This window comes from Martinezella sp. CNPSo 3959 (assembly GCF_057784355.1).
This window is the reverse complement of the sequence record NZ_JBXSOV010000001.1, coordinates 1-224,980: the sequence shown is the minus strand read 5'-3', so window position 1 is coordinate 224,980 and position 224,980 is coordinate 1. Positions and strand designations below refer to the sequence as shown.

General features: G+C 59.1%; 225 protein-coding genes, 10 tRNA genes and 2 pseudogenes (1 of these 237 cut by a window edge). 78 read left to right on the top strand and 159 right to left on the bottom strand.

The window, feature by feature from the left end:
- The 12 genes from glmU to pcsA form a co-directional block, all read right to left on the bottom strand.
- A protein-coding gene (gene glmU, locus AC13RE_RS01185) for a bifunctional UDP-N-acetylglucosamine diphosphorylase/glucosamine-1-phosphate N-acetyltransferase GlmU (RefSeq protein WP_488561662.1) crosses the window boundary here: on the bottom strand, nt 1-234 show its beginning. It extends 1,128 nt beyond the left edge of the window; the window shows 234 of its 1,362 coding nt (coding positions 1-234); its start codon is at nt 232-234; the stop codon falls past the left edge of the window.
- A gap of 101 nt (nt 235-335) precedes the next feature.
- Entirely contained in the window at nt 336-1,070 is a 735-nt protein-coding gene (locus AC13RE_RS01180) for a FadR/GntR family transcriptional regulator (protein ID WP_488484948.1), read from the bottom strand.
- 28 nt (nt 1,071-1,098) lie between these two features.
- The gene (gene yjfF / locus AC13RE_RS01175; protein ID WP_132716551.1) at nt 1,099-2,067 is read right to left on the bottom strand and encodes a galactofuranose ABC transporter, permease protein YjfF; all 969 of its coding nucleotides are present in this window, start codon (nt 2,065-2,067) and stop codon (nt 1,099-1,101) included.
- Nucleotides 2,064-3,092 carry an ABC transporter permease gene (locus tag AC13RE_RS01170; RefSeq protein WP_112338368.1) on the bottom strand — a complete coding sequence of 343 codons (1,029 nt, stop codon included), beginning with the start codon at nt 3,090-3,092 and terminating at the stop codon, nt 2,064-2,066. Before AC13RE_RS01170 ends, yjfF begins: the two co-directional genes overlap by 4 nt.
- On the bottom strand, nt 3,089-4,612 hold the full coding sequence (gene ytfR / locus AC13RE_RS01165; RefSeq protein ID WP_488484946.1) for a galactofuranose ABC transporter, ATP-binding protein YtfR: 1,524 nt from the start codon (nt 4,610-4,612) through the stop codon (nt 3,089-3,091). The genes AC13RE_RS01170 and ytfR overlap by 4 nt, the downstream gene beginning before the upstream one ends.
- A gap of 131 nt (nt 4,613-4,743) precedes the next feature.
- Nucleotides 4,744-5,706: a galactofuranose ABC transporter, galactofuranose-binding protein YtfQ gene (gene ytfQ / locus AC13RE_RS01160; protein WP_112338366.1), complete on the bottom strand. Its 963-nt coding sequence runs from the start codon at nt 5,704-5,706 to the stop codon at nt 4,744-4,746.
- A 141-nt stretch (nt 5,707-5,847) separates the two neighbouring features.
- Nucleotides 5,848-6,924, bottom strand: a complete 1,077-nt coding sequence (locus AC13RE_RS01155; protein ID WP_488561661.1) for a BMP family ABC transporter substrate-binding protein — start codon at nt 6,922-6,924, stop codon at nt 5,848-5,850.
- 53 nt (nt 6,925-6,977) lie between these two features.
- Nucleotides 6,978-7,898, bottom strand: coding sequence for an ABC transporter permease (locus tag AC13RE_RS01150; protein ID WP_488561660.1), 921 nt, complete (start codon nt 7,896-7,898; stop codon nt 6,978-6,980).
- Nucleotides 7,895-8,980, bottom strand: a complete 1,086-nt coding sequence (locus tag AC13RE_RS01145) for an ABC transporter permease (protein WP_488561659.1) — start codon at nt 8,978-8,980, stop codon at nt 7,895-7,897. The genes AC13RE_RS01150 and AC13RE_RS01145 overlap by 4 nt, the downstream gene beginning before the upstream one ends.
- Nucleotides 8,970-10,544, bottom strand: a complete 1,575-nt coding sequence (locus tag AC13RE_RS01140) for an ABC transporter ATP-binding protein (protein ID WP_488561658.1) — start codon at nt 10,542-10,544, stop codon at nt 8,970-8,972. The genes AC13RE_RS01145 and AC13RE_RS01140 overlap by 11 nt, the downstream gene beginning before the upstream one ends.
- 42 nt (nt 10,545-10,586) lie before the next feature.
- Complete coding sequence (locus AC13RE_RS01135) at nt 10,587-11,570, bottom strand: quinone oxidoreductase family protein (protein WP_488561657.1); 984 nt, start codon at nt 11,568-11,570, stop codon at nt 10,587-10,589.
- A gap of 36 nt (nt 11,571-11,606) precedes the next feature.
- Nucleotides 11,607-12,332, bottom strand: a complete 726-nt coding sequence (gene pcsA / locus AC13RE_RS01130) for a phosphatidylcholine synthase (RefSeq protein ID WP_113333751.1) — start codon at nt 12,330-12,332, stop codon at nt 11,607-11,609.
- Nucleotides 12,333-12,544: 212 nt separating this feature from the next.
- On the opposite strand from pcsA, the gene AC13RE_RS01125 reads away from it, so the two are divergent.
- Complete coding sequence (locus tag AC13RE_RS01125; protein WP_488561656.1) at nt 12,545-13,747, top strand: UbiH/UbiF family hydroxylase; 1,203 nt, start codon at nt 12,545-12,547, stop codon at nt 13,745-13,747.
- Here AC13RE_RS01125 and AC13RE_RS01120 read toward each other — a convergent pair.
- A complete protein-coding gene (locus tag AC13RE_RS01120; RefSeq protein WP_488561655.1) occupies nt 13,724-14,686 on the bottom strand; it encodes an AEC family transporter in 963 nt (320 codons plus the stop codon). The two genes, AC13RE_RS01125 and AC13RE_RS01120, sit on opposite strands and share 24 nt — an antisense overlap.
- A 64-nt stretch (nt 14,687-14,750) precedes the next feature.
- Nucleotides 14,751-15,503 (bottom strand): cytochrome c biogenesis CcdA family protein, encoded by a 753-nt coding sequence (locus AC13RE_RS01115; protein ID WP_488484939.1) that lies wholly within the window; start codon nt 15,501-15,503, stop codon nt 14,751-14,753.
- A gap of 284 nt (nt 15,504-15,787) precedes the next feature.
- Between AC13RE_RS01115 and AC13RE_RS01110 the strand changes: the two genes are divergently transcribed.
- Nucleotides 15,788-16,069: a PsiF family protein gene (locus tag AC13RE_RS01110; RefSeq protein ID WP_041677417.1), complete on the top strand. Its 282-nt coding sequence runs from the start codon at nt 15,788-15,790 to the stop codon at nt 16,067-16,069.
- An 833-nt stretch (nt 16,070-16,902) separates the two neighbouring features.
- On the opposite strand, the gene AC13RE_RS01105 is transcribed toward AC13RE_RS01110, so the two are convergent.
- Together AC13RE_RS01105 and AC13RE_RS01100 are read right to left on the bottom strand one after the other, a co-directional pair.
- On the bottom strand, nt 16,903-17,382 hold the full coding sequence (locus AC13RE_RS01105) for a hypothetical protein (protein ID WP_488561654.1): 480 nt from the start codon (nt 17,380-17,382) through the stop codon (nt 16,903-16,905).
- 680 nt (nt 17,383-18,062) lie between these two features.
- Nucleotides 18,063-18,138: transfer RNA gene (locus AC13RE_RS01100), tRNA-Lys, on the bottom strand.
- Between the two features lie 377 nt (nt 18,139-18,515).
- On the opposite strand from AC13RE_RS01100, the gene AC13RE_RS01095 reads away from it, so the two are divergent.
- The 3 genes from AC13RE_RS01095 (at nt 18,516) to AC13RE_RS01085 (ending at nt 19,973) form a co-directional block, all read left to right on the top strand.
- Nucleotides 18,516-18,773, top strand: coding sequence for a GlsB/YeaQ/YmgE family stress response membrane protein (locus tag AC13RE_RS01095; RefSeq protein WP_015339842.1), 258 nt, complete (start codon nt 18,516-18,518; stop codon nt 18,771-18,773).
- A 193-nt stretch (nt 18,774-18,966) separates the two neighbouring features.
- Complete coding sequence (locus AC13RE_RS01090; protein WP_069612127.1) at nt 18,967-19,173, top strand: hypothetical protein; 207 nt, start codon at nt 18,967-18,969, stop codon at nt 19,171-19,173.
- Between the two features lie 185 nt (nt 19,174-19,358).
- On the top strand, nt 19,359-19,973 hold the full coding sequence (locus AC13RE_RS01085; protein WP_488561653.1) for a GntR family transcriptional regulator: 615 nt from the start codon (nt 19,359-19,361) through the stop codon (nt 19,971-19,973).
- A gap of 53 nt (nt 19,974-20,026) precedes the next feature.
- Here AC13RE_RS01085 and AC13RE_RS01080 read toward each other — a convergent pair whose 3' ends face one another.
- The 5 genes from AC13RE_RS01080 to cysG form a co-directional block, all read right to left on the bottom strand.
- Complete coding sequence (locus tag AC13RE_RS01080; RefSeq protein WP_132716536.1) at nt 20,027-20,839, bottom strand: ferredoxin--NADP reductase; 813 nt, start codon at nt 20,837-20,839, stop codon at nt 20,027-20,029.
- Between the two features lie 245 nt (nt 20,840-21,084).
- On the bottom strand, nt 21,085-21,597 hold the full coding sequence (locus tag AC13RE_RS01075) for a DUF934 domain-containing protein (protein WP_488561652.1): 513 nt from the start codon (nt 21,595-21,597) through the stop codon (nt 21,085-21,087).
- Nucleotides 21,598-21,608: 11 nt separating this feature from the next.
- A complete protein-coding gene (locus tag AC13RE_RS01070; RefSeq protein WP_488561651.1) occupies nt 21,609-23,288 on the bottom strand; it encodes a nitrite/sulfite reductase in 1,680 nt (559 codons plus the stop codon).
- A gap of 17 nt (nt 23,289-23,305) precedes the next feature.
- Nucleotides 23,306-23,620 (bottom strand): DUF2849 domain-containing protein, encoded by a 315-nt coding sequence (locus tag AC13RE_RS01065; protein WP_132716533.1) that lies wholly within the window; start codon nt 23,618-23,620, stop codon nt 23,306-23,308.
- Between the two features lie 3 nt (nt 23,621-23,623).
- Nucleotides 23,624-25,060, bottom strand: a complete 1,437-nt coding sequence (gene cysG, locus AC13RE_RS01060; RefSeq protein WP_488562522.1) for a siroheme synthase CysG — start codon at nt 25,058-25,060, stop codon at nt 23,624-23,626.
- 295 nt (nt 25,061-25,355) lie between these two features.
- Between cysG and AC13RE_RS01055 the strand changes: the two genes are divergently transcribed.
- Nucleotides 25,356-25,943 carry a deaminase gene (locus AC13RE_RS01055; protein WP_488561650.1) on the top strand — a complete coding sequence of 196 codons (588 nt, stop codon included), beginning with the start codon at nt 25,356-25,358 and terminating at the stop codon, nt 25,941-25,943.
- A gap of 22 nt (nt 25,944-25,965) precedes the next feature.
- A complete protein-coding gene (mazG, locus tag AC13RE_RS01050) occupies nt 25,966-26,814 on the top strand; it encodes a nucleoside triphosphate pyrophosphohydrolase (RefSeq protein WP_488561649.1) in 849 nt (282 codons plus the stop codon).
- A gap of 6 nt (nt 26,815-26,820) precedes the next feature.
- On the opposite strand, the gene hflX is transcribed toward mazG, so the two are convergent.
- The 8 genes from hflX to dusB all read right to left on the bottom strand — a co-directional run bounded on the left by hflX (nt 26,821) and on the right by dusB (nt 37,038).
- Nucleotides 26,821-28,155: a GTPase HflX gene (hflX, locus tag AC13RE_RS01045; protein WP_488561648.1), complete on the bottom strand. Its 1,335-nt coding sequence runs from the start codon at nt 28,153-28,155 to the stop codon at nt 26,821-26,823.
- Nucleotides 28,156-28,233: 78 nt separating this feature from the next.
- A complete protein-coding gene (gene hfq / locus AC13RE_RS01040) occupies nt 28,234-28,476 on the bottom strand; it encodes an RNA chaperone Hfq (protein ID WP_003539403.1) in 243 nt (80 codons plus the stop codon).
- 107 nt (nt 28,477-28,583) lie between these two features.
- Complete coding sequence (locus tag AC13RE_RS01035) at nt 28,584-29,447, bottom strand: D-amino-acid transaminase (RefSeq protein ID WP_132716529.1); 864 nt, start codon at nt 29,445-29,447, stop codon at nt 28,584-28,586.
- 49 nt (nt 29,448-29,496) lie between these two features.
- The gene (gene ntrX, locus AC13RE_RS01030) at nt 29,497-30,861 is read right to left on the bottom strand and encodes a nitrogen assimilation response regulator NtrX (RefSeq protein WP_015339830.1); all 1,365 of its coding nucleotides are present in this window, start codon (nt 30,859-30,861) and stop codon (nt 29,497-29,499) included.
- Nucleotides 30,851-33,124, bottom strand: a complete 2,274-nt coding sequence (locus AC13RE_RS01025; RefSeq protein ID WP_112338342.1) for a sensor histidine kinase NtrY-like — start codon at nt 33,122-33,124, stop codon at nt 30,851-30,853. The genes ntrX and AC13RE_RS01025 overlap by 11 nt, the downstream gene beginning before the upstream one ends.
- A 283-nt stretch (nt 33,125-33,407) precedes the next feature.
- On the bottom strand, nt 33,408-34,859 hold the full coding sequence (ntrC, locus tag AC13RE_RS01020) for a nitrogen regulation protein NR(I) (RefSeq protein ID WP_113240895.1): 1,452 nt from the start codon (nt 34,857-34,859) through the stop codon (nt 33,408-33,410).
- Nucleotides 34,856-36,013, bottom strand: a complete 1,158-nt coding sequence (locus AC13RE_RS01015; protein WP_132716527.1) for a two-component system sensor histidine kinase NtrB — start codon at nt 36,011-36,013, stop codon at nt 34,856-34,858. The genes ntrC and AC13RE_RS01015 overlap by 4 nt, the downstream gene beginning before the upstream one ends.
- Nucleotides 36,010-37,038 carry a tRNA dihydrouridine synthase DusB gene (gene dusB, locus AC13RE_RS01010; RefSeq protein WP_488561647.1) on the bottom strand — a complete coding sequence of 343 codons (1,029 nt, stop codon included), beginning with the start codon at nt 37,036-37,038 and terminating at the stop codon, nt 36,010-36,012. Before dusB ends, AC13RE_RS01015 begins: the two co-directional genes overlap by 4 nt.
- Nucleotides 37,039-37,259: 221 nt before the next feature.
- On the opposite strand from dusB, the gene AC13RE_RS01005 reads away from it, so the two are divergent.
- Both AC13RE_RS01005 and AC13RE_RS01000 read left to right on the top strand, forming a co-directional pair.
- The gene (locus AC13RE_RS01005) at nt 37,260-38,480 is read left to right on the top strand and encodes a bifunctional 2-C-methyl-D-erythritol 4-phosphate cytidylyltransferase/2-C-methyl-D-erythritol 2,4-cyclodiphosphate synthase (protein ID WP_488561646.1); all 1,221 of its coding nucleotides are present in this window, start codon (nt 37,260-37,262) and stop codon (nt 38,478-38,480) included.
- On the top strand, nt 38,477-38,974 hold the full coding sequence (locus tag AC13RE_RS01000) for a CinA family protein (RefSeq protein ID WP_488561645.1): 498 nt from the start codon (nt 38,477-38,479) through the stop codon (nt 38,972-38,974). The genes AC13RE_RS01005 and AC13RE_RS01000 overlap by 4 nt, the downstream gene beginning before the upstream one ends.
- Before the next feature lie 12 nt (nt 38,975-38,986).
- Here AC13RE_RS01000 and AC13RE_RS00995 read toward each other — a convergent pair whose 3' ends face one another.
- The 15 genes from AC13RE_RS00995 to AC13RE_RS00925 form a co-directional block, all read right to left on the bottom strand.
- Nucleotides 38,987-39,433, bottom strand: a complete 447-nt coding sequence (locus tag AC13RE_RS00995) for a type II toxin-antitoxin system RatA family toxin (protein ID WP_488561644.1) — start codon at nt 39,431-39,433, stop codon at nt 38,987-38,989.
- A 9-nt stretch (nt 39,434-39,442) separates the two neighbouring features.
- Nucleotides 39,443-40,021: a P-loop NTPase family protein gene (locus AC13RE_RS00990; protein WP_488562521.1), complete on the bottom strand. Its 579-nt coding sequence runs from the start codon at nt 40,019-40,021 to the stop codon at nt 39,443-39,445.
- 24 nt (nt 40,022-40,045) lie between these two features.
- Nucleotides 40,046-40,639: a P-loop NTPase family protein gene (locus AC13RE_RS00985; RefSeq protein ID WP_488561643.1), complete on the bottom strand. Its 594-nt coding sequence runs from the start codon at nt 40,637-40,639 to the stop codon at nt 40,046-40,048.
- A gap of 157 nt (nt 40,640-40,796) precedes the next feature.
- A complete protein-coding gene (gene lipA / locus AC13RE_RS00980) occupies nt 40,797-41,768 on the bottom strand; it encodes a lipoyl synthase (protein ID WP_488561642.1) in 972 nt (323 codons plus the stop codon).
- 36 nt (nt 41,769-41,804) lie between these two features.
- Nucleotides 41,805-42,053, bottom strand: a complete 249-nt coding sequence (locus AC13RE_RS00975) for a GlsB/YeaQ/YmgE family stress response membrane protein (protein ID WP_015339819.1) — start codon at nt 42,051-42,053, stop codon at nt 41,805-41,807.
- A 70-nt stretch (nt 42,054-42,123) separates the two neighbouring features.
- A complete protein-coding gene (locus AC13RE_RS00970; protein ID WP_015339818.1) occupies nt 42,124-42,378 on the bottom strand; it encodes a GlsB/YeaQ/YmgE family stress response membrane protein in 255 nt (84 codons plus the stop codon).
- Nucleotides 42,379-42,433: 55 nt separating this feature from the next.
- Nucleotides 42,434-43,879, bottom strand: coding sequence for a dihydrolipoyl dehydrogenase (lpdA, locus tag AC13RE_RS00965; RefSeq protein WP_075852526.1), 1,446 nt, complete (start codon nt 43,877-43,879; stop codon nt 42,434-42,436).
- Nucleotides 43,880-43,931: 52 nt separating this feature from the next.
- Nucleotides 43,932-44,573 (bottom strand): SGNH/GDSL hydrolase family protein, encoded by a 642-nt coding sequence (locus AC13RE_RS00960; RefSeq protein WP_488561641.1) that lies wholly within the window; start codon nt 44,571-44,573, stop codon nt 43,932-43,934.
- Between the two features lie 25 nt (nt 44,574-44,598).
- Nucleotides 44,599-45,951 carry a pyruvate dehydrogenase complex dihydrolipoamide acetyltransferase gene (locus AC13RE_RS00955; RefSeq protein ID WP_488561640.1) on the bottom strand — a complete coding sequence of 451 codons (1,353 nt, stop codon included), beginning with the start codon at nt 45,949-45,951 and terminating at the stop codon, nt 44,599-44,601.
- Nucleotides 45,952-45,966: 15 nt separating this feature from the next.
- Nucleotides 45,967-47,349, bottom strand: a complete 1,383-nt coding sequence (locus AC13RE_RS00950) for a pyruvate dehydrogenase complex E1 component subunit beta (protein ID WP_488561639.1) — start codon at nt 47,347-47,349, stop codon at nt 45,967-45,969.
- An 18-nt stretch (nt 47,350-47,367) separates the two neighbouring features.
- A complete protein-coding gene (gene pdhA / locus AC13RE_RS00945) occupies nt 47,368-48,411 on the bottom strand; it encodes a pyruvate dehydrogenase (acetyl-transferring) E1 component subunit alpha (protein WP_488561638.1) in 1,044 nt (347 codons plus the stop codon).
- 156 nt (nt 48,412-48,567) lie between these two features.
- On the bottom strand, nt 48,568-48,879 hold the full coding sequence (locus AC13RE_RS00940; protein WP_488561637.1) for an FtsB family cell division protein: 312 nt from the start codon (nt 48,877-48,879) through the stop codon (nt 48,568-48,570).
- Nucleotides 48,880-49,098: 219 nt separating this feature from the next.
- A complete protein-coding gene (eno, locus tag AC13RE_RS00935) occupies nt 49,099-50,373 on the bottom strand; it encodes a phosphopyruvate hydratase (protein WP_015339811.1) in 1,275 nt (424 codons plus the stop codon).
- Between the two features lie 148 nt (nt 50,374-50,521).
- The gene (kdsA, locus tag AC13RE_RS00930; RefSeq protein ID WP_488561636.1) at nt 50,522-51,361 is read right to left on the bottom strand and encodes a 3-deoxy-8-phosphooctulonate synthase; all 840 of its coding nucleotides are present in this window, start codon (nt 51,359-51,361) and stop codon (nt 50,522-50,524) included.
- On the bottom strand, nt 51,358-52,245 hold the full coding sequence (locus AC13RE_RS00925; protein ID WP_488561635.1) for a VOC family protein: 888 nt from the start codon (nt 52,243-52,245) through the stop codon (nt 51,358-51,360). The genes kdsA and AC13RE_RS00925 overlap by 4 nt, the downstream gene beginning before the upstream one ends.
- 418 nt (nt 52,246-52,663) lie before the next feature.
- Between AC13RE_RS00925 and lexA the strand changes: the two genes are divergently transcribed.
- Nucleotides 52,664-53,386: a transcriptional repressor LexA gene (lexA, locus tag AC13RE_RS00920; protein WP_015339808.1), complete on the top strand. Its 723-nt coding sequence runs from the start codon at nt 52,664-52,666 to the stop codon at nt 53,384-53,386.
- On the opposite strand, the gene AC13RE_RS00915 is transcribed toward lexA, so the two are convergent.
- On the bottom strand, nt 53,367-55,835 hold the full coding sequence (locus tag AC13RE_RS00915; RefSeq protein WP_488562520.1) for a ComEC/Rec2 family competence protein: 2,469 nt from the start codon (nt 55,833-55,835) through the stop codon (nt 53,367-53,369). The two genes, lexA and AC13RE_RS00915, sit on opposite strands and share 20 nt — an antisense overlap.
- A 291-nt stretch (nt 55,836-56,126) precedes the next feature.
- Between AC13RE_RS00915 and gltA the strand changes: the two genes are divergently transcribed.
- Nucleotides 56,127-57,416, top strand: a complete 1,290-nt coding sequence (gltA, locus tag AC13RE_RS00910) for a citrate synthase (RefSeq protein ID WP_015339806.1) — start codon at nt 56,127-56,129, stop codon at nt 57,414-57,416.
- A gap of 27 nt (nt 57,417-57,443) precedes the next feature.
- Here the strand turns inward: gltA and lpxB are convergent, their stop codons facing one another.
- From lpxB to AC13RE_RS00840, 14 genes and pseudogenes are all read right to left on the bottom strand, one after another.
- Nucleotides 57,444-58,625 (bottom strand): lipid-A-disaccharide synthase, encoded by a 1,182-nt coding sequence (lpxB, locus tag AC13RE_RS00905; protein WP_488561634.1) that lies wholly within the window; start codon nt 58,623-58,625, stop codon nt 57,444-57,446.
- Entirely contained in the window at nt 58,622-59,503 is an 882-nt protein-coding gene (locus tag AC13RE_RS00900; RefSeq protein WP_488561633.1) for an LpxI family protein, read from the bottom strand. Before AC13RE_RS00900 ends, lpxB begins: the two co-directional genes overlap by 4 nt.
- A 2-nt stretch (nt 59,504-59,505) precedes the next feature.
- Nucleotides 59,506-60,321 carry an acyl-ACP--UDP-N-acetylglucosamine O-acyltransferase gene (gene lpxA / locus AC13RE_RS00895; RefSeq protein WP_488561632.1) on the bottom strand — a complete coding sequence of 272 codons (816 nt, stop codon included), beginning with the start codon at nt 60,319-60,321 and terminating at the stop codon, nt 59,506-59,508.
- Nucleotides 60,318-60,791: a 3-hydroxyacyl-ACP dehydratase FabZ gene (gene fabZ, locus AC13RE_RS00890; protein WP_112610215.1), complete on the bottom strand. Its 474-nt coding sequence runs from the start codon at nt 60,789-60,791 to the stop codon at nt 60,318-60,320. Before fabZ ends, lpxA begins: the two co-directional genes overlap by 4 nt.
- A complete protein-coding gene (gene lpxD, locus AC13RE_RS00885) occupies nt 60,784-61,851 on the bottom strand; it encodes a UDP-3-O-(3-hydroxymyristoyl)glucosamine N-acyltransferase (RefSeq protein WP_488561631.1) in 1,068 nt (355 codons plus the stop codon). Before lpxD ends, fabZ begins: the two co-directional genes overlap by 8 nt.
- Before the next feature lie 51 nt (nt 61,852-61,902).
- Nucleotides 61,903-64,236, bottom strand: a complete 2,334-nt coding sequence (gene bamA / locus AC13RE_RS00880; protein ID WP_112338321.1) for an outer membrane protein assembly factor BamA — start codon at nt 64,234-64,236, stop codon at nt 61,903-61,905.
- A gap of 197 nt (nt 64,237-64,433) precedes the next feature.
- The gene (gene rseP / locus AC13RE_RS00875) at nt 64,434-66,107 is read right to left on the bottom strand and encodes an RIP metalloprotease RseP (RefSeq protein WP_488561630.1); all 1,674 of its coding nucleotides are present in this window, start codon (nt 66,105-66,107) and stop codon (nt 64,434-64,436) included.
- Nucleotides 66,108-66,233: 126 nt separating this feature from the next.
- The gene (locus tag AC13RE_RS00870) at nt 66,234-67,067 is read right to left on the bottom strand and encodes a phosphatidate cytidylyltransferase (protein ID WP_132716505.1); all 834 of its coding nucleotides are present in this window, start codon (nt 67,065-67,067) and stop codon (nt 66,234-66,236) included.
- Nucleotides 67,067-67,816: pseudogene (locus AC13RE_RS00865) on the bottom strand (isoprenyl transferase); the annotation flags it as partial. The gene AC13RE_RS00870 and the pseudogene AC13RE_RS00865, both read right to left, overlap by 1 nt.
- A gap of 100 nt (nt 67,817-67,916) precedes the next feature.
- Nucleotides 67,917-68,477, bottom strand: a complete 561-nt coding sequence (frr, locus tag AC13RE_RS00860) for a ribosome recycling factor (protein WP_015339796.1) — start codon at nt 68,475-68,477, stop codon at nt 67,917-67,919.
- 56 nt (nt 68,478-68,533) lie between these two features.
- The gene (gene pyrH / locus AC13RE_RS00855; protein WP_112338317.1) at nt 68,534-69,253 is read right to left on the bottom strand and encodes a UMP kinase; all 720 of its coding nucleotides are present in this window, start codon (nt 69,251-69,253) and stop codon (nt 68,534-68,536) included.
- A 237-nt stretch (nt 69,254-69,490) separates the two neighbouring features.
- Entirely contained in the window at nt 69,491-70,417 is a 927-nt protein-coding gene (gene tsf, locus AC13RE_RS00850) for a translation elongation factor Ts (protein ID WP_132716504.1), read from the bottom strand.
- A gap of 272 nt (nt 70,418-70,689) precedes the next feature.
- Nucleotides 70,690-71,457 (bottom strand): 30S ribosomal protein S2, encoded by a 768-nt coding sequence (rpsB, locus tag AC13RE_RS00845; protein ID WP_069612086.1) that lies wholly within the window; start codon nt 71,455-71,457, stop codon nt 70,690-70,692.
- 205 nt (nt 71,458-71,662) lie between these two features.
- A complete protein-coding gene (locus AC13RE_RS00840) occupies nt 71,663-72,490 on the bottom strand; it encodes a cell envelope integrity EipB family protein (protein ID WP_112338314.1) in 828 nt (275 codons plus the stop codon).
- Nucleotides 72,491-72,626: 136 nt separating this feature from the next.
- Between AC13RE_RS00840 and AC13RE_RS00835 the strand changes: the two genes are divergently transcribed.
- The 4 genes from AC13RE_RS00835 (at nt 72,627) to AC13RE_RS00820 (ending at nt 75,593) form a co-directional block, all read left to right on the top strand.
- Nucleotides 72,627-73,094, top strand: a complete 468-nt coding sequence (locus AC13RE_RS00835) for a RidA family protein (protein WP_132716503.1) — start codon at nt 72,627-72,629, stop codon at nt 73,092-73,094.
- The gene (locus tag AC13RE_RS00830) at nt 73,094-73,813 is read left to right on the top strand and encodes a glycerophosphodiester phosphodiesterase (RefSeq protein ID WP_488562519.1); all 720 of its coding nucleotides are present in this window, start codon (nt 73,094-73,096) and stop codon (nt 73,811-73,813) included. Before AC13RE_RS00835 ends, AC13RE_RS00830 begins: the two co-directional genes overlap by 1 nt.
- 122 nt (nt 73,814-73,935) lie before the next feature.
- A complete protein-coding gene (locus AC13RE_RS00825; protein ID WP_132716502.1) occupies nt 73,936-75,123 on the top strand; it encodes a GNAT family N-acetyltransferase in 1,188 nt (395 codons plus the stop codon).
- 41 nt (nt 75,124-75,164) lie between these two features.
- Entirely contained in the window at nt 75,165-75,593 is a 429-nt protein-coding gene (locus AC13RE_RS00820; protein WP_488484910.1) for an HIT family protein, read from the top strand.
- A gap of 109 nt (nt 75,594-75,702) precedes the next feature.
- On the opposite strand, the gene clpA is transcribed toward AC13RE_RS00820, so the two are convergent.
- From clpA to cysE, 5 genes are all read right to left on the bottom strand, one after another.
- Nucleotides 75,703-78,237, bottom strand: coding sequence for an ATP-dependent Clp protease ATP-binding subunit ClpA (clpA, locus tag AC13RE_RS00815; RefSeq protein WP_488561629.1), 2,535 nt, complete (start codon nt 78,235-78,237; stop codon nt 75,703-75,705).
- A 10-nt stretch (nt 78,238-78,247) separates the two neighbouring features.
- Nucleotides 78,248-78,601 carry an ATP-dependent Clp protease adapter ClpS gene (gene clpS, locus AC13RE_RS00810; RefSeq protein ID WP_041677877.1) on the bottom strand — a complete coding sequence of 118 codons (354 nt, stop codon included), beginning with the start codon at nt 78,599-78,601 and terminating at the stop codon, nt 78,248-78,250.
- A 288-nt stretch (nt 78,602-78,889) separates the two neighbouring features.
- A complete protein-coding gene (locus AC13RE_RS00805) occupies nt 78,890-79,255 on the bottom strand; it encodes a phasin family protein (protein WP_075852495.1) in 366 nt (121 codons plus the stop codon).
- Nucleotides 79,256-79,606: 351 nt separating this feature from the next.
- A complete protein-coding gene (locus AC13RE_RS00800; protein WP_015339784.1) occupies nt 79,607-79,810 on the bottom strand; it encodes a DUF3126 family protein in 204 nt (67 codons plus the stop codon).
- Nucleotides 79,811-79,934: 124 nt separating this feature from the next.
- On the bottom strand, nt 79,935-80,798 hold the full coding sequence (gene cysE / locus AC13RE_RS00795) for a serine O-acetyltransferase (protein WP_015339783.1): 864 nt from the start codon (nt 80,796-80,798) through the stop codon (nt 79,935-79,937).
- A 76-nt stretch (nt 80,799-80,874) separates the two neighbouring features.
- Between cysE and AC13RE_RS00790 the strand changes: the two genes are divergently transcribed.
- Nucleotides 80,875-81,675 (top strand): enoyl-CoA hydratase-related protein, encoded by an 801-nt coding sequence (locus tag AC13RE_RS00790; RefSeq protein ID WP_488561628.1) that lies wholly within the window; start codon nt 80,875-80,877, stop codon nt 81,673-81,675.
- An 8-nt stretch (nt 81,676-81,683) separates the two neighbouring features.
- On the opposite strand, the gene AC13RE_RS00785 is transcribed toward AC13RE_RS00790, so the two are convergent.
- Nucleotides 81,684-82,469: an alpha/beta fold hydrolase gene (locus AC13RE_RS00785; protein WP_488561627.1), complete on the bottom strand. Its 786-nt coding sequence runs from the start codon at nt 82,467-82,469 to the stop codon at nt 81,684-81,686.
- Nucleotides 82,470-82,670: 201 nt separating this feature from the next.
- Here AC13RE_RS00785 and AC13RE_RS00780 point away from each other — a divergent pair, with 201 nt between their 5' ends.
- Nucleotides 82,671-82,916: a zinc-finger domain-containing protein gene (locus tag AC13RE_RS00780; RefSeq protein WP_015339780.1), complete on the top strand. Its 246-nt coding sequence runs from the start codon at nt 82,671-82,673 to the stop codon at nt 82,914-82,916.
- Nucleotides 82,917-82,945: 29 nt separating this feature from the next.
- Nucleotides 82,946-84,109: an FAD-dependent monooxygenase gene (locus AC13RE_RS00775; protein ID WP_488561626.1), complete on the top strand. Its 1,164-nt coding sequence runs from the start codon at nt 82,946-82,948 to the stop codon at nt 84,107-84,109.
- Here AC13RE_RS00775 and AC13RE_RS00770 read toward each other — a convergent pair whose 3' ends face one another.
- Nucleotides 84,110-85,300 (bottom strand): cystathionine beta-lyase, encoded by a 1,191-nt coding sequence (locus AC13RE_RS00770; protein ID WP_488561625.1) that lies wholly within the window; start codon nt 85,298-85,300, stop codon nt 84,110-84,112.
- Nucleotides 85,301-85,672: 372 nt separating this feature from the next.
- Here AC13RE_RS00770 and AC13RE_RS00765 point away from each other — a divergent pair, with 372 nt between their 5' ends.
- From AC13RE_RS00765 to AC13RE_RS00745, 5 genes are all read left to right on the top strand, one after another.
- Nucleotides 85,673-86,698: an amino acid ABC transporter substrate-binding protein gene (locus tag AC13RE_RS00765; RefSeq protein WP_488561624.1), complete on the top strand. Its 1,026-nt coding sequence runs from the start codon at nt 85,673-85,675 to the stop codon at nt 86,696-86,698.
- Nucleotides 86,699-86,797: 99 nt separating this feature from the next.
- Nucleotides 86,798-87,991, top strand: coding sequence for an amino acid ABC transporter permease (locus tag AC13RE_RS00760; protein WP_488561623.1), 1,194 nt, complete (start codon nt 86,798-86,800; stop codon nt 87,989-87,991).
- Nucleotide 87,992: 1 nt separating this feature from the next.
- Nucleotides 87,993-89,147, top strand: coding sequence for an amino acid ABC transporter permease (locus AC13RE_RS00755; protein ID WP_488561622.1), 1,155 nt, complete (start codon nt 87,993-87,995; stop codon nt 89,145-89,147).
- Nucleotides 89,148-89,165: 18 nt separating this feature from the next.
- The gene (locus AC13RE_RS00750) at nt 89,166-89,939 is read left to right on the top strand and encodes an amino acid ABC transporter ATP-binding protein (RefSeq protein ID WP_015339774.1); all 774 of its coding nucleotides are present in this window, start codon (nt 89,166-89,168) and stop codon (nt 89,937-89,939) included.
- A gap of 233 nt (nt 89,940-90,172) precedes the next feature.
- Nucleotides 90,173-90,334, top strand: coding sequence for a hypothetical protein (locus tag AC13RE_RS00745; protein ID WP_488484902.1), 162 nt, complete (start codon nt 90,173-90,175; stop codon nt 90,332-90,334).
- A gap of 55 nt (nt 90,335-90,389) precedes the next feature.
- On the opposite strand, the gene AC13RE_RS00740 is transcribed toward AC13RE_RS00745, so the two are convergent.
- The 5 genes from AC13RE_RS00740 to AC13RE_RS00720 form a co-directional block, all read right to left on the bottom strand.
- Nucleotides 90,390-90,466: transfer RNA gene (locus AC13RE_RS00740), tRNA-Arg, on the bottom strand.
- A gap of 91 nt (nt 90,467-90,557) precedes the next feature.
- Entirely contained in the window at nt 90,558-90,863 is a 306-nt protein-coding gene (locus AC13RE_RS00735; protein ID WP_112338303.1) for an ETC complex I subunit, read from the bottom strand.
- A 179-nt stretch (nt 90,864-91,042) separates the two neighbouring features.
- Nucleotides 91,043-91,119 (bottom strand) — tRNA-Pro (locus AC13RE_RS00730).
- Between the two features lie 141 nt (nt 91,120-91,260).
- A complete protein-coding gene (locus AC13RE_RS00725) occupies nt 91,261-91,773 on the bottom strand; it encodes a DUF192 domain-containing protein (protein WP_488561621.1) in 513 nt (170 codons plus the stop codon).
- Between the two features lies 1 nt (nt 91,774).
- A complete protein-coding gene (locus tag AC13RE_RS00720; protein WP_015339721.1) occupies nt 91,775-92,353 on the bottom strand; it encodes a cold-shock protein in 579 nt (192 codons plus the stop codon).
- 197 nt (nt 92,354-92,550) lie between these two features.
- On the opposite strand from AC13RE_RS00720, the gene AC13RE_RS00715 reads away from it, so the two are divergent.
- From AC13RE_RS00715 to AC13RE_RS00695, 5 genes are all read left to right on the top strand, one after another.
- Complete coding sequence (locus tag AC13RE_RS00715; protein ID WP_015339720.1) at nt 92,551-92,991, top strand: VOC family protein; 441 nt, start codon at nt 92,551-92,553, stop codon at nt 92,989-92,991.
- Between the two features lie 204 nt (nt 92,992-93,195).
- A complete protein-coding gene (locus tag AC13RE_RS00710) occupies nt 93,196-93,987 on the top strand; it encodes a hypothetical protein (RefSeq protein ID WP_488561620.1) in 792 nt (263 codons plus the stop codon).
- Between the two features lie 173 nt (nt 93,988-94,160).
- A tRNA-Glu gene (locus AC13RE_RS00705) sits at nt 94,161-94,235 on the top strand.
- Nucleotides 94,236-94,317: 82 nt separating this feature from the next.
- A tRNA-Glu gene (locus AC13RE_RS00700) sits at nt 94,318-94,392 on the top strand.
- Nucleotides 94,393-94,520: 128 nt separating this feature from the next.
- A tRNA-Glu gene (locus AC13RE_RS00695) sits at nt 94,521-94,595 on the top strand.
- 76 nt (nt 94,596-94,671) lie between these two features.
- On the opposite strand, the gene recJ is transcribed toward AC13RE_RS00695, so the two are convergent.
- The 4 genes from recJ to AC13RE_RS00675 form a co-directional block, all read right to left on the bottom strand.
- Nucleotides 94,672-96,477, bottom strand: a complete 1,806-nt coding sequence (gene recJ / locus AC13RE_RS00690) for a single-stranded-DNA-specific exonuclease RecJ (RefSeq protein ID WP_488561619.1) — start codon at nt 96,475-96,477, stop codon at nt 94,672-94,674.
- Nucleotides 96,478-96,531: 54 nt separating this feature from the next.
- Nucleotides 96,532-97,851, bottom strand: coding sequence for a homoserine dehydrogenase (locus AC13RE_RS00685; RefSeq protein ID WP_113233384.1), 1,320 nt, complete (start codon nt 97,849-97,851; stop codon nt 96,532-96,534).
- A 57-nt stretch (nt 97,852-97,908) separates the two neighbouring features.
- Nucleotides 97,909-99,129 carry an LL-diaminopimelate aminotransferase gene (locus AC13RE_RS00680; RefSeq protein WP_015339716.1) on the bottom strand — a complete coding sequence of 407 codons (1,221 nt, stop codon included), beginning with the start codon at nt 99,127-99,129 and terminating at the stop codon, nt 97,909-97,911.
- 223 nt (nt 99,130-99,352) lie between these two features.
- On the bottom strand, nt 99,353-99,805 hold the full coding sequence (locus tag AC13RE_RS00675) for a hypothetical protein (RefSeq protein ID WP_488561618.1): 453 nt from the start codon (nt 99,803-99,805) through the stop codon (nt 99,353-99,355).
- A 160-nt stretch (nt 99,806-99,965) separates the two neighbouring features.
- On the opposite strand from AC13RE_RS00675, the gene AC13RE_RS00670 reads away from it, so the two are divergent.
- The 7 genes from AC13RE_RS00670 (at nt 99,966) to AC13RE_RS00640 (ending at nt 107,668) form a co-directional block, all read left to right on the top strand.
- On the top strand, nt 99,966-101,807 hold the full coding sequence (locus tag AC13RE_RS00670; RefSeq protein WP_488561617.1) for a PHA/PHB synthase family protein: 1,842 nt from the start codon (nt 99,966-99,968) through the stop codon (nt 101,805-101,807).
- Nucleotides 101,808-101,821: 14 nt separating this feature from the next.
- Nucleotides 101,822-102,568 (top strand): DNA/RNA nuclease SfsA, encoded by a 747-nt coding sequence (gene sfsA / locus AC13RE_RS00665; RefSeq protein ID WP_488561616.1) that lies wholly within the window; start codon nt 101,822-101,824, stop codon nt 102,566-102,568.
- A gap of 2 nt (nt 102,569-102,570) precedes the next feature.
- Nucleotides 102,571-103,407, top strand: coding sequence for a type I methionyl aminopeptidase (map, locus tag AC13RE_RS00660; RefSeq protein WP_132716486.1), 837 nt, complete (start codon nt 102,571-102,573; stop codon nt 103,405-103,407).
- A gap of 3 nt (nt 103,408-103,410) precedes the next feature.
- A complete protein-coding gene (radC, locus tag AC13RE_RS00655) occupies nt 103,411-104,268 on the top strand; it encodes a RadC family protein (protein WP_488561615.1) in 858 nt (285 codons plus the stop codon).
- A gap of 261 nt (nt 104,269-104,529) precedes the next feature.
- The gene (locus AC13RE_RS00650; RefSeq protein WP_488561614.1) at nt 104,530-105,126 is read left to right on the top strand and encodes a dual specificity protein phosphatase family protein; all 597 of its coding nucleotides are present in this window, start codon (nt 104,530-104,532) and stop codon (nt 105,124-105,126) included.
- 109 nt (nt 105,127-105,235) lie between these two features.
- Nucleotides 105,236-106,642, top strand: a complete 1,407-nt coding sequence (gene sthA / locus AC13RE_RS00645; protein WP_488561613.1) for a Si-specific NAD(P)(+) transhydrogenase — start codon at nt 105,236-105,238, stop codon at nt 106,640-106,642.
- Nucleotides 106,643-106,864: 222 nt separating this feature from the next.
- Entirely contained in the window at nt 106,865-107,668 is an 804-nt protein-coding gene (locus AC13RE_RS00640; RefSeq protein ID WP_488561612.1) for a phytanoyl-CoA dioxygenase family protein, read from the top strand.
- Nucleotides 107,669-107,793: 125 nt separating this feature from the next.
- On the opposite strand, the gene tig is transcribed toward AC13RE_RS00640, so the two are convergent.
- From tig to AC13RE_RS00620, 4 genes are all read right to left on the bottom strand, one after another.
- Entirely contained in the window at nt 107,794-109,284 is a 1,491-nt protein-coding gene (tig, locus tag AC13RE_RS00635) for a trigger factor (RefSeq protein WP_112338407.1), read from the bottom strand.
- 278 nt (nt 109,285-109,562) lie between these two features.
- A tRNA-Leu gene (locus AC13RE_RS00630) sits at nt 109,563-109,647 on the bottom strand.
- A 145-nt stretch (nt 109,648-109,792) separates the two neighbouring features.
- Complete coding sequence (locus AC13RE_RS00625) at nt 109,793-110,407, bottom strand: GDYXXLXY domain-containing protein (protein ID WP_488561611.1); 615 nt, start codon at nt 110,405-110,407, stop codon at nt 109,793-109,795.
- The gene (locus tag AC13RE_RS00620) at nt 110,404-111,543 is read right to left on the bottom strand and encodes a DUF2157 domain-containing protein (protein WP_488561610.1); all 1,140 of its coding nucleotides are present in this window, start codon (nt 111,541-111,543) and stop codon (nt 110,404-110,406) included. The genes AC13RE_RS00625 and AC13RE_RS00620 overlap by 4 nt, the downstream gene beginning before the upstream one ends.
- Before the next feature lie 846 nt (nt 111,544-112,389).
- On the opposite strand from AC13RE_RS00620, the gene AC13RE_RS00615 reads away from it, so the two are divergent.
- The 4 genes from AC13RE_RS00615 (at nt 112,390) to trmFO (ending at nt 115,114) form a co-directional block, all read left to right on the top strand.
- Entirely contained in the window at nt 112,390-112,536 is a 147-nt protein-coding gene (locus tag AC13RE_RS00615) for a DUF1127 domain-containing protein (protein ID WP_015339702.1), read from the top strand.
- 305 nt (nt 112,537-112,841) lie between these two features.
- Nucleotides 112,842-112,985: a DUF1127 domain-containing protein gene (locus tag AC13RE_RS00610; RefSeq protein WP_069611985.1), complete on the top strand. Its 144-nt coding sequence runs from the start codon at nt 112,842-112,844 to the stop codon at nt 112,983-112,985.
- A 218-nt stretch (nt 112,986-113,203) separates the two neighbouring features.
- Entirely contained in the window at nt 113,204-113,560 is a 357-nt protein-coding gene (locus AC13RE_RS00605; protein ID WP_488561609.1) for a VOC family protein, read from the top strand.
- A gap of 117 nt (nt 113,561-113,677) precedes the next feature.
- Nucleotides 113,678-115,114: a methylenetetrahydrofolate--tRNA-(uracil(54)-C(5))-methyltransferase (FADH(2)-oxidizing) TrmFO gene (trmFO, locus tag AC13RE_RS00600; protein ID WP_488561608.1), complete on the top strand. Its 1,437-nt coding sequence runs from the start codon at nt 113,678-113,680 to the stop codon at nt 115,112-115,114.
- Nucleotides 115,115-115,236: 122 nt separating this feature from the next.
- Here the strand turns inward: trmFO and AC13RE_RS00595 are convergent, their stop codons facing one another.
- The 5 genes from AC13RE_RS00595 to yajC form a co-directional block, all read right to left on the bottom strand.
- Entirely contained in the window at nt 115,237-115,698 is a 462-nt protein-coding gene (locus tag AC13RE_RS00595) for a hypothetical protein (protein ID WP_488561607.1), read from the bottom strand.
- A gap of 76 nt (nt 115,699-115,774) precedes the next feature.
- Nucleotides 115,775-116,635 carry a phytoene/squalene synthase family protein gene (locus tag AC13RE_RS00590; protein WP_488561606.1) on the bottom strand — a complete coding sequence of 287 codons (861 nt, stop codon included), beginning with the start codon at nt 116,633-116,635 and terminating at the stop codon, nt 115,775-115,777.
- Between the two features lie 15 nt (nt 116,636-116,650).
- The gene (locus AC13RE_RS00585) at nt 116,651-117,037 is read right to left on the bottom strand and encodes an Mth938-like domain-containing protein (RefSeq protein ID WP_069611981.1); all 387 of its coding nucleotides are present in this window, start codon (nt 117,035-117,037) and stop codon (nt 116,651-116,653) included.
- Nucleotides 117,038-117,041: 4 nt separating this feature from the next.
- Nucleotides 117,042-119,585 (bottom strand): protein translocase subunit SecDF, encoded by a 2,544-nt coding sequence (gene secDF / locus AC13RE_RS00580; protein WP_488561605.1) that lies wholly within the window; start codon nt 119,583-119,585, stop codon nt 117,042-117,044.
- Nucleotides 119,586-119,744: 159 nt separating this feature from the next.
- Nucleotides 119,745-120,092 (bottom strand): preprotein translocase subunit YajC, encoded by a 348-nt coding sequence (gene yajC, locus AC13RE_RS00575; RefSeq protein WP_015339695.1) that lies wholly within the window; start codon nt 120,090-120,092, stop codon nt 119,745-119,747.
- Between the two features lie 207 nt (nt 120,093-120,299).
- On the opposite strand from yajC, the gene AC13RE_RS00570 reads away from it, so the two are divergent.
- Nucleotides 120,300-121,172 carry an ATP-binding protein gene (locus tag AC13RE_RS00570; protein WP_488561604.1) on the top strand — a complete coding sequence of 291 codons (873 nt, stop codon included), beginning with the start codon at nt 120,300-120,302 and terminating at the stop codon, nt 121,170-121,172.
- 82 nt (nt 121,173-121,254) lie between these two features.
- On the opposite strand, the gene AC13RE_RS00565 is transcribed toward AC13RE_RS00570, so the two are convergent.
- The 13 genes from AC13RE_RS00565 to AC13RE_RS00505 form a co-directional block, all read right to left on the bottom strand.
- Nucleotides 121,255-122,940 (bottom strand): peptidoglycan DD-metalloendopeptidase family protein, encoded by a 1,686-nt coding sequence (locus AC13RE_RS00565; protein ID WP_488561603.1) that lies wholly within the window; start codon nt 122,938-122,940, stop codon nt 121,255-121,257.
- Between the two features lie 170 nt (nt 122,941-123,110).
- The gene (locus AC13RE_RS00560) at nt 123,111-123,764 is read right to left on the bottom strand and encodes a protein-L-isoaspartate(D-aspartate) O-methyltransferase (protein WP_041677382.1); all 654 of its coding nucleotides are present in this window, start codon (nt 123,762-123,764) and stop codon (nt 123,111-123,113) included.
- A 4-nt stretch (nt 123,765-123,768) separates the two neighbouring features.
- Entirely contained in the window at nt 123,769-124,533 is a 765-nt protein-coding gene (surE, locus tag AC13RE_RS00555) for a 5'/3'-nucleotidase SurE (RefSeq protein WP_488561602.1), read from the bottom strand.
- Nucleotides 124,534-124,545: 12 nt separating this feature from the next.
- The gene (gene serS, locus AC13RE_RS00550; protein WP_132716470.1) at nt 124,546-125,829 is read right to left on the bottom strand and encodes a serine--tRNA ligase; all 1,284 of its coding nucleotides are present in this window, start codon (nt 125,827-125,829) and stop codon (nt 124,546-124,548) included.
- 99 nt (nt 125,830-125,928) lie between these two features.
- Entirely contained in the window at nt 125,929-126,756 is an 828-nt protein-coding gene (tatC, locus tag AC13RE_RS00545; RefSeq protein ID WP_488561601.1) for a twin-arginine translocase subunit TatC, read from the bottom strand.
- Complete coding sequence (tatB, locus tag AC13RE_RS00540) at nt 126,753-127,478, bottom strand: Sec-independent protein translocase protein TatB (protein ID WP_488561600.1); 726 nt, start codon at nt 127,476-127,478, stop codon at nt 126,753-126,755. Before tatB ends, tatC begins: the two co-directional genes overlap by 4 nt.
- Nucleotides 127,479-127,533: 55 nt before the next feature.
- Nucleotides 127,534-127,746: a twin-arginine translocase TatA/TatE family subunit gene (locus tag AC13RE_RS00535; protein ID WP_113233363.1), complete on the bottom strand. Its 213-nt coding sequence runs from the start codon at nt 127,744-127,746 to the stop codon at nt 127,534-127,536.
- 247 nt (nt 127,747-127,993) lie between these two features.
- Nucleotides 127,994-128,680 (bottom strand): SMC-Scp complex subunit ScpB, encoded by a 687-nt coding sequence (gene scpB / locus AC13RE_RS00530; protein ID WP_488562518.1) that lies wholly within the window; start codon nt 128,678-128,680, stop codon nt 127,994-127,996.
- A 42-nt stretch (nt 128,681-128,722) separates the two neighbouring features.
- Nucleotides 128,723-129,520 (bottom strand): segregation and condensation protein A, encoded by a 798-nt coding sequence (locus AC13RE_RS00525; protein WP_051043255.1) that lies wholly within the window; start codon nt 129,518-129,520, stop codon nt 128,723-128,725.
- A 74-nt stretch (nt 129,521-129,594) separates the two neighbouring features.
- Nucleotides 129,595-130,608, bottom strand: a complete 1,014-nt coding sequence (gene nagZ / locus AC13RE_RS00520; RefSeq protein WP_488561599.1) for a beta-N-acetylhexosaminidase — start codon at nt 130,606-130,608, stop codon at nt 129,595-129,597.
- Between the two features lie 124 nt (nt 130,609-130,732).
- Nucleotides 130,733-133,477, bottom strand: a complete 2,745-nt coding sequence (locus AC13RE_RS00515) for an SPOR domain-containing protein (protein ID WP_488561598.1) — start codon at nt 133,475-133,477, stop codon at nt 130,733-130,735.
- Between the two features lie 61 nt (nt 133,478-133,538).
- The gene (gene argS / locus AC13RE_RS00510) at nt 133,539-135,299 is read right to left on the bottom strand and encodes an arginine--tRNA ligase (protein ID WP_488562517.1); all 1,761 of its coding nucleotides are present in this window, start codon (nt 135,297-135,299) and stop codon (nt 133,539-133,541) included.
- 55 nt (nt 135,300-135,354) lie between these two features.
- A complete protein-coding gene (locus AC13RE_RS00505) occupies nt 135,355-136,572 on the bottom strand; it encodes a deoxyguanosinetriphosphate triphosphohydrolase (RefSeq protein WP_488561597.1) in 1,218 nt (405 codons plus the stop codon).
- Between the two features lie 308 nt (nt 136,573-136,880).
- Between AC13RE_RS00505 and erpA the strand changes: the two genes are divergently transcribed.
- Both erpA and xth read left to right on the top strand, forming a co-directional pair.
- On the top strand, nt 136,881-137,213 hold the full coding sequence (erpA, locus tag AC13RE_RS00500) for an iron-sulfur cluster insertion protein ErpA (protein WP_015339680.1): 333 nt from the start codon (nt 136,881-136,883) through the stop codon (nt 137,211-137,213).
- A gap of 129 nt (nt 137,214-137,342) precedes the next feature.
- Nucleotides 137,343-138,134: an exodeoxyribonuclease III gene (gene xth, locus AC13RE_RS00495; RefSeq protein WP_488484876.1), complete on the top strand. Its 792-nt coding sequence runs from the start codon at nt 137,343-137,345 to the stop codon at nt 138,132-138,134.
- 63 nt (nt 138,135-138,197) lie between these two features.
- On the opposite strand, the gene exoR is transcribed toward xth, so the two are convergent.
- The 5 genes from exoR to AC13RE_RS00470 form a co-directional block, all read right to left on the bottom strand.
- Nucleotides 138,198-139,001: an exopolysaccharide production regulator ExoR gene (gene exoR / locus AC13RE_RS00490; protein WP_112338273.1), complete on the bottom strand. Its 804-nt coding sequence runs from the start codon at nt 138,999-139,001 to the stop codon at nt 138,198-138,200.
- A gap of 681 nt (nt 139,002-139,682) precedes the next feature.
- On the bottom strand, nt 139,683-140,942 hold the full coding sequence (locus AC13RE_RS00485; protein ID WP_488561596.1) for an OmpP1/FadL family transporter: 1,260 nt from the start codon (nt 140,940-140,942) through the stop codon (nt 139,683-139,685).
- Between the two features lie 469 nt (nt 140,943-141,411).
- The gene (locus tag AC13RE_RS00480) at nt 141,412-144,255 is read right to left on the bottom strand and encodes a valine--tRNA ligase (RefSeq protein WP_488561595.1); all 2,844 of its coding nucleotides are present in this window, start codon (nt 144,253-144,255) and stop codon (nt 141,412-141,414) included.
- Nucleotides 144,256-144,377: 122 nt separating this feature from the next.
- Nucleotides 144,378-145,250: a PopZ family protein gene (locus AC13RE_RS00475; RefSeq protein WP_488561594.1), complete on the bottom strand. Its 873-nt coding sequence runs from the start codon at nt 145,248-145,250 to the stop codon at nt 144,378-144,380.
- A 252-nt stretch (nt 145,251-145,502) separates the two neighbouring features.
- On the bottom strand, nt 145,503-146,153 hold the full coding sequence (locus AC13RE_RS00470; protein ID WP_132716461.1) for a protein-L-isoaspartate O-methyltransferase family protein: 651 nt from the start codon (nt 146,151-146,153) through the stop codon (nt 145,503-145,505).
- A gap of 455 nt (nt 146,154-146,608) precedes the next feature.
- Between AC13RE_RS00470 and AC13RE_RS00465 the strand changes: the two genes are divergently transcribed.
- Entirely contained in the window at nt 146,609-147,049 is a 441-nt protein-coding gene (locus AC13RE_RS00465; RefSeq protein WP_112338269.1) for a Rap1a/Tai family immunity protein, read from the top strand.
- Between the two features lie 602 nt (nt 147,050-147,651).
- Here the strand turns inward: AC13RE_RS00465 and AC13RE_RS00460 are convergent.
- A tRNA-Cys gene (locus AC13RE_RS00460) sits at nt 147,652-147,725 on the bottom strand.
- A 987-nt stretch (nt 147,726-148,712) separates the two neighbouring features.
- On the opposite strand from AC13RE_RS00460, the gene AC13RE_RS00455 reads away from it, so the two are divergent.
- Nucleotides 148,713-149,819: a porin gene (locus tag AC13RE_RS00455; RefSeq protein WP_132716460.1), complete on the top strand. Its 1,107-nt coding sequence runs from the start codon at nt 148,713-148,715 to the stop codon at nt 149,817-149,819.
- A 372-nt stretch (nt 149,820-150,191) separates the two neighbouring features.
- The gene (locus AC13RE_RS00450; protein WP_015339671.1) at nt 150,192-150,350 is read left to right on the top strand and encodes a hypothetical protein; all 159 of its coding nucleotides are present in this window, start codon (nt 150,192-150,194) and stop codon (nt 150,348-150,350) included.
- 186 nt (nt 150,351-150,536) lie between these two features.
- On the opposite strand, the gene AC13RE_RS00445 is transcribed toward AC13RE_RS00450, so the two are convergent.
- The 3 genes from AC13RE_RS00445 to AC13RE_RS00435 all read right to left on the bottom strand — a co-directional run bounded on the left by AC13RE_RS00445 (nt 150,537) and on the right by AC13RE_RS00435 (nt 151,813).
- The gene (locus AC13RE_RS00445) at nt 150,537-150,725 is read right to left on the bottom strand and encodes a hypothetical protein (RefSeq protein WP_488484870.1); all 189 of its coding nucleotides are present in this window, start codon (nt 150,723-150,725) and stop codon (nt 150,537-150,539) included.
- 312 nt (nt 150,726-151,037) lie between these two features.
- Nucleotides 151,038-151,442 (bottom strand): DoxX family protein, encoded by a 405-nt coding sequence (locus AC13RE_RS00440; RefSeq protein ID WP_488484869.1) that lies wholly within the window; start codon nt 151,440-151,442, stop codon nt 151,038-151,040.
- A 296-nt stretch (nt 151,443-151,738) separates the two neighbouring features.
- Nucleotides 151,739-151,813, bottom strand: a tRNA-Asn gene (locus AC13RE_RS00435).
- A 116-nt stretch (nt 151,814-151,929) separates the two neighbouring features.
- Between AC13RE_RS00435 and AC13RE_RS00430 the strand changes: the two genes are divergently transcribed.
- The gene (locus tag AC13RE_RS00430) at nt 151,930-152,241 is read left to right on the top strand and encodes a hypothetical protein (RefSeq protein ID WP_488485008.1); all 312 of its coding nucleotides are present in this window, start codon (nt 151,930-151,932) and stop codon (nt 152,239-152,241) included.
- 10 nt (nt 152,242-152,251) lie between these two features.
- Here the strand turns inward: AC13RE_RS00430 and AC13RE_RS00425 are convergent, their stop codons facing one another.
- Nucleotides 152,252-152,809, bottom strand: coding sequence for a sugar O-acetyltransferase (locus AC13RE_RS00425; protein WP_488561593.1), 558 nt, complete (start codon nt 152,807-152,809; stop codon nt 152,252-152,254).
- A 325-nt stretch (nt 152,810-153,134) separates the two neighbouring features.
- On the opposite strand from AC13RE_RS00425, the gene AC13RE_RS00420 reads away from it, so the two are divergent.
- The 3 genes from AC13RE_RS00420 to AC13RE_RS00410 all read left to right on the top strand — a co-directional run bounded on the left by AC13RE_RS00420 (nt 153,135) and on the right by AC13RE_RS00410 (nt 156,392).
- Complete coding sequence (locus AC13RE_RS00420; RefSeq protein ID WP_488561592.1) at nt 153,135-154,487, top strand: extracellular solute-binding protein; 1,353 nt, start codon at nt 153,135-153,137, stop codon at nt 154,485-154,487.
- Between the two features lie 98 nt (nt 154,488-154,585).
- The gene (locus tag AC13RE_RS00415; protein ID WP_132716453.1) at nt 154,586-155,470 is read left to right on the top strand and encodes an ABC transporter permease subunit; all 885 of its coding nucleotides are present in this window, start codon (nt 154,586-154,588) and stop codon (nt 155,468-155,470) included.
- A 7-nt stretch (nt 155,471-155,477) separates the two neighbouring features.
- Nucleotides 155,478-156,392: an ABC transporter permease subunit gene (locus AC13RE_RS00410; protein ID WP_488484867.1), complete on the top strand. Its 915-nt coding sequence runs from the start codon at nt 155,478-155,480 to the stop codon at nt 156,390-156,392.
- A gap of 188 nt (nt 156,393-156,580) precedes the next feature.
- On the opposite strand, the gene AC13RE_RS00405 is transcribed toward AC13RE_RS00410, so the two are convergent.
- Together AC13RE_RS00405 and AC13RE_RS00400 are read right to left on the bottom strand one after the other, a co-directional pair.
- Nucleotides 156,581-157,693: a sn-glycerol-3-phosphate import ATP-binding protein UgpC gene (locus AC13RE_RS00405; RefSeq protein ID WP_488484866.1), complete on the bottom strand. Its 1,113-nt coding sequence runs from the start codon at nt 157,691-157,693 to the stop codon at nt 156,581-156,583.
- A 375-nt stretch (nt 157,694-158,068) separates the two neighbouring features.
- Nucleotides 158,069-158,899, bottom strand: coding sequence for an SDR family NAD(P)-dependent oxidoreductase (locus AC13RE_RS00400; RefSeq protein ID WP_488561591.1), 831 nt, complete (start codon nt 158,897-158,899; stop codon nt 158,069-158,071).
- Between the two features lie 295 nt (nt 158,900-159,194).
- On the opposite strand from AC13RE_RS00400, the gene AC13RE_RS00395 reads away from it, so the two are divergent.
- The 5 genes from AC13RE_RS00395 (at nt 159,195) to AC13RE_RS00375 (ending at nt 163,054) form a co-directional block, all read left to right on the top strand.
- The gene (locus AC13RE_RS00395; RefSeq protein ID WP_488561590.1) at nt 159,195-160,235 is read left to right on the top strand and encodes a cysteine synthase A; all 1,041 of its coding nucleotides are present in this window, start codon (nt 159,195-159,197) and stop codon (nt 160,233-160,235) included.
- A 4-nt stretch (nt 160,236-160,239) separates the two neighbouring features.
- Nucleotides 160,240-160,977, top strand: a complete 738-nt coding sequence (locus tag AC13RE_RS00390) for an alanyl-tRNA editing protein (protein WP_488561589.1) — start codon at nt 160,240-160,242, stop codon at nt 160,975-160,977.
- A gap of 59 nt (nt 160,978-161,036) precedes the next feature.
- Entirely contained in the window at nt 161,037-161,894 is an 858-nt protein-coding gene (gene sseA / locus AC13RE_RS00385) for a 3-mercaptopyruvate sulfurtransferase (protein WP_488561588.1), read from the top strand.
- Nucleotides 161,849-162,463, top strand: a complete 615-nt coding sequence (locus AC13RE_RS00380; RefSeq protein WP_488561587.1) for a GNAT family N-acetyltransferase — start codon at nt 161,849-161,851, stop codon at nt 162,461-162,463. The genes sseA and AC13RE_RS00380 overlap by 46 nt, the downstream gene beginning before the upstream one ends.
- Before the next feature lie 81 nt (nt 162,464-162,544).
- A complete protein-coding gene (locus AC13RE_RS00375) occupies nt 162,545-163,054 on the top strand; it encodes a DUF1203 domain-containing protein (protein ID WP_488561586.1) in 510 nt (169 codons plus the stop codon).
- A gap of 17 nt (nt 163,055-163,071) precedes the next feature.
- Here the strand turns inward: AC13RE_RS00375 and ald are convergent, their stop codons facing one another.
- Nucleotides 163,072-164,190 carry an alanine dehydrogenase gene (ald, locus tag AC13RE_RS00370; protein ID WP_488561585.1) on the bottom strand — a complete coding sequence of 373 codons (1,119 nt, stop codon included), beginning with the start codon at nt 164,188-164,190 and terminating at the stop codon, nt 163,072-163,074.
- Between the two features lie 152 nt (nt 164,191-164,342).
- Between ald and AC13RE_RS00365 the strand changes: the two genes are divergently transcribed.
- Entirely contained in the window at nt 164,343-164,804 is a 462-nt protein-coding gene (locus AC13RE_RS00365; protein ID WP_488561584.1) for an Lrp/AsnC family transcriptional regulator, read from the top strand.
- Between the two features lie 6 nt (nt 164,805-164,810).
- On the opposite strand, the gene AC13RE_RS00360 is transcribed toward AC13RE_RS00365, so the two are convergent.
- Nucleotides 164,811-165,614 carry an endonuclease/exonuclease/phosphatase family protein gene (locus AC13RE_RS00360; RefSeq protein ID WP_488484858.1) on the bottom strand — a complete coding sequence of 268 codons (804 nt, stop codon included), beginning with the start codon at nt 165,612-165,614 and terminating at the stop codon, nt 164,811-164,813.
- A gap of 159 nt (nt 165,615-165,773) precedes the next feature.
- On the opposite strand from AC13RE_RS00360, the gene AC13RE_RS00355 reads away from it, so the two are divergent.
- Nucleotides 165,774-166,133, top strand: coding sequence for a PilZ domain-containing protein (locus tag AC13RE_RS00355; RefSeq protein ID WP_112337591.1), 360 nt, complete (start codon nt 165,774-165,776; stop codon nt 166,131-166,133).
- A 137-nt stretch (nt 166,134-166,270) separates the two neighbouring features.
- Nucleotides 166,271-168,259: a bifunctional 2',3'-cyclic-nucleotide 2'-phosphodiesterase/3'-nucleotidase gene (locus AC13RE_RS00350; RefSeq protein ID WP_488561583.1), complete on the top strand. Its 1,989-nt coding sequence runs from the start codon at nt 166,271-166,273 to the stop codon at nt 168,257-168,259.
- Nucleotides 168,260-168,303: 44 nt separating this feature from the next.
- Here AC13RE_RS00350 and AC13RE_RS00345 read toward each other — a convergent pair whose 3' ends face one another.
- Nucleotides 168,304-169,272 (bottom strand): LysR family transcriptional regulator, encoded by a 969-nt coding sequence (locus AC13RE_RS00345; RefSeq protein WP_488561582.1) that lies wholly within the window; start codon nt 169,270-169,272, stop codon nt 168,304-168,306.
- A 136-nt stretch (nt 169,273-169,408) separates the two neighbouring features.
- Here AC13RE_RS00345 and AC13RE_RS00340 point away from each other — a divergent pair, with 136 nt between their 5' ends.
- A complete protein-coding gene (locus AC13RE_RS00340) occupies nt 169,409-170,023 on the top strand; it encodes an FMN-dependent NADH-azoreductase (RefSeq protein ID WP_132716440.1) in 615 nt (204 codons plus the stop codon).
- 54 nt (nt 170,024-170,077) lie between these two features.
- Here the strand turns inward: AC13RE_RS00340 and AC13RE_RS00335 are convergent, their stop codons facing one another.
- Nucleotides 170,078-170,659, bottom strand: coding sequence for a TetR/AcrR family transcriptional regulator (locus AC13RE_RS00335; RefSeq protein ID WP_488484855.1), 582 nt, complete (start codon nt 170,657-170,659; stop codon nt 170,078-170,080).
- A 105-nt stretch (nt 170,660-170,764) separates the two neighbouring features.
- Between AC13RE_RS00335 and AC13RE_RS00330 the strand changes: the two genes are divergently transcribed.
- Nucleotides 170,765-171,541 (top strand): SDR family NAD(P)-dependent oxidoreductase, encoded by a 777-nt coding sequence (locus AC13RE_RS00330; RefSeq protein ID WP_488561581.1) that lies wholly within the window; start codon nt 170,765-170,767, stop codon nt 171,539-171,541.
- Nucleotides 171,542-171,708: 167 nt separating this feature from the next.
- Nucleotides 171,709-172,218 (top strand): hypothetical protein, encoded by a 510-nt coding sequence (locus tag AC13RE_RS00325; protein ID WP_488561580.1) that lies wholly within the window; start codon nt 171,709-171,711, stop codon nt 172,216-172,218.
- Between the two features lie 33 nt (nt 172,219-172,251).
- Here AC13RE_RS00325 and AC13RE_RS00320 read toward each other — a convergent pair whose 3' ends face one another.
- Together AC13RE_RS00320 and ilvA are read right to left on the bottom strand one after the other, a co-directional pair.
- Nucleotides 172,252-172,590, bottom strand: a complete 339-nt coding sequence (locus AC13RE_RS00320; protein WP_132716437.1) for an HlyU family transcriptional regulator — start codon at nt 172,588-172,590, stop codon at nt 172,252-172,254.
- 37 nt (nt 172,591-172,627) lie between these two features.
- The gene (gene ilvA, locus AC13RE_RS00315) at nt 172,628-173,878 is read right to left on the bottom strand and encodes a threonine ammonia-lyase (protein WP_488561579.1); all 1,251 of its coding nucleotides are present in this window, start codon (nt 173,876-173,878) and stop codon (nt 172,628-172,630) included.
- Nucleotides 173,879-174,231: 353 nt separating this feature from the next.
- On the opposite strand from ilvA, the gene AC13RE_RS00310 reads away from it, so the two are divergent.
- A tRNA-Leu gene (locus AC13RE_RS00310) sits at nt 174,232-174,317 on the top strand.
- 79 nt (nt 174,318-174,396) lie between these two features.
- Here AC13RE_RS00310 and wrbA read toward each other — a convergent pair.
- Entirely contained in the window at nt 174,397-174,996 is a 600-nt protein-coding gene (gene wrbA / locus AC13RE_RS00305) for an NAD(P)H:quinone oxidoreductase type IV (protein ID WP_112337437.1), read from the bottom strand.
- A gap of 240 nt (nt 174,997-175,236) precedes the next feature.
- Here wrbA and AC13RE_RS00300 point away from each other — a divergent pair, with 240 nt between their 5' ends.
- From AC13RE_RS00300 to AC13RE_RS00285, 4 genes are all read left to right on the top strand, one after another.
- Nucleotides 175,237-175,992, top strand: coding sequence for a competence/damage-inducible protein A (locus AC13RE_RS00300; protein ID WP_488484852.1), 756 nt, complete (start codon nt 175,237-175,239; stop codon nt 175,990-175,992).
- Between the two features lie 235 nt (nt 175,993-176,227).
- Nucleotides 176,228-177,073: a universal stress protein gene (locus AC13RE_RS00295; protein ID WP_015339640.1), complete on the top strand. Its 846-nt coding sequence runs from the start codon at nt 176,228-176,230 to the stop codon at nt 177,071-177,073.
- 315 nt (nt 177,074-177,388) lie between these two features.
- Nucleotides 177,389-177,886, top strand: coding sequence for a xanthine phosphoribosyltransferase (gene gpt, locus AC13RE_RS00290; RefSeq protein WP_488561578.1), 498 nt, complete (start codon nt 177,389-177,391; stop codon nt 177,884-177,886).
- 775 nt (nt 177,887-178,661) lie between these two features.
- Entirely contained in the window at nt 178,662-182,459 is a 3,798-nt protein-coding gene (locus tag AC13RE_RS00285; protein ID WP_488561577.1) for a vitamin B12-dependent ribonucleotide reductase, read from the top strand.
- A gap of 903 nt (nt 182,460-183,362) precedes the next feature.
- Here the strand turns inward: AC13RE_RS00285 and AC13RE_RS00280 are convergent.
- Nucleotides 183,363-184,499, bottom strand: a complete 1,137-nt coding sequence (locus tag AC13RE_RS00280) for a PIN domain-containing protein (RefSeq protein WP_488561576.1) — start codon at nt 184,497-184,499, stop codon at nt 183,363-183,365.
- Between the two features lie 29 nt (nt 184,500-184,528).
- Here AC13RE_RS00280 and AC13RE_RS00275 point away from each other — a divergent pair.
- Nucleotides 184,529-184,933 (top strand): annotated as a pseudogene (locus AC13RE_RS00275) (aminoglycoside phosphotransferase); the annotation flags it as partial.
- 79 nt (nt 184,934-185,012) lie between these two features.
- Here the strand turns inward: AC13RE_RS00275 and AC13RE_RS00270 are convergent.
- Complete coding sequence (locus AC13RE_RS00270) at nt 185,013-185,273, bottom strand: hypothetical protein (protein ID WP_488561575.1); 261 nt, start codon at nt 185,271-185,273, stop codon at nt 185,013-185,015.
- On the opposite strand from AC13RE_RS00270, the gene AC13RE_RS00265 reads away from it, so the two are divergent.
- A complete protein-coding gene (locus AC13RE_RS00265; RefSeq protein WP_488561574.1) occupies nt 185,274-186,197 on the top strand; it encodes an acyltransferase family protein in 924 nt (307 codons plus the stop codon). It abuts the gene before it with no gap.
- Between the two features lie 89 nt (nt 186,198-186,286).
- Here AC13RE_RS00265 and AC13RE_RS00260 read toward each other — a convergent pair whose 3' ends face one another.
- A complete protein-coding gene (locus AC13RE_RS00260) occupies nt 186,287-187,405 on the bottom strand; it encodes an alpha/beta fold hydrolase (RefSeq protein WP_488561573.1) in 1,119 nt (372 codons plus the stop codon).
- A 310-nt stretch (nt 187,406-187,715) separates the two neighbouring features.
- On the opposite strand from AC13RE_RS00260, the gene AC13RE_RS00255 reads away from it, so the two are divergent.
- Nucleotides 187,716-189,338: an ABC-F family ATP-binding cassette domain-containing protein gene (locus AC13RE_RS00255; RefSeq protein WP_112337445.1), complete on the top strand. Its 1,623-nt coding sequence runs from the start codon at nt 187,716-187,718 to the stop codon at nt 189,336-189,338.
- Between the two features lie 18 nt (nt 189,339-189,356).
- On the opposite strand, the gene AC13RE_RS00250 is transcribed toward AC13RE_RS00255, so the two are convergent.
- Genes AC13RE_RS00250 through AC13RE_RS00235 form a run of 4 tightly spaced genes read right to left on the bottom strand, consistent with a single transcriptional unit; the run spans nt 189,357 to nt 193,537 of the window.
- Complete coding sequence (locus tag AC13RE_RS00250; RefSeq protein WP_488562516.1) at nt 189,357-190,370, bottom strand: OmpA family protein; 1,014 nt, start codon at nt 190,368-190,370, stop codon at nt 189,357-189,359.
- Nucleotides 190,364-191,296 (bottom strand): hypothetical protein, encoded by a 933-nt coding sequence (locus AC13RE_RS00245; protein WP_488561572.1) that lies wholly within the window; start codon nt 191,294-191,296, stop codon nt 190,364-190,366. Before AC13RE_RS00245 ends, AC13RE_RS00250 begins: the two co-directional genes overlap by 7 nt.
- Nucleotides 191,296-192,114 (bottom strand): hypothetical protein, encoded by an 819-nt coding sequence (locus tag AC13RE_RS00240; RefSeq protein WP_488561571.1) that lies wholly within the window; start codon nt 192,112-192,114, stop codon nt 191,296-191,298. The genes AC13RE_RS00245 and AC13RE_RS00240 overlap by 1 nt, the downstream gene beginning before the upstream one ends.
- On the bottom strand, nt 192,092-193,537 hold the full coding sequence (locus AC13RE_RS00235) for a hypothetical protein (protein ID WP_488561570.1): 1,446 nt from the start codon (nt 193,535-193,537) through the stop codon (nt 192,092-192,094). Before AC13RE_RS00235 ends, AC13RE_RS00240 begins: the two co-directional genes overlap by 23 nt.
- A gap of 314 nt (nt 193,538-193,851) precedes the next feature.
- On the opposite strand from AC13RE_RS00235, the gene AC13RE_RS00230 reads away from it, so the two are divergent.
- From AC13RE_RS00230 to AC13RE_RS00205, 6 genes are all read left to right on the top strand, one after another.
- The gene (locus AC13RE_RS00230; RefSeq protein WP_488561569.1) at nt 193,852-194,868 is read left to right on the top strand and encodes a ketopantoate reductase family protein; all 1,017 of its coding nucleotides are present in this window, start codon (nt 193,852-193,854) and stop codon (nt 194,866-194,868) included.
- Nucleotides 194,869-195,049: 181 nt separating this feature from the next.
- Nucleotides 195,050-195,277 (top strand): hypothetical protein, encoded by a 228-nt coding sequence (locus AC13RE_RS00225; protein WP_488561568.1) that lies wholly within the window; start codon nt 195,050-195,052, stop codon nt 195,275-195,277.
- A 12-nt stretch (nt 195,278-195,289) separates the two neighbouring features.
- Nucleotides 195,290-196,231, top strand: coding sequence for a 4-hydroxy-tetrahydrodipicolinate synthase (dapA, locus tag AC13RE_RS00220; RefSeq protein WP_488561567.1), 942 nt, complete (start codon nt 195,290-195,292; stop codon nt 196,229-196,231).
- 141 nt (nt 196,232-196,372) lie between these two features.
- On the top strand, nt 196,373-196,570 hold the full coding sequence (locus AC13RE_RS00215) for a hypothetical protein (RefSeq protein WP_488561566.1): 198 nt from the start codon (nt 196,373-196,375) through the stop codon (nt 196,568-196,570).
- Nucleotides 196,571-196,602: 32 nt separating this feature from the next.
- Complete coding sequence (locus AC13RE_RS00210) at nt 196,603-196,872, top strand: hypothetical protein (protein ID WP_132716421.1); 270 nt, start codon at nt 196,603-196,605, stop codon at nt 196,870-196,872.
- Between the two features lie 94 nt (nt 196,873-196,966).
- Nucleotides 196,967-197,275, top strand: coding sequence for a DUF1883 domain-containing protein (locus tag AC13RE_RS00205; protein WP_488561565.1), 309 nt, complete (start codon nt 196,967-196,969; stop codon nt 197,273-197,275).
- A 32-nt stretch (nt 197,276-197,307) separates the two neighbouring features.
- Here AC13RE_RS00205 and AC13RE_RS00200 read toward each other — a convergent pair whose 3' ends face one another.
- Nucleotides 197,308-198,624 (bottom strand): replication-associated recombination protein A, encoded by a 1,317-nt coding sequence (locus AC13RE_RS00200; protein WP_488561564.1) that lies wholly within the window; start codon nt 198,622-198,624, stop codon nt 197,308-197,310.
- Nucleotides 198,621-200,024 (bottom strand): DegQ family serine endoprotease, encoded by a 1,404-nt coding sequence (locus AC13RE_RS00195; protein ID WP_488561563.1) that lies wholly within the window; start codon nt 200,022-200,024, stop codon nt 198,621-198,623. The genes AC13RE_RS00200 and AC13RE_RS00195 overlap by 4 nt, the downstream gene beginning before the upstream one ends.
- 175 nt (nt 200,025-200,199) lie before the next feature.
- Between AC13RE_RS00195 and AC13RE_RS00190 the strand changes: the two genes are divergently transcribed.
- The gene (locus AC13RE_RS00190; protein ID WP_285172821.1) at nt 200,200-200,547 is read left to right on the top strand and encodes a lysozyme inhibitor LprI family protein; all 348 of its coding nucleotides are present in this window, start codon (nt 200,200-200,202) and stop codon (nt 200,545-200,547) included.
- Nucleotides 200,548-200,758: 211 nt separating this feature from the next.
- Here the strand turns inward: AC13RE_RS00190 and ilvD are convergent, their stop codons facing one another.
- Nucleotides 200,759-202,597, bottom strand: coding sequence for a dihydroxy-acid dehydratase (ilvD, locus tag AC13RE_RS00185; protein WP_488561562.1), 1,839 nt, complete (start codon nt 202,595-202,597; stop codon nt 200,759-200,761).
- 339 nt (nt 202,598-202,936) lie between these two features.
- Between ilvD and msrP the strand changes: the two genes are divergently transcribed.
- Entirely contained in the window at nt 202,937-203,887 is a 951-nt protein-coding gene (gene msrP, locus AC13RE_RS00180; protein WP_488561561.1) for a protein-methionine-sulfoxide reductase catalytic subunit MsrP, read from the top strand.
- Nucleotides 203,884-204,540 (top strand): protein-methionine-sulfoxide reductase heme-binding subunit MsrQ, encoded by a 657-nt coding sequence (gene msrQ / locus AC13RE_RS00175; RefSeq protein WP_488562515.1) that lies wholly within the window; start codon nt 203,884-203,886, stop codon nt 204,538-204,540. The genes msrP and msrQ overlap by 4 nt, the downstream gene beginning before the upstream one ends.
- 28 nt (nt 204,541-204,568) lie before the next feature.
- On the opposite strand, the gene AC13RE_RS00170 is transcribed toward msrQ, so the two are convergent.
- Genes AC13RE_RS00170 through AC13RE_RS00155 form a run of 4 tightly spaced genes read right to left on the bottom strand, consistent with a single transcriptional unit; the run spans nt 204,569 to nt 208,209 of the window.
- Nucleotides 204,569-205,459 (bottom strand): efflux RND transporter periplasmic adaptor subunit, encoded by an 891-nt coding sequence (locus AC13RE_RS00170; protein WP_488561560.1) that lies wholly within the window; start codon nt 205,457-205,459, stop codon nt 204,569-204,571.
- The gene (locus AC13RE_RS00165) at nt 205,456-205,665 is read right to left on the bottom strand and encodes a DUF1656 domain-containing protein (RefSeq protein WP_015339618.1); all 210 of its coding nucleotides are present in this window, start codon (nt 205,663-205,665) and stop codon (nt 205,456-205,458) included. Before AC13RE_RS00165 ends, AC13RE_RS00170 begins: the two co-directional genes overlap by 4 nt.
- A gap of 4 nt (nt 205,666-205,669) precedes the next feature.
- Nucleotides 205,670-207,742 (bottom strand): FUSC family protein, encoded by a 2,073-nt coding sequence (locus tag AC13RE_RS00160; RefSeq protein ID WP_488561559.1) that lies wholly within the window; start codon nt 207,740-207,742, stop codon nt 205,670-205,672.
- Nucleotides 207,739-208,209 (bottom strand): MarR family winged helix-turn-helix transcriptional regulator, encoded by a 471-nt coding sequence (locus AC13RE_RS00155; protein ID WP_488561558.1) that lies wholly within the window; start codon nt 208,207-208,209, stop codon nt 207,739-207,741. The genes AC13RE_RS00160 and AC13RE_RS00155 overlap by 4 nt, the downstream gene beginning before the upstream one ends.
- Before the next feature lie 228 nt (nt 208,210-208,437).
- Here AC13RE_RS00155 and AC13RE_RS00150 point away from each other — a divergent pair, with 228 nt between their 5' ends.
- A complete protein-coding gene (locus AC13RE_RS00150; protein ID WP_488561557.1) occupies nt 208,438-209,262 on the top strand; it encodes a COG3904 family protein in 825 nt (274 codons plus the stop codon).
- A gap of 55 nt (nt 209,263-209,317) precedes the next feature.
- On the opposite strand, the gene AC13RE_RS00145 is transcribed toward AC13RE_RS00150, so the two are convergent.
- The 29 genes from AC13RE_RS00145 to AC13RE_RS00005 all read right to left on the bottom strand — a co-directional run.
- On the bottom strand, nt 209,318-209,725 hold the full coding sequence (locus tag AC13RE_RS00145; protein ID WP_488561556.1) for a ribosomal maturation YjgA family protein: 408 nt from the start codon (nt 209,723-209,725) through the stop codon (nt 209,318-209,320).
- 171 nt (nt 209,726-209,896) lie between these two features.
- On the bottom strand, nt 209,897-210,319 hold the full coding sequence (gene rplQ, locus AC13RE_RS00140) for a 50S ribosomal protein L17 (RefSeq protein ID WP_015339614.1): 423 nt from the start codon (nt 210,317-210,319) through the stop codon (nt 209,897-209,899).
- A gap of 145 nt (nt 210,320-210,464) precedes the next feature.
- A complete protein-coding gene (locus tag AC13RE_RS00135) occupies nt 210,465-211,475 on the bottom strand; it encodes a DNA-directed RNA polymerase subunit alpha (RefSeq protein WP_112337464.1) in 1,011 nt (336 codons plus the stop codon).
- Between the two features lie 103 nt (nt 211,476-211,578).
- Nucleotides 211,579-211,968 (bottom strand): 30S ribosomal protein S11, encoded by a 390-nt coding sequence (gene rpsK / locus AC13RE_RS00130; RefSeq protein WP_004118426.1) that lies wholly within the window; start codon nt 211,966-211,968, stop codon nt 211,579-211,581.
- A gap of 131 nt (nt 211,969-212,099) precedes the next feature.
- Entirely contained in the window at nt 212,100-212,468 is a 369-nt protein-coding gene (gene rpsM / locus AC13RE_RS00125; RefSeq protein ID WP_004118424.1) for a 30S ribosomal protein S13, read from the bottom strand.
- Between the two features lie 217 nt (nt 212,469-212,685).
- On the bottom strand, nt 212,686-213,336 hold the full coding sequence (locus tag AC13RE_RS00120) for an adenylate kinase (RefSeq protein WP_112337465.1): 651 nt from the start codon (nt 213,334-213,336) through the stop codon (nt 212,686-212,688).
- Nucleotides 213,333-214,673, bottom strand: a complete 1,341-nt coding sequence (gene secY, locus AC13RE_RS00115) for a preprotein translocase subunit SecY (RefSeq protein WP_015339610.1) — start codon at nt 214,671-214,673, stop codon at nt 213,333-213,335. Before secY ends, AC13RE_RS00120 begins: the two co-directional genes overlap by 4 nt.
- A gap of 226 nt (nt 214,674-214,899) precedes the next feature.
- Complete coding sequence (rplO, locus tag AC13RE_RS00110; RefSeq protein WP_095434669.1) at nt 214,900-215,370, bottom strand: 50S ribosomal protein L15; 471 nt, start codon at nt 215,368-215,370, stop codon at nt 214,900-214,902.
- A 17-nt stretch (nt 215,371-215,387) separates the two neighbouring features.
- Nucleotides 215,388-215,600 (bottom strand): 50S ribosomal protein L30, encoded by a 213-nt coding sequence (rpmD, locus tag AC13RE_RS00105; protein ID WP_007690786.1) that lies wholly within the window; start codon nt 215,598-215,600, stop codon nt 215,388-215,390.
- A 13-nt stretch (nt 215,601-215,613) separates the two neighbouring features.
- Nucleotides 215,614-216,183 carry a 30S ribosomal protein S5 gene (gene rpsE, locus AC13RE_RS00100; protein WP_004118414.1) on the bottom strand — a complete coding sequence of 190 codons (570 nt, stop codon included), beginning with the start codon at nt 216,181-216,183 and terminating at the stop codon, nt 215,614-215,616.
- A gap of 131 nt (nt 216,184-216,314) precedes the next feature.
- Nucleotides 216,315-216,677 (bottom strand): 50S ribosomal protein L18, encoded by a 363-nt coding sequence (rplR, locus tag AC13RE_RS00095; RefSeq protein ID WP_004118412.1) that lies wholly within the window; start codon nt 216,675-216,677, stop codon nt 216,315-216,317.
- 12 nt (nt 216,678-216,689) lie between these two features.
- Nucleotides 216,690-217,223, bottom strand: a complete 534-nt coding sequence (gene rplF, locus AC13RE_RS00090; RefSeq protein WP_015339608.1) for a 50S ribosomal protein L6 — start codon at nt 217,221-217,223, stop codon at nt 216,690-216,692.
- A gap of 41 nt (nt 217,224-217,264) precedes the next feature.
- Nucleotides 217,265-217,663: a 30S ribosomal protein S8 gene (gene rpsH / locus AC13RE_RS00085; protein WP_015339607.1), complete on the bottom strand. Its 399-nt coding sequence runs from the start codon at nt 217,661-217,663 to the stop codon at nt 217,265-217,267.
- A gap of 12 nt (nt 217,664-217,675) precedes the next feature.
- Nucleotides 217,676-217,981: a 30S ribosomal protein S14 gene (gene rpsN / locus AC13RE_RS00080; protein ID WP_004118406.1), complete on the bottom strand. Its 306-nt coding sequence runs from the start codon at nt 217,979-217,981 to the stop codon at nt 217,676-217,678.
- Between the two features lie 33 nt (nt 217,982-218,014).
- Entirely contained in the window at nt 218,015-218,572 is a 558-nt protein-coding gene (gene rplE, locus AC13RE_RS00075; protein WP_015339606.1) for a 50S ribosomal protein L5, read from the bottom strand.
- Complete coding sequence (rplX, locus tag AC13RE_RS00070; RefSeq protein WP_015339605.1) at nt 218,565-218,873, bottom strand: 50S ribosomal protein L24; 309 nt, start codon at nt 218,871-218,873, stop codon at nt 218,565-218,567. The genes rplE and rplX overlap by 8 nt, the downstream gene beginning before the upstream one ends.
- Before the next feature lie 11 nt (nt 218,874-218,884).
- A complete protein-coding gene (rplN, locus tag AC13RE_RS00065) occupies nt 218,885-219,253 on the bottom strand; it encodes a 50S ribosomal protein L14 (protein WP_003573790.1) in 369 nt (122 codons plus the stop codon).
- Between the two features lie 225 nt (nt 219,254-219,478).
- Nucleotides 219,479-219,718, bottom strand: a complete 240-nt coding sequence (gene rpsQ, locus AC13RE_RS00060) for a 30S ribosomal protein S17 (RefSeq protein ID WP_015339604.1) — start codon at nt 219,716-219,718, stop codon at nt 219,479-219,481.
- A 12-nt stretch (nt 219,719-219,730) separates the two neighbouring features.
- Complete coding sequence (gene rpmC / locus AC13RE_RS00055) at nt 219,731-219,931, bottom strand: 50S ribosomal protein L29 (protein WP_007690763.1); 201 nt, start codon at nt 219,929-219,931, stop codon at nt 219,731-219,733.
- Nucleotides 219,932-219,942: 11 nt separating this feature from the next.
- Nucleotides 219,943-220,356 carry a 50S ribosomal protein L16 gene (gene rplP, locus AC13RE_RS00050; protein ID WP_004118395.1) on the bottom strand — a complete coding sequence of 138 codons (414 nt, stop codon included), beginning with the start codon at nt 220,354-220,356 and terminating at the stop codon, nt 219,943-219,945.
- A 36-nt stretch (nt 220,357-220,392) separates the two neighbouring features.
- Complete coding sequence (gene rpsC / locus AC13RE_RS00045) at nt 220,393-221,118, bottom strand: 30S ribosomal protein S3 (protein WP_004118393.1); 726 nt, start codon at nt 221,116-221,118, stop codon at nt 220,393-220,395.
- Nucleotides 221,118-221,507 carry a 50S ribosomal protein L22 gene (rplV, locus tag AC13RE_RS00040; RefSeq protein WP_015339603.1) on the bottom strand — a complete coding sequence of 130 codons (390 nt, stop codon included), beginning with the start codon at nt 221,505-221,507 and terminating at the stop codon, nt 221,118-221,120. The genes rpsC and rplV overlap by 1 nt, the downstream gene beginning before the upstream one ends.
- 2 nt (nt 221,508-221,509) lie before the next feature.
- Nucleotides 221,510-221,788, bottom strand: a complete 279-nt coding sequence (gene rpsS / locus AC13RE_RS00035) for a 30S ribosomal protein S19 (protein WP_037199970.1) — start codon at nt 221,786-221,788, stop codon at nt 221,510-221,512.
- Between the two features lie 15 nt (nt 221,789-221,803).
- Nucleotides 221,804-222,640, bottom strand: a complete 837-nt coding sequence (gene rplB, locus AC13RE_RS00030; protein WP_015339601.1) for a 50S ribosomal protein L2 — start codon at nt 222,638-222,640, stop codon at nt 221,804-221,806.
- Between the two features lie 11 nt (nt 222,641-222,651).
- Nucleotides 222,652-222,945 (bottom strand): 50S ribosomal protein L23, encoded by a 294-nt coding sequence (locus tag AC13RE_RS00025; RefSeq protein ID WP_015339600.1) that lies wholly within the window; start codon nt 222,943-222,945, stop codon nt 222,652-222,654.
- Entirely contained in the window at nt 222,942-223,562 is a 621-nt protein-coding gene (gene rplD, locus AC13RE_RS00020; protein WP_015339599.1) for a 50S ribosomal protein L4, read from the bottom strand. Before rplD ends, AC13RE_RS00025 begins: the two co-directional genes overlap by 4 nt.
- A gap of 13 nt (nt 223,563-223,575) precedes the next feature.
- Nucleotides 223,576-224,217: a 50S ribosomal protein L3 gene (rplC, locus tag AC13RE_RS00015; RefSeq protein ID WP_015339598.1), complete on the bottom strand. Its 642-nt coding sequence runs from the start codon at nt 224,215-224,217 to the stop codon at nt 223,576-223,578.
- 39 nt (nt 224,218-224,256) lie between these two features.
- Nucleotides 224,257-224,565 carry a 30S ribosomal protein S10 gene (gene rpsJ / locus AC13RE_RS00010; RefSeq protein WP_003547547.1) on the bottom strand — a complete coding sequence of 103 codons (309 nt, stop codon included), beginning with the start codon at nt 224,563-224,565 and terminating at the stop codon, nt 224,257-224,259.
- A 309-nt stretch (nt 224,566-224,874) separates the two neighbouring features.
- Nucleotides 224,875-224,980 (bottom strand): EF-Tu C-terminal domain-related protein (locus tag AC13RE_RS00005; protein ID WP_134887923.1); only part of this gene is annotated, 106 nt, incomplete at its 5' end.

Below are 224,980 nucleotides of genomic sequence, written 5' to 3'. Positions count from 1 at the left end.
CTTCTGAAGATAGGATTCGATGGTGATGCCGCCGATCGACGCTGCCGCGCTGACCTCATCCGCATTGCGCCCGACAACCAGCGCCGCCGCCGAAATCCCGGTCTTGGAGATCGCATCCATGACATGGGCAATCATCGGGCGCCCGGCAATCGGATGCAGGACCTTCGACATCGCTGACTTCATGCGGGTACTGTCACCGGCGGCGAGGATGATGGCGAGGCAGCTGCGTTCCATTTCAGGCTCCGAGATATACGGTCAGGCGTCGGCACAGGCCGAGCGACTCCCCTCATATCAACAAGTCGAGCGATGAACTACGGCGAAATTCAAGGCGACCTTTAGGCCTCGGCGAGAGCCTCGAAAGCTTCGAGGACATGCTGACGCCCATCGATGATCACAAATTCCATCGCCTTATGAGCGGAAAGGCTGTCACGCGCCGCTATCGCGTCCACTATCGCCATATGCGTGTCCGCAATATTGGCGAAACCATTGGTAGACGGCGGCGCGCTCATGCGGAACATGCCCACCAGTGCGGCTTTGATAAGCCCACCCAGCGACCGCATGAACGGATTTTGCGAAGCCTCAGTAATTGCCAAGTGAAAATGCAAATCGGCGACTGCGAGGCTATCGGAAGTATGGTGCGGCGCTGCCATGGCGGCAGCAAGATTGCGAAGCAGTTCGATGTCCTCACGGCTGGCCCTTTTCGCCACCAGACTCGCGGCGAAAGGCTCGAACGCCATGCGTATATCGTAAAGATGAAGAAGAAATTCCTTGTTGACGCCGCTTTCGAAATGCCAATTGAGCACTTCATTATCGAACATGTTCCAATGGATCTTCTCGGTCACGCGCGTGCCGACGCGCGCACGCGGCACCACCAGCCCTTTTGCGGCCAAAGTCTTCATGCTTTCGCGCAGAACCGTGCGGGATACCTTGAACCGTTGCAGAAGCTCGCTGTCACCGGGAAGAATGCTTCCGATCGGAAATGCACCCGAGACGATCGCCTTGCCCAACTCATCGACCACCTGAGCGTGGCTCGTGCGAGATTTTCCCTCGGTTTTTCCGGTCTCAAGCATTCGGTTTCGCAAGAGCTCTGTCCCTCCCTCAGACATATCGTCGGTTCAAGCGGGAAAGCAGCAGAAGTCCCTTCTGCATCAGAATAAAGGCAAACAGCAGCAAGCCGATCAATATCTTCGTCCACCAGCTGGAAAGGGTTCCATCGAAGGTGATGTAGGTCTGAATCAAGCCCTGTATGAGAATTCCGATGAGTGTTCCCCCGACGAACCCCGCTCCTCCCGTCAGCAGTGTTCCCCCTATGACCACAGCAGCGATCGCATCGAGTTCGACGCCGACCGTGGCAAGCGAGTATCCGGCAGATGTATAGATAGAAAAAACGATTCCGGATAGGCCAGCAAGAAATCCAGAAAGGGCATAGATCTGGATTGTCGTCTTGCCGACAGGCACGCCCATCAGCACCGCCGTTTGAGCGCCGCCACCGAGAGCATAGACATTGGCGCCGAAGCGGGTGCGCTGCGCCAGCACAATGCCGCCGGCAAAGACGAGCAGCATGAGGCCGCCGATCAATGTCAGCCGGCCGCCGCCAGGCATCAGCCAATAGAGGTCGTTGAGCTGGGAGTAGAAATCATGCTCGATCGGAATGCTGTCGATCGACAGCACGAAGGCGATGCCCCGCGCCAGAAACATGCCGGCCAGCGTCACGATGAAAGGCGGCATACTGAGATAGTGAATGATGGCACCCATGCCGGCGCCAAAAATCGTCGTGATGACAAGAGCAAGAACGAACGCGATCAACGGGTGGATCGCCGTATCGCGCAGAATGACAGCCAGGAAAACCCCGGTAAAGGCAATGATCGAGCCGATGGACAGATCGATGCCGCCCGAGATGATGACGAAGGTCATGCCTACAGCGGCAATTCCCAAAAATGCGTTATCGGTCAACAGGTTGCCCATCACCCGCGTCGACAGCATATTCGGATACTGCGTCACGCAGGCGATATAGGCCAGAATGAAGATGAGGATCGTCGCAAGCAGCGGAAGATATTTCGAATTCACTTTGCCTGCTCCTTTTGCACCATCTGCCCCTCGTCTCGGCGACGCCAGAAGAATGACGTGGCGGATTGAACCGCCGGAGACTGGATGACCAGAATGACGATGACGATAATCGCCTTGATCACCAGATTGAATTCCGGCGGAAAGCCGGAGAGCAGGATGCCTGTATTGACCGATTGAATGATCATTGCGCCGATCAGCGAACCGACGATGCTGAAACGACCACCGAGCAGCGAATTGCCGCCAACCACGACCGCAAGGATCGCATCCAGCTCAAGCCACAGACCGGCATTATTGGCGTCCGCACCCTTGATGTCGGCCGTAACGATGATGCCCGCGATGGAGGCACAAAGGCCGCTCAATGCGTAAACCGCAATCAGCAGGACCGGGGTCCGGATACCGGACAAGGTGCTTGCCCGGCGATTGATGCCGATGGCTTCGACCAACATTCCGAGAGCCGTGCGCCGGACCAAAGCGATCACCAAAAGCGCAGCGACAAGCCAGATCACCACCGGCATCGGCAGGGCAACGAACGAGCCGCTGCCAAGAAAGATCAGTCCGTCATTGTTGAAGGTGAGGATCGCGCCCTCAGTGATCAATTGCGCAATGCCGCGGCCCGCCACCATCAGCACCAGCGTTGCGATGATCGGCTGGATATCGAGTACGGCGACGAGGAAACCGTTCCAGAGCCCACATGCCAGACCGACGCCAATCGTCAACAACAGCGTATAGGAAAGCGAGTAGCCGGCAACGATTGAGGAAGCCGCAACAGCACCGCAGATGGCGATGACCGCGCCGACGGACAGATCGATGCCTTTCGTGGCGATGACCAGCGTCATGCCGATGGCAAGCAGCGCTACGGGCGCACCACGATTGAGTACGTCCACCAAGCTCCCGTAGAGTCTTCCATTCTGAACTTCCAGATGAAAGAAATGCGGGAACATTATGAAATTCAAGAGAAGAATAACCGCGAGTGCAATGAGCTGAGGCATCAGCCGAAGCAAGGAGGTTTTGATTGGCGAGCTCATGCGTCCTCCCGCGTCTTTTGTGCCGTGGCGATGGCCTCGACGATATTTCCGGCCGTGATCTCACTTCCGGCCAACTCGGCAATATGTTCGCGATCACGCAGGACGATGACGCGCGAACTATAGGCGACAAGCTCCTCAAGTTCGGATGAAATGACTACCAGGGACATTCCCTGCCGGCAAAGATCCTCGATCAACCGGATGATTTCCGCATGGGCACCGACATCGATGCCGCGCGTCGGCTCATCCAGGATGAGGAAGCTCGGATTGGTCGCCAGCCATCGAGCAAGGATCGCCTTCTGCTGGTTACCGCCTGAAAGCAGCCTGATCGGCTTTTCTCGATCGGTCGTGCGGATATCCAACGCCTTGATATAGCGATCGGCGATGGCGTTCTGCTCGCTGCGCGGCAAGGGCCTTGCCCAGCCCCGCCTTGCCTGCAGCGCCATAACGATATTTTCGCGAATGGAGAGATCACCGATGATCCCATCGGTCTTGCGGTCTTCCGGGCAGAAGCCGAAGCCGCTCTTGATCGCCGCGCGCGGGCTGGAAAGCGCAATGGTCTTGCCTTCGATTTTCGCCTCGCCGCTGTCGGCGCGCTCGACGCCGAAGAGCACTTCGGCAGTTTCTGTGCGCCCTGAGCCAAGCAGGCCGGCAATGCCGACTACTTCGCCGACGCGCACCTCCATGTCGAACGGCTTGATCTTGCCGCGCTTGCCGAAGTTCGTGAAGTGATATCTGACCGGGCCGCTTTCCGTCTCGCTCTGCTTTATCGTACTTTCCGTCTCGGCGAGTTCGCGGCCGAGCATCATGGCGATCAGGGTCTGCCGAGGAAGACCCTTCGCATCGCGCGTGCCGACCAGCCGGCCATTGCGGAGAACGGTAATGCGATCGCAGATTTCGTAAACCTGCTCCAGGAAATGCGTGATGAAGACAATTCCCAGCCCGCGCTGTTTCAATCGCCTGACGATGCCGAACAGCATCTCGACTTCATGCGTATCCAGGCTCGCAGTGGGCTCATCGAGAATGAGGACCTTGCCGGAAAGGTCGACCGCGCGAGCGATGGCGATCACCTGCTGAATGGCGACCGAAAAGCGATCGAGCTGACGGCTGACATCGATATCCAGGCCATATTGCGACAGCAGATCTCTGGCCATCTTATTCATGACGCGGCTGCTGACCATCCCGAATCGCCGCGGCTGACGGCCCAGAAACAAGTTTTCCGCAACGCTCAGATTGGGTAGCAGGTTCACTTCCTGGTAGACGGTTCCAATACCGAGCTTCTGAGCGGCAAGCGTATCATGCGGATCGATCTCGGCCCCATCGAGAACCAGGGCACCCGCATCGCGGCGATAGGCGCCGGTCATGCATTTGATCAGGGTCGATTTTCCGGCACCGTTCTCGCCGAGAAGCGCATGGACCTCGCCGCGCATCAATGTGAAATCGACATGATCGAGAGCGGTCGAACCGGGGAAATACTTACAAAAACCTGTCGCCGTCAGAAGTCGCTCTACGTCGTGAGCCATGAAGCGCGAATTTCCTTGGAATGAATCAAATTGCGAAAGCGATAGCCGGCGCATTCCGTGGGTGCGCCGGCATCTTGCACAGGATATCGCACCGGCGCGGCATTGCCGATCCGATGCGATGGGCTTTCGTCTTAGTAGCCGAGGTCCTTCTTCTGCTCGTAGACCTTCTGCGGATCATCCGCCTGGGTATAGAGCTTGGATTCCGTCTGGATCCACTTCGGCGGCTCTTTCTTGGTCTTCAAATAGGCATCGAGCGCGTCGAAGGCAGGACCTGCCATGTTCGGCGTCAGTTCAACGGTTGCGTTCGCCTCACCGGCAGCCATGGCCTTGAAGAGATCCGGAACCGAATCGATCGACACGGTCAGGATGTCCTTGCCCGGCTTCAGGCCAGCTTCCTTGATCGCCTGAATAGCGCCGACGGCCATATCGTCGTTATGGGCGTAGAGCGCGCAGATATCCTTGCCGCCGTTTTCAGCCTTCAGGAAGCTTTCCATGACTTCCTTGCCCTTGGCGCGGGTGAAATCGCCGGTCTGGCTACGAACGATCTTCAGGTTGTCGTGACCCTTGATGGCTTCCTCGAAGCCCTTCTTGCGGGCGATGGCCGGCGAGGAGCCGGTCGTGCCCTGCAGCTCGACGATGTTGCACTTCTTGTCGCCGACCGTCTTTACAAGCCAGTCACCGGCGACCTTGCCTTCATGAACCAGGTCGGACGTGACAGCTGTCAGATAAAGGTCCTTCGGTGCAGCAACCGTGCGGTCCAGCAGAATGACCGGGATCTTGGCTTCCTTGGCTTCCTTCAGGACAGCATCCCAGCCGGTCTCGACGACCGGTGCCAGCAGGATCGCATCAACGCCTTGCGCGATGAAGGACCGGATCGCCTTGATCTGGTTTTCCTGCTTCTGCTGCGCATCGGCGAACTTCAGATCGATGCCGCGCTTCTTGGCTTCCTGCTTCGTCAGCGTCGTTTCGGCCGCACGCCAACCAGACTCCGAACCGATTTGCGAGAATCCGACGACCAGGTCTTTAGCCGATGCCGATGTGAACATGCAGGCAGCGAGCATCGTCGCACTGATCAGTGCAGTCTTCAACTTCATGATTTCCTCCCAAAGGCCATTTCCTCAGGCCAAGGTTTAAAAATCATATAGTAATACTTTTGTAAATCAGCATTCGATGTTGCAGCGCAACAAAAAGGGGCGTTTTGAACGCCCCTTCTCAACTTAAACTATTTCTCGTGCTTACTTAGAAGCCGGCAGCTTGTCGTCTACGCCTTCGATGTAGAAGTTCATGCCGAGCAACGTGCCGTCATCGGCCTTTTCGCCGGCCTTAAGCCAGGGAGTACCGTCCTGTTTGTTGATGGGGCCGGTGAAGGGAGCAAGCTCGCCTGACTTGATCTTGGCTTGGGTTTCCTGAGCCATCTTCTTCACGTCGTCAGGCATATTCGTATAGTCGCCCATCTTCAGGATGCCGTCCTTCAGGCCGTCCCAGCTCTGCTCGGACTTCCAAGTGCCATCGAGCAGTGCATGAACGCGCTTGGAGTAGTAGTTACCCCAGGTGTCGATGATCGCCGTCAACTGCGCCTTCGGGCCCGCCTTGATCATGTCGGAAGCCTGACCGAAAGCGTGGATGCCGCGCTCTTCAGCCACCTGCATCGGCGCCGTCGTATCGGTGTGCTGCGTCAGAATATCGACACCCTGGTCGACCATAGCCTTGGCGGCATCGGCTTCCTTGCCCGGGTCGAACCAGGTGTTAACCCATACCACCTTCAGCTTGAAGCTCGGATCGATGGAGCGGGCGCCCTGTTCGAAGGAGTTGATGCCCATCACCACTTCCGGAATCGGGAAGGAAGCGATGTAGGCGGCACCATGATTCTTCGATGTCTTGGCGGCGATCTGGCCGAGGATATAGCGGCCTTCATAGAAGCGCGAGTTGTAGGTTGCGAGATTCGGGCCGCTCTTGAACCCGGTCGCATGCTCGAACTTCACCTTCGGGAACTTGGCGGCAACCTTGACGGTCGCGTCCATGAAGCCGAACGAAGTCGAGAAGATCAGCGAGCAGCCGGAACGGGCAAGGCGCTCGATGGCGCGCTCGGCATCCGGGCCTTCCGGCACGTTTTCGAGATAGGGCGTCTCGATCTTGTTGCCGAATTCCTTCTGGATCTGCTGACGGCCGAGATCGTGCGCCTGCGAATAACCGCCGTCCGTGTGCGAACCGACATAGACGAAGCAGACCTTGGTCGGTGCTGCTTCAGCAGCGGCAGCGAAACCAACGATGGCGGCGGCTGTCGTTGTGAGGGCGAGTGCTAGTTTTTTCATGGTTACCCCTACTGGTTTGACATGTTTTGCAGAAATCGGTCCGGCTGTTGCAATCAGCGCTCCGGAACGAAGGCTTTGCCAAGCGACGCTGGCGTGTTGATCAAGGTCGCGCGGCGATTTTGAGAGATGATGACGAGAACCACAATAGTCGACGCATAGGGCAGCATCGACAGGAATTGCGAGGGAATGCCGACGCCGAAGCCCTGCGCATGGAATTGCAGGATCGTCACGGCACCAAAGAGATAGCCGCCAGCCAGAACGTGCATCGGCCGCCAGGATGCGAAGACCACGAGCGCCAGCGTCACCCAGCCGCGGCCGGCCGACATGTTCTCGACCCATTGCGGAGTGTAGACCAGCGACAGCTGAGCGCCTGCAAGCCCTGCGCAGGCACCGCCGAACATGACTGCGAGATAACGTGTGCGGATGACGTCGATGCCGAGAGCATGGGCCGAGCCATGGCTGTCACCCACGGCGCGCAGCTTCAGGCCGGCACGGCTGCGGAAGAGGAACCAGTTGACCCCGATGAGCAGCGCGATCGACAGATAGAAGGTCAGATCCTGCTTGAACAGCACCGGGCCGAGGAACGGTATGTCCGACAGCAGCGGAAAGACGATCTCGTGCAGCTGCACGCCCGGCACGCTGACATAACCTTCGCCGATCATGCCCGAAAGGCCGAGCCCAAGGATGGTCAGCGCCAGGCCGGTCGCGACCTGGTTCGTAACAAGCGTCAGCGTGAGAAAACCAAACAGCAGCGAGAAGAGCGCGCCCCCGATGATGCCGGTCAGCAGGCCGACATAGGGCGATCCGCTCATCTGTGCCCCAACAAAAGCGGCGACCGCACCGATGATCATCATGCCTTCGACACCGAGGTTGAGGACGCCGGAGCGTTCCACCACCAGCTCGCCGAGGCCGGCGATGACGAGCGGCGTCGATGCGGTGATGATGGTGAGCAGGATGGCTTCAAACACACTCATGCCGCACCTCCACGGACCCGCGACCAGACCACACGGATTTTGTAATAGATCAGTGTGTCGCAGGAGAGCACGAAAAATAGCAAGAGGCCCTGGAAAACGCTGGCCGCCTTGGCTGATATCCCCGGAGACAATTGCGCGGCTTCACCGCCGAGGTAGGTCAGCGCCAATACGAGGCCGGAGAGAATAGCTCCGAGCGGATTAAGGCGCGCTAGGAAGGCGACGATGATGGCGGTGAAGCCGTAACCCGGCGAAATCGCCGGCTGCAGATGGCCGATGGAACCGGAAACTTCAGATATGCCCGCCAGTCCCGAGAGTGCACCGGAGACAAGGAAGGCGAACCAAACCATTTTCCGCGAGGAAAAACCGGCAAAGCGCCCTGCCCGCGCCGACTGTCCAAGCACGCTTATCTCAAAGCCTTTCAGCGTATATTTCATAATGAACCAGGCAAGGATCGCCGCGACCACGGCGAAGACGATGCCCCAATGCGCACGCCCGGAATCCTCCCAGATCGCCGGCAAAACCGCTTCCGGCGGAAAGTCGATGCTCTGCGGAAAGTTATGGCCCTGCGGATCGCGCCATGGCCCGCGCGACAGCCAATCGAGGAAGAGCTGCGCGATATAGACCAGCATCAGGCTTGTCAGGATCTCGTTGGTATTGAAATGCGCCTTCAGGAGCGCCGGAATGGCGGCATAGAGCGCGCCGCCGACGGCGCCGGCGATCAGCATCAAAGGTAGGATCACGGGCGAATGCCAATCGGTGAAGACGATCGGGATGAATGATCCGGCGATCGCGCCCATGGTGAACTGCCCTTCGGCGCCGATATTCCAGTTGTTGGAGCGATAACAGAGGCAAAGGCCGACGGCGATCAGGATCAGCGGTCCGGCCTTGATCGCCAGTTCGTGCAGCGACCAGACCTCCAGCAGAGGTTCCACGAAGAACGCATCGAGTGCCTCGACGGGATCGTTGCCCATGACGGCGAACATGATGGTGCCGGCGATCAACGCCAATGCGAGAGCAAGCAGGGGCGATAGCAAGCCGAACAGCTTGGAGACCTGCGGGCGCTTTTCAAGTTCAATGCGCATGTGCAGGCTCCGAATGCGTCTTCGATTCATGCAGACCGCCCATCAGCAGTCCAATCTTCTCGCGGGTCAGCTCGCCGGCCGGATAGGACGGCGACAGACGCCCTTCCGAGATGACGGCAATATCGGTCGCGACTTCGAAAATCTCATCCAGATCCTGGCTGATGACGAGCACAGCCGAGCCGTCGCGGGCGAGATCGACCAGTGCCTGGCGGATGCGGCTTGCGGCGCCGGCGTCAACGCCCCAGGTCGGTTGATTGACGACGAGCACGCTCGGCTGGCGATCCAGTTCTCGGCCGACGATGAATTTCTGCAGATTACCGCCGGACAACGCCCCGGCAGCCGGATCCTCGCCGCTCTTGCGCACATCCATTGCCTCGCAGATGCGCTTCGTCGCCTGCTTGACCGCGCCGTGCCTGATGACATTGAAGAAGCCACCACCCAGGAACGACTTGCGATCCGACTGATGCCGGGCAAGCACGAGGTTATCCGACAACTTCAACGTCGATACCGCAGCATGGCCGTGGCGTTCCTCGGGCACGAAGCCAGCGCCGATCAGCCGGCGCGCATTGATGCCCTTGGTGCCGACGGACTTGCCGCGAAGCTGGACGAGATCATCCGCGGGGACCGTGTATTCGCCGGAAATGACATCGAACAATTCGCCCTGGCCGTTACCGGCAACGCCGGCGATCGCCAACACCTCACCGGCCCGTACGCGCAGGGAAACGTCCTTCAGCGCCATGGCAAACGGGGTTCGCGCCGGTGCCGAGAGGCCCGCGATCTCCAGGAGAATATCCCCCTTATTGCCAAGCCCCTCGTGCTGCACGCTGGCGACATCATTGCCGACCATCATGCGGGCAAGCGAACCGGTCGTTTCCTGCCTGGGATCGCAGGCGCCGGTGACCTTGCCGTGACGCAGGACGGTGGCGCGCGAGCAGATGCGCTGCACTTCTTCAAGCCGGTGGCTGATATAAAGCACCGAGCGGCCCTCATCCCTCAACTTAAACAGGGTTTCGAAAAGGCGATCAGCTTCCTGCGGTGTCAAAACCGAGGTGGGCTCGTCGAGAATGATCAGTTTAGGGTTTTGCAGGAGCGCCCGAACGATCTCGATGCGCTGGCGTTCACCGACGGAGAGATCGGCCACATGCGCATTCGGATCGAGCGGCAAGCCATAGGCGTGAGAGAGCTTCGCGGCTTCCTCGGAAATTTTTGCAAGCGGGATATTGTTGTCGAGCGAGAGCGCTATATTTTCCGCGACAGTCAGCGCCTCGAACAAAGAAAAATGCTGAAATACCATGCCGATGCCGAGCTTGCGAGCCGTGCCCGGCGCATCGATCGCCACAGGCTGCCCCTGCCAGACGATCTGCCCATGCGACGGTTCGAGCACGCCGAACAGCATCTTGACCAGCGTGGATTTTCCAGCGCCGTTTTCGCCTAGAAGGGCGTGAATTTCGCCTGGCTGAATTTCGAGATCGATTTCGTTGCAGGCTGCAAAACTGCCGAAGAGTTTCGTCAGTTTGCGTACTGACAATAGTGCACCGGCTGTCGGCGCATCAGATGACGACACGTTCCCCTCATTTCCTTCCCACCGTTCCTGCCCTTTACGGATCTATGGGATCAGCAGTGTAGTTCCACTCGTTTTCCTGGCTTCCAGATCCGCATGTGCGCGCCCTGCGTCAACAAGCGGATAAGTTTGATGAATATTGATACGCACTTTGCTGCTTTGCACAACAGCAAATAACGCCTTTGCACTGGCTCTCAACTCCTCAGGTGTACCGACATAGGCGAAAAGGCTCGGCCGCGTGGCAAAGAGCGAACCCTTCTGGTTGAGGATGGCGAGATTGAAATTCTCGATCGGACCGGAAGACTGGCCGAAGGTGACCCACATCCCGCGCGGCCTCAGGCAATCGAGCGACTGCGGGAAAGTATCCTTCCCAACCGAGTCATAGACGACATCGACGCCCTTGCCTCCGGTGATTTCGCGAACGCGCTCGGCAAAATTCTCCTTGCTGTAGTCGATGACGTGGTCGTAGTCATGCGCCAGCGCCAGTTCGACCTTTTCGGCGGAACCGGCAGTGCCGATGACGGTTTCGGCACCGAGGGCTTTGGCCCACTGGCCGGCGATCAGGCCAACGCCACCGGCGGCCGCGTGGAACAAAAGCGTCGTTCCAGGGCCGACCTTGAAGGTGCGGTTTAGCAGATATTCGGCCGTCATGCCTTTCAGCATCATCGATGCGGCGGTTTCAAGCGGGATATCGTCGGGCACCTTCACCAGATGGCGGGTCTCGATGTTGCGTTCGACGCTGTAGGCGCCATCGCTGCCGACATAGGCGACGCGATCGCCGACAGCAAAATCGGTCACGCCAGGCCCAACTTCGGTGATCGTGCCCGCAGCTTCCTTGCCGAGCGGCAATGGAAACTGAGGTGCCTTGTAGAGGCCGGATCGAAAATAGACGTCGATGAAGTTGAGACCGATCGCGGCTTGACGAAGCTGCACCTCACCCGCGCCGGGAGGCGGCAGATCCACCTCCTCCAGCTTCATGACCTCCGGACCGCCATTCTCATGGATACGGATGACTTTGGTCTTCTTCATGATGCACAATCCTTACTGACGTCTTAGGGACGGGCCTTACTGACGTCCGAGCGACGGGAAAAACTGCAGCACGGCACCGATGCAATAGAGATAGATACCGCTGACGATGAAGAGGACAACGGCCCATTGCGGCATGACGAAATGCATCAGCAGCGAATAGATGCCGAGTGCCGACCAGAAGAGAAATATGCCAAGATTCAGCGGCCGCAAGCGCTTGACGCGCACGGGATGCAGAAAATTGATTGGCAGAAAGGTCAGGACGACGGAAACGCCGACGAGGATCATGGCCGTCGTGGCACTGGCGCCAATGACGAAAAGCGTGAAAATCACCATGTTCCAGACGACCGGGAAACCGGAGAAGAAATATTCGTCCGTCTTCATGCCGGTATCGGCGTAATAGATGGCACTGGAAACGACAATCATGCCGGCTGCGACAAACGACCAGGGCTCACCGATCATGCCGCTCTCATAGAGCGCGAATGCTGGCAGAAGCACATAGGTCACGTAATCGATGATATTGTCGAGCGTATCGCCGGACCAGTTGGGCAGCACCTCCTTGACGCGGACCTTACGCGCGATCGGCCCATCGATGCCATCGACCAACAGCGCCAGGCCAAGCCACCAGAACATATCGACAAAGCGATGTTCTGATGCCGCGACGACGCCGAGAAAGGCGAGAAACGATCCGGATGCCGTCAGTATATGAACGGAGAAGGCACGCATCTCCGCATAAGGCACCCGCTTGTAATTGAAGATTTTCATCCGCCCCACGACTCGTCAGCTTATTCACCTGCCCCGGCAGGCGGTTTTTCTTGCTAATATGCATCCTTTGGTCGGCATCGCCAGCGCAAAAGCGTTTATCGGGGCACGCTAGCGCGACTTACTGTCATTTTCACCCGTTGCGATGTTTCATCCCATGGATTTCAACAGGCTAAGCGCTTATTTTCAGTACCGAAGGCAATTGAGGCATCGATATGAAGCAGATTGAAGTGGCCGTTATCGGCGGTGGGCTCGCCGGCATGATCACGGCGTTCGCACTGGCGCGCGGCGGAAGATCCGTCGCCCTTGTGGCCGCGCCGCACAACAAAGCCGACAAGCGGACCACGGCGCTGATGGATCAATCGATCCGCTTTCTGGAGCGACTGACGCTATGGGAAAAGATCGCGCCTTCGGCGGCGGCGCTGACCACGATGCGCATCATCGATGGCACGTCACGGCTGCTGCGGGCACCGACGGTCTCGTTCCGGGCATCGGAAATCGGCCTGGATGCCTTCGGTTACAATATTCCGAATGCCGTGTTGCTGGACAACCTCAGCCAAGCCATCGAAGCGGAAGGCAATGTCAGCCGCATCGAAGCCTCGGCTTCCGAAATCAACTTCCGCGATGATGGTGTCGCGATCACTCTCGACAATGGTGATTCGATCGATGCGGCATTCGTCGTTGGCGCGGACGGCCGCAATTCGACAGTGCGAGAGACCCTCGGAATCAAAACCAAGGGCTGGTCCTATCCGCAGTCGGCGATGGTTCTGAATTTCGCGCATAGCCTGCCGCACCAGAACATCTCCACGGAATTCCACACCGAAAGCGGCCCCTTCACGCAGGTACCTCTGCCCGGCAGACGCTCCAGTCTCGTCTGGGTGCAGAAGCCGGCCGAAGCCGCTGCCAATGCGGAGAAGTCGCTCGAAGAACTCGGCCGCTTGGTCGAGGAGCGGATGCAGTCGATGCTCGGCCAGGTCACGATCGAGGACAGCGTGCAGGTCTGGCCGCTTTCCGGCATGACGGCCTATCGCTTCGGCAAGGGGCGCGCCGCGCTGATCGGCGAAGCAGCCCATGTCTTCCCGCCCATCGGCGCGCAGGGCCTCAATCTCAGCCTTCGCGATATCCTGGCCTTGTCGGACATTCTCTGCTCGCGCGCTGACCAGCCGATCTCGGCGACATCGGGCGACAGTTTCGATCGCAAGAGGCGCGCCGATATTGTCAGCCGCACGGCGAGTGTCGATCTCCTCAATCGCTCGCTTCTGTCGGATTTCCTGCCCGTGCAGATGCTGCGGGCAGCAGGCCTGCATGTGCTTTTGGCCATCGCGCCGCTCCGCAACATCGTCATGCGCGAGGGCATCGAACCCGGCGGCGGCCTGCGCAATTTTTCCTCGGCATTACGGGAAAAGCTGCGCCGGTAGGGCGCCCGACTTTATCAGGTAAAGCACCAGCGAAACCGTCACCACGGAACAGGCCGTGGTGATCAGAATAGTGGCGGAGGCCCGCTCCTGCCAGACGTCGTATTGCTGACCAATGACAAAGACATTCGTTGCCGTCGGGAGCGCCGCAAGCAATACGGCCGCCTCGATCCAGATCGGATCGAAGCCGCCGACCGCTTGTAGAACGACATAGACCAAGAGCGGATGCAGGACGAGTTTTGCCGGCACGATGTAGCCGATCTCGATCGGAATCCGCTTTAGCGGACGCAGCGCGAGCGTCACACCCATGGCAAATAGTGCGCAAGGAGCAGCAGCTTGCGCGAGATAATTGACAAATCGCTCGAAGGCGAGCGGCTGATGGAGAGAAAACGCTGCCACGACGAAACCCAGCGCGGTCGACAGGATAAAGGGGTGCAGCAGCACCTTGCGGCCAATATCCACGGCGAGCTTCGCCGGCGAACGCCTGTCGGCACTTTCCAGTGCCATCAGAGCAGGTGCGACGATGAAGTGCAGCGCATTTTCGAAGCAGACGATCAGCGCCACCGGAGCGGCCGCCTTTTCACCGAGCGCCAGCAGCGCAAGCCCCGGCCCCATGTAGCCGATGTTGCCATAGGCTCCCGCAAAGCCTTGGATAGTGCTTTCGGCAACCGAATTGCGGCGCAGGAAACGGCCGATCAGAAACAGCAGTAGGAAAATCGAGTAAGTCGCGGCGATATCGGTGGCGATGAAGTCGATCCGCGTCAGTTGCTCGATCGGCGTCTGGGACACAAGCTTGAAGAACAGCGCCGGCAACGCGGCATAGACGATGAACGTGTTCAACCAGCCGAGCGCCTCGGCCGGCTGCTTCGTAACGCGTGCGGCGACGTAGCCGACCAGGATCAGCCCGAAGAACGGCAGCAACAGACCAACAATATCAGCCATGGGGGTCAGCCATCGGGCATGTTCCATTTGCCGAGAAGAACAAGAGGCGAAAATATCGCCCGACTTAGCCGATTTTCATCAGGATCGGAAAGGTCTGCTGAAACCAGATCGCCATGTCGCTGATATAGCCGAAGATGAAAGCGAGACCGGTGAGCACCAAAAGCGCACCCATGACCTTTTCGACCGTGCCCAGATGACGGCGGAAACGGGAGAGAAAGCGCATAAAGGCGCCGGAAAAGCCGGCGGCAATCCAGAAGGGGATTGCAAGCCCGAGAGAATAGACGGCGAGCAGGCCGGCGCCCGCGCCGACCGTTTCGCGCGATGCGGCAATGCCGAGGATGGCGCCGAGCACCGGGCCGATGCAGGGCGTCCAGCCGAAGGCGAAGGCAAGGCCCATGATATAGGCACCCGTCAGCGTCGCCGGCTTGCCGCCGCTCTGAAAGCGCGCCTCCCGGGCCAGAAGGCCGATGCGGAAGACGCCGAGGAAATTCAGCCCCATGACGACGATGATCAAACCGCCGATCTTGGCGAGAACATCGAGATGCTGGCGCAGAAGCATGCCGATCGAGGACGCACCGGCGCCGAGTGCGACGAATACGGTGGCAAACCCCAGAGTGAAGAACAGCGCCGACATCAACACATTGCCGCGCACGCTCGGTGTCGCGGCAACTGCCGCTCCTCCGCCCCGAAACTGCTCGACCGAGATTCCCGCCATGTAGCAGAGATAGGGCGGCACGAGCGGCAGCACGCAGGGTGAGAGAAACGAAAGGGCTCCGGCAAGCAAGGCACTTAGAAGCGAAATATCGGCAAGCGACACGATGGACTCCGGCTATGTCATTCCGGCTCTCTTCCTAGCGACGCGGGTGCCGGAAAGCCAATCACCTTTTCGAGCGAGCTCGCCGTCGTGCCTTAAAGTTGACGGAATTGGGATAGCTGCACCCAGGTGCAAAACCCCGATTTTCCCCGGTTTTCCGGGCCCAACCAGGGGTCGCGAAGCTATGCGATGAGCGAATTGCATTTGTAAAAATATTGGTTCAAGCTGTTGATGTTCGTCGAACAACGCACATTCCACTCAAGCTAGTCAGCGGAGGAAAAGCCCCCATGAGAATTGCTACTATGTTCACGACTGCAGCCTTTGTCGCACTCTTCAGCGTAAGCGCGATGGCACAGACGGCAACTACCCCCAGCACCACGACAACGACCACGCCCAGTGCAACAACATCGACGCCATCGACGACCAATACGATGAAGCCAAAGGCAGCGAAGCCTGCCCAAACTGCCGTTTCCAAGGCATGTTCGGCCCAGGCCGATGCCAAGGGCCTGCATGGAAAGGCGCGCGCCAAATTCCGAAGCGATTGCAAGAAGAACGGCGGCAAGGCCTAGACTTTTTCACTCTGAAATCGCGGTCAACTTTACCATCCAGCTGGCGGTAAGGTTGACCGCAACCGGTTCGTTACTCTCACGCAAAATTCAGACGAAATGCCAGGCCTTGGCGAAAAATCGCGTCAGCCGGATTTGAATTTCGTTCGATCGTTCAGATGGCCGCCAAATGTATGAGCAGCAATTATCGCTCATGCATCTCTCGGTTTGCGCTCCTTTGTCGCCGGATCGGTCTTGCCCTCCGCAAGCCTATTTCTGGGATCGGCAACGACTGAAGCTCCATCCCTTTCCCTATTCATTCGATCGCTCTCATGCGCCTTGCTGTGCTGTATCTTTGCCAGCGCTTGCTTCTTCTCGCGTTTGCCATTCGATTCATCTCGACCCTGTGCCAAGGCGTGCCTCCTTTTTGTTAAAGAGGGAACTCACCTGATGAAATTAGGTTCCGATCCAAGGCACGACACGATTATGCTCAGCGGTCCCTATCCCACTAACGAGCGGATTTGTTGTCTTCGAATTAGGCAAATGCCGCTTCGCTGTACTTTTAGCGACATATAATATAATAATGCGACGACAGGCATGAAACGAATCTTGAATTCCATCCGTTTAAGCTTCGCTGCCATGTGAGGAATGCTGATCATGACGTCGATCGAAAGAAAGAAGCTCGCGCGGCTTGTTATGCTCAAATTGCTGCCGATCTTCGGGGGACTGACGGTAGTCGCAGTCGTTGCGCTCTCAACAATCGCGTAAGTACCGGTCACGACCTCCGCAGAGGCGAGCGCGATAATAACGCTATCGGGGATATCGATCTTGCTGCTCGATATTTCGCCTGCCCAACGTCAGGAACAGTCGGTGCTGTCGACCGAAAACGAATAGTCCCTGCCCTTCAGCTGATAGATGTAATTCGCCAAAGATGCTTCGCCGGAACTGAATTTCGGCAGCAGGAAGTCGCAGAGATCGGTAAGCTGCGCGGATTTGACGAGAGGCGGATCGAAATCGTCATCATCGTCATCGAGATCGTAGAAATAGCTATAGATGTGATCGCTGAGGTCTATCTTCGTCAGCGTGGTTTTCTGGTCGATCTTCTTGGGCAAATCCTTGTTGGCGAAGATCACCGGATAACGCTCGGAGAGGTAGGGGATCACAAGCCGCTCGGTCACGGGCGCGGTGATCGCGATTCCGAGAAGCGGCAGCACTCTCAAGGCTATAGAAAACCGCCTGCCTGCGATCAGCCCGGCCAAAAGGCCCAAGGATACCAGCAACCCGCAAACGATTGCATAAATCTCCCACAGAGACAGCTCTGCCACGAATTCCATCATTCGCCCGTCGTCTTCACCAACAGTCTTATCGATGGAGCTATGATACTATCAAATCGAGATTCGCCGCCAGCCAATTCGGACCAAACGTCATCAACAACCTGTGCATTCTGTTTGACGGATGAAAGCGAGATGCGAACCGAGGCAAGACAATCCGTGAGATTCAGCAACGCAAAAACTGCGAAGGTTGCCGGGCTGTGCGTGGCCTTCGGGTGAGCTCATGATCGTTCTAATGAACCAGCTTCGCAACCTGGGGGACGGTTTGCATCGCGCTCTCGTGCCGCCCGGAAGTCAATCCGATGATGACCGCAACCGCAGCGACCATTATGTAAATAATGGTGCCTTTAGGCTTTCGGTCCGACAAGCAACGCCTTGTCGACTCTAATGAACGCGGATGGTCAGACATCTTGATCCTTTGGTATTTAAGAGCGCTCATTTAGTGGATCAGCGCGCTCAGTTAAATATCTCGATTCGCGCATCTCCCTTGCAGGCAGCGAATACCGGGCTATTCTTGTGTCTGGGTTGTTCGTTAAAAATTGGCTCTTCCTGTTTGTGTGCCGCACCTTGGCCAGGTGCCGGGTCTAGGTAACGGCGATATCATTGGAAAATCGGCAATACGAAAATCCGCACCTTCGCCTAAGGGCGTTTGGCGGCCTATCTCTCCGGGCTGGACAAAGAAACGATGGTGAGAGCGATGGGATTCGAACCCATGACCTACTGATTAAAAGTCAGTTGCTCTACCGACTGAGCTACGCTCTCCCTCTCCGCTGGCAGAAGCTGCCCCGGCTGGAAGTGCGCGGAACATATGCAGACGCCTTATTGTGGTCAACCCATAAAATTGCGGTTGTCAGCGGCCGAGGATGCTTTTCCTTGCCTCACTACCACGAAACGACGCCATAGTGCCGAAGAAGCCACCCGTTCTTCAGGAAAATCAGAACTCCGGCGCCAGCGACGAATGAGCTGCGGCAAGACAATCGATTCTCAGAGACCCAAACAACCGTAACAATTTCCCTTAATAATCAGGGTTGCAATGAACGGATCAATCGGCTCGCCATGCGCAACAGTTGGGGTGCGAATCGTTTTTGGTGTATATCAGCTATTGTTAACAACCTGTCGGGCCCTCAGGAGGTTCTTTTATGGAAGACGCAAACGTAGGTTGGATTGCAGCAATTATCATCGGCGGTTTGGCTGGCTGGTTCGCCGAGATGATCATGAAGAGCAACACCGGCATCATCATGAACATCATCCTCGGCATTGTTGGCGCGCTCGTCGCCAGCTGGCTGTTCCGTGCCCTCGGCATCGCGCTGCCGTTCCATGTATGGCTGAACTATCTGGTCACTGGCTTCATCGGCGCCTGCATTCTTATTTTCATAGGGCGATTGATCAGGCGATAGCAGCGTATCGGGCTGCATACGCCCGCATTGGGAAGAGGAAAAAAGGGAAGGCGGAGCAAATCGCCTTCCCTTTTTTGTTGCGTGGGCCCCGGCGGAAGACTGCCTTTAGCGGAGGCAACGCGGTTTTCAAGGTCTTTCCAAGCTCCAGCTTGGCGCTATCTATCGGATGAGGAACCGAAAGGAGGTTGGAAACATGACAGAAAACGCCAATCGGACAACCGCCCGCAAAGTCATCCGCGGCCGCCCATACAGTATTGCCGAGTTTGCACGGAAATACCGTCTCGACGATGCGGAGGCAAAACGCCTCTTCTACAAGTTCGGCCCGTCGTCCACCGAGCTGGACCTGCTCATGGCCGCCAAACGAAGACCGCCCACCCTTGCCACCGCAATCGGCCAATAACGACGCGGCTCCTTTGCGCCACTTGCGAAATATTCCGAAATCGTCGGCCCTTTAGGGACGACGATTTCCGGTAAGGCGATTTGAACGGGCCGCCAAGCCGCCCTTGTTGACGTGTCACGACCGTTGCCTTCGACGAGGCCAGATGACACTGTGTGCCCTCACGCATAAGCCGGACTTGATTTCGGATGCAGAATTCGCTCAGCCATCTTGCCTATCTCGCGCTGGAATATGCGATCGTGTCGCTTAAGTTGAAGCCAGGCGACCTTGTGACCGAAAAACAGCTGATCGAGATGGCGGGACACGGACGGACGCCGGTGCGTGAGGCCATTCAGAAGCTTGCCTGGCAGGGATTGATCCATGTGCGCCCGCGCGTCGGCCTGCAAATCGCGGAAATTCGTCCGGAAGATCATCAATATGTCATGCAGGTGCGGCGCGAACTGGAACCGATTGCCGCCGCACTCGCCGCCACCTATGCCGATCCGCAGCAGCGGGAGCGATTGCGGGAATGCGCCCGACGGATGGCGGAATGCGCCGGTACCGGCGACCTGCCCGGTTTTTTCGCCGCCGACAAGACATTCGATGAAATTCTGGAAGCCGCCTGCCCCAACAACTTCATCACGGCAGCGCTCGCCCCAGTTCAAACACATGCGCGCCGGCTGTGGTATTCGACTGGAACGCATGACCGCATGGGCGGCGCGATCGCCATGCATGTTCAGGCGATAGACGCCATCCGGGACGGCGATGCCGACAAGGCACGCACCGCTATGGCCGCACTCATCGATTATCTCAACAATGCATGAAAAAGGCGGCTTCGTTGCCGAAACCGCCTTTTTCATGCATTGGAATAATTCGCTTAACCGACGAAAGCGCGTTCGATGACGAACTCGGCCGGCTTGTTGTTGGCACCTTCGTTCAGGCCGGCCTTTTCGAGCAGGCCCTTGGTGTCCTTCAGCATGGCGGAAGAGCCGCAGATCATGCCGCGATCGATCGCGGGATCCAGCGGCGGTACGCCGAGGTCGCTGAAAAGCTTGCCGTTTTCGATGAGATCGGTGATGCGGCCCTTAAAGGGGAATTCCTCGCGGGTGACGGTCGCGTAGTGGCGCAGTTTATCGCCGACGACTTCGCTGAGGATCTCGTCATTGCGGATTTCCTCGACAAGATCGAAGCCGTATTTCAACTCGGCAACATCGCGCGTCGTGTGGGTGAGGATGACTTCCTCGAATTTTTCATAGGTTTCCGGATCGCGGATAAGGCTCGCAAACGGCGCAACTCCGGTGCCAGTCGAGAACATATAGAGCCGACGGCCGGGCGTCAGCGCATCCAGAACCAGCGTGCCCGTCGGCTTCTTGCGCATCAGCACTTCGTCGCCGGGCTTGATGTTCTGCAGGTGCGAGGTCAGCGGACCGTCCGGCACCTTGATGGAAAAGAATTCAAGCTCGTCGGCCCAGGCGGGGCTTGCGATCGAATAGGCACGATAAAGCGGTTTGCCATCGACCATGAGGCCGATCATGGCGAACTCGCCCGAGCGGAAACGGAAGCCCTGCGGCCGGGTCATGGTGAAGCGAAAGAGCCGGTCGGTATAATGCGTGACGCTCAGCACCTTCTCGGCGAAGACGCCGGCGGGTACTGCTGAAGCAAATTCATCTGTCTTTGCGGGGGCGTTCATTCTGTCTCGAATCCCGTATTAGTCTTACGCGGTCTTCCCGGGCACGTATTCCCTGGCAGGCTCATTTCGCGACGCTGATATAACAATATAGCCGGTTTTGAAAGGCATTCCATTCCAACCGACGTTCTGGAACTGAAATATGCCTATTTCAGTCAAGTTTACATATCACCGAGCGTACATAATTCGAAAGGCTTGAATACGACAATTCGACACTGTCAAATTGCCGCAACAGCCGCCTTTCGATATCAGGCCGACTTTGCCGGCAATCGCCGCCAGCTGTAGGCCTGCCCGCCTTCTGCGCGGCGCGCGGTCGGCTGATAGTAATGCGGAATGCCCGGAAGGCGGTTCTCCGCCAATCTCTTCAGTGCGGTCTCATTCGTCACCGAGAAACTATCAATGCCGACGCGCAGCATCAATGGAATCTGGTCGATCAGCACGTCGCCGACAGCACGCAGCTCATTGGCGTAGCCGAGGCGTTGGCGCAGCAGCGAGGCATGGCTGAAGGCGCGGCCGTCGTTGAATGCCGGAAAAGCAACCGCGACGATATCGAGACGGTCGAGATAGGGCTGCAGCCGTGTCACGTCGTCGGCTGGCTTGATGACAACGCCGAGACCGGCCTCATTGCTCTCTTCCGCCTTTGCGATCAACGCATCGAGGTCGAGCAGCGGCTTCTGCGCCTCGGTTGCCTTGACCTCGTCAGTCTCAATGACCCACGGATCATGCTCCACGAAGCCGGTTTCTCGCCAGATCTTGGTCATAATCAATCTCCTTACGCCGCTTCGGCTGCCGACGAGGACGCGCCGTAGAGCGCGGTCTTGAACGGCTGCGGCCCAACGCGACGGTAGGCGGTCAGGAAGGTTTCGGAGGGATCCAGACGAAGACCGAGATAGGTGTCGACGATGGTCTCTATGGCGTCGGTCACCTTGTCGGGCTCGAAGCCGCGGCCGATGATCTCACCGATCGACGTATTTTCGTCGCCGGAGCCGCCGAGCGTGATCTGATAGAGTTCTGCGCCCTTCTTCTCGACCCCAAGCAAGCCAATATGACCGACATGGTGATGGCCACAGGCATTGATGCAGCCGGAAATCTTGATCTTCAGCTCGCCGATCTCCGCCTGGCGCTCGGGCGAACCGAAACGCGTAGAGATTTCCTGCGCAACCGGAATGGAGCGCGCATTGGCAAGCGCGCAATAATCGAGACCGGGACAGGCGATGATATCAGTAATCAGGCCCGCATTCGCCGTCTCGAGACCGTTGGCCACCAGACCGCGATAGACGGCTTCGAGGTCGGCCAGCGCCACGTGCGGCAGGATGAGGTTCTGCTCATGGCTGACGCGGATTTCGTCGAAGGCATATTCCTCGGCTATATCGGCCACGGCTTCCATCTGGACATCCGTCGCATCGCCAGGAATACCGCCGATCGGCTTCAGCGAGATTGTCACCATGCCGTAATCGGGGTTCTTATGCGGCTGCACGTTCTGCTGCACCCAGCGCGCGAAAGCCGGATCGGCCTTCTTCCAGCGCGCCAGGCTTTCCCAGCCTTCAGGGCGCTCAGGCAGCGCTGGCGGCGCGAAATAGGCCGAGATGGCCTGGACATCGGCTTCCGGCAGCTTCAGCTCGGTATCTCGCAGCTTGTCGAACTCGACTTCGACCTGGCGTGCCAGTTCCTCGGCGCCCGTTTCATGCACGAGAATCTTGATGCGCGCCTTGTACTTGTTGTCGCGGCGGCCATGCAGATTGTAAACGCGCATGATGGCGGTGATGTAGGAGAGAAGATCTGCTTCCGGCAGGAAGTCACGGATCAGCTTGGCAACCAGCGGCGTACGCCCCTGCCCGCCGCCGACATAGACAGCAAAACCGATCTCGCCCTTGTCGTTTTTCTTCAGATGCAGGCCGACATCATGCACCTGAATGGCGGCACGGTCGCGCTCGGCGCCGGTGACGGCAATCTTGAACTTACGCGGCAAGAAGGAGAACTCCGGATGAACGGAGGACCATTGGCGCAGGATTTCGGCATAAGGCCTGGGGTCGGCGACTTCGTCAGCCGCAGCGCCGGCAAAATGGTCGGCGGTCACGTTGCGAATGCAGTTGCCCGAGGTCTGGATGGCGTGCATCTCGACCGAAGCAAGATCGGCCAACGCATCCGGCATCTCGGAAAGCTTCGGCCAGTTGAACTGCAGGTTCTGACGCGTGGTGAAGTGGCCATAGCCGCGGTCATAGGTGCGTGCGACATGGGCGAGCATGCGCATCTGGCGCGAGCTCAGCGTGCCATAGGGAATGGCGATGCGCAGCATATAGGCGTGCAGCTGCAGATAGACGCCGTTCATTAGGCGCAGCGGCTTGAAGGCGTCTTCCGAAAGCTCACCCGAGAGGCGTCGCTCCACCTGATCGCGAAACTGGGCAACCCGTTCCGCAACAAAGGCGTGGTCGAATTCATCGTAACGATACATGACTTCCTCGGGACTTCTCAGACTGCAATGAAATCGGGATCGGCCGGGGCATAGCCCGCAGCATATTCCATGGTGGGGCCTTCGGCGCGGATGCGCTCGCGCAGGCGCAGCGGCCAAAGCTTGCCGCCGGTTTCCTGCACGTCGATGAGATTGACGTCGACGACCTTGTTGTCAGCATAGGCCTGCTTGCCGATCGCTTCCAGCGCGGCTTCCGCTTCGGCATGCCGAGCGACCAGTGCCTCCTGTAGCGATGTCACCCACTCGCCATTTGCGTTCAGCCAGACGGCGACGCCATCGGTGAGCCGGTTTGCGGTCAGAACCTTGTCGACCATCAATCAGTTCCTTGCATAGTCTTGAGCAGCGGTCTCGCGACGAACCAGCGGCTCGGATTGTTCAAAATTCGCACCGGCGACGGCATCGCCGATAATGACCATGACCGGCCCACCCAGCTCATCGCGGTGTTCGAGATCGGGCAGATCCCGCAGGATGCCGTGCATCAAGCGGCGATCGCGCCGGCTGGCATTCTCGATGATGGCAACGGTCGTCTCGGGCGGTAAGCCGGCTTGCATCAGACGGCCGGCGACGGAAGCGGCAACCGTACGCCCCATATACACCGCAATCGTGGCGCCGGATACGGCCAAACTCGCCCAATCGGGCAGCACATCGCCCGTGAGATCGTGACCCGTTGTAAAGACCAGCGACGAGGCGACGCCACGCAGCGTCAGCGGCAATTCGAAATCGGCAGCAGCGGCAAAGGCCGAGGTGATGCCTGGAACAATCTCATAGCCGATACCGGCGGCGCGCAGAGCCGCCATTTCCTCGCCGGCACGACCGTAAACCAGCGGATCGCCGGACTTCAGCCGCACGACACGCTTGCCTTCGCGGCCGAGCTGCACCAGCAGATCGTTGATCTCTTCCTGCGACTTGCTATGACATCCCTTGCGCTTGCCAACGGACAGGCGCTCGGCGTCGCGACGTCCCATATCGACGATCGCCTGCGGCACCAGCGCGTCATAGACGATGACATCGGCCTCCATCATCACGCGCTGCGCCCGCAGCGTCAGCAGATCTTCGGCGCCCGGGCCGGCACCGACCAGCCAGACGCGGCCCTCGACATCGCGGGACGACTGCAGCAGCTCATCGGCCACCTGCTCCGCCTGTGCAACATGACCGGCATTGATGGCATCCGCGACCGGTCCGGAAAAGAACTGCCGCCAGAAAATGCGACGCGCAACGCCCCGCGCCACGAAACGCTCGACCGGCTTGCGATAGCGCGTGGCCAGCTCCGCCAGTTTGCCAAGCGACGGCGACAACATCTGGTCGATCTGCGCGCGGATCATCTGCGCCAACACAGGTCCGGCACCCTCGGTGCCGATGGCAACGGCAACAGGCGCCCGATTGACCAGCGCCGGCGTATAGAAATCGCAATAATCGGGCTGATCGACGGCGTTTGCCGGGATACGCTCGGCGCGAGCCGCATCGACGATCGCGCGATCCGCCTCGGCATCGCCAGTAGCAGCAAAGACGAGCGTCGCGCCCTTGACCTGATCGGGTGAAAAATCGCCGCGTACGGTTTCGATGCGGTTGGCGATGAGGAAAGCGTGATAATCAGCCTCGGGCGCCGGCGTAAAGGCAACGACTTTCGCCTGCGTATTCAAAAGCAGCCGTACCTTGGCAAAGGCCTCGTCGCCATTGCCGAACACGGCCGCTACCCTTCCTTCCACGCGGAAGAAAGCGGGAAACACTGAAAGCTGTTCAGTCCTGGGAGGCATCATGGTTCCACTTCGAGATTTTGCGAATATCGCCCCTGCTGCCAAGAGATTGAAGAAACAGAAATTCTAATGCCCATGCGTGCGCGTATTCTTTTGCTCGACATGACAAGGATTTGAGCAAAACTCACCAGGCGAGCAGATTGCAATAAGCCTATAAAATCTATAGATTTTTATTACTCGGCCCCGTTGCCGAGCTGCTTTATTGCTTGTGGCAAACACAGTCTTTAAGTTATTTACGCATATCGCGGCATTTGCAACCCCGATAGACTGCAGCGAAAATCGTTGGAGAAAACCCTTGTCTGACAATAGCATCGCTGCACGCCTTCTCAACGTCGTCGAGCATGACATCCTGCCCCTGACCCGCAAAGGCGTAGCTGTCGGCAACAAGGTTTTCGGCGCGGCCATCCTGCGCAAGTCCGATCTCTCGCTCGTCATCGCGGAAACCAACAATGAATTGGAAAACCCGCTTTGGCATGGCGAGGTTCACACCCTGAAGCGCTTCTACGAGCTCGGCGAGAAGCCCCCGACCAAGGATTTGATCTTTCTGTCGACCCATGAGCCCTGCACCATGTGCATGTCGGCGATCACCTGGGCCGGATTCGACAATTTTTACTACTTCTTCAGCCATGAAGATTCGCGGGACGCTTTCGCAATCCCGCACGATCTCAAGATTCTGAAGGAAGTCTTCGGCCTGGAGCCGGGTGGCTATCGCCGCCAAAACGCATTCTGGAACAGCTTTGCCATTTCCGACCTAGTGGAGACGGAAGCGGATCCACGCAAAGGCGAGCTCAGAGACCAGACAGCGCGCATCAAGCAGACCTATGCCGATCTCTCCGACAACTACCAGACGTCGAAGAGCGGCAACGACATCCCATTGAATTAATAGAGCAAGACCCGAGGCAACGATGGAAGCATCGCGAGACATTTCCCGTCTGATCGACATCATGGCAGCGCTGCGAAACCCGGAGAGCGGCTGCCCTTGGGATATCGTCCAGACCTTCGAAACCATCAAGCCTTACACGATCGAGGAGGCCTATGAAGTCGCGGATGCGATCGAGCGCAAGGATAACGACGATCTTTGCGACGAGCTCGGTGATCTCCTGCTGCAGGTCGTCTTCCACGCGCGGATCGCCGAGGAGGCCGGAGCATTTTCCTTCGGCGATGTCGTGCATGCCATTACCCGCAAGATGATCCGCCGCCATCCGCATGTCTTTGCCGTCTCGGACGCCAAAACCGAGGATGCGGTTACGCTGCAATGGGACCGGATCAAGGCCGAAGAGAAGCGGGAACGGGCCGAGCGGCGGGCGAAGAGCGGCATCACCGAAGACTTCAAGGCCGGCTTTCTGGGCTCAGTGCAGCGGACCTTCCCTGCCCTGACCGAAGCCTTGAAACTGCAGGAGCGCGCCGCCAAGGTCGGTTTCGATTGGTCTGCGCCGGAGCCGATCCTCGACAAGATCGAGGAGGAAATCGGCGAATTACGGGCAGCGCTTGCAAGCGGCGACAAGGCCAAGGTCAGCGACGAACTCGGAGACCTGATCTTCGCCGTCGTCAATATCGGCCGGCATGTGAGCACCGATCCGGAGCAAGCCCTGCGCGGCACGAACACCAAATTCCGCCGCCGCTTCCATCACATCGAAACGACGCTCGAGGCTAAAGGCGAGACGCTGGAAGGCGCCTCACTAGAGCGGATGGAAGAAATCTGGCAGTCGGCAAAAGCCATCGAGCGACAGCTGGCAGGCGTCAAGTCGGCGTAAACCCGCCTATTCCCAGTCTTCGCGTTGCGGCTTCGGGCCATTGCCCATGCGCCGCTCCAACTCAGCCGCTTCAGCCTCGGTCAAGCGCACGTCGAGCGTCACTGTGCCGTCCTCATTGTCCTCGCGGTTATCGACGATGGCGTGATTGTAAAGCCAGGGCAGCAGCGCCAGCTTTTCGACGGGCAAGGTGATCGTCGTTTCCGTCAGCACGCCGGAAAGGCGCCGGCTGATTTCATTCATCAGACGCTCAACGCCCTCGCCTGTTATCGCTGAGACGGCAATGACGTTTTCCGCGGTCGACGCCTTCTGGACGATGGCATCGTTAGCTTCCGGCTCCAGGCGGTCGATCTTGTTCCAGACCTCTAGGATGCGCTCGGCGCCTTCGGCCTCGCCAATGCCGAGATCGCCGAGAATGCGCATCACGTCAGCGCTCTGGGCCTGATTGTCGTCATCCGAGAGATCGCGGACATGCAGGACCAGGTCGGCTTCCAGCACCTCTTCCAGCGTCGCCCGGAAGGCGGCCACCAGGTGAGTCGGCAGGTCGGAGATGAAGCCGACCGTGTCGGAGAGGATGACGGTACGGCCATGCGGCAGCTTCATGCGGCGCAGCGTCGGGTCGAGCGTCGCAAACAGCATGTCTTCGGCCAGAACGCCGGCGCCGGTGATGCGGTTGAACAGCGTCGACTTGCCGGCATTGGTATAGCCGACCAGAGCCACGATCGGATGCGGCACCTTCTTTCGCTTGGCGCGATGGAGCTGGCGCGTGCGAACGACCTGCTCCAGCTCGCGCTCCAGCCGGATGATCCGTTCCTGCAGCATGCGACGGTCAGCTTCGATCTGGGTTTCACCCGGGCCGCCCATGAAGCCGGCACCGCCGCGCTGGCGTTCAAGGTGGGTCCAGCTTCGAACCAGCCGGCCTTTCTGATAGTTCAGATGTGCAAGCTCGACCTGCAGCGTACCTTCCTTGGTGGAGGCGCGGCGGCCGAAGATTTCAAGAATGAGGCCGGTACGGTCGATGACCTTGGCGTTCCATGCCTTCTCGAGATTGCGCTGCTGTACCGGCGTCAGAGGATGATCGACGATGACGAGCCCGGCGTTGAACTCATCTAGGAGCGCGAGGATTTCCTCGATCTTGCCGGTTCCGAGCAGCGTTGCCGGCCGCGGGTCGTTGATCGGAACGATGGAGCCGTTGACGACATCAAGGTCGATGGCGAGCGCGAGGCCCTTGGCCTCTTCCAGCCGGCTTTCGGGCGGGCGTGAAACGGAGATGGCATTGTCGGCTTGAGCGGAACGCGCCGCGCGTGCCTGTTTCAGCACAGGCACGACGACAACAGCCCACATGTCATCCCGGTGTTTTACGGTCTCCGGGATGAGGGAATCATTTTTGGTATCGCGTGTCGTGATAACGGCAAGTCCCGGTTAGGATGCGGCTTCTTCGCTCTCGAACATCTGCATCGGCTGACCCGGCATTATCGTCGAGATCGCATGCTTGTAGACGAGCTGCGAATGGCCATCGCGGCGGAGCAGGACGCAGAAATTGTCGAATGAGGTTACGACACCTGTGAGCTTCACGCCGTTAATCAAGAAAATTGTGAGTGAAATCTTTTGCTTGCGAACAGTATTGAGAAACAAGTCCTGCAAGTTCTGAGAACGTTCCGCCATCGCGCCGCTTCTTTCTTTTTTGCCGACCTGAGCCGGTTGAATGTCATGGTATACAGAGGTCCCGGACGGGAGATACCCTCATTCTCTCCCCCCAGCGAATGTTGGTATCAAATCGCAGTCTTTTCCGCAACGTCGAAAAAGGCTTCACGAATTTTCTGTGACATGCTGCCCGGATGACCGTTCGCTATCGTCTCTCCATCGATAGAAACGACCGGAAAACAGATACTTGTCGCCGCCGTGATGAAGACTTCGCGGGCTTTCATCATCTCTTCTACCGAGAAGAATCGCTCGACGATCGTCACGTCGAGCTTGGCTGCAACGTCCATCAGCGTCGTGCGGGTGATGCCGCGCAGGATGCCGTGTTCGGCCGGGCGGGTGACGAGATTCCCGTCGTGATCGACGATCCAGACGTTGGTCGCCGCGCCTTCCTTCACCATGCCGTTGTGATCGATGTAGATCGCCTCCTGCGCGCCGGCCTCCTTAGCCTGCTGACGGGCCATCGCGTTCGGAAGCAGACCGACCGACTTGATATCCACGCGGTCCCAGCGGTTGTCGCGGACGGTGATCGCCTTGATGCCATTGGCGTTCTTCTTGGCGATCACGGACTGGTCCGTGCTCTTGGCGGTGACGACGATCGAGGATGGCGTGCCGGCCGGCGGGAAGACGTGATCGCGCCGGGCAACGCCACGCGTCACCTGCAGATAGAATAGGCCATTGCGGACATGGTTGCGGCGCAGCGTCTCGCGAATCACAAGAACCAATGCTTGGCGCGTCATCGGCCACGCGATCCGCAGCTCGCTCAGCGAACGGTTGAGGCGATCGAGATGACGCGTCAGGTCGACGATCACGCCATGACGAACCTCGCACACCTCGTAGACGCCGTCGGCGAACTGATAGCCGCGGTCCTCGATATGCACCATGGCATCGCTGTGCTTGACATAGCGGCCGTTGACGTAAGCTATTCTCGGCATAGAAGCCCCTGATCCGAATTCTGTGATGTTCGAAATGTCGGGCGGCCGTTCAGACGCCCAACGACTTCAGCTTGCGATGGAGTGCCGAGCGTTCCATGCCGACAAATTCCGCGGTGCGCGAGATATTGCCGCCGAACCGGTTGATCTGAGCGATGAGATAATCGCGCTCGAACATTTCGCGGGCTTCGCGTAGCGGCAATGTCATGATGTGATAATCGTTTTTGGCGGAGACTTTCGGCAGCATGTCGCCGAGGTCGGTCGGCAGCATTTCCGCCGTGATCGGCGTTTCTGCGCCGTCAGAGCGCGCCAGGATCATCAGCCGCTCGATATTGTTGCGCAGCTGGCGGATGTTGCCGGGCCAATCATGCGCCTGCAACACGGCCATGGCGTCGTCACCGATGCGACGCGGCCGGATGCCGGCCTGCTCCGAAATCTGGCGCATCAGCTGATCGACGAGGAAGGGGATATCTTCGCGGCGCTCGGCAAGAGCCGGGACGCGGACAGGAACGACGGCGAGGCGGTGATAGAGATCTTCGCGGAACAGGCCCTCGGCAATGCGGCTCTCGAGATTGTAGGCCGTGGACGAGATGATCCGCACATCCACCTTCACCCGCTTGGAACCGCCGACACGCTCGAACTGCTGGTCGACGAGCACCCGCAGGATCTTGTTCTGCGTCTCGCGCGGCATTTCACCGACTTCGTCGAGATAGAGAATGCCGCGATGGGCCTCTTCAAGGGCACCGATCTTGCGCGCCTGCCCTGGCGAGCCTTCGGTGCCGAACAGCGCTATCTCCATGCGCTCTGGCGTGATGGTGGCGGCATTCAGCGCCACAAACGGGCCATTGGCGCGGGTCGACTTCTTGTGGATCATCCGGGCCACGAGCTCCTTGCCGGAGCCCGATGGACCGAAGATCATGATGCGGCTGTTGGTGGGAGAAACCTTGTCGATGGTCTGGCGCAGCTGCGACACGGCTACCGACGTGCCGATCAATTCAACGGCGTCGCCCGTGCGGCGCTTCAGCTCGGAGACCTCACGCTTCAGCTTGGAGTTTTCCAACGCGCGCTCGGCGATCAAGATGAGGCGATCGGCCTTGAACGGCTTCTCGATGAAATCGAAAGCGCCGCGCTTGATGGCGGACACGGCCGTTTCGATATTGCCATGACCCGAAATCATAACCACGGGCAGCTCCGGATGGCGCGCCTTGATCTCATCCAAGAGCGCCAGACCGTCGAGCTTGCTGCCCTGCATCCAGATATCGAGGAAGATCAGCCGCGGCGCGCGATCGGAAATCGCGGCGAGCGCGCTATCGCTGTCATGCGCAGTGCGAGTTTCGTGCCCCTCATCCGAAAGAATTCCCGAAACGATTTCGCGAATGTCTTCCTCGTCGTCGACTACGAGAATATCAGATGCCATAGACGCTTTCCTTGTCATTTTCTGTATGGGCGACGGCGGCTTGCTCACGGCGCGGCAGATGCACGCGGATCATGGCCCCCCTGCCCTGGTCGAAATCGGCCGGCGCGTCGTGGAGTTCGATCTGCCCGCCATGGTCTTCAATGATCTTCTTGACGATGGCGAGGCCAAGGCCCGTGCCCTTCTCGCGCATCGTCATATAGGGTTCGAGAATGCTGTGCCGGTTTTCCACCGGCAGGCCGCGGCCATTGTCGATGACGTCGACAGTGAAGCGATCGCGATCCGGATCGAGCGACGAGCGGACGAGGATCTTTGGCTGCTCGCGAGCCTGGTCGCTCGGTACGCCTTCGATTGCCTCGACGGCATTCTTGATGAGATTGCCGAAGGCCTGGCCGAGCATTCGCGCATCGAACATGCCCTCGAGCCGTTCGTCGCCCAACTCACGCCCGAACTGGACATGTGTATTGCCCATTTCGCGCAGGAACACGGCGTCGCGCAGAATATCGCGCAGATCGGTCGGCTCCATGGTCGGCTTCGGCATGCGGGCGAAGGAGGAGAACTCGTCGACCATGCGGCCGATATCACCGACCTGCCGGATGATCGTATCCGTGCACTGGTCGAAGACCGGGCGGTCGGCATCGGCGATGTTCTTGCCGAAACGGCGGCGGATACGCTCGGCCGACAGCTGAATGGGCGTCAGCGGGTTCTTGATCTCATGCGCGATACGACGCGCGACATCAGCCCAGGCGGTCGAACGTTGCGCTATGACAAGATCGGTAATGTCATCGAGTGTGATGACGTAGGACTCGTTGGCATCGCGCGATTCCTCACGCGTTACCTGGACGCTGAGGGTTCGCACAGTGCCACCGCGAACAAGGCTGATCTGCTTGCGGAAATCGCTGCGATGGCGCGTCGTCGCTTCCGTCACGACCTGATCGACCTCTGGTGAGATATCAGACAGATTCTTGCCGATGAGCTCATCACTCTTTAACGTCAGCAGGTCTTCGGCCGAGGTGTTGACGATGGTGATGCGCCGATCGTGCTCGACACCGATCACGGCCGCCGTCACACCCGAAAGCACGGCTTCGATGAAGCGACGGCGGTCGTCGACCTCATCCTTCGCTTCAAGGATTTCATCGCGCTGCGTGCGAATTTCCGAGATCATCTTGTTGAAGGTGCGCGACAGGCTGCCGACGTCGCCGTCAGCCGAGCGCACCGGCACCAGCACGTTCATGTTCCCCGAAGCAACGTTATCCGCAGCACTGATGAGGAGACGGATGGGCCTGACGATACGATCAGCAATTGCGATGGCTGTCCAGATCGCCGCCAGAAGTACGATGAGAGCAAAGCCGATATAAAGAACGGCAAAAGCGATCTGGAGCGACATGCGCCCTTCTTCCATCGCCTTGTACTCGACCGTATTGTCCTCCACCATCCGCATGGCATTCATGACGCGCGGGTCGACCGCCCGAACGGTGTAGAGAAACGCGCCGGGTATTTCATCGAGCTTGATGACAGCGCCGACAAGATTGGTCACGCCAGGCGGGATGAGAGTCGGTTGCCCGTTGGCCGAAGAATCAAGCGCGTCTTTTGGAATGGCAGGGAGCGGGCGTTCGGTCTTGATCTCGGCCTGGACAATGGCGCTGCCGTCGCGGCGCACGAGAAAGGCGCCCAGCAAGCCGCGCCCGCGTGCCTGACGGGTCATCAAGTCGGCAAAGCCGGTGCGATCGAGATTGAAGAGCGAACGGTTACGCTCCAGATCGTTTGCCATCGACACAGTCTGGCCCTGCAGATAGCTCGCATTCTCCATCAGATAGGCTTGCGCGACGTTCTGCGAGGAGCTGATGATCTGCTGCGTGCGCACGCCGAACCAGCGATCCAGGCCGACATTGAGCGTCAGGCTGGCAACGATGGCGACGAGGATGGCCGGCGTGATCGCCACGATCGAGAACAGAACGACGATACGGATATGCAGGCGGGCTGCCGCGCGACCACGGCTGCGTGCCTTCATCAGGCGCGCCACTTCGCGGGCGATCAGAGCGATCAGACCCAGGACGAAAAGTCCGTTGATAACGACCGAGGTGAAAACGACGGATGATGTCGGGGCGACTGGCGTCAGCCCAAGAAGCATCAGCAAGGTCGCGATGGCGCACAAAAGCGCGCCGCCGGCCAGGATCAGACCAGGTAGGGCAAAGGAAGCACGACGATCCGTCACCTTGACAACCGTCTCGTCGCTCGCCGCCGGCGACACCGCGTCCTGTATCATTCCCATCAATCTCCACGCCCGAGCGACGGTCGGCGCCCTGGTCAAATGCACGGCCAATTACGACCTTCATGCGAGTGACAGGCAGAGGCGGGAACTGTCGTCCGGTTTCGCTAAGGAGCGAAACCCTTACTTCAGGTCATCATTGCAAATAGCTGAAAAATCAGACGAACTCTTGCCTTTGGGAGAGCTGGCCAGACGAATCGCCACTGCAAAAACGACGAATCAACTGCGTGACCTTTAAGCAACGCATTGTGGCGAAAATGCAACGCATCGGCTCGCGTTGTCAAGCCGTTCGGGAACTTCTGTAAACCGAAACACCCAGTTCTCTGATCTTTTTGCGCAGCGTATTGCGGTTGAGACCCAAAAGATCGGCCGCCTTGATCTGATTACCGCGTGTCGCGGTCAGGGCGGCGAGAATCAGCGGATATTCCATCTCCGTCAATACGCGGTCGTAGAGACCCGGGGGCGGCAGGTTCTCGCCGAAACTGGCGAAATAGGTCCGCATATTCTCTTCCACCGCCTGCGCGATGGTCATGGAGCCGGTGCGGACCGGCCCTTTTTCGATCGGGCTGTCGGGCACGTCAGCGCGCAGCTCCGCGTCGATGATCTCCTTAGTGATGACATCCTGCGGATAAAGCGCCATCAGCCGACGGATAAGATTTTCCAGCTCGCGGACGTTGCCGGGCCAGGGGTAGGCCTTCATGAGCTCCAGCGCTTCCTGATCGAAACGCTTGGAACCCAGCCCCTCCTTCTCGGCCTGCTGGATGAAATGACGCACGAGATCCGGGATGTCCTCGGCGCGGTCGCGCAGCGGCGGCAGGCGCAGCGGCACGACGTTGAGGCGGTAATAGAGATCCTCGCGGAATAGGCCCTGATTAATCGCCTGCTTCAGGTCCTTGTTGGTGGCGGCGACGATGCGGACATCGGTGCGGATCGGGGTGCGGCCGCCAACGGTGGTATATTCGCCCTGCTGCAGCACGCGCAGCAGGCGCGTCTGCGCATCCATCGGCATATCGCCGATTTCGTCAAGGAACAGCGTACCGCCTTCGGCCTGTTCGAAACGTCCGGTCGAGCGGGTTTGCGCACCGGTGAAGGCGCCCTTCTCGTGACCGAACAGTTCGGATTCGATCAGGTCGCGCGGGATGGCGGCCATGTTGATGGCCACAAAAGGACCGTTACGACGCTTGCCGTAATCATGCAGGGCACGCGCCACCAGTTCCTTGCCGGTACCGGATTCGCCGGTGATCATCAGCGTGAGATCGGTCTGCATCAGACGCGCCAGCACGCGATAGATTTCCTGCATCGCGGCCGAACGACCCACAAGCGGCATGCCGTCCTGCATGTCGTCGTCGAGCTTTGCCGGCTTGCGCTTCGGTTCGGACAGGGCACGGCCGACGATCGCGATCAGCTCGGTCAGGTCGAACGGCTTCGGGAGATAGTCGTAAGCGCCCTTCTCGGATGCCTTAATCGCCGTCATGAAGGTGTTCTGCGCACTCATGACCAGAACAGGCAGATCCGGTCTCGCCTTCTTGATGCGCGGCAACAGGTCGAATGCGTTTTCATCGGGCATGACGACGTCGGTTACGACAAGGTCGCCTTCGCCGGCGGAGACCCAACGCCAGAGCGTGGCGGCGTTCGACGTGATGCGTACGTCGTAACCCGCGCGGCTCAAAGCCTGGTTGAGCACGGTGCGGATGGCCGCATCGTCATCGGCGACAAGGATCGTGGCTGTCATCGAGTAGTCCCTGTAGAGTTCGGAAGTGGGGCATCTTCTGAGGTGATGCCCTTGGAGGCAGGCATCAAAACACGGAAAGTGGTGCGATGGTTCTGGCTGTCGCATTCGACGATGCCGCCGTGGTCGCCGATGATCTTGGCGACCAGCGCAAGGCCGAGGCCGGTTCCGTTCGTCTTGGTCGTGATGAACGGATCGAAGAGATGCGGCACGAGATCGGCCGGCACGCCCGGGCCATTGTCGATGACGCAGAATTCCAGCGGCAGCGAGATCTTCTCGCGCGTGCCGGCAACCGAGAGCCTGATGCCGGGGCGATAGGCCGTCGTCAGCATGATCTCGCCGTCCTGACGGTCGCCCACCGCTTCAGCGGCGTTCTTCACCAGATTGAGAAACACCTGCACGAGCTGGTCCCTGTTCGCGAAGACCGCCGGCAGCGAGGGGTCGTAATTCTCTGAGATCTTGATGTTGCGGGCAAAGCCCGCCTTGGCGACGGCCTTCACATGATCGAGCACGGAGTGGATGTTGACGGGGACGCGATCGACGGGCCGCTCGTCGGAGAAAACCTCCATGCGGTCGACCAGCGAGACGATACGGTCCGTCTCGTCGCAGATGAGGCGCGTCAGTGCGCGATCGTCATCCTCGACCGACTGTTCGAGAAGCTGTGCGGCGCCGCGGATGCCCGAAAGCGGATTCTTGATCTCATGCGCCAACATGGAGGCAAGACCGGTGACCGAGCGAGCTGCGGCGCGATGCGTCAGCTGCCGGTCGATCTTGTCGGCCATGGAGCGCTCCTGGAATACGACCACCACGGAGCCGGGCTCGCTGGAAACCGGCGCGACGTAAATGTCCACCAGCTTGTCCTGTCCGAGACGCGGCGAGCTCAGGTCGACACGATATTCGTTCACAGGCGCGCGGCGTTCGCGCACCTGGTCAATCAGCGCCAGCAGAGGGCTGCCGAAAGGGATGAAGCTGGAAATCTTGTAGCGCGACAGATGCGAGGCGCTGGCACCAAAGAAAGCTTCAGCCTCCCAGTTGGCGAAGGCAATCAAGCCCGCCTCGTCGACCATGACGACGGGATTCTGGATCGCGTTGAGAACCGCCATGGCGACAGAGTTGGCCGCGGTATCACCGGCGCCGGAGCTGGATTTCGACGTCATGCAGCCTCCTGAACGCATTGGGCGAGATCGGCGCCGGCCTGCAGCGCGGCACGGAAGGATGCAGCCACCTCACCGCTTTCTTTCGACGTCATGATTTTCGCCTTGTCGGCACCTGTCGCTGCCGGCGCATAGCGATCGAGATACCAGGCGAGATGCTTGCGGGCATGGCGAATGCCGACCGTTTCGCCGTAGAATTCCAGCATCATGCGATAGTGTTCGAGAGCGATCTCGACGATCTCCTGACGGTTTGGTTCGCGATGGCCGGCGATCACGCCCGCATGCCAGGGACGGCCCTGGCAGCCCCGGCCGATCATGACGGCGTCGGCACCGGAGCGCCGCAGGATTTCCTGCGCGTCCTCTGCCGTTTCGACATCGCCATTCGCCACAAGCGGTATGGAGATGGCATCGCGCACGGCGCGGATGGCATCCCAATCCGCCCTGCCCTTGTAGAACTGCATGCGCGTACGGCCGTGAATAGTGACGAGCTGGATTCCGGCCTCTTCGGCCCGGCGCGCGATATAAGGCGCATTGATGGAATTCTCGTCCCAGCCCAACCGCATCTTCAGCGTGACGGGAATGTTCACCGCCCGGACTGTCGCTTCGATCAATGTCAGCGCATGGTCCGGGTCGCGCATCAGTGCCGAGCCGGAATAGCCGCCAATCACCTTCTTGGCGGGGCAGCCCATATTGATATCGATGATATCGGCGCCATTGTCCGCGGCGATCTTTGCGGCCTCGGCCATCCAATGCGCCTCGCGGCCGGCAAGCTGCACCATATGCGGCTTCAGCCCTGCACTTCTCAGACGCGCCCAGGATTCAGCCGTATCCTGCACGAGTTCGCGGCTTGCGACCATCTCGGTAACGACTAGACCGGCACCATAGCGCAAGGCAAGCTGCCGGAAAGGCAGATCGGTTACGCCCGACATCGGTGCCAGGATCACACGATTCCGGATTGATACGGAACCGATGGAAAATGAGGCTGCAAGCTTGGAAGACAGCAAATGATTATCTTTCGGGCACACCATACGTCTGCACTATTTTTAGACACGCTTTGAAAGTTTGCCAAGGGGTTTCGAAGAATCCCGATATTTTTTGGGCAGATGCTGGAAAATACTCAGTTGAGGCGATAGACCCTGCTTGAGCAGGGTCCCGTTTTGGCGATCTATTTAGCATGTGCTTGTTCAAAAGAAAGCTCTACGCTTTTCAAAGCCATGCCGCAGACGGAGCCTTTCATCTTCGGGGATTTATGACGCAAATGCATTCAAAGCAACCGTTGTCGGTGGGAATCGTCATCGTGGCCGCCGGGCGCGGCGAACGGGCGGGTTCTCCAGAAGAAGGCCCCAAGCAATATCGCCCGATCGGCGGCAGAGCGGTTATTGCGCATACGCTTGAAAGATTCGTGACATGGCCGCAGGCATCGAAGATCGTCGTCGTCATCCATCGCGACGATGAGAAACTGCTGCGTGCGGCGCTGGAACAGGTTTCAGGCCTGCCTGAGATCAAGATCGCCTTCGGTGGGGCAACTCGCCAGCAATCCGTGCTTGCCGGGCTGCGCGCTTTGAAAGACAGTGGCGTCACGCATGTGATGATCCACGATGCCGTCCGCCCCTTCTTCGATCATGATCTGCTGGATCGTGTCGCCGCAGCGCTTGCAGACGGCGCGCCGGCCGTGCTGCCAGCTATGCTCGTCACCGACACGCTGAAGCGCGGCAATGCCGATGGGCTAGTCGTCGACACGATTCCCCGCACCGGGTTGCACGCCGCGCAGACGCCGCAATCCTTCCGTTTCGCCGATATTCTCGACGCCCATGAAAAAGCCGCTGCCGATGGCAGAACCGATTTCACGGACGATGCGGCAATCGCGGAATGGTGTAACCTACCGGTGACATTAGTGATCGGCAGTGCCGACAACGTAAAACTGACAATCAAAAGGGATATTGCCATGGCCGATGAAAAACTCAGCGCCGGCCTGCTGCCTGATGTGCGCACCGGCAACGGCTATGACGTCCACCAGCTGGAGCCGGGCGATGGAGTCACCCTTTGTGGCGTCTTCATTCCCCACGACCAGAAGCTGAAGGGGCATTCGGACGCCGATGTCGCCCTGCATGCCCTGACGGACGCGCTGCTCGCCACCTGCGGCGCCGGCGATATCGGCGATCATTTCCCGCCCTCCGATCCGCAATGGAAGGGCGCTCCTTCGCGCATCTTCATCGAGCATGCGGCAAAGATCGTGCGCGAACGCGGCGGCACCATCATGAATGCGGATGTCTCGCTGATCGCCGAAGCCCCGAAGATCGGGCCGCATCGCGACGTCATGCGCGGCAGGCTATCGGAGTTTCTGGGCATCAGCATCGATCGCTGCTCGGTCAAGGCAACGACGAACGAGCAGATCGGCTTCGTCGGCCGCCGCGAAGGCATAGCGGCCATCGCGACCGCCACCGTCGTTTATCGCGGAGGCAAAGCGTGACCCATTTCCCGGAGGAGATTCTCGCGCTTGCGCAGAAGATCGTCACCGACTTTACGGCTAGAGGTTGGATGGTCGCGACGGCGGAATCCTGCACCGGCGGACTGATCGCCGGCGCGCTGACGGAGATCCCCGGCTCATCCGCCGTCGTCGATCGCGGCTTCGTCACCTACACCAACACTGCCAAGATGGAGATGCTCGGCGTTCACGAGCAGACGCTGGCGCAGTTCGGCGCTGTATCAAAGGAAACGGCGCTGCAGATGGTCCACGGCGCCCTCTTCCGCTCTCGGGCTGATTTTGCCGTAGCGGTAACCGGTATCGCCGGCCCAGGGGGCGGTTCGACAGAAAAGCCGGTCGGGCTCGTCCACCTCGCCGCCAAAGCTCGCAGCGGCGCGCTCCTCAATCATGAAATGCGCTATGGCGACATCGGCCGCGACAAGGTTCGGCTCGCCACTTTGAAAACGGCGCTGGAGATGCTTGTCACGCTCGCTCAATAACCGAGCACGGCTTCAAGCATAGATTTTGTTCGCGCGCGTCTCGAAGGCATCCGTGAACATGCGGAAGGCCCGATCGAACATCGATCCCATCAAAGCGCCGAGGATGCTGCTCTTGAACTCGTAATCGATAAAGAAATCGATGCTGCAGCCGCCATTTTCCAGCGGCGCAAAACGCCAGCGATTGTCGAGATATTTGAACGGGCCGTCGATGTATTTCACGTCGATCGCGCGCTCCGCCTTGTTTAAGAGCACTTGCGTGGTGAACGTCTCACGGATGGCTTTATACCCGACGGTCATATCGGCAACGAGCAGGCTCTTACCGTCACGCTCCTTGCGGCTGCGGATCGTCAGCGCCTCGCAAAGCGGCAAGAATTCCGGATAGCGCTCCACATCGGCGACGAGGTCGAACATCTGGTCGGGCGAATGCGGAACGGGGCGATGAGTTTCGAACTGAGGCATGAGCCGCAATTAAGCAGGACGGCCGAGAAGATCAAGAAGCTGACGCATTTCGCCGCGGGATTTCAGTTGCAAAACCGGGACATCAGGGCCGTGCTCGGCAAGACCGGCAAGAACCCGCGGCGTGAATTTTTCTTCAAATGTCCAGATGAAGCGCAGAAACTCCCAGTCGATCTTCTCGATACAGCCTGGCGCCATTTCCGGTCGCGTGCGGCCCATCCATTTGATCCAACGGGAAACGGCGCCCCAGATGCATAACAGCCGGGGCATTCGAACCCAGATGACGAAATCCGCACGCGGCAGGCGTATGTCGAATGTCGAGGGATTGGTTCCGTCCATGATCCATCGCTCCCCCTGAACTTTGGTAACGATGATGGCACGCTGCTCGTCCCTATCGCGCTGAACCCAGCCCGGCAGCCACAAAACGTCACGATCGATCGAGACATAGGCAAGGCCGACGCGGGCGGCAATCTTTTGCGACAGCGTCGACTTGCCCCCGCCGGAGCAGCCCATGACGAGGATTCGGTTCGCCCTGCGGATATGATCGGCCGCTTCGGTGAGATCGCGCACTTCGCTACGCAACGACGGCATCATAAGCTGATCCATGACAACGTCTCAAACCTTGTTTCGGAGACGCGACAGCAACTCCTCGCCGTCGCGGTAGGATTTCAGCGTCACGACCGGCACATGGCGGCCGTGTTGTTCGAGCATCTCCTGAAACTGCGGCGCTTCGTCACGCTCGAAGGTCCAGATGTAGCGCAGGAATTTCCAGTCCAGCCGCTCTGGGCATCCCGGCGCCATCTCGGGCCGCGACCGACCTCTGTAGTGCAGCCAGCGAGAAATGATGCCGCGGAGTGCCACGTGCCGCGGCGGGCGTCGCCATATGACGAGTTCGGCGCGTGGCAGCCGCAAGGGCAAGGTTCCGGGGCTGTTGCCGTCCATAATCCAGCGCGGCCCCACGACTGCCTGCTCGATCAATGCAATCGCTTCCGCGCGCGGGCGTAACTTCCAGCCTAGCAGCCAAAAGATGTCACGATCCATCGATAGGTAAGTCAGCCCGCGCAGCTTCGCGATCGTCTGTGCGAGCGTGCTTTTGCCGGTGCCAGAGCAGCCCACGACGAGAATACGATCTGCCTTTTCGAGGATGCGAGCCGCCTGATCTATGTCGACGGCATGAACAAGCGCCTGCGGCGCAACAATCTGCTCCACGGTTCAGCTCCATAGTCGATTCTAAAGCGCCGAAACCGGTAACAAACGGCGGCGTGTTCCGTAGGCCGCGTCAATGACAAACAAATGACAGCGCGAACAAAAACCGCGGCACAATCGCCGCGGTTCGTTCAAATGGCAAGATGTAATCCTGGTGCGTTTATTCCGCAGCCAGCAGCAGCTTCTTCTCGCGAGCCGCGCGCAGACGCTCGAAATCGTCGCCGGCGTGATGCGACGAGCGCGTCAGGGGGCTGGAAGCGACCATAAGGAAGCCCTTGGTATAAGCCACGGTTTCGTAGGACTTGAACTCTTCCGGCGTGACGAAGCTCATCACCTGATGATGCTTGCGCGTCGGCTGCAGATACTGGCCGATGGTGAGGAAGTCGACATCGGCGCTGCGCAGGTCGTCCATGAGCTGCAGCACTTCATTGCGCTCTTCACCGAGCCCGACCATGATGCCCGACTTGGTGAACATGGTGGGGTCCAGTTCCTTGACCCGCTGCAGCAGGCGGACGGAGTGGAAGTAGCGCGCGCCGGGACGAACCGTCAGATAATTGCCGGGTACGGTTTCCAGATTGTGATTGAAGACGTCTGGCTTGGCAGCGACGACACGCTCCAGGGCGCCCGGCTTCTTCAGGAAGTCCGGCGTCAGGATTTCGATCGTGGTCGAGGGCGAAGCGGCGCGGATCGCCCAGATGACTTTCTCGAAATGCTCGGCGCCGCCATCTTCCAGGTCGTCGCGGTCGACCGAGGTGATGACGACGTGGCTGAGGCCCATCTGCTTGACGGCCTTGGCGACGTTTTCCGGCTCCGCCATGTCGAGCGCGTTCGGTTTGCCGGTCGCGACGTTGCAGAAGGCGCAGGCGCGGGTACAGATCTCGCCCATGATCATGAAGGTGGCGTGCTTCTTGTCCCAGCATTCGCCGATATTCGGGCAGCCGGCCTCCTCGCAGACCGTGACGAGCTTGTGCTCCTTCACGATCGAGCGGGTTTCGGCATAGCCCTTCGATGTCGGCGCCTTCACGCGGATCCAGTCCGGCTTGCGCAGGACTTCCGTATCCGGCCGATGGGCCTTTTCCGGGTGTCGCACGCGCTTGGCGTCCGGGTTGATCGTGTCGAGAATGGTCACCATGAAACGTCTACTTTCCGCCGCTTGGAATGCGGCCCTTCATCGCCGAGCGAATTTGGCGAGGAATATCAGAATGCATGCACCGATGAAACCGGTGATGAAAAAGCCAAGCCGGCCGCCGGGTACGCCGACATGCAGGGCCACCATCAGCGCGGCAGCCACGACCGAGCCGGCAATGCCGAGGATGATGTTCAGGATGACCCCATAGCGTGCGTCCATCAGCTTGCCCGCGAGCCAACCCGCAAGACCGCCGATGATGATCAGACCCAGCCAACCTACGCTTTCCATCAAACCCTCTTTTCGGGCGCCCTTCAGGACAGTCCTGCCGGGCGTCGCGTTGCGTCTTAACGATGATGCTCTAGACGATCAATCTCGCCAACAGCACCACAATGATCGCACCGACCGTGGCATGGATGATCTCCACGACAAGCGCATTTTCAATGCCGAGCGATATCCCGAAATAACGGAACAGGAAACCGCCCACGAAAGCCCCGATCACGCCACTCACCAGACAACCGATGAGTCCGCCGCCTCCAACGATCAGGCTCGCGAGGAAACCCGCGACCAGCCCGATGAGAAGAAAGACGATCCAACCTTCCGCCGTTATAGACATGTTGATTTCCTTTCCTGTTTTCCACCCCCTGGATAAAGGGCATGGCAGGAAATTATCAAGCGTTCAGCACCCGGCCGTAGGCATCCAGCACGGCTTCCTTCATCGTTTCCGAAACGGTCGGATGCGGGAAGATCGTATGCATCAGTTCTTCTTCGGTCGTCTCCAGGTTCATGGCGACGACGAAACCCTGGATGAGTTCGGTGACTTCGGCGCCAACCATATGTGCGCCCAGAAGCTCGCCGGTCTTCTTGTCGAAGATGACCTTGCAGAGACCCTGGTCTTCGCCAAGCGCGATCGCCTTGCCGTTGGCGACGAAGGAGAAGCGGCCGACGCGGATATCGCGGCCGAGTTCCTTGGCCTTGGCTTCCGTGAGGCCAACGGAAGCAACCTGCGGCTGGCAATAGGTGCAGCCCGGCACCTTGCTCTTGTCGGTCGGGTGAACATTCGGCAGGCCGGCGATCTTCTCGATGCAGACGACGCCCTCATGCTCGGCCTTGTGCGCCAGCATCGGCGGACCGGCGACGTCGCCGATCGCATAGATGCCCGGCACGTTGGTCTTGCCGTAGCCATCGATGACGACGCAGCCGCGGTCGGTCTTCACGCCGAGCGCCTCGAGGCCGAGGTTCTCTATATTGCCCTGGACACCGACGGCCGAGATCATGCGGTCGGCAACGATCTGCTGAACCTTGCCGTCTTCGGTTTCGACATGGGCAGTGATCGAGTTGGCAGCCTTGTCGACCTTCGTGACCTTCGCCTTGGTGAAGATCTTCAGGCCGCGCTTTTCCAGCTGCTTGCGGGCAATGCCGGAGATTTCGGCGTCTTCGACCGGCATGATGGTCGGCATGACTTCGACGACGGTAACGTCGACGCCCATGGAGCGATAGAAGCTTGCAAATTCAATGCCGATGGCGCCCGAACCCATGACGAGCAGCGACTTCGGCAGAAAATCCGGCTTCAGCGCTTCGAAATAGGTCCAGATCAGCTTGCCGTCCGGCTCGATGCCTGGCAGCGCGCGCGGACGGGCGCCGGTCGCGACGATGATGTGCTTGGCGGTGTAGGTGCCCTCGCCCTTGACGTTCTTCGGCAACGGATGCTGCGGCTCGACGACCGGCTTGGTCGACTTGCCGACAACGATCTCGCCGGGCTTGGTGATCTTGGCTTCGCCCCAGATGACGTCGACCTTGTTCTTCTTCATCAGGAAGCCGACGCCTTGGTTGAGGCGGGCGGAGACACCGCGCGAGCGGGCAACCACGGCCTTCACATCCGCGCTTACCTTGCCTTCGAGAACGAGGCCGTAATCCTTCAAATGGTTGGAATGATCGAGAATTTCGGCCGAACGGAGCAGCGCCTTGGTGGGAATGCAGCCCCAGTTGAGGCAGATGCCGCCCAGGTGCTCGCGCTCGACGATCGCGGTCTTCAGGCCAAGCTGGCCGGCGCGCACGGCGGCGACATAACCGCCCGGACCGGAGCCGATGATAATGACGTCGTAATTCTCAGCCATGTGTTTCCTGCCTTATTGCTGGCGGCGGATCGGAGCCGGCGCCTTGAATCTATCAGAGACCGAGCATCATCCGCACGATCGGCTCGAGGCCGCGACCGAGCGCCCGGGTGTTTTCCGCATCGAGATGAACGCCATCGAGCGGCGTGGTCACAGCGACCGTATTAGCGTCGAAGAAGCCGCATCCGAGTTCGTCCGCCAGATCGCTATAGAGCGTCGGCAGCTTGCTCGATTCCTTGACTGCGCCGAGAAAGCTGGCCGCAAAAGCGGCATTGGCAGTCTCCGTGATTGCCGGCGGGGCGACGATGAGGATATCGGGCACCTCGTAGTCGAACCCCCAGGCATGATTGCGCACCAGCTGGACCAGGCGGCTGATGCCCTGCAGAGCGGCAAAGGCCGAACCGGCGACGACGGGCTTCATGTCGTTGGTGCCGAGCATGATGATGACGAGATCAAGGGGATTGTGGCTCTGCAGGATCGTCGGCAGGATCCTCGCGCCGTTGCGGTCGCAATCGGCGAGATGATCGTCGAAGGCGGTCGTGCGGCCGTTCAATCCTTCCGGGATCACGCGCACCTCGTTGCCGAGCGCCTTTTGCAGCACGCTCGGCCACCGATCTTCATAGGCATGACGGCCGACCGTTTCGGCACTGTAGCCCCATGTCAGCGAGTCGCCGTAACACAGAACAGTCTTGGTCATTCATGCCTCCGTGTCACAACAAGGCTCAGACGAGCATCCCCATCGGATTTTCGATGTAGCCCTTGAAGGCTGCCAGGAGCTCGGCACCGAGTGCACCGTCGACGGCGCGGTGGTCGGTCGACAGCGTGACGGTCATCACGTTGGCAATCACCATTTCGCCCTTCTTGACGATGACACGCTGCTCGCCCGCGCCGACGGCCAGGATGGTCGCATGCGGCGGGTTGACGACGGCGGCGAAGTTCTTGACGCCCATCATGCCCATGTTCGATACGGCAGTCGTTCCGCCCTGATACTCCTCGGGCTTCAGCTTGCGCTCCTTGGCGCGCTTGCCGTAGTCCTTCATCTCGTTGGAGATGGTGGAGAGCGTCTTCTGCTCGGCGCTGCGGATGATCGGGGTGATCAGGCCGCCCGGAATGGAGACGGCAACGCCGACATCGGCATGCTTGTGCTTGACCATGGCGCTGTCGGTCCAGGAGACATTCGCATCCGGAACATCGCGCAACGCCAGCGCCAGGGCCTTGATGACCATGTCATTGACCGAGAGCTTGTAGGCCGGAACACCATCCTTCGACTTCGGAGCGGAATCGTTGAGCTGCGTGCGGAGAGCCAGCAGCTCGTCGAGTTCGCAATCGACCGAGACGTAGAAGTGCGGGATCGTCTGCTTGGATTCCTGCAGGCGCTTGGCGATCGTCTTGCGCATGCCGTCATGCGGCACGAGCTCGTAGGAACCCTGCTCGAACAGCTTGAGCACGGCGTCGTCAGACATGCCCTTCGCAGCGGCCGGAGCAGCAGCGGCAGCCGGCTGTGCAGCCGGTGCTGTTGCAGGAGCAGCCTTGGCGGTGCCGCCGGAAACGGCAGCTTCGATATCCTTCTTGACCACGCGGCCATGCGGGCCGGTGCCGGAAACCGCTGTCACATCGATGCCGGCCTCCTTCGCAAGACGGCGTGCGAGCGGCGAAGCAAAGGTGCGATGACCGTCGTTTGCAGTCGGAGCCGATGCAACGGGTGCAGGTGCAGCCGCAGGAGCCGAAACGCTCGCCGGAGCCGGAGCTGCAGCGGCTTCCGCCTTCGGAGCTTCCTTGGCTGCCGGAGCAGCAGCGGCACCAGCGCCGGAGGCTGCAGCGGCAACATCTTCGCCATCGGCAGCGATCACAGCGATCAGGGCATTGACCTTCACGCCTTCGGTGCCGGCAGGAACGACGATCTTGGCGACCGTGCCCTCATCGACAGCCTCGACTTCCATCGTTGCCTTGTCAGTCTCGATCTCGGCGATGACATCGCCGGACTTGATCTTGTCGCCTTCCTTGACCAGCCACTTGGCGAGGTTGCCCTCTTCCATGGTCGGCGAGAGGGCAGGCATGGTGATGTTGATAGGCATCGATGAGCCCTCCCCTTACTTGTAGCAAACGGCCTTCACCGCATCGACCACTTCGGCGACGCTCGGAAGCGCCAGCTTTTCGAGGTTGGCGGCGTATGGCATGGGTACGTCCTTGCCAGCGATCGTCAGGATCGGCGCATCGAGATAATCGAAGGCCTGCTGCATGACGCGGGTGGCGATTTCCGTGCCGACGGAGGACTGCGGATAGCCTTCCTCGACGGTGACCAGGCGACCGGTCTTCTTGACCGATTCGATGATCGTCGGAAGATCCATCGGGCGGATGGTGCGCAGGTCGATGAGTTCGACATCGATGCCCTGGGCTTCCAGCTCGGCGACGGCCTTCGTGGCATAGGTCATGCCGATGCCGAAGGAGACGACCGTCACGTCCTTGCCCGGACGGTGAATACGAGCCTTGCCGATCGGCAGAACGAAGTTATCCAGCTTCGGCACGTCGAAGTGCTGACCGTAGAGGATTTCGTTTTCGAGGAAGATCACCGGATTCGGATCGCGGATCGCAGCCTTGAGCAGGCCCTTGGCGTCGGCTGCCGTGTAGGGCATGACGACCTTGAGGCCCGGAATGTGGCTGTACCAGGCGGCATAGTCTTGGCTGTGCTGAGCGCCGACGCGGGCAGCAGCACCGTTCGGGCCGCGGAAGACGATCGGAGCGCCCATCTGGCCACCGGACATGTAGAGCGTCTTGGCGGCGGAGTTGATGATCTGGTCGATCGCCTGCATGGCGAAGTTGAAGGTCATGAACTCGACGATCGGACGAAGACCCGCCATCGCAGCGCCGACGCCGATACCAGCAAAGCCATGCTCGGTGATCGGGGTGTCGATCACGCGGCGAGCGCCGAATTCCTGCAGCAGGCCCTGGGTCACCTTGTAAGCGCCCTGATATTCGGCGACTTCTTCACCCATGACGAAGACGTCTGGGTTGGCGCGCATTTCTTCGGCCATGGCGTCGCGCAGCGCTTCACGCACCGTCATCGATACCATTTCCGTGCCGGCCGGAATTTCCGGATCAGCCGCAGCGGCAACCTTCGGCTGGGCCGGGACCGGTGCAGCGGCCGGCGCCGGAGTGGCGGCAGGCGCTTCGGTCTTTGCCGGCTCGGCGGCAGGTGCAGCCTTTGCGGACGAAATGGCGTCTGCGGATTCGCCGTCCTGCAAGAGGATGGCGATCTTGGTGTTGACCTTGACGCCTTCGGTGCCGGCGTCGATCAGCAGCTTGCCGATCGTGCCTTCGTCGACGGCTTCCACTTCCATGGTGGCCTTGTCGGTTTCGATTTCGGCAATGACGTCACCGGAAACGACCTTGTCGCCTTCCTTCTTGAGCCATTTCGAAAGGGTACCCTCTTCCATAGTCGGAGAAAGGGCGGGCATGAGAATGTCGATGGGCATGGATCGTCCCTCCCCGATTTAGAGCAGAATGTCGGTGTAGAGCTCGGATGCATCCGGCTCCGGATCGTTCTGGGCGAAATCGGCACTATCTGCGACAATGTCGCGGACATCCTTGTCGATATCCTTCAGATCGTCCTCGGTCGCCCAGCCCTTTTCGAGCAAGCGAATACGGACCTGCTCGATCGGGTCGTGCTCGGAGCGCATCTTCTGCACTTCGTCCTTGGAACGGTACTTCGCCGGGTCGGACATGGAGTGACCGCGATAGCGGTAGGTCAGCATTTCCAGGATGATCGGGCCCCTGCCGGAGCGGCAATGCGCAACGGCTTCGTCAGCCGCAGCCTTGACGGCGCGGACGTCCATGCCGTCGACCTGAATACCGGGAATGCCGAACGAAGCGCCACGTTTGGAGAAATCGGCCTGAGCGGTGGCGCGAGCCGTCGAGGTGCCCATGGCGTAGCGGTTGTTTTCGATCACGAAAATAACCGGCAGCTTCCAGAGCTGCGCCATGTTGAAGCTTTCGTAGACCTGGCCCTGGTTGGCGGCACCGTCACCGAAATAGGCAACGCTGACATTGTCATTGCCGCGATACCAGTTGGCAAAGCCAAGGCCGGTGCCGAGCGAAACCTGTGCGCCGACGATGCCATGGCCGCCGTAGAAATTCTTTTCCTTGGAGAACATGTGCATGGAGCCGCCCTTCCCTCGGGAATAGCCGCCCTGGCGTCCGGTGAGCTCGGCCATGACGCCACGTGCGCTCATGCCGGTCGCCAGCATATGGCCATGGTCGCGATAGCCGGTAATGACCTGGTCGCCATCCTTCAGCGCCAGCTGCATGCCGACGACGACTGCTTCCTGACCGATATAAAGGTGACAGAAGCCGCCGATGAAGCCCATGCCATAAAGCTGGCCGGCCTTCTCTTCGAAGCGGCGGATCAGGAGCATCTCACGATAAGCCTTGAGCTCCGCATCACGATCGAAATCTGCGATCGGGCCGCCATTGGTTTCCTTGGCAGGCCTTGATGCTGTTTTACGGCTGGAAACGGTCGCGTTCTTTCGCGGCGCCATTCAACCCTCCCTGTGTGAGTAGCCTCGTTTTTGGTGAGGCGTAACATAGGGAAGATTGTCCGCCACAGCAATGCTATAATTGCATGGCTCATATTCATTGCAAGTTATTGATCTAACTCACAAAAATGCAATTAACCGGAATTCGGTTAATTGTGGCTATTTATTGAAGATGACGATCTCGTTCGTCTTGGAATAGGTCAACTGATAGCGCGCATATTGATCGAGCATATCCTTATCCAGAGAGCCGTCGCTCAACAGCGCGACCTCCTTTTCAAGGTGCTCGCGCCTGGCGACAAGATCAGCCAACTCCTTGGCACGGTCGACGCGGCGCCGCTCGAAAACCTCGGTCGCCTTCAGGCCGTAATCGCCATGAATGCAATGATAACCGAAGTAGCTCACAAAAGCGATGGTGATGGCGGGAAGGATGAGACGGCCGAACCTTCTCTTCTTATGATACTTTGTCCACATACTCGCTCGTCACGCTCTGGCTTTACGCGATCTCCTCAAAGCCTATTCGGCCCAAACAAGATCACATGAAATCAAATACCTGGAGCCAAGATAACCGGCAGAGATTAACCGTCCGTTGACTCTAACTGCCAGGGCCAACAAAAAACCGCGCCCGAAGGCGCGGTTCGATCCAAGCGAACAATCTGGCCGCAGACCCGTGCGGATCCAAGGCTTCAGATATCAGCCACGAAGAATGGAGCGGCCGGCATATTTTGCCTGCGGGCCGAGCGCTTCCTCGATACGGATGAGCTGGTTGTACTTGGCAAGACGGTCCGAACGCGACAGCGAGCCGGTCTTGATCTGGCCGCAGTTGGTGGCAACGGCAAGATCGGCGATCGTGGAATCTTCCGTTTCGCCGGAGCGGTGCGACATGACGGCGGTGTAGTTCGCCTTGTGCGCAGTTTCCACGGCGTCGAGGGTCTCGGTCAGCGAGCCGATCTGGTTGACCTTGACGAGGATCGAGTTGGCTACACCCATGCCGATGCCATCGCGCAGGCGGGCAGAGTTGGTGACGAACAGATCGTCGCCGACGAGCTGCGTCTTCTTGCCGATGAGGTCGGTCAGCGTCTTCCAGCCTTCCCAATCGTCTTCAGCCATGCCGTCTTCGATCGAAACGATCGGATACTTGGCGGCGAGTTCTGCGAGGTATTCAGCCATGGCGCCGGATTCCAGCGTACGGCCTTCGCCTTCAAGAACGTACTTGCCGTCCTTGAAGAATTCGGTCGAGGCGCAATCGAGGCCGAGAGCGATTTCTTCGCCCGGCTTGTAGCCCGCCTTCTCGATCGACTTCATGATGAAGTCGAGAGCTGCAGGCGCGCTGGAAAGGCCCGGTGCGAAACCGCCTTCGTCGCCGACGTTGGTGTTGTGGCCTTGCGATGCCAGTTCCTTCTTCAGAACGTGGAAGACTTCCGAACCCATGCGGACGGCTTCGCGGATCGAGTCGGCGCCGATCGGCAGGATCATGAATTCCTGGAAGTCGATCGGGTTGTCGGCATGAGCGCCACCGTTGATGATGTTCATCATCGGAACCGGCAGCAGGCGGGCGTGAGCGCCGCCGACATAACGGTAGAGCGGCAGGTTGGCACTCTGGGCAGCAGCCTTGGCAACGGCGAGCGAGACGCCGAGGATGGCATTGGCGCCAAGGCGCGACTTGTTCGGCGTGCCATCGAGCTCGATCATGATGTTGTCGAGCTGGATCTGGTTTTCGGCATCCATGCCGCCGATCGCATCGAAGATTTCCGAATTGACGGCTTCGACGGCCTTCTCGACACCCTTGCCATGGTAGCGCTTGCCGCCATCGCGAAGCTCGACGGCTTCATGTGCGCCGGTCGACGCACCCGACGGAACCGCCGCGCGGCCCAAGCTGCCGTCTTCGAGGTAGACATCGACTTCAACGGTCGGATTGCCACGGCTGTCGAGAATCTCGCGGGCGATAATGTCGGTGATTGCGGTCATGATAGCTCCCTGCTCGCTGGTTTATAAATCGATTTAAATCGTCTTAATCGAAGGCGCGGAAATTTCAATGGCGATCCGCGCCGCGATTTGGCACTCCTACAGGCCCGTAACGCAAGTTCATGTCAGCCTGTTGAATGCCGGCTACGTTTCAGGCCTTGGCGATAGCGTCGAAGGCCAGCAGCTTTTCCAGAAGCCGCGGCATATCCTTCAGATAGACCATGTTCGGGCCATCGGACGGTGCATTGTCCGGGTCCTCATGTGTCTCGACAAAAACACCGGCGACGCCGACAGCGACCGCGGCGCGTGCCAGCGTCTCGACGAACCGGCGATCGCCGCCGGTCGAACCGCCCTGCCCGCCTGGCTGCTGCACGGAATGGGTCGCGTCGAAGATGACGGGCGCGCCCATCGCCGCCATGATCGGCAGCGAGCGCATATCCGAGACCAGCGTATTATAGCCAAAGGAGGCGCCGCGCTCGCAAAGAAGAATATTCGGATTGCCGCTTTCGTTCAGCTTGGCAAGCACGTTCTTCATATCCCATGGCGCCAGGAACTGGCCTTTCTTGACGTTGACCACGCGGCCAGTCTTGGCAGCGGCAACCAGAAGGTCTGTCTGGCGCGACAGGAAGGCCGGGATCTGCAGGATATCGACCGTCTTGGCAACGATGGCGCACTGCTCTTCCGTGTGGATGTCGGTCAGGACGGGAAAGCCATATTCCTTCTTGAGGTCGGCAAAAATTTCCAAGGCCTTCTCCAGGCCGATGCCGCGCTTGCCCGACAGCGATGTGCGGTTCGCCTTGTCGAAGGAGGACTTGTAGATAAGGCCGATGCCGAGCTTGCCGCAGAGTTCCTTCAGCACGCCGGCAATCATAAAGGCATGATCGCGGCTTTCCATCTGACAGGGGCCGGCGATCAGCGACAGCTTTGCAGTATTGGAAAAAAGGACCTTGGAGGCACCCTCGCCGACGGTGACTTCGGAATTTGTGCTCATTTTGTCTCCTCAAAGGCGAACAATGCGCCCTGACCGGGCGCCAACCTCGCCAATAGACGATTGTTCTTACGCGTATAGGTGACGCCGTTAGCAGTGAAATGCGACGATGTCACGGAAAGATCGCGTGTTTTGAAAAGGATTGCCCGCGCCCTGAGCCCCGGATCAGTCGTGCGAACAGGCAGATCATAGAACGCCTCCATGCCTTCCGGCGTCAAAATCTCCAGATCGGCGTTGGCCGCCTTGATGGTCAAGCCGAAGGAATGCTCCGTTATTTGCGGGCTGCCGACAACGTCTTCGAAGAAGCGGCGATAGACGGCCGGTTGCGGCGCGCAAAGCGCTACCCGCGCAATGCCGGTCACGCCGTTCTCGTGACGCTCAAGCACGCTGCGGTCAGCCGGCAGCGGATTGATGCGCTGACAGCAGAAGGCGAGAAAGTCTGGCGCGCGCAGATCAGCGGCAAAGGCGAGACGAAAGCCGGCCGTGGTTTCCGTTCCGTCCGGCATCTTCATCGGACGGGAAAAATCCAGCATTCGCCCAGCGGAAATCGCCGCCGCGTTGAAGCGCTCGTCATCCGCCACCGCATCATCCGTGCCGAACACCACGGCCGAAAAACCATCTTCCCCCACCCGGAAACGATAAGCCTGATCGCGCGCGACGAAAACATTGCCGTCCAAAATGCTCTTCTCGCACTGCTCCGGAGATGCCACGCTCAGGGGTTCGAGATAGGTTTTATCGGCAAAGAAGACGCAGGCGTTCTGCGTGCCAAAGGGATGACGCGCATCCGGAGCCACCGTGAAACCGAGCTTGCCGAGGCGTTCGCGCGCCAGAGCGATATTGACGGTCGGCAGCACGAGATGATCCAGCGGGTGCGGTGACGAAATCATGGTTCCTCCTATCTGCCTTTGGCAGCAGATTTGCGCCCTTCCCCCGCGTAATTCAAGATAGGAGCATGGAACACTCAACGCACAGGGACAGGACCGAAAGCAATCTCACAAACGTGATTGCTGATTCTTACCGTCAACGCGTGTGGCCAATGACGTCCAATATGGATCCGCTTCTTGAATACGCCGACCGAGCAGCAAAGCCCGAGAACGGAAATGGCGATATTTTCTATATTTTTCAAATGGTTGCGGCCTATATAACGTCTCAACATCCTAAGCCGACCCATTCGTAAGTCGTAATTATTTAACTGACACTACAAGGCTTTACCGAAATTTAAGCACTTGCGGAACACATATGGAACATATAGTGTCCGTTCTGGATTTGTTTCACGGCTTTTCTTGATTCTGGGGTTCCAAGACGATGTTGACGCGCAAGCAGCAGGAACTGCTTCTCTTCATTCACGAACGCATGAAGGAATCCGGTGTTCCGCCGTCCTTCGACGAGATGAAGGATGCATTGGATTTGGCATCCAAATCCGGTATCCATCGTCTGATCACGGCGCTGGAGGAGCGCGGCTTTATCCGCCGGCTGCCGAACAGGGCCAGGGCTCTCGAAGTCATCAAGCTCCCGGATGCTTATAATCCCAGCCTTCAGCCGCGTCGCGGCTTTTCGCCGAGCGTCATCGAGGGCAGCCTCGGCAAGCCGCAGCCCGTTGCCCCGCCCGCTCCGTCGAAGGTGGCAAATGACGATCACAACGGCTCGGCGTCCGTACCGGTGATGGGTCGCATCGCAGCCGGCGTTCCGATCTCGGCCATCCAGAACAATACGCACGACATTACCGTTCCCGCCGACATGCTCGGCTCCGGCGAACATTATGCGCTTGAAGTTCGAGGGGATTCGATGATCGACGCCGGAATTTTCGACGGCGATACGGTCATTATCCGCAATTCGACCACGGCCAATCCCGGCGATATCGTCGTTGCACTCGTCGACGATGAAGAAGCTACCTTGAAGCGCTTCCGTCGCAAGGGTGCCTCCATCGCGCTGGAAGCCGCGAACCCAGCCTATGAAACCCGCATCTTCGGGCCAGATCGCGTCAAGGTTCAGGGCAAGCTCGTCGGCCTTATTCGTCGCTATCACTGACCGGTGAATTGTCCGGGACTGGCGGCGCCTTTGCAATTGGCGCGTCGAATTTGCCGGTGCGCCAATCATAGGTTCGATGCCTGGTCCATGGGCGCTGCGGGTTATTGAATGCGGCGGATATAATGGGTGTGTCTGAGGTAAGCACCATTTCAATGGAGCCGGTTTTGCGCAATGTCGCACCGGTTATGAGCGTTGCTCCGGAACGGCAATGATCCAGCCGCAGCCGGATTGGCGTCACGACAATGCTCCCGGTGTCGCAAGCCGCGGGCAGATAGGCCGCGTTCTCGATGGTGACCAATATCGCGCCGTTTTCGAGCATGGCGACACACCATGCTCCCTTCTGACAGGCAAAGCTGCCTTGCATGGTGCGGTCCAAAGCTTCTTCCATTGCGGTGCGGACCGCCTTCTCCTCCTCGTTACTTAGTCGCTTGTGCCGATCCGTCTTGCTGATCTGCGGAAGCCGGCTATCGGTCGGAAGCATGGTCGGCGGTTGATGTTCGGCTGCGACCAGTGCTTTTTGCCATTGCTCGAAGATGAAGGCCTGCGGTCTCTCGCGATTGGTGGCGAGGATATCATCCTGGCGCAAGGCAACCAGAATACCATCTTCCGAGATCATCAGATCCGGCTTCGGCACACCAGAGCCGAACGCGGCCACACCGACAGATGACAGCAGCAGCAACAGGCCCAGATGGCGAAGCCGGGTCCGCAACATGCTCATGATCAGGAAGCCGGCGATGAAAGTCGGCATCAGCCAGCTGGGCTGGCGGCCGAAAGTGATATCACCTCCCCACCCAGCCACCGTTTTTGCAATAGCGATCACAAGCTCCAGTCCCTCTCCGGTGACTTTCCAGAACGGTCCATCGATTCCGAAAGGCATCAGCAGCATCGCCATCATACCGAAGGGCATGACGATGAAAGAGACGACGGGCATGGCCGCAAGGTTGGCAGCAAGTCCATATGTCGCCAACCGGTGAAAGTGCTCGATCGAGAAGATGGCCGTCGACGCACCGCCGATGAACGAGGTCGACATCACGCCTCCAAAGAAGCGTGTGACGAACAGTAGCGGACTTAACAGACGGATGCGCGGCAGGATGTTTTCGCGATGCCGCCGTCGTTTCCAGAGCGAATAGCCTGATACCAGCGCCAGCGTTGCGGCGTAAGACATCTGGAAACTCGGACCGAGTACCTGAGACGGTGACAAGACCAGGATGACGATGGCTGAGAGCGCCACATTGCGCAAGCTGATGGATGGCCTGTCGAAAAGCACGGCCACCAGCATGATCGCCATCATGATGAAGGCGCGCTCGGCGGAGACGCCGAATCCGGAAATGAGGTAATAGGCCGTTACCGTTAGAAGCGCGCCGAAGGCTGCGAACTTCTTCGTCGGCCAGGCCTGGACGACACCGGGAAACAGGCTGAACAAATAGCGCAGACCGACATAGAAGATGCCGGCCGACAGCGCCATGTTGAGGCCGGAAATTGCAATGATGTGGGTCAGGCCGGCAATTCTCAGGGCTTCGGTCGTATCCTTCGAGATCGCACGTCGCTCATCGGTGACAAGTGCTGCTGCAAAGGCGCCGGTGTCTCCAGGCAAGGTTTGCCTGATGCGGTCGCCGATGCTGTTGCGCAGGCCAGCGAGCCAGATATCGGCCGCATCCAGTAACGAGCCGGCAGCATCGTCACCGGATGGCGACAATAATTCCGGCGTTCCGTAGGCAAAGCCATTCGCGCCGATGCCGTTGAAATAAGAGCTGAAAGCGAAATCGTTAAGACCCGTCAATGCCGGTCCGGCCGGAGGTGTCAGGCGCGCCCTGCCCCGGATCCGATCCCCCAGATCGAACGACTCCGCCTGCTTGCGCACGAAGACCGTAACCCGCTGGGGTGCGCGGCGGATAGAGGGTTTTTCCGTCGCCTCGACGCGGACGACATAGCGCCAGCGCCCATTGTCATAGGATTCCCGTCGCTCGATCTGCCCGGTCACGGTCGTCGTCACGGCCGAGTCGAGCATGACGGTGGAAACCCGCCAACTTTCCCACTGGGCCAGCGCCATGCCCAGGCAGATGAGCATACCGGCGAAAAGTGTGTGATGAAGCAGCCTGCCCGCATCGCGCTTTAGCAAAAAACCCAAAGCAAACAGAACGAGGCCTGCGAGAAACGCCTGCGGAGGCGGATCGATTTGCGCCTCGAACCAGATAATCGCACCCAAACCCATATAGATCGGTGCGAAAAGAACAGCACGGCCATGGGCCGCCTCCTCCGCAATCAAGCCGAGGACAGCGGTTCCAAGGCGCTTCGGAACACGCAGCAAACGCGACGTCAGCGGCGCCTGATCCTGTGTTCGTTCCCATTGTCGCGCTTTGGCGCTAGGGGTAATCGCGGTGGAAAAGGCGCGAGGTTGCGGAGACGCGGTGACGTCCCTGCTCTCTTCCTGCTGGTCGGATGCCTCCAAATTAGGCACTCGCTGACTGCCCCCGCGCCAAATTACAGCTTCTGCGCGATTTGTGCCGTCACCACACAGTGAATTCAACTGAAATCGGCGGGAACAAAGCTCAATTGGGCCGGTTTCCCGGCGTAGCATACGAAAGGGCGCTTCTGCAGTGCCCAAAAGTTGATACTGCATTGCACAATTCAGCGTTAGGATAACTTGGCATTAGGCTCTGGATCATATAGCTAGTCGGTAGTCGCTTAACCTTTTGGCGCTTTTTATGGCGTCAATCCCGCCAAATCTTGGAGGATCAGCATGACGGAACAAAGCGCGAAACTAACTTGGGGTGAAAAGACGGTGGACCTGCCGGTCAAGACCGGAACCATCGGCCCGAGTGTCATTGATATTGGTGCCCTTTATAAGAACACCTCTACTTTCACTTACGATCCTGGTTTCACCTCCACCGCATCGTGCGAGTCGAGCATCACCTATATCGATGGCGACGAAGGCGTTCTGCTGCACCGCGGTTATCCGATCGATCAGCTGGCCGAACACGGCGATTTCCTGGAAGTCTGCTACCTCCTTCTCTACGGCGAACTGCCGACGGCAGCGCAGAAGAAGGACTTCGACTATCGCGTGACCCACCACACGATGGTGCATGAGCAGATGTCGCGCTTCTTCACAGGCTTCCGCCGTGACGCGCATCCGATGGCCGTCATGTGCGGCTGTGTCGGCGCGCTCTCTGCCTTCTATCACGACTCGACCGACATCACCGATCCGCACCAGCGCATGGTTGCAAGCCTGCGCATGATCGCCAAGATGCCGACGCTCGCCGCCATGGCCTATAAGTACCATATCGGCCAGCCCTTCGTTTATCCGAAGAACGATCTCGACTATGCGTCCAACTTCCTGCGCATGTGCTTTGCCGTTCCCTGCGAAGAATATGTCGTCAACCCGGTGCTTGCCCGCGCCATGGACCGCATCTTCATCCTGCATGCAGATCACGAGCAGAACGCTTCGACTTCGACGGTTCGCCTGGCAGGCTCTTCCGGTGCCAATCCGTTTGCCTGTATCGCAGCAGGCATCGCCTGCCTCTGGGGACCGGCTCACGGCGGTGCCAACGAAGCGGCCCTGAACATGCTGAACGAAATCGGCACGGTCGACCGCATTCCGGAATTCATCGCCCGCGCCAAGGACAAGAACGATCCGTTCCGCCTGATGGGCTTCGGCCACCGCGTCTACAAGAACTACGACCCGCGCGCCAAGATCATGCAGAAGACGGCGCATGAGGTTCTCGGCGAACTCGGCATCAAGGACGATCCGCTGCTCGACATCGCGATCGAGCTGGAGCGCATCGCTTTGACGGACGAGTATTTCATCGAGAAGAAGCTCTATCCGAACGTCGACTTCTACTCCGGCATCACGCTGAAGGCTCTCGGCTTCCCCACGACCATGTTCACCGTTCTCTTCGCTCTTGCCCGCACCGTCGGCTGGATCGCCCAGTGGAACGAAATGATCGAGGATCCGCATCAGCGCATCGGCCGTCCGCGCCAGCTCTACACCGGTGCTCCGCTGCGCGAATATGTGCCTGTTTCCAAGCGCTAAGCTTCGGTATTGAAACAAAAAAACCGGTCAGAGATGACCGGTTTTTTTATGGGCTAGAACATCCAGAACAATCTGCGCCGCCTTATCGCCGGGCGGCTCCTCGGTCTGCATTCGCTCCCAGACCAGATCGTAACCCGCCAACATCGCCGCACGCTCCGGCGTCTCGCTCGCCAGCCGCTCCATATAGCGGGCCAGCATGCCCGGCCGCAGAACATCATTGATGAGCTCCGGCAGGACAGCATAGTCGGCGATGAGGTTCGGCAAGGCGGCCGTCCAGATCTTGATCCGCGACAGCACGAATTTCGCCAGCCATTCGGTCTTATAGGTCGAAACCACCGGAACCCCGGCTAGGCCCAACTCCAGGATCACGGTTCCGGAGGCGGCCATGGCAGCATCGGCCTCAGCAAAGGCGCTCCACTTGGCATCCTGCCCGACAAATATATCCGGCTTGACCTGCCATTTTTCCGTCAGCGAACGAACCAGCGCCTCCTGCTTCGGCACTGTCGGCAGCAGAAAACGAAGATTGTTATTTCTCCGGCTAAGTTCTTCGATAGCCCGCTCAAAAACCGGGAGTAGCTGTCGAATTTCCGATGCACGCGATCCCGGCAGAAGCAAGATCGTCTTTTGTGCATCGGGGCCTGCCAGACCTCGCAAGGCGCGCTGACGGCGAGTTTCCAGCAGATTAGCATCGACCGTCAGGCGGTGGCCGACATACGTGGTTGCTGGACCGCCCAAGCGCTCCATAGCAGCAGGCTCGAAGGGCAATACGGCCAACACATGGTCGACGTAAGCGAGCATCTTCTGCGCGCGATATTCCTTCCACGCCCAGACGCTGGGGCAGACGTAGTCGATGATTGGCAGGTCGGGGAGCGCCTTGCGCACACGCTTGGCAACGCGATGGGTGAAATCGGGGCTATCGATGATCAGAAGCACATCGGGCTTTGCGGCAATGATCGCATCTGCTGTCTGCCGGATGCGGGCCAGTAACTTTGGCAGGCGCTTGATGACCTGAATGAAGCCCATGATCGAGAGCTCGGAGTAATCGAAGAGCGAGCGCAGACCTTGCGCCTCCAGCGCCTCGCCACCGACGCCCACCAGCTCGACCGCACCACCGTGACGCCGCTTCAGGGCCGCGACGAGATCGCCACCCAAGAGATCGCCGGAGACTTCTCCGGCAACGACGGCAAGCTTCAAAGGCGACGCGCTCACATGAAGCCCTCGGCGCTGAGGCCGCGATCGATGCCGCAGACGAAAATGCCGGCCTCGTCGGCAGCGGCAATTACCGCTTGCCGGTCGAGGATCAGCGCTCTGCCGGCTTCGACGGCGACACCGGCCAATCCAGCCTTCTTGGCGTTCGATACCGTAGACACGCCAATCGACGGTAGATCAGCCCGGATATCCTGCTGCGGCTTGCAGAGTTTGACGAGCACGCCACGACGGCGCGTCGAGATGCGTCCGGCCGCACGCAGTTCGGCAACCCGCTCGATCATCTTGTCAGTGCCCTCGGCGCCCTCGAGCGCGACAACGCGGCCTCCGACGCTGACGGCGCCCTGTCCGACATCCAAAAGCCCAAGCGCATCGGCGGCCCTTGCGCCCTGAGCAATATCGCGCAGATCCTCTTTCGCCGGCAAGATTTTTCCAAGTGGCCCGGTCGCCGCCAAAAGATCCGGCGCAATTTCATGCGCACCCACGACGCGAACGCCACCGGCCTCGATCAGACGAATGACCATCTGTAGAACGGCATTGTCCCCTCCCGAAAGAAGGGTGCGGATGGTGGAGGGTAATTCCTTGATGACGCGCCAGGTCGGATGCACCTGACGCCACGAAGGACGTCGTGCAACACCGCCCGACATGACAACACGATCGACACCGTGTCGGCGGAACATTGCCTCGAGACCGGCAAAATTGCCGACGCGAAGATTGGCATGATCGAAGGCAGACCAGTCGCGGTCCGCTTCGTCAGTCAAAGCAATAATGACAGGATTCTCTCCGGCTTGGCGGGCGGCATCGGCGACGTAAACCGGCAAAAGCCCACTGCCGGCGATGATCGCCAGTCTGCCCTTGCCGTTGTCGCTGGCCGAAACCACCCTCAGCTCTTGCCGCGATTCGGCGATGAAAGCGCGCGGTCGCTTTCGGCAGCAATAAAATCGAGAATTTCCATCACTTCCTTGCAATCGGCATATTCCTCGCGGATAGCCGCTGCATTGTCGCGAATGGATCCTTCGCCTTCGAAGATGCTCTTGTAGGCGCGGCGAACGCGGTGAATGACGGCGCGATCTATCCCTGCGCGGCTCATCCCCACGACATTCAATCCTGACAACACGCCGGGATTGCCGTTCAACATGCCGTAAGGGATGACATCGTAACTGGCTGCCGTAAGCCCCCCAATGAAGGCTTGCCTGCCGATACGCGTGAACTGATGCACAGCGCAGCCGCCGCCAAGAATGGCGCGGTCCTCGATGGTCACGTGTCCTGCCAACATGACGTTATTCGACATGATGACATTGTTGCCGACCCGGCAATCATGTGCGACGTGCGAATTGGCGAGGAAGAGGTTGTTGTTGCCGACGATCGTCCTGCCGCCGTAATCGGCCGTACCGGTGTTGATCGTCACACCTTCACGGATCGTGCAGTTCTCGCCGACATCAAGCGTCGTCTCTTCGCCGTGATGGTGAACGCTCTGCGGATCACCGCCGACAACGGCCATCGGAAAGATCTTCGTTCCCTTACCGATCGTCGTGCGGCCAGTCACGACTGCATTATTGAGCAACTGAATATCGTCGTGCAGAACAACTTTGGGACCGACATAGCAGAGCGGGCCGATAACAACATTCTCGCCGACGACCGCGCCGTCTTCGACAACCGCCAGCTTATGAATGCGGGCGCTCTTTGCGATGCTGCTCATGCCTGTTCCTGGTCCTTCCGTACAATCATCGCACCGATATCAGCCTCGGCCACCAGAGAACCGTCGACCTTGGCATCGCAATGGAACTTCCAGATGGTGCCACGCTGCTTCTGCTTGACGACGTGGAACTCGACGCGGTCGCCCGGAACGACCGGCCTGCGGAAGCGGGCGTTGTCGATCGTCATGAAGTAGACGAGGTTGCCGCCGATGCCGTCCTTGCGGGCGCAGATCGCACCCGCAGTCTGCGCCATACCCTCGATGAGCAATACGCCCGGCATGATCGGAGAACCGGGAAAATGCCCCGTGAACTGCGGCTCATTGGCCGTCACGTTCTTGATGCCGATCGCGGAATTATCGCTATCGATCTCGATGATCTTGTCGACCATCAAGAAGGGATAGCGATGCGGCAAAAGCTTCATAATTTCCAGAACGTCAGCCGATGACAACGACGCCTTGGCTTCCTCAGTCATGCTCCGCACTCCCGTCTTTCTTGTCTCTGGCTCCTGAGCGCTTCGCGATCTCCGCCGATTCCCTTAAAAAATCCCAAAGCGGCCGCGCCGGAAGGCCCGCATAGCGCTCGCCCGCCGGGATGCTGTTCATCACGCCGCTCTTGGCACCGATCTGCACGCCGTCGCCGATGTGAATATGCCCGTTGAGGCCCGCCTGACCGCCGATCTGCACGCCATCGCCGATCACCGTGCTGCCGGCAATGCCGACCTGACTGACGATAGCGCAGTGACGACCGATGCGGACGTTATGTCCGATCTGGACCTGGTTGTCGATCTTCGTGCCTTCGCCGATCACGGTATCATCCATGGTGCCGCGATCGATCGTGGTATTGGCGCCGATCTCGACATTATCCTGGATGATGACGCGGCCGATCTGCACGATCTTGACCATGCCGCGCGGTCCCGGCGCATAGCCAAAACCGTCCTGACCGATGCGCGTGCCATTGTGGACGATGACGCCATTACCGAGATAGGCGCAGAGCACGCTCGCGCCGCCGCCGATGCTGCAATTGCGCCCGATTTTGACACCCGGCCCGATGAGGGCGTTAGGGCCGATATAGGTCCCCTCGCCGATCTCTGCACCCGGCCCAATAATTGCACCCGGCTCGATGCCGACATTGGCCTCCAGCTTAGCGGTCGCATCGATCGTCGCCGCGGGTGAAATCGTCGCCGGATTCGCGGTAAACGTAACCGGCCGCATGGCTTGCGGATGCAGCAATGCGCCGGCAATGGCGAAATCCGTATGCGGCTTCTTCGACAGAAGTACCGGAATGTGATCGGGAACGAAAGATTTCAGCGCCGGAAGGCAAATGATCGCCGAAGCCTTGCAGGTCTCCAGCTCAGCACGATTCTTTCGGGAAAGGATATAACAAATATCACCTTCGCCTGCCCGGTAGACAGGAGCGATAGATCTGATGACGACCTCCGAAGAGGTCGCATCAGCCAGTTCCGCCCCAAGATGCTCAGCCAGCTGTTTCAAGCTGACACCACCGTGGGGCGGGAAAAAACCAGTATGTTCCATAAGCACCAGCTCCAGAACGGTGTTCAAGCCCGCAGTTCTGGACTGCCGATATCAGAACTGGTTGGCGATGCCAAACCGGAAATTCTCAGTCTTGTCGTAATCTTCCTTCAAGACCGGCACGGCGTAGTCAACGCGGATGACACCGAACGGCGACGACCAGATCAGACCGGCACCGAGCGATGCGCGGATCGAGCTGTCGTTGTGAAGCGTATCGCCGAAGAGATTCGCCTTGTTGCCATAGAGCGTGCCTGCGTCGGCAAAGGCTGCAATACGCAGACCGATATCCTGAGGAACACCCGGCATTGGCATGCTCGCTTCAGCCGAAGCCGTGAAGTAAGTCGTGCCGCCAAGCGGATCGCCGTGCGACGAACGCGGACCGATACCAGCATTCTCGAAGCCGCGGATTTCACGGCCGCCGAGCGTGAACTGATCGAAGACGTTCAACTTGCCATTCGTCGGCATCACGTAGCCGGCACCCACCGTCAGCGAGCCGATGATATCGGCTTCGTCGCTGATCATCTGGTAGTAACGAGCCTTACCGCTCAGCTTGTAGAAGTCGGAGTCGCCGCCGAGACCCGCAAATTCATGCGTGAACTTGGCGATGATGCCCTCACGCGGAAGGTTCTGATCATCAAGCGTATTGTAGGTGAAGGTCTGCGAAACCGTCGACTGCACCCACGGGCCATTCTCGACGAGGTTGAGATACGGAGCCGAAAGATTGTTCTGCCAATCGTTCGTGCCATCGTAGGTCAGGCGCTTGTAGTTGTAGCGCAGCGTCGTTGCCAGGTTCTCGGTGATCGGCGCGGTGACACGCAGCGAGAAGCCTTCTTCCGAATAGTCGTAGTAATCGTCGCTCGACGTCTGGTTCTTGAAGATATCGAAACCGGCAGCCAGACGATAACCGAGGAAATAAGGCTCGGTGAACGAGATATTGTAGGTACGATTGCCTTCCGTGCCGGCACCTGCGGCGAGACGGATGTACTGACCGCGACCGAGGAAGTTCTTTTCTTCGACCGAGGCTTCGAGAAGCAGGCCGCCATTGTTGCCGACAGCGTAACCGGCGCCGATACCGAAGGAGCCGGTCGGCTGATCTTCGACATTGACGATAACGACCACACGGTCCGGAGCGCTGCCCTGAGCCGTCGAGATATCGACCTTGGTAAAGTAGCCGAGCGCATCAAGACGACGCTTGGCGCGCGTGATCATCTCCTGGTTGAAAGCATCGCCTTCGTTCAGGTCGAACTCGCGACGGATGACGTAATCGCGCGTGCGGGTGTTGCCGCGGATTTCGATACGCTCGACATAGGCGCGCTCACCCTGATCGACGAGATATTCGATGCCGATGGTATGACCGGACAGATCTCGGTTGCCGCGCGGCGTGATGCGGGCGAACGGATAGCCGGCAGCCGCAACGCGCTTGGAAATGTTCTCGATCGAAGTCTGAATATCCTTGGCGCTGTAGACATCGCCCTTGTGGGTGATGACAAGGCCCTTCAGCTCGTCGGCATTGATGCCCTCGACGGTCGAGATGACGTTGATGTCGCCGTAGGTGTAACGTGGGCCTTCATCGACGTTAAAATTCAGCGTGTATTCGTTGCTCTGCTCATTCAGCGTCGCATCGGCACTGACGACGCGGAAGTCGGCATAACCGTGATTGTAGTAGAACTGACGCAGCTGATCCTGATCGCCTTGCAGGCGCTCGGGGCTGTAGACGTCCTTACGCGTCAGGAACGAGAGGAAGTTGCTCTTCTTCGTGCCGATGACCGAAGCAAGGCGACCGCTGCCATAGGCCTGGTTGCCCGAGAAATTGATCTTGTCGATCTTGGTACGCTCGCCTTCGTTGATGACGAAGGCCACGTTCAGACGGCCCGGCGCGACCTCGGCGGTCTGCGTCGTCACCTGCACATCGTTACGACCGATGGATGCATAGGCATCCTTGATGGTCTTGACGTCAGCCTGAACGGTCGCCTCGTTATACGGGCCTGCAGCGTGCGTCTGCACGACGCCCTGAAGCTTGTCGTCCTTGATCTTGCGGTTGCCGTTGAAGACCACAGCGTTGATGAGCTTGTTTTCGCTGACCGATACGACCAGCGTGCTACCCGAAACGGTAATATGGACATCGGAGAAATATCCGGTGGCATAGAGCTGCTTCACCGAAGCATCAATGTCACTGGCAGAGAAGCTCTTGCCGGGCTTGATCGTGATATTATCCCGGACGGCCGTCTCGCCGACGCGCCCAGCACCGCGAACGTCAACCCGCTGAATAACAGCTGCTTCAGCGACAGAAGCAGAGGCAAGGGTGATCACACCAGCGCCCGACGCAACAACACCTGCAGACAGCGCTACCGCCGACACTGCGTTCAAAAATTTTGAACCAGCCTTCATTTCACTTCTTACCTTTTTTCAATCGTCCCCAGCCTCGAGCGAACCCGATTCCGGCCACGTGTGTCGTTTTACCCGCTTTTGACATACAAGCAAGGGAGCACGTTAATTTCTGTTTACTTCATTTCAAAGCGTGGCCCATTCGCCACTACGGCTTTGAAACATCGTAAATAAATCGTAATTTTCCTCTCGTCGCCCCACTAGCCTATTCTGGAACTAATATCGTTCCAGGTCGCAAACACCATGAGCGAGAGCACCATCGCAAATCCAATCCGGAAAGCGATATCCTGTGCCCGTGCACCCAGAGGTTTTCCCCTTACGGCTTCAATCGCATAGAACATCAGATGGCCGCCATCAAGTACCGGGACCGGCATCAAATTTAATAACCCTATTGAAACAGAAAGTATGGCGGCAAATTGGAGCACCGCAGCAAAGCCCAGAGTTGCCATCTGCCCTGAAAGTTGCGCAACCCGAATAGGTCCTCCGAGCTGATCGGCCTTCATGTATCCGCCGATAACGTTGCCGAGATATTCAAAGGTGCCGGAAACGATGCTGCCGGTCTGTTTCACCCCTTCGGAAAGCGCCCGCAGCGGCCCATAAGCCTCGTAACGCAGCTTGATCGGCTTCTGTCCGTCGCCGATCCCGATCGTGGCAACCTCCATCCGAGCGCCGAAGACATCGGTCTCCTCCGACTTTTTCGGCGTCACGGTCACGTCGCGTGTCTGGTCGTTGCGTTTCACCGACAGGGTGATGGGCTTGTCGGCGTGAGCTGCCGCGTAACGCTGCACCTCGCCAATAGAGCCGATCGCTTTTCCATCCACAGAAAGAATGCGGTCACTGAGCTCCAAGCCTGCCGCCTGGGCCGGACTGTCAGCACCGATCGACGCGATCAATGGATCGATCGGTGCGATGCCGATGCTGCCGACATCGTTCTTGTTGCCGGATGCATCCGTGTCCGCCAATGTTTCGGTCGTCATCGTGAAATCGCGGGTCACGCCATTACGCTGAACGGTCAGCACGATGCTTTTGCCGGGGTGCTCGGCGATGTAGCGGCCGATATCGTAATAGGTGGCAGCATTATTGCCATCAACGGCAATCAAGCGGTCTCCCGCCTGCACGCCGGCCTTTGCCGCTGGTCCAGCAGGCTCCACCGCGGTGACGACCGGATCGACCAGCGCAATGCCGATGCGGCCCATTTCCATCTTGTTGCCGAACTGATCCGTGTCCTCGACCAGTTTCGGCACGATCCGGAAATCGCGACTCTGTCCATCCCGATCGACCGTCAGCACAATGGTGCGACCCGGACGCAGCCCGACATAGCGCTGGACTTCATCGAAAGTCGTCACTTTGTTGCCATCGACAGCGATCAGGCGGTCGCCTGGTTCAATGCCAGCCTCCGCGGCCGCGCCGTCACGCGTCACCATGGCAACGACAGGATCAGCGACCGTGCGGCCGTAAACGCTGAAAAGAACGGCGAAGATTGCAATTGCGAGCAGGAAATTGGCGATCGGGCCTGCGGCGACGGTTGCGGCTCGCTTCCAGAGCTTGGCGCCGGCGAAGGATTGGGCGCGCTCCTCCTCCGTCATCGCCGAGAGCTGATCCACATCGGTCTTGCTGGAGGCATCCTCATCACCGAAGAATCGCACATAACCGCCGAGCGGAATGAGGGAAAGCTTCCAACGGGTGCCGTGCCTGTCGGTAAATCCGGCAATCTCCGGCCCGAAGCCGATCGAAAAAGCCATAATGCGGATGCCCGACCAACGGCCCACCAAGTAATGGCCCATTTCGTGCACAAAAACGAGCAGCGACAGCACAAAAACAAACGTAATGACGTTGTTCGTCAAGAAACCGATGAAGCCAGCCGCGCTACCCATGCAACGATCCTGTTCGTGTTAGAGTGGTTCAAGCTTTCACGGAAGCTCCGAACTACTCCATCTTTCTGTTTTCTCGCAATTCCGGACGGAAAACCGCTGCGTGATTTTCCTGGAATTGCTCTGGTATCAGACCCCGAGCAGAACGCCGCCCAATGAAAAGGTCTCGCCGCCCATTGTCAGCGATATTACGATAGCCAACAAAAACGCTGCAAAACAAGCAAAAATTAGTCCATCGACCCGATCCATGACGCCGCCATGTCCGGGAATCAGATGGCTTGAGTCTTTCACGCCAAACTTGCGCTTGATGAATGACTCGAATAGGTCGCCGATCTGGCTGCAGACCGAAAGCACCAGGGCAAGGACGGGAATCCACAGATCTTCAGCTGAAAAGAAACTCCAGACGACAGCGGCTCCCGCAACGACGGCTGCGACGGCGCCGCCGATTGCGCCCGACCATGTTTTACCCGGCGATATGCGTGGCGCCAGCTTCGGTCCGCCGATAGCGCGGCCGACGAAATAGGCAAAGATGTCTGTCGACCATACCACGGCAAAGATGAACAGCATCAGCACGAAGCCGCGAAAATCGTCATCGCGAATCTCGGCAAGGGCAATCGCCGTCAGTCCGGAATAGAATATGCCGCCCGGCAGCCACCAGCTCTTGCCGCGCGCGGCGACCATGATCGCCGTGACAGCGACGAAGGCAGCAAGAACCTCTATGGAATAGACGGATTCGCTCAACGCGGTCGCACCGGCGATCAATACGAGCCCAAGCCAGCCGAGCGCGTTTCCCTGAGGATCGCGGCCATGCAGATCCGATATCGTCGACCATTCATAATAGACGAGGAGCCCGATCACGGCGGCCAGCAGGCGAAAGCCTGTGCCGCCATACCAGGTAGCAGCAAGAACGACGACGGCGAGGATAATGCCAGAGATAATGCGCAGCCTGAGTTCGCGGCTCATCAGGACCCCACGGCCGCCGCCTGCTTGGCGGAAAGGCCGCCAAAACGCCGGTCGCGCGCAGCATATTTCTCCAGCGCCGAGAAGAAGAGCTCGCGGCTGAAATCGGGCCAATAATCCGGCACGAACATGAATTCCGAATAAGCGGCCTGCCAGAGCAGGAAATTCGACAGCCGCTCCTCGCCGCTCGTGCGGATAATGAGATCCGGATCGGGAATACCGGCCGTGTCGAGACGGGCATCGACCAAGTCCGCAGTGATGTCCTGCGGGCGCAGCCTTCCGGCTTCGACATCCTTGGCAAGACTTACGAAGGCACGCGTGATTTCGTCGCGCGAGCCATAGTTGAAGGCAATGACTAGCGTCAGGGCCGTATTGTTCCTGGTGGTCTCCTCCGCCTCTAGCAGCAGGGGCAGGATATCGCCACGCAGACCGGTACGATCGCCGATGACGCGGATACGTACGTTCTGGCGATGAAGTTCGGCAAGGTCTCGGCGGATGAAGGCCTTGAGAAGGCCAAGGAGATCGCTCACCTCCGCCTCGGGCCTGCGCCAATTCTCCGAAGAGAAGGCAAACAGCGTGAGATATTTTATGCCGATGTCGCCCGCCGCCCGCACGGTCTCCCGAACCGCCTCCACGCCCTTGCGATGACCCATGGTGCGCGGCAGGCCGCGCGCATTGGCCCAGCGACCGTTGCCATCCATAATAATAGCAACGTGTTCAGGTACGGCAGACAACGTAGGAGCTGACATATGGGTCCGGTTTCGTTCAGCGGAAAGATGCTATGGTCTGGTAATCTAGGGCGCGGTCGCGGCTTTCAATATTGCGAAAAGCTCGACACTCCCCAGCGTACGATCAGACGTGCATGATTTCCTTTTCCTTGTCCGCTAGCAAGCGGTCGATTTCCGAAATCGTCTCATCCGTCATTTTCTGCACACGTTCGGACAGCGAGCGGCTCTCGTCCTGACCGATTACGCCGTCTTTTTCGGCCTTTTTGAGGCCATCCATGCCATCACGACGCACGTGGCGAATCGCTACCTTCGCCTTTTCGGCATATTCATGGGCGACCTTTACCAGCGAACGGCGCCGCTCTTCATTGAGTTCCGGCAGCGGGATGCGCAGGTTCTGGCCATCGACGATCGGATTGAGGCCGAGATTGGATTCGCGGATGGCTCGCTCGGCGGCGCTGACCATCGACTTGTCCCATACCGACACGGTCAGCATGCGCGGCTCCGGCACGGTGATGTTGGCCACCTGGTTCAGCGGCATGCGCGAGCCATAAGCTTCGATCGTCACAGGATCGAGAATGTTGGCGGATGCGCGCCCGGTGCGCAGTGAGGCGATATCGCTCTTGAATGCCGCAATGGCGCCATCCATACGGCGCTTCAGTTCCTTGAGATCGCTGGCTTCACTCATGTCTATGCTCCCCTGTAATGAGGCGACACCGGGGCTGACCCGACGTCACAGGAATATCAATTGTCTGATACGATGGTCTTGCGGCCGCCGCCGGTCAAGATTTCCGCGAAACCGCCCTTCTCGTGAATGGAGAAGACGACGATCGGAATGGAATTTTCGCGTGCAAGCGCAACGGCTGCGACATCCATGACCGCTAGCCCCTTCTCGAGCACCTGACTATGGGTCAGATGCTCGAAGCGCTCGGCATCGGGGAACTTCTTCGGATCGGCGGAATAGATGCCATCGACCTGAGTTCCCTTGAAGATCGCTTGGGCGCCCATTTCGGCGGCACGCAGCGCTGCGGCAGAATCGGTGGTGAAGAAGGGATTGCCGGTACCGCCGGCGAAGATCACCACGCGGCCGAGCGAGAGGTGGTAAAGCGTGGCGCGCTGCGAGAAGCTCTCGCAGATTTCCGGCATGGAGATGGCCGAGAGCACGACGGTATCGATATCAAGCTTGCGGAGCGAGGTCGCCAGGGCCAATGCATTGATGACCGTGCCAAGCATGCCCATGTGGTCGCCGGTCACGCGGTCCCCACCCTTGGAAGCCACGGCTACCCCGCGGAAGATGTTGCCGCCGCCGACGACGACGCCGACCTCGACACCCATTTCGCGCGCCTGCGCAATGTCGCCGGCAATCCGGTCCGCGACGGTGACATCGATACCGAAACCCTGACTGCCCATCAGAGCTTCACCGGAGGCCTTGAGCAACACGCGCTTGTAGATCGGCTGGGACATCGTAGCTCCTTGAAGTGATCACCGGGGAATGATTGTGAAAGCCGGATACACGAAGGGCACCGCGTTGTCACGCGATGCCCATACGTTTTCCCTGATATGGTTTCACCAAACCGGGATATGTCTCTTTTCGATCGGGCTTTTCCGCACGTCTTCAAACTGCGGAAAAGCCCGATCGTTTTGTTTCCTCGCGCATTCCGAACGGAAAACCGCTACGCACTTTTCCTGGAAATGCTCAGATCAGCCCTTGGCGACAGCAGCAACTTCTGCGGCGAAGTCGCTTTCTTCCTTTTCGACGCCTTCGCCTAGCAGCAGACGGGCCATGCCGGTGATTTCGATCGGAGCGCCGGCGGTCTTTTCAGCTTCCTTGAGGGCAGCACCGACCGTCAGGTCCGGATTGATGACGAAAGCCTGCGAGAGAAGAGCGACTTCCTCGAAGAACTTGCGCATGCGGCCTTCGACCATCTTTTCGATGATGGCTTCCGGCTTGCCGGATTCGCGGGACTGTTCGATGAAGACGTTGCGTTCGCGCTCGGCGACGGCGGCGTCGACTTCTTCGGCACGGATAGCCAGCGGGTTGGTAGCAGCAATGTGCATGGCAACCTGGCGGCCGATCGACGTCAGAACGGCCTTGTCACCGACCGACTTCAGGGCGACCAGAACGCCGAGCTTGCCGATACCGTCACCGGCAGCGTTGTGGATGTAGGTCGCCACGACGCCGTGCTCGACTTCCAGCTTGGCGGCACGACGCAGCGTCATGTTTTCGCCGATGGTGGCGATCGCGTCCTTGATGGCGTCGGCGACCGGCTTGCCGGATGCGGGATAGGTCGCAGCCGAAATAGCTTCAACCGTGCCGTCGGTGGACAGCGCAACTTCGGCAATACCGCGAGCGAGATCCTGGAAGGCATCGTTGCGGGCAACGAAGTCGGTTTCGGAGTTGAGCTCGACAACAACGGCCTTGTGACCGGCGCCGGCAATGGCGATCAGGCCTTCAGCGGCGGTGCGGCCGGACTTCTTGTCGGCCTTGGAGATGCCCTTGGCGCGCAGCCAGTCGATCGCGGCTTCGATATCGCCGTTCGTCTCGGTCAGCGCCTTCTTGCAGTCCATCATACCTGCGCCAGACTTTTCGCGCAGTTCTTTCACCAGTGCAGCCGTAATCTCGGTCATAAGCTTCCTCTTGTCGGTTCATACGGTGCGGCGAAGGGCGTCAAGCCGAAGCGGCACCGATTTGAGGGACGAAATGTACCCGTAAGTATGACAGCGTTATGAAGCAGCGTCATACTGTGGAATTCTTGATTGGAACATGCCTGGATTTTCCGTCCAGGCGAGCAGTTACCAAAAACGCGATAAGGCCGCTCGAACTTGTTAAGTCGCAAACGGCCTTATCCCGGATGTCATTGCGCTTGGGCGGACAGTTTATTGTCCGCCTCTTGGCGCGATCAGGCTTCGGTGCCGTCCGCCAGGGTCGGCTCGACCGGAGCTTCTTCGGAAGCGCCAAGGTCACGGCCCGATGCGCTCTGCTGGCGAGCGATACCGTCGATGGCAGCGCGCGAGATCAGGTCGCAGTAAAGAGCGATGGCGCGCGAGGCGTCGTCGTTGCCCGGGATCGGATAGTCAATCAGGTCCGGATCGCAGTTCGAGTCGATGATGGCGACGACCGGGATGCCGAGGCGCTTGGCTTCGTCGATCGCGATCTTTTCCTTGTTGGTGTCGATGATGAACATCAGGTCCGGCGTGCCGCCCATGTCCTTGATACCGCCGAGGGCCTTGTCGAGCTTTTCGCGCTCGCGCTCAAGGTTCAGACGCTCCTTCTTGGTGAAGCCCTGGGCTTCGCCGGAGAGGATTTCGTCGAGCTTGCGCAGACGCTGGATCGAGTTGGAGATCGTCTTCCAGTTGGTCATCATGCCGCCGAGCCAGCGGGCGTTGACGTAGTACTGAGCCGAACGCTTTGCGCTGTCAGCGATCAGTTCGGACGCCTGACGCTTGGTGCCGACGAACAGGACGCGGCCGCCGCGGGCAACGGTGTCGCTGACAACCTGCAGAGCGCGGCTCAGCAACGGAACCGTCTGTGCGAGGTCGATGATGTGGATGTTGTTACGATCGCCGAAGATGTACGGCTTCATCTTCGGGTTCCAGCGGTGCGTCTGGTGGCCGAAGTGAACACCTGCTTCGAGAAGCTGGCGCATAGAAAAATCGGGCAATGCCATGCCTTTGTATCCTTTTCCGGTTGAACCTCCGCAAGGCGAACAGCACCCTCTTCGAGAATGCCACCGGGCGGAACAATCCGGATTTCTCCCGGACAATCCCATGCCTTACGTGTGGAATGCCGGTGCCCATACATTCGATTCGCGTGGAATGCAAGGCTTGAGGCTCAAAATCGCCGATTCTTATTTCAATCCATCCCGCAGCGGGCTACTGGCAGGCCTTCGTACCGAGAACTTCAAGCTTGGTGAGCTTACCGGTCAGCACGAAGTCGCCATAATCCATGGTGAGGTCGCGCGTGATGCCGTTCTCGTAGAGTTTAAAGGACATACGGTAGACGGGTACGGCGTCGCCCGTGGACTTTTCGTTGAAATAAGCCACGGTCACCGGCCAGAAAGGTGTCTTGGAGAAGGCGCCAGCCTTGTCAGCATCGGGATCATCGGTGGCCGGCGTCTGCTCCTTGCCGACGACGGTGGTGGCGATCAGCGGCTTGTCGCCGTCATCCGAACCATCGAAGACCTGCGCCTCGAAGAAATTCTTGCCGAGCTTCGCGTTATGGATGATGTCGAGCATATGCTCCGTCGGGAAACGGCTCTCGATGATCTGGACCTGCTTGTTGTGCGGCTGCGTGAGGTCGACCTTGATGCCCTTCTGGTCGTCGCTTGCCGCACCGCGCACGTCCTTGTCGAGCTGGCTGTCGGTATAGGATTTGGTTTCGAAGCGGAACAAGCGCTTGCCGAGATCCTCGAAAGTCGTCGTCTGCTGGTCGCTGACGCGCGTTGAATCACCCGTATCGATCTTCGTCACGAAGCGGAAATTGGTGGTGAATCCGGTACAATCCGAGCCTTCGAACTCATAGACCATGCGGCCCACCATGCCGGAAATGCCGGAGCGATCAGAAGCATCCTTCAGTTCAAGGTCGTAGACGGCACGATGCGCGATCAGCCCGCTCGGACCGGCCGCATGGGCTGCAGAAGCCCCTAGGGACAGAATGCTCAGGCCCGAAAAAACGGTAGCAGCAAGACTCGAGCGGAACATTCATTATCTCCTGTTGGACTCGCACGCGATGTTATAAGAACGCTTTCGGCTGAAACGAGGCTGCCGATCCTAAGTGACCGAATTTAGTCTTGATGCCGGATTTTTGAAGTTTTTACAACAAAACGGGAGATGAATAATGTCCGACGCTATCGAGGATCGCCTGAAGGAACTCGGCATCGTTCTGCCGCAGGCTGCAGCACCTGCCGCCAATTACGTTCCCTATGTCATCAGCGGCAATCTTCTCTATCTTTCGGGCCAGCTGCCGATGGAAAACGGCAAGATCGGCGTGACGGGTCATCTCGGCAAGGATGTCGACGTGGCCGCCGGCCAACGTGCGGCAGAGCTCTGCGCCATCAATATTCTCGCCCAGGCGAAAGCTGCCCTCGGCGGCGATCTCGGCCGGATCAAGCGGCTGATCAAGCTCAATGGCTTCGTTGCCTCAACGCCCGATTTCGTCGAACAACACCTTGTGATCAACGGCGCATCCAATCTTCTGGCAAACGTACTGGGCGAAGCCGGCAAGCATGCCCGCGCCGCCGTCGGCATGGCCGCCCTGCCGCTCAATGCCGCCGTTGAAATCGATGCCATTCTGGAAATTGCATGATGAGCAAGCTTGCCTGGCTGACCGAGCGCCCCGTCGCTCACCGCGGCTATCATGACATGAACAAAGAAGTCTGGGAGAACACGCTTTCCGCCTTCAGCCGCGCTATCGAAGCCGGCTTTGCCATCGAGTGCGATCTCCACTACGCCTCGGACGGCGTTCCCGTGGTCTTCCACGACGACGACCTCCAGCGCGTCTGCAATCTGCCGGGCGAAGTGCGCGAGCGCACCTCGGCGGAACTCGGCCTGCTTTCTATCGGCGGTACGAACGACAAGATCCCGACGCTGAAGCAACTCCTGCAGCTCTGCGGCGGCAAGGTGCCGCTCGTGCTTGAGCTGAAAGGACGCGAGGGCGATGACGAAGGCTTTGCCGAATCCGTTCTTGAAGTGCTCGAAGGCTATAAAGGCCATGTGGCCCTGATGAGTTTCGACCATTGGCTGCTCAAGGACCTCAAGGCGCTGGAAGCACCCTACCCTGTGGGACTGACGGCTGAAGGAAACAAGCCTGAGACGTTTTTTCAGCATGACGAAGCCATGCATCTTGGGCTAGACTTCATTTCGTACTTCTACGGCCACTTGCCGAACCCCTTTGTTACGGCGCAACGCCAGCGCGGTATTCCGGTCATCACCTGGACCGTGCGCGACGAGGCGGCCCGCAAACATACATTTGCCAATGCAGACCAGATGACATTCGAAGGTTTTGATCCGCGCCTGGCCTCGTAAATCGGCATCGATTGAAGGAGAGGCTTTGCGCATACCCAAATTGCCGCTGCGCCGACAACAGCCCATCGGGCGGATGGCGCAGCGGTGAGAGCCCCTCCCTTCCTTCCAAGCGCAAGAGTTTGATGACAGACGAATTATCCATTCGAGTCGAACGATCCTTCAAGAATATCGCCCCGGAAAGCTGGTCGAAGCTCGCCGGAGCGTCCAGAACCGGCAGCGTCCTGCCATACAATCCCTTTGTCTCGCACGCCTTCCTCTCATCGCTTGAGGAGTCCGGTTCCGCGACTGACAAGACGGGATGGCTCGGCAGTCATCTGCTGCTCGAAACCGACGGCGGCGAATTGCTTGGTGCCGTCGCGGGCTACCTGAAGAGCCATAGCCAGGGCGAATATGTCTTCGACCACGGCTGGGCCGATGCCTTCGAACGGGCCGGCGGCCGCTATTATCCGAAGCTGCAGTGCTCCATTCCCTTCACGCCCGCCACGGGACCGCGGCTGCTCGTCGCTGAGGGACAGGACCGAAGCGTGCTGCAGCCGGCGCTTGCCGAGAGCCTGAAAGAGGTCACCCGGCAGCTCGGCGTTTCCTCGGCGCACATCACCTTCCTGCCGGAAGACGAGATTTCTGTTTTCGAAACGGACGGTTATCTGCATCGCACCGACCAGCAGTTCCACTTCATCAACGAGGGCTATGCCAATCACGACGCGTTTCTGGAGACGCTGGCATCGCGCAAGCGGAAGGCGTTGAAGAAGGAACGGCGCGCGGCGGTCGAGCACGGCATCACCATCGACTGGCTGACCGGCAGCGATCTGACCGAAGGCATATGGGACCAGTTCTTCGCCTTCTATATGGATACCGGCAGCCGCAAATGGGGCCGCCCCTACCTCACGCGGAAATTCTATTCGCTGATCGGCGAGCGTATGCCTGACGATATCCTGCTCGTCATGGCGAAGCGCGAAGGACGTTACATCGCCGGCGCCATCAACTTCATCGGCGGCGAGACGCTTTACGGCCGCCATTGGGGCTGCATCGAGGATCATCCCTTTCTGCATTTCGAAGTCTGCTATCATCAGGCGATCGATTTTGCGCTGAGTAAAGGCTTGAAGCGCGTGGAAGCCGGGGCGCAGGGCGAACACAAGTTGGCGCGTGGCTATCTTCCCGTCATCACGCATTCCGCGCACTATATCGGCCATCAGGGCCTGCGACGCGCCGTTGCGGACTATCTGAAGCATGAGCGGGAACAAGTGGAGGAGATGAGCGAAATCCTCACCGAGCACAGCCCCTTCCGCAAGGGCGAGCGGCAGGATATCTAACCGTTCGGCATAAACACAAACGCAAGACGAGGAGACACTGGATGACCAGCCCCGCCTATGACGACAACAATATCTTCGCAAAGATCCTGAAGGGCGAGATCCCTTCCTACCGCGTCTACGAGGATGAGCACACTGTCGCCTTCATGGATGTGATGCCGCAGTCGCCGGGCCACACGCTTGTCGTGCCGAAGGCGCCCTCCCGCAATATTTTCGACGCCGATCCGGCCGCCCTGCAGCAGGCTATCACTGTGGTACAGAAGATCGCCGTCGCCGTTCGGGAAGCCTTCGACGCGGACGGCGTCTATATCGCGCAGTTCAACGAGCCCCCCGCGGGACAAACCGTCTTCCATCTGCATTTCCACGTTATTCCGCGCATCGAGGGTGTCGCGCTGAAGCCGCATTCGGGCAAGATGGAGGATGGCGCCGTGCTGGCGGAAAACGCGAGGAAGATCATCGAAGCGCTGCCTTGATGCGCTGAGCTCCTCAAGTCCTCACTTAGATTTTTCTCATAACCATATAAAAACGGCTGCATTATCTCTAATGCAGCCGTTTCATTTTTCTCAAATCACCGATCGGTGACTACTTACGCGGAACCTTCGGAACCGCGCCACCGCCCTTACGCGGTGACTTGCCTTCGGACTCGCCGCCTTCACCTGATGTCGCGGCTTTAGCCGAGCGGCGGCTATCGGCTGCCGTTGCAGCCTTACCGACGCGGCTTCTGGCCTTGACTGTCGTGTCGCCGTCATCCTCTTCCACCTCGGCCGGCACATCGCCCACTTCGGCTTCCGGCTTCGGCCGGATCGGAGCGGTGTCGGCGATCGCCTCGAGCAGGATGCCGGTCGAGCCGTCTTCCTTCTTGCCGACCGTGACGGTGACGACGCCGCCCTTCTTCAGCTTGCCGAAGAGGATTTCATTCGCCAGCGGCTTCTTGATGTTTTCCTGGATGACGCGCGCCAGCGGACGGGCGCCCATCTTGTCGTCGTAACCCTTCTCGGACAGCCATGCGATGGCGTCCTCATGCAGGTCGAAGGTAACGTTCCGTTCGGAAAGCTGCGCTTCCAGCTGCATGATGAACTTCTGCACGACCTTGTGGATAACGGTCGTCGGCAACGGCGCGAAGGGAATGACCGCATCCAGACGATTGCGGAATTCCGGGGTGAACAGGCGGTTGAGAGCCTCTTCATCCTCCCCCGTACGCTTGGACGAACCGAAGCCGATCGCAGCCTTGGCCATTTCCGAAGCGCCCGCATTGGTCGTCATGATCAGGATGACGTTGCGGAAGTCGATCTTCTTGCCGTTATGGTCGGTCAGCGCGCCATGGTCCATGACCTGCAGCAGGATATTGAAGATATCCGGATGCGCCTTCTCGATTTCGTCGAGCAGAACCACGCTGTGCGGATGCTGGTCGACGCCATCGGTCAGGAGGCCGCCCTGGTCGAAGCCGACGTAGCCGGGAGGTGCACCAAGCAGACGGGAAACCGTATGACGCTCCATGTACTCCGACATGTCGAAGCGCAGCAGCTCGACGCCAAGCGACGAGGCAAGCTGCTTGGCAACTTCCGTCTTGCCGACGCCGGTGGGGCCGGAGAAGACGTAGCAGCCGATCGGCTTGTTCGGTTCGCGCAGGCCGGCACGTGCCAGCTTGATCGAAGTCGAAAGTGCTTCGATCGCCGTATCCTGGCCGTAGACGACCGAACGCAGTTCCTGCTCGAGGTTGGCGAGAACCATCTCGTCATCCTTGGAAACCGTCTTCGGCGGAATGCGGGCCATGGTGGCGATCGTCACCTCGATCTCACGCTCTGTGATCAGCTTGCGACGCTTCGAGGGCGGCAACAGCATTTGCGCGGCGCCGGTTTCATCGATGACGTCGATCGCCTTGTCCGGCAGCTTGCGGTCGGAGATGTAGCGGGCCGACAACTCGACCGCCGACTTGATGGCGTCGTTCGAGTAGCGCAGGTGATGATACTCTTCGAAATAGGGCTTCAGGCCCTTCATGATTTCGATGGCATCCTCGATGCTCGGCTCGTTGACGTCGATCTTCTGGAAGCGGCGGACGAGAGCCCGGTCCTTCTCGAAGAACTGACGGTATTCCTTGTAGGTGGTCGAACCGATGCAACGGATCGCGCCTGAGGAAAGAGCAGGCTTCAGCAGGTTCGACGCATCCATCGCACCACCGGAGGTCGCGCCCGCACCGATAACAGTGTGGATTTCGTCGATGAACAGCACGGCGCCCGGATACTCTTCGAGTTCCTTGACGACCTGCTTCAGGCGCTCTTCAAAATCGCCGCGATAACGGGTGCCGGCAAGCAGCGTGCCCATATCCAGCGAAAAGATCGTGGCATCGGCCAGAGCTTCCGGAACCTTGCCCTCGACGATTCGCTTGGCAAGACCTTCGGCAATCGCCGTCTTGCCGACGCCGGGATCGCCGACATAGAGCGGGTTGTTCTTCGAGCGGCGGCACAGCACCTGGATGGTGCGGTTGACCTCGGAGTGGCGGCCGATCAACGGATCGATCTTGCCGCTCTTGGCCTTCTCATTGAGGTTGACACAATAGGCCTTCAGCGCATCCTGCTGCTTCTTGCCATTGCCTTCCTCCTGCTCGCCGCGGGAGGTCGGCTTGCTTTCGGATTCGCTTTCCTCGGCGCCGCGCGGCGTGCGGGTCTGGGAGGAACCCGGGCGCTTGCCGATGCCGTGAGAGATATAGTTGACCGCGTCGTAGCGGGTCATTTCCTGCTCCTGCAGGAAAAAGGCAGCATGGCTTTCCCGCTCCGCGAAAATCGCGACGAGAACATTGGCGCCCGTCACTTCCTCGCGGCCGGAGGATTGCACATGGATCACGGCGCGCTGGATGACGCGCTGGAAGCCGGAGGTCGGCTTCGAGTCTTCATCATAGCCCGTGACCAGGTTGGAGAGTTCATTATCGACGTATTCAGTCAGAGTCTTACGGAGCGCGTCGAGATCAACATTGCACGCGCCCATGACAGCTGCGGCATCGGCGTCGTCTACCAGCGCCAAAAGCAGATGTTCCAGCGTGGCATACTCGTGATGCCGCTCGTTCGCGTAGGTCAGTGCCTGATGCAGCGCCTTCTCAAGACTAGGCGAAAATGTTGGCACGTTCAGATCCTCACTTCTTTTCCATAACACATTGCAGCGGATGCTGGTGCTGCCGGGCAAAATCCATCACCTGGCTCACCTTCGTTTCGGCTACTTCATATGTATATATCCCGCACTCACCCACGCCATGGTTGTGGACATGAAGCATGATACGGGTGGCACCTTCGAGATCCTTTTGGAAGAAACGCTCCAGGATATGGATCACGAAGTCCATGGGCGTGTAGTCGTCATTCAGAAGCAGCACGCGGTACAGGTTCGGTTTTTTGGTCTTGGGCTTGGTGCGCGTAATCACCGAGGTCCCACGGTTTCCGTTGTCCCCGTTCCTTTCGCTGTTGTTTTGCATCCGGATCGGCTCAGCGATCATTTCATTCATTCCTCAAATCATCCGGCAGAAGCTATCGCATTCCGACTTGGCACTGGGGTTGGGTTCGTCACTTGGTCGGGCCGGATATCCGAACCTCTAACTTAGTTCATATTGGCGGGATTTTAAGCCCCTTGCGGGACACTGCAATCACAATTCGCTGACAAAACGGGCTGCGGTCAAAAAAGTCGCTGCATATCTTCGCCTTTGGTTCGATGAACCAAAACGCAAAAGACCGGCCACGCATAGCGCAGCCGGCCTTCTCCGGAAATTTTGCCTTTCGGCGAAAGCTTAAGCGGCGGTCGCCGTAGCCGCTGCCTTGCTGGCAGCCTTCGTTGCAGCCGCGACGGGCGCTTCGTAGGGCTTGTAAGCGTTCTTGGCGAGATCGGCATACATTTCACCGAGCTTGGTGGCTTCGGCAACGAAATTTTCGTAGGAGGACTTCACATAGCTGCTCTGCAGTTCGAAGGCAGCTTCGAAGCTCTTGACGCCGGCGAGCGTTTCGAAGTGCGCAACACCATCCTGGAAAGACTTCTTGGAGTATTCAGCGGCTTCGGCGGCGATCGCCTGAAAGCCCTTGGTGACATCGGAATAGCTCTTCAGCGCCGTGTCCATGGCTTCCTTGCCCTTCTTGTTTGCTTCATCGAAATTGAACATGCTTCTCCGTCCCTTATTGGCCGGCCGGCGGCCGGTTTACAGGGTAAAGCTTAAATGCGACGCACAATTAGTCAAGTAGTCTTGTGCGCCGCAATATCTCCCTGTGGTTGCATTGCAGAGGAGAATAGGCCGCCAGTGACTTCGAGTGCAGCGCATCATTTTGTTTTTTCTAAAATATATCATCGGGCCTGCAACCACAGGCTTTGATCAAAATATTGGCATCTGGTCAGAAAGAAGTCGCAAGAGATCAAAACGGCTGCGGAATGATCAAATTGACAACTGCCAAAGAAAAAGGCCGCATTTCAATGAAATACGGCCCGAATACTCGATCACTATACGAGATCGATGGAATCAGAGATCGACGTCCAAAATGGCCATCGAGAAGTTATAGGAGCGGTCGCCATCTTCATCGTCGATATAGACGACACCCAGAAACTCTTCGCCGAGATAGACTTCCGCAGAATCGTTCTTGCGCGGGCGGGCCTTCACCACGACCTGCGGGTTGAACGTGCGCTTGAAATAGGCGTCGAGCTTCTTGATTTCTTCAGGCTTCACAATGCTTCTCCGTGAGGATCTCGGTTGGCCGCTTCTTGCATAGGAAAAGCGGCGGTGTAAAGACCGGAACCGCGCATAGCTATCCAGCGGCAGCGCAAGCCTCGGAAAATCGAATTGGAACTTCCTAGATTCCCGCGCCCATGATCTGATCCACGACCAATTGCTCGGCAAGCAGCTGGTCCATCGAGCGAGACGGCTCGGAACACCCTGCTTCCCCGACCACCTTGGCCGGAACGCCGGCCACGGTCGTCTTGGCGGGGACCTCCTTCAGCACTACCGAGCCTGCGGCGATACGCGAGCAATGGCCGATCTGGATATTGCCGAGAATTTTTGCTCCCGCCCCGATCAAAACGCCATGGGCGATCTTCGGATGGCGGTCGCTGCCCTCCTTGCCGGTGCCGCCGAGCGTAACCCCGTGCAGGATCGAGACGTTGTCGCCGATGACGGCCGTCTCGCCCACGACGAGGCCGGTCGCGTGATCGAGGAAGATGCCCTTGCCGATGCGCGCCGCCGGGTTGATATCGGTCTGGAAGACGCTGGAGGAACGGCTCTGCAGATAGAGCGCGAAATCGCGACGGCCGCGATTATAGAGCCAATGCGCAAGGCGATGTGTCTGCAGCGCATGGAAACCCTTGAAATAGAGCACCGGCTCCAGGAACCGCAGGCAGGCAGGGTCGCGATCGTAGACGGCCTGGATATCGACGCGCAGAATCGATCCCCATTCCGGCCAGTCTGCCAGCATTTCCTCGAAGGTCTGCCGCAGGAGAATCGCCTGCAGGTCCGGATGGTCGAGCCGCTCGCAAATGCGATAGATAACGCATTCTTCCAGCGAACGATGGTTGATGATCGTCGAATAGAGGAAGGCAGCAAGGAGCGGATCCTTTTCGGCAGCGGCGCGTGCTTCCTCGCGCATGCTGTCCCAGATCGGGTCCATGAGCTTCACTGCGCCTAAGCCTTCTACCTGGCGAATATCCGTTGCTGCGACCATTAGCGGTCTCCCGATTTTCTGTCAGGGGTGCATTATATAGAATAAAAGCCACACAAGACAAATGGGTTGGTTGCATATGATTTTCGAGCATGACTTTGCCGGCGGTCTCATTCGCGCGACATGTAGCGATGGCATAGGCATGATCGCGATCAGCAACCCCGACAGAAAGAATGCGGTGACGGCCGCCATGTGGCGTGCGATCCCGCAGGCAGCGCGCATTCTGACCGATGAAGCCCATGCGCATGTGATTGTTCTGCGTGGTACGGGCGCGGATTTTTCAGCCGGCGCCGATATCAGCGAATTCGACAGCGTTCGAAAGAATTCCGAGACCGCAGTCACCTATGAGGCTCTGAACAGTCGGGCTTTCGAGGCTATCCGTCACTGCCGCGTGCCGACGATCGCCGCAATCCGCGGCATCTGTTATGGCGGCGGCTTCGGGCTTGCCGCCGCCTGCGATCTGCGGATCGCCGAAAAAGGCGCGCGGTTTTCCGTTCCCGCCACCCGCCTCGGCATCGCCTATCCCGCCGACGCCGTGCAGGATATCGTCAACGCGCTCGGGCAGCAGATGGCGAAGGTTGCCTTGTTTACCGGTGCCTCCATGTCGAGCGAGAAGATGGCGGCTGTCGGCTTTCTTCTGGAGGAAGTCGAGGAAAGCGTATTCGATCAGGAAGTATCCGCCCTCACCCATGCGATTGCGGCCAATGCGCCGATCGCGCTGCATGCTTCGAAACTCGCAATCCGGGCTGTCATCGAGCAGGATGGCGACCTGTTGCGCGAGGCGGAAGTAATCGGCGCCGAGACTTTCGACAGCGCCGATTACGCCGAGGGCCGTGCCGCCTTTGCCGAGCGGCGGAAACCGCATTTCACCGGCAAGTGACCTGAAACCTAGCGCTTGTCCAGGCGCTGGTAGAATTCCAGAACCGCAGCCTTGAAGATCTTGTCGCCAACGGCGAGCATATGATCGCGGTTCGGAATGTCTATGGCCTCGGCATTCGGCATCAGTGCAGCCAACTCCTGCCCGGAGCCGGCAATATCGTCCTTAGTGCCGATGGCTATCAATGTCGGTGCCTCGATCTTCGCCACATCGTCCCGTGAAACCAGATCGCGCGAGCCCTGGATGCAGGCGGCCAGCGCCTGACGGTCGCTTTTCGTCTGTTCGGCAAAAGCGCGGAACATACGCCCGCGCGGATGGGTGACATCATCGAGCGACGGCGCCACCAGCGCATCCGCAATCGGATCCCAATCGCCGACGCCCTCAACCATTCCAATGCCGAGACCGCCCAGCACCAGCGAGCGGACACGATCAGGATGCGCGATTGCCATGAAGGCCGAAACGCGCGCACCCATGGAATAACCCATGACGTGCGCCTCTGAAATTCCCAGATGATCGAGGAGTGCCACGGCATCCTCTGCCATGATCCAAGGGTGATAGACATCGACATCGTAAGGCTTGTCGCTCGAGCCGTGACCGCGATTGTCGATGGCGATAACGCGATGACCCGCCTCGCCGAGCGTCTTCAGCCAGCCGGGATTGACCCAATTGGTAATCGCCGTGGAGGCGAAGCCGTGGATCAGCAGCACCGGCGGGCCGTTCGGGTCTCCTTCGTCGAAAAAGGCGAGCTTCAATCCATCTCGGACGAAATGGAGCATCTTGGGAGCATTCAAATTCATGGCGTCGTCTTTATAAATTGGGTCCTCTTGGCGGCGGACCATATTTTATCGGCGATATCAAATGAACCCTGCGCTTGCGAAAATCTCTGCATCAAGCCGGACTTTCGCACTACACAATCGGGAAGAAGGATTATAAAGAGGGGCTACCAAGTCTGGCGCAACATTCATGCCGCTCACGGCAAGACGCATTCGGAGATCATCATGGCCGGCCACAATATTCCCCATTTCCAGAACGACGGCGGACATCGCGTCATCGAAATCGGCGTGAAGGAATTCATGTGCACCGGCGCTTCGGTTCCCTATGATCATCCACACATCTTCATCGATCTCGGAGACGAGAACGAGAAGGTCTGCTCCTACTGCTCGACGCTCTATCGCTACAATCCGTCGCTGAAGGCGGATCAGACCAATCCGGCCGGCTGCGTCTTCCATTTCAAGGCTGCCTGACGCCATAGCGTCCGATCGGACACAAGAAAATGCCGATCAAAGCAGCCGCAATCATCGGCGCCGGAATAGCTGGATTGACGGCGGCGCTGGCGCTGGCGCGACATGGCATTGCCTCCGACATTTTCGAACAGGCAGAGGTGCTGACCGAGGTTGGCGCCGGCCTGCAGATTTCGCCAAATGCCTCCCGCATTCTCGATACGCTCGGCGTTCTCGACAAACTTCGATCCGTCTGGCTGGAGCCGGAGGAAGTCCGGCTCGTGTCCGGCTCATCCCTGCGTCCTGTTGCATTGGTTCCCTGTGGAAAATTTGCAAGAGAGCGATGGGGTGCGCCCTATGGGACCGCGCATCGGGCGACCCTGCAAAAGGCGCTTCTGGATGCGGTGACGGGCAATACCCTATGCAGGCTGCATCTCGGCCGGCACATCAACATCAAAAACAAGCTGGCACTGGAAGAGATCGCCGGAAGGAAGTTCGATCTCGTCATCGGTGCCGACGGCGTCTGGTCGAAGGCGCATGCGATGGTGCCAGGCGCGCCCTCGCCACTCTTTTCGGGCAATATTGCCTGGCGCTTCTCCGTCCCTGAGGCGGTCGCCCCTTCCGTCCTGAGCAAGACAAGCGTTACGGCCTTCCTCGGGCCATCGAGCCATCTCGTCTGCTATCCCATTCGGGAAAATGCCGCCTTCAATATTGTCGCGATCGTCTCCGGCAGCGGCACCAGCCGCGATTGGGGCGTAGCCGGCAACAGAACGCAGCGTGAGCAGATGCTGCGCGGCTTTTCCGGCTGGAACAGAACGATCCTGCAAATGCTCGAAGCCCAGGAGCAGGCCAGCTTCTGGCCGCTCTACGAGATGAAGGCGGGCCGATGGCATAATGGCAGCGATACGATTCTGATCGGGGACGCTGCGCATGCGATGATGCCGTTTGCGGCCCAGGGTGCGGCCATGGCGATAGAGGACGCCTTCGAGCTTGCCGGCATGCTTTCGGGACGCGAGCCCGCGGAAGCTTTCGAGCTCTACGAGAGGCATCGAGCCCCGCGGATATCCCGCCTGCGCCAGCGCGCCGCCTTCAACCAGTTTGCCTATCACGCACGCGGCCCCATCCGCCTCGCGCGCGATCTCGTCCTCTCGATGCGCCCGCCGCAAAGTCTCGCGGCGGACATGGATTGGATCTACGGCTATCGCGCCATCGGCTGATCAGGCCTGCCGGACGGCAGCAAAGCCCCTTTCAATATCCGCCTTGATGTCGGCGACGTCTTCCAGGCCGATTTGCAGCCGGATAACAGGCCCCTCCGTCGGAGCCTTGGTCACGCGCCGGTCACTGAGGTTGACCTGCAGTGCAAGGCTCTCGAAGCCGCCCCAGGAATAGCCGAGACCAAAAATACGCAGAGCATCCAGGAAGGCATGCGCCTTCACCTTGAATTTTTGCGGATCGTCGACGGCCAGAACGAAAGAGAAGATTCCGCTCGCCCCCTTGAAATCGCGCTTCCACAAGTCGTGGCCCGGGAAGCTCGGCAGGGCCGGATGCAGCACGCGTGCAACTTCTTCCCTGCCCTCGAGCCATTGTGCGATCGCAAGCGCGCTTTCCTGATGACGCTCCAGACGCACGCCCATCGTACGCAAGCCGCGCAGGACCTGATAGGCATCGTCAGGCGCGCCGCAGAGGCCGAGCTGCCCATGCGCCGCGATCAATTGCTTCCAATGCGCTTCATTGGCCGAAACGGTTCCCATCAAGATATCGGAGTGGCCAGCCGGATATTTCGTCACGGCATGAATGGAAACGTCGACGCCATGGTCGAGTGGCTTGAAATAGAGCGGCGTCGCCCAGGTATTGTCCATGGTGACGACGCAGCCGTGACGATGAGCTACCGCCGAAATCGCCGGAATATCCTGCATTTCAAAGGTGTTGGAACCCGGCGCTTCGGTGTGAACCAGCCTGGTGTTCGGCTTGATCAGCTGTTCGATGCCGGCACCCACCATAGGATCGTAATATTCGACCTCGATACCAAGGCGCTTCAGCATCGTATCGCAGAAGAATCGCGTGGGGCCGTAGACCGAATCGACGATCAAGGCATGATCGCCGGCAGACAGATAAGCGAGAAACGTCACCGTCACCGCTGCAAGCCCGGAGGGAACGATCACCGTTCCGGCGGAGCCTTCCAGCGCATTCATCGCCTCGCAAAGCGCATCCGTGGTCGGAGTTCCACGCGTACCGTAGGTGTATTTCTGGTCATGCGTTTCCATCACGCGCGCATTGGGAAACAGGACCGTCGAAGCATGCACCACGGGCGGATTGACGAATCCATGGAAATCGAATGGCGAATTGCCGATATGGGACAAACGCGTGTTGATGCCGGCGTTCTGCAGGAAGTTGTCTTTGTCTTTCATGTCCGGATATGCCTTTGGCGCTGCGAGAAAGTGGATTTGTGGCGACCAAGCTCCGCCTGGTCAACCCCGGTGCTTCCAATGCGCTCACATTATTCGAAGGCTAAAATAACGAAAACGAGAGAAGAAACCGCATTTTCGTGCAGTTTTTTGGCAAAACGTCGCTCATTTTGACGCCAAATGCCCAGTTTTCGGCCAGGGCGAGCGAAAATGCCGAATAAATCCGCAATAATTGGGGCAATCTCTTGACCGCTACACCTTTTACGACTGTGATAGCGCCACTCGCTCCGAGAAGGAAGGAACGTGGTTCCCCAGGGACCTGCTTCGGAGGCGATACTCTTTTAATTATAAAACAAATAGACAAAGGTAGGGAAAATGAAAAAGTTTGCTCTCTCCGTATTCCTCGGAGCCGCAGCATTGGCTTACACCGCGTCCGGTGCGTCGGCTTCGACGCTCAGCGACGTGAAAGCCAAGGGCTTCGTGCAATGCGGCGTGAATCCTGCTCTTCTCGGCTTTGCACAGCCTGATGCGGCCGGCAACTGGGCCGGCTTCGACATCGACTTCTGCAAGGCTGTAGCGTCTGCCGTATTCGGCGATCCGAGCAAGGTGAAATACACACCTCTCAGCGCCAAGGACCGCTTCACAGCGCTGCAGTCGGGCGAAATCGACGTACTTTCCCGTAACACCACCTGGACCATCAACCGCGATACGGCGCTCGGCCTTAAGTTCCGCCCCGTCACCTATTATGACGGCCAGGGCTTCATGGTCCGCAAGGAACTGAACGTGAAGTCCGCGCTGGAGCTGTCGGGCGCTGCCATCTGCGTCCAGTCCGGCACGACGACCGAGCTGAACCTCGCCGACTATTTCAAGACCAACAACCTGCAGTACAATCCCGTTGTCTTCGACAAGCTCGAGGAAATCACGACGGCCTATGATTCTGGCCGTTGCGACGTCTTCACGACAGACCAGTCGCAGCTTTATGCCGTGCGCCTGACGTTGAAGAATCCGGACGACAACGTCATTCTGCCCGAGATCATCTCGAAGGAGCCTCTCGGCCCGGCCGTTCGTCAGGGTGACGACCAGTGGTTCAATATCGTCAGCTGGACGGCCTACGCACTCGTGAACGCTGAAGAGTTCGGCATCACCCAGAAGAACGTCGACGAAATGAAGAATTCGCCCAATCCGGACATCAAGCGCTTCCTCGGCGCCGAGCAAGGTTCCACGATCGGCACCGACCTGGGCCTGACCAACGATTGGTCCTACAACATCATCAAGGGCGTCGGCAATTACGGCGAAATCTTCGAGCGTAATATCGGTGCAAGCAGCCCGCTGAAGATTGCCCGCGGCATCAACGCTCTGTGGAACAAGGGCGGCATTCAGTACGCCCCTCCGGTGCGCTGAGGCTTAAGAGTCCAAGCCTAACTTAAAGAGAGAGGCGGCTTCGCCTCTCTTCCCTCAAGAAAACAAGCCTGAAACGGGCACATTGGGGAAAATTTATACATGGCAATTACTGCAAACTCGCCCGAAGGCGAGCGTTCAGCCTTATCGGCAGCGTTGTACGACCCCAAAGTTCGGGGCGTGTTCTACCAGGCCGTCACGATCATTATCCTTGTGGCCTTCTGCTGGTTCATCGTTACCAATACGATGGACAATCTGCGCGCCTTGAACAGATCTTTCGGCTTCGACTTTCTCGAAGGTCGCGCCGGTTTCAATCTCGGGCAGGCGCTGATCCCCTACTCCAGCGATTCGACCAATACTACTGCGCTCATCGTTGGCCTGCTCAACACGCTTCTCATTTCGCTGGTGGGCATCGTTGCGGCAACGATCGTCGGCTTTTTAGTCGGCCTGGGTAGGCTTTCGCATAATTGGCTCATTGCGAAGCTATCGCAGGCCTATGTCGAAATCTTCCGCAATATCCCGCCGTTGCTCGTCATCTTCTTCTGGTACAGCGGCGTTCTGGTACTGCTACCGCAGGCGCGCGATGCCGTGCACCTGCCGTTTTCCAGCTATCTCAGCAACCGCGGGCTTGCCTTCCCGAGCCCGATCTTCGGTGCGGGCATGTGGGCCGTCGGCGCGGCCTTCCTCGTCGCCGTGGCCGCGGTGTTCTTCGTGGCACGCTGGGCGCACAGGCGTCAAACGGCAACGGGTCAGCAATTCCACACAATCTGGGTGTCGATCGGCATCTTGATCGGCCTGCCGTTGCTTGCCTTCCTGGTGACGGGCATGCCGCTTTCCTTCGACTATCCCGTTGCAGGCAAATTCAATCTGACGGGCGGCACGGTGATAGGGCCGGAGTTCCTTGCGCTTCTCCTCGCCCTTTCCCTTTACACCGCATCCTACATTGCCGAGATCGTTCGCGCCGGCATTCGCGGCGTGGCAAAGGGGCAGTCGGAGGCAGCAGGCGCACTCGGTCTGCGAGCCTCAGCCATCAACCGACTAATCGTCTTACCACAGGCAATGCGCATCATCATTCCGCCGCTGACGAGCCAATATCTCAATCTCATCAAGAACTCATCTCTCGCCATCGCCATCGGCTACGCAGATATTGTCGCCGTCGGCGGCGTGATCCTCAACCAGTCCGGCCGAGCCGTCGAAATCGTCATCCTATGGATGGTCGTCTATCTCATCTTGAGCATCGCAACCTCGCTGTTCATGAACTGGTTCAACGCCAAGATGGCTCTGGTGGAGAGATAAGATGTCGAGCGTAGATCAACACTTCGTCAGCAAGACATTGCTTGTGGCGCAGCCGGCGCCCGCCAGCGAGAAAGGTCCGTGGCACTGGTTGAAAAAGAACCTGTTTGCCACGCCGAAAGACATCGTCCTGACCTTGATTGCTGTCGCCTTCCTGGCCTGGACGATACCGCACCTGGTCGACTGGCTATTCATAAACGCAGTCTGGAGCGGCACGGACCGCACATTCTGCGCCACTACGGTCCAGGGCGGAACGCAGCCAGATGGCTGGAACGCCGCCTGCTGGGCCTTCGTCCGCGCAAAATTCGTCATCTTCATGTTCGGCCTCTATCCACCGGACGAGCGCTGGCGGCCGCTGCTCGTCTGCATCTTGATGGTCGCGAGCTTTGTACCGCTGCTGATACCGTCCGTTCCCAGGAAGGGATTGAACGCAATCCTGGCATTCTTCGTGCTGCCGATCGTCTCTTTCTTCCTGCTTCATGGCGGTTTCGGTCTTGAGATCGTCGAAACGGAAAGATGGGGCGGGCTATTGGTAACGCTGGTCATTGCCTTCGTCGCAATCGCGGTCTCCTTTCCATTCGGCATCGTGCTCGCGCTGGGGCGCCGCTCGAAAATGCCCGTTGTGCGCATGCTGTGCGTGATCTTCATCGAAGTGATCCGCGGCGTGCCGTTGATCACGGTGCTGTTCATGGCGAGCTATATGCTGCCGCTATTCATGCCACAGGGCTGGACTGTCGATAAGCTGCTGCGTGCCGTCGTCGGTGTCGCGATCTTCACCTCGGCCTATATGGCCGAAGTTATTCGCGGTGGCCTGCAGGCGATACCGAAAGGCCAGTTCGAGGGTGCCGATTCACTCGGTCTCGGCTACTGGCAGAAGATGCGGCTGATCATTCTGCCGCAGGCGATCAAGCTGGTCATTCCCGGCATCGTCAATACCTATATCGGTATGTTCAAGGACACGTCGTTGGTTGCGATCATCGGCATGTTCGACCTGCTCGGCATCGTCCGTCAGAACTTCGCGGATGCCAACTGGGCGACTGCGGTGACCCCCGTAACGGGTCTCGTTTTCGCAGGATTCGTTTTTTGGCTGTTCTGCTTTGGCATGTCGCGCTATTCAGGTTTCGTGGAACGCCATCTCGACACCGGCCACAAGCGATAAAATTGAGGGAAACACAAAATGGCTGAAGCCCAATCGAAGAAAATGACTGTCTCCGAGACCGAGGTCGCGGTCGACATGATCAACATGAACAAGTGGTACGGCGATTTCCACGTGCTGCGCGATATCAATCTGAAGGTCATGCGCGGTGAGCGCATTGTCATTGCCGGCCCGTCCGGCTCGGGCAAATCGACGATGATCCGCTGCATCAACCGCCTGGAAGAACATCAGAAGGGCCAGATCATCGTCGACGGCGTCGAGCTGACGAACGATCTGAAGAAGATCGACGAAGTGCGCCGCGAAGTCGGCATGGTGTTCCAGCACTTCAATCTCTTCCCGCACCTGACCATTCTGGAAAATTGCACGCTGGCACCGATCTGGGTGCGCAAGATGCCGAAGAAGCAGGCGGAAGAGATCGCCATGCACTTCCTCACCCGCGTCAAGATCCCGGAGCAGGCCAAGAAATATCCCGGCCAGCTTTCCGGCGGCCAGCAGCAGCGCGTGGCGATCGCCCGCTCGCTCTGCATGAACCCGAAGATCATGCTGTTCGACGAGCCGACGTCTGCGCTCGACCCCGAAATGATCAAGGAAGTGCTCGACACCATGGTTGGCCTTGCCGAAGAAGGCATGACCATGCTGTGCGTGACGCACGAAATGGGCTTTGCCCGCCAGGTCGCCAACCGCGTCATCTTCATGGACCAGGGCCAGATCGTCGAGCAGAATTCGCCGAAGGAATTCTTCGACAACCCGCAGCATGAGCGCACAAAGCTGTTCCTCAGCCAGATCCTGCACTGATTTGGAATAGATCGAATGAACAAAACCCGCCGCTGCGTCGCAGCCGGCGGGTTTTTTCATAGGTTCAGTGACGGTTATCGGCGTTAGGCGAGGATATCGCGGACTGTCTTCTCCTGGTTGCCGCCTGGCAAATGGCAGCGTGAGCAAGCCCTGTAGCGCTTCGCAAAAAACGCGATATATTCTTTATAGCCGCGAATAATGCGGAATTCACGAGACGTCGAGGGAAGCGGGCCGTGAAAAGAAGCGACAGGATCATCGGCGGACTTGCACTTTTAAGCGCCGCCATCATCGTCATAAAACTGGCCGGAGCAATGTATGGCCACGATCTCATTCAGATGGCCGTCGATGCTACAAGGCCCGTAGGCGCCGGTGGCTGGTCAACGACGGCGAACTGAGCATAAAGAGCGGGCTGATCGCGCGTGATCAGCAGCACGCTATCTGATCGGAGAATGGCGACCCCTGCAGGATTCGAACCTGCGACCACATGCTTAGAAGGCAAGTGCTCTATCCAGCTGAGCTAAGGGGCCGTAAGGCCTGGCCGCACCCTACATGCGGCGGGCAACACATGCCTGAAACCGCCGCCAAACTCAATGGGCGGCGCTCAATAAGTGCCTGGCTTCAGTGAGTCCAGGGCTGGATGCGGTTGAAGCGGAAGTTGTCTGAATAAGACAACGTCTGCCGGATAGGATCCTTCGGCGGGACGACGCGGTAGTCGATGCCGTTGCGCTTGGCGTAGTCTTCCGCCTGCTCCTGCGTCTCGAAGGTCAGCTTGAGCTGCTGGCGCATATCGCCCGAGGAGGTATAGCCCATGATCGGATCGATCTTGCGCGGCGTTTCCTGATCGAACTCCAGAACCCAGATATTGGTTTTGGCCTTGCCGGATTGCATGGCGGTTTTTGCAGGACGATAAATCTTGGCAGGCATTGCTGCAGCGCCTCCGAATCAAGCGGGAATGATCCGCCTTCTTGCTTCTCTTGCCTTGGCGCGATCCCTTGCGGGTCACGCAAACGCGACTTTTGCTTAGCCGCGAATCCCTTTATTTTCAAGCGAAAAGGCAGCCGCCATCGGGACGAATTCAACGACTTCTATGAGGGAATATTAAATGGTCGGAGTGGAGAGATTCGAACTCCCGACCCTCTGGTCCCAAACCAGATGCGCTACCAGACTGCGCTACACTCCGTACCGTCAGCATGACCCGAACGGGATCATGAGCTGATTTCCGCCGAACGCTTGATCCTGCGGAACGAGTGGGGAGATACACGGTTCATCTCCCCGCTGCAACAGGTAAAATCTCGGCCGGCACATCTTCCCCGGTGAAAATTTACTTGCCGAGCTTTCCTGAAATGGTGGCACTCGTCACCGTATCGCCAACGGCAAGGCCGAGTTTGCGAACAATACCGGCATTTAGCTCGATGACATAGGCAACCGGCCCACCGGAGCTGATGATCGCTTCGGAATAGGGCACGGCGTTTTCCTGGATATGGGTTACAACACCCTTTTGATCCAGAAACAGCATATCGAGCGGCAACTTGGTGTTCTTCATCCACATCATGACAGGCCGCGGCGTGCCGAAATCGAACAGCATGCCATGATCGGCCGGCATGCTGTCGCGATACATCAGGCCGAGTTCGAGCTGTGGCGGCGTCAGGGCCAGTTCCACGGTGAATTTATGCGTCTCGCCCTTGGGCGATGCGATTGAAAGCGGTTCCGAATCGAAAGCCATCGACTGCCGGCCCACAGTTTGTCCCGCGAAGGACACGGGGATTACGGCCCCAACGAGAAAAAGCGCCAAAATGGCGCTTTTCAAAATTCCGGAAAAACCAGCTTTGCTCATATCAGTGCGGCCGTGTCACCGGGCTCGGCGCATCCGGGTGGATTTCGGCGGCCATCAGGCCTTTTTCGCCCGGTCCGAAGCGGACGAGCACCACCTGCCCCGGCCGAAGCTCGGCGAGACCGAAGCGGCGCAGCGTTTCCATATGGACGAAGATATCTTCGGTGCCCTCGCCGCGCGTCAGGAAGCCGAAGCCCTTGGTGCGGTTGAACCACTTGACCAGCGCGCGCTCTAGGCCACTCGTCGCCGTCACCTGCACATGCGTGCGCACGGGCGGCATCTGCGACGGATGTACGGCCGTCGATTGGTCCATGGAGAGGATCTTGAAAGCCTGATATCCGCGCTCGCGGCGCTGGATCAGCGCGACGATGCGAGTTCCTTCGAGAATCGTCTGATAACCGTCGCGGCGCAGACACGTCACGTGCAGCAATACGTCCTGCATGCCATTGTCAGGCACGATAAAACCGAAGCCCTTGGCGACATCGAACCACTTGACGACGCCTGAGATTTCGATGAGCTCGACGGTATCGCCGGACATCTCCTCGAAGTCGACAACTCCCTTCGATGAAATTCTGTCACCCATCCTAGTCAGCCCTCGATTACGCGTCACACTGTTACGGTTAACTGATTCCCTGATATCAAGATTAACATCTTGGTAACGGAAAAGCGCAAGTCCTAGTTTTCGTTTATTCCCACCCTAAGATTATTGCTCCAAGACTTGCGCGAAGCTGGTGCCGCGATCGAAGATCCGTCCAGCTCAACATTAAGAGAGGAAATAGAATGCGTTATCTCCATACGATGGTCCGCGTCACCGACCTCGACGCCTCGTTGCATTTTTATAGCACCTTGTTCGGGCTTGTCGAAACTCGCCGCTACGAAAACGAGAAAGGTCGCTATACGCTCGTTTTCCTTGCGGCCGACGAGGACGCCGAATCGTCTCGCAGCAACGGCGCCCCCAGCCTGGAACTGACCTATAACTGGGACCCGGAAGAATATAGCGGAGGACGCAATTTCGGCCACCTCGCCTACGAGGTCGACGATATCTATGCGACCTGCCAGAAGCTGATGGACAACGGCATCACGATCAACCGCCCGCCCCGCGATGGTCACATGGCTTTCGTGCGTTCTCCGGACGGCATTTCGATCGAAATCCTGCAGAAGGGCGCCAATCTTCCCTCGGCCGAGCCCTGGGCTTCCATGGCCAATACCGGCTCCTGGTAAGACCTAAGCTTTCGCGAGGCTTACGGCACGCGCGGAGCCATCCGTTTCGCGCTTGCCGCCCATGCCCATCCTCCGGCATGCTTGGACGACTCGAAGCATCATGCATCGGATATCGCGCGGTCATCGTTCCCAGTCGGCGCGTGCGATATCATCGTCCCTCGCAGGAGGCCGTTCCGATGCACGCCTTTTTGCAGGGAACGTCCTATGTGCGATCAGCAGATTTTATACGGCAGAAAGAAGCTAGCAAGCACAATTGCCGTTCTTGCCTCATTTGTGATGATTGCGGGCTGCGCGACCAAGGGTCAAAAGCCGACCGAGACATCGGACATTGCGCCCGCCGCGCAGCCGACGGCAGCGGAGCAGCTCGCGGCTGATATGAACAACAAGGCCGATGCCCGGCGACGCAACGCCGACCTCGCCTATCGCGACCCGCTGGTACATAGCGTCAACGGCACGCGCCAGCAGATCGTCGCGCAGCAGAATCAGGCGCTCTATCCGGCGCCTGTGGAAACTCCCCCCGAGGGGCAAACCGGTATTGCCGGGCTGGTCACGCAGCCGACCGGCGTCAACGCGAGCAGAAGCAGCATATTTTCCGCACCGCCGCCCATTGCCGTCAATCCGGATGGGACGCTTGCCAAGACCGGAGCCAACGGAGCCCAACCCATTACGCCGATGATGCGCAGTGTCTACAGCACACCGCCAACGGCGATGCAGGCAACGGCGCCGCAGGCGATGGATACCGCCGCGGCGAACGCTCGCACCTCGGCAGAGATGCTGCCGCCACCCATCATTCGCAATGCAACCTCGCCGGCTGCGGGTTCGCCACAGCCGATTGCCCAGGTAACGGCGTCCGGAGCGGCAGCAACGCCGAGCCCGAATGTCCATGAATTGAACGGCAGACAGGCGGCCGCCCTCGCCCAATTCATCGCCTCGAAGAACCAGCCGCAGAACGGCAAGCTGCTGGTGCAGCCGGTGCAGGGCGCGACCGGGCAATAAAGAGCCTATGTTTCAAAGGATTCTTCACAGTCGCTGGCAAGAGCCTGTTAAGGCTCGCTTATTCAGCGTCGGCGGCAGTTTCACCCATCTGTCATTTTTTCCACAAAAAAGCAAAATTGCCGCTTGCGGGAATGAAATCGCCCCGCTATAAGCGCGCCACACAACAGCTGAACGCGCCCTTCGTCTATCGGTTAGGACGACAGATTTTCATTCTGTAAAGAGGGGTTCGACTCCCCTAGGGCGTGCCACTGTTGTTCTTCCTCATAGACAATTCATTTAAGCTGCCGCTTGCGGATGTGATAGGCTGTTCCTATTTACACCACTCAGCATGCGCCCTTCGTCTATCGGTTAGGACGACAGATTCTCATTCTGTAAAGAGGGGTTCGACTCCCCTAGGGCGTACCAATCGCGCGGCTCAATGTTTTCCACAGTCACCTCGAAAAATCTTCGGCTAGTCATGGATTTTTCTGCGATTTTTCTCGTTTTTCCGCTTGCGGGAATGAAAGGTGCTGACTATAAGGGCGCCACAGCACGCGCCCTTCGTCTATCGGTTAGGACGACAGATTTTCATTCTGTAAAGAGGGGTTCGACTCCCCTAGGGCGTGCCACTGTACCTTCCCCTTAAATTTATGATTTTTCTCGCAAAACGCGGGTATGTATCGGCGTATCCGCGCGTGGTTTGCGTTACGGAGCCTTCGCCGCATCCGTGACGCGAAGCTGCACACGCCGGCTACCCTGCCAGTGATCGGCACCGAGCGTGCCAGCAACGTGGATCTGTGCACCGCGCGACGACATCAGCAGCTCACCCAAGGGCGTCTCGGCCGCACGGAAGGCGATGCCATCCACTCGGCCGCCGTCCTGCGCTTCCAGCGTGATCTTGATGTGGGATTGGCCGACGAGGCGAGAATCGCGCAGGCGGTGGCTCGGAAGGGCGAAGACGGGCTGCGGATGGCCCGAGCCATAGGGACCGGCTGTCTCCAGCCTATCAATCAGCTCCACGGTCGCGCCGCTTGCGCCGAGCGCACCGTCGATCTTCAACGTTTCGTTGGCAACGAGCCCTGCTACCTGTTTCTCCGCCTTCTCCGTGAAGAAGGCGCGCAGCTTGCCGAGGTTGCTTCGCTCCACCGTCAGACCGGCCGCCATCGCATGGCCGCCGCCCTTGACCAGCAGACCGGCATCAACGGCTGCGCGCACCATGCGACCCATGTCGAAGCCGTTGATGGATCGGCCGGAGCCTGTGCCCTTGCCCATAGGATCAAAGGCGATAGCAAAGGCTGGCCGGCGGAATTTGTCCTTGAGGCGCGATGCAATGAGGCCGACGATTCCCGGATGCCAGTTCTCGCGCGCCGTAATGATGACGGAAGCGCCATCGCCATTGCCGTACTCCGCCAGCGCCTCGGCCTCCGCCTCCTGCAGCATAGCGGCCTCCATGGCCTGCCGCTCGCGATTGAGCTCGTCCAGCTTCGCGGCGATCGTGTCGGCTTCGCCACCATCAGCCAGCGTCAGCAGGCGTGCACCAAGAGCGGCATCGCCGATACGGCCGCCGGCATTGATGCGCGGGCCAATCAGGAAGCCGAAGTGATAGGGTGTGACGGGACCATTGAGACCGGCTTTGCGAAACAGCGCTGCGAGCCCGAGATTGCCCTGATGGCGGGCGGCGATCAGCCCTTTGACGACATAGGCACGGTTTAAGCCCTTCAGCGGCACGACATCGCAGACGGTCGCGAGCGCGACGATATCGAGCCAGGCAAGCAGGTCGATCGAACGCACGCGGGAATCACCGGCCTCGCGCAGCAGCCGTAAGGCTGCGACCAAAACCATGAAGACCACCCCCGCGGCACAGAGATGCCCCTGCCCCGAAAGATCGTCTTCGCGGTTCGGATTGACCAGCGCATGGCATGGCGGCAGCTCATGCGCCACCTGGTGATGATCGATAACGACAACGTCGATACCGCGTGCCTTCGCCACCTCAAGCGATTCGAAGCTGGTGGAGCCGCAATCGACCGTCACGATCAGCGTCGCGCCATTGTCGATAAGCTGGCCGATAGCGGTGGGATTAGGCCCGTAGCCTTCGAAGATGCGATCGGGAATGTAGATGCTGGCCGGGACGCCGAAATGGGTGAGGAAGCGATAGAGCAGCGCCGAGGAGGCCGCGCCGTCGACATCGTAGTCGCCGAAGATCGCAACGGTCTCGCCCTTCTTGATCGCGTGCAGAAGGCGCTGAGCCGCCTTCTCGCAATCGGTCAGCAGATGCGGGTCCGGCATCAGGCCGCGGATGGTCGGATCGAGGAAGGCCATGGCTTCATCCTGCCCGACGCCGCGGCCGGCAAGCACGCGGGCAATCAGTTCAGGCAGACCATGCGTCTGCGCAATGGCGAGCGCCCTGTTCTGGCCAGCCTGATCGAGCCTGGATACCCAGCGATTGCCTGATACCGAGCGCTCGACACCCAGAAATGCCCGCTGAACTGGATCGACCGGCTGCTCCACCATCTCTCCCGGAATTTGAGAGCGGCGTCCCTTTGAGGCACGCCGCCGCTGCTGAGACTATTCTTTCGGCCGCTCGATACGGATGACCTGCGGCTCGCCGACGAGATAGCCTTCGTTCTTGATTGCCGCAACCGCCTTGCGCACCGAATCCTCCGTCGTCGCATGGGTGACGAGGATGATCGTCTGATGATCGGATGGCGCCAGATGCTGCTTGGAGCGCTGGACGATCGATTCGAGCGAAATATGGTTTTCCGCCATACGGGTCGCGACGCTGGCAAAGACGCCGGTACGGTCAAGCACTGTCAGGCGGATGAAATAGCCGCCTTCATGGCTCTGCATCTGCGCCTTGCGGTAGGGCTCCAGCGCCTTGGCGGGGTGCCCCAGCACCGGGACACGCTGCTCGCCCGGCCGGCTCTTGGCGATATCGGCGATGTCGCCAAGCACGGAAGATGCCGTCGCATTGCCGCCGGCTCCAGGGCCGACCATCAGCAGTTCGCCGAGAATATCGGATTCGATCGCCACGGCATTGGTGACACCATCGACCTGGGCGATGACCGAATCGAGCGGCACCATGGTCGGGTGCACACGCTGCTCGATGCCGCTTTCGGTGCGCTGGGCGACGCCGAGCAGCTTGATGCGGTAGCCGAGATCGGCGGCAGCGCGGATATCCTCGATGGAAACGTTGGTGATGCCCTCGAGGTAGATATCATCGGCCGCAATGCGGTTGCCGAAGGCAAGCGTCGTCAGGATGGCAAGCTTATGAGCCGTGTCATTGCCCTCGATGTCGAAAGCCGGATCGGCCTCGGCATAGCCGAGACGCTGCGCTTCCTTGAGGCAATCGGCGAAGGACAGGCCTTCTTTCTCCATCCGGGTCAGGATGTAGTTGCAGGTGCCGTTCATGATGCCATAGACGCGGGAAATCGTATTGCCCGTCAGGGATTCGCGCAGGGCCTTGATGACCGGGATGCCACCGGCAACGGCTGCTTCGAAATTCAGCAGGGCACCCTTCTCTTCGGCGATCTGCGCGAGCTCGACACCGTGATAAGCAAGCAGCGCCTTGTTGGCGGTGACGACATGCAGGCCGCGTGCAAGCGCTGCGCGCACAGCTGCATTGGCCGCGCCCTCGGAACCGCCGATCAGCTCGACGAAGACGTCGATATCGGCCTTCTGCGCCAGATCGACCGGACCGCCAAACCATTCGATGCCCGTTAGATCGATGCCGCGATCCCGCGTGCGATCGCGCGCCGTGACGGCGACGATCTTGACGGGACGACCGCAGGTAACGGCAAGCTCGTTAGCGCGGCTCTGGATGATGCGGACGAGCGAGGCACCAACGGTACCCAAGCCCGCAATGCCGATTTTGAGGGCATCTGCCATGGAAAAATTCCTGATCAGTATTGGGACGGCAGCCGCGGAAACGGCTGCCGCACGATATTATGAACGATGAGCGTTCAGCGAAATGACATTGTGCATGGTTTCATCCGCGGTGGAGAGGAAGCGCTTCAGATTGCGCGCCGCCTGACGGATGCGATGCTCGTTTTCAACAAGCGCTATGCGCACGTAATCGTCGCCCTGCTCGCCGAAGCCGATGCCTGGAGCAACTGCGATGTCGGCTTTCTCGACCAGCAGCTTGGAAAACTCCAGCGAGCCGAGATGACGGAACTTTTCCGGGATCTTCGCCCAGGCAAACATCGTCGCGGCCGGCGGCGGCACGTCGAAGCCGGCCTTGCCGAAGCTGTCGACCAGAACGTCGCGACGGCGCTTGTAGATGTTGCGCACTTCGGCGATGTCGGAGCCGTCACCATTCAGCGCGTGGGTCGCCGCCACCTGGATCGGTGTGAAGGCGCCGTAATCAAGGTAGGACTTTACGCGCGTCAGCGCCGCGATCAGCCGCTCGTTGCCGACTGCGAAGCCCATGCGCCAGCCGGGCATGGAGAAGGTCTTCGACATCGAGGTGAACTCGACCGTCACATCCATGGCGCCCGGCACTTCCAGCACGGACGGCGGCGGCGCGTCGTCGAAGTAGATTTCCGAATAGGCGAGATCCGAAAGCACGATGATGTCGTGCTTCTTCGCGAAAGCGACGACTTCCTTGTAGAAATCGAGCGTCGCCACATAGGCCGTCGGGTTCGACGGATAGTTCAGGATCAGCGCCAGCGGCTTCGGGATCGAGTGGCGCACCGCCCGCTCCAAAGGCGGGAAGAAGCTGTCATCCGGCTCGACCGGTATCGAACGGATCACGCCGCCGGCCATCAGGAAGCCGAAAGCATGGATCGGATAGGTCGGGTTCGGGCAGAGAATGACGTCGCCAGGCGCCGTGATCGCCTGCGCCATATTGGCAAAGCCTTCCTTGGAGCCGAGGGTGGCGACCACCTGCGTATCCGGATTGAGCTTCACGCCGAAACGGCGGGCATAATAGGCGGCCTGCGCGCGGCGAAGGCCAGGAATGCCCTTGGAGGAGGAATAACGATGCGTGCGCGGGTCCTGGACCACTTCGCACAGCTTGTCGACGATGGCCTTGGGGGTTGGAAGATCTGGATTGCCCATGCCGAGGTCGATAATGTCCGCCCCGCCCGCTCGCGCGCTCGCTTTCAAACGATTGACCTGTTCGAAAACGTAGGGCGGCAAACGCCGGACTTTATGAAACTCTTCCATTTCTTTCCCCATGGGACAGCGGCCCTCAAAACCGCGCTGAAGTTCGTTGATCTCCCGGCCAGCCGCGATACGAACTTGGGACTCGCGGCGCCGTATTCATGCTATCTCGAAAGATAAGGTGAATCTTGGGCGCTTATGCACGCAAAATGCAATCCGCCCGTCAAGATACATCCAATTTCGGCCTATCCGAACGCTTTGCGTCCAAATCGCCTGAAACGCAAGGCTAATTCTGCGTTTGGGCAGGCTGCGTGCCGCCCTCTTTTTGAATTTCCTGCAGCGTATCCTGGCCATGTTCGGCAGCGAGCTTGCGCATTTCGGCGACGCGCTTCTGGTACTCGGCCTCAGAGATCGCGCCAGCCTTGCGCTGCGATCCGAGCGCGGTCAACTGCTTGACCAGATCGCCAGCCTGCTGATCGTTGATCTGGACGTTTGCAGCGGTCGGCGGCGCGTTGAAGGAAGGATAGCCGTCCTTGTAATATTGCTGCGTGCTGGTTTCCACCACCGGCGTGCCCTTGGCGGGCTTTACGATGACAGCCTGAGGCGGCTGCTTGCGCTTGGCGAAGGCGGCCTTTTCCTCGGGCGTCGAGCAGCCCGCGAGCGTCAATGCGAGAATTCCGCACATTGCACCGCAGAGTACGGAATACCGGTTCAGTCTTGCCACCATGCCGCCGCCCATAATTGTCTTCCTGCGCTATTCCTTGCTGTGGGTTGCGACTGTTAAATTTGTCGCAGCAGCAAAGCAAGAGCAGGGTTGCGTTTCATTCGACTTGTATTCCTTTTCCCGCAAGATGTACAAATGGAAAACAAGACACGAGCTGCCGCCGGGAGGATGATGCGTGACCGACAGCAAGCGGGACAAGAATGAAGGTAATGGCGGCTTTCCCGGCTTTGATCCAAAGTCAGTCGAGCCTTACATCGTCAGGGATCCCGAAGCGATGGCCGTCAACTTTGCCCGTGCGCTGGAAAATCTCGGCAAGGCGGCCTCCGCCTGGCTTGCGCCACGCGAGCGCGGCGAGAAGGTCGATACGGTTGCCGATCCCTTCACCGACATGGTCAAGACACTCTCCAAGGTCGGAGAGTACTGGCTTTCCGATCCCCGCCGGACGCTGGAGGCGCAGACTCATCTGCTTTCCGGTTATTTCGGCCTGTGGACGAAGACCATGCAGCGCCTCAGCGGCGATTCGTCAGCCGAAGCCGAACCTGTGAAGGACAGGCGCTTTGCCGATGAGGACTGGCAGAAGAATCCTTTCTTCGACTTCCTGAAGCAGACCTATCTTCTGACGTCGAACTGGGCGGAAAAGCTGGTTGGCGAAGCGGAAGGGCTGGACGAACATACGCGTCACAAGGCGGCGTTCTACACCAAGCAGATCACCGCCGCCTTTTCGCCGACCAATTTCATCGCGACGAATCCGCAGGTCTACCGCGAAACCATCGCCTCCAATGCCGAGAATCTCGTGCGCGGCATGAAGATGCTGGCGGAAGATATCAGCCTCGGTCACGGCGAGCTGCGGCTGCGGCAAACAGACATGACGAAATTCGCGGTCGGCCGCGACATGGCACTCACCCCGGGCAAGGTCATTGCGCAGAGCGATGTCTGCCAGGTGATCCAATATGAGCCGGCGACCGACAAGGTCTTGAAACGGCCGCTGCTGATCTGCCCACCCTGGATCAACAAATTCTACATTCTCGATCTCAACCCACAGAAATCCTTCATCAAATGGTGCGTGGAGCAGGGTCACACGGTCTTCGTGATCTCCTGGGTAAACCCGGACCATCGCCATGCGACGAAGGACTGGACCTCCTATGCCCGCGAGGGCATCGATTTCGCCCTGGAGGCGGTCGAAAAGGCAACGGGCGAGCATGAGGTCAATGCTGTCGGATATTGCGTCGGCGGCACGCTGCTCGCGGCGACGCTTGCCCTCCATGCCAAGGAAAAGAACAAGCGCATCCGAACGGTTACCTTCCTGACGACGCAGGTCGATTTCACCTTTGCTGGCGATCTGAAGGTTTTCGTCGACGAGGAGCAGATTGCAGCCCTCGAAGAGCAGATGAATGTGCTCGGCTATCTCGAAGGCTCGAAGATGGCGACGGCTTTCAACATGCTGCGCGCCTCCGAACTGATCTGGCCCTATTTCGTCAATAACTATCTGAAGGGGCAGGAACCCCTACCCTTCGACCTCCTGTTCTGGAATGCCGATTCGACGCGCATGGCCGCGGCCAACCACTCATTTTACCTGCGCAACTGCTACCTCAACAATGCATTGAGCCAGGGCAAAATGGTGCTCGACGGCAAGACGCTGTCGCTGAAGGACGTACGCATCCCCGTCTACAATCTGGCGACGCGCGAAGACCATATCGCGCCGGCCAAATCGGTCTTCGTCGGCAGCCAATGTTTCGGCGGTCCGGTGGAATTCGTCGTGACCGGCTCCGGTCACATTGCCGGTGTCGTCAACCCGCCCGACAAGCACAAATATCAGTTCTGGACAGGCGGCCCGTTGGGCGGCGACTATGAGGATTGGCTCGCCGAGGCAAAGGAAACGCCTGGCTCCTGGTGGCCACATTGGCATGCCTGGATCCTCGAGCAGGACCATCGCATGACGGCTGCGCGCAAACCCGGCGGCAAGGCCCTCAATGCGCTGGAAGAAGCACCCGGCAGCTACGTCCTGGAACGGGCGTAGGCAGTCGCCCGATTATGCAATTTCCTTCGCCTCTCGTCCCTGCCCGCCTGATTTCCCGCTACAAGCGCTTCCTCTTCGATGCCGAGCTGGAGGACGGCACCTTCATCACCGGTTCCTGCCCGAATACTGGCTCGATGCTCGGGCTGACAGCGCCGGGCTCGCGAATCTGGCTTTCCGAGCATGAGGGAGCGAAACGAAAATACCGCCATGTCTTCGAACTAATCGAGGCAGACGACACGACCGTCGGCGTCAATACCGCCATGCCGAACCGCATTGCGGCGGAAGCGATCGCGCTTGGGCAAGTCTCCGATCTCGGAGAATACACGATGGTCAAACGCGAGCAGAATTACGGCCGCAACTCCCGCATCGACCTGCTCTTGACCGACCCTTTGCGGACAACCACCTATGTCGAGGTGAAAAACGTCCATTTCATGCGGCAGCCGGGTCTTGCAGAGTTCCCCGATACGGCGACGGCACGCGGCGCCAAGCATCTGGAAGAACTCGGCGATATGGCCGAGGCCGGCTACCGCGCCGTCATGTTGTTCGTGATCCAGCGCAATGATTGCCATCGCTTCCGCATCTGCGGTGATCTCGATCCGGTCTACGCGAAGGCCTACTATCGCGCATTGGCGCGTGGTGTCGAAGTCTATGCGCTGAAATGCAGGGTTTCGCCGACGGAAATCGCGCCTGCCGGGTTGATCCCGATAGACGAACCCGGCATAGCTGCATTAGAACAGTTTAAGATCTCTATCGAAGGCTAGTCATGGTGAATTACATCGAAGCGGCAACGGCGCCGGCGAAAAATACGGGTGCTATCCGCATCTACGGAGAGGACGCCTTTGCCGGAATGCGCAAGGCTTGCCAGCTGACCGCGCGCTGCCTCGATGAACTCACCGCGATCGCCAAGCCCGGCGTGCCCACCGACGTCATCGACCGTTTCGTCTTCGAATTCGGCATGGATCACGGCGCTTATCCAGCGACGCTGAACTACCGCGGCTACATGAAATCCTCCTGCACGTCGATCAACCACGTCGTCTGTCACGGCATTCCCAATGACAAGCCGCTGCGCGAAGGCGATATCGTCAATATCGACGTGACCTATGTGCTCGACGGCTGGCACGGCGATTCCAGCCGCATGTACCCAGTCGGCGAAATCAAGCGCTCGGCCGAACGGCTGCTGGAAGTCACCTACGAATCCCTGATGCGCGGCATCGCCGCCGTTCGTCCGGGTGCCCGCACGGGCGCCATCGGCGAAGCGATCCAGACCTATGCCGAGGGCGAACGCTGCTCGGTCGTGCGCGACTTCTGCGGCCACGGCGTCGGCAGCCTGTTCCACGACTCGCCGAACATTCTGCACTACGGGCGGGTCAATGATGGTCCGGAGCTGCGCGAAGGCATGATCTTCACCATCGAGCCGATGATCAATCTCGGCAAGCCGCATGTGAAAGTGCTCGGCGATGGCTGGACCGCCGTCACTCGCGACCGTTCGCTCTCGGCACAGTACGAGCATACGGTCGGCGTCACTGCGACGGGCTGTGAGATCTTCACCCTGTCGCCCGGCGGCCTCGACCGCCCCGGCCTGCCGCCGCTGCAGGGATAATTCATGGCGAAACGTCCCGCTTCTTCCAATGGACATGGTGACATGCCCCTCGAAAGAGGCGGGAAGACGGAGACTTTGGAAGAGGCTCCGCTACTCGACGAGCGGCTGTTCTTCCCCCAACAGACTGTCAAGCCGGCCTCGCAGACCCCCAAATCCGCCCCGATAGCCAAATCCGCGCCAGCCAATGTCGAAGCCCATTATCATGGTCACCGCGAACGGTTGCGCAATCGCTATCGCGACGGTGGCGACGCGGCGTTGGCCGATTATGAAATCCTCGAGCTGCTGCTTTTCCGGCTGATCCCGCGTCGCGACACGAAACCCATCGCCAAGGCCTTGCTCACTCGCTTTGGCTCGCTCGGCGGCGTATTCGGCGCGCCGGTCGGCCTGTTGACCGAGGTCAGCGGCGTCGGCGATGCGGTCGCGCTCGACCTGAAACTGGTCGCGAGCGTCGCACAGCGCATGCTGAAGAGCGAATTGACGGGCAAGCCGGTGCTCTCCTCCTGGAAGGCGCTTATCGATTATTGTCATGCCGCCATGGCGCACGAAGCCCGCGAGCAATTCCGCCTACTGTTTCTCGACAAGCGCAATGCCCTGATCGCCGACGAGGTACAGGGCTTCGGCACCATCGATCATACGCCGGTCTATCCGCGCGAGGTCGTCAAACGCGCACTCGAACTCTCCGCCTCGGCGGTGATTCTGGTCCACAACCACCCGTCGGGAGACCCAACCCCATCCCGCGCCGATATCGACATGACAAAGACCATCATCGATACCGCCAAGCCCTTGGGAATCACTGTTCACGACCATGTTATCATTGGAAAAAACGGCCACGTCAGCTTCCGGGCATTGCGATTGATCTGAAATCACCGAACGATTCCTAAGATTTTTAGTTAAAAATACAGCTCACACTTTTGATATATTTATATTTTTTAAAGCAGCCGACACTTCCGATTTTTCGAAGTGGCTGTGACTCGCCAATCCCCGTCAGTTACCATTTTTCAGTTCAGCGTCAGGATCATCTGGCAGAAGGATCGCGGCTATCGCAACGGCAAGCCTGCCGGCGGAAGTTGCTGTTTTGATTTAACCAATCCGCCTCAGTGGTCGACCCGATCCGGAGATCGCATGCAGAAGACATCGCCGACACTTGCCTCTCGCCTTTGCCGTTTTGGCCGTGGCGCGTTCGTTGCCTCGATCGGTTTCGCGGCAATCGCTGGCGGCTTCTATGCTCACATGCTCTTGACGACGAATTTCCATCCGGTCATCGCCGGCGAGCTCTACCGCTCTTCACAGCCATCGGCCAGCAACATCGCCGAGTTTCAGAAGCAATACGGTATCAAGACCATTATCAACCTGCGCGGCGACAATAGCGGGCACCATTGGTATGATACCGAAGTCGCTCAGGCGAAAGCGCTCAACATCGACCATATCGATTTCCACATGTCTTCGGGCCGCGAGCTGACACAGGAGCAGGCGGCGCAGCTTGTCGAGATCATGCGGAATGCGCCGAAGCCGATCCTCATTCATTGCCAGGCCGGGGCCGACAGAACCGGCCTAGCCTCGGCACTTTACCTCGCCGCCATTGCCAAGACGAATGAGGCTACCGCAGAGGGCCAGATGTCGATCATCTATGGTCACCTGCCGTTCTCCTTCACCCGTGCCTATGCCATGGACCGTACCTTCGAGAAGCTGGAACCCTGGCTTGGCCTTTCAGCGTCCTGAGCGCCAAACTTCCCGTTAGATAATCTGTAACATTGAGCCGCTACCGGTTGACGGAGTGCATGTTGCATTGCGACATTGATTCCCTAGTCCAGTCATCCGAGGCTTCCCGATGGACCAATTCGATCTCCTAGTCGTGGGTAGCGGCCCTGCCGGCCGCAGAGGCGCTATCCAGGCCGCCAAACTCGGCAAGAAGGTGCTCGTCGTCGAGCAAGGCAAACGGGTCGGCGGCGTTTCGGTCCACACCGGCACCATCCCTTCGAAGACATTGCGCGAAACGGCGCTCAACCTTTCGGGTTGGCGAGAACGCGGCTTCTACGGCCGCGCCTACCGCGTCAAACAGGAAATCAGCGCCGAAGATTTGCGCCGCCGCCTGCTGATCACTCTCGACCACGAGGTCGAGGTGCTTGAGCATCAGTTCGCCCGCAATCGCGTCCAGCATATTCGGGGCAAGGCAAGCTTCGTCGATCCGCAAACGATGCAGATCGTCAAGGATGATGGCGAGATCGTCACCGTGTCCGCCGCCAGCATTCTGCTTGCAGTCGGCACCAAGCCTTTCCGTCCGGATTACATGCCGTTCGACGGTAAGACGGTTCTCGACAGCGACGAACTCCTCGATATCCAGGATCTGCCGCGATCGATGGTCGTCATCGGCGCCGGCGTCATCGGCATCGAATACGCCACAATCTTCAGCGCGCTCGACACGCAGGTGACGCTGATCGATCCGAAATCCACCATGCTCGATTTCATCGACAAGGAGATCGTCGAGGATTTCATCTATCAGCTGCGTGATCGCAACATGAAGCTGCTGCTCGGCCAGAAGGCCGAGAAAGTGGAGCGCCTGGCGAACGGCAAAGTCGAACTGACGCTCGACAATGGCCGCCATATCACCACCGACATGGTTCTCTTCGCTGCCGGCCGCATGGGTGCCACGGATACCCTCAATCTTGCCGCTGCCGGCCTCGAGGCCGATGCGCGCGGCCGCCTGAACGTCAATCCGGAGACTTTCGCCACCAAGGTTCCGCATATCTTCGCTGCAGGCGATGTCGTCGGCTTCCCGAGCCTTGCCTCCACCTCGATGGAACAGGGCCGCATCGCCGCGCGCGTCGCCGTCGGCGCGATCGCCAAGGAGCCGCCGAAATACTTTCCCTACGGCATTTATGCCGTGCCGGAGATTTCCACCTGCGGCCTCTCGGAGGAAGAGGTCAAGGACCGGCACATTCCCTATGAATGCGGTATCGCCCGCTTCCGCGAGACGTCGCGCGGCCATATCATGGGCCTCGATACCGGCCTCTTGAAGATGATCTTCTCGTTGAAGACACGCCGCCTGCTCGGCGTCCACATCGTCGGCGAAGGCGCCACCGAACTCGTGCACATCGGCCAGGCCGTGCTGAACCTCAAAGGCACCGTCGAATATTTCGTCGAAAACACCTTCAACTATCCGACGCTCGCGGAAGCCTACAAGATCGCCGGCCTCGACGCCTGGAACCGCATGGGCGACATCAAGTCGGAACTCTAATAGGTCAACATTGACCATGCCGGCGGAGCTCACTACTCTGTCGGCATGATGAGCATTCTCAACATCGCTTCGGTCTTCTTCATAAACCGCTGATCCCCAGGCTTTCAGCCAAATGAAGACGAGACCGCCTCAATGGCCGCAAGGCCGCAGGTAGGTCTTTGCCGAAACAGCCGTGATGCCCGCACAGGAAGGGTGAAGACGGCGATGATCGAGAGAGATTTCATGTCAAATCAGTATCCGGCTGCGCTTTCCGATGCGCAGGTGAACGATTTCATTGAACATGGTTTTGTACGCATCGATGATGCGTTTTCACAGGAACAGGCTGCCGAAGCCCGTACCATCATGTGGCGCGATATTCCCTGCAGCGAGCACGATCCGGCAAATTGGAGATTTCCGGTCATTCGGCTACCGGGCTATGGCGGCGAGCCATTTCGCACCATCGCCAACATGCCCATTTTGCGCGCCGCTTTCGATCAACTGGTGGGGCGGGGTCGATGGCTGCCAAGAGATGGACTTGGGACCTTCCCCGTGCGATTCCCGCATCCGGACGACCCCGGCGATGCCGGCTGGCATGTCGACCTCAGCTTTCCGGGTGACGAGTGCGATCTGGACGAGAAAACGGACTTCTCGGCCTGGCGCGTGAATGTCACCTCGCGAGGGCGCGCTCTGCTTACGTTGTTTTTATTTTCCGACGTCGGTGAAGACGATGCGCCGACCCGCATCCGCGTCGGCTCCCATATGGATATGGCGCGCTATCTCGAACCTGCGGGAGAGCACGGGCGTTCTCATATGATGCTCGAGCAGATGGGAGCCGACAGCCCTCACGCACTGGCGATGGGAAAGGCCGGTACGGTCTACATCTGCCATCCCTTCCTCATTCATGCAGCGCAGAAGCATCAAGGCAGCACACCGCGCTTCATGGCGCAACCTTCGATCGGGCTTGCCAAGCCCTATCAGCTGGAGCGACCCGACGGAGCCTATAGTCCGGTGGAAATCGCCATCCGCCGCGCATTGGGTAGGCAATAATCGCATCGAGCAGACAGCTCATAACCCCTTCACCCCTGCTTGCTGGGAGAGGGCTGGGGTGAGCTACGACAAAAAAGCCCCGCCGCGAACGGCAGGGCTTCAATTTCAGTCGGAAAGAGAACCGATTATTCGGCGCTGTCTTCAGCAGCCTTCTTCTTCGGAGCGGCTTTCTTCTTCGGAGCGGCAGCTTCTTCGCCTTCGGCGGCAGCTTCAGTCGCTTCAGCCTTGGCAGCAGCCTTCTTCTTCGGAGCTGCCTTCTTGGCAGCCGGCTTGTCTTCTTCTTCGTCGTCAGCCAGCAGCGCTTCCTTGGAAACGGTCTTGTCGGTGACGTTAACCTCGGTCAGCAGATGGTCGATGACCTTTTCTTCGAAGATCGGGGCGCGCAGGTTAGCGGAAGCGCCCGGCGTCTTGCGGAAGAATTCCAGGATTTCCTTTTCCTGGCCCGGGAACTGCTGAAGCTGTGCGTAGAGAGCACGCTGCAGTTCGTCTTCGCTGACTTCGACGCCGGCCTTCTCGCCGATTTCGGAGAGAACGAGGCCAAGGCGAACGCGACGCTCAGCGAGCTTGCGGTACTCTTCGCGAGCCTTTTCTTCCGTGGTGTCTTCGTCTTCGAAGGTCTTGCCGGATTCGCTGAGATCGGTTTCGATCTGGCGCCAGATGCTGGCAAATTCAGCATCGACGAGCTTCTGCGGCGTGTCGAACTGGTACATTTCGTCGAGCTGGTCGAGGATCTGACGCTTGACCTTCTGGCGGGTAACCGAACCATACTGGCTTTCGATCTGGCCGCGAACGATCTCCTTCAGACGGTCAGCCGATTCGAGGCCGAGCTTGGAAGCGAGTTCGTCGTTGATTTCGACTTCGCCAGGAGCTGCAACTTCCTTGACGTTGATGTCGAAGGTAGCTTCCTTGCCGGCGAGGTTCTTGGCCGGATAATCGGCCGGGAAGGTTACGGTGATGACCTTTTCATCGCCAGCCTTGAGGCCGACGAGCTGCTCTTCAAAGCCCGGGATGAAGCGGTTGGAGCCGAGAACGAGCTGTGCGTCCTCATCCTTGCCGCCGTCGAAGGCAACGCCATCGACCTTGCCGAGGTAATCGATAGTGACTCGGTCGCCGTTGGCGGCCTTGCCCTTCTTGGTCTCGTAGCTGCGGGCGCTTTCGGCGATCTTGAGGATCTGCTCGGTCACTTCGTCTTCGCCGATCTCGGCGACTTCGCGGGTGACCTTGATGCCGCTGACCGGCTTCAGTTCGATCGCCGGGATGACTTCGTAAGACAGCGTGAATTCGAAATCGGCCTCAGCGGAGAGGATCTTTTCTGCCTCGTCCTGGTCTTCGGTCATCGCGATTTCCGGCTGGGTGGCCGACTTTTCGCCGCGCTCGGTCAGGATCGCCGGCGGCTGGTCGCGAACGATTTCGTTGACGAGATCGGCCATGATCGACTTGCCGTAGACCTTCTTCAGGTGCGAGACCGGAACCTTGCCCGGACGAAAGCCGTTGATGCGGACCTTGTCCTTGACCTCGGCCAGGCGCTCGTTCATGCGCACTTCCATGTCCTTGGCCGGGATGACCACCTTGATTTCGCGCTTCAGCCCTTCAGCGAGCGTTTCGATAACCTGCATTGTCCTACCTTCATTCATGGCGGCCGTGCCCAGCCTGCCGTTCGTTTCGATGAGCACGACGCCGGAAAATCCCGAGCGTGGCTTGGATGCAATTCTATTTCACCTTGCAAGAGCGCCGCGCATTCAAACAAACGCGCAAAAGGCAGCTCTATCCCGTCACGAGCCAAAACATCTTGTCCACTTCCTCATCGAAAGCGGGATGCTTTGGGCAAGATGGCGCGTCCTGCGGCATTTGGAAGACAGGCTTGGTCAGCCTCCCCCCGTCCACAAGACAGTGTTGGTGCGGGTAGAGAGACTTGAACTCCCACGCCTTGCGGCACCAGAACCTAAATCTGGCGTGTCTACCAATTTCACCATACCCGCGTTCCCAAAACCGCATGGCGATGCCTGCCCATGGGGCCTTCCGGAGCGCGGCGTCTCTATATCACCCGTTTCAAACCACGCAAAGGAAAAATGACGGTTCCGCGACGACGCTTAAAGCTTATCGGAGCTCTTCGTGCAGATATCGTCAGTAAAGCGGCTCCTCATAGACCGATTTGCCATCGAGAAGCAGGCTTCTGATATGGGCAACACCGTCGGACGACACGCGCGCCGCAATGGCGACGCGATTGTCGTTGCGGGCGCTCTCGATATCGCGACCCTGCCCTTCGGGCACGTAATAGCGCTCGATGCCATAGGTGACCCCGACAATCGCCTGCTGGGGATCGGTGACATCGCCATAGAAAACATAGTCGACAGGCAGGCTTTTGAGCACGACCGTATCGGGTTTCGGATCTAGCGTTCCGAAGGATGATTCGACGATGCCCCAGTAACCGTCGCCCTGCCTCTTCAGGCGAACGGACAGGATCGCGGCACTTCGGCTCATTTTCGGTGGTCCCTCGACCATCGTCGAGAACGGAACCCGTGAGATGTCGTAGTTCAAGGTCACGTAGTCGCCGCGCAGAAGATCGCGCGGATCGACCGGTGCCGTCTTCAAGAGAATCTCGACGCCGCTCCGCAGCCCCCAGGCGCGCTCGCCGACCATGTAGCCGAGAACTGCCGTCTGCAAAGCGGCAATGACGATGGCAGCAATCCAAAGGCGGCGGGAACTAATGGTCGGGCTCTTTTCAGCAATATTGGTCATGCCCGTGTCCCCTGCCCGCTATTGCCGGAAAAGCGCCGTTCCAGCTGGATGACCAGCCAGGCGGCAATGGCCACAAGCAAGCCGGCAACGAGGAAGAAGCCCGCCGTGCCGATGATCGAGCCTATCGTCTCGCCTGCAAGATAAAGAATTTCGCAGGCAAAGACGAAGTAAGCGAGATAGCGCACCGCGCCATTGTCGCGGCCACTGAGCGCGATGGCGATCACGGAGCTCGCCAACGTCGCCGCCGCCACGATGACAAGCGGCAATTTATCCTCGATCCAGACATTATTTTCAAAGGAACCGTTGCTGATTTCGGCATGTACAAGAAAGAAGCCGATCGATGCGATCAGAAAGGTGTAGAAAGCCGGCGCGGCGCCGGCCGTGCGCGCGAAGGGCAGGAGCGGCGAAGCGGGAACGCTGACGACAAGAAACGCTGCCATGCCGAGAGCGGCAAACAGGATCGCGGTATTCAATCCCTCATGGCGGCCGAACAGCCATGTCAGCCAGCCCACGAGCATGAGATAAGCCAAATGCCGAGCCATGGGCGCGTCGGCATAGCGGACAAGCCCAATCAGGACCGCAGCCATCAACGGCGGCATCCAGGGCATGATCCCATACCATTCGTCGAAATGCCCCCAGAGATAGACGCCGCAAAATGCCCAGGCCAGAAAACCGGCGAGCCCGACCTGAGCCGAGGAACGGAACAAGGCCGCCACGACGCAGGCCGCAGCGAACCAGACGAGCATCATTCTCAGTTCATCGCCGGACAGATTGTACATCTGGCCAACCAGCGCCATGGCGCCACCGAAACTCAAGGTGCCGAGTATCAACAATGCAGCGGCGATGATAGAGCGACCCTGGCCTAACAAATATGCAGCCGCGAGATAGAAGGCCCATATCATCGTGACCAGCCCCAGCAGACGGGCAATTCTCGGAATGGTCTCCCAGTTTGCAGATATGAACAGCAAGATCGCAAGGCCGAGAAGCACGGCGGCGATGATGGTCAATACCCGACCGGCGCTGAAACTCGTCTGGCGGCCGTCATACTCGCCGAGGATGGCTCTCGCCGTCCCCGCATCGACCAGGCCCTTATCGGTCCAGATCTTCAGATCCCGCTCCAGCCTGCCCCTGTACATGCCCGGCTCCCCCCTCGCTGCGATTCTGCTTGCGACAGAGTTAGCACAAATCGCCGCACAATCGATGCGAGCCGAGCGGTTCTGGCAGAAGCATCGGCTCATAGGAATATGTGCCATATTAATACGGAATTAAGGGATCATGCAGTATCCTTGAGGCCGGTAAATAGATACCGACTGCAGATATGCGCGCAGCTCATGCCTCCCATGAAATTATTGCGCTGCACAAATTCGAAAAATCATACTATTTATCAGACAACAAAACGGCGGTGGCGCGCCGGGCCGATGCAGATCGGAGCAAGCCTGGGGATGGAATATCCCGACACCATATTCGGAGCCGCATACTCCTCCTCCCAATGCGCTCCGATCGATTGACGACACTCCTCCTCCCAGTCGTCAATCACCATAAATGACGCCCACCGTATCCTCCTCCCGCGGTGGGCGTTATTTTTTACCTCCCCTAAATCGGTTTATGCTGCGCAGATGCGCATGTTGGCCAGCGGACTGCAATCGAAAGGCCGCATGGCAGTTCGCAGCAGATTCGAGCCCTCCAAAACAGCAAGGCCGGCGAAAACATGGCTAAAAGCGGGCCGCCGGCTGCAAACGCTTCGGAATACCCGACACTTGCTCGAAATTGAGTTCCAGCGGCGAACCCGGTTGGCCGCGATATGCACACAAAGCAGCCACCATCTTAGGCAAATCACCCATAAGGCTTGCATATGGCGCATAGGTGGCATGAAGCTTTCGCGCTTTTAGTTTTCGCGGCGCAGCATATATTTAAATCCATTAGATCGACGACGGAACCAATCACGGAACTGCTCGATCCCTTGATCCTCGAAAGGGACTACAATGAACCTGACCCGCTCTTTCAACAACTGGCGCAAGTATCGTCAGACCGTCAACGAACTCGGCCGCATGAGCTCGCGCGAACTGCACGACCTCGGCATCGACCGCGCCGACATCCATCGCGTTGCCCGCGAAGCCACCGGCCGTTAATAGCCGGATAGGCTTCGCCCAATAGCGAAAGCCTTCTCAACGCCCGTTGCGGACCTCCGCGGCGGGCGTTCTTTTTTGCCTATCGACCGAGCAGACGCAGCATAATCGATTCCGCTGCGAGCTATTCCCCATTTGCAAAGCACACAAATTTTGAGCATCGACTGCTTTTTGGGCGTCATATTGCACAAATGCATGGCAGACGCCTCTTCTTTGCACTGCACAATCAGTCTCTTCGCGCCTATATAGAGTGCAAGCGCTGAGGCGGTAATCGTACCGCCCGCAAACAAGATACTGAGGAAAAGATCATGAACCCGATTCGCATTGCAAAGAACTGGATCAGCTACCGCCGCACTCTGAACGAACTTGGCAACCTCTCCAGCCAGACCCTTTCGGATATCGGCGTCAGCCGCTACGAAATCCGCAACATTGCTGCTCGTTCTTTCCGTTAATAGGAACAGACTGAGCAGACTGCCTCAAGACGGCGCCTTTCGGCGCCGTTTTTGATTCCGGCGATTAGAAGCGCCGTACAATTGCCGCCAGACATACTGCGCCACGGTAGCCAGACGCGCCGGGTGGACATAGCCGCTCGCGGCATCACGCGCGATTTTGGAACGGAACCGCCCCTTCTCATTTACAGGTGGAAACCTTTTAAGAAGGGAGGCGGAGAATGCAAATCCAAGGAATTTACGCCGCGCTCGCGACGGCAAGCATGGATAAGGCGGAGGCGTTCTATACTCAACTTTTCGACCGAGGACCTGACGATCGTCCGATGGATGGCTTGATCCAATGGCGCAATGTTGCAGGCGCGAACATTCAAATCTTCCACGACAAGGAGAATGCGGGGCATGGCAGACTAACCATGGTGGTGCCGAAAATGGATGAAGCTCGCAAATCGCTCGAAGACGTTGGCGCAAAGCTCAGAGGTGAATCGCAAGGCAACTATGGAAAGATCGCCCAATTGGTGGATCCTGACGGAAACCGCATCACTCTTGCAGAACCACCCTCAAGGTCTTTCGATAGGTAGCTCGCCCTAAGCAGACGGACCAGAGACTAAGGTTGCCTAAAGACCGCCGCTCAGTTTTGCTCGACATGCCTTAGCAAGGCATTGGATCGCCGGCCCGCCCGTGATAATGACGCGCGCATGACACAGATCATTTCTCACTCCCCCATTCACGTTATCGGCGGCGGCCTCGCGGGCTCGGAAGCCGCGTGGCAGATCGCCAATGCCGGCGTTCCGGTCATCCTGCATGAAATGCGCGGGGTGCGCGGCACGGAAGCCCACAAGACGGACGATCTTGCCGAGCTGGTGTGCTCCAACTCATTCCGCTCCGACGATGCCACCAGCAATGCCGTCGGCGTCATCCATGCGGAAATGCGCATGGCGGGTTCGCTCATCATGGCATGTGCAGACAAGCACCAGGTGCCGGCCGGCGGCGCGCTTGCTGTCGATCGCGACGGCTTTTCGGCCGCCGTGACGCAGGCAGTGCAAACCCATCCGCTGATCACAGTCGTCCGCGAGGAGATTGAAGGCCTGCCGCCAAAGGAATGGGATCAGGCGATCATCGCCACCGGTCCGCTGACGGCACCCGGCCTTGCCAGCGCCATCCAGGCCGAAACCGGTGCCGATGCGCTCGCCTTCTTCGATGCCATCGCGCCGATCGTCTATCGCGACAGCATCAACATGGACATTTGCTGGTATCAGTCGCGTTATGACAAGGTCGGTCCCGGCGGTACAGGCAAAGACTATATCAACTGCCCGATGGACGAGGCCCAGTACAATGCCTTCCTCGATGCGCTGATCGCCGGCGATGCCGTTGGCTTCAAGGAATGGGAAGGAACGCCCTATTTCGATGGCTGCCTGCCGATCGAGGTCATGGCGGAGCGCGGGCGTGAGACGCTGCGCCACGGACCGATGAAGCCGATGGGGCTCACCAATGCCCATAATCCCACGGTCAAGGCCTATGCCGTCGTGCAGTTGCGTCAGGACAATGCGCTCGGCACGCTCTACAACATGGTCGGTTTCCAGACGAAGCTGAAATATGGCGCGCAGGCAGAGATCTTCCGGCTCATTCCGGGCCTTGAAAATGCGGAGTTCGCCCGCCTCGGCGGCCTGCACCGCAATACCTACATCAACTCGCCGACCCTGCTCGACCGCTCGCTGGTGCTGAAATCCCGGCCGGGCCTGCGTTTTGCCGGCCAGATCACTGGCTGCGAAGGCTACGTCGAAAGCGCCAGCATCGGCCTGCTTGCGGGCCGCTTCGCGGCAGCGGAGCGTAAGGGTGAAGCTCCCTCGCTGCCACCGTCCACTACGGCGCTCGGCTCGTTGCTGAACCACATTACCGGCGGCCATATCGTTTCGGACGAGGAGCCGGGCAAGCGCTCCTTCCAGCCTATGAATATTAATTTCGGGCTTTTCCCGGAGCTGGAGCCGGGCTCGATCGTCAAGCCGGAGGGCGTCAAGCGCTTTCGCGGCAAGGACAAGACCATCATGAAGCGGCAGCTGATCGCCAAGCGTGCACTTGCCGACTGCGCCAAATGGCTCGGCGTGCAGGCGCCCGTGTTGGCGGAAAGCGCCTGATCTAGAGCATTTTCACTTTTCTTCGAATAGCGAAAACACCCTATCTTCTTGTTTCCTGACTCATCCGGACAGAAAACCGCTGCGCACTTTTCCTGGAAATGCTCCAGCGGGCTTCGTGATCTTCAGCTTGTTGCCGGCGGCGCGTGGTGCTCGAGCTTCGCGTCTTCGCCGGCGACATAGTTGCCGAGCAGCCAGAGCGAGACCTCCGCAGCTTCCGCCGGCGTCTTGAACTCGAACGTGCCGTTGTGATGCGGAACATCGAGGAAGTCGACGATCAAGCCGCGTCCGGTTGCTGAAATCTTGGCACGTGCCTTCCCAGGCTCGATCAGATGGACGCTGAAATGATTGCGCACATTGCGCATAAAGCCGGCTTTGTCATCGTGGAGCCGCACGAAGACCGCCTGCCCGTCTGCGGTCGTCTGCAATTGCCGGATCGCTTCGGTCGGAAAGGCGCGGCCGAATTCCAGAATGGCAAGGCCGGTATCGTGCAGACCGTCTTCCTTGTTCTGCGATGCCATGCGCGTCGCGTAATAGGCAATGAAGATGACGATCGCAAACAATATGCACCAGACGACAATACCCACGGCAGATCCCCCTGAAATGCAAATCAAGTGCCGGCCATCTCCATAGACGCCGAGACTTGCGCGAGCTTGGTGTATTTTAGATTTTCTTTGTGATCGACGCTATCGCCATGCGCAGCTGCCGGCGCCATTGCGGCAGCACAAGGGATCGATCGAAGATGCCGGCACCAAGCTTCTGTGCCTTCTGCAGGACAGGCTCGGCCAAGGTAACAGGCAGAAAGGCGGGGAATACCGCCTGCGGTACAGGGCCTGCTGCTTTCGCCTTGGCGAGATGCTCGCGACCAAGACCGGCAAAGGCTTCGACCGCTGCCGAAATCCGCGGCTTGTCTTCACCAGCGAGAAAACTGTCGCGATCTAGCCCGGTCGCAGAGAGGATCTCCAGCGGAAGGTACACCTGCCCGCGATGGCGATTGAGCGGCATAAGAAGCAGCAAGCCGGCGATTGCCTGCGCGACGCCGGCATAGCCGGCGGCATCGGCGGAGCGCTTCGCCTCGTCGGCAGACAAGACCAGGCTTGCCAGCTGGATGAGAGCAGACGCCGTCTCGCCGGCATAGCCTTCCAGGCTGCTGCGGCTTTCCATGGGATCGTCGTAGAGATCGAAGATGCGCGCATCGATCATGTCGATCAGCGTCTGGCGCGGCAAGCGATATTCTTCGATCGCGGTCAGAAGCTCGGAGGCCAATGGATTGGCTTCGCTCGATCCGTGCGATTGCCCTTCGAGGAGATCGCGCCAGTACTGCATGCGCACCTCGCCGGGCAGCGGCTCGTGCACGAGATCCCGCACGCGCGCCAGCTCTGCATTGAAGGCATAGAGTGCGGCCAGCGCAGGACGCTTCTCTTCCGGCGCCAGCAGGCAGGCGAGATAGCGATCGCGATCGGTGTCGCGAAGCGTTGCGAGGCAGATGTCCCGGTTGCTACGGGACGCAGCTGTTATTGTCATACCTGGATCCGAATATCAGACGGCGATCAGCGCGGCGGCCACGGCGCGCGATTCGGACAGCATGATGTTGAAGGTGCGCACGGCAGCGCCGGTGCTCATCGGGTCGGATGAAATCTGCTTTCCACGCAGGGCAGCCTTCAATTCGGCGGGAAGCGGTCGCAGCTCCATGCCGGTGCCGACGAGCAGCACTTCGATCTCGGCAGCTTCATCGAGAACCTTCTGGAAGCGATCCGGCGTTAGCGCATCGCCCTGCAGCATGTCCCAGCCGTAGATGCCCGAGGGCAGGCAAAGCAGCGAGCCGCGATGCGACATGTCGGCAAAGCGGAAGCCACCATTTCCGTAAGCGTCGATTGGCGCGCGTCCGGGGAAATGCGCATTTCGGATTTCTATACCTTTAGCCACTGTATCACACCGCTGGTTTGCCTGACTGGATATTGCCGGCCGCGGGTCCATTGCTTTCGCCGCCGGTCTGGAACTTGTCCGGCCGCAGCTTGAACAGGATCAGCACGGGCGCCGCAATATAAATCGACGAGAAAGTGCCGACCGCGACGCCGAAAAGCAGGACGAAGGTGAAGGCACGGATCACCTCGCCGCCGAAAATATAGAGCGCGAGCAGCGCCAGAAGCGTCGTCGCAGACGTCAGAATGGTACGAGATAATGTCTGATTGATGGAGGCATCGATCAAAATCGGCAACGGCATCTGCGAATAGCGCTTCAGGTTTTCGCGCATGCGATCATAGACGACAACCGTGTCGTTCAGCGAATAGCCGACAATCGTCAGGATCGCGGCAATGCCGGTCATGTTGAATTCCATGCCTGATAGCACGAAGAGGCCGAGCGTCAGGATGACGTCGTGCAGCGTCGCGATGATCGCGCCGACTGCGAACTGCCATTCGAACCGAAGCCAGATGTAGATCAGAATTGCTGCTAGCGCCGCCAGGACGGCAAGGGAGGCCGTCATGGTGATTTCGCCCGATACCGCCGGCCCGACGACCTCGACGCGAGAGAAATTGTAGTTCCTGCTCAATTCGTCCTGCACCTGGGAAACGGCCGACTGTTCGGCGTTCTCGCCACCGTCCTGCGCATGGACGCGAACCACGGCGCCAAGCCGATCGGCCAGCCGCTCGACGCGCACGTCGCCAGGTACGACGGCTTCAAGGCGTGTCTGAATATCCGCAACGTCGGCAACACCCTGCTTGGCGCGGACCTCGATGATCGATCCGCCGGCAAAATCGATGCCGAGGTGCATGCCGACCGTCGCGAAGGCAATGAGCGTGAAGACAGACAGGGCGGCGGAGACCGTAAACGTATAGCGGCGGATGCCCATGAAGCGAATATTGGCATTATCAAAAATGCCGCTGCGCACGCCAACAAGCAAAGTGCGCGGCTTGCGGCGTGAAATCCACATATTCACCAGCGACCGCGTGACGAAGCAGGAGGTGAAGAAGGTCGAGATAACGCCGACCATCAGCGTCGCGGCGAAGCCGCGCACCGCCCCCGTGCTGGCGTAGAAGAGAATGGCGGCGACGATTAGCACTGTCAGATTGGCGTCGGCGACGGTCGCAGCCGCACGATTAAAGCCGTGGCGCAGCGCATCAACGAGAAGGTGGGTCTTCTTCTCCTCCTCGCGCACACGCTCATAGATCAGCACCAGCGCATCGAGGCCGATGCCGATGATAAGAACGATCGCGGCGACGCCGGGCAAGGTCAGCGTGATGCCGAGCAGGCCCATGAGCGCTGCCACCATGATCATGTTGATGACGAGCGAGATGGTCGCGATGATGCCGAGCAGGCGGTAGAAGCCGATCATCAAGGCGGCAACGAAGACGGCAGCGGCAATGCAGGCAATAAGGCCGTAACGCGCCGTTTCGCCGCCGAGGCCCGGTTGAATGGTCCGTTCCTCGACCGTCGTCAGCGTTGCCGGCAGCGGTCCGCTCTTCACCATGACGGCGAGATCCTGGGCGCCCTGGGCCGTGAAATCCCCGGGAACGTCGATCTCGCCTGTTGCGATAACAGTCTTCAGGGAGGCCGCGGAGATGACCTGATCGTCAAGCACGACAACGATGATCTTGCCGAGATTGCTGGCCGTTGCCTGCGCAAAACGATGGGTCGCCTCCGGCGTCAGCTTGACGGAGACCGTGCCCTCGCCTTTTTGATTGTCAACGACCGCGACGGCATCGGAAAAATCGATGTTCGAGAGCAGCGGCTGCCGCTGCACGAGATAGCCAACGGGCGGATCATCTTCGGAAAACAGCACATCGGACCCGGCCGGTGGCTGCTTGTCCATAGCGTCCTGGACCGACATCGACTGATCTATCAGGCGGAAGCTGAGTTTGGCGGGTTGGCCGAGAAGGTTCTTCAGTCGCTGCGCATCGGCGAGATCCGGCACCTGCACGACGATGCGGTCAGACCCTTGCCTGCGGATTACGGGTTCGCCGACACCGAGTTGTGCGATGCGGGCGTGGATGACCTTCATCGCGCGTGCAATCGCCGATGACACATGGCTGTCGATATCGGTATCGGTGATATCGAGCATCAGCGCACCGTTGTCACCCTGAGATAGAACCGCGGACGGCTTATCCGGTCCTGATGTCAGCGGCTGCAGTGCCGTCAAGGCCGTCTGGATCTGTGCGGGATCGTTGATGCGAAGCTGGATCTTGCGGCCAGTGCCGGTCAGGCCCGAATAGGCGACATTGACAGTGCGCAGCCGGGTGGAGATATCGCCGACAATGCTTTCCAAGCGATCCTTTTCGACATCGCCCCGTTCCATCTTCAGCAGCAGATGCGATCCGCCCCGAAGATCGAGGCCAAGCTCGATCTTTCGGTGTGCCCACCATGTCGGAAGGAATGAAAGCGCGCGCTCGCCAAGCAGATTGGGAGCGGCCAGAAGCACGCTCAAGAGAACGACGAACCAGATCAGGGTGGTCTTCCACCAGGAGACGTGCAGCATCGCTCTCTCGAATTAGGACTTCCCTACCGCGCCCTCCCTTTCGAACGAAAATGCAAAGGGCGCAGTAACACCTTGAATTTGTGCACAATCCTTCAAGAAAGTCGATCTCGAATTTGGAAGATGCGCAGCGGCGGCGGAAGCCGCCTCTCGGGAGGAGCCTTACGCGGCGTCCGCCTTGACGGGCTCACCCTTGACGCGAACCTCGGAAATAGCGCTGCGCACAACGCGGATGCGCACGCCATCGGCGATCTCGACTTCCAGTTCCTTTTCGTCGATCACCTTCGTGACCTTGCCGACGATGCCGCTGGTGACGATCTGATCGCCGCGGCGAATATTCTTCAGGACCTCGTCACGCTTCTTCGCCTGCGCGCGCTGCGGACGGATGAGAAGGAAATACCAAACGACCATCAGCGGCACGAACAGGATGATCATTTCAAAGCCGGAACCGCCGAAGGCGCTCGCGGCCGAATCTGTTGCGCTCTGCGCATATGCGTTGGTGATAAACATCGAGAACTCCCTTGAACTCCTAGCGGGAACAAGGCCCCGCGTCAGGTGGCCGGAATATAGTTACGCGCATGGCGAATGCAACAAAAACAGCCGTCAACCGTACCGTTTTCCCGGTCTGTTAGCCTTTCAGCCCCCAAGGGAGCATGATACCCGGCAAGACAGCGCGCGCATTTTACGACTTTCTTGTTCAATATTCAGGAGGAAACGGTGACTGAAGACCAAAACGCCCTGATCCTTGCCGAAGTCCGTCGCCTTGCCGACGCTGTCGAACGCCTGGCCGGACCGGCCCCGGCCGTCAATGACTGGAATGCCGCCGACTGCTTCGTCTGGGCCCCCACGCGACTTCATCTGCAGCCTGTGCCCCGGCCGAACCGTGTGGCGCTGACCCTCATCCGCGGCGTCGATCATGTACGCGATATTCTGCACGAAAACACGCTGCGTTTCGCCGAAGGTTTTGCCGCCAACAACGTGCTGCTCTGGGGCGCGCGCGGCATGGGAAAATCTTCGCTCGTCAAGGCGGTGCATGAAGACGTGCGTCGGGCGACCGGCGTTTCACTGAAGCTGATCGAAGTCCATCGCGAGGATATTTCCTCGCTGCCGGTGCTGCTCGATATCCTGAAAGCAATGCCGCATCGCATCATCATCTTCTGCGATGATCTCTCCTTCGATCATGACGACACCGCCTATAAGTCGCTGAAGGCGGCATTGGACGGCGGCGTCGAGGGACGGCCTGATAATGTGCTGTTCTATGCGACATCCAACCGCCGCCACCTGCTGCCGCGTCATATGATGGAAAACGAACAGTCGACCGCCATCAATCCTTCGGAAGCCGTCGAGGAGAAGGTCTCGCTCTCCGATCGCTTCGGCCTCTGGCTCGGCTTTCACAAATGCAGCCAGGAAGACTATCTGCAGATGATCGACGCCTATGCCGATCACTTCAAGCTCGATCTCGATCGCGCCCAAATGCATCACGAAGCCCTGGAGTGGGCGACGACTCGCGGCGCCCGTTCCGGCCGCGTCGCCTGGCAATATATCCAGGATCTGGCCGGCCGGCTGCGCATCGTGCTGGAGCGTGATTGATCCTCAATCGACCAACATCGCCATAAACGACAAAAAGCCCGGCATTGACCGGGCTTTTTGCAGAGTCCTTGAGACGCACTACCTATTCAAGGAACGTCATTGGGTTGACCGGAGCCGAATTCTTGCGGACTTCGAAGTGCAGCTGCGGCTGGCTGACATTGCCGCTCATGCCTGACGTGGCGAGCGTTTGACCGCGCTGGACCTTCTGGCCGCGAGCGACGCTAAGCGCGTCCGCGTGGCCATAGACCGTTACCGTGCCGTCGTCGTGGCGAACGAGAACCGTGTTGCCGAGCTCTTTCAGGCCGTTGCCGGCATAGATGACGACGCCGTTTTCAGCAGCCTTGATCGGCGTGCCCTCTGGAACGGAGATGTCGATGCCGTCGTTGCGGCTGCCGTTGACGTTGGCGCCATAGCCGGCGACGACAGCGCCGCGAACTGGCCAGCGATACTTGCCGATACCGGTCGCCTCAGGCGCATCGGCCTGCGCATCCGACTTTGCGGCATCATTGATGGACTGGCTCGGCGAAGCGGAGGCAACTTCCTTCGGCTTGGTGGGGGCATCAGCTGCCGCATCGGCATGGGCGGCAACCTTAGGTGCCTGCTTGGCGATCGGGTCGGCGGCGGCCTGCTTCGGCTCTACGGGCAGTGCGCCCGGCTTGGCCGACGCCTTCTGCGGCTCGATCGAAGCGGTCTTCACCGGATCTGCGGCAGCGACACCACCGTGCGGCAACGCGAGCGCCTGACCGATGCGAATGCTGTCGCCGGCCTGCATGTTGTTTGCACGCTTCAGTTCGGCAACGGAAACACCACTTTCCTTGGCAATTCTCGCCAAAGAGTCACCCGGCTTGACGACGTAGGTGCCCTTCGGCGTCGGCCCCTTGCCATTGCCGGCGGCGAGTTTATTGGGATCGGCAAGGCCAGCCTTGCCGCGCATTTGGTTGCCGGAAGGCAGCGCGAGCGCTTCCTGTTGCGGGGCCTTGACCGGGCCTGGCATCTTGCCGCCCTTGGAAAGATCCGTCGCTTCAGCGGCCATCTTGGCCGGGCCCGAGACACCGGCGCCATTCATCGTTGGGATGACGATCTGCTGACCTGGCTGCGCGGCAGCGCCATTGCGCAAGCCGTTCGCCCGCAGGATTTCCTTTTCCGGAACGCCATAGCGGCGCGACAGCAGCGCAATGTTTTCACCCTGATGCAGCGTCACGCTCGGGGCATTGACCGTGGTCCAGCCGGGAGACATCTGCTGCGCGGCGGCGGCCTTGATCGTGCCGGTAGACATCGTATCGGGAGCAAGCGCCGGTGCGGCACGGGATCCATTTCCACGCGACGAGGGGAACGGCTGCGCGAGCGCTTCGGCTTGTCCCTGCGATACCGCACGAGCGCGACCGGCGCTGGCGGAAGCGCTCGGAGGGGCGAGATCGGTGCGCTGGATTGCGACAGGAGCGGTTGAAGCCCGCGCGCTGGAATAGGACGGGCTATAGCGAGCCGGAGAATTCGGGTATGGTTGCGACACCGGCGCGCTCTGCTGCGAATAATCCTGCTGGCCGTAGCCGCCCGCCTGAGCAACGTCGGCGCGCGGCACCGGATCACCATTCGGACCATTGAGGCCGCGCCGGTTGATCGAGCCGGTCGTTACATTGTCCGTCTTGTTGAAGAGACCGCTGAAGCGGGTCGTGTCCGAACTGCAAGCTGTGGCAGTACTCGCCAGAAGAACGGCCACCAGGACTTTCCCTGCCGATTTGCTGACGTTTGAAGAAAGACTGAAACCCATGACTCGACCCACTTAAGACGCAACCGATTATGGGTCGATTAAAGCGCGTTAATCTTACCATGCGGTTAAAGCACTGGTGCGGCATGTGTTTTTTTGAGGAATTGATAACCATAGAAAACGAAACGGTGCCAATCGCCCGTTTCCATAGGGGCATCAGCCCGAATTGGGCCTCAAAGATAGGAGGCGAGCATGGGAACGATGGGCTGGTAGGGAACGTCGAATAATTCTTCGCGCTCGAATCGGCTTCCCGTCTTCGTCAGGCGCACCAGACGACACGTATGCTCATCGACGATAAGTGGGGCTATCATCGAGCCGCCGGACACCAGCTGTTCTGCATAGAAGCGCGGCATCGTGGTAAAGGCGGCGGTGACCAGTATGCGGTCGAACGTGCCCTCGCCCGGTAAACCGGCGCTGCCGTCCGCCTGACGGATGATGACATTGCGCAGGCCGAGCGCATCCATGCGCTGCTGCGCCGATGTCGTCAGCGTCTTGTAGCGATCGACCGTCAGCACGCGCTCGACGATCCGCCCCATGACGGCAGCGGTGAAGCCGCTGCCCGTACCAATTTCGAGCACGCGGTGGCCAGGCTTGATCTTCAGGCTGTGAAGAATACGCACTACCAAATCGATGCCTTCCATGAAGGCACCGCAATCGATTGGAATTGTCCGGCTGGAATAGGCATCATCGGCAAACTGCACCGGCACGAAAGGCATGCGCGGCGTCTGCTCGACCGCCGTCATCAGATCGATGTCCAATATACCCTCTGCCCGCAGCCGCAAAACCACAGCCGCAAAGCCTTCCTTTTCCACCAAACGAGGTGTCAATCCGCTACTCCATACCGAGCGCCCGCGCCACGCGGTCTTGCGCCGAATAATCCGTCAAATCGAGTTTCAAAGGCGTTACCGAAATACGATTTTGTTTCAACGCCTGAATATCAGTGCCCGGGCGGAAGATGCCGTTTCGCTCGCCGAAGCGAAGCCAATAATATGGGAATCCGCGGCCATCGGCCCGCTCCTCGACCTGCACGTTGAAGGCTAGATTGCCCTGTGCGGTCACTTCCGCTCCGTCGACCTCGTCGGGACGACAGTTCGGAAAGTTCAGATTGAGGAACGTCCCGTCAGGCAAATCGACAGTCATTAGCTTGTTGAGCAAAGCCGGCGCATGCGTTTCGGCGACATCCCAGGGCACGACGCGGGAGCCATTTTCATAGAGATAGGCTTGGCTCAGCGCAAAGGAACGAACGCCTTGCAGGGTGCCCTCGATGGCACCGGCTATGGTACCGGAATAGGTGACGTCGTCGGCAACGTTCGAGCCGGAATTGACGCCCGAAAGCACCAGATCCGGCTTGACGTCCATCACCTGGCGGATCGCCATGATGACGCAATCCGTCGGTGTTCCCCTGAGCGCATAGTGCTTCTCGGAAACCTTGCGCATGCGCAACGGCTCGGAAAGGCTCAATGAGTGGGCAAGACCGCTCTGGTCCGTCTCGGGCGCGACAACCCAGACATCGTCGGACAGAGTGCGGGCGATACGCTCCAACGCCGCCAGACCTTCGGCATGAATGCCGTCATCATTGGTCAGAAGAATACGCATCGCCCCCCCCGATTATGCTGCTTTTTCTATCCTCTTCAGACCACCCATATATGGCAGGAGTGCGTCGGGGATAGTGACCGAGCCGTCGGCATTGAGATAATTCTCAAGGACGGCGATGAGGCAGCGGCCGACTGCAGTGCCAGAACCGTTCAGCGTGTGAACGAATTTGGTGTTCTTATCGTCCTTGCCGCGGTAGCGGGCGTTCATGCGCCGCGCCTGGAAATCTCCACAGACCGAGCAGGACGAAATCTCGCGATAGGTATCCTGCCCCGGCAGCCAGACTTCGAGGTCGTAGGTCTTGCGTGCGCCAAAGCCCATATCGCCGGTCGAGAGCGTCATGACGCGATAATGCAGGCCGAGGCGCTTCAGCACCTCTTCCGCGCAAGCCGTCATCCGCTCATGTTCGGCAATGGAGCTTTCCGCATCGGTGATCGACACGAGCTCGCACTTCCAGAACTGATGTTGGCGCAGCATGCCGCGCGTGTCGCGGCCGGCGGAGCCCGCTTCCGAGCGGAAGGATGGCGTCAGAGCCGTGAAGCGCAGCGGCAGTTTCTCTTGTTCAAGGATCTCGCCGGAAACGAGATTGGTCAGCGAAACCTCCGCCGTCGGGATCAGCCAGCGGCCGTCCGTGGTCCTAAACGAATCCTCGGAAAATTTCGGCAGCTGACCTGTTCCGAACATCGCCTCGTCGCGTACCATCAGCGGTGCGCTGACTTCGGTATAGCCATGCTCGCTGGTGTGGAGATCAAGCATGAACTGGCCAAGCGCGCGCTCAAGACGAGCAAGTTGCGCGGTCAGCACCGTAAAGCGCGAGCCTGACAGTTTTGCGGCGCGCTCGAAATCCATATAGCCGAGCGCTTCGCCGATCTCGAAATGCTCTTTCGGCTGATGGTTCCAGGTTGGCTTAGCGCCCCAGGCATGCTTGACGACGTTGTCGTGCTCGTCCTTGCCGACGGGCACGTCCTCGAGCGGGATGTTCGGAATGCGCGACAGCGCATCATTGAGCTCGGCCGTCAGCGTGCGCTCTTCCTCTTCCGCAGCCGGAAGCGAGACTTTTAGGTCGGCAACTTCCGCCTTCAGCTTTTCGGCAAGCTCGCTGTTCTTCTGCGCCATCGCCGCACCAATTTCCTTGGACGCGGCGTTGCGGCGGGACTGCATGTCCTGGACGGACTGAATGACGGAGCGGCGCTTCTCGTCGAGCGCTATGAGGCTTTGCGACTGAGGCTCCGCACCGCGCTTTGCAAGCGCTGCATCGAAAGCTTCGGCATTCTCACGAATCCATCTGATATCAAGCATCTTCGTTCCAGGTCGTTTGACGTAAGTATAACTCCGACCGAGGCTTCGGTCGGAGGTCGAAACGGCAATAGCTGGGAAACGAGGCTGAACCTTCCTCGCCTAGACGTCGTCCGTCTTGGTGATCTCGGAAGTCCCGCCACTCTCTTCAAGCGTTTGCCGGCTACGTTGGCGCTCCACGAGTCTCGCCGCGTAGATGGAAATCTCGTAGAGAAGGATCGTCGGCAGTGCAAGGCCGATCTGGGACATCGGATCTGGCGGTGTCAGCACGGCGGCGACGACAAAGGCGAAAACGATCGCGAATTTGCGCTTTTCAGCAAGCCAGGTCGATGTCAGCAAGCCGACCCGCGCCAGCAGCGTCGTAATGACGGGGAGCTGGAAGACGAGCCCGAAAGAGAAGACCAACGTCATGATGAGGCTCAGATATTCCGAGACCTTCGGCATCAGCGCGATACCCACCTGGCCGTCGCCCGGCGTCTGCTGCATCTTCAAGAAGAACCACATGACCATGGGCGTGAAGAAGAAGTAGACAAGTGCGGCGCCCATCAGGAACAAGACGGGGGACGCGATCAGGAACGGAAGGAAGGCGTTGCGCTCGTTCTTATAAAGGCCTGGCGCCACGAATTTGTAGATCTGCGCGGCAATGATCGGAAAAGAGATGACCAGAGCGCCGAACATGGCGACCTTCACCTGGGTGAAGAAGAACTCCTGCGGCGCCGTGTAGATCAGTTCGGACTTCGCGAGATCGAGATGAGCCCATTCGACGGCCCATTTATAGGGATAGACCAGATAATTGAAGAGATGCTTCGCCACTGCGAAACATCCAATGAAGGCAATGAAAAAAGCCACGAGCGACCAAATGAGCCGCGTGCGCAATTCCATGAGGTGTTCGATAAGCGGCTGTGGCTTATCGTCGATGTCACCCGTCATGCCTGGTCCTTCTTCTTGGGCGTTCTAGGCGTCGCCTTGCTGGCTGTCGCAGCGGTACGCTTCCTGGGAGCTGGAGGCGCTTTCTCCACGGCAACAGCGGTCGCGACCTTGCGCTGGGCTCGCTTTGGTTTTTCCGTGACGACGGGCGTCTGGACGGCGGCAGCCGCAACATCCTCGGTCTTGACCGGGGCCTTGGCGCGAGGCTTGCGAGCGGCCTTCGGCTTCTCGGCAGCTTCACTCACGGCGGCCACCGGCTGCGGAACAACTGCTGACATTGCTTCCGGAGCAACCGCCGGCGGCGGATTGCTCAAAGCGGCAGGCATTGCGGACGTGGCCGCAAGTGCTTCCGGCAGGCCGGACGAGACGCCCGGAACCGGCTCAGACGGCAACGGCGTCGCGGCCGGAGCTGCTCTGTCCGGCGTTGCCGCACGCTGCAGATCGGCCTTTATCTCGTTGCCCATTTCCCGCAGCGGGTTCATGGCTTCACGCAGTGAGTTGACCGGATTGAGCTTCTGAGCGTCGGCGATCGTCTGGCGCACGTCGTCCAGATCCGCCTCGCGCATGGCTTCATCAAACTGGGCACGAAAGTCGCCAGCGACCTTCCTGGCCCGCGCCGTCATCTTACCGATTGTCCGCAAGGTCGCCGGCAATTCCTTGGGGCCGATCACCACCAAGGCCACGACGCCAATAACCACCAGCTCGGACCAGCCTATATCGAACATGCAAAGGCTCCTGGGCCTGCGGCAAACCTTTTAGTTTGACGCCTGCCGGACATGATTACTTCGTTTCGTCAGCCTTGTGCTCGACCGTGCGGGACGTCGTCGCCGACGTCGGCTGCGCCGAAGTATCCTCGTCGTCGTTCATACCCTTCTTGAAGCTCTTGATGCCCTTGGCGACGTCACCCATCAGCTCCGGGATCTTTCCACGGCCGAACAACAACAGCGCGATGGCCAGGACGATGAGCCAGTGCCATATGCTTAGAGAACCCATTGCTTTAACTCCCAATTACAGTGTCTTTTCGATGTAAGACGTTTGCGGATGTTTTTCAAACACGAAAATGTAGTACATCCACGCATATCGGGATAGCGAACGCCGATGCGGGCGACCGAACGTCTCCAAGCCGAGAGGATGATTGTTATATTCGCACCCGCTGATGGCGAAAGAGAGACCTGACGTTCCGTTTCGCGAAAATTCTGCCGATGCGATTGCGGTCGCCTTTCAGGAGCCGGCCGATGGTTCAATCGCTTGAGCCGCTCGGTGGCAGGATGCCGAGTTCCTCCAGATCCAGCTGCGTGATCGGATCTTCATCCTCGGTGAGCTCATCACTCATCAATGGCGAGGGAATGTTGAAATTCGCCGGGATACGGCCCGAGAGCAGCCCTGCCCCTTTCAACTCTTCGAGACCAGGCAGATCCCGCAGCTCTTCCAGGCCGAAATGATCGAGGAAATCGCGCGTCGTGCCGAGCGTCACCGGCCGTCCAGGCGTGCGACGACGACCACGGAAGCGGACCCAGCCGGCTTCCATCAGCACGTCGAGCGTACCCTTGGAGGTCTGCACGCCCCTGATATCTTCGATCTCGGCACGCGTGACGGGCTGGTGATAGGCGATAATGGCCAGCACTTCCAGCGCAGCACGGGACAGCTTGCGTACCTCACTTTCATCACGCCGGATCACGAAAGAGAGATCTGCGGCCGTGCGGAAGGCCCAGGCGCCATCCACCTGCACGAGATTGACGCCACGCATCGCGTAATCGGCCTTGAGCTTCTGCATAATGGCTGGAATATCGATGCCACGCGCCACGCGCTCTGCAATGAAAGCTTCGGAAACCGGCTGCGCCGAGGCGAAAACCAACGCTTCGGCGATGCGCTCGGCCTCGCTCAGCAGACGATCGTCCGCATCGGGCGTCTCCGCCTCGTGCCCCACATGCTGCTGTTCGTCGTCCGGTTCCGTCACGCGTTCCCTGCCCTATTCCGCTGCTTCCAGTGACGAATGCTTCGGCCCGCGCCGCATGTAAAGCGGCTGAAACGCGCCTTCCTGACGAATTTCGAGCTGCCCCTCGCGCACCAGTTCGAGCGAAGCTGCGAAAGCGCTGGCGATCGCCGTCGCCCGCTCGCTTGAAGTCGTCATATAGCTCAGCAGATAATGCTCCAGGGCTGTCCAATCGGTAATTTCGCCGATCATGCGGTCAAGGATGACGCGGGCATCGGCGAGCGACCAGACCCGGCGTTTCTCGATCGTCACCTGGGTCACGGCCTGGCGCTGGCGCAGGCTGGCATAGGCGGTCAGGAGATCATAAAGGCTGGCATCGAATGCCGATTGGCGGCGATCCGGAATATGCTCCGGCGCGCCACGCGCGAAGATATCGCGGCCGAGGCGGTTGCGATTGACGAGATCGGTTGCGGCATCGCGCATGGCCTCAAGGCGCTTCAGGCGGAAGGCAAGCGTCGCCGCCATCTCTTCGCCCGTCGGCCCATCTTCCTTGCTCTGCTGCGGGATGAGCAGCTTGGACTTCAAATAGGCGAGCCATGCGGCCATGACGAGATAATCGGCCGCGAGCTCTATACGGATGCGCCGGGCGCTGTCGATGAACTGAAGATATTGCTCGGCAAGCGCCAGAACGGAGATACGGGAAAGGTCGACTTTCTGGGTGCGCGCCAAATGCAGCAGAAGATCGAGCGGTCCTTCAAAGCCGGCAAGATCGACGACAAGCGACGGTTCGTGCGAGCCGCGCTGCGCCTCACCTTCCTGCCAGAGCTTGTCCATCGGCGTTGCCGCCTGCTGAAGCTTGTCCGTGCTGCCGCTCACTCTGTCACCCGTCCGTTCCTCGAAGCCCGGTTTTACGCTACGGCGAAGATCGCGTCGAATTCCGCCCGAACAGAGGCCTCATCAGCCCCGTCATTCCTGCCGAATGCCGCCTCGACCGCCTTGGCCCTTGCCAGCGACGCGCCCGCCAGCGCGGGAACATTGCGAACCACCTCGTGCATCTCGTCCATGACGCCATTGCAGTGCAGCACGATATCGCATCCGCCCGCAACAATATTTGCTGCGCGCTCGCCGATCGTGCCCTTCAGCGCATTCATCGAGGTATCGTCCGACAGGAGCAGCCCCTGGAAACCGATATAGCCGCGGATGATCTCCTCGTTCACCTTGCGCGACGTCGTGGCCGGGTTCTCCGGATCGATATCGGTGAAGACGACATGGCACGTCATCGCCATCAGCTCGTCCTTGAGAGCCACGAAAGGCGCGAAATCATGTGCCTCCAGCTCCGCGCGCGGAACCGAGACAACGGGCAGTTCGTGATGCGAATCGGCAAAGCCGCGGCCGTGGCCGGGCATATGCTTCATCACTGGCAGCACGCCGCCGGCTTTCAGGCCTTCCGCGGCAGCGCGCCCCATCTCCGTCACCGTTACCGGATCGGAGCCATAGGCGCGATTACCGATGACGTTGCTCGATCCCTCCACAGGCACGTCCAGTACCGGCAGACAATCGACATTGATACCAAACTTCAGCAAATCGAAGGCGTGGAGCCGCGACATCAGCCATGCAGCACGCAGGCCTCGTTCGCGATCCTGGCGATAGATATCGCCGAGTGCCTGCCCCGAGGGATAATGTTGCAAGATTGGCGGACGGATACGCTGCACCCTGCCGCCTTCCTGATCGATGAAAACCGGCGCGTCACGGCCGACGCTATCACGAAGAGACGCAACGAGATCGGCGATCTGCGCCGGCTCGGAAATATTGCGTCCGAACAGGATGAAGCCCCAGGGCTGCTCCCCCTGATAGAAGGATCGCTCTTCGGGGGTGATGGTGTGGCCGCTACAGCCAAGGATCATGGATTTCGATTCGGTCATATCCGAATCATAAGGCTTGCGCCGGGAAATGCGAGTGACGTCAAGCGGAGATGCACAGGAACAGCGCGCTCCAAATGAAAACGGCGAGCCGATGCTCGCCGTTTTCCAAGTTTCATATCTGATTTTACTTCGAAATCAGGCAGGTGCCGCCGGCGGCGCGGTAGCGCGTGCAGATGGCAGCGGCATCATCCTTCGAGCCGGCGACGACGCGGACGCGATAGTATGTGCCCTTGCCGGCGATATCGGCCTTGCGAATCTCCAGAGGATGGTTGCCGATGACGCTGGCGAACTTGACCTTGAGGTTTGCCTGCGACTTCTGCGCGTCAGCCTCGGTCGGCAGGGATGCGATCTGCACACCGTAGGCGCCGCCGCTTGCAGCGGAGGTGGCAGCCGGAGCTGCAGCCGCCGGGCTAGCAGATGCGACCTGCTTCGGCTGGGCCTTGGGCTGAGCCTGGGCTTCCTGGGCCGGAGCAGCCGTGTTCGCCTTGGCGGCGGGCGCCGGACGTGCCGTCGGAACCGGGTTCGTCTTGACGACGCGGATCGGCGTGCTCTCGGCGCTGGCGGCATCGGTATCATCCGACTGGTTTGCGGCAGGGGCATTTGCTGGAGACGGACGCGAACTGGTGGATGCGACCGGATTGTTCGCCGGCTTGGCGGCCGCAGTCGTCGTATCGGCAACCGGCTCGTCGCGCGGTACCAGCGAACCATCCGCCTTGACGATCATCGTGCGCACCTTGCGCGGCGAGACCGACGGCACCTGTTCGTCGTTGTTGGCGGCGACATTGGTGTTGCCGCCATTCTGGTTCGGCAGCAGGCGTGGATCTTCGGTTTCACCGACCGGCGTCGGCGTGACCTGATCGCCGCTTCCGTCATCCGGAGATACGGCTTCGGGAATCAGCGTCTTCTGGACGACATCGACAGGCTGCTCGTTGGAGGAGACAAGCTCCTTCTGCTTCGGCGCCGCTGTGCTGTCGCCGGCAACGCGGTCGTAGACGGCCTTGTCCTGATTCGGAACGACAGTGCCGCCTGGATTTTCCGGAGCGACCTTTACCGGATCGCTGTCGGCTGCAATCACGCGCGGCTCACCCGAGAAGCTGGAGATCGGCGCGCCGTGACGGATCCAGCTGTAGGCGCCGTAAGCACCGACGCCAAGAACCACGATGACAGCGGCAGTCGTCACCATTCCACGAACGGAGCGAACCGGGCGACGGTTGGCCGCAGGGTTCAGCGTCATCCTGGCGACATTCTCGACAGGCGTCGCGGCTTCGCGATAGCTGCGGCGGAAGTCCTCTTCCAGTGCACGCTCGAACTCGTCGAACTCTTCGATCGGCTGCTTTGCGACTGGCACGGCAGGCTGGGCAGCTGCATTCTTCGACCAGGAAGTGGCGGCAGCGGCACCACCAAGTGCGGCCGCAACAGCCGGCTTGATCGGCTCAGGTGCTGCTTCCTTGGCCGGAGTACCGAGCAGGCTCGCCATTTCCGAATCAAGATCGAAATCAAATTCCGACGGCACCGCGATCGGCTCCTCCGGCTCGATTGCCGGCAGATGCGGAACATGGGAACCCTCGAAGGTTTCGACACGCTCCTCCGTCTCGGCGATTTCCGTGGGATCAAACGGCAGTGGCTGATCGGCTTCGAACACCGGCGCGGCCGTAGTCGCTGCAGGCGCGGCATTTACGGCAGACGTTTGGATAGGCTGCACGGGCTGGGGCGCTGCAGCGGCAAATACCGGAGCAGCAGGCGCAGGCGCAACGGGCGTTGCTCGGGAAAGGGCAGGCTCCGCCATCGGAGCGGCGGGAGCCGACTGCCGTGCGGCAGAAGACTTATCGGCCTCAGCGAAATCGAGACCCGCGAGTTCCATTTCGATATCGGCCAGATCGAATTCGAAGTCCTGATCAGTGAAGGGATCTTCCGCACCGAAGGTAATCGGCTTTGCCTCTTCGCGCTGTGCTACAGGGGCCGGAGCGACCGGCAGCTCTGCAAGCTCCGAGAAGGAGGCGCTGAAATCTTCGAAAGCTGGCTCTTCCTTAGCAACCGGCGCATCGGTCTTGGATGGAACCGAATAGCGATTCACATCGGCCAGGAGGGCATCGATCTCAGCCGAAAGCGCGGCCGGATCGGCCTTGACCACCTTTGGCGGCTCGGGCGCACGAAAGACGGCCGGAGCCGGCTGGGATACGGCAGGCTGAGCGACTGGCTCCGGAGCGTGTGCAGGCTCCACACGGTCGAACGCCTCGAAATCGACGGCGCTATCGAACAGCGCTTCGTCGGAAGCGGCCTTCGGTGCGGGGACAGCAGCCGGCGTGAATTGCTCACGCGGGGCAGCCGGGGTTGCCAGCGTAAAGTTGGCAAGCGGCAGCCTTATGGTGGCGGCAGCCGATTGCGGCGTCGGCTTCAGCACCGGAGCAGCCGGTTGCGGCTCGACGGACACGGGCTTTTGCGCCGGCTGCAAAACCGGCGCGATCGACATTTCGAGCTCGTCGATCAGATCGCGAGCACCGATCGTCGGCTTGATCGGAGCCACGAGCTGCGGAACAGGCTCTTCGAACTTCGGCCCTTCAAACTTGGGCTCAGCCTTTACCGGCTCAGCTGGAAGAGCCGCCTGCTCATGGCTCGGCGGCGACACCTGCTCCGCCGGAGCCGAAATGTCATTTGCCGGACTCATTCGCGGCGTATCGTACCGCTCGAATTCGCGAAGAAGCTCGTCTTCGAGGTTGAAGGCAGGGTCCTGCCGTTGAACCGGAGCATTCTCCTGAGCAGCGGGGCGCGGCTCGAAACCTACGATACGAGCAAGTTCCGCAAGCGGATCATCATCCGCAAAGAACTTGTCGTTTCCGCTTGCGCGATACGCGAACTGTTTTTCTGCCATCACCCGTTCCACTCGAAAACGCTTCAACTGATGCCAGCGTAATGTGGGTAAATGGTGACGTTTATCGCATTTCGTCCGGTGCAGCGGTCCCGGTTATACCAAGACCCGACTTCAAAACCGACGCGACAGCGTACACCAGCCCAAGTCTGGCAATGCTCAATTCTCGGTTCTTATCGTTAACAAAACGTAATTCCGGTAAATCTTTACCTTTATTCCAGTGTCCGTGGAAGGAACTGGCCAAATCGTAAAGATAAAAAGCGATGCGATGCGGCTCTTGAGACTGAGCTGCAGCTTCGATGATTCGCGGGAATTCCGCAATCTTCGCAACCAACTGCAATTCAGCAGGATCAGAGATCGCGCCGACGACAGCTTTCGACAGATCGAGCGAGGCTATATCGAGATCCGGGAAGGCTTCCCTGGCCTGACGGAAGACCGACATGCAGCGGGCATGAGCATACTGCACGTAGAAGACCGGATTGTCCTTCGATTGCTCAGTGACCTTGGCAAAATCGAAGTCCAATGGCTCTGAATTCTTCCGGTAAAGCATCATGAAGCGCACCGAATCGCGGCCGACCTCATCGACGACTTCGCGCAGGGTGACGAAATCGCCCGAGCGCTTCGACATCTTCACCGGCTCGCCATTCCGATACAGTTTGACGAGCTGGCACAGAAGCACCGTAAGCTTCGCAGCACCATCAGAAACGCCGCGGGCCACCGCCTCCAGCCGCTTGACGTAGCCGCCATGATCCGCGCCGAGGATGTAGATCATCTCGTTGAAGCCGCGGTCGAACTTGTTCTTGAAGTAAGCAACGTCGGCGGCAAAATAAGTATAGGAACCATCGGACTTGATCAGCGGACGGTCGATATCGTCACCCACTTCCGTCGAGCGGAAGAGCGTCTGCTCACGATCTTCCCAGTCTTCCGGCAGCTGCCCCTTCGGCGGCGGCAGCGCGCCCTTGTAGACATAGCCCTTGAACGTCAGATCATTGATCGCGGTGCGGATCAGTGCCGCACCATTGGCATGCAGGGTGCGCTCGGAGAAGAATACGTCGTGATGAACGTTCAGCGCCTCCAGATCTTCCCTGATCATTGCCATCATCGCATCGATGGCGCGCTCCTTGACGATCGGAAGCCATTGCTCTTCCGGCATGCCCCGCAGCTTGGTGCCGAATTCCTTGGCGAGCGCTTCACCGACCGGAACGAGATAATCACCGGGATAAAGGCCCGGCGGTATCTCGCCTACCTGCTCGCCCAGCGCCTCGCGATAGCGAATAAAGACGGAGCGTGCGAGCACGTCGATCTGCGAACCGGCATCGTTGATGTAATATTCCTTGGTGACCTCATAGCCGGAGAAGGCCAGCAGGTTTGCCAGCGCATCGCCTACGACGGCGCCGCGGCAGTGGCCGACATGCATCGGCCCGGTCGGGTTGGCCGAAACATATTCGACATTGACCTTCTGCCCCCCGCCGAGCTTGGAACGGCCGAATTTTTCGCCTTCCGCGATCATCGTGGACAGCAGCCGCTGCCAATAGCCGACCGAAAGACGGAGATTGATGAAGCCAGGGCCGGCCACCGAAACCTCGGCGACATCAGCATCTTCCTTCAGCTTGGCGACGATGATTTCGGCAAGCGCACGCGGATTCGTGCCAAGCGGCTTGGACAGAACCATGGCCGCATTGGTGGCGACATCGCCGTGAGTTGCATCGCGAGGCGGCTCTACGCCGATACGTCCGAAATCGAGCTCAGATCGCTTTTCCCGCACAATATCAATTTGTTCGAGAGCGTTCTTAATTCTTACTTCGAAGTCGGTGAAAAGGTTCATCATATCGTCCACGCATTAGCTTCGCGAGCCGCTATCGGCCCGACGCCGCCGCTGCCTACCGCAAATCGGGAGTCTGGTCAAACAGGCGCTTGTGGGCGCTGATGGCGTAAGTGTCCGTCATGCCGGCGAGATAGTCGCCGACATGCCTTGCCTTGGGGGCGATCGCCAACCCGGCAATATGATCGACCCAGTAATGGCTCTGCATCTCCCTGGGATTTTCCATATAGGCGTGGAAAAGGTCCGTGACGATCTGCGCCGCGCCGGCACGGATGCGCATGATGTCGGGATGACGGTAGATGCGCTTGAACAGCATCTGTTTGATCAGCTTGTCGGTTTCGGCCATCTCGGGCGAGAAGGTCGCGATGATCCGCCCGGCAGCCCGAATGTCGGCCACATTGCGGGGCTTGATTTCAGCGAGCGCCTGCTGCGAAACGGCGATCACATCCTCCACCATGCGGGTGATCTGCCGGCGCATGATTTCGTTCGTGAAGCGACTCGCCTCCAGATGCGGATAACGTGCCCTCACCTCGGTCATCAGCTTGGCAAGAAACGGCACCTCCTCCAGCATGTCGAACGTCAAATAGCCGGAGCGCAAGCCGTCATCGATGTCGTGCGTATTGTAAGCGATGTCATCCGCGATGGCGGCGACCTGCGCTTCAAGGCTGGCATAGGAGGCGATTTCGAGGTCGTGGATCTCGCAATAATCGAGGATCGGCCGCGGCACCGGACCTTGGATGCCCTTGCCATCAGGCGTCATCAGCGGTCCATTGTGCTTCACCAGGCCCTCAAGCGTTTCCCAGGTGAGGTTGAGTCCGTCGAAATCAGCATAACGGCGCTCAAGCTTGGTGACGATGCGCAGGGATTGGGCGTTGTGATCGAAGCCGCCATAGGGCAGCAGCACCTCATGCAGTGCATCCTCGCCCGTATGACCGAAAGGCGTGTGGCCGAAATCGTGGACAAGTGCCACCCCCTCCGCCAGATCCTCATCCAGCTTCAGGGCTCGCGCCAGGGCGCGGGCGATCTGCGCCACCTCGATCGTATGCGTCAGCCGAGTGCGGTAATGGTCGCCATCCTGAGCGATGAAGACCTGCGTCTTATGCTTCAGCCGCCGGAAGGCGGTCGCATGGACGATCCGGTCGCGGTCGCGCTGGAATTCGGAACGTGTCGGGCTCGCCCCTTCTTCGTAGAGCCGTCCGCGCGATTCCCAGGGATTCGTTGCATAGGCTGCCTTTTCCCCGTATCCGAAACCCAATGCATGCGTATCAATCGTCATTATCAATCCATTTCCGGCATTTGGCTCCCGCACCGCCATCGGCGCGACAGTCGTTTCCCTGCAATCGGTCCCTGCCCGTGCCCGGCAATGCGGACATATGTCCGCTCTTCCTACATCCTGGCCCATTGACGCCGCTTTGCGGCCTTCATACCTATAGACAAGAAAACAGCAAAATGGCGTCTGGCTCAACCAGGAAACCATAGCTGTCGCCGGCCTGACTTTCATGTTAAAGGCTACGAATATCAGCCGTTTGAAAGTTTGACGGCTTAATGGTTCTCTCCGGATCTTGACCCCGGCAGGAGGAAGATATGACTGAGACAAGTGTTACCCTATCGGATGCCGCGGCCAAGCGAATCGCTGCTATCGTCGGCGCGGATGCCGGAAAGCGCGCTCTTCGCGTCGCTGTCGAAGGCGGCGGCTGTTCGGGTTTTTCCTATAAATTCGATCTCGTCGAAGGACCCGAAGCTGACGACATCATTGTCGAAAAGAACAATGCGACGGTCCTGATCGATCAGCTGTCGCTGGTCTATATGGCAGGCTCGGAGATCGATTTTGTCGACAATCTTCTCGGCCAATCCTTTCAGATCAAGAATCCGAATGCGGTCGCAAGTTGCGGCTGCGGCACAAGTTTTGCCATCTGATCCTCACTCAGCTTTTCCACAGTTTGATGACCGGCCAGGAGCCTTCGCTTCGGGCCGGTTTTCATATGGGCTGTAGTCAAGCCGATTGGCTGCGGATACAACAGGGCGAAGCAAAGGAATGAGCCGCCCATGAAAATCGCCACCTGGAACATCAACGGCGTCAAAGCGCGTATCGAGAACCTCTGCCAGTGGCTGAAGGACTCGAACCCGGACATTGTCTGCCTGCAGGAGATCAAGACCGTCGATGAAGGATTTCCCAGGCTGGAGATTGAGGCGCTCGGCTACCATGTCGAAACGCATGGGCAGAAAGGCTTCAACGGCGTTGCGATTCTCTCGAAGACCAAGCCGGATGAGGTGACGCGCGGCTTGCCAGGTGACGATAGCGACGAACAGGCTCGCTTCATCGAAGCGGTGTTCTCCGTTGAAGGACACGGCGCCTTGCGGGTCTGCTGCCTTTATCTGCCGAACGGCAATCCGGTCGATACGGAAAAATACCCCTACAAGCTCGCCTGGATGGAGCGCCTGCGCAAATTCGCCCTGGAGCGCCTGGCCCTTGAAGAGCCCCTGATACTCGCCGGCGACTACAACGTCATCCCCGAGCCGCATGATTGTTTCGACCCCAAGGTCTGGGAGAGCGACGCACTCTTCCTGCCGCAGACGCGTCAGGCTTTCCGCCAGCTCGAACATCTCGGCTTTACCGATGCGGTACGTGCGACGACGGACGCGATCAAGCTTTACTCATTCTGGGATTACCAGGCCGGCGCCTGGCCAAAAAACAACGGTATCCGCATCGATCACCTGATGCTGTCACCAGAGGCAGCCGATCGCCTCACCGGAACGGCAATCGAGAAGCATGTGCGCGCCTGGGAAAAACCTTCCGACCACGTCCCCGTGGTCGCTCACCTAGATTTCAGCAATTAAGCTTCAATCCCGATCGGGAAAAGTTACCCGTCTCTTCCGGACGGAAGCCCGATGCAATGCCAATCAATCGGGGCCTGCAACATCGAGCTGATGAGCCATGGAAACGGCCACGCGGCGGTCGTTCTCATTGGCGATGGAGAAGGCCTGCTCCTGCATGTCTTCCATCCAGCTACAGTCCTTCGGCTTGCACTTGTCGAGTGCCGCCGTCATGAAGGCCAGACCGCGAATGGATTGCCCCTCCTGGAACAAGAGATTGCCAAAAACGGCCATGGCGCCCGGATGGCCGCTCTTGCGCGCCTGGTTCAGCCATTTCTTGGCCTGCTGAACGTTGGTGGCGCCGCCCTCGCCTGATAGCATCATCTGCGCCAGCTGGAACTGCGCCTCCGGCACGCCGAAGGTGGATGCCACCTGGAAATAAAGCTGGCGGGACTGATTGAGGTCGATCTTTACGGGGCTATTGGGAATGCCGCTTTTGTAGTAGCTCGCAAGCGCCAGCAGCGCGTTGATGAAGAAACCGGTGTCTTCCGAACCCGGCTCCACGCCCTGCTGGGCGATCTCGCTATAGATCTTGAAAGCTTCGAAATCGTTCTGCGTCACGCCATCGCCATCGGCATACATGTTGGCTAGAGCCCAGCGGGAGCCGGTATGACCCTTTTCGGCGGCATACCGATAGGCTTCGACCGCCTCTTCCTTCTGCCCGTTCTTATAGGCCTTGAAGCCGAATTTGAAGAGATCGAACGGACCCGATTCCTTGGTGACGCCGGCATTGATGTCGAATGCTTTGGCTTGCCCTGCCAGCACCACCGCAGTGGCAAGAGACAGGCTGAGCATCATAACTCTCGCTGATATGAACTCGGACTTAAACATAACAGTCGATTTCTTTCGCTCCATTCGGACCTGTTACGGCGCTTGCACAAACGCCGCCAGTTTCACGAATGTTTTCCCTGATGGCGCACGAGACTGGACCGCCCTTCGAGAGGGCGGCTCCTGTGGCGTCCAACCGATGCTGTTTGCCACATTTGCGAGCATAGCTTGCAATTATGTCCAAACCAGCATTTGTCCGGCCGCGATCACGCCCCGCCGCCGAAGCAGCGTTCGCAATCGTCTTCCGATAATGGAAATCAAAGATCGTCCGGCTGACGACTTCCCTTGGCAGACAACGATTTTTCCCCCGCGTCGGAAGCATCATGGCTCCGATCCCAGATTTTTGCTTATGCCAAAGTGGAAGTTCACCCATCAACCGCTTACGCACTTTCTATAAGGCTTGCCCCTATGCCTGCGTAATCGCTGCTCCCCATTTGTGGCGGGAAATGGACAAATTGTAATCTCATCACGTGGCTGCAATGTCTTGAAATAGAGTGTTGCTAATTCGTCACAAAAATTTTATCGGACTTAAGATTTCTTTAACCATAAATCAGGCAGAAGGCCCGGTTTACGCTCCACTTTTCCCGCTCCTATGAAAAACGTCGCGAAACCCGTGAGAGCTCGCGACGCTGATTAAGAGATGAAGGATCGGCAGATAAGCTCCTTCAATATAAGGGTTTATCGTCAGAAGCTGACTTTCACCGATGTCTGAAGAGCGGCGACCAGGTCGTTTCCATAGCTATAGGTCGCATCATCGCCATAGGTGCCGCCGCCGCGTGTGATCGTTCCGGACTTGCCACTGGTCATCAGGCCGAGAGCGCCGCCGAAATTGAACTGAACATGCTCGGTCGCCTTGTAGGCAACGCCTGCGCCAAGGGTCCACGTATCAGAGTTCATGCCATAGCCATCGCTTGTGCCGCGATCCCAGGTCAGGCTGACGGCACCGCTCCATTTGTCATTGAACTTGTGTCCAATGCCGCCGGTAATAGTCCAGCCGTCCTTGTACAACAGGTCAAGCGAGGTCAGCTCGGTTGGACCATTAGCCCGGCAGGAAATGCTGCGCGTCGAGGTCGGGCAAAAAGCGATGCTCTGCAGAAGGCTCCAGTTTGTCCACTTGACCGAACCGAAAGCGAGCCAGTCCGGCGCGATGCCGGTCTGTATCTTCCACTCGAGCGAATCGGGCGCATCGGCGGAACCGAAAACGGAGGTGACCTTGCCCGCAAAACCGGGACGGACGGGCGGCGGCACCTCGGTTAGGTCAACCGTGCCCTTCAGGTTGTCGTACTTGACCCGGCTGTTGTAGACGAGGCTGGTGCGGAAGGCATATTCCGGAATTTCATAGGCAACGCCTGCACGCCAGCCCCAGCCATGATCGTCGATGTCAAGCGAGCCCATGCCGTTGTAAATGGCGGAAATTGGAGCCGGCGTAGCATATACGAGGCGTGACTTGTAACCGCTGACTTCCTGATAGAAGCCGCCGCCGATCAGGCGCAGCTGGCCTGGGCCTGCGTCGAACTTGTACGAGCAGGTGGCCGAATAGTTATTCGTCGTCAGCTTGACCTTGGTTTCGTCGTTTGCACCAGCCCAATTCACGCCTTCGTTCAGATGTGCGCCAAAGGGCTGCGAATAGTCGGCCATGCAGTCGATATTGTCGGTAATGCCGATCTTGAAGCCGACATAAGGGATTGCGAAATTTTCGGACGGATCGTTCGAACGGCTACGATTATTGAGATTGCCGTTGGCCGGATTGATATCCTTCGCGTTCTTCAGCTTGCGGTCCGGCATGACATAGGTAACACCCGACTCGAAAGCGTAGCGGCCCTTGTCGAAGAGTAGATCGATGTCATAGCCGCCACGATCAAGGCCGCCCGCAAAGGCAGCGCTGGCAAAAGACGAGCTAATAACGAGTGTAAGTGCGCTCCTCAGCGCAACAGAAAATGCCATTGTATCTCCCCCACATGTGCATTCAGTGGCTTGATTGTTGCGATGATCGCGTGAATTGGCAATGTGGCGCACAAGAGCACCGGCCATGTAAGAGAGCGATTGATTTACGTAAGAAGACGAACCCCGCCTCTCAAAATCTCTTGGCGTAGGTGATTTTTTCTTCCGAAACAGCATTTTCGAGCCCCAGAGAGATTTTCATTCTTCACAGCAACAATTCTGTTACAATATGACAACAGTTTTGCTTTTCGATTGTATCAAGCACTTTATGAGTAATCTGTTTCGCCTGTGCGAAACTGGCGGCGGACCTGGGACGTTAGATCCGATCAATCCCATCGAATCGAGGGAAATAAACAAAAGGCACGCGCGAACACCGCGTGCCTTTTTCGATCCCAGACATCTACTTCCTCAAGCGAATCGCGATTTCTCAGCTTCGCTTCTTGTGCTTCTCATCTTTGATAGCACGCATGTCCTAGCCGGCTTCGCTTACCCGGGCCAGCGCCACCTTGAGGCTTGCTTGCTGCCCCTCGAGTTCGCCAAGACGCTCGCGCTCGGCAGCGACGACGTCCGGATTGGCATTGGCAACGAACTTCTCGTTCGAAAGCTTGCCAACAATGCGGGCGATCTCCTGGTCGTTCTTGGCAATTGCCTTTGCGAGACGCGCCTTCTCGGCCGAGAGATCGATGAGGTTGCCGAGCGGGAGGCAGACGGTCGCCTCGCCGATGACGATCTGGGCGGCACCCTTGGGTGCGGTATCGGCTAGCGAAACCGATTCCACGCGCGCCAGCCGCTTGATGGCGGCGTCATGACGGAACAGGCGCTCGCGCGTCAGGCTGTTGGCATCGACAACGACCAGCGGTGCCGTTGCAGCCGGCGGCACGTTCATTTCCGAGCGAACGGAACGAATGCCGGAGACCAGATCGATCAGCCAATTGATTTCATCGGCGGCGACATTGTCGGCATAGGACGGTGCCGGCCAATCCGCATGGCAGATCAGGCCGTCGCGTTCCCTGCCCTCGCCCGCCGTATGAGCCCAGAGCTCCTCGGTCATGAAGGGCATGAATGGATGCAGCAGCTTGTAGGTCTCTTCGAGCACATAGGCTGCACAAGATTGTGCCTCCGCCTTGGCGCCTTCATCTTCGCCATTAAAGATCGGCTTCAACAGCTCGAGATACCAATCGCAGAACTGGTTCCAGATGAAGCGATAGAGAGCGCCTGCCGCATCATTGAAGCGGAAGCTTTCCAGCGCCTCGGTCACGTCACGCTCTGCACGCGCCAGCTCCGTCAGGATCCAGCGGTTGACGGTGAGCTCTGCGGCTTCCGGCACGAAATGCGGATCGCTCTTGGCGCCGTTCATTTCGGCAAAGCGCGTCGCGTTCCAAAGCTTGGTGCCGAAATTACGGTAGCCGGCGATACGGGCAGGATCGAGCTTCACGTCGCGACCTTGTGCGGCCATGATCGCCAGCGTGAAGCGCAGCGAATCGGCACCGTACTGATCGATCAGCTCAAGAGGATCGATGACGTTGCCCTTGGACTTCGACATCTTCTGCCCGTTCTTGTCGCGCACCAGGGCGTGAACATAGACCGTGTTGAACGGCTCGACAGGCTCACCACTCTCGTCCTTCATGAAATGAAGGCTCATCATCATCATGCGGGCAACCCAGAAGAAGATGATATCGAAGCCGGTGACGAGGACGTTCGTCGGATAGTAGCGTGCCAATTCCGGCGTCTCATCCGGCCAGCCGAGCGTCGAGAAAGGCCAAAGCGCCGACGAGAACCAGGTGTCGAGCACGTCTTCGTCGCGCGTCAGGATTTCGCCTGGCTTGAAGTTCTCCAGCAGGTCCTCGACATAGGCCTTCATCGGCCCTTCATGCGAAAGATAATGCTGGATCGCGGCCTGCAGTGCCTCTTCCTCGGTCTTTTCGACGAAGACCTGGCCATCGGGACCGTACCAGGCCGGAATCTGATGGCCCCACCACAGCTGACGGGAAACGCACCATGGCTGGATGTTTTCCATCCAATCGTAATAGGTCTTATCCCAGCTTTTCGGAACGAGCTTCGTGCGCCCTTCGCGGACAGAGGCGATCGCCGGTTCGGCGAGCGTCTTGGCGTCGACATACCACTGTTCCGTCAGGCGCGGCTCGATCGGCACGCCGCCACGGTCGCCATGCGGAACCATGTGCTTGTGTGGCTCGATCTTGTCCAGCAGGCCCGATTCTTCGAAAATGCGGACGATGATCTTGCGCGCCTCGAAGCGGTCCTTGCCTTCCAGCTCGTCCCAGGCCCCGTGCAGGGCTGCAGGGTTGTCGAGACCTTCAAGGAAATCCTCGTTGTCCTTAATGGTGATGGTTGCTTCCGGCGTCAGAATGTTGACAACGCGCAGGCCGCGGCGCTTGCCGACGTCGAAGTCGTTGAAATCATGCGCAGGCGTCATCTTGACCGCGCCCGTTCCGGCCGTCGGATCCGGATATTCGTCGGCAACGATCGGGATGCGGCGACCGACGATCGGCAGGATGACATGCTTGCCGACGAGCGGCCTGTAGCGTTCGTCTTCCGGATTAACGGCAACGCCGGTATCGCCGAGCATGGTTTCGGGACGCGTGGTGGCGACAACGAGATAATCGCGCGTTTCCCACTCCGTCGGCTTACCCGCTTCGTCGAAGGCGATCGGATGCTGATAGGTAACGCCCGGTTCCAGCGGATAACGCAGGTACCAGAGATTGCCGTTGACCTCGTGCTGCTCGACTTCGATGTCCGAAATCGCGGTCAGCATCTTCGGATCCCAGTTGACCAGCCGCTTGTCGCGATAGATCAGACCTTCCTTGTAGAGCGTGACGAAGACCTCGAGAACGGCCTTAGACAGGCCCTCATCCATGGTGAAGCGCTCGCGCGACCAGTCGCAGGAAGCGCCGAGGCGCTTCAGCTGGTTGAAGATCAACCCGCCGGACTCGTCCTTCCACTCCCAGACCTTCTGGATGAAGGCTTCGCGCCCCATCTTGTGGCGATCCGGCTGCTGCCGTTCGGCGAGACGGCGTTCGACGACCATCTGCGTGGCGATGCCGGCATGGTCCATGCCCGGCTGCCAGAGAACGTCCTTGCCGCGCATGCGCTCGAACCGCACCATGATATCCTGCAGCGTGTTGTTCAGCGCATGGCCCATGTGCAGCGAACCGGTCACGTTCGGCGGCGGTATGACGATCGTGAAGGTTTCCGCGCCCGGCTTGGCGTTCGCGCCGGCGCGAAAGGCGTCGGCCTCATCCCATTTTTGGGCGATCTTCGGTTCGACGGTGGCGGAATCATATGTTTTGTCGAGCATTTTAGGACCGGATCTAGAGGACTGGGTGATGCGGGTTGTAAATAGGATGGCTGTGGGCAAGTCAATAAAAAAGCCGCCCCGGAGCCCGGAGCGGCGGATCGGCTACCCGAAGCTCAGGCTTGTCAGCGGCGCGAACCGCGAGCCACCCTTTCAATTTCCTCACGCACGAGGCGCTCCACAAGGGTCGGCAAGTTATCGTCGAGCCATTCCTGCAGCATCGGGCGCAGCATCTCCTGGGCCAACTCGTCAAGGGAGCGGCGCGGACCGCCGTCGACGATGGCGGCCAACTCCTCGAAGGAGCGGGAAACCTGTGCGCCGGCGGCTTCCGACAGCAGTGGAGACACAGACACGGCCTGGGCCGATGGGGGGGGCGCTTCCACTTCCATGGCAACGGCTGGTTCCGGCGCCTCAAAAATAGGGGCCTCGACGGGTGCTGCGACCTGAGGCGCCGTAGAAGCAACCATTGGCCTCTGCGCTTCCATCTCAGGTTCACCCTCGGCCACCGCCCGCATAACAGGCTGAGCGACCGGTGCGGCGACATCTGCAATGGCCTGTCTCAGAGGGACATCGTCGATCGGCTCGACGTGTACCTCGGCGAGGCGTGCGGCTATGGCCGGCGGCAGCTCGCGCGGCTGCGGCTCCCGCCCGGCATTCAGCAAGGCGGCGGTATTGCGTTCGGACGCAGCGCGCACGCGCGCGGCAACATCGGCCAGCGACAGACCACGGCCTGCAGCTTCCGGCTCGACAGCGGGCACCTGCGAATTTGCCGCAACGAAACGCGGATCCTGCTCGGCAGCGCGTGCGCGATCGGCGGCGGCGAATTCTTCATCCACAGTCAAAGGAATGTCGTCGTCACGCACGCCGGAGCCGGCAAAATGCGTCACGGGGGTCGGCTTGGCACCTACGGGTTCGTTGCTTTCGATGATCCTGCGGATCGACGCCAGAATTTCTTCCATGGACGGTTCACGCACTACATTTGGCTGAGCCATATTCATCCCCGTTTTCCCATATTCGACGACCGGAAACTCGCACCATAAACTCGCCAGGCGGCACCCGAATCAGGGCCACCCTAGATGACTGTCTTCGGGAACAAAATCACCTGAAAAGCACTAAACCCGGTGATGCACAGTTTTGTTACGATCACGACGAATCGCTCTGCTAAGCGTGATTCTGCCACAGGGCGGGACAATAAAAAACAGGCACCCGAAGGCGCCTGTCGCAAGCTCAATCATCGGACCTTCACGAAATCAGAAGACGAATTCCTTGGCCTTGGCAAAGCCCGGCAGCGGCTTGATCGAGGCGTTGAAGAAGACATTTTCCGAAAACGCACCGCGTTCGCGCATGAAAACAGTGGCGCGGGCGGCATGGCCGTAGCCGATAACGGTGATAAGGCGGCCATCTTCGCCGAGCTGGTCCAGCAGGCCCTGCGGCAATTGTTCGATCGAACCGTTGAGGAAAATCACATCATAGGGTGCATCGGCGGCATGCCCCTTTTCAAGGTCACCGCCAACGACGGTCACATTGTCGTAGCCAAGCGCGGCAAGATTAGCCTTCGCCTGAGCCGCAAGCTCCTCGTTCGATTCAAGCGCGATAACCTTACCGGCGAGAAGCGACAAGACGGCGGACACGTAACCCGTACCGCAGCCGACATCGAGAACCTTGTCATTCTTAGTAATGGCGCCGAGCTGCAGCAGCTTTGCAAGTGGGGAGGCTTCCATCAGGAAACGGCCAGGAGCGACCTCGATATCGCAATCGACATAGGCCAGGAGCTTCGACTTCTCCGGTACGAAATTTTCGCGCGGCACGGCGAAAAATGCATTCAACACGGAATGGGAGGTGACATCCGTCGTCCGGATCTGGTTCTCGACCATCTTCACGCGCGCTGCTTCGAAATCCATCTTATCCTCTTGCGCCCTTGGTGCCAGAACGACCTGGCTCTGCTTTCTGTTACGCGTGTCTTAATCGCCTGACGCCGCGCTTTCAAGGCATTGCGGCAACAGCCGCAGAGATTCATGGCGAGGCGTCGCCGACGAACAACAATTGACATCCGCAAATACAAGTCAGCTGCAAGTCAGCGCCCCCACATCCGGGATATGCAACATCTTGCGGATCCGCCATGCTCCGGACCGAGACACCCGTTAGCAAAATGTTAACTTCGCGCGACCACGCTTCAATGCGTTGGACCCGTGTGGTGACCAATCGACCTTCCGGCCCGAAGCCATTCGGCCCAGATATGAAATTTGAATAGAAGGTGGCTGGGATGCCTGTTTCTCTCGTTCTTTTCGTCGTAACGTCGCTGCCGCTGGTGGTTTTTCTGGCCGCGAGTCTTTCCTCGATGATGTAGGTTTTCCGAATGAGGCTTTCGCTCTTCGCCGCAGCCCTTCTCCTTCTCCTGCCCCAAGTCGCGTTGAGCGAGGAAACATCAAGCGAGGATGAGGCGAAAGACACAGCCCCGATCATCGGACATGTCGTTACCGGAAAGCAGCTCGACGAATGGTGCGAAGAGGACCGAACGCTCGCTTCGGTCTATATTCAGGGCATTCTCGATGAGGCCCAGCGAACGAAGAACCTGACGATCCGGGCCACGAAGCAGACGCCTAAGAACTCGTCGCGCTACGAGCGCTACCTTCAACAGTTCGTGGGCGCTTTCTGTCTGCCGCCCGAGCTCAGCAATACAAAGGCAACGACGATAGCCTGCAAATGGATGGCGGAGCATTCCTGGCAACTGGAGCGGCCCGCCAGTTCTCTGATCGCGCGCGCCTATAAATTCGCCTTTCCATGCCTTGAGGAATAGGCCCGCCAGCAAGGCCCGATATTCCATGCGGCAACGCCGCTGCGGACATGTCCCAAATTTTCGAGCACCAATCCAGGTGACGGCCCTTTCCGCCAATATCGCGAACCGAATGCACAGCGGAGACGCTCTTGCGAAAGAGGATTGCCATCAAGGGAAGAACACCGTGCGCGATACACGAAGGCACAGCCTCGCATCTCCGTTGACAAATACTAAGTACAGCTTATAATTAGCATGCTGAATTTGATTGACCTCTAGTCCAGCAAAAGGCGGCCCAGTTTTTTCCCTAGACTGGACCGCTTTTGCTTTTAATGGATCGCGAATTCACTGGCACATATTCGCCAGGCTGGCGGCTCTTCATAAACCCGAAATCCAAGTTCATCCCACCGCAAGGAAACGCCGTGCCCAGCCGCTAGGGTGAATGCTCCGGCCGCCATCTCGCTTGATCACGGCGTAGCGATCCTTTGCTCGAGGCTTTGATTAGCTGGATGGAACCACCGAAATCATTATAGGCGGTGAATGCGAAGGAAAGCTCAGGGGCAACGATTGCCACAGCCGAAAACACAAAACGAAATCAGATATTTATAAATCAGTTTTGAAAGAGATGGAGGCCTCGCCCGGAATCGAACCGGGGTGCAAGGATTTGCAGTCCTCTGCGTAACCACTCCGCCACGAGGCCATCCGAAAGCAATTTGCGTTGTGGTGGCGCGGATTTAGAATGATCCAAAGAAAACCGCAAGAGGGTTCATTCCGAATCCTGTCCTTTTTTCATTCCGAAAAGATATTTGCTCATGCGGGCGAGCAAAATGCCGACCCCCTCGGCCTTAACGCGCGGCTCGGTTTCAGGCCGACGGGACACGCCCGATATAGACAATCAGAGGCGCCTACCCGACCCTTCATTTGCATCGGCAAAGACCGACCGCAACATGAGGCGCAGCTCCCGACAGCGGGCGAACCCGGATGCTCTGCCAATCGCCCCGAATTATCGCGAACCAACCGGATCTTAGGAGCAAAAGAACATTGCCGATTAGGGGGATCGTCACCCGTCCGAAGGTGCGGTCGATGCCAGCCCATTCAGGTAGGTTATAGGCACCTAAGGTAGATGCTAGAATTAGTACTACCGGTTTGTACGCCACCCACAGACCGGACAGTGCCGCGTCCGACGAGACTACGCCCCCAGTAATGTCGTCGGACGCACCACGGCCAGATAGCTGCAATCGCAACGAGGTGGAATGCCAGACGAGCTGCCATCTTCTCCGCTATAGGATGATGCTCAGTTTTTCCGCCCGACAATTATTTCAACACTCGTGGCTCGGTAAAATGTCTATGGGTCACCGCCCACATCAGGCCGCCGTCGCCTCTAACGCGCGGAGGTGTAGACGCTTTTCTTGTTCGTGGAATAAAGCCTATTCAAGTGCGATCCAACGGCGTTGTGGCCGGGAGGCTCGGCGAATTGCGTCATTTTTGCAACAACGTCGGATTTCAAGTAGTACACATATAGTTCCATACCCTTAGTATCTTGCCAAATCACCGAAGCAGGTTCAGGAAATAGTTCGCGAAGCTTATTACTTCGCACCTACTGATAGGGAACATGAACGGGATGGGGTTGGGCACGTCGTCTTTCGGCGCGATATCTCATGCCCAATCAAGAAAGATTGGAGTTATTATGAACATCAAGAGCCTTCTTCTCGGCTCCGCTGCTGCGCTTGCAGCAGTATCCGGTGCTCACGCGGCTGATGCGATCGTAGCAGCCGAGCCGGAGCCGCTGGAATACGTCCGCATCTGCGACGCATACGGTGCTGGCTACTTCTTCATCCCGGGCACGGAAACCTGCCTCAAGATCGGCGGCAAGGTACGTACCGAAGGTGAGTGGTACAACGCTTACAACCGTGACAGCCATCAGGGCACGCTGTGGCATACCCGCGCCGAACTGAACGTTGATACCGCAACCGACACCGAATACGGTCCGCTGAAGACCGAAACCATCGTTCGCTGGGACTGGAACGATGGCGGCTCCACCTCCACCAACCTGCTGTGGTCTTACATCAGCCTCGGCGGCTTTACGGTTGGTAAGAAGGACTCGCAGTACAACCTGTACATCGGCTACGCCGGCGACGTCATCAACGACGACGTGATCTATGACGGCCCGTACGAACTGAACCAGCTGACCTATGAATATGACGGTGGCAACGGCTTCTCGGCTGTGATCTCGCTTGAAGATTCCAATTCTGCTACGACCGGTTCGGCATCTTATGGTGCAAGCTGGTGGACGGACGACAGGACGAACCACTACGCTCCGGACGTCGTTGCCGGTGCTGGCTTCAAGTCCGGCGCATGGGGCTTCAAGGTTGTCGGCGGTTATGACTCGATCGTCGAAGAAGGCGCTGTCAAGGCTCGTATCGATGCTGACTTCGGCGCATTCACGGCCTTCTTGATGGGCGGCTGGAACACCGACGGCGACAAGCTCAACAAGTATGCCGGCACCAACCAGGACGTCTCCGCCTGCACGGCGCCGAACGGCACCGTCAACGCATCGAAGTGCGGCTGGGGTGACTGGGCTGTCTGGGGCGGCGTCGGCGTTCCGGTCAACGATAAGCTGAAGTGGAACCTGCAGCTTGCTTACAGCGACTCGAAGATCTTCGAAGCAACCACGAACCTGAAGTTCAACCCGGTCAAGAACCTCCTGGTCGAGCCGGAACTGACTTACGTTCACTATGACTATGCCCACGACGACACTGTTTCGGGCATCCTGCGCTTCGAACGCAACTTCTAACCTGATCAGACTTGACCTCCGATCAGAGAAGGAAGGGGGCCGGCTTTCCCTGCCTGCCCCCTTTTTTATTGTAGCACCCGCAATCAGCGGCTCCTCCTGCGATCAATACGCGTGTCACAAGGATCTCCAGTCAACGAAAAGGGGAACCTAGTCGCTGCCCTGACGTTTAGCGATGAAAAGGGACATGGCTGAATACAGGAGTTGGAAACTTGAAACACCACCTTGCTTCACTCGCCTTGAGCGTGACGCTGGCTATAGGCTTCGCGCTACCCGCCGCCCTGCCCGCGATGGCCGCGCCGCCGAGCAATCCATCTATATCGCGAGCGTCGGATCTTATTTTTGTGCAAGAGCAAGGATCGCGCCGATGGGGCGATGACGACCGTCCCCGCTGGCGTGATCGCGACCGTCCCCACTGGCGTGATCGCGATCGCCGTCACTGGCATGGTGACCGCGGCTGGGATCGCCGCCGCCATTGGGATGACGGATGGCGGGACGACCGTCGCTATCATCATCGCCGCCATGGCGGCGTGATATTCGAGATTCGGCCTTAGTGCGGCCGGTTGCCTTATCGGAATGATACCTGCCGAGCTCACGCCGGACACAAGGTAGGCGGCGGGTCACTGCGAGGAATAACACAAACAATAAGGCCGCCACCGGAACTCCGGCGGCGGCCTTATTGTTTTAAGAGGAATCCGCGCCGCTTCCTAGCGCTTCCGATCAGCGGCAGACGCGCACATGGCGGATAACCCAGCGTCCATGAACCTTGCGCTTTACCTTCTTTACATGACAGCGATGATGATGGTGCTGATGATAATGACGATGATGCATCGGAGCGGCCTCGGACGGCACGCTGAAGGCAAAGACCGACGCCACAGCTACTGCAGAAGCAAGAATCAGATTTTTCATGTCGAACCTCTAAAGCATTGGGGGACTATGCTGCGCGGATCGCGCATCACGTTCATGTGCCGCATCGCATTAACGGCACATGAACATGCCCTCACATTCGCGAGAGCAACCATACCTTGAACTAATTTTTTCAGAAATACCACATATACCAGCCCGGAAGTCGGCTCCCCAAGCTCTTGCAGGTCGTTGATATCTCATGTTGGAACAATCCCTTTAGCCCGCTATCATTCGCGGTTGCCGCCGAGATAAGGTGCGACGCAAGATACTGTTATTGCACCGCAAAAAACTGCAAGTGAGGCGCGGGCCCGACTTTCAGCCACTCACCGAACGCAGGGGCAGCAAGCACCGAATACGTTCATCCCGAAGATAGAGGCCACCCCACGCCATGATGCCGAGCAATAAACTGATAAGTTGTGGTGGAGAACCGATTTCTCCGAGACGCAAATGGGTGCAAATGGCACCGCCGAAGAACCCGGTCGCAAGGATCGCTCCAAGAACCGCGGTGCGCGGAATTGCGTAAAGAGCAACGCTGACGAGGATGATCAAACCCACCACCGTAGCCAGATTGGCGGGAAAGCCCGTCTCCGCCATCTGCGGGCCAATCAATGACGGCACCAAGAGATCGACAGCCGCATCGGCCGCCAATGCAAGAATAACGATCGCGCTCAGAATCCAGCCCAGCGCCACCCCACCACGAAAGCTCGTATTCTCAGCCATTTTATCCCCAATCCGCCGAATTTGGCCGATATCCCCGAATTGCCCGCCGGCATTGGTGCCTGGCTGACAAGCGGCGGCAATCTGGCATGAATGGGAAAGACAGGTCAACGAAGATGCGGTGATCGAACCGAACGAGCCTCCGCGGAAATCACTACCGCGAGGCAGGTGCAATAAAACTGCAAAAATGCGCTGCTATAAGCGCGGCCGCATTGATCAGCCTTTAGAACCGCAGAAGCGGAACTAGATCCAACCGAGCGCTCTAGCGCCGTTATCTACTTCAGTTCTGTGGAAAAAAGTGGCTCCCCGGGCCGGATTCGAACCGGCGACCTGTCGATTAACAGTCGAATGCTCTACCGCTGAGCTACCAGGGAATGCGCTTGGCGCGGTGTGAGCGGGGTAATACAAATGCTTTCCCGATTTGCCAAGCGGTTTTTTCAAAAAAAATGAATTCTCTTGCATTATTTCCTCCCGCCACCATTTCCTGTGGATGACCGATCAAAGCAAAACGACAGCAAATGCCGATCGGAATGGCCGGAAAACCCGCCGTTTTGGCATTGATCCCGCGACCCGCGAGCTGGTTTTCGGCTCGGTGAGAATCCCCCTGCCCCGATCGCGCCTTGCCCGCGTCGGCGTAGGGATAGCGCTGATTTTCGGCGGACTGCTCGGCTTCTTGCCGGTGCTCGGCTTCTGGATGCTGCCATTGGGCTTTATCGTGCTCTCGCACGATATGCCCATGGTGCGCCGCTGGCGCCGCCGCTTCGCCGTATGGTGGACGCGAAAACGCCGCCCGGCAAACTAACTCTTTTATCCTATCCCGCGCGAACAGGCCGAGCCGGATTGCCGACAACAGTGGCACCGGCGGCAACATCCCTGGTGACCACCGCGCCGGCGCCGATGATCGCGCCATCGCCTACCATAATGCCGCCGACGAGGATCGCTCCACCGCCGATCCAGACGCTTCTGCCTATCGTTACCGGCCGTGCGATCTCCATGCCCGCTCCGCGCAATTCAGCGTCCTTATGATGTTCGGCACAATAGATATGGACGCCCGGCCCCAGCATGCTGCCGTCGCCGATGCGGACGCTGGCGCTGTCGAGGATGGTGCAGCCGGCATTCATGTAGACTCGGCGGCCGAGCGAGATATTGATTCCATAGGAGCAATGAAACGGCGCCTCGATGAAGACGCTCTCGCCGATCTCGGCAAAGAGCGCAGACAAAGCCGGCGCAAGATTGCCGCGCTGGGCGGGCAGCATTGTATTATGTGCATGCACAGCCTCGCGTGCCTGCCAGCGCAAGGCATCGAGTTCCGGATCGAAACAACAGTACCACTCCCCCGCCGCCATTTTCTGCCGCTCGCCGAGACCCATATTCTCATTCCTCTAATGCCTTCCAAACGTCCCGGCGGCGATCTTGCAACACCGCCCGAGGCAGAGGCAAGGAAGACCATCGCGCCTTCTTGATCGCACTGCAATCTATGGGTGAACGTGCGCAGCCCACACCCATTGATTAGCAAAACCTCAAATGCACGATCCTGCAATGAACGCTGCTCCATTGAGCCGCTGCCCTTGTGAAAAAGCCCGTCAATGCGGGATTCTTGCCCACAACAAACTGTCACACAGCTTGTCTATAACCCGCGCTACCGCGGACTTGCGCAAGACCACCGGTTCCGAGCTTTCAAAAGGAAATAGGGATATGTCGAAACTTAAAAATTACATTTCTGCCGCCGCCGCTGGCGTCATGAGCGTCGCTCTGGCGATGCCGGCTGCAGCAGCTCCGGTCAAGTTCGATTTCTGGTTCGGTCTGTCGGGCGACCTTGAGCGCGTCGTTCAGACGCTCTGCAAGAACTTCAACGATTCCCAAAAGGATTATGAAGTCTCCTGCGTCAGCCAGGGTAACTATGACGCCGCCCTGCAGAACACCATCGCCGCCTTCCGCGCCGGCAAGCAGCCCGCAATCGTTCAGGTCTACGATGCCGGCACCGCGACCATGATGCTCTCCGGTGCCTATTATCCGGCCGGCAAGCTGATGTCCGAAAACGGTTACAAGATCGACTGGAACGACTATTTCCCCGGCATTGCACGCTACTATGCAACGTCGAAGGGCGAGCTGCTCTCCTTCCCGTTCAACTCCTCGACCGCCCTGCTTTACTGGAACAAGGAATCCTTCGCGAAGATCGGCAAGACTGCCGCTCCGAAGACCTGGGAAGAAGCCGCCGAAGACATGAAGGCGCTTAAGGGTGCCGGCTATGATTGCCCGATGGCCATCAACATCTCCGGCAACGAAAGCTGGCAGCTGATGGAACAGTTCTCTGCCATCCACAATCAGCCGATCGCCACAAAGAATAACGGCTATGATGGCCTCGACGCCCGCCTTGAGGTCAACAAGACCAAGTTCGTCAAATATGTGACCGACCTCAAAAGCTGGTACGATCAGGGCCTCATCAAGATCAAGTCCAAGGACCTCGGCCAGGACATGGTTCAGGCCTTTGCAGCGGGCGATTGCCAGATGATCATGACCTCGGTCGGCGACCACGGCACGGTTGGCAAGACGCAGAAAGCCGGCATGAACTGGGATGTTGCCGAGCTTCCGGTCTATGCCGGCACCGAGCGCAAGAATTCGCTGGTCGGCGGCGCTTCGCTTTGGGTTCTCTCCGGCAAGTCGGCTGACGAATACAAGGGCGCCGCTGCGTTCCTGAACTTCATCCACGACCCCAAGACCGCTCTCTTCTGGTCGACCAATACCGGCTACATCCCGGTTACGAATTCCGGTTTTGAATTCATGAAGTCCTCCGGCTTCTACGACAAGGCTCCCTATAAGGGCCGCGAAGTCGCCATCGCCAGCTTGACCGCTTCCGAGCCGACCCCGATTACCCGCGGTATCCGTCTCGGCAACTTCACGCAGATCCGCGCTGAATTCGGCAACCAGATGCAGGCCATCTTTGCCAACAAGGTCAGCGTCCAGGAAGGCATCGACAATCTCGCCAAGAATGGCAATGCCGTGCTCGAGCGCTTCGAAGCCACCTACAAGGGCAAGCAGCTGCCGTAAGCAGCAGAACTCGTGCCACGCAGCGTCCGTCGGGGTTTCCCGGCGGACGTTCGTTATGAGGGCAAGAGTGCCATCGGAATTCCAAGCCGGAAGAGACAATGGAAAAGCGAGTAACTTTCAACAAGTGGAGCGTCGGCATCCTGTTCGCAGTGCCGCAGCTGCTCCTAATCTTCACCTTTTTCTATTGGCCGGCCGGTCAGGCGATCTTCTGGTCCCTAACGCTGCAGCAGCCCTGGGGCGGCGGCAATATCTGGGTGGGGCTCGATAATTTCAGATCCATCCTTGCCAATTCCGACTACTGGAACTCGGTCACGATCAGCATCGCCTTCGCAGCCATCAGCACCGCGATTTCCATGGTGGTCGCGCTGATCCTCGCTGCACTGACCGACCGGCAGCTGCGGGGCTCGAAAATCTACCGTGTCGTGCTCATCTGGCCTTACGGCATCGCTGCTCCCGCATCGGCCATGGCCTTCCGCTTCATCCTGGCGCCTGAAGCCGGCTTCATGTCCATCGTCAATCACTATTGGCCGGGATTTTGGGATCCGGGTCTCGATGGCAACGCCGCCATGGCCTCGGTCATCGCCGCCTTCTCCTGGAAATATATCGGCTACAGCTTCATCTTCTTTCTCGCCGCCTTCCAGGCCATTCCACGCTCGCTGATCGAAGCGGCCGCCATGGACGGCTCCGGCGTGCTCCGCCGCTTCTGGGATATCCAGTTCCCGTTGATCACGCCGACGATCTTCTTCCTGCTCGTCATCAACATCACCGAAAGCTTCCAGGATTCATTCGGCATCGTCGACATCATGACATCGGGCGGCCCGCACAACTCGACCAACCTCATGGTCTACAAGATCTATTCAGACGGCTTCAAAGGTCTCGATTTTTCCGGGGCGGCGGCGCAAAGCATCATTCTCATGCTGCTGATCGTCTTGCTGACCATCTTCCAGTTCCGCTTCATCGAGAAGCGCGTGCATTACCGTTGAGGCTGACATGATCGAGCGCACCCCCATCCTTAATTTCTTCACTCATCTGATCCTGTTCATCGGCTTCATCATCGCCGTAGGCCCGCTGGCTATCGTCGCCATTGCGGCATCGCATAACATCGCCGACGTCAACAAAGTGCCGATGTCGCTGATCCCCGGCTCGGATTTCTGGGCCAACATGAAGACGGCCTGGACGACCGCCAATCTTGGCCCCAAGCTGCTGAACAGCCTGATCTTCGCCACCGGCGTTGCGGTGGGCAAGGTGCTCATTTCGGCGATAACGGCCTTCTCCCTGGTCTATTTCCGCTATCCTGGGCGCCATTTTATTTTTTGGCTGATCTTCATAACGCTCATGCTCCCGCTCGAAGTGCGTATCGTGCCGACCTATGCCGTTGCCGCCAACGTCCTGTCACCCTACCAGGGGCTGCTCGACCTCACCGGCATCACATGGCTCATCGCAAAGCTTACGGGCATCGAAGTCTCGCTGAACCTCGGGCTGCTCAATTCCTATCCCGGCCTGATCCTACCGTTGATCGCCACGGCGACCGGTACGTTCCTCTATCGCCAGTTCTTTCTGACGATACCGGATGAGCTGACGGAAGCCGCTCGCATGGACGGCGCCGGTGCGCTGCGCTTCTTCATCGATATCCTGATGCCGCTGTCGCGCACCAATATGGCTGCCCTCGGCACCATCATGTTCCTCTGGGCCTGGAATCAGTATCTCTGGCCGTTGCTCGTCACCACCGATCCGGCGCATGCAACCGCCGTGACCGAACTCAAGCAGCTCATCCCGAACATCGGCGGCCTTCCGGAATGGCACATCGCTATGGCCGGCACGCTGATCGTCATGCTGCCACCGCTGGCCGTCGTCGTGCTGATGCAGCGCTGGTTCGTTCGTGGGCTGATCGCAACCGAGAAGTAATCTCGTTTCTTGCCGCGCCGCATTTGCGGGCGCGGCAGTCCCCTGCGATCGAGTATTCATCTGTATCGTGCCGGAATATCCCCACGCAAACCCAACTTGCACTTAAACTCAGTCGACCTCAGACACATAAAAAGCCCGGAAGTCGGGAAAACTTCCGGGCTATATCTATTGAAAAGGTATGTTTGAAATCAGCTCGCCAGCACCTTCAGCGGCGTGACCGAAGCAACGGCGTCGAGCCGCAGTCCGGTATCCTGGGCGAAGAGGTGCGTGTGCTGCTGCGGCAGTTCCAGCGCTACGGACTGACCGGTCTGGCCTGTCGTATGATCGGCAACGGCGACGGCGAAGCTCGAGCCGTTGATATCGCAATGGATGACGCGGCCGGCGCCGAGTTCTTCGACGAAATCGACCGTTGCCGGGATAGCACCGGGCGTGCCGGCAGGAACGAGGCGTGCATGTTCCGGCCGGAGGCCGAGGGCGACCGGCTGGCCGGCATGGCGCTTGCCGATGTTGGCGTCGATGGCGATCGGAATGCCGTCGAAGATGAATTGCTCGCCATTGGCCGCGAAAGTGCCTTCCAGGAAATTCATGGCCGGGGAGCCGATGAAGGAGCCGACGAAACGGGTGCGCGGCGTGTTGTAGACCTCGAGCGGCGTGCCGACCTGCTCGACATTGCCCTTGTACATGACGACGAGTTTGTCGGCGAGCGTCATGGCCTCGACCTGATCATGCGTCACGAAGACCGATGTCGCCGACAGGCGCTTGTGCAGGCGGCGAATTTCAACGCGCATCTGCACGCGCAGCTTGGCATCGAGATTGGAGAGCGGCTCGTCGAAGAGAAATACCTTCGGCTCGCGGATGATGGCGCGACCCATGGCGACGCGCTGGCGCTGACCGCCGGAAAGCTCGGCCGGCTTGCGCGCCAGGAAATCCTCGAGGCCGACGATCTTGGCGGTTTCCCTGATGCGGCGGTCGCGCTCGGCGCGCGGCACGCCGGCGACCTTGAGCGCATAGCCCATGTTGGCTGCGACATCCATGTGAGGATAGAGCGCATAGTTCTGGAAAACCATGGCGCAGCCGCGCTCGCGCGGCTCGAGCTGATTGACCACCTTGCCATCGATGATGATCTCGCCCGAAGTGATATCTTCGAGACCGGCGATCATGCGCAGCAGCGTGGACTTGCCACAGCCGGAAGGTCCGAGGATGACGACAAATTCGCCCGATCGGAAATTCAGGTCGACGCCATGAACGACCGGATTGCGGCCATAGGCCTTGCGAACTTGTTCGATGCGGATTTCCGCCATTTTAATCTTCCCCGCCTGTCCATTCTCGGCACGTCAATCGGGTGGACTGCTAGCGAATTTGCATTACAGAACAGTGACAAGCCTTCCTTATACCACAGAGGAGATCGAGTTTTCCCTACGAGAGTTGCGTGTGGCATTCGCTTATGTAACGCGCGGTAGTGAAACCATTCGACGGTCTGCGTCGCTTAAAGGTTTCCGCCGCCACAAGGCATGCGAGAAGCGACGGAAGATAGGCGGTCGGCCGGGACCACGACGACGTCGACAAAAGGACCAAACCTCTGCGCCCACGGCAAACACTGTGCCGGCGCTATCGTCGACCATGGCGCGGCTGCGTGCACTCACCACTCACGCAGCGCGGAAGAATGCCGGATGGCGCTATTCGGCTGGATGCGCGGTTATATGCGGTCCAACTGGCCGGCGCTTGCTGCCGCTCCCGAGAAAATATCTGAGCACCCTGAAATAGAGGCCGTAGGGCAGAAACTTCAGCAGCTTTGCCCGATAGACCATACTCTTCGGGAAACTGATGTCGAAGGATGGTGATTTCAACCCGGCGGCGATCACGTCAGCCGCCTGCTGTGCCGACACGATCTCAGGCATGTCAAACTTATTTTGAGCCGTCAACGGCGTGTCGACATAGCCCGGGGTGATGAGCTGGATGCGGATGCCCATGCGATCGAGCTCGAAGTTCAGGCTTTCCGCCATGTTGATCAGCGCGGCCTTGCTGGCTCCGTAAGCCGCACCGCCGGGTAGACCGCCATAACCAGCGACGGATGAGACAAGGGCAACCTGGCCGTATCCCCGCGCCCGCATATGCCGCACCGCCGGAACGAGGCAGTTGACGACACCGTGAAGATTGACGGCAAAACTGCGTTCGAACACTTCGTGATTGAGATCTTCGCCCCGCGCCGGCAAATAGACGCCAGCGTTCAGAACCGCCAGGGCAATGGGGCCGTGCTGATATTCAATTGCCGCAACTGTGTGCTCCATGTCCTCCGTATCGGTCACATCGCCGTCGAGCACGACAATGCTGCCTGCAAGCGCGCTTGCCTCGGCCTGCAGAGCCAGAAGCTTGTCGTGGCTGCGCGCCGTAACGGCGACCTTGTAGCCTTCCTCTGCCAGCTTCAGCGCGAGCGCGCGGCCGATACCGGAACTGGCGCCGGTAATCCAGACGACTCCGTGTTCAGGACGTGCGATGAACGGGCTCATGGCTCTTCTCCTTGGCTGGCGGCCGCCTACATCAAACGCTTAAACTGCGGCCGTCCGTGGCATTTTAGAAATAGCGCATCATTGTGGCCGCTTTCGGCCAGACTGACGGCTTCATCGGGAAAACAATGTCACCAATTGGAGACCGATGACTTGAATGAAAGAGGGAGGTCGAGACGCCCGCCAAGTCGAATTTTGCGAGGCGAATAGATAGCAAGGAACAGAATTTCTTGCCTATCCCGCCTTGTGAAGGGAAAAGACCGTTCTTACAGTAGTTGCGAACAGAAGGCAGATTCCAATGACCGTCCATCCGTCCGTCCTCGAAGCAATTGGCAATACGCCGTTGATCAAGCTCAAGGGCGCCTCCGAGGCGACGGGCTCGACCATTCTCGGCAAGGCCGAATTTCTCAATCCCGGTCAATCGGTGAAGGATCGCGCCGCGCTCTACATCATCCGCGACGCCGAGAAGAAGGGGCTGCTGAGGCCGGGCGGCGTCATCGTTGAGGGCACGGCCGGTAATACCGGCATCGGCCTGACGCTGGTTGCCAAGGCACTCGGCTACCGCACCGTCATCGTCATTCCTGAGACACAGAGCCAGGAAAAGAAGGATGCATTGAAACTGCTTGGGGCCGAACTGGTGGAAGTTCCCGCTGTCCCCTACAAGAACCCGAACAACTACGTGAAGGTCTCGGGCCGGCTGGCCGAGCAGCTCGCAAAGACCGAGCCTAACGGCGCGATTTGGGCCAACCAGTTCGACAATGTCGCCAACCGTCAGGCCCATATCGAGACGACCGCCAAGGAAATCTGGTACGATACCGATGGCAAGATCGACGGCTTCATCTGCTCGGTCGGTTCCGGCGGCACGCTCGCCGGCGTCGCCATGGGGCTGCATGCCTTTAACAAGGACATCAAGATCGGTATTGCCGACCCCGAAGGCGCCGCCCTTTATGAGTTTTACAAGAACGGCGAGCTGAAATCCTCCGGCTCTTCGATCACCGAGGGCATCGGCCAGGGCCGCATCACGGCGAACCTGGAAGGTTTCACGCCCAATTTCGCCTATCAGGTCACCGATGCCGAAGCGCTTCCCTACGTCTTCGACCTGGTCGAATACGAGGGCCTGTGCCTGGGCGGCTCGACTGCCATCAATATTGCCGGCGCGGTTCGTCTCGCCAGGGATCTCGGTCCCGGACATACGATCGTGACCATCCTGTGCGATTACGGCAATCGCTATCAGTCCAAGCTCTTCAATCCGGACTTCCTGAAGTCGAAGGGCCTGCCGCTGCCGGGCTATTTGGAAAAGCGGACTGAAATTGCCGTCCCCTACGAAACAACAGCGTGATCTTATGACCGTCAATGCCCTCTATCGTGACGATTTCTATCTATCGACGGCCGAAGCAGTCGTTACCGCGATCCACGAAGACGGGGGTATCGAGCTCGATCAGACTTGCTTTTATGCGGCTTCGGGCGGACAGCCTGGCGATACCGGTTTCCTCGAGCGCGGCGACGGCTCGAGGATCATGCTCGGTCAAACGAAGCATGGGCCGATCAAGGATATCATCATTCATGTCCCGCTCGAAAATCAGCCCTTGCCCATCGTCGGCGAGAAGCTGGTGCTGCATATTGATTGGGCACGGCGCTACAAGCTGATGCGCATGCATACGGCCTGCCATCTGCTTTCGGTGGTCTGCCCCTATCCGATCACGGGCGCGGCGGTCGGCGAGGATGAGAGCCGGGTCGATTTCGACATGAGCGAGACGATCGACAAGGACGAAGTAACGGCGAAAATGATGGCGCTCGTCAACGAGAACCATCCCGTCTTCGTCCGCTGGATTACCGACGAGGAGCTGATCGCCAATCCCGGCATCGTCAAATCGAAGAATGTGCGCCCGCCGATGGGCCTAGGCCGCGTCAGTCTCGTCTGCATCGGCGAGGATTCGGCCATCGACAGCCAGCCTTGCGGCGGCACGCATGTATCGGAAACGCAGGAGGTCGGCGCGATCCACATCGCCAAGATCGAGAAGAAGGGCAAGGAAAACCGCCGCTTCCGCATTCGTTTCGGCGTACCGACCAACGAGAATTGACCGGCAAGCGCCTATATCTCGATGTCAAGACCAATAAACCAAAGCAGGGAGTGATCATCATGGCAGCGGACAAGAGCCGTTTCGTCGTATCCGCCGACTGGCTGCAGGGCGAGCTGGGCGCCAAGAACCTGCGCATCCTCGATGCATCCTTTTATCTGCCGGCACAGAAGCGCGATGCCGATGCCGAATATGCCAGCGGCCATATTCCCGGCGCGATCCGCTTCGATCAGGACAAGATTGCGGATCATTCGACCGGCCTGCCGCACATGGTCCCATCGCCCGAATTCTTCGCGGCAGAGGTCGGCAAGCTCGGCATCAGCGAGACCGATCGCATCGTCATTTATGACGGTCCCGGCCTGTTTGCCTCGCCGCGCGTCTGGTGGCTGTTCCATATCGTCATGGGTGCGCCGAACGTCTTCGTGCTCGACAGGGGCCTGGATGGCTGGAAGGCCGAGGGTCGGCCACTGGAGACGGCGACGCCTAGCTTCGCGCCCGCGACATTCAAGCCGAAGTTCAATGCCGACCGTGTCGTTTCGCTCGACGAGATGCGAGAAATCGTTGACAGCCGTTCCCTGCAGATCGCCGATGCCCGCAGTGGCGGCCGCTTTGCGGCAACCGAACCGGAGCCGCGCGAAGGCATGCGCTCGGGTCATATGCCGGGCGCAAAAAGTCTGCCATCCGGCGTCTTCGCCACGAACGGCAAGTTCAAGTCGTTGCCAGAATTGAGGGAAACCATCGAGAAGGCCGGCATAGATCTCGAAAAGCCCGTGGTGACGACCTGCGGCTCCGGCATTACCGCTGCGATCATCACGCTGGCGCTCGAATCCCTCGGCCATGGCAACAACAAGCTCTATGACGGCTCCTGGTCGGAATGGGGCAGCCGGGCAGATACGCCTATCGTCACCGGTCAAGATTGAGCATCATAGCCGTGAAGACGCCCTCGTCGATCAAAGTCCACATCACCCGCCTGGAAATGACCGCGCCGCCCAAGGCCAGCCTGCCGGTGCCGGTCAATATCCAGACCGCGATCATGCGCGCGCCCGGTATTCCGTTGCCCTTCTACCGCTATCTCTATCGTCAGGTCGGTGCCCGCTGGCATTGGGTGGAGCGTCTGCGCCTCTCCGACGAGCAACTGACCGCTGTCCTTCACGACCGGCGCAACGATATTAGCGTGCTTTACGTCAACGGCGCGCCGGGCGGATTCTTCGAATATTTCCGCCAGGACGACGAGACGATCGAGCTCAGCCATTTCGGCCTCATCGAAAACGCGCTCGGCCTCGGAATCGGCAAATGGTTCCTGCTGCAGTCGCTCTATGCCATCTGGACGCTGAACCCGCAGCGGATCGTGACGACGACGAACAATCTCGATCATCCAAGGGCATTGCAGCTCTATCAGATGTTCGGATTTTCGCCGATTTCGACCGGAGAAGGCATCGTCAGGCCGCTGAGCGACAAGGAACTGCTCGAGCTCGCCAAGAAGGGCTAGGGGCGCTGTAGCCGCAGGAATCGGGTGGCTTCGCGCCTCGCGCCGGCGCATCACATGGCAAATCTCGAAAGGAGCTTTGCCATGACTTCCATCGCCTTTGCAGCCATGCCTACGTCCGACGCCGAACTTCTGTGGAACGACGGCGCAGATGCCTATGGTCACCAGCCGGAGACGATGATTTCCGATGGTCTGGGCCATCCCTGCCGCCATTGCCTGCGCAATATCGATGCCGGCGAAGAGCTGTTCGTCTTCGCCTATCGCCCCTTCCCGGAATTGCAGCCCTATGCGGAGACGGGTCCGATCTTCCTGCATAAGACTCCGTGCCAACGTTACGAAGCGGAAGAAGTCCTGCCGCCGGTGCTGATGACCAGCAAGGATTTCATCGTTCGTGGCTATGGGAAGAACGACCGCATCGTCTACGGAACTGGCGCCGTGACACCCACCGATGACATCCCAGCCTATGCGGCTTCGCTGCTCGAACGTCCCGACATCGCCTATGTCCATGTCCGCTCGGCACGCAACAACTGCTATCAGTGCCGGATCGATAAAATAGGAGCGCCGGCATACGCGGATGCTGGCGCCTCCATCTGACGTGCGCGCGATGGGCTTTACGCGACGTTCAGGATGCTTTCGGGTGCAACGGCTTCATAGCCGAGCGCCTCGGCCACCGGCCGGTTCGTGATGCGACCCTTATGGACATTGAGGCCATTGCGGAGATGTTTATCTTCCGCGATGGCGCGCAAGCCACGATCGGCCAGCGCGAGGCCGTGATAGATCGTGGCGTTGTTCAAGGCATGCGCCGAGGTGACGGGAACCGCACCGGGCATGTTGGCGACACAGTAATGCACGACACCTTCGACCACATAGGTCGGGTCGGAATGGGTCGTTGCATGCGAGGTCTCGAAGCAGCCGCCCTGGTCGATGGCGACATCGACGATGACCGAGCCCTGCTTCATGCCCGATAGCATTTCGCGCGTGACCAGCTTCGGTGCGGCGCCGCCGGGGATCAGCACGGCACCGATGACGAGATCGGCGGAAAAGACCTCTTCTTCCAGAGCCTGGATGCTGGAATAGCGCGTATGGACGCGGCCGTTGAAGATATCGTCAAGCTGGCGCAGGCGCGGCAGGGAGCGATCGAGGATGCTGACATCGGCGCCGAGGCCGGCTGCCATCTTGGCCGCATGCAGGCCAACGACGCCGCCGCCGATGATCGCTACCTTGGCCGGCAGCACGCCGGGCACGCCGCCGAGCAGGATGCCGAGGCCGCCATTGGCCTTCTGCAGAGCCGTTGCACCCGCCTGGATGGACAGACGGCCGGCAACCTCGGACATCGGTGCCAGCAGCGGCAGGCCGCCGCGCTCATCGGTTACGGTCTCATAGGCAACGGCGGTGACGCCCGAGGCGAGCAGGCCCTTGGTCTGCTCCGGATCGGGCGCAAGATGCAGATAGGTGTAAAGAAGCTGTCCCTCGCGAAGCTGCGCCCATTCGGAGGGCTGCGGCTCCTTGACCTTCACGATCATGTCGCACTTCTCGAAGATATCCTTGGCGCTCGCGGCGATCTTGGCGCCTGCGGCAATGTAGGCGTGGTCATCGGCGCCGATGCCGGCACCGGCCTTCGTCTCGACCCAGACTTCATGGCCATGGGCGACATATTCGCGAACGGACGCGGGCGTCAGACCGACGCGGTATTCGTGGTTCTTGATTTCCTTGGGGCAGCCAACGCGCATTTCATTCCTCCTCGAATGCTTTTGCGTCTTTCATTTTCTCCAACTGAAATCAGACCACCACCGCGCCGCAATGTCCTTGCAAAGACGATTTGCGCTGCCGTCATTTTTCGTGATTTATTGCGCGAACAGGAGTTTTTTCGAAAGTTCTTCGAATGTCCGACCTAGACGCCATAGATCATTCGATTCTGCGGATACTTCAGCAGGACGCTAGGATCACCAATGCGGAACTGGCCGAGAAAGTCGGCCTCTCCCCCTCGGCCTGTTCGCGGCGGCTGGATATTCTGGAAAAGAGCGGTGTCATCGACGGCTATCACGCGCATCTCTCGCACAAGGCGCTTGATTACAAGATGATCGCCTTCGTGCACATCTCGCTATCAGGCCAGTTCGCCAAGACGCTTTCGGAATTCGAGACGGCGGTAAAACGCTGCCCCAATGTGCTGTCCTGCTACCTCATGTCGGGCGAATACGACTACATATTGCGGGTCGCCGCGCGCGACCTTGAGGACTACGAACGCATCCATCGCGACTGGCTCTCGGCCCTGCCTCATGTCGTGAAGATCAATTCGAGCTTCGCGCTGCGCGAAATCATCGACCGGCCAAACGTCGGCCTGTGACCTTTCCTATTTCAAATCCAACAGCAAAGCGCGGTGATCCGAGACTTCAGGCTCTGCGACAGGATCGAAAGTGATCACCTCGACATTGGACGTCACCAGCATGTAGTCGGCAAAGCGCGGTTGCTTCTTGTAATGGGACGTGCGCGTGTCATCATGTCCCCGCGAAGTGACGAGATCAATAAGGCCAAGTGAGCCGAGAATATCGAAGGTCTCGCTGCCGGGCAGCAGGTTGAAATCGCCGCAGACGACCAGCCTGTCACCCTCGTGCTTTACTTGCCGGATGAGATCGACCAACGCGTTTGCCTGATGACGACGGGCCGGCGTATCGCCCTTCCCTTCCAGATCCCGCAAGCCATGCATATGGGCAATGGTTATCGGGTAGCCGCGCTCATAGTCGAACAGGCGGATGCAATGGGCATTGCGCGAACGCGGATGAGGCCCATAGCCATCAGCCGAGAATTCACCATGAACGAAGGCGGCTGCCTGGCCGATGACCGGATAGGTCCGGCGCACGAAGGTTGCCAGTCCGAACTCGGAATCGAATCGCCGGTCCCCATCGAAAAGATCGCCTCGCGCTACGGGGAGGAAGAAAGCATCGTGAGCCGGCAAAGCAGCCTTCAGTTCCTCGAATAGATTGGCGCGCTGCAGGAGCTCGATACCGTGATCGCGATAGACCAGCCAATCGGCCTCCGCTCCCTGCGTGCGAACCATTTCCTGTAGGCAGAGAACATCCGCATCGATATCAACGAGATAGGGGACTAGCGGCTCATGCAGCCGGCCGCCCCATGCATTCAATGAAACGATACGCATATCCTGCACCTCTCATAGTCACACCGCCGATCGCAGCGGCCATCGCGATGCGGTACCGATTCGGGACGCCCGGCTACAATTTTAGCGATTATGCTAAACATCCCGCAAGGCACATCTGATATCCAAAGCGAGAAAAGACGGATGAGCCGGGATAACATCATGCAGTTCTCTTCGAAATCTCCCATTCAGGGCAATCTGAAAATCAAGACGCGCGGCTCGTCGCGCCACCATGCGCGGCTCATGGGCCAGGTTCGATATTTCACCAAGCTTGTTACCGGCCGCGTTGTCGATATTTCGACAAGCGGCATCGCGCTCGATCTGCAGGCGCCGCTTTATGCCGCCGCTGGCAGCAAGGTTCGCGTCGAATGCGACGATATCGGCCTCCTGGATGGTTTCGTGCGCTGGGCTCACAACGGCCGCATCGGCATCGAATTCGACCGCTCGTCCAATGCCTCGGCTAAGGTCGCGTCTTATTTTCGCTTTTTCCACAAGGACATGAAGCCGGTTCTCAAACGTTGATGTAATGCCGGCGTGAGCCGGCTACGATCCACAATAAGCCTGTCACATTCCTGGTGCACACCTTCAAAAATCGTCCTAATCTCCCTCGCCCGAGAGATGATCGACGGACCATAGCCGCATCGTTGAAGGAGTGTTTTATGTCTTCCATTCTGGATTTGCCCAGCATGTCGCGCCGTTCCCTGCTGCAAGGCCTCAGTGCCACAGCGGCGCTGATCGTGCTGCATCCTTTCGCCGCCCGCGCTGCGAGCAACCAGGCGCATCTGCGCCTTATGGAAACGACCGACATTCACGTCAACGTCTTCCCCTATGACTATTATGCCGACAAGCCGAACGACACGATGGGCCTGACGCGTACGGCAACGATCATCGACAATATCCGCGCCGAAGCCACCAATTCGCTCCTAATCGACAATGGCGACGTGCTCCAGGGCAATCCGATGGGCGATTACATGGCCTATCAGCACGGCATGAAGGACGGCGACGTCCATCCGGTCATCAAGGCGATGAATACGCTCGGCTATTCCGTGGGCACGCTCGGCAACCACGAATTCAACTACGGCCTCGACTTCATGTTCAAGGTGCTGGCCGGCGCGAACTTCCCCTTCGTCTGCGCCAACCTGACCAAGGGCCAACTTGCCTCCGACCCCACCAAGGACGACCTGTTCTTCAAACCCTATTTGATCCTCGAAAAGAAGATCAAGGACGGCGCCGGCAATGAAAGCCCGATCAAGATCGGCTTCATCGGCTTCGTGCCGCCACAGATCATGCTCTGGGACATCAAGAACCTCGAAGGCAAGGCGCAGACGCGCGATATCGTCGAAGCCGCCAAGGCCTGGGTCCCGGTCATGAAGGCCGAAGGCGCCGACATCATCATCGCCCTCTCCCATTCCGGCATCGACGGCAGCGGCCAGAGCGAGAAGATGGAAAACGCCTCGCTCTACGTCGCCGCGGTCGACGGCATCGACGCTGTCTTCACCGGCCACCAGCATCTCGTCTTCCCTGGCCCGAAGACCTGGGACGGCATCAAGGACGCCGATCCGGTCAAGGGAACGCTGCATGGCAAACCCGCCGTCATGGCCGGCTTCTGGGGTTCGCATCTCGGCCTCATCGACCTGCTGCTCGAAAAAGACGGCAAGAGCTGGAAGATCGTCGACTTTACTTCCGAGGCACGCCCGATCTACCACCGCGACGACAAGAAGAAGGTCGTCGCCGATGTCGCAGACAAGAAGGAAGTCGTCGAAGCCGCCAAGGCGGAGCATGAGGCGACGCTGACCTATGTCCGCACACCTGTCGGCAAGACCTCCGCGCCGCTCTATTCCTACTTCGCCCTGGTCGCCGATGATCCCTCTGTCCAGATCGTCAGCCAGGCGCAGATCTGGTACATCAAGAACATATTGAAGGAGACGCAGTACAAGGACCTGCCGGTTCTTTCGGCGGCTGCCCCCTTCAAATGCGGCGGCCGCAACGGCGCCGATTATTATACGGATGTTCCCGCCGGCAATATCGCCATCAAGAACGTCGCCGATCTCTACCTCTACCCGAACACCGTGCAGGCCGTCGTCATCAACGGCGCGCAGGTCAAGAACTGGCTGGAAATGTCGGCTGCGATGTTCAACCAGGTGCAGCCCGGCGCCAAGGATGCGGATCTGATCAACAGCGGCTTCCCGTCCTACAATTTCGATGTCATCGACGGCGTCACCTATCAGATCGACCTCTCGCAGCCGCGCCGCTTCGGCGATGACGGCAAGGTTCTGAATGCCGATGCAAACCGCATCCAGAACCTGCAGTTCGGTGGCAAGCCGATCGACCCCGCACAGAAGTTCCTGGTCGTCACCAACAACTACCGCGCCGGCGGTGGCGGCAACTTCCCGGAAATCGCGGCGGACAAAGTGGTCTATCAGGCGCCGGACACCAACCGCGACGTTATCGTGCGCTATGTCCACGAGCAGGGCACGATCAACCCGACCGCCGACGGCAACTGGACCTTCAAGCCACTGGCGGACACGACCGTCCGGTTCCAGAGTTCGCCGAAGGCCAAGGATTTCCTTGATCAGGTCAAGAGCGTGAAGATCGAAGATGCCGGCGAAGGTGCCGACGGCTTCCGCAGCTACCGGCTGGTGCTGTAATCACGGATGCTATCGTCCTCTCCTCTCATCGGGGAGAGGACTTTTCACTCCGCCGCTAGGCGCTTGTCGCCTGGATGGAACATCTCGACGGCGGACTTGAAGTCATCCTGATTCGGGCATCGCGACAGACGATCCCGGAAAGCCTCGATCATCCACGCAGCCGCAGGGCCTGGAGGGTTATCAACCTTGCGGATCGCATAGAGCGGATATTCGCTCTGGTCATAGGCATCGAGAGCCAAAGGCACCAGCCTGCCCTTCTGCAAATCCTCCATGATGAACGAGGCCGGCAGGCCGCCCCAACCAAGACCGCCTCGGATCAGCTGATGCTTGGTGGCAATGTCGCTCAGATGCCAGATCTTGTAGGACAGGACGTTGAAATCCTTGCCATTCGTGAGGTTTGACGCATCGGTGACGACTAGCTGCACTTCTTCGCGCACGTCGGCAAGCGTCAGCGGTCGTCCGAGCATAGCGAGCGGATGGGTGGGGGTGGCAACCGGCATCATGAAGGAATGTCCGATGCGCTCAATCACCAAAGCATCATCCTGTTTCACCACCGAGCCGCCGATACCGATCGTCGACTTGCCGCTTGTGACAAGCTCGAGCATCGAGCCGAGTTCGCCGGTGTCGAGCCGCAGGGAGACGTAAGGGAAACGATCACGGAATTCGCGCAGCACGTCGACGGTGGCATGAACCGGCACCATGACGCTGATGGCGACGGCCACCTCCGCCTCGAGCCCGGTCTTCAAACCCTTCACCCTGGCGCGCATCACTTGCAGATCGGAAAGAATGCGGCGCGCATCCTCCAGCATCACCCTGCCCGCATCCGTCAGCCTCGGCTGGCGCGATCCGGAGCGCTCGAACAGCGGCATTTCGAGCTGAGCCTCCAGATTGGCGATCGTGTAGCTGATGACCGACTGCGCGCGGTTGAGCGCCCGCGAGGCGGCGGAGAAACTGCCTGACTCGGCGACCGTCAGAAAGACCTGCAATTGGTCAAGGGTGGGATTGGGGAGCATCTGCCATCCATTCTATCGATAATTCCAATCCATATTATCACAGTTTTTCTCGATAGCACTGACGACTTATTTATGGAGGCGAACATGATCGGACTCTCCCAGCCGATTTAGCAACTCATTGAAAAGGAAAACGGATATGTCCTCCATTCTGCTTCTGACCTCCAGCCCGCGTCCGGACTCGCTCTCCACCAAGATCGCCACCGAGCTGGCCGAGAAGATCAAGTCCAACAATCCGGGCAAGACGCTGGTTCACCGCGACCTCGCTGCCGACAATCTCCCGCATATCGACGGCCCCTTCACGGCCGCCATCCGCACGCCGGCCGATGCACGCACGCCCGAGCAGCAGGAACTGATCAAGGTTTCCGACGCGCTCGTCGACGAGCTGCTGGCAGCCGACACCCTCGTCATCGGCACCGGCCTCATCAACTTCAACATCTATTCCTCGCTGAAGACCTGGATCGACAACGTCGCCCGCGCCGGCCGCACCTTCACCTACACGGAAACCGGCCCGAAGGGTCTGGTAACCGGCAAGAAGGCCTACATCGTGCTCGCTTCCGGCGGCGTTTACTCGCAAGGCCCGGCTGCACCGCTGAACCATGCCGTGCCTTACCTCAAGTCGGTTCTCGGCTTCATCGGCATCACCGATGTCGAGACCGTTTACATCGAAGGCGTCGCCTTCGGTCCGGAAGCTGCTGAGAAGGCCATCGGCGCTGCCCAGGCTCGCGCTTCCGAGCTGGCTCTCGCCGCTTAATCAATTACTTATTCAGATGATCACAGGCGGCCGGGGTTAAAACCGGCCGCTTTGCTATTGTGCCTGCGGCAGCGCCTTTACGAACTGCTTCACGGTCTCCAGAATTTCGGCCGAAAGAGCCTCGTCATCCGCCACGCGCGCGAGGCCGAGCGCTCCGGTCATCAGGCACGACGCGATGATCGCCTTGCGCCTGGCTTCGGCAGTTTCCGGCTCCGGCATGCGCGCCGTCATGGCATTGAAATTCCGTCGCAGGCCTTCCGTCGCAACCGCGCGGACCGTATCGCTGCTACGCGCCAAATCCGCCGTCAGTGCCGCATAGGCGCAGCCCTCGCCGCAATGATCCCGGTGACCTTCGCTGAGATAGGTATCGACATAATCGTTGAGCGAGATGGTCTCGGGGATGATCCCCTTTTCCTCCTGCTGCCGCCGCCATGACCCGATCGCGGATTCGACGGCTTCCGCCACAAGTTCATCGCGTGAGGCGAAGTGCTTGTAGAAACCGCCGACCGTCAGACCCGCTTCCTTCATCAGATCGGCGACGCCAATCCCTTCCAATCCCTCCTCACGCAGACGTTTGGCTGCGAGCGTCACGATGCGTTCGTGCGTCTTCTGCTTTTCCAATTGTGAGCGGCCCATCGAAAATCCTTTCATGCCCGGCTTGACAAAATGGATTACGATCATAATCCTTATAGATGACGATCATAATCCAGATCGTGACAAAAGCCAACAGGAGCTACGAATATGCGTCTCAAGAACAAGGTTGCCGTCATCACCGGCGGAAACAGCGGTATTGGCCTTGCCACCGCCCGCCTCTTCCTCGCCGAAGGCGCCAAGGTCGCCATAACAGGCCGCAACGCCAAAACACTGGCCGCAGCAGCCGAGCAACTCGGCGGCGGCGTGCTGGCATTGCAGGCTGACACGACCGATATCCCGGCGATGGAGAGGGCCTTTGCCGAGGCTGCGGAGAAGCTTGGAAAATTCGATGTGGTCTTTGCCAATGCCGGCATAGCCGGCGATACGCCGCTCGGCAAAACGACGCTCGAGCAGTTCGAAACCATCGTCCGCATCAATTTCACCGGCGTCTTCTTCACCGTGCAGGCCGCCCTGCCACATCTGAACGATGGCGGCTCGGTAATCCTGAACGGCTCCGTGCATGCCGTTCTCGGCATTCCCGGCGCGTCGGCCTATGCGGGCACGAAGGGCGCCGTTCGAGCCATGACCCGCAATCTCGCTTCCGAGCTTGCGCCCCGCGGCATCCGCGTCAACCAGGTCACACCGGGCGCCACCAAGACACCGATCTGGGACCCGCGCGCCAGCACGCCGGAGGCTCTGGATGCACTGCAGGCCCGCTTTGGCGGTCTGAGTGCGCTCGGCCGCATGAGCGAAGCAGACGAAATCGCCAAGGCCGCGCTCTACTTCGCCTCCGACGATTCCGCCAATGTCACGGCGATCGAAATCACGGTCGACGGCGGCGCCGTCAACGCCCCCGCCGGCGCGAAGATTTTCCGCACGGCTTAAGTCTCCGCAAAGCTTGCGAAGTCTTCGAGATCCGTGATTGACGTGAGGCCGCCTAGCGCAGATGCAAAGGCGGCCTTGCCCAAAACCGATTGCGGCAACGAACGACTTTTGCAATGCTCTGATCCCGAGCGGACAAGCCTCTTTTTAGCGCCGTTCTTCGCACAAAAATGCCAGCCAACTGGAGCAGCGACGGCCCGAATAAAGAGAAAAAGATGGTGATTCCGTTGTATACGCCGCGACATTTCCGGCGCCTAAGCACGTGGCACATATCCGGCTGGCGCATCAAGGCTTACGGCATTTCTGCGCACGCCCCGGAGAACGAACAGTTTCTTCAGCCGGAACTGATCACTGCGGCACGCTCTTTCATCGAAGCCAATCTTGGCCGTATGGAAGTGACGCCCCATTATTCCGCCGGCTTCGTTGTCCTTCATCACGGTAGCAGCGCAAAGACCTTGTTGACCCAATGGTGGGTAAACGAGTGCGTTTGCATGCAATACGCCGCTCAATCGGACTATTCAGGTCAACCAAGCTTTTCACTCACCGAGAGCGATCTCATGGCCTGCGCTTACGAGCTGGTCGCCATTGATTTCGAGCGACGCGCCTGGATTTCGACAGTCATGTCAGGAAAGCCGATGGAAGCCTATCTGGAAAGCTGGCTGCCGGACGGATGGTACTGACACCGCTCACCACGGATCTGCACCGTCCAATAATCAGACCTGGCGAACCTTTTCGCCGTCGCCGAAGAGGCCGGCACCGTTTTGATCGATGATCTGTTGACCCTTGCGGAAGGTCGATTCCACCGCGTCATCCGACGACGTGAAGACATCGGCGCGGATAAAATTGCGCACCAGGATCTCGCCGTTCACATCCTTCTCAATCCGGCCCATAAGGCGGAACTGATTGCCCTCGCGCTGCGGCGTCGCATAGATCGTGCAGCCGGCATGCACCTGCGGTTCGACGCTGACTGTCGAGCCGCCGGACTTTTCAGTGCCCGCTTGCGATGCGCCACCGGTGAAAATCGAAAGGATATTTGAAATGAACGAAGCCATGGATCGCCTTTAGCATGAAGGTTGGAGGGTCGCAAAGTCAAATGATCAGGTTTGCCAGGATCTCGTTTTCGGTGATGTCCTCATAGCCCATGCCGGAACTTTCAAAGTTCGCGATAAGCTGTTTGAAATTATCCGGATTCTTCGTCTCGATGCCAATCAGGATGGAGCCGAAATTGCGGGCGCTCTTCTTCAGATATTCGAAGCGGGCGATATCGTCTTCCGGTCCGAGCATGTTGAGGAAATCGCGAAGCGCGCCGGGGCGCTGCGCCAGGCGCAGGATGAAGTATTTCTTCAAGCCCGCATAGCGCATGGCGCGCTCCTTCACGTCAGGCAGGCGCTCGAAGTCGAAATTGCCGCCGGAGACGACCGCGACGATCGTCTTGCCACGGATGGCCTCGCGATCGAGCTTTTCCAACGCCGTGATCGCCAGAGCGCCGGCCGGCTCCAGCACCACGCCTTCGACATTCAGCATATCGGTGATGGTAACGCAGATGGCGTTTTCCTCGATGAGCTTCACCTGCTCGGCCGCGAAGTCCTTGAGCGCGGCGAAGTTCAGCTCGCCGATCCGGCCCACGGCAGCGCCATCGACGAAATTGTCGACCTTGGCAAGCGTGACCACCTGCCCCGCCTCGATGCTGCGGCGCAGGCTCGGCGCGCCGGCGGGTTCGGCGAAGGTGAAGGCATCACGGGGAAGCGTATCGGCAAAGTAACCGGTGATCCCGGCTGCAAGGCCTCCACCGCCGACGGGAAGCAAGATGTGGTCGGGGATAATACCCTCAGGCAATTGCTCGGCGATCTCGGCTGCGACCGTCGCCTGCCCTTCGATGATATCGGCGTGATCGAAAGGCGGCACCATGACGCCGTCGATCTTTTCGACATGTTCGCGCGCCGCCTGATAGCACTGATCGAAGAAATCGCCGAAGAGCCTGATGGTGATGAACTCGCCGCCAAAGATGCGGGTCTTGTCGATCTTCTGTTGCGGCGTCGTCACGGGCATATAGACCACGCCCGGCACGCCGAAATGGCGGCAGACGAAGGCAAAGCCCTGAGCGTGATTGCCGGCGGATGCGCAGACGAATGTCTTTCCCGTACCGCCCTCGGCAATCACCTTGCGGAAGAAGTTGAAGGCACCCCGGATCTTGTAGGACCGGACCGGCGTCAGATCCTCACGTTTCAGCCAGATATCGGCGCCATAACGCGCGGAAAGATGCTCGTTCAGCTGCAGCGGCGTTGCAGGAAAGAGGCCGCGCATAGCCTCTGTAGCTTCGAGAACAGTCTGTTTGTCCACGGTCTATCCGTCCTTCTTCAATCCGCCTTCGCTATGGCACAGGAAAGATGAGCAAAGAAAGCCTGTTTAGCGCGCTTTCGGACCTGCGATAGCGGTATTCGCCGCACTGACGAATTATTAACCATTTATGCCCCTGACCGGTGAAACCACAAAATCTGCGAGTTGACAGCCAAGCTCCCCCCGCGTCCAATATGACACAGCCATCATGATGATGGTTAGAGGCCCGCCTAATACCGATCCGTCGGCTCCGGCGGGCTTCGCCTGGATCAATCAGGCTAAGCCATACAGATCAAATCCCTCCCGCAAAACATTTCCTTGACTGAATCGCTCAAGTGCTTGATGGGGAAAGGCACGCGGACGTGGCGAAACTGGTAGACGCAAGGGACTTAAAATCCCTCGGCCTTTGGCTGTACGGGTTCGACCCCCGTCGTCCGCACCAAAATTAAATTCCATCAAAATCCCAATGAAAAAGGCGCAGCTTTCGCCGCGCCTCTCTCAATCGATATGCAGAATTCAAATCAAGCCGTGAGCTTGGCAGCAATCTTGGCGACGTGCGCGCCCTGATACTTTGCGGCTTCCAGTTCGATTTCGGACGGCTGGCGGGAGCCGTCACCGTTGGTGATGGTGGAGGCGCCGTAGGGCGAGCCGCCCTTGACTTCTTCCGTGCCCATCTGGCCCTGGAAGGCATAAGGAAGACCGACGACGGCCATGCCGTGGTGGAGGAGCGTCGGGATGAAGCCGAGGATGGTGGATTCCTGGCCGCCGTGCTGCGTTGCCGACGAGGTGAACACCGAGCCGACCTTGCCGACGAGCTTGCCGCCGAACCACAGGCCGCCGGTCTGATCCCAGAAATTGCGCATCTGCGAGGCGACCGTGCCGAAGCGGGTGCCGGCGCCGACGATGATGGCGTCATAGTCTGCCAGTTCGTCCGGCGTTGCGATCGGGGCTTCCTGATCGAGCTTGAAGTAGGAAGCCTTGGCGACCTCTTCGGGGACGAGTTCCGGCACGCGCTTGACGGTGACTTCGGCACCGGCCGACTTTGCGCCTTCAGCGACGGCATAGGCCATCTTCTCGATGTGACCGTAAGCGGAATAATAGAGAACCAGAACCTTAGCCATGAAAACGTCTCCTGTTTGTTGGACGCATTGAATGTCGAGGAATGTTGTATCAGCGATGCGACAGGGGCGCAGCCCCCACGCTCAGAACGCAGTGTTCATCCTGTGTAGACGGAAATTCACTTGCAACATCTTGTGATGAGCAGCGGCTCAGCAAAAGGAGCGTTTGCATTCGCTGCAAACAGCGCTACCTATCTCGGACCTTTTTGAACGCGCCGACTGCGCATTGTCCTGGATATCTTCATGTCGAACGAAACCATTGTCACAGCCGCCATGCTCGCCATCGGCGACGAATTGCTCTCCGGCCGGACCAAGGACAAGAATATCGGCCACCTCGCCGACGTACTGCTGCTGGCCGGCATCGACCTGAAGGAAGTCCGCATCGTGGCTGACGATGAAGATGCCATCGTATCGGCGCTGAACGCCCTGCGCCGCCAATATGATTACGTCTTCACCTCGGGCGGCATCGGCCCGACCCATGACGACATCACCGCCGATGCCATCGCCAAGGCCTTCGGCGTGCCCTGCGAGCATGACGCCGAAGCCATGCGGATCATGGGTGAAATGTATGCACGGCGCGAGATGGAGTTCACCGAGGCTCGCCAGCGCATGGCACGCATGCCTGTGGGATCAAAGCATATCGCCAATCCGGTCTCGACCGCACCCGGCTTCAACATCGGCAATGTCTATGTCATGGCCGGCGTGCCGCAGGTTTTCCAGGCGATGCTCGACAATGTCATCCCGACGCTGAAGACCGGCGCAAAGGTGCTATCAACAGCGATTTCCTGCCCCTATGGCGAGGGCGAGATCGGCACGCCGCTCGGCCTCATCCAGAAGGCGCATCCAGATACCAGCATCGGTTCCTATCCGCGCTATGTCGGCCAATTCTTCTCGACCGAGATCGTCGTGCGCGGGCGTTCCGCCGAGCTGGTTGAAAGTGTCGCAGCCGAAGTGCGCGCGATGATCGAGGCCATCGGGCAGTCGAAAGCGACTGCATAATTCCTTAAATCGAAATCGATTTAAGGATAAATTATGCAGCAGACTTAAAGTATTATAGCGACCTTTGCGCGTCATATATGACGCGCGGCGCCGTATCGAAAATCAGTCGGCTGAAGCCTGACCCTCAACGAGGACGTGTACTTCCGGGGAACCCTGAGACCATTCAGAGCATTATCTTGTAGCGGAATGCTGATATCATGATCCGATCCAACCCTTCCGCATGGGAGATCTCTTCATGTCCTACAAAACGATAGTGACCGTTCTCGACAATCCCGACAATACGCGCATCGCTGCGGAGTTTTCGGCAGCGCTCGCAAAGGAGCACGGCGCCCATGTCGTCGGGCTTCATGCGGAAATCGTCTCGACCGTGCCGCTGGTGGCGCCGATGGAGATTCCGGACCCTGTCGCGGTCCAAGCACTTCAGGAAGTAGCCCATAATCAGGCGGTCGAAATCGAACGGGTGTTCCGCTCGAAGATGGAAGCCGCCGGTCTCGATTACGAGTGGCACAGCTTTGCCAGCACGGTCGGCTACGGCACCGAACCGCTGATCGAAAGTGCCCGCAGCGCCGATCTTCTGGTGGCCGTGCAGCCCGACCCGTCGAAATACGCCGATACTCAGGTCGATGTCGAAACCTTCCTGTTCGACAGCGGCCGGCCGGTCCTGTTGATCCCCTACATTCTCAAGGAGCCGAAGCCCGTCCGCCGCGTGCTGATCGCCTGGAACGGCTCCAAGGAAGTGGCGCGCGCCACCTTCGACGCCCTGCCTTTCCTCAAGGCTGCGGATTCGGTCGAGATCCTTTCCGTCAGCACGTCGGAAAAGGATCCGCATCCGTCTAAGGAAACCGGCGTCCGGATAGCCGCGGCGCTGACACGCCACGGCGTTCGCGCCAAGTTCGAGACGGCAGCCTGCACCGGCAAATCGACGCCATCGCAGGTCATCGAAAACCGGCTGGCCGACGACAGTATCGACCTGTTGGTCATGGGCGCCTATACGCATTCCTGGCTGTGGCAGATGATCTTCGGCGGCACGACGCGCACCCTGCTGCAATCGATGACGGCGATGACGCTGCTGGCCCGCTGAACGGCTGAAAACTCAATTCCTGTGGCAACCGGTGTGAATGTGCACCGGTTGCGCCCCTTCCAGCTATTGCCTTTTGCCAGCAAATCCAGCAGAAAGCAGCGACCGATGACAGAATTCCCGCCAGGGAACCGTTCGCGCGGTCTAAGGGGCATGATCCCGAAAAGCCCAGGCTTTTCCCGGATGAGATCCTGTTCAAGCAGATAGCAAGCGAATCGCGTTCCGGATTTGGTTCTTGGTCCGCGCCCAGCGCGGGGTCTGCTCAGGGTCGCCGGCGCTGCCGGTGCGTCGTTATTCCATGCCCCGGAGCTTTCTGCCATGTCCCTGCCCGATAAAGCCTTTCCCGTATCCTGGGATCAGTTCCATCGCGATGCGCGCGCGCTTGCCTGGCGGCTTGCCGGCCTCAACCGTGAATTCAAGGCAATCGTCTGCATCACCCGCGGTGGCCTCGTGCCGGCCGCAATCATCTCTCGCGAGCTCAATATCCGGCTGATCGAGACGGTCTGTGTCGCCTCCTATCACGACTATTCCAGCCAGGGCGAAATGAACCTGCTCAAAGGCATCGCACCAGAACTGTCGGTCAACGGCGGCGAAGGCGTCCTCGTCATCGACGATCTCACCGATACCGGCAAAACGGCCCTCGAAGTTCGCACCCTGCTGCCGAAGGCACATTTCGCCTGCGTCTACGCCAAGCCGACCGGCGTTCCCACGATCGACACCTTCATCACAGAGGTCAGCCAGGATACCTGGATCTACTTCCCCTGGGACATGGGCTTCACCTATCAGGAACCGATCGCCAAGGGTCATCGCGGCTGAGCTGCCGGCTGCCGGCAGCGCGAATCAGACCCGATCTGATCGCGATGCCGAAATATGATTCGAATTACGGTAATAGAGGTGGGCGCTGCGGCGCCCACTAGATTTAGTGGACGTCGCTTTGATGGGAATGCGTGGGATTCAAGGGTTTCCACGCGAATCATGATGCTCTACGGCATGATTTTGCCGTGCTGCCAATGGCATCCAGGTCACGGTCACAATTTTGTCGCTTTCGACACCGGCGGTGATAATAGTTGTTGCGCGAACGGTCGCACGAAGGGCGAGCATCCCCCCTCAAGTTCTTGAATCTCTTGCTCTACTGGCGTTTCCCCAGTTTCCACAGGCAAGCCCACAAGATATTGTGGTTAGCAATCCGTTACAAACCACCCCTTGACGGAATCGGGTCTTTCAAAGTTAATGGACGACGTTGCGGCGGCGACTGGACCAGGCGGGGTTACGAGGACTGGTTCTCAATTCGAAATCGGATTTGGATTCAAGGCGTTTCACCTATGTAGGTGGCCCGCCGTGAGGGTTTTTGTGCCGGTATCGAGGCTGCCAAAAAAATATATGCGGGGACTGGCGGCAACAAGCTGTTAATACTATATTTAGTGTTTGCAGCCACCATCACCACAAGATACAGGAAAGACATCTCCGGGTGACACCTCCTGTCAAAGAGCGGATCGGAAGCTGGCTGCGCGTTGAATTCGCGATGCCGGAATGAGAATTTTTGCGCCCTGTTTTCATGCAGGCGCACACCAACGAATGAAGGATTGGGACCATGCGCATCGAACGTCGTTTTACGAAGGCCGGCCAGTCACCCTATGCGGACATCGAATTCCGCAAGGCGACGAGCGAGATCAAGAATCCTGACGGTTCGATCGTGTTCCGCCTCGAAAACATTGATGTACCAGCGCAATTCTCGCAGGTTGCCGCCGACATTCTCGCGCAGAAGTATTTCCGCAAGGCCGGCGTGCCCGCCAAGCTGAAGAAGGTCGAGGAAAACGACGTTCCTTCCTTCCTGTGGCGTTCCGTGCCTGACGATGCCGCCATGAAGGATCTGCCCAAGGATCAGCAGAGCGGCTCGGAAACCGATGCGCGCCAGGTCTTCGATCGCCTCGCCGGCACCTGGACCTATTGGGGCTGGAAGGGCGGCTACTTCTCGTCGGAGGAAGACGCCTCTGCGTTCCAGGACGAGCTCGCCTATATGCTCGCCACGCAGCGCGTCGCACCGAACTCGCCGCAGTGGTTCAACACCGGCATGCACTGGGCCTATGGCATCGATGGCCCCGGCCAGGGCCACTATTACGTGGACCCGTTCACCGGCAAGCTCACCAAGTCCAAGTCGGCCTATGAGCATCCGCAGCCGCATGCCTGCTTCATTCAGTCCGTCGAAGACGATCTCGTCAACGAGGGCGGCATCATGGACCTTTGGGTTCGCGAAGCGCGCCTGTTCAAATACGGTTCGGGCACTGGCTCCAACTTCTCGATGCTGCGCGGTGAGGGCGAAAAGCTCTCCGGCGGCGGCCGCTCCTCGGGCCTGATGAGCTTCCTGAAGATCGGCGACCGCGCTGCCGGCGCCATCAAGTCGGGCGGCACGACCCGCCGCGCCGCCAAGATGGTGGTCGTCGACATCGACCATCCGGATATCGAGGAATACATCAACTGGAAGGTCAAGGAAGAGCAGAAGGTTGCCGCCCTCGTCACCGGCTCCAAGATCGTCGCCAAGCACCTGAAGGCGATCATGAAGGCGACGGTCAATTGCGAAGGCGACAATGACGATTGCTTCGCCCCGGCCAAGAACCCTGCCCTGAAGCGCGAGATCCGCGCTGCCAAGAAGGATCAGGTTCCGGAAAACTACGTCCAGCGCGTTATCCAGTTCGCCCGCCAGGGCTATACGGATCTCGAATTCAAGACCTACGACACGGACTGGGATTCGGAAGCCTATCTCACCGTATCGGGCCAGAACTCCAACAACTCGGTTTCGATCAAGGATGACTTCCTGCGCGCCGTCGAGAATGATGGCGACTGGAACCTGACCGCCCGCAAAGACGGCAAGGTCGTCAAGACGCTGAAGGCCCGCGACCTCTGGGAATCCATCTCCTACGCCGCCTGGGCATCGGCCGATCCGGGCCTGCACTTCAACACGACGATGAACGACTGGCACACCAGCCCGGCTGCCGGCCCGATCCGCGCGTCCAACCCGTGCTCGGAATACATGTTCCTCGACGACACGGCCTGCAACCTCGCTTCGCTGAACCTGATGACCTTCAAGGACGCCGCGACGAAGCGCATCAACATTGCCGATTACGAACACGCCGTTCGCCTCTGGACCGTCGTTCTCGAAGTTTCCGTGATGATGGCGCAGTTCCCCTCGCGCCGTATCGCTGAACTCTCCTATGAATACCGCACGCTCGGCCTCGGCTACGCCAATATCGGCGGCCTGCTGATGTCATCGGGCATTCCCTACGACTCGGACGAAGCTCGCGCCATCGCCGGCTCGCTGACCGCGATCATGACCGGTGTCGCCTACGCCACTTCAGCCGAAATGGCGTCCGAACTCGGGACCTTCCCGATGTTCAAGCCGAACCGCGAAAACATGCTACGCGTCATCCGCAACCATCGCCGCGCCGCCTATGGCGAGACCTCGGGCTATGAAAACCTGTCGGTCAATCCGGTGGCGCTGATCCACTCCGACAATCCGGACCAGGACCTCGTCGCCCATGCCAAGGCCGCTTGGGACAAGGCGCTGGAACTCGGCGAAAAGCACGGCTACCGCAACGCCCAGGCAACCGTGATCGCGCCGACCGGGACGATCGGTCTCGTCATGGATTGCGACACGACCGGCATCGAGCCGGACTTCGCCCTGGTGAAGTTCAAGAAGCTCGCCGGCGGCGGCTACTTCAAGATCATCAACCGCGCCGTTCCGGAAGCGCTGCGGACGCTCGGCTATTCCGAAAGCCAGATCGCCGAGATCGAGGCCTATGCTGTCGGCCACGGCAACTTGAACCAGGCTCCGGCCATCAACCCGTCGACGCTGAAGGCCAAGGGCTTTACCGCTGAGAAGGTCGATGCCGTCAATGCTGCGCTGAAGAGCGCCTTCGACATCAAGTTCGTCTTCAACCAGTGGACGCTCGGCGCCGACTTCCTGAAGGGCACGCTGAAGGTTTCCGACGAGCAGATGGCCGACATGAGCTTCAACCTGCTCGACCATCTCGGCTTCTCCAAGAAGGACATCGAAGCCGCCAACATCCATGTCTGCGGTGCGATGACGCTGGAAGGCGCGCCGTTCCTGAAGAACGAACATCTGGCCGTCTTCGATTGCGCCAACCCCTGCGGCAAGATCGGCAAGCGTTACCTCTCGGTCGAAAGCCACATCCGCATGATGGCGGCAGCGCAGCCCTTCATCTCGGGCGCCATCTCCAAGACGATCAACATGGCCAACGAGGCGACCGTCGAGGATTGCAAGAACGCTTACATGCTGTCCTGGAAGCTGGGTCTCAAGGCCAACGCGCTCTATCGCGACGGCTCCAAGCTCAGCCAGCCGCTGAACGCCTCGCTGATCGAGGATGACAGCGACGAGGATGCGCTGGAGGAATTCCTGCAGGCTCCGGCAGCCGCACAGGCTGTCACCATCACGGAAAAGATCGTCGAGCGCGTGATCGAGAAGGTCATCCGCACGCAGGAGAAACTGCCGAGCCGCCGCAAGGGCTACACCCAGAAGGCCAAGATCGGCGGGCACACGATCTTCCTGCGCACCGGCGAATATGACGACGGCCGTCTCGGCGAAATCTTCCTTGATATGAACAAGGAAGGCTCGGCTCTGCGCGCCTTCATCAACAACTTCGCGATCTCCGTCTCGCTCGGTCTGCAGTATGGCGTGCCGCTCGAGGAATATGTCGACGCCTTCACCTTCACCAAGTTCGAGCCGGCCGGCATCGTCACGGGCAATGACGCGATCAAGAATGCCACGTCGATCCTCGACTACGTGTTCCGCGAGCTGGCGATCTCCTATCTCGGCCGCCACGATCTTGCCCATGTCGACACCTCGGACTTCAACAACACGGCGCTCGGCCGCGGCGTTTCCGAAGGCAAGGCCGATGTCGTCTCCAAGGGCCTGACCCGCGGCTACAAGCCGACGCTGGTTCAGACATCGGGCGAGCGTTCGGCAGACGCCAAGGGTTCGGCAACGGCCGCCCCTGCCCGCGCCGCCTCGCTTTCGACCGTCACCGCCTTTGCCGGCAACACGGTCCGCAAGCTGGAGCCGGCAAGCTCCGTATCGACCTCCGAAGTCGTCGCCTTCAAGCGCGATTATGAGGAGCGTGCGAAGGAACTGGCCGAAGAGATCGCAGAGGAAGTCATCTCCGAATCCGCGACAGGCCTCTTCAGCGACAACGCGGCAAGCGAAGCTGCCAATGCCAAGACGGAAGCCAAGAAGCTGGAATCAGAACGACGCGCCCGCTCCATCATGCAGGGCTACACCGGCAACATGTGCACCGAGTGCCAGAACTTCACGATGGTCCGGAATGGAACTTGCGAGAAGTGCGACACTTGCGGCGCGACGAGCGGCTGCAGCTGAGTATTCGGCTGATCGCCTAGAATGATGAGAAACCGAACCAAGTACTGGCCAAACGGCGCTAATACTTGCCATTTTGTAACCTGAAACTGGCCAATGCTACGTTTGACTATCTCCGGGCACTGAAAAGTGCCCGGAAAATGCCTCAAGGAACAAACAGTGAAACGATCGCAAAAGTCGCAATTCGTGAAGCGCAGCTACCGTTCAGCACTGAATTTCGCCCGAAGGCGTTTTAAGGAAGTTGTAATAAGTTGGTCACGGCATACGGGCCTGCAGCGCATCCGTTCTTTCCGCGCGACTGCCCCGGCGGCATCTTATCGACCTGAGAAATTTCGACCAAGGCTTCGTCTTGGCCAGACATGCAGCGAACTAGGCGGAGATGAAACTCGAAGGCAAAAGCGAGCCGCTGGTCTTCGATGTTTCACCGGACACCGCAATCCTTGTCGAAGGAGTTCACGTCTATCGGAAGCGCCAAAGCGACAGCCATTTCACGATCGCGCAACTGCAAACTGATACATGCGGCGGCGATAGCCCTTATTATAGGATCAGACATGATGAAGGCCCTTGGCAGCATCTTGGGTTGGACGCGCATCGGTTGCGCTTAGCCGGCCACTTTCCTATTCGGAGATCTCGGCCGTCAGGTCATTAATTAGCCTCACCGCGTAGTCGTAAGTGGAAAGTCGCTTCACAGTCAGACAAACGGGCATCCTGATTGAGATCGGTCTGGACAGATTGCCTGCATGAATTCGGAACTCGACGCTTCCTTTAAGGCGTTCAACATCTCCGATGAGAAAACGCGCTGCGAATACCTCGAGATCACAACCATGACGCCAAAGGTCACAAACGAGCTCAAGTCTTTTGCTCGAAGAGGTAGAGTCCGCTGATCTATAATAGAAAGTCTCGGCATCACGGGCCAACGATGCTCGGCCGGGGGGCGAGACTGACGTAGTCACGACCAATGCCCAGAAAGAGATCCGAAAATCGATGCCGTGGAGGTGTTGGAGGGAGCGGCAGCGAAAAATTCGGTGTAAGGTCATCATCATAGGGGCGCGCGATCTGAACGTCGCCGGACGCGATCAAATCGACCCGGACATCTTGTGCCGGGCGTGTTCCGATATTCTGAGCGGAGAAGGAAATCTCTGATGGAGATTGTTCTCGAATTGCTCCCTCGTGAGCTTTCTCAAGTGCCTTTTTGAGCTTGTTTAGCCAGTCACCGTAGGCTTGGCGATATCTGGATATTTGCTCCTCACTGGGAGGCCCTTCCAATGCACCGACGAAAAACTGGATGGCATGGCCCATGGATCCCGGAGGAGCCGTCGGGGCATCGATTGGGCTAAAGTCTGTCTTTTGAGGAAATTTCGAAGACGCAAGCTCCAGTAAAGTTCTGATCTCCGCGTTTGTTAGCGGAGCCGCGTATGGAACCTCGAAGTCGCTGGGAACAATACCTGCTTTCTTACCCGATCCAAATTCCGCCAGGAAGATCGGCTCTGTTGTCTGAAGTCTGGCGATTTCGGCCTGTGCAGCCTTCAGTTCTTCGAGCTCCTTTGAGCTTGTAGGGGCCACCCTCCAGCTCTCTGGAATTTCCAGAAATCGTGTCGCCGACGCTGTAGCCGACGCCATAACTCCCGTATCATCCGTCAGGACCGCGACCTCTACATCGGAATCCGTCTTTGCAAAGCCATGAGCGATCCCTACCAATAGATCGTCAGTCTGATCGTAGTCGAGAAGATCAACGAGTGCTGGGTCCGCCCTTAAGTCTACTCGAAGGGACAGCGAAACGACCGGATGATCATTCCGGACAATTAGAGGCGTCCCGCCGTTCTTGATGACGGATCGGAGTAAGGTGGCCACTTTTCTGGCGCGCCTCTGGCGACGGTCGTTACCTCCTCCCTTCAGCCGATCGATTTCCCTTTGGATAGGTCGCGAGACTACAATTTCCATTGCAGCGAAATCGCCTAGCTCGGACCATGGTAGCTCCTCCAGTGATCGACATTGGAGGAAAAGATTGGTGTCAGGAAAAACGATCAAGCGCTTTTGCTTCATGAGCAAATTGATGGCTGCTTCGTCTCATATTGTCTAGGGGCTGGCCTCAACGGCCCGGCTGGAAATCGTCGACCGACCTCCTGCATGTCGAAGCCGGAACGCGGATCAATCTTGCCGCGATGCCGCCCGATGGCGTCGCTCGATGTCGAGCAGCGTGGGCGCGTCTCGTCGGGCGTCAGACATGCGTCGTCCATGGAAACAACCCCAATAACCCTGGCAATATCCGCATGACTGCAGATCGCGTCGCGTTGATCGACTGGGACGAGTCACATGTCGACGTTCCAGACCTCGACCTCGTATTGCCCCACAATGCTGCCGATCTCAACGACGGTGCTTATGATGCTGCCGCACAGGCATCTGCAGCATGGGAAGCTGCCGTCTGCTGGCGGGATGAATACGCGGTCAAGCGGCTTGCCGAAGTTAGAGCGATCTGATCGGCTTCGAGGGAATTGCCGATGCCTTGCCTGTGGGGAGACCGCTTTTTAGCTTGGTCGGCGTTCATGCCACGTCACCTCAGATGTCCCGATTTCGCACACGCAATGGCGGAAAATCATCCATTTTGATTGAAATTGTTGCCACCAGCCATATCTGCCGTACTCCAAGCCATTTCGCATGAGTATCCGGCCTTTCGACGCATTCTATTGCTAAATCGGCCATCAGGGCATCGGCGATAGTAGTCCAGTCGCAGGAGGCACCATCCTGAAAACCGGCAACGATATCAAGAGCATCCAGTATCTGCGCGCCATCGCGGCGATCTCCGTCCTTTGCTTTCATGTGAGCGAAACATACGGCCTGAACTTCAAGATCGGGGCGGCGGGCGTCGATATATTCTTCGTCATCAGCGGCTTCATCATGTGGGTTACGACGGTTGGAAAACCGATCGGCCCGCAGGAATTCATGTGGCGCCGGATCATCAGGATCGTGCCGCTTTACTGGATTGCGACATTGGCAACATTCGCCGTGGCCGTGTTGAAACCACAATTCTTCTTCGACACGAATTCGAGCGTCGGCAATCTGTTGGGCTCGTTGTTTTTCGTGCCTACTATCAACGATGAAGCGCTCCAACCCGTCGTCGAACAGGGCTGGACCCTATCCTATGAGATGTTCTTCTATCTTATCTTTTCAGTTTCATTGCTCCTGCCGGAGTTCCGTCGGCTATGGTTCCTGATCGTGATCCTGGGGGCCGTCGTCATTGCACATTTCCTGCTGCCCTCTGGGTATGCCAGTATTTTTACGCAGCCGATCATTCTGGAATTTGCCGCCGGAATCGTCATCGGGCATCTGTGGAAGCAAGGATATCGCCTGCCCTTTCGCGTCGCCATTGGCTTGATGATCATCGGGGTCGTGCTGCTAGTCGCGAGTGACCCGCTGATCCATCTGGAACGCGCCGTGCGCTGGGGCATACCGGCAATGTTGCTACTATCGGGCGCCGTTTTCGCCGAGCGGGAACGAGGCGTGCCGCAGCTGGCATTCCTGCACTTCCTGGGGGATGCCTCCTATTCCATCTATGTTTGGCACGTCCTCACCGGCATCCTGGTCACGGCGTTGCTTTTGCGCCTCGGGGTGCCGCACGATATGCAGCCTATGCCTATCGCATTGGGTTCGCTGGCCTTTGCCATCGTTTTCTACTTGGGCATCGAGCGCCCGATACAGCGAAAAATGCGATCGTCGCGCCCGCGGCCGGCCTATCGCAACTGAAGCATGAAAGTGGATTGCCGGATCACGATGGATCCCAAGCCTCACCACCCTGCATATGATCGCGATGCGGACCGACCACTCTAGAAAACTTACGGCACCGCTCCGGATACTTTTGCGGTCGCATCGATAACCGGGCAGGCTTGCGGCAGCGGGCGATCGAACAGAACAGCAATGCCGCAATCCGATGTGAACATCGCTTCGTCATCATGTCCCACGCCCGGCACCTCGACGACCTTCTGATTGAGATCGGATGGATGCCGCTTCCTCATATAGTCGAAATAGGTCAGCCCGCGCGCGAGCCGATACGGTCCCTGCGCCATTGCTCCGCAGGAGCGATCGATGAAATGGGTGTAGGGGTTCGTGTCCGCCTGCCCCAGCAGATAGACGACATTGCGCGCGGCATATCTGGTTTCGAGGAGTTTCGGATCCTGTGCGGACACGTAAGGCGGTGCGCCGGTCAGACCATATCGCCATTGCGTCGCCTTAGGACATGAAGCCAGCCCAGCCTGCTGATCCGCCAAAGCCGGTCGTTCGTTGTCGAAATAGAGATAGCTCGAGGGATTGGCCACAAGATAGCGGACGGAGATGTCGGCGCTCGTCAAATCCTCGACCTCCCGTCCGGCCACGGCATAACGCTGGACCAATTGCGCTCCCGCCGAATGCCCCATCACGACGATGGTCTTCAGAGATGGATACAGACGACGATCGGCGAAGTGCTTGAGCAGGGCATCGAGCGCAGCAAAAGAACTGATCGGCGCCGGCTGGCGCGCGGCTTTACCGCCTTTCCAGCCATTCTGCGTCCAGGCGAACGTCTGTGCACTCAGCGAAAACGCATCCACGTCAGGCCTTATCAGGAATTGCGGCGCGACCACCATCGTACCATCGGCAAGATCTCCCGCCTTTGCGAGCAGTTCCTCTCCGGCTGCGTAGTAGGCATCGGCATTTCGGAGCGTGCCGTGAATTATGATCAGCACCTTCGTCACGTCGGGCGATGCCGCTTCGATCGCATGATCCGCGTAGATGGGCAACTCCCCTTTGCCATCAGGCGTGTCGAGGAGCAGGCGTTGATCCGCGATCTCCTTGACCGGTTCGTTGAGCCGCTGGTGTTCGGAAGCCGCATTGGCCAATTGAGCTTCGCCCGACATGCCGATGGCGATCAGCGCTGCGATCGTCAGTCGGGCGCGAACCCGGCCCTGAATGCTTCTCATAATTTTCATCTGTAAAACTCGGCTGAGACGGATGACAATGAATATAGCGACTTCCAACTACGCGGAAGACAGCCGGCGATCCGATCAAGCGCCGGTCCTGCTGGAAGCCATGCTGCTTGAACGAACGCGTGGGCAGAATCCGTCGCCCCACGAAAGTTTCTCTCCCGTATGGCAAATAGGCGGACCGGAAATTGTCGCCCATGAACGTCAGTTCGCTATCGATCTCATATCTCCGCCCGAAAACCTGCGACAGAACGCCCGACCCGTGGCATAAGGCCCCCGAAAAACTTTCTTCGGGCCTCGCGTAACCATGATTCGTATCGAGAATATCAGCAAGCAGAATAGCCATCGCATCCTCTTCATCGAGGCATCCGCTGCGCTCAACAGGGGCGAGAGCGTCGGTCTCGTCGGGCCGAACGGCGCCGGCAAGACGACGCTTTTTCGGATGATCACCGGACAGGAGCAGCCCGACGAGGGGCAGGTTTCCGTCGATAAGGGCGTCACCATCGGCTACTTCAATCAGGATGTCGGCGAGATGGAGGGGCGCAGTGCTGTCGCGGAAGTGATGGAAGGCGCCGGCCCCGTCAGCGCCGTTGCCGCCGAACTTCGCGAACTCGAAGCAGCGATGAGCGATCCGGACCAGGCCGACAGGATGGATGAGATCATCGAGCGCTATGGCGAGGTACAGGCACGCTATGAAGAACTGGACGGCTATGCGCTCGAAGGCCGCGCTCGCGAAGTGCTGGCGGGCCTGAGCTTCAGCCAGGAGATGATGGACGGCGATGTCGGCGCACTTTCGGGCGGCTGGAAGATGCGTGTGGCGCTTGCCCGCATCCTCTTGATGCGTCCCGACGTCATGCTGCTCGACGAACCGAGCAACCATCTGGATCTTGAGAGCCTGATCTGGCTCGAATCCTTCCTGAAGGGCTATGAAGGCGCGCTGCTGATGACCTCGCACGACCGCGAGTTCATGAACCGCATCGTCACCAAGATCATCGAAATCGATGCAGGTAATCTCACCAGCTATTCGGGCGATTATGAATTCTACGAGCAACAGCGCGCTCAGAACGAAAAGCAGCAGCAGGCGCAGTTCGAGCGGCAGCAGGCGATGCTTGCCAAGGAAATCAAGTTCATCGAGCGCTTCAAGGCGCGCGCCTCGCATGCTTCGCAGGTGCAGAGCCGCGTGAAAAAGCTGGAAAAGATCGATCGCGTCGAGCCGCCGAAGCGCCGCCAGACCGTCGCCTTCGAATTCCAGCCGGCGCCGCGCTCAGGCGAGGACGTCGCCGTGCTGAAGAACGTTCACAAGAAGTATGGCAGCCGCACCATCTATGAAGGACTAGATTTCATGGTACGCCGCCGCGAGCGCTGGTGCATCATGGGTATCAACGGTGCCGGTAAATCCACGCTTCTGAAGCTGGTTGCCGGCTCGGCACAGCCGGATGAAGGCAGCGTGGCGCTCGGCGCCAGCGTAAAGATGGGCTATTTCGCTCAGCACGCCATGGATCTGCTGGATGGGGAGCGCACCGTATTTCAGCAGCTCGAACATGATTTTCCGCAGGCAGGCCAAGGTTCTCTGAGAGCCCTTGCCGGCTGCTTCGGCTTCTCTGGTGACGATGTCGAAAAGAAGTGCCGCGTATTGTCGGGCGGCGAGAAGGCGCGGCTTGTCATGGCGATCATGCTTTTCGATCCGCCGAACCTTTTGGTGCTCGACGAGCCGACCAACCATCTCGATCTCGACACCAAGGAAATGCTGATCGAGGCGCTGTCGCAATACGAGGGCACGATGCTGTTCGTCTCGCACGACCGGCATTTCCTGGCAGCGCTCTCCAATCGCGTCCTGGAGCTGACGCCGGAAGGCATCCACCAATATGCCGGCGGTTACACCGAGTACGTGGAGCGCACCGGCTATGAGGCACCCGGCCTCAGAAGCTGATGACAAGCCGAACGAGCACTATTGTGTGTTCGTTGAGGGCGCGGCACCGGCATTGATGACGGCGACGGGCGCCGTCCTGCCGCGCACGCGGATTTCGATACGGCGCCGCGCCTCGACGGCGCCGCGCTGGCCCGAAGTGACGGTATCGCCGGGCAGGATGAGCTGGGCGGCGGACATCGGCAGGATGGTGGCATCCTTCAGCTTCGGATTGGCCTTGAGCACATTGGCGACGGCAATGGCGCGGGCAAGGCCTAGCCCCGCATTGTCGGCGGGCTGCAGGGTGGAGACCGGCAGCTTGCCGTCCATAGCACTGATGATCGTATCATCGAGATTGGATTTTTCGCGTGCCACCGGCTGCTCGTCGGTGTGGCCGATTACTTCAACGATATTGGCGCCGTAGAGGCTCAGGTTGCTGGCGATTTCATCCGTAATCGTCGTGCTGAGCAACTGCGCGAAAGTGCCTGTGAGCTCGGCGCTTCCGGATTGGAAATAGTTCTTCTTGGCATCGTCGAGATTGATGATAGGCGGCCAGTCGTGCATGCCGTTCCCGCCGCCATTGCTGGCCAGAAGCTTATTGACCGCATCGGGGGCCGTCGCGAGCGAGATGCCATGTTCCTTCAGAACCGCCGCGACCTTGGACAGCGATTGCAGATCGGCCGGGGTTGCGCCCTGGTCCGTTACGCTATCTAGCGCTTCTTTCGCCAGCACTAGCTCCCGCCATTCCTTGTCCACCACCGCCTTGTCGGCCGCTGTGAGATCGCCGGAGACGACCTTGGACTGGAGAAGCACGATCTCGGCCGCCTGCTCCGCCCGCTTCTTCTCCAGCAAAGCAACCTGCTGTTCAGCCTTTTCAAGCTTGCGCTCGACCTCGTAACGCTTGTTTCTCTCCGATGAGATCAAGGCAGCGGCCACCAACAGCAGGCAGAAGACCAGAAGCAGCATGGATTCGGCCATCGTCAGGCCAAGGATGAGGCCTCGATTATAGCCCTTGTGCTCCAGTTTCGGCTTGTTGTCCGAGCCTCCCGCTACCATAGATGCCACCAGCGTTTTCGCGCTGGAGCCGCAGGCTCGACAGCGATATCACCGTCGGCCTTTGGCAGCGACGCCTGCCCCATCGCCTCCGCCATGCGGCCGAGCGCCACTTCGATGTTGCGCAGCGGCTGCAATTGCGCCTCCGACATCTCCTTGATCGCGGTGATTGCCGGCGCCAGCTCGGCACGCACGACATCCTCCGGGGAACGGATTTCATCCAGCTTCCTGCCGACATTTTCGACGGCGGCGCCGAACGTGCCGATGATGTCGGACAACTGCGAAGTCGTCGTCGTCAACTGCGCCGCCGCGTCATTGATTGGCGTCACGGCCTGCTTCGCCAGCATTTCCAGGATCTTGTTGATCTCCTGGCCATTGCGTTCGGCCTGCCGCGCGATCTCCTCGAATCCTTCCGACAGCATCTGGTTGCTGACGCGTCGGTAATGCGAGAATTCACGCGAGGAGGAATCGAGTTCGGTGCGCACGCGCCGCGTCATCTCGGCTAGCTCATGGCGCACGCTGCGCTCGATGTCGATCGGATCTCGCCGCATCTGGTTGAAGAGGATGCGCAGCGTCACGCCGGCAATGGTCGAGGTGACGGCAATGCCGAAATTGCGGACGATGGTCTCGATCGATGTTTCGCCAGCAAAGAGATAGAGCGATACGCCAAGGCTCGAGAGGGTGAAGAGAAAACCCATGTAATAGAGGTTGTCGCCCGCCTGCTCATTGTGCAGCCGGAACCCGGCAACGGCGAGCGACACGATAAAGTAGACCCCCATCAGCACGAGCGGCACACCGGTCACGATGGGCAGCGACCAGCCCATGAGCTTCGATGACCAGATGAAGATCATGCCGCCGACGGTGATCGAGGCGAAAAGCACCATCGGCCCGTAATCCCGGATGAGATATCTGGCATCGGTATTGGCCATCAGCGTATCCCCTCCAGCCGCACGAAGCCGCCAAAATCACCCTTGTTGTTCTTGATCCACTGCGCCCAGAAATTCGCAAGATCCTCCATGCTGAACTTCATGTTGGGCCTTTGAAAGGCGAGAATCTTGACCGTGACACCGCTCAGTGACGTGCGGAAACGATCGTTCGCAGGGCTGTTCTGGTATTTTTGATAGGATACGCCATCCTTGTAATTAGAGAAGGCGGCGGTGTGCTCGATCATGTCGGAGGCGATGTAGAGGCGCTTCGGAATGCCGCCTGGCGCATTGGCGAAGACTTCCAGGTTGATCTTCTGGATGGCTGCCATGACCGGCGACAACCTGCCGGACTCGCCCGCGGCCAGCTTGCCGGCGATATCGGCAAGCGGCTTCTGAAATCCCTTCTCCCACCGCGCCTGCGCCAGACGCGGATTGCTGGTCCATTCGTCGACATTCGCGCCGCTTCCAGGATTGCAGCCATGGAAGGTCTGGATCAGTTCCCCTTCCTTCTCGGTGAGCGCATAGATATCGATCGCGCCGCCGATTGGCACATCCGCAACGATCTTCTGGAACTGGTTGCGCAGATCGAGCGCCGTCGTGTCTGATATCGGATCGGTGACATCGAGGAGGATGGCCGTTTCCGCTTTCGGGCCATCAATCGGGCAGAGAGACGCCTGGTCAACGGCGACATTGCCGCTTGCCTTGTAGCGTAGCCAGCCATAGGCGCCAACGATCCCGAGGGACAGGACGGCGAGACAAACCGTTGCGATGATGAGACCGGCGGATCCGCCGCGCCGGCTACGCCGCTTGCGTCGAGCCAAGGATGCTCTCCGGGAAAAGATTGTCGAGCTGATGGTATTTCTCGATGGCGCGCTCGAATTCGTCGCCGATCCGCTTGATCTGCTCCGACAATTCCGCCTGGGCGCTCTGGATGCGTGCGCCGAGTACCTTGTCGTCCCATTCTTCTTCGGTGCGAATGACAGGTGTCAGGCGCTCCATCTTGTAAGCGGTTTTGAAATAAGGTGGCTCCGCCTCGGTTCGCGCAGCACGGTTCGCATCGCGATAAGAGGTGAGCAGCACATTGGCGGCGCGCTCGAGATGGTTCTGGTGTTCTGCGAAGAGGCCTGCGGTCCTGGCGCGATGAGCGATGATGGCAGCCGTCTCCTGCCGGCGCAGCGAGAGGTCGCGGATGATCTCCTCGATCTTGCCGTTATGTTCGTCGCGGATTTCGCGAAGATCTTCGATGAGATCGAGCTTGCGGTCGATATAATTGTCCCTCGCGGCATCGAGACGTTTCTGCACGCCGGCAAAACCCGGATAGGGGTCCGTCAGATAACAGCCGTCGATGAAGGCGACGAGCGAGAACATCAGACCAATGGCAAAGAGCATCCACGAGTTCAGCTCTTGCAGCCCGAGCGGCGCGGCCTTCAGACGCTGAATCACCTCGGCACCGGCCCCGCTCAAGATCGTTGCAGAGACCTCGCGATAATGCGCCAGCGCAATATTGATGCCCAAAGCCACCGCGACATAGGCGACAAGCCCTAGCAGGCCGAGCAGCTTCAGCGCATAGGAGCGATGCACCAGAAAACGCACGCAGAAGAAGGAAAACATCAGCGCCGTGCCGATGTTCAGGAAGGCGAAGGCGGCCGCCTCGGTTACACCACCGACGAGACCCTGCTCGCTTCCCTTGGCCAGAAAGCTGCCATTCATCACCATTTCGATGAGCACGAGGAAGATGATCAGCGAGACCTTGAAGCCCCAGGCTGCCTTGCTGGAAACCTTGGCGGCCCGCTGCAGCTTGTGCCTGGCCTTGAAGCCCACCATCTCGTCCTCGGCGGTTTTCAGCTTGCGGCGCAGGCCGTGAAGCTCGTCGACGCCGCTTGCCACTTCCGCCTTGAAATCCGAGACGCTTGACGCGTTCGCCTGGCGGATCAGCCCGAACTGCCCCTCGAAATCTAGGTTGCGCAAGCGGCTGTCGAAGGTCTGGAACTGGTCTTCGAGGATTTGATAGGAGCTTTTCTTCTCTGCCTCGACCCAGGCGACGATGCGCTGCTCCGTCTCATCATGCGATTGCGCATCCGGCGGCCGGTTCTGACGCCCGGCTGCGGCTCCCTTTTCCTTCAGATCGAGGGTCGCACCTAGCTTTTCGATATCGACGACGGGAAAAACGTCCGTCGAGGCACGGAAATCATGGCTGGTCTCCCGAACGCTATCCCAGAGACGGTTGAGGGCTTCGAAACGCAACGATCTTCCCCGGCGAATTCATCAACTTAGAAAGGACAATTGAGAAATCGATATCGCACCGGTTGTCCGCGGTCCAGAGCGATATGGCAGAGGTTAGGATGTGATTGTGGTAAAGACTAGCCCAAGCCTACGTCGAATAAAAAAGCCTCTTATTCAAGCCGCACAAGCATGGTGAAATTGCGAGAGACCCGTAGCGTGTCGAAAGGCTACGCCATTTTCAGTTTCAACTGCCGGCAATCGGATAAACCACTCGCCAAATCACGGTCCCGCCATATCTTGGCAGGGGCATGCGACTTCGTTCGGAGCATTAAGTCATGACGTCCTCTCCCTTCAAGAACATTTGTGTCTACGGCGCCGGCGCACTCGGCGGTGCGATCGCGGCCAAACTCGCCTCCCCCAAAGAAAGCCAGACCAAGATTTCCGTCGTGGCGCGCGGAGCCCATCTGGAGGCTATTCGCGCTGGCGGCATAAGCCTGTGGGAAGCGGATGCGGACAGTCCTATCGTTGCGCAGATGACAGCAACCTCGGATTCAGACGAGTTGCCGCCGCAAGATCTCGTTATCACCGGCCTCAAAGGTCATCAGCTTGGCGCAGCCGCTCCGGGCATTGCGAAATTGCTGCATTCCGGTACGCGCGTCGTCATGATCCTCAACGGCGTACCGTGGTGGTATTTTCACCGGGATAGCCAGAGCGCTTACGCCGAACGCCAGATAGAAGAGCTCGACCCGAACGGCGATCTCTGGCGCCTGATCGGACCGGAGCGCGTCATCGGCTGCGTTGCCTATCAGGGAGCGGAAGTCGTCGCACCTGGCGAGGTCAAGCTCGCCAACAACGGACATTTCATCCTTGGTGAACCTTCGGGCGAAACGACGGGCGATATCGAAGCCATCGCAGCACTGCTGCAGCGGGCCGGCGTCAATGTTTCGATTTCCTCGCGCATTCGCGACGATATCTGGAGCAAGCTCATGGGCAACGCCGCCTTCAATCCGATCAGCGCGCTCACCCGCGGATTGATGTCCGATATCATGGAAGACCCGGCACTAGCCGCCATGGTTGGTCAGGTGATGAGCGAGGTGAAAGCCGTTGCCGAGGCTTTGGGATCGCACATCGCCATGTCCGTAGAGAAACGTCTTGAGCGTTCCCGTCAGATCGGACCCGTCCGTACCTCGATGCTGCAGGACCTACTTGCCGGCAAGGCGCTGGAAATCACGCCTCTCGTGGGCGTCGTCGTCTCGCTCGGAAAGCTCGTGAATATACCGACGCCGGTCTCGGCGACCATCCTGGCGCTGGTGACGGAGCTCGACCGTAAGAACCAGCAAGGCACCGAGTAAGCAGCGGTCGACGACGCCAGACAGCTTTTCGATCCTCCGGCAGTGGTCCACGGGCCGGTTTCCGGAGGAACTCCGGGCATATCAGTTCTTTATATTTCACTTACGTCTTCGTCCTTAACCCCGAATGGATTTCCTATGGGGCTCGGCTCTACGCTTGCGGTGGAATATGGAGATAGATCCCATGCTCGACACGCAAGCACCCAATCTCACGGAATCCATCCGTGTTCTCGTTCATAACAGCGACGAGAAGCATCATCGCATTCCGGCATCGGCTGAAACAACGAAGAGACCACGTAAGAACCAGCCTCGCTCGCGCCAGGTTCGGGAAAAGCGCACCTTTCAGGCCATGCTCGCCTTCGGCCTGCTGCTCGGCACCCTCGAGCTTTTCATCATGCTGCATTATCTCTGAGATTTCACAGACATGAGTAGACCGACTCTTCGAAGGCGTGTCGGCGGTGCGATCACCGCCCTCGTCACGCCTTTTCGCGACGGCGTTTTCGATGGCGTCGACATGATGGCGCATATCGAGTGGCAGCTGCTGAGCGGGATCGACGGACTTCTCGTCTGTTCGCTGACCGGCGAAAGCCCGACGCTGACCGACGCCGAACGCGTGAGAGCCATCGAAATCTGCATCGAGCTTTCGGAAGACAAGGTGCCCGTCATCGTCGCGACCGGAACCAACGACACGAAGACGACCCTGGAGCAAACGATACAGGCACAGCGCCTTGGCGCAGATGCGGCCTTCGTGACGGTGCCCTATTATTCCAAGCCGACGCAAAAAGGGATCATCCATCATTTCGAGCAGCTGGCGGCGCAGAGCGAGCTGCCCATCATCGTGCATAATCAGCCATCGCATACCGCGATCGATCTCGCTCCGGCAACGATCGCGCGCCTCGCCGAAATCCGGGGGATTATCGGGATCGCCGACGACGGCTGCGATATCTCGCGCATCGATCTCTGGCGACATCTGCTGCCGGAGGGGTTCGGCCTGTTCACATCCAACGACGCCAACGCGCTCGGCTTCACGGCTGCGGGTGGTCATGGCTGCTTCTCCAGTGCGGCCAATATTGCCCCACGCCTCTTTCGATCCATGCAGTATTCGGCCGCGTGCGGCAACATCAGGGCTGCCCGATCCATCGACGAGCGCCTGCAGCCATTGTTCAACGCACTCGTCCGCGAAAGTGAGCCGGCGACGATCAAGTATGCCTTGTCACTAGCCAGAGATATCGAAGCGGAAGTTCGCCTGCCATTGGTCGGCGTCGGCACCGAGACGGCCGCGGCAATCCAGGCGGCAATTGCTCCGTTTCAGCTTGATGGCAGCGGCCGGTTTGCCTCGCGCCATGCCTATCGCCCGGGATTGTGAAATCGCTTCATCCCTATGAGATTTTTATATTTTTGCCGTTCCAGGCAAATGGAAAACCTAGCAGCCCCCTCATAGATTCAACAGCGTAGCACCGGAAATGGTCTTATCGGACCCGTAGTGCTGGTGACACTGAAAGGAACCATGATGTCACGCCACAGGCAAGTCGGCCTATCCGCCGACCCTCTCCAACGCCCTCGCGCCGTCGCGTTTTCGCGCAACGAGCGGCACTTCTCTTCGGACGCATTGCTGGACGGAATTCGTTCCGTCGCTCCGCGCCTCGGCCTTGTTCTCCTGCTCGCCGCCGCCCTGCAAATGGGGCTGCATCTGACCGGACACTGAGTGAAATCGAAGAGATCCAAGAGGAAATAACAATGGCAAACGCACAACATCTTCAACGTCGCTCGGCCCACAGCCCGCTCGCTCCGGCGCCGGCGCGTTTCATCATCGGTCGTGACCGCCGCGGCAGCTGGATCGTTCAGGACCGGCAAGGCCTCGTTGGCGGTCTGTTCCGCAATGAAGCGGCGGCCCTCCACTTCGCCGCCGAGGAATGCAACCACAATCCGGCCGACATCTGCCTGGCACCCGAAGGCGCCATCCTCGATCTGGATGGCTTTACCCCCGCCCCGTCAAACCTGCACTGAACTTGCCCTTGGCAGGCTTCGACAATATCCCGCCGAACGCTTCCTTAACCGCCCCAAGGTAAACTTTCGCGAGATATCCATAGAACAGAAGACAATGTCGAAGCCTGCCTTCCGCTATAGCCACTACGATCTCGGGGAACAACGCGCCGGAACGGTGATCGAAATCACGCTCTCGGCCATTGCCAATGTCAGGCTGATGAACGGCTCGAATTTCGAGCGCTTCACCGAAACGCTGAAGCATCAGTTTCTCGGCGGCGTTGCCAAGAAATCGCCGATACGGCTGGTCATTCCGGAGGCCGGCCATTGGCATCTGGTGGTCGATATGGAAGGTCATAAGAGCCTGGCGGAATCGAGCGTCAAAATGGTGGACAGGGTAACCGTTCCACGCATACAAAAAGCATAGCGGCAATCCATCACCGCCAGGTGATATATGGACTAGCGCTCGCCACGCTCCTTGCGCAGCTTCGCCCACCAATCCAGCCGCTTGCGGATTTCACGCTCGAAACCCCGTTCCGGCGGATCGTAGAAGGTCTGGCGACCCATCTTCTCCGGAAAGTAATTCTGCCCTGAAAAAGCATCCGGCTCGTCGTGATCGTAGCGATAGCCATCGCCATAGCCTTCCGTGCGCATCAGTTTCGTGGGCGCGTTCAGGATGTGTTTCGGCGGCTGCAGCGAGCCGTTCTGCTTGGCGGCCTGGGTCGCGGCCTTGAAGGCCGTGTAGACGGCATTGGATTTCGGGGCGGTGGCGAGATAGACGCAGGCCTGCGCCAACGCCAATTCACCCTCAGGCGACCCGAGATAATCATAGGCATCCTTGGCGGCATTGCAGATGACAAGTGCCTGCGGATCGGCAAGCCCGATATCCTCCACCGCCATACGCACCAGCCGACGGCCGAGATAGAGCGGATCCTCGCCGGCATCGAACATGCGGGCGAGATAATAGAGCGCGGCGTCCGGGTCGGAGCCACGAACCGACTTATGCAGCGCAGAAATCAGATTGTAATGCCCATCCTGCGCCTTGTCATAGACCGGCGCGCGACGTTGGACGATCTTGATCAGCATATCGGGATCAAAAAGCTCGTCCTTGCGCGCGGCACGCCAGACCTCTTCCGCCAGCGTCAGCACCGAGCGACCATCGCCATCGGCCATGCGGATCAGGCTGGCGCGGGCATCCTCCGTCAGCGGCAGCGGCTTGCCCTCCACCGTCTCGGCGCGGCGCAGCAGCTCTTCCAAGCTTTCCTCGTCATGCGAGCGAAACGTCAGGACACGGGCGCGGGATAAAAGAGCGGCGTTGAGTTCGAAGGATGGATTTTCGGTCGTCGCTCCCACAAGAATGACAGTACCGTCCTCCATCACGGGCAGGAAGCTATCCTGCTGGGCGCGATTGAAGCGATGGATCTCGTCGACGAACAGCAGGGTCTGGCGACCATCCATGCGGCGCAGACGTGCCGCCTCGAATACCTTTTTCAGATCGGCAACACCGGAAAAGATCGCCGAAATCTGTTCGAAGGCGAGGCCTGCCTCGCCCGAAAGAAGCCTCGCGACCGTCGTCTTGCCGGTGCCTGGCGGCCCCCAGAAGATCATCGATCCCAGTGAACCCGCTTCGATCATCCGGCGCAGAACGCCATCCTCGCCGGTCAGATGTTCCTGACCGGTGACTTCGGCCAATGTTTGCGGCCGCAGGCGATCGGCGAGCGGCCGCTTGTTGGCGACCTCCTCCGGTATCCGCGGCGCAAACAGGTCATTGCTCATCGGAAGAACTGCCTGATACGCTGGCCGTCACGCTCGATCTCGACGCGCCAGAAGCTGGGGTTTGACGTGACGGTCTTCTGAAGGATTTCCGTGGTGTTGATCGCGACGCCATTGATGGAAATGACGATATCGCGAGCGGCAAATCCAAGCCTGTCGGCCGGCGAGTTCTGCTTCAGGCTCTCGATGACGACGCCCGTGGAATCCGGCGGCATATGCAGATCGTCGGCAACGCGCGGCGAGAGATTGGCAACGGTCGCGCCGGAGAAAGGATTGTTGCCGTCGATCACCCGCTCGTCGCGCGGTGTGGATTCGGGCGCCGCGGCCAGCGTCATCGTGGCCTGATGTTCCTTTCCGTTATCCAGCACCGTCAATGCCACCGTCACGCCGAGACCGGCCGTCGTCAGGCGATAGCCGAGCGCATCGGGATGTTCGATGGAGATGTTGTTCAGCGCCGTGATCACTTCGCCGGGCTTGAGGCCGGCCCTGGCAGCAGGGCCACCGTCGACCACCTTCGTTACCAACGCACCGCGCACCTTGTCGAGGCCAAGCGCTTCGGCGACGTCCGATGTCACCGGCTCGAAGGAGGCGCCAATATAGGGGCGCTCGAAGGCCTTGTCGCCGCGATCGGCGGCGGCGAGGAAGACCTTGACCAGATTGGCCGGAATGGCGAAGCCGATACCGTTGGAGCCGCCCCCCTGGGAGAAGATCGCCGTATTCAGCCCGATCAGCTCGCCGGTCATGTTGACGAGCGCGCCGCCGGAATTGCCGGGGTTGATCGAGGCATCGGTCTGGATGAAGAAGCCAACCTCGTTCTTGACCTGGTTACGGGCGAGCGCAGAGACGATACCGCTCGTGACCGTCTGGCCCACGCCGAAGGGATTGCCGATCGCAAGCACGAGATCGCCCACTTCGATGCCATCGGAATTGCCGAGCGGCAGAACCGGAAAAGCCTCGTTCTTCGACTGGATCTTCAAGACGGCGAGATCGACGCGGTCATCCTTCAGAACGACCTTGCAGGGGAATTCGCGGCCGTCCGAAAGCGCGATCTTGATATCGTCAGCGCCATCGACGACGTGGTTGTTGGTGATGACGGTGCCATTCGCCTCCACGATGACGCCGGAGCCAAGCGAAGACTGCTTCTCGGTGCGATTCGGCATGCGCTGACCGAAAAACTGCTCGAAGAAGGGATCGCCAGCGAAGGGCGACTGACGCTGCACCACACGCTCGGCATAGACATTCACCACGGCGCCGGAGGTCTGCTTGACCAGCGGAGCGAAGGAAAGCTGCATCTGCGTCTGGCTTTGCGGCAGCGTCTTTGCCGTCTGGGCCTCAGCGGAAAGCGGCATCGCCATGGCGAGGGCAATCATCGAAACGGCAGTGCGCTTCAGGAGGACATGCATGGAAATTTCCCTTTTTAATTCTCTTTAAACAACGTTGTAGCGCCCGACGCTAGAAAGAAAAGAGGGCGGAACCATGAAGCATAAATGGAAGTTGGCGACGATAAAAAACAGGCTCGCTGAACAAAAACATGCTGTCATGCATTTCGCGTTGGGAATCGTCAAAAGGGAACCAGACATGCGATTAAACCATCTTGCCGCTGCCACTTTCCTCGTCTCGCTGGGCATGGCCGGCGCCTCTCACGCCGCCAGCTTCGATTGCGAGGCGCAGAACCTGAAGCCGGACGAGAAGACGATCTGCGATGTGAGGGCTCTCAACGATGCCGACGTGAGAATGGTGACGACCTTCGACCTGCTCTCGGGGCTGCTTGCCATGGGTGCGCGTGGCACAATGCAGGACCAGCAGACCGAATGGCTGAAGAAGCGGCAGGCCTGCGGAGCGGATGTGGCGTGCCTGACCTCGTCCTATCAGGAGCGCCAGAAAGAGCTGAACGACGCCTACAAGCAGATCAATCGACCGCTGTAAGAGCTTGGTTTGAATGGCTTAAAGGTTTTCGCTGAGATGTCCCCTCGCCCCGCCTGCGGGGAGAGGGCTAGGGCGAGGGGCAAGCGGAACGACAGCCAAACTCCGCCGCTGCGATAAAGCTCGAAAGCCCCTCATCCGTCCTCTCGCGGCCGAGCTCCGCTCGACCGCTCAAGTCCACCTTCTCCCCGCTGTGCGGGGCGAAGGGGCTTATTTATTTGCCGCCAAGATCTCTGACCGCGCCGCGGTCCGCACTGGTCGCAAACGCAGCATAGGCCTTCAACGCCGTGGTGACGTTACGCTTACGCACTTCGGCCGGATGCCAGCCCTTGGCGTTCTGCGCTTCGCGGCGAGCGGCAAGTTCCTTGTCATCAACGCGCAAGTTGATGGTGCGGTTCGGGATGTCGATGTCGATCATGTCGCCTTCGCGCACCAGGCCAATCGTACCGCCATTGGCCGCTTCCGGTGAAGCATGGCCGATCGACAAGCCCGAGGTGCCACCGGAGAAGCGGCCGTCGGTGATCAGCGCGCAGGCCTTGCCGAGGCCCTTCGACTTCAGGTAGCTCGTCGGATAGAGCATTTCCTGCATGCCGGGGCCGCCCTTCGGGCCTTCGTATCGGATGACGACGACATCGCCGGCCTTCACTTCGTTGCTGAGGATGCCCTTGACGGCAGCGTCCTGGCTTTCGAAGACCTTGGCCGGGCCGGAGAACTTCAGGATCGATTCATCGACACCGGCCGTCTTCACGATGCAGCCGTCAAGCGCCAAGTTGCCCTTGAGCACGGCCAGGCCGCCATCCTTGGAAAAGGGATGCTCGACGGAGCGGATGACGCCCTTCTCACGGTCCGTATCGAGTTCATCCCAGCGGGAGCTCTGGCTGAAGGCAACCTGCGTCGGAACGCCGCCCGGAGCCGCGCGGAAGAATTCGCGTACGCTTTCGCTGTTGGTACGGGTGATATCCCAACGGTCGATGGCGTCGCCGAGCGTTTCGGCGTGAACCGTCGGGCAATCGCGGTTGATGAGGCCGCCCTTATCGAGCTCGCCGAGAATCGACATGATGCCGCCTGCACGGTGCACGTCTTCCATGTGAACGTCGCTCTTGGCGGGCGCAACCTTTGACAGGCACGGGACGCGGCGCGACAGCGCGTCGATGTCGGCCATGGTGAAATCGACCTCGCCTTCGTGCGCGGCGGCCAGAATATGCAGAACCGTGTTGGTGGAGCCGCCCATGGCGATGTCGAGGGCCATGGCGTTCTCGAAGGCCTGCTTGGAGGCGACGGAGCGCGGCAGGATGGATGCATCGTCCTGCTCGTAGTAACGGCGGGCGAGGTCGACGATCAGGTGGCCGGCCTCGACGAAGAGGCGCTTGCGATCGGCGTGGGTGGCGAGCGTCGAGCCGTTGCCCGGCAGCGACAGGCCGAGCGCTTCAGTCAGGCAGTTCATCGAATTAGCGGTGAACATGCCCGAGCACGAGCCGCAGGTCGGACAGGCGGAGCGCTCGATGACCTGGACGTCTTCATCGCTGATCTTGTCGTCGGCCGCGGCAACCATGGCGTCGACGAGGTCAAGCGCGACCTTCTTGCCATGCAGGACGACCTTGCCGGCTTCCATCGGGCCGCCGGACACGAAGACCGTCGGGATATTGAGGCGCAGCGAAGCCATCAGCATGCCGGGGGTGATCTTGTCGCAGTTTGAGATACAGACCATGGCATCGGCGCAATGGGCGTTGACCATGTATTCGACGCTGTCGGCGATCAGCTCGCGCGACGGCAGCGAATAGAGCATACCGTCATGGCCCATGGCGATACCGTCGTCGACGGCGATGGTGTTGAATTCCTTGGCAACACCGCCGGCCGCCTCGATCTCGCGGGCAACGAGCTGGCCGAGATCCTTGAGGTGAACGTGACCGGGCACGAACTGGGTGAAGGAGTTGACCACCGCAATAATGGGCTTGCCGAAATCGCTATCCTTCATACCCGTCGCGCGCCAAAGGCCGCGCGCGCCGGCCATGTTGCGGCCGTGGGTGGTTGTTCTGGAACGATAAGCTGGCATGGTGTCTTCCTCGTCATCCTGGAATTTGTGCGGCGTCAGGCATGGGCCAAGGGTTTTAGGCCGCAGGGGCGCCGGCAACTCCGCTTTTTGGAATTGTCCTAATCCAATCGTGCAGTACTGTCACTATCAACTCAAGCGAATCCGGTACGCTGCCGGGCAAGGGCCGCGTGCGGACAAACAAGTCGCTCGACCAAAGTTGGGAGCGGAACAGGCCGATCGCAAGCGCACACAAAAAGTTGCTTTCACTTCCAAAGAAATGCCTGCCTAAGAGTGTAACAAAACCTGTGTCCGTTGCGTATCGCTCATATCGAAGCTGCTATCGCATAAAGGAATTGTTCCATGGCCGCCTATCGCCCGCCGAAAATCGCATCCTCCGAGATTACCCCCCGCTCGATCTATGTAAAGCGTCGCGAGTTCCTGACGGCTGCAGCAGCTGGCATCGGCATGGCCACGATCGGCGGCAAGGCGGCGCTGGCCGAGGCGCTGACGGCGACCAAGAGCAATTATACCGTTGATGAGAAGCTGACGCCGCTCAAGGATGTTACCACCTACAATAACTTCTACGAATTCGGCCTCGACAAGGCCGATCCGGCCAACCTCTCGGGCAAATTCAAGCCACGTCCCTGGACAATCAAGGTCGACGGTATGGTCAACAAGCCCGGCACGTTCGATGTCGATGCCTTGATCAAGGAATTTCCGCCGGAGGAGCGTGTCTATCGCATGCGTTGCGTCGAAGCGTGGTCGATGGTCATTCCCTGGAACGGCTTCCAGCTCTCGGCCCTGCTCGACAAGGTGGAACCACAGGGCAGCGCCAAATATGTCGCCTTCGAGACCGTGGTGCGGCCGGCAGAAATGCCGGGGCAGTCGGGCCTCCTGCAATCCCTGAACTGGCCCTATGTCGAGGGCCTGCGTCTGGATGAAGCGCGCAACCCGCTGACGCTGCTTGCCGTAGGTCTCTATGGCGAGACGCTGCCGAACCAGAACGGCGCGCCGATCCGCCTCGTCGTGCCCTGGAAATATGGCTTCAAAGGCATCAAGTCGATCGTCCGCATCACGCTCACCGACAAGCAGCCGCTGAACACGTGGCAGGCGACGAACAGCCAAGAGTACGGCTTCTACGCTAACGTCAATCCGGCCGTCGATCATCCGCGCTGGAGCCAGGCGACGGAGCGGCGTATCGGTGAAGGCGGCTTCTTCAGCTCCAACCGTCACCCCACCCTGCCCTTCAACGGCTATGCCGATCAGGTCGCCAGCCTCTATAGCGGCATGGATCTCAGGGTGAATTTCTGATGGCCCTCTCCTTCGCTCTGCCCAAACGCTGGCAACCCGCCTCCGTCTGGGCGCTCTACTTTGTCGGGCTTTTGCCGGCGGCCTGGGAATTCTATCTCGGCGCAACGGATCAGCTCGGCGCCGATGCGGTGAAGACCTTCGAGCTCTTCCTAGGCCTGTGGGCGATCCGTTTCCTGCTGCTGACGCTTGCGGTGACGCCGCTTCGCGATCTCTTCGGCTGGAACTATCTGCGCTATCGCCGCGCGCTCGGCCTGCTCTGTTTCTATTACGCCCTGATGCACTTGACGGTCTATATGGTCCTCGACCAGGCGCTGGACGTGCAGGCGGTCGTCAATGACGTCCTGAAGCGGCCCTTCATCATGTTCGGCATGGCGGGGCTCGTCATGCTGCTGGCCTTGGCCGTGACCTCGAACAATTTCTCGATCAAGCGTCTCGGCAAGAAATGGATCTGGCTGCATCGCCTCGTCTATATCATCGCTGCCTGCGGTGCTCTGCACTTTGCGCTATCGACCAAGGTGCTGTCGGTGGAGCAGTTCATCTATATCGGCCTGCTGATCGCGATGATCCTCTACAGATCCTACCGGCCGATCATGATGGAAAGGCGGCGGGCAGCGCGTAAGCCGGCTGCCGCGTCGAGTTCTAGAGCGGCCTGAAGGCGGCCGCCCTGCCTTTAAGCGAAAATCATTCCGCAGCGCTGGCGATTTTTGCCTGGCCCTGCTCCTGCACCTCGACGGTTGCCGTCAGGCCGGCGATCAGCTTCGTGCCATCGGGAACCTTGTCGAGCGCGACGCGCACCGGCACGCGCTGCGCCAGTCGCACCCAGCTGAAGGTCGGCGTGATGTTGGCAAGCAGGCTGCCGGAGGTTCGCTCACGGTCCTCGATGCCATAGGCGATGCTTTCGACGTGGCCGGTCAGCTTTTCAGTCTGGCCCATCAGATGGATATAAACCTCGTCACCGATATGAATGCGTGGCAGCTTGGTTTCCTCGAAATAGCCTTCGACGCGAAGGGAATCGCTGTCGATCAGCGCCACTTTGGCGGTGCCGGCAGAGACATAATCACCCGGACGCAGGCTGAGGTTCGAGATCGTGCCGTTGACGGTGGCGCGAACCTCGGAGCGGTCGAGATTGAGCTGAGCGAGTTCGCGATTGGCGCTCGCCTGACGAACGGCGGCTTCATCCTGCTGCACGGTAGTCAGCGCCTGCTCCTTCTGTTGCAGGGAGGCGGCATCGCCGAGACGCGCCTGCCGCGCGCTTTCACGCTGGGCCTGTTCGAGAGCCGCCTTGCTGCTGGCAAGCGCCGCATCTGCCTGTTCGAGAGCGATGGCAAAGCGATCGCGATCGACGCGGAAGAGGACATCGCCTTTCCTGACGGTCTGATTGTCCTTGGCGAGAACCTCGCTCACCAGGCCGGAGACGTCAGGCGCGATGCCGACGACATCGGCCCTGAGGCGCGCATCGCGCGTCCAGGGCTCGTCCATGTAATGGCCCCAGAGGTGACGGCCGACATAGACAGCGGCAATAACAAAAATGAGTGTGACGGCGACACGGCCGATGAGTTTTAACGCGTTCATGTGAAGTACCAACGAGAGACTGAGGAGACGGCGCCGAGCAGCAGGACGTAAAGCGCGAGATCGAAGAGACCGCGATGCCAGACCAGAGTGTAGACTCCGATCCATGCGAGCAGGCGTCGGAGGATGATGACGACAAAGAGCGTCAGGAGCATGAGGACGAGAAGGCGCGGGATATAGACGCCATAAAGATCGAATTCTGCGGGCATGATATTACTCGGCGGCAATAGGATGAGGTTGCGTTGTATCGGCGACGGGCGGTCGCCAGCTCGCCGGCGGTTCGGCATGTGGGAAGAGCGCCCGGCGAAGGCCGACCAACGCATCAAGGCTCGCTCGAGCGGAATCTCGCTTCTCCTGCGCGACGGCTTCGAGGCTATGGTCGATTGACACACGCAGTTCGTCGGCCGGATCCATAGCCCGTCTTGCCTTCAGCCGCGAACGATAAAAATCCGACACGCCGATGAGCACTTCGCTGACGGACGCGGCGGCAGCCGGTTTCAGCTGGCCGCGCTCCTTCTGCAGCATCAGCACGTTGAAGCCGAGGCGGACATCGGCATAGCCATCGACCTTCTTCAGTTCGCGGTCCTCGATGCCCGCAAGGCGGGGCACGAGTTGGCCCAGGCGGTCGAGGATGCGGCCGGAGAGCCGTTCATGATCGGCGCGACGGATACCGGCAGCAGTCTCGGCCAGATCTCTCCAGCCGGCCCGCACCAGCCGCCAGGCGGCCAGCTCCGAACCGAAAGGACGGGTGAGCAAAGTCCAGACCAAGGCGAAGCCAACACCGGCCAGAGCGGCGATCGCACTGTTGGTGAAGCTGGCGAAATCGGCGGTGTAACGATCCTGCAGCGCGATGAAACTTGCACCGTTTACCGCCAGCAGCATGCCGAGCATGTTGGTTTGCGGGCGGGTAATCAGCAACCCCATCACCAGGAAGGGCGGTGCAAAGACCAGCACCAGCATCTCGAAACCGGAAATCGACGGCAGCACCATGAAGATATAGATGCAGGCGATAACCAGGCTCACCGCAGTCCAGATGAACATGGTGGTGATGAAGGGCGCGGGACGATCGAGCGCGGCGAAAAACGAGCAGGCAACGGCCACCATGGCGATGAAGCCGGCACCATCCGCCCAGCCGGAATAGATCCAGAAGAAGCAGGCAACGGCAATCCCGGCGATGACGCTACCGGCAGAGAAGGCAAGCAGAGCGTAATCATAATGCCTGCTGCGACCGACGACATTGCGGTAGCGGAATGCCGGGCGCCAGGTGCCGACCTGCTGTCCCGAGACGATCTCAGCGCGCAGCGTCAGGCAATCCTGCCACAAGTCGACAATTTCCTTAAGGCGAGCGAGCGCGCTCGACCGGACGAGATCGTCCCAACCGATATCGAGGTCGTCCTCCTGCAACTTCTCGATCTTCCGCGACAAGGTCTCAGCGGTCTCATCGGCCCTACTACGACCACCCTGCCTCAGCCAGTCGGCCACCTCGTTCAAAACAACGACCAATTCCTGCGGTAACGGCTTGCCACCGGCCTTCAAGGCGTGCAGGCGGTCGGCAAGAGAGGAAAAGAGGGGCAGCAGCATCAGCAGGCGGCCGCGCAGCTCGCGCGAATGCCTGACGATGTCGCGGCTGCCAGCATCATAGCGCAACTGGCTGATGACGAGATCCAGGCCGGAAACGTCGGCGGCGAGCTTCTGCCGCTTAAGGGGAGTTGCGGGCGAAGCACCCTCGCCGCGCAGGATCTCGTCTGCCCAGGTGCCGGCGTCATCCAGCCAGGAGCCTATGCGCTGGCCGAGCACGGTGCCGACGCTGCTCGGAAAGACGACGGCGCTGACCACGCTTGCGCAGACGATGCCGATAATAATCTCCTCGGAGCGGGCAAGTGCCACATCGAAAATGGTTTCGGGCGAGCCGACGGTCGGCAGCGCGATCAGCGGCAAGGTATAGCCGGCCAGCATGAAGACATAGCTGCGCGAGGTACGGTCGAGCATCGAGATGAACAGCAAGGTGCCGGTCCACAGCGCTACAACGATCGAAAGCAGTTCCGGCGCGTTGACGAAGAGCGGGATGAGGATCACCGATGCGGTGGCACCGATCAGCGTGCCGAGCGCGCGGTAAAGCCCCTTGGAGCTGGTTGCGCCGGCAAGAGGATTGGCGACCACATAAACGGCGGCCATCGCCCAATAGGGACGCGGCAGATCGAGCGATAAGGCGATGAACAGCGCCATGATCGCAGCAATGAAGGCTTTGACGGAAAATAGCCACTCGCGCCAGGATGGAATGCTCATGAGACCTTCTCCGGCTCCGGTTCGGTGGCCTTGGATGCCTCAAATTCCTCGAAAGCCTTCAGGACGCGAACCGCAGCTTCGATATCCGCAGGGTCGACATTGGCAAGGATCTTGCCACGCAGCTCATCAAGCACGTCTTCCATACGGGAAGCCAGCTTTTCGCCCTCAGGCGTCAGCCACAGGCCCTTCGCGCGCCGATCCGTAGGATCATCCTTGCGGATGACAAGTTCCATGCTTTCGAGCTGATCGATCAACCGCACTAGAGACGGGCCTTCGATACCGACACAGGTGGCGAGCACCACCTGCCGCACGCCTCCCCCCAAGCGGCCGATCCAAAGCAGCGGCGCAGCCACCGCCTCCGATATGCCATGGGAGCTCAGCGCAAGATCGACAGCCCGGCGCCACTGGCGGCCGGTGGTCAGCAGATTGGCTGTAAATATACGTTGCAGGGTGTTTGACGGGTTCATGAGAACCTATTAGCACTAAACTAATTAGGATTCAAATTATTACCATCAAAATCGCCATCCCAAATGGGGAATGCAGCTATGCAAATATCGAGAGCGGCACGGTAACCGGCCGAGATCGCAAGCGACCGATGGTTTCGTATGCCATATCCCCAGCTGCCCGCTTCTAAAAAAGGCTGTATGAATGAAGGCGAGGCAATAGCAATTATTCCGCCACCTCTGGAGCTTTTCATGGCAATACGCTTGAGCTTTCCTGCAGCTCTTTGGCTGATCACCGCAGCCGTTTTTCTGTTCGTGATTGCCATTGCATCTGCAACAGAAAGCAAGGACACCCCCGAAGAGCGACCGATGAACTTCGCGTTGGTCAAGAACGGCAATTGCCAAGAAAGCTGTGTCCAATGGATATCTGCCGAAGGCAAGATAACTGCTGAGACGCCAAAACGATTTAAAAAGCTTTTGAAGGATCTTGGAGGCAGAAAACTTCCCGTAGTGCTTCAGTCTCATGGTGGAGACGTAGCAGCCGCGCTCTCGGTTGGACACATGATCCGGACTGCCGAACTAGACACTGTGGTAGGCAGAACACAGTTGAATGGCTGTCCAATGCTTGATCCGCGCTGCACGGAAAAGATCATCAAGGATGGATGGTCTGAAGGTGAAGTTCACGTCGGAGGGGCATACTGTTTCTCAGCTTGCCCATTCGTCTTGTCGGGAGGCAGGGCACGGGCTGCGGCTGCTAACGCGTATGTTGGCGTTCATCAGCTTACAAACGGCCCAAGTCACCAAGAGACGGGAAGACGAAGGCTCGATGTGATATCGACGAAAATCGATCCAGAGCTGACTCGGAAGCTTGCCATCTACCTTGATGAAATGGGCGTCAGCAGTAATGACGTCTTCGCCATGATGGGATTAGCGACTCCAAACGGTATCTACTATATCCAGAGCGCCGAGGCGCTCAAATCCCACGTCATTACGAAGGTCTTCTCGTCCACTGACGAACCGGGCTATGTTGTCCGAGGAACCGGTGTTAAAACATCCGCCGCGCCCAACGAGTTCTGAGTGGCCCCATCGCCTTCAGTATCCGAGGGTATTGACTTATCTGGGGTTTTGACTTTCACAACTGTCTGGGCTTCAACAATGCGCAATCGAGCGCCAGCACCAGCGCAATGCCGGCGGCATAGGCGACGATATTCCAGGGCGAGAACACCCTGCCCAGCAACAGGGCTCCGGCGGCAGTCAATCGAAAAGCATCGAGATCAGGCGTATGCCACAGTCTGAAAAACTCGACGGCGACCGCGATGAGCAGCGCCGCCACGGCAATCCTAAAACGCCCCTGCGACACGAAGATTGCCGCCAGGAGCCAATAGACCATTGCTCCCCACAATAATGAGCCGCCATATTTGACGACCACGAAAGGCAGATTGATCGCATAACCATAGCGCCGCAACGCGAGACCGCTGGCGATGGTCACCAGCAGCGCCACGACCAGAAGCAGCCTCCCGCGCATCAATTTTCGCTGCATGTCCCACCGCGCTCCCTATCTCCGATACGCTCGAGTCAACTGCGCCTCAGCAACGCCGCTTGCGATACTCCAAAGCGCTCAAGGAGAACGAAAGGCGTCTCCCGTCGTACAAACGACAAAAGGCCGGATGATCGCTCATCCGGCCTTTTATATCTAATCCAAAGCTTAGCCTTAAGCGGCTGCGGCTTCTTCTTCAGCGGCAACGCGAGCCTTGTCGGCTGCGCCCTTGGCATTGACGTCGCGATCAACGAATTCGACGACTGCGAGAGCGGCATTGTCGCCCTGGCGGAAGCCGGCCTTCATGATACGCAGGTAGCCGCCGTTCCGGGTGGCGTAGCGGGTTGCGATCGCATCGAACAGCTTCGAAACGACAGCAGCGTCGCGGATCTGCGAGATGGCCTGACGACGAGCGTGCAGGTCGCCGCGCTTGCCGAGGGTTACCAGCTTCTCGACGATCGGACGAATTTCCTTCGCCTTCGGGAGCGTGGTGACGATCTGCTCATGGGTGATGAGCGAAGCCGCCATGTTGGCGAACATCGCCTTACGGTGGCTAGCGGTTCTGTTCAGCTTGCGGCCGGCTTTACCGTGGCGCATGGCTATTCTCCTTCACTTGCAGGCATCGCTCGCCTGCAGTTTGTTGGGCACATGCCCCGCTCCGATTCCCGGCGGAGCGAAAGGTGCATGCGCAGTTTAAGATGCTAAGGCCAGCTTTAAGCGCTCCGCCGGAGCGCTTGCGGCCTTAGTATTGGTCTTCGTAACGCTTGGCGAGATCTTCGATGTTCTCGGGCGGCCATGCCGGCACTTCCATGCCGAGGTGCAGGCCCATGGAAGCGAGAACTTCCTTGATTTCGTTCAGCGACTTGCGACCAAAATTCGGCGTGCGGAGCATTTCTGCTTCGGTCTTCTGAATGAGGTCGCCGATGTAGACGATGTTGTCGTTCTTCAGGCAGTTTGCCGAACGAACGGACAGTTCGAGTTCGTCCACCTTCTTGAGGAGCGCCGGGTTGAAAGCGAGTTCGGTAACTGCTTCCTCTTCGGTTTCCTTCTGCGGCTCGTCGAAGTTGACGAACACGCCAAGCTGATCCTGAAGAATGCGGGCCGCGAAAGCGACTGCATCTTCACCGCTGATCGAACCGTCGGTTTCGATCGACATGCTCAGCTTGTCGTAGTCGAGAACCTGTCCTTCGCGGGTATTTTCAACCTTGTAGGACACCTTCTTGACCGGCGAATAGAGGCTGTCGACCGGGATGAGGCCGATCGGAGCATCTTCCGCACGATTGCGCTCGGCGGGCACATAGCCCTTGCCGTTATTGACGGTGAATTCCATGCGGATTTCGGCACCCTCGTCGAGCGTGCAGATGACATGCTCGGGGTTGAGGATTTCGATATCGCCGACCGTCTGGATGTCGCCAGCCGTTACTACGCCTGGGCCCTGCTTGCGGACGACCATGCGCTTGGCATCATCGCCGTCCATCTTGATGGCGATTTCCTTGATGTTCAGCACGATGTCCGTCACGTCTTCCCGGACGCCCGGGATAGAGGAGAACTCATGCAGCACGCCGTCAATCTGCACGGCCGTTACAGCGGCGCCGCGCAGAGAGGACAGCAGAACGCGGCGCAGCGCGTTGCCGAGGGTAAGACCGAAGCCACGCTCCAGCGGTTCGGCCACGAGCGTTGCCTTGGTGCGGCCGCTCGAGGTGAACTCGACCTTGTTGGGCTTGATCAGTTCCTGCCAGTTTTTCTGAATCATGTTTTTGCCTTCCGTTCGTTGCCACCATCCAATCGTGGCAACCGAGCTTGAGTAACACCAAACCGGGCGCATCTACCCCGGCCGGTGTCGTGAGTGGCGATGATCAGACGCGACGCTTCTTGCGCGGGCGGCAACCATTGTGCGGGATCGGGGTCACGTCGCGGATCGACGTGATCATGAAACCAGCAGCCTGGAGGGCGCGCAGAGCGGATTCACGACCGGAGCCCGGACCGCAAACTTCAACTTCCAGCGACTTCATGCCGTGTTCCTGAGCCTTCTTGGCGCAGTCTTCGGCAGCGATCTGGGCAGCGAACGGGGTCGACTTGCGCGAACCCTTGAAGCCCTTGGCACCAGCGGACGACCAGGCAATAGCGTTGCCCTGCGCGTCGGTGATGGTGATCATCGTGTTGTTGAAGGTCGAATTGACGTGTGCGACGCCCGACGTGATATTTTTACGCTCGCGACGACGAACGCGTACGGCTTCCTTGGCCATGTTAGTCCTTTCTTGGATCTCTGCACCGCCGTAATACCAGCGGCTACACCGAAGCGGCACCCATGGAGCACCGCTTCAAACTCAAAAGAGGCCGGCGGACCGCCAGCCTCCCAAATCCGGTTGCCCGGAAATTACTTCTTCTTACCAGCGATCGCCTTTGCCGGACCCTTGCGGGTGCGGGCATTGGTGTGCGTGCGCTGGCCACGAACCGGCAGGCCACGGCGATGACGCAGACCACGGTAGGAACCCAGGTCCATGAGACGCTTGATGTTCATCGCGGTTTCGCGACGCAGATCACCTTCGACCTGATAGTCACGGTCGATGGTTTCGCGGATCTGCAGAACTTCAGCATCCGTCAACTGGTTGACGCGACGCTCGGCCGGAATACCAACCTTCTCGCAGATTTCCTGTGCAAACTTCGGTCCGATCCCGTGAATGTAACGAAGCGCAATAACTACGCGCTTTGCAGTCGGGATGTTGACGCCAGCGATACGAGCCACGCCTGTTCTCCTTGCATTCCTTTTGCCTTGGCAAAGGGTCTTGTTATGCAGCCCGGGAGCTGCTTGTTCGATGTGTGTCCGCCACATGTCAAAACGACCGTGCTCGGACTTCCCGTTGGAAATCCGCGCCGATCGCATAGCATGTCGCGAGTTGGCGCGGTGTTTAGCGGAATCAGCGCAAAAAAGCAACCGCTCCGGCAAGTTTATTTTAGGCTATCTAGAGCTTAGCCAGGATAGCCTCTATGCTTTCGGTCACATGCTCGATATCGGCCATGCCGTCGATGCTCTGCAACTTGCCCTTAGCATAGTAGTAACCGATCAGCGGCGACGTCTCCTTGTAGTAGACTTGGAGGCGAGTCGCCATGGTTTCAGCATTATCGTCAGGGCGGCGCTTGAAATGGGTCGAGCCGCATTTATCGCAGACACCGGCATTTGCAGGAACCTTGTCAGTGTCGTGATAGACGCTGCCGCAGTTCGAGCAGGAATAGCGACCGGAGACGCGGCGAATCAGTTCGGCATCATCGACCTTCAACTCGATCACAACGGAGAGTTCGAGGCCCTTCGCATTGAGCATTTTTTCGGTGGCATCGGCCTGCACCAAGGTGCGCGGAAAGCCATCGAGGATGAAACCCCTGACGCAATCCGGTTGATCGATGCGCTCGGAAACGATCGCATTCACGATCTCATCCGAAACAAGCTTGCCGGCGTCCATGACAGCCTTGGCGCGCTTGCCGACTTCCGTGCCGGCCTGAACGGCCGCGCGCAGCATATCGCCTGTGGAAAGCTGCGGAATGCCGTGCTTTTCCACGATGCGCTGGGCCTGGGTCCCCTTACCTGCTCCCGGCGGCCCTAAAAGTATGAGTCTCATCGCCCCCTCTTTCCTCCACGCAACTTCGATTTCTTGATCAGGCCTTCATATTGCTGTGCGATCAGGTGACCCTGAATCTGCGCCACCGTATCCAGCGTTACGCTAACCACGATCAGAAGCGAAGTGCCACCCAGAGACAAGGGAATACCGGTCTGGGATACGAGAATTTCGGGCAGGATGCAGACGAAGACAAGATAGATCGCGCCGATGACCGTGATGCGGGTCAGCACGTAATCGATATATTCGGCTGTGCGCTCACCCGGACGGATACCCGGAATGAAGCCGCCGTGCTTCTTCAGATTGTCGGCCGTGTCCTTCGGATTGAAGACGAGAGCCGTGTAGAAGAAAGCGAAGAAGGCAATCAGAGCGCCGTAAAGCACCATATAGACCGGCTGGCCGTGGCCAAGTGCCGCAACGATCGAGGTCACCCAGGTCGGGAGCGCGGTGTTGTTGCCGAGGCCTGCAACGGTTGCCGGCAACAGCAGCAGCGACGACGCGAAGATCGCAGGGATGACACCCGAAGTGTTGAGCTTCAGCGGCAGGTGCGACGTATCGCCCTGGAACATGCGCGTGCCGACCTGGCGCTTCGGATACTGGATCAGAAGGCGACGCTGCGCGCGCTCGACGAAGACGATGAGCGCGATGACCAGAATGGCGACGATCAGCACGGCGAGAATGAGCGGCGTGGAAAGCGCGCCGGTGCGGCCGAGTTCGAGCGTACCGGCAAGCGCAGTCGGAAGACCTGCAGCGATGCCCGCGAAAATGATCAGCGAGATGCCGTTGCCGATACCGCGCGACGTTACCTGCTCACCAAGCCACATCAGGAACATTGTGCCGCCGAGTAGCGTGATGACAGTGGAAATGCGGAAGAACCAGCCGGGATCTACGACGACGCCGTTGCCGTGCTCCAGACCGATCGCAATGCCATAGGCCTGCAATGCGCCGAGCAGCACCGTGCCGTAGCGGGTGTACTGGTTGATGATCTTACGGCCCTGCTCGCCTTCCTTCTTCAGGTTTTCGAGCGACGGGACGACCGAGGTCATCAGCTGAACGATGATCGAGGCGGAAATATAAGGCATGATGCCGAGCGCGAAGATCGCCATGCGCTGCACAGCGCCGCCCGAGAACATGTTGAAGAGGCCGAGAATGCCGCCCGATTGATTCTGGAAAGCCTGGGCATAAGCGGCAGGATTGAGGCCAGGAAGCGGAATGTGGGTGCCGAGCCGGTAGACGAGGAGAGCGCCGAGCGTAAACCACAGGCGCTTCTTGAGATCCTCGGCTTTGGCAAAGGTCGAAAAATTGAGGTTGGACGCCAATTGTTCCGCTGCAGAAGCCATGCAAATCTCCGCATCACCAATTCCGGCATAGTCGGCCGAGTCCGGAATCGGTCTGTAAATTGTTCAAAAGCCGGGCTTCGGACGGATTGCGCAGCAATCGGGCGCCTCACCCTTGGTTCCCGTTATCGATCGGAAAGACACTTGCCGCATCGATCAGATTCGTGAGGCTCACATATGGGAGCAAAATCGCCCGAAGTGAAGTCACTTCGGGCGATTATTGATAATATTATTCTGCGGCAGCAGCGAGCAGCTTAACGGAGCCGCCAGCCTTTTCGATCTTCTCGACTGCAGACTTGGAAGCGCCTGCAACTTCAAGAGCAAGCTTCGCCTTCAGTTCGCCGTCCGAGAGAACACGAACGCCGTCCTTGACGCGGCGAATAACGCCGGCAGCCTTGAGAGCCGCTGCATCAACGGTGTTCTTGGCATCGAGCTTGCCGGCATCGACGGCAGCCTGGATGCGTGCCAGCGATACGACAACGTAGTCGGATGCGAAGATGTTGTTGAAGCCGCGCTTCGGCAGACGACGGTAGATGGGCATCTGACCGCCTTCGAAGCCGTTGATCGCAACGCCCGAACGGGACTTCTGACCCTTCACACCACGGCCACCGGTCTTACCGGAGCCGGAGCCGATGCCGCGGCCGAGGCGCTTGCGGCTGTGGGTCGAGCCTTCGTTATCCTTGATTTCATTCAGTTTCATAGCGAATTACCTCCGGCTCACTTCTCGTCGACAACGCGAACGAGATGCTGGACAGCACGGATCATGCCACGAACAGCCGGAGTATCTTCCAGCGTGCGGCGACGGTGCATCTTGTTCAGTCCGAGACCGATCAGCGTCTTCTGCTGAACATCCGGACGGCGGATCGGGCTGCCAATCTGCTCGACCGTAACGGTCGCCTTAGCTTCAGCCTTCTTGGTCGTCTTGGCCATAGGTCAAACTCCCTTATTCTTCGGAGGCGTTGCCCGAAGCGGCGCGGCGAGCCTGCAGGGTGGCATACTTGATGCCGCGCTGAGCTGCGATGTCCTTCGGGTGAACCTGGTGCTTCAGGGCGTCGAACGTGGCGCGAACCATGTTGTACGGGTTCGACGAACCGGTCGACTTGGCAACGACGTCATGAACGCCGAGCGTTTCGAAAACGGCGCGCATCGGGCCGCCGGCGATGATACCGGTACCGACCTTGGCCGAGCGCAGCAGAACCTTGCCGGCGCCATGACGGCCATGAACGTCATGATGCAGCGTACGGCCGTCGCGCAGCGGTACGAAGATCATGTCGCGCTTGGCGCTTTCGGTTGCCTTGCGGATAGCTTCCGGCACTTCACGTGCCTTGCCATGGCCGAAGCCTACGCGGCCCTTCTGGTCGCCGACGACGACGAGAGCGGCGAAGCCGAAGCGACGGCCACCCTTGACAACCTTGGCGACGCGGTTAATCGCGACCAGCTTGTCGACGAATTCGCTATCGCGCTCTTCACGGCTCTGACGGTCTTCCCGCGGAGCCCTCTTTTCCTGTGCCATTGTCCTCTTCCTTTTTCTTTTCCGGGTGCAATCGGCAAACAAAACGAAGACCGCATGCCTTCCCTTGCGGGAAACCTGCGGTCCGGTGAATATCCGGCCGGCATCCTTGGGATCGCCGGCCGGAAATCTGATTAGAAGGTCAGGCCGCCTTCGCGGGCTGCTTCAGCCAAAGCCTTGATACGGCCGTGGTAGATGAAAGCGCCGCGATCGAACACGACTTCCTTCACGCCGGCCTTGGAGGCGCGCTCTGCAACGAGCTTGCCAACGAGGGCTGCGGCTGCGGTATCGGCACCGGTCTTCAGAGAACCGCGCAGATCCTTGTCGAGGGTGGAGGCAGCCGCGAGGGTCTTGCCAGCCACGTCATCGATGACCTGGGCGTAGATGTTCTTCGACGAGCGATGAACCGACAGGCGCGGACGGCCATTGGCCACCGACTTGATTTGGCGGCGCACGCGGTTGGCGCGACGCGCAAGTGCTTCTTTCCTGCTAGCCATTTCGCGTGATCCTTACTTCTTCTTGCCTTCTTTGCGGATGATCCGCTCTTCGGCATACTTAACACCCTTGCCCTTGTAGGGCTCGGGGCCGCGATATTCGCGGATTTCAGCGGCAACCTGGCCGACCTGCTGCTTGTTGATGCCGGTGACGACGATTTCCGTCGGCTTCGGCACAGCGATCGAGATGCCCTGCGGCGGCTCATAAACCACGTCGTGGCTGAAGCCGAGCGCGAGCTGCAGGTTCTTGCCCTGCATAGAGGCACGGTAGCCGACGCCGTTGATTTCGAGCTTGCGCTCGTAGCCGTCCTTAACACCCTTGAGGATGTTCTCGATCATCGTGCGGGACATGCCCCACTTTGCGCGAGCGTCCTTGGAGTCGTTGAGCGGCGTCACGACGATTGCATTGTTTTCCAGCTTGAGACCGATTTCGTCGTTAGCGACGAAAAACAGCTCGCCCTTGGGGCCCTTGGCGGTCACTTTTTGGCCATCAACCGTGGCCGTGATCCCTGCAGGTACCTGAACGGGCTTCTTACCGATACGAGACATTTTTCAAACCTGTCTGTTTCGAAGGAGATCTCTGTTCGATCTTAGAAGACCGAGCAGAGAACCTCGCCACCAACATTCTGTTCGCGAGCCTGGTGATCGGCCATCACACCCTTCGGAGTCGAAAGGATGGTGATGCCGAGGCCGTTCGCGACCTGCGGAATGGACTTGACCGAGACATAAACCCGGCGGCCCGGCTTAGACACACGGCCGATCTCACGGATCACCGATGCGCCTTCGTAGTACTTGAGTTCGATGTTGAGCTCAGACTTGCCGTTGCCGAAATCGACGACGGAGTAGCCACGGATGTAGCCTTCAGCCTGGAGTACATCGAGAACGCGCGCACGGAGCTTGGACGCAGGCGTCGAAACCGACGACTTGCGGCGCGAAGCGCCATTGCGGATGCGGGTGAGCATATCGCCCAAAGGATCAGTCATAGACATCTAATCTGCTCCTTACCAGCTGGACTTGACGATGCCCGGCACCTTGCCGAGATTGCCGAGTTCACGCAGCGCGATACGCGACATGCGCAGTTTGCGGTAGTAGGCGCGCGGACGGCCAGACACTTCGCAACGGTTGCGAATACGGGTCTTCGATCCATCGCGCGGCAGCGATGCCAGCTTCAGAGTGGCCTTGAACCGGTCTTCGATCGAGAGAGACTGGTTCATGATGATTGCCTTGAGAGCAGCCCGCTTCGCGGCCTGGTTGGCAACCGTATTGCGGCGGCGCTTGTTCTTTTCAACTGCGCTTGTCTTCGCCATATCAGGGTTCCTTTTCTACGCTCGTCGTTACGGTTATTGACGGAACGGGAAGTTGAACTCTGTCAGAAGAGCCCGTGCTTCGTCGTCGGTCGTCGCCGTCGTGCAAACGATGATGTCCATGCCCCACATCTGATCAACCTTGTCGTAGTTGATCTCAGGGAACACAATGTGCTCCTTGATGCCCATGGCAAAATTGCCACGACCGTCAAAGCTCTTCGGGTTCAGGCCGCGGAAGTCGCGAACGCGCGGAAGCGCGATGTTGACCAGACGATCCAGGAACTCATACATGCGGGCGCCGCGCAGGGTAACCTTCGCGCCGATCGGCATATTTTCACGGACCTTGAAGCCAGCGATGGAGTTGCGTGCACGGGTGATGACCGGCTTCTGGCCAGCGATGGCCGCCAGGTCGGCAGCAGCAACGGTCGGCTTCTTCGAATCAGCCGTCGCTTCGCCAACGCCCATGTTGATCACGATCTTGTCCAGCTTCGGGATCTGCATCTCGTTAGCGTAGGAGAACTTCTCCTGCATGGCTGCACGGATGCGAGCAACGTATTCTTTCTTGAGCCGCGGCTCGTACTTTACCTCAGCCATCGATCACTTCTCCCGAGGTCTTCGCCACGCGGACCTTCTTGCCATCTACAACCTTGAAACCGACGCGGGTCGGCTTGCCGTCCTTGTCGACGATTGCCAGGTTGGACAGGTGAAGCGAGGCTTCCTTGCTGATGATGCCGGCTTCCTGGTTCTGCGTCTGGCGCTGATGGCGCTTGATGACGTTGACGCCACGAACGACCGCACGGTCTTCCTTCGGCAGCACTTGAATGACTTCGCCGGTACGGCCCTTGTCCTTACCGGTCAATACGACAACCTTGTCGCCTTTACGGATCTTCTGCATCGCTCCGCTCCTTACAGTACTTCTGGAGCCAGCGAGATGATCTTCATGTGGTTCTTGGCGCGAAGTTCGCGCGGAACCGGTCCGAAGATGCGGGTGCCGATCGGCTCTTTCTTGTTGTCGATGAGGACTGCTGCGTTGGTATCGAAGCGGATGACGCTGCCATCCGGACGACGGATGTCCTTGGCGGTACGAACGACGACCGCCTTCATCACGTCACCCTTCTTCACACGGCCGCGCGGAATAGCTTCCTTGATCGAAACGACGATAACGTCGCCGATCGAGGCATACTTGCGCTTCGAGCCGCCCAGCACCTTGATGCACATGACACGACGTGCGCCGGAATTATCCGCCACGTCGAGGTTTGTTTGCATCTGAATCATGTCAGGTCGCCTTCTTGTTGTTACCGGAATGGTTGGGTCAGTCGACCCCCTACCCCGGCTTATGGACTAGTGTCTTGTCTGATTATGCCTGGCTTCGCGACCACAAGGATCGTCTCTGCCGGCCATCAATAAAGCAAAAGAACGCCCGTTCTCGAGCGTCCTGCTTCCAAGCTCGTGCTTCATACAGATATTTCGCCCAAGCGCAAGGGCCTGAGCGAAATTCTGTTACTTGGACTGGGCGGAAATGACCGTCCAGGTCTTGTCCTTGGAGATCGGCGCGCATTCCTCGATGGAAACGACGTCGCCGGTCTTGTACTGATTGTTTTCGTCGTGAGCCTTGTACTTCTTGGAACGACGAACGGTCTTCTGGAGCAGCGGGTGAGCGAAACGACGCTCAACGCGGACAACTACCGTCTTCTCGTTCTTGTCGCTGACCACGACGCCCTGCAGAATGCGCTTCGGCATGTTATTTTTCCTTTAGGCCTTTGCTTCTGCCGCCTTCTGGCGGGCAATGGTTTTTACGCGAGCGATGTCCTTGCGGACTTCGTTGATGCGCGAGGACTTCTCGAGCTGGCCGGTCGCCTTCTGAAAGCGCAGGTTGAACTGCTCCTTCTTCAGCTTGGCAAGCTCGTCCTTGAGTTGGTCGGCGCTCAGGGCGCGAACATCTGCGGCTTTCATGAGCTTCTTCCTTACTCTGCAATGCGCTGAACGAAGCGCGTCTTGACCGAGAGCTTGGCAGCGCCGAGGCGCAGAGCCTCACGAGCGATTTCTTCGCTCACACCGTCGATCTCGAACATCATACGGCCGGGCTTGACCTTGCATGCCCAGTATTCGACAGAGCCCTTACCTTTACCCATACGGACTTCGGTCGGCTTTGCGGTTACCGGAACATCCGGGAACACGCGGATCCATACACGGCCGGCGCGCTTCATATAGCGCGTAATCGCGCGGCGAGCCGCTTCGATCTCGCGAGCGTTGACGCGGTTAGGCTCCTGCGACTTCAGGCCGAATTCGCCGAACGCCAGATCAGAACCACCCTTGGCAACGCCCTTGATGCGGCCCTTGAATTGCTTGCGGTACTTCGTACGCTTTGGCTGCAACATTTTCTTATTCTCCGAACTTATCTGCCACGTACGCTATCAAGCGTTGTCGCGGCGACGGTCTCTATCGCGATCGCGGCTAGCCGGACCCTGGGCGTCGCCTTCGAGCGCGCGGCGTTCGGAGGCCATCGGATCGTGCTCAAGGATTTCGCCCTTGAAGATCCAGACCTTGATGCCGCAGATACCGAAAGCGGTTTCTGCTTCAGCCGTACCGTAGTCGATGTCGGCGCGCAGCGTATGCAGCGGCACGCGGCCTTCGCGGTACCATTCCGTACGAGCGATTTCTGCACCGCCGAGACGGCCGGCGCAGGTGATCTTGATGCCTTCGGCGCCAAGACGCATCGCGGACTGGACGGCGCGCTTCATGGCGCGACGGAAAGCAACACGGCGTTCCAGCTGCTGAGCGATCGACTGGGCAACCAGCGTCGCGTCGATTTCCGGCTTGCGAACTTCAACGATGTTGAGGTGCGTTTCGGAATTCGTCATGTCCGACAGCTTCTTGCGGAGCTTGTCGATGTCAGCGCCCTTCTTGCCGATGATCAGGCCCGGACGAGCCGAGTGGATCGTGACGCGGCACTTCTTGTGCGGACGCTCGATGACCACCTTGGAGATACCAGCCTGCTTCAGTTCGTTCATAACGAACTTGCGCATCTTCAGGTCTTCGTGGAGGAGCTGGCCGTACTCGGCATTGTCCGCAAACCAGCGGCTATCCCAAGTGCGGTTGATGCCAAGACGAAAGCCGATTGGATTGATTTTCTGACCCATTATGCGGCCTCCTCTTGAGCTTCCACTTCACGAACGACGATCGTCAGGTGTGCGAACGGACGCTCGATGCGAGATGCGCGGCCACGGCCACGAGCGTGAAAACGCTTCATGACGATCGACTTGCCGACGTAAGCTTCCGCCACGACCAGCGAGTCAACGTCGAGATCGTGGTTGTTCTCTGCATTGGCGATCGCAGATTCGAGCGTCTTCTTGACGGCTCCTGCGATGCGCTTGCGCGAGAATTCCAGCTCTGCGAGCGCGCGATCAACCTTCTTGCCGCGGATCGACGCCGCGACCAGGTTGAGCTTCTGCGGGCTGACACGGAGCGTGCGCGCAACTGCCTGCGCTTCATTGTCCTTCAGCCGGCGTTCGGTTTTTGCCTTGCCCATTGTTACTTCCTCTTCGCCTTCTTGTCCGCACCGTGACCATAATAGGTACGGGTCGGGGCGAACTCGCCGAACTTGTGTCCGACCATGTCTTCATTGACGCTGACCGGAATGTGCTTGCTGCCGTTGTAGACACCGAAGGTGAGACCAACGAACTGCGGCATGATGGTGGAGCGACGGCTCCACATCTTGATTACTTCGTTACGTCCGCCTTCACGCACCTTCTCAGCCTTCTTGAGAAGATAGCCGTCAACAAACGGACCTTTCCATACTGAACGAGCCACTTGAGACTTCCTCTCTTACTTCTTGCGCTGATGGCGCGAGCGCATAATCATCTTGTCGGTCGACTTGTTCGACCGCGTACGCTTGCCCTTGGTCGGCTTGCCCCATGGGGTCACCGGATGGCGACCACCGGAGGTGCGGCCTTCACCACCGCCGTGCGGATGGTCGACCGGGTTCATGACAACGCCGCGGTTATGCGGCTTCTTGCCACGCCAACGCGAACGACCGGCCTTACCGTCGTTGATGTTGCCGTGATCCGGGTTCGAAACCGCACCGATCGTTGCGAGGCAGGTGCCGTGCACGAGGCGCTGTTCGCCCGAGTTCAGGCGAAGGATCGCCATGCCCTGGTCACGACCGACGAGCTGCGCGTAGGAACCGGCGGAGCGAGCGATCTGACCACCCTTGCCCGGCTTCATTTCCACGTTGTGGATGATGGAGCCGACCGGGATGAACTGAAGCGGCATGGTGTTGCCCGGCTTCACGTCCACTGCCTTTTCCGAAGCGATGACCTTGTCGCCCGAAGCAAGACGCTGCGGAGCGATGATGTAGGCCAGTTCGCCGTCCGTGTACTTCACCAGAGCGATGTAAGCGGTACGGTTCGGATCGTATTCGATACGCTCGACGGTTGCTTCGACGTCGAACTTGCGACGCTTGAAGTCGACCAGACGATAGCTGCGCTTGTGACCACCGCCCTGGAAACGGACGGTGATGCGGCCAGTGTTGTTACGGCCACCCTTGGAGGTGAGGCCTTCGGTCAGCGACTTGACCGGCTTGCCCTTGTAGAGCGAGGAGCGATCGACAATGACCAGCTGACGCTGGCTCGGGGTCGTCGGATTGAATGTTTTCAATGCCATTTTCTTATTCCTCAGAGACCGGTGGAGACGTCGATCGACTGGCCTTCGGCGAGCGTCACAACAGCCTTCTTCACGTCCTTCTGCTTGCCGACGAGACCCTTGAACCGCTTGGTCTTGCCGAGGCGCAGCAGAGTGTTAACGGCCGTAACCTTGACGCCGAAGAGCGCTTCGACGGCAGCCTTGATTTCCGGCTTCGTCGCGGTCTTCGCAACGTTGAAAACAACCTGGTTATTGTCCGAAAGCAGCGTGGACTTTTCGGTGATCGCAGGAGAAACGATCACATCATAATGGCGAAGATCCGTCACTTGAAACGCTCCTCTAGAGCTTCAACTGCAGCCTTGGACAGCACGAGCTTGCCGCGGCGCAGGATGTCGTAAACGTTGATGCCCTGAACCGGCAGAACATCGATATTCGGGATGTTCTGGGCTGCGAGCTTGAAGTTGCTGTCGAGTTCAGCACCGCCGATGAACAGAGCGTTCGTCAGGCCGAGTGTCTCGAAAGCGCCAGCGAGTGCCTTGGTCTTGGCTTCGGTAGCGACGAGATTGTCGATAACAATCACGTCTTCAGCCTTGAACTTGGCCGAGAGAGCGTGACGCAGGCCGAGGGCGCGAACCTTCTTCGGCAGATCATGCTCGTGGCTGCGGGCGACCGGGCCGTGAGCCTTACCACCGCCGCGGAACTGCGGAGCGCGAGCCGAATGGTGACGAGCACGGCCCGTACCCTTCTGCTTGTACATCTTGGCGCCGGTGCGCGCTACGTCAGCGCGGCCCTTTGCCTGATGCGTGCCCTGCTGCTTCTTGGCAAGCTGCCAGCGAACGACGCGAGCGAGAATGTCTTCACGCGGCTCGAGGCCGAAAATCGCATCAGAAAGGGAAACCTTCCCGGCGTCTTTGCCCTCGAGGGTCTTGACGTTGAATTCCATTGGTTTGGCTCCCTTACTTCGCTGCCGACTTGACGGCGTCGCGCACGATGATCCAGGCACCCTTGGAGCCGGGAACCGCACCCTTGACCAGGATCAGACCACGATCTTCGTCGGTCGATACCACTTCAAGGTTCTGCGTCGTAACGCGGGTCTGGCCCATGTGACCAGCCATCTTCTTGTTCTTGAACACCTTGCCCGGGTCCTGGCGCGAACCGGTCGAACCATGCGAGCGGTGCGAAACCGACACACCGTGCGTGGCGCGCAGACCACCGAAGCCGTGGCGCTTGATGGCGCCGGCAAAGCCCTTACCGATCGTCGTGCCGGTCACGTCGACGAGCTGACCCGCCGTGAAGTGACCTGCGTTGAGCTCGGTGCCGACTTCAAGCAGATTGTCTTCCGTGACACGGAATTCTGCGAGCTTGGCCTTCGGCTCTACGCTTGCGACGGCGAAATGGCCGCGAAGAGCCTTCGTCGTGTTCTTAACCTTAGCCTGGCCGGCACCGAGCTGAACTGCGGTGTAGCCATTCTTTTCAACTGTGCGCTGGGCTACGACCTGGCAGCCATCCAAACGCAATACGGTAACCGGGACATGCTCGCCGGCGTCGTTATAGACGCGGGTCATTCCCACCTTCTGTGCAATCACACCTGAACGCATCGGTTCAATCCTTCTCACTCAGCTCGAGGACCGGAGGTCTCAGAGCTTGATCTCAACATCGACACCGGCGGCGAGATCGAGCTTCATCAGCGCGTCTACCGTCTGCGGGGTCGGGTCAACGATGTCGAGGAGGCGCTTATGCGTGCGCATCTCGAACTGCTCGCGGCTCTTCTTGTCGATGTGCGGGGACCGGTTTACCGTAAACTTCTCGATACGAGTCGGAAGCGGAACGGGGCCCCGGACGCTTGCACCGGTGCGCTTCGCCGTCGACACGATCTCGCGCGTGGAAGCATCGAGAATCCGGTGATCGAACGCCTTCAGGCGAATGCGGATATTTTGGCCGTTCATTCGACGTTATCCTTGTGTTTGTTATCTCGCGCGCCTCTCGAAAAGGCACGGATTGTTCTGTTTCCTAAGGCGGACCACCGGTTTCAAAGATCGAGAGGGACGCCAGCTACGGGCATCCCTATCCACTCTTTAGGCCTTTCGGCCCACCTTATTGTTAATTTCATTCGCCACTTCGTCATCCGAAGCAGCGCGCAAATCGCGCTCGCGCGCCATTTGCAACATTTCTATGTCATAAGCAAGCGGCTAGTGCCGCTTGCATCATAATATTGTCATCGAATCGGCCACTCGGATGGAGTGGCCGTCTTCGAATTACTCGACGATGCTAGCCACGATGCCGGCGCCGACGGTACGGCCGCCTTCGCGGATTGCGAAGCGAAGCTTTTCTTCCATCGCGATCGGAACGATCAGCTCAACG

Excerpts from the sequence above, each read along its gene's own strand:
- AC13RE_RS00250 (WP_488562516.1), bottom strand. The coding sequence starts at position 190,370 with ATGGTAGCGGGAGGCTCGGACAACAAGCCGAAACTGGAGCACAAGGGC.
- AC13RE_RS00870 (WP_132716505.1), bottom strand. The coding sequence starts at position 67,067 with ATGAGCCGCGAACTCAGGCTGCGCATTATCTCTGGCATTATCCTCGCC.
- AC13RE_RS00160 (WP_488561559.1), bottom strand. The coding sequence starts at position 207,742 with ATGAGCATTCCATCCTGGCGCGAGTGGCTATTTTCCGTCAAAGCCTTC.
- tatB (WP_488561600.1), bottom strand. The coding sequence starts at position 127,478 with ATGTTCGATATAGGCTGGTCCGAGCTGGTGGTTATTGGCGTCGTGGCC.
- cysG (WP_488562522.1), bottom strand. The coding sequence starts at position 25,060 with ATGCCTCCCAGGACTGAACAGCTTTCAGTGTTTCCCGCTTTCTTCCGC.
- AC13RE_RS00995 (WP_488561644.1), bottom strand. The coding sequence starts at position 39,433 with ATGCCTCAGTTCGAAACTCATCGCCCCGTTCCGCATTCGCCCGACCAG.
- AC13RE_RS00805 (WP_075852495.1), bottom strand. The coding sequence starts at position 79,255 with ATGTTCAATTTCGATGAAGCAAACAAGAAGGGCAAGGAAGCCATGGAC.
- AC13RE_RS00925 (WP_488561635.1), bottom strand. The coding sequence starts at position 52,245 with ATGATTTCGTCACCGCACCCGCTGGATCATCTCGTGCTGCCGACCGTC.
- rplD (WP_015339599.1), bottom strand. The coding sequence starts at position 223,562 with ATGGAATTCAACGTCAAGACCCTCGAGGGCAAAGACGCCGGGAAGGTT.
- rplE (WP_015339606.1), bottom strand. The coding sequence starts at position 218,572 with ATGGCTGAGGTAAAGTACGAGCCGCGGCTCAAGAAAGAATACGTTGCT.
- AC13RE_RS01155 (WP_488561661.1), bottom strand. The coding sequence starts at position 6,924 with ATGAAAAAACTAGCACTCGCCCTCACAACGACAGCCGCCGCCATCGTT.
- ytfQ (WP_112338366.1), bottom strand. The coding sequence starts at position 5,706 with ATGAAGTTGAAGACTGCACTGATCAGTGCGACGATGCTCGCTGCCTGC.
- AC13RE_RS00150 (WP_488561557.1), top strand. The coding sequence starts at position 208,438 with ATGGCAATACGCTTGAGCTTTCCTGCAGCTCTTTGGCTGATCACCGCA.
- AC13RE_RS00605 (WP_488561609.1), top strand. The coding sequence starts at position 113,204 with ATGCAAATCCAAGGAATTTACGCCGCGCTCGCGACGGCAAGCATGGAT.
- AC13RE_RS00720 (WP_015339721.1), bottom strand. The coding sequence starts at position 92,353 with ATGGGTGACAGAATTTCATCGAAGGGAGTTGTCGACTTCGAGGAGATG.
- AC13RE_RS00260 (WP_488561573.1), bottom strand. The coding sequence starts at position 187,405 with ATGAGAAGCATTCAGGGCCGGGTTCGCGCCCGACTGACGATCGCAGCG.
- ntrC (WP_113240895.1), bottom strand. The coding sequence starts at position 34,859 with ATGACAGCCACGATCCTTGTCGCCGATGACGATGCGGCCATCCGCACC.
- AC13RE_RS00610 (WP_069611985.1), top strand. The coding sequence starts at position 112,842 with ATGAACCCGATTCGCATTGCAAAGAACTGGATCAGCTACCGCCGCACT.
- AC13RE_RS00345 (WP_488561582.1), bottom strand. The coding sequence starts at position 169,272 with ATGCTCCCCAATCCCACCCTTGACCAATTGCAGGTCTTTCTGACGGTC.
- sthA (WP_488561613.1), top strand. The coding sequence starts at position 105,236 with ATGGACCAATTCGATCTCCTAGTCGTGGGTAGCGGCCCTGCCGGCCGC.
- clpS (WP_041677877.1), bottom strand. The coding sequence starts at position 78,601 with ATGATCGCTGAGCCGATCCGGATGCAAAACAACAGCGAAAGGAACGGG.
- AC13RE_RS00615 (WP_015339702.1), top strand. The coding sequence starts at position 112,390 with ATGAACCTGACCCGCTCTTTCAACAACTGGCGCAAGTATCGTCAGACC.
- AC13RE_RS00190 (WP_285172821.1), top strand. The coding sequence starts at position 200,200 with ATGCGATTAAACCATCTTGCCGCTGCCACTTTCCTCGTCTCGCTGGGC.
- AC13RE_RS00210 (WP_132716421.1), top strand. The coding sequence starts at position 196,603 with ATGGCAAACGCACAACATCTTCAACGTCGCTCGGCCCACAGCCCGCTC.
- AC13RE_RS00675 (WP_488561618.1), bottom strand. The coding sequence starts at position 99,805 with ATGGGCGGCGGCATGGTGGCAAGACTGAACCGGTATTCCGTACTCTGC.
- rpsE (WP_004118414.1), bottom strand. The coding sequence starts at position 216,183 with ATGGCACAGGAAAAGAGGGCTCCGCGGGAAGACCGTCAGAGCCGTGAA.
- rpsJ (WP_003547547.1), bottom strand. The coding sequence starts at position 224,565 with ATGAACGGCCAAAATATCCGCATTCGCCTGAAGGCGTTCGATCACCGG.
- AC13RE_RS01170 (WP_112338368.1), bottom strand. The coding sequence starts at position 3,092 with ATGAGCTCGCCAATCAAAACCTCCTTGCTTCGGCTGATGCCTCAGCTC.
- AC13RE_RS01105 (WP_488561654.1), bottom strand. The coding sequence starts at position 17,382 with ATGATGGAATTCGTGGCAGAGCTGTCTCTGTGGGAGATTTATGCAATC.
- tsf (WP_132716504.1), bottom strand. The coding sequence starts at position 70,417 with ATGACCGAGATTACGGCTGCACTGGTGAAAGAACTGCGCGAAAAGTCT.
- AC13RE_RS00325 (WP_488561580.1), top strand. The coding sequence starts at position 171,709 with ATGCCAGCCAACTGGAGCAGCGACGGCCCGAATAAAGAGAAAAAGATG.
- AC13RE_RS01180 (WP_488484948.1), bottom strand. The coding sequence starts at position 1,070 with ATGCTTGAGACCGGAAAAACCGAGGGAAAATCTCGCACGAGCCACGCT.
- AC13RE_RS00170 (WP_488561560.1), bottom strand. The coding sequence starts at position 205,459 with ATGAACGCGTTAAAACTCATCGGCCGTGTCGCCGTCACACTCATTTTT.
- AC13RE_RS00135 (WP_112337464.1), bottom strand. The coding sequence starts at position 211,475 with ATGATTCAGAAAAACTGGCAGGAACTGATCAAGCCCAACAAGGTCGAG.
- fabZ (WP_112610215.1), bottom strand. The coding sequence starts at position 60,791 with ATGACTGAGGAAGCCAAGGCGTCGTTGTCATCGGCTGACGTTCTGGAA.
- AC13RE_RS01075 (WP_488561652.1), bottom strand. The coding sequence starts at position 21,597 with ATGACCAAGATCTGGCGAGAAACCGGCTTCGTGGAGCATGATCCGTGG.
- trmFO (WP_488561608.1), top strand. The coding sequence starts at position 113,678 with ATGACACAGATCATTTCTCACTCCCCCATTCACGTTATCGGCGGCGGC.
- AC13RE_RS00750 (WP_015339774.1), top strand. The coding sequence starts at position 89,166 with ATGGCTGAAGCCCAATCGAAGAAAATGACTGTCTCCGAGACCGAGGTC.
- AC13RE_RS00225 (WP_488561568.1), top strand. The coding sequence starts at position 195,050 with ATGCTCGACACGCAAGCACCCAATCTCACGGAATCCATCCGTGTTCTC.
- AC13RE_RS00155 (WP_488561558.1), bottom strand. The coding sequence starts at position 208,209 with ATGAACCCGTCAAACACCCTGCAACGTATATTTACAGCCAATCTGCTG.
- AC13RE_RS00960 (WP_488561641.1), bottom strand. The coding sequence starts at position 44,573 with ATGACCAAGACTGTTCTGTGTTACGGCGACTCGCTGACATGGGGCTAC.
- AC13RE_RS00245 (WP_488561572.1), bottom strand. The coding sequence starts at position 191,296 with ATGGCCAATACCGATGCCAGATATCTCATCCGGGATTACGGGCCGATG.
- AC13RE_RS00535 (WP_113233363.1), bottom strand. The coding sequence starts at position 127,746 with ATGGGTTCTCTAAGCATATGGCACTGGCTCATCGTCCTGGCCATCGCG.
- AC13RE_RS00820 (WP_488484910.1), top strand. The coding sequence starts at position 75,165 with ATGACCAGCCCCGCCTATGACGACAACAATATCTTCGCAAAGATCCTG.
- pyrH (WP_112338317.1), bottom strand. The coding sequence starts at position 69,253 with ATGTCCCAGCCGATCTACAAGCGCGTGTTGCTCAAGGCCTCCGGTGAA.
- AC13RE_RS00390 (WP_488561589.1), top strand. The coding sequence starts at position 160,240 with ATGACCGTCAATGCCCTCTATCGTGACGATTTCTATCTATCGACGGCC.
- tig (WP_112338407.1), bottom strand. The coding sequence starts at position 109,284 with ATGCAGGTTATCGAAACGCTCGCTGAAGGGCTGAAGCGCGAAATCAAG.
- AC13RE_RS00620 (WP_488561610.1), bottom strand. The coding sequence starts at position 111,543 with ATGTACAGGGGCAGGCTGGAGCGGGATCTGAAGATCTGGACCGATAAG.
- AC13RE_RS00470 (WP_132716461.1), bottom strand. The coding sequence starts at position 146,153 with ATGGATTTCGAAGCAGCGCGCGTGAAGATGGTCGAGAACCAGATCCGG.
- AC13RE_RS00765 (WP_488561624.1), top strand. The coding sequence starts at position 85,673 with ATGAAAAAGTTTGCTCTCTCCGTATTCCTCGGAGCCGCAGCATTGGCT.
- secDF (WP_488561605.1), bottom strand. The coding sequence starts at position 119,585 with ATGCTGCACGTCTCCTGGTGGAAGACCACCCTGATCTGGTTCGTCGTT.
- AC13RE_RS00565 (WP_488561603.1), bottom strand. The coding sequence starts at position 122,940 with ATGGGTTTCAGTCTTTCTTCAAACGTCAGCAAATCGGCAGGGAAAGTC.
- AC13RE_RS00840 (WP_112338314.1), bottom strand. The coding sequence starts at position 72,490 with ATGTTCCGCTCGAGTCTTGCTGCTACCGTTTTTTCGGGCCTGAGCATT.
- AC13RE_RS00835 (WP_132716503.1), top strand. The coding sequence starts at position 72,627 with ATGTCCGACGCTATCGAGGATCGCCTGAAGGAACTCGGCATCGTTCTG.
- AC13RE_RS00725 (WP_488561621.1), bottom strand. The coding sequence starts at position 91,773 with ATGAGCAAAGCTGGTTTTTCCGGAATTTTGAAAAGCGCCATTTTGGCG.
- AC13RE_RS00485 (WP_488561596.1), bottom strand. The coding sequence starts at position 140,942 with ATGGCATTTTCTGTTGCGCTGAGGAGCGCACTTACACTCGTTATTAGC.
- AC13RE_RS01110 (WP_041677417.1), top strand. The coding sequence starts at position 15,788 with ATGAGAATTGCTACTATGTTCACGACTGCAGCCTTTGTCGCACTCTTC.
- lipA (WP_488561642.1), bottom strand. The coding sequence starts at position 41,768 with ATGGTGACCATTCTCGACACGATCAACCCGGACGCCAAGCGCGTGCGA.
- AC13RE_RS00365 (WP_488561584.1), top strand. The coding sequence starts at position 164,343 with ATGTCCGACCTAGACGCCATAGATCATTCGATTCTGCGGATACTTCAG.
- rplO (WP_095434669.1), bottom strand. The coding sequence starts at position 215,370 with ATGAAACTGAATGAAATCAAGGATAACGAAGGCTCGACCCACAGCCGC.
- AC13RE_RS00825 (WP_132716502.1), top strand. The coding sequence starts at position 73,936 with ATGACAGACGAATTATCCATTCGAGTCGAACGATCCTTCAAGAATATC.
- AC13RE_RS00735 (WP_112338303.1), bottom strand. The coding sequence starts at position 90,863 with ATGCCTGCCAAGATTTATCGTCCTGCAAAAACCGCCATGCAATCCGGC.
- AC13RE_RS00410 (WP_488484867.1), top strand. The coding sequence starts at position 155,478 with ATGATCGAGCGCACCCCCATCCTTAATTTCTTCACTCATCTGATCCTG.
- xth (WP_488484876.1), top strand. The coding sequence starts at position 137,343 with ATGAAAATCGCCACCTGGAACATCAACGGCGTCAAAGCGCGTATCGAG.
- rplN (WP_003573790.1), bottom strand. The coding sequence starts at position 219,253 with ATGATTCAGATGCAAACAAACCTCGACGTGGCGGATAATTCCGGCGCA.
- cysE (WP_015339783.1), bottom strand. The coding sequence starts at position 80,798 with ATGGTCGCAGCAACGGATATTCGCCAGGTAGAAGGCTTAGGCGCAGTG.
- AC13RE_RS00440 (WP_488484869.1), bottom strand. The coding sequence starts at position 151,442 with ATGGCTGAGAATACGAGCTTTCGTGGTGGGGTGGCGCTGGGCTGGATT.
- rpmC (WP_007690763.1), bottom strand. The coding sequence starts at position 219,931 with ATGAAAGCCGCAGATGTTCGCGCCCTGAGCGCCGACCAACTCAAGGAC.
- AC13RE_RS00285 (WP_488561577.1), top strand. The coding sequence starts at position 178,662 with ATGCGCATCGAACGTCGTTTTACGAAGGCCGGCCAGTCACCCTATGCG.
- AC13RE_RS01150 (WP_488561660.1), bottom strand. The coding sequence starts at position 7,898 with ATGAGTGTGTTTGAAGCCATCCTGCTCACCATCATCACCGCATCGACG.
- ald (WP_488561585.1), bottom strand. The coding sequence starts at position 164,190 with ATGCGCGTTGGCTGCCCCAAGGAAATCAAGAACCACGAATACCGCGTC.
- rpmD (WP_007690786.1), bottom strand. The coding sequence starts at position 215,600 with ATGGCCAAGACGACCAAGAAGGCTGAAGCTAAGGCGACCGTTACGGTC.
- argS (WP_488562517.1), bottom strand. The coding sequence starts at position 135,299 with ATGAACCTTTTCACCGACTTCGAAGTAAGAATTAAGAACGCTCTCGAA.
- AC13RE_RS01005 (WP_488561646.1), top strand. The coding sequence starts at position 37,260 with ATGACGCAAATGCATTCAAAGCAACCGTTGTCGGTGGGAATCGTCATC.
- AC13RE_RS00320 (WP_132716437.1), bottom strand. The coding sequence starts at position 172,590 with ATGGCTTCGTTCATTTCAAATATCCTTTCGATTTTCACCGGTGGCGCA.
- AC13RE_RS00590 (WP_488561606.1), bottom strand. The coding sequence starts at position 116,635 with ATGACAATAACAGCTGCGTCCCGTAGCAACCGGGACATCTGCCTCGCA.
- AC13RE_RS00970 (WP_015339818.1), bottom strand. The coding sequence starts at position 42,378 with ATGTCTATAACGGCGGAAGGTTGGATCGTCTTTCTTCTCATCGGGCTG.
- wrbA (WP_112337437.1), bottom strand. The coding sequence starts at position 174,996 with ATGGCTAAGGTTCTGGTTCTCTATTATTCCGCTTACGGTCACATCGAG.
- rplB (WP_015339601.1), bottom strand. The coding sequence starts at position 222,640 with ATGGCATTGAAAACATTCAATCCGACGACCCCGAGCCAGCGTCAGCTG.
- rseP (WP_488561630.1), bottom strand. The coding sequence starts at position 66,107 with ATGGGTAGCGCGGCTGGCTTCATCGGTTTCTTGACGAACAACGTCATT.
- dusB (WP_488561647.1), bottom strand. The coding sequence starts at position 37,038 with ATGGTGTGCCCGAAAGATAATCATTTGCTGTCTTCCAAGCTTGCAGCC.
- AC13RE_RS01035 (WP_132716529.1), bottom strand. The coding sequence starts at position 29,447 with ATGCCGAGAATAGCTTACGTCAACGGCCGCTATGTCAAGCACAGCGAT.
- surE (WP_488561602.1), bottom strand. The coding sequence starts at position 124,533 with ATGCGTATTCTTCTGACCAATGATGACGGCATTCATGCCGAAGGTCTG.
- exoR (WP_112338273.1), bottom strand. The coding sequence starts at position 139,001 with ATGTTTAAGTCCGAGTTCATATCAGCGAGAGTTATGATGCTCAGCCTG.
- rpsH (WP_015339607.1), bottom strand. The coding sequence starts at position 217,663 with ATGTCTATGACTGATCCTTTGGGCGATATGCTCACCCGCATCCGCAAT.
- rplF (WP_015339608.1), bottom strand. The coding sequence starts at position 217,223 with ATGTCTCGTATCGGTAAGAAGCCCGTTCAGGTACCTGCAGGGATCACG.
- hflX (WP_488561648.1), bottom strand. The coding sequence starts at position 28,155 with ATGTGGGCTGTTGTCGTCGTGCCTGTGCTGAAACAGGCACGCGCGGCG.
- AC13RE_RS00755 (WP_488561622.1), top strand. The coding sequence starts at position 87,993 with ATGTCGAGCGTAGATCAACACTTCGTCAGCAAGACATTGCTTGTGGCG.
- AC13RE_RS00465 (WP_112338269.1), top strand. The coding sequence starts at position 146,609 with ATGAGGCTTTCGCTCTTCGCCGCAGCCCTTCTCCTTCTCCTGCCCCAA.
- AC13RE_RS00760 (WP_488561623.1), top strand. The coding sequence starts at position 86,798 with ATGGCAATTACTGCAAACTCGCCCGAAGGCGAGCGTTCAGCCTTATCG.
- AC13RE_RS00420 (WP_488561592.1), top strand. The coding sequence starts at position 153,135 with ATGTCGAAACTTAAAAATTACATTTCTGCCGCCGCCGCTGGCGTCATG.
- AC13RE_RS01015 (WP_132716527.1), bottom strand. The coding sequence starts at position 36,013 with ATGACGTCGAAATCCAGCTCCGGCGCCGGTGATACCGCGGCCAACTCT.
- rpsB (WP_069612086.1), bottom strand. The coding sequence starts at position 71,457 with ATGGCATTGCCCGATTTTTCTATGCGCCAGCTTCTCGAAGCAGGTGTT.
- AC13RE_RS00990 (WP_488562521.1), bottom strand. The coding sequence starts at position 40,021 with ATGCCGTCGTTGCGTAGCGAAGTGCGCGATCTCACCGAAGCGGCCGAT.
- mazG (WP_488561649.1), top strand. The coding sequence starts at position 25,966 with ATGGAAGCATCGCGAGACATTTCCCGTCTGATCGACATCATGGCAGCG.
- hfq (WP_003539403.1), bottom strand. The coding sequence starts at position 28,476 with ATGGCGGAACGTTCTCAGAACTTGCAGGACTTGTTTCTCAATACTGTT.
- AC13RE_RS00380 (WP_488561587.1), top strand. The coding sequence starts at position 161,849 with ATGGGGCAGCCGGGCAGATACGCCTATCGTCACCGGTCAAGATTGAGC.
- rplP (WP_004118395.1), bottom strand. The coding sequence starts at position 220,356 with ATGTTGCAGCCAAAGCGTACGAAGTACCGCAAGCAATTCAAGGGCCGC.
- nagZ (WP_488561599.1), bottom strand. The coding sequence starts at position 130,608 with ATGACCGAATCGAAATCCATGATCCTTGGCTGTAGCGGCCACACCATC.
- gltA (WP_015339806.1), top strand. The coding sequence starts at position 56,127 with ATGACGGAACAAAGCGCGAAACTAACTTGGGGTGAAAAGACGGTGGAC.
- secY (WP_015339610.1), bottom strand. The coding sequence starts at position 214,673 with ATGGCTTCTGCAGCGGAACAATTGGCGTCCAACCTCAATTTTTCGACC.
- AC13RE_RS00340 (WP_132716440.1), top strand. The coding sequence starts at position 169,409 with ATGTCCTCCATTCTGCTTCTGACCTCCAGCCCGCGTCCGGACTCGCTC.
- AC13RE_RS01125 (WP_488561656.1), top strand. The coding sequence starts at position 12,545 with ATGAAGCAGATTGAAGTGGCCGTTATCGGCGGTGGGCTCGCCGGCATG.
- AC13RE_RS00475 (WP_488561594.1), bottom strand. The coding sequence starts at position 145,250 with ATGAATATGGCTCAGCCAAATGTAGTGCGTGAACCGTCCATGGAAGAA.
- AC13RE_RS00680 (WP_015339716.1), bottom strand. The coding sequence starts at position 99,129 with ATGGAAGAGTTTCATAAAGTCCGGCGTTTGCCGCCCTACGTTTTCGAA.
- AC13RE_RS00200 (WP_488561564.1), bottom strand. The coding sequence starts at position 198,624 with ATGAGCAATGACCTGTTTGCGCCGCGGATACCGGAGGAGGTCGCCAAC.
- dapA (WP_488561567.1), top strand. The coding sequence starts at position 195,290 with ATGAGTAGACCGACTCTTCGAAGGCGTGTCGGCGGTGCGATCACCGCC.
- AC13RE_RS01135 (WP_488561657.1), bottom strand. The coding sequence starts at position 11,570 with ATGAAGAAGACCAAAGTCATCCGTATCCATGAGAATGGCGGTCCGGAG.
- rpsC (WP_004118393.1), bottom strand. The coding sequence starts at position 221,118 with ATGGGTCAGAAAATCAATCCAATCGGCTTTCGTCTTGGCATCAACCGC.
- AC13RE_RS00215 (WP_488561566.1), top strand. The coding sequence starts at position 196,373 with ATGATGTCACGCCACAGGCAAGTCGGCCTATCCGCCGACCCTCTCCAA.
- eno (WP_015339811.1), bottom strand. The coding sequence starts at position 50,373 with ATGACCGCAATCACCGACATTATCGCCCGCGAGATTCTCGACAGCCGT.
- sseA (WP_488561588.1), top strand. The coding sequence starts at position 161,037 with ATGGCAGCGGACAAGAGCCGTTTCGTCGTATCCGCCGACTGGCTGCAG.
- AC13RE_RS00715 (WP_015339720.1), top strand. The coding sequence starts at position 92,551 with ATGCGTTATCTCCATACGATGGTCCGCGTCACCGACCTCGACGCCTCG.
- pdhA (WP_488561638.1), bottom strand. The coding sequence starts at position 48,411 with ATGGCGCCGCGAAAGAACGCGACCGTTTCCAGCCGTAAAACAGCATCA.
- AC13RE_RS00650 (WP_488561614.1), top strand. The coding sequence starts at position 104,530 with ATGCAGAAGACATCGCCGACACTTGCCTCTCGCCTTTGCCGTTTTGGC.
- AC13RE_RS00450 (WP_015339671.1), top strand. The coding sequence starts at position 150,192 with ATGACGACCGTCCCCGCTGGCGTGATCGCGACCGTCCCCACTGGCGTG.
- rplX (WP_015339605.1), bottom strand. The coding sequence starts at position 218,873 with ATGCAGAAGATCCGTAAAGGCGACAAGGTTGTCGTATTGACCGGTAAG.
- yajC (WP_015339695.1), bottom strand. The coding sequence starts at position 120,092 with ATGTTTATCACCAACGCATATGCGCAGAGCGCAACAGATTCGGCCGCG.
- AC13RE_RS00790 (WP_488561628.1), top strand. The coding sequence starts at position 80,875 with ATGATTTTCGAGCATGACTTTGCCGGCGGTCTCATTCGCGCGACATGT.
- ntrX (WP_015339830.1), bottom strand. The coding sequence starts at position 30,861 with ATGGCATCTGATATTCTCGTAGTCGACGACGAGGAAGACATTCGCGAA.
- AC13RE_RS01095 (WP_015339842.1), top strand. The coding sequence starts at position 18,516 with ATGGAAGACGCAAACGTAGGTTGGATTGCAGCAATTATCATCGGCGGT.
- AC13RE_RS00785 (WP_488561627.1), bottom strand. The coding sequence starts at position 82,469 with ATGAATTTGAATGCTCCCAAGATGCTCCATTTCGTCCGAGATGGATTG.
- AC13RE_RS00400 (WP_488561591.1), bottom strand. The coding sequence starts at position 158,899 with ATGAGCCCGTTCATCGCACGTCCTGAACACGGAGTCGTCTGGATTACC.
- lexA (WP_015339808.1), top strand. The coding sequence starts at position 52,664 with ATGTTGACGCGCAAGCAGCAGGAACTGCTTCTCTTCATTCACGAACGC.
- AC13RE_RS00515 (WP_488561598.1), bottom strand. The coding sequence starts at position 133,477 with ATGGCAGAAAAACAGTTCGCGTATCGCGCAAGCGGAAACGACAAGTTC.
- AC13RE_RS00455 (WP_132716460.1), top strand. The coding sequence starts at position 148,713 with ATGAACATCAAGAGCCTTCTTCTCGGCTCCGCTGCTGCGCTTGCAGCA.
- AC13RE_RS00270 (WP_488561575.1), bottom strand. The coding sequence starts at position 185,273 with ATGAAAGCAAAGGACGGAGATCGCCGCGATGGCGCGCAGATACTGGAT.
- ytfR (WP_488484946.1), bottom strand. The coding sequence starts at position 4,612 with ATGGCTCACGACGTAGAGCGACTTCTGACGGCGACAGGTTTTTGTAAG.
- AC13RE_RS01080 (WP_132716536.1), bottom strand. The coding sequence starts at position 20,839 with ATGAACGCCCCCGCAAAGACAGATGAATTTGCTTCAGCAGTACCCGCC.
- AC13RE_RS00255 (WP_112337445.1), top strand. The coding sequence starts at position 187,716 with ATGATTCGTATCGAGAATATCAGCAAGCAGAATAGCCATCGCATCCTC.
- AC13RE_RS00975 (WP_015339819.1), bottom strand. The coding sequence starts at position 42,053 with ATGGAAAGCGTAGGTTGGCTGGGTCTGATCATCATCGGCGGTCTTGCG.
- AC13RE_RS00300 (WP_488484852.1), top strand. The coding sequence starts at position 175,237 with ATGTCGAACGAAACCATTGTCACAGCCGCCATGCTCGCCATCGGCGAC.
- ilvD (WP_488561562.1), bottom strand. The coding sequence starts at position 202,597 with ATGCCAGCTTATCGTTCCAGAACAACCACCCACGGCCGCAACATGGCC.
- AC13RE_RS00770 (WP_488561625.1), bottom strand. The coding sequence starts at position 85,300 with ATGAAAGACAAAGACAACTTCCTGCAGAACGCCGGCATCAACACGCGT.
- AC13RE_RS00640 (WP_488561612.1), top strand. The coding sequence starts at position 106,865 with ATGTCAAATCAGTATCCGGCTGCGCTTTCCGATGCGCAGGTGAACGAT.
- AC13RE_RS00395 (WP_488561590.1), top strand. The coding sequence starts at position 159,195 with ATGACCGTCCATCCGTCCGTCCTCGAAGCAATTGGCAATACGCCGTTG.
- gpt (WP_488561578.1), top strand. The coding sequence starts at position 177,389 with ATGTCCCTGCCCGATAAAGCCTTTCCCGTATCCTGGGATCAGTTCCAT.
- serS (WP_132716470.1), bottom strand. The coding sequence starts at position 125,829 with ATGCTTGATATCAGATGGATTCGTGAGAATGCCGAAGCTTTCGATGCA.
- AC13RE_RS00950 (WP_488561639.1), bottom strand. The coding sequence starts at position 47,349 with ATGCCCATCGACATTCTCATGCCCGCCCTTTCTCCGACTATGGAAGAG.
- radC (WP_488561615.1), top strand. The coding sequence starts at position 103,411 with ATGGCGAAACGTCCCGCTTCTTCCAATGGACATGGTGACATGCCCCTC.
- AC13RE_RS00780 (WP_015339780.1), top strand. The coding sequence starts at position 82,671 with ATGGCCGGCCACAATATTCCCCATTTCCAGAACGACGGCGGACATCGC.
- sfsA (WP_488561616.1), top strand. The coding sequence starts at position 101,822 with ATGCAATTTCCTTCGCCTCTCGTCCCTGCCCGCCTGATTTCCCGCTAC.
- AC13RE_RS00775 (WP_488561626.1), top strand. The coding sequence starts at position 82,946 with ATGCCGATCAAAGCAGCCGCAATCATCGGCGCCGGAATAGCTGGATTG.
- AC13RE_RS00525 (WP_051043255.1), bottom strand. The coding sequence starts at position 129,520 with ATGGACAAGCTCTGGCAGGAAGGTGAGGCGCAGCGCGGCTCGCACGAA.
- AC13RE_RS00955 (WP_488561640.1), bottom strand. The coding sequence starts at position 45,951 with ATGCCTATCAACATCACCATGCCTGCCCTCTCGCCGACCATGGAAGAG.
- frr (WP_015339796.1), bottom strand. The coding sequence starts at position 68,477 with ATGAGTGAAGCCAGCGATCTCAAGGAACTGAAGCGCCGTATGGATGGC.
- AC13RE_RS00425 (WP_488561593.1), bottom strand. The coding sequence starts at position 152,809 with ATGGGTCTCGGCGAGCGGCAGAAAATGGCGGCGGGGGAGTGGTACTGT.
- AC13RE_RS00710 (WP_488561620.1), top strand. The coding sequence starts at position 93,196 with ATGTGCGATCAGCAGATTTTATACGGCAGAAAGAAGCTAGCAAGCACA.
- AC13RE_RS00940 (WP_488561637.1), bottom strand. The coding sequence starts at position 48,879 with ATGTGGACAAAGTATCATAAGAAGAGAAGGTTCGGCCGTCTCATCCTT.
- AC13RE_RS00480 (WP_488561595.1), bottom strand. The coding sequence starts at position 144,255 with ATGCTCGACAAAACATATGATTCCGCCACCGTCGAACCGAAGATCGCC.
- AC13RE_RS01120 (WP_488561655.1), bottom strand. The coding sequence starts at position 14,686 with ATGGCTGATATTGTTGGTCTGTTGCTGCCGTTCTTCGGGCTGATCCTG.
- msrP (WP_488561561.1), top strand. The coding sequence starts at position 202,937 with ATGGCCGCCTATCGCCCGCCGAAAATCGCATCCTCCGAGATTACCCCC.
- rplR (WP_004118412.1), bottom strand. The coding sequence starts at position 216,677 with ATGGCTAGCAGGAAAGAAGCACTTGCGCGTCGCGCCAACCGCGTGCGC.
- erpA (WP_015339680.1), top strand. The coding sequence starts at position 136,881 with ATGACTGAGACAAGTGTTACCCTATCGGATGCCGCGGCCAAGCGAATC.
- AC13RE_RS01025 (WP_112338342.1), bottom strand. The coding sequence starts at position 33,124 with ATGATACAGGACGCGGTGTCGCCGGCGGCGAGCGACGAGACGGTTGTC.
- AC13RE_RS00280 (WP_488561576.1), bottom strand. The coding sequence starts at position 184,499 with ATGAAGCAAAAGCGCTTGATCGTTTTTCCTGACACCAATCTTTTCCTC.
- AC13RE_RS00120 (WP_112337465.1), bottom strand. The coding sequence starts at position 213,336 with ATGAGACTCATACTTTTAGGGCCGCCGGGAGCAGGTAAGGGGACCCAG.
- AC13RE_RS00445 (WP_488484870.1), bottom strand. The coding sequence starts at position 150,725 with ATGAAAAATCTGATTCTTGCTTCTGCAGTAGCTGTGGCGTCGGTCTTT.
- bamA (WP_112338321.1), bottom strand. The coding sequence starts at position 64,236 with ATGAAGGCTGGTTCAAAATTTTTGAACGCAGTGTCGGCGGTAGCGCTG.
- AC13RE_RS00830 (WP_488562519.1), top strand. The coding sequence starts at position 73,094 with ATGAGCAAGCTTGCCTGGCTGACCGAGCGCCCCGTCGCTCACCGCGGC.
- AC13RE_RS00360 (WP_488484858.1), bottom strand. The coding sequence starts at position 165,614 with ATGCGTATCGTTTCATTGAATGCATGGGGCGGCCGGCTGCATGAGCCG.
- rplQ (WP_015339614.1), bottom strand. The coding sequence starts at position 210,319 with ATGCGCCACGGTAAAGCCGGCCGCAAGCTGAACAGAACCGCTAGCCAC.
- AC13RE_RS00330 (WP_488561581.1), top strand. The coding sequence starts at position 170,765 with ATGCGTCTCAAGAACAAGGTTGCCGTCATCACCGGCGGAAACAGCGGT.
- AC13RE_RS00165 (WP_015339618.1), bottom strand. The coding sequence starts at position 205,665 with ATGCCCGCAGAATTCGATCTTTATGGCGTCTATATCCCGCGCCTTCTC.
- lpxD (WP_488561631.1), bottom strand. The coding sequence starts at position 61,851 with ATGGAACATACTGGTTTTTTCCCGCCCCACGGTGGTGTCAGCTTGAAA.
- rpsQ (WP_015339604.1), bottom strand. The coding sequence starts at position 219,718 with ATGCCGAAGCGCATTCTGCAGGGCGTCGTGGTCAGCGACAAGAACGAG.
- lpxA (WP_488561632.1), bottom strand. The coding sequence starts at position 60,321 with ATGAGCAGCATCGCAAAGAGCGCCCGCATTCATAAGCTGGCGGTTGTC.
- AC13RE_RS01145 (WP_488561659.1), bottom strand. The coding sequence starts at position 8,980 with ATGCGCATTGAACTTGAAAAGCGCCCGCAGGTCTCCAAGCTGTTCGGC.
- tatC (WP_488561601.1), bottom strand. The coding sequence starts at position 126,756 with ATGACGGGTGACATCGACGATAAGCCACAGCCGCTTATCGAACACCTC.
- AC13RE_RS01070 (WP_488561651.1), bottom strand. The coding sequence starts at position 23,288 with ATGTATCGTTACGATGAATTCGACCACGCCTTTGTTGCGGAACGGGTT.
- AC13RE_RS00335 (WP_488484855.1), bottom strand. The coding sequence starts at position 170,659 with ATGGGCCGCTCACAATTGGAAAAGCAGAAGACGCACGAACGCATCGTG.
- AC13RE_RS00205 (WP_488561565.1), top strand. The coding sequence starts at position 196,967 with ATGTCGAAGCCTGCCTTCCGCTATAGCCACTACGATCTCGGGGAACAA.
- AC13RE_RS00355 (WP_112337591.1), top strand. The coding sequence starts at position 165,774 with ATGCAGTTCTCTTCGAAATCTCCCATTCAGGGCAATCTGAAAATCAAG.
- AC13RE_RS00625 (WP_488561611.1), bottom strand. The coding sequence starts at position 110,407 with ATGACCAATATTGCTGAAAAGAGCCCGACCATTAGTTCCCGCCGCCTT.
- recJ (WP_488561619.1), bottom strand. The coding sequence starts at position 96,477 with ATGGTGGAGCAGCCGGTCGATCCAGTTCAGCGGGCATTTCTGGGTGTC.
- AC13RE_RS00145 (WP_488561556.1), bottom strand. The coding sequence starts at position 209,725 with ATGCAGCGAAAATTGATGCGCGGGAGGCTGCTTCTGGTCGTGGCGCTG.
- map (WP_132716486.1), top strand. The coding sequence starts at position 102,571 with ATGGTGAATTACATCGAAGCGGCAACGGCGCCGGCGAAAAATACGGGT.
- rplC (WP_015339598.1), bottom strand. The coding sequence starts at position 224,217 with ATGCGTTCAGGTGTGATTGCACAGAAGGTGGGAATGACCCGCGTCTAT.
- AC13RE_RS00685 (WP_113233384.1), bottom strand. The coding sequence starts at position 97,851 with ATGGCAGATGCCCTCAAAATCGGCATTGCGGGCTTGGGTACCGTTGGT.
- rpsN (WP_004118406.1), bottom strand. The coding sequence starts at position 217,981 with ATGGCGAAGACAAGCGCAGTTGAAAAGAACAAGCGCCGCCGCAATACG.
- rplV (WP_015339603.1), bottom strand. The coding sequence starts at position 221,507 with ATGGGCAAGGCAAAAACCGAACGCCGGCTGAAGGACAATGAAGCGCAG.
- rpsK (WP_004118426.1), bottom strand. The coding sequence starts at position 211,968 with ATGGCCAAGGAAGCCGTACGCGTTCGTCGTCGCGAGCGTAAAAATATC.
- AC13RE_RS00375 (WP_488561586.1), top strand. The coding sequence starts at position 162,545 with ATGACTTCCATCGCCTTTGCAGCCATGCCTACGTCCGACGCCGAACTT.
- AC13RE_RS00295 (WP_015339640.1), top strand. The coding sequence starts at position 176,228 with ATGTCCTACAAAACGATAGTGACCGTTCTCGACAATCCCGACAATACG.
- kdsA (WP_488561636.1), bottom strand. The coding sequence starts at position 51,361 with ATGAGCACAAATTCCGAAGTCACCGTCGGCGAGGGTGCCTCCAAGGTC.
- AC13RE_RS00415 (WP_132716453.1), top strand. The coding sequence starts at position 154,586 with ATGGAAAAGCGAGTAACTTTCAACAAGTGGAGCGTCGGCATCCTGTTC.
- AC13RE_RS00230 (WP_488561569.1), top strand. The coding sequence starts at position 193,852 with ATGACGTCCTCTCCCTTCAAGAACATTTGTGTCTACGGCGCCGGCGCA.
- lpdA (WP_075852526.1), bottom strand. The coding sequence starts at position 43,879 with ATGGCTGAGAATTACGACGTCATTATCATCGGCTCCGGTCCGGGCGGT.
- AC13RE_RS01085 (WP_488561653.1), top strand. The coding sequence starts at position 19,359 with ATGCAGAATTCGCTCAGCCATCTTGCCTATCTCGCGCTGGAATATGCG.
- pcsA (WP_113333751.1), bottom strand. The coding sequence starts at position 12,332 with ATGAAAATCTTCAATTACAAGCGGGTGCCTTATGCGGAGATGCGTGCC.
- AC13RE_RS01090 (WP_069612127.1), top strand. The coding sequence starts at position 18,967 with ATGACAGAAAACGCCAATCGGACAACCGCCCGCAAAGTCATCCGCGGC.
- AC13RE_RS00405 (WP_488484866.1), bottom strand. The coding sequence starts at position 157,693 with ATGGCGGAAATCCGCATCGAACAAGTTCGCAAGGCCTATGGCCGCAAT.
- AC13RE_RS00505 (WP_488561597.1), bottom strand. The coding sequence starts at position 136,572 with ATGACGATTGATACGCATGCATTGGGTTTCGGATACGGGGAAAAGGCA.
- AC13RE_RS00195 (WP_488561563.1), bottom strand. The coding sequence starts at position 200,024 with ATGCATGTCCTCCTGAAGCGCACTGCCGTTTCGATGATTGCCCTCGCC.
- AC13RE_RS01065 (WP_132716533.1), bottom strand. The coding sequence starts at position 23,620 with ATGGTCGACAAGGTTCTGACCGCAAACCGGCTCACCGATGGCGTCGCC.
- AC13RE_RS00430 (WP_488485008.1), top strand. The coding sequence starts at position 151,930 with ATGACCGATCAAAGCAAAACGACAGCAAATGCCGATCGGAATGGCCGG.
- AC13RE_RS00350 (WP_488561583.1), top strand. The coding sequence starts at position 166,271 with ATGTCTTCCATTCTGGATTTGCCCAGCATGTCGCGCCGTTCCCTGCTG.